General features: G+C 46.2%; 209 protein-coding genes, 2 tRNA genes, 1 other RNA gene and 3 pseudogenes (1 of these 215 running past the window's edge). 156 read left to right on the top strand and 59 right to left on the bottom strand.

Annotated features, from left to right (window positions below):
• Nucleotides 1–82 precede the first annotated feature (82 nt).
• The 5 genes from GJB61_RS07895 to GJB61_RS07875 all read left to right on the top strand — a co-directional run bounded on the left by GJB61_RS07895 (nt 83) and on the right by GJB61_RS07875 (nt 8,619).
• Nucleotides 83–2,065: an ATP-dependent DNA helicase gene (locus GJB61_RS07895; protein ID WP_154117916.1), complete on the top strand. Its 1,983-nt coding sequence runs from the start codon at nt 83–85 to the stop codon at nt 2,063–2,065.
• A 160-nt stretch (nt 2,066–2,225) separates the two neighbouring features.
• A complete protein-coding gene (locus tag GJB61_RS07890) occupies nt 2,226–3,035 on the top strand; it encodes a MerR family transcriptional regulator (protein ID WP_154117915.1) in 810 nt (269 codons plus the stop codon).
• Nucleotides 3,036–3,308: 273 nt separating this feature from the next.
• Nucleotides 3,309–4,538 carry a family 8 glycosyl hydrolase gene (locus tag GJB61_RS07885; RefSeq protein ID WP_154117914.1) on the top strand — a complete coding sequence of 410 codons (1,230 nt, stop codon included), beginning with the start codon at nt 3,309–3,311 and terminating at the stop codon, nt 4,536–4,538.
• A gap of 241 nt (nt 4,539–4,779) precedes the next feature.
• On the top strand, nt 4,780–6,753 hold the full coding sequence (locus tag GJB61_RS07880) for an FAD-binding protein (RefSeq protein ID WP_154117913.1): 1,974 nt from the start codon (nt 4,780–4,782) through the stop codon (nt 6,751–6,753).
• A gap of 129 nt (nt 6,754–6,882) precedes the next feature.
• Nucleotides 6,883–8,619 carry an ice-binding family protein gene (locus GJB61_RS07875; RefSeq protein ID WP_154117912.1) on the top strand — a complete coding sequence of 579 codons (1,737 nt, stop codon included), beginning with the start codon at nt 6,883–6,885 and terminating at the stop codon, nt 8,617–8,619.
• 144 nt (nt 8,620–8,763) lie between these two features.
• Here the strand turns inward: GJB61_RS07875 and GJB61_RS07870 are convergent, their stop codons facing one another.
• The gene (locus GJB61_RS07870; RefSeq protein ID WP_154117911.1) at nt 8,764–9,186 is read right to left on the bottom strand and encodes a MarR family winged helix-turn-helix transcriptional regulator; all 423 of its coding nucleotides are present in this window, start codon (nt 9,184–9,186) and stop codon (nt 8,764–8,766) included.
• Between the two features lie 132 nt (nt 9,187–9,318).
• Here GJB61_RS07870 and GJB61_RS07865 point away from each other — a divergent pair, with 132 nt between their 5' ends.
• The 3 genes from GJB61_RS07865 (at nt 9,319) to GJB61_RS07855 (ending at nt 11,035) form a co-directional block, all read left to right on the top strand.
• Nucleotides 9,319–9,783, top strand: a complete 465-nt coding sequence (locus GJB61_RS07865; protein WP_154117910.1) for a DUF2798 domain-containing protein — start codon at nt 9,319–9,321, stop codon at nt 9,781–9,783.
• A 76-nt stretch (nt 9,784–9,859) separates the two neighbouring features.
• Nucleotides 9,860–10,783 (top strand): hypothetical protein, encoded by a 924-nt coding sequence (locus GJB61_RS07860; RefSeq protein WP_154117909.1) that lies wholly within the window; start codon nt 9,860–9,862, stop codon nt 10,781–10,783.
• Between the two features lie 81 nt (nt 10,784–10,864).
• Nucleotides 10,865–11,035, top strand: coding sequence for a hypothetical protein (locus tag GJB61_RS07855; protein ID WP_154117908.1), 171 nt, complete (start codon nt 10,865–10,867; stop codon nt 11,033–11,035).
• Between the two features lie 107 nt (nt 11,036–11,142).
• Here the strand turns inward: GJB61_RS07855 and GJB61_RS07850 are convergent, their stop codons facing one another.
• Together GJB61_RS07850 and GJB61_RS07845 are read right to left on the bottom strand one after the other, a co-directional pair.
• Nucleotides 11,143–12,327, bottom strand: coding sequence for a glycosyltransferase family 4 protein (locus GJB61_RS07850; RefSeq protein ID WP_154117907.1), 1,185 nt, complete (start codon nt 12,325–12,327; stop codon nt 11,143–11,145).
• A gap of 106 nt (nt 12,328–12,433) precedes the next feature.
• Nucleotides 12,434–13,417 (bottom strand): zinc dependent phospholipase C family protein, encoded by a 984-nt coding sequence (locus GJB61_RS07845; RefSeq protein WP_154117906.1) that lies wholly within the window; start codon nt 13,415–13,417, stop codon nt 12,434–12,436.
• A 181-nt stretch (nt 13,418–13,598) separates the two neighbouring features.
• On the opposite strand from GJB61_RS07845, the gene GJB61_RS07840 reads away from it, so the two are divergent.
• The 5 genes from GJB61_RS07840 (at nt 13,599) to GJB61_RS07820 (ending at nt 21,728) form a co-directional block, all read left to right on the top strand.
• Nucleotides 13,599–15,041: an aldehyde dehydrogenase family protein gene (locus tag GJB61_RS07840; RefSeq protein ID WP_154117905.1), complete on the top strand. Its 1,443-nt coding sequence runs from the start codon at nt 13,599–13,601 to the stop codon at nt 15,039–15,041.
• A 5-nt stretch (nt 15,042–15,046) separates the two neighbouring features.
• Entirely contained in the window at nt 15,047–15,442 is a 396-nt protein-coding gene (locus tag GJB61_RS07835) for a MerR family transcriptional regulator (protein ID WP_154117904.1), read from the top strand.
• Between the two features lie 124 nt (nt 15,443–15,566).
• Nucleotides 15,567–19,676, top strand: a complete 4,110-nt coding sequence (locus tag GJB61_RS07830; RefSeq protein WP_154117903.1) for a choice-of-anchor I family protein — start codon at nt 15,567–15,569, stop codon at nt 19,674–19,676.
• Nucleotides 19,677–20,091: 415 nt separating this feature from the next.
• A complete protein-coding gene (locus tag GJB61_RS07825; protein WP_229521568.1) occupies nt 20,092–21,063 on the top strand; it encodes an MFS transporter in 972 nt (323 codons plus the stop codon).
• Between the two features lie 65 nt (nt 21,064–21,128).
• Nucleotides 21,129–21,728 (top strand): TetR family transcriptional regulator, encoded by a 600-nt coding sequence (locus GJB61_RS07820; protein WP_154117902.1) that lies wholly within the window; start codon nt 21,129–21,131, stop codon nt 21,726–21,728.
• 22 nt (nt 21,729–21,750) lie between these two features.
• Here GJB61_RS07820 and GJB61_RS07815 read toward each other — a convergent pair whose 3' ends face one another.
• From GJB61_RS07815 to GJB61_RS07795, 5 genes are all read right to left on the bottom strand, one after another.
• Nucleotides 21,751–22,626 (bottom strand): NmrA family NAD(P)-binding protein, encoded by an 876-nt coding sequence (locus tag GJB61_RS07815; RefSeq protein ID WP_154117901.1) that lies wholly within the window; start codon nt 22,624–22,626, stop codon nt 21,751–21,753.
• A 27-nt stretch (nt 22,627–22,653) separates the two neighbouring features.
• Complete coding sequence (locus tag GJB61_RS07810) at nt 22,654–23,052, bottom strand: nuclear transport factor 2 family protein (protein ID WP_154117900.1); 399 nt, start codon at nt 23,050–23,052, stop codon at nt 22,654–22,656.
• 274 nt (nt 23,053–23,326) lie between these two features.
• Nucleotides 23,327–23,806 (bottom strand): GNAT family N-acetyltransferase, encoded by a 480-nt coding sequence (locus GJB61_RS07805; protein WP_154117899.1) that lies wholly within the window; start codon nt 23,804–23,806, stop codon nt 23,327–23,329.
• 4 nt (nt 23,807–23,810) lie between these two features.
• Nucleotides 23,811–25,610 carry a glycoside hydrolase family 20 zincin-like fold domain-containing protein gene (locus GJB61_RS07800; protein WP_154117898.1) on the bottom strand — a complete coding sequence of 600 codons (1,800 nt, stop codon included), beginning with the start codon at nt 25,608–25,610 and terminating at the stop codon, nt 23,811–23,813.
• A 15-nt stretch (nt 25,611–25,625) separates the two neighbouring features.
• A complete protein-coding gene (locus GJB61_RS07795; RefSeq protein WP_338115704.1) occupies nt 25,626–26,390 on the bottom strand; it encodes a sugar isomerase domain-containing protein in 765 nt (254 codons plus the stop codon).
• Nucleotides 26,391–26,642: 252 nt separating this feature from the next.
• On the opposite strand from GJB61_RS07795, the gene GJB61_RS07790 reads away from it, so the two are divergent.
• The 7 genes from GJB61_RS07790 to GJB61_RS07760 all read left to right on the top strand — a co-directional run bounded on the left by GJB61_RS07790 (nt 26,643) and on the right by GJB61_RS07760 (nt 36,648).
• The gene (locus tag GJB61_RS07790; protein WP_229521565.1) at nt 26,643–27,569 is read left to right on the top strand and encodes a carbohydrate ABC transporter permease; all 927 of its coding nucleotides are present in this window, start codon (nt 26,643–26,645) and stop codon (nt 27,567–27,569) included.
• An 82-nt stretch (nt 27,570–27,651) separates the two neighbouring features.
• The gene (locus GJB61_RS07785; RefSeq protein WP_154118180.1) at nt 27,652–28,440 is read left to right on the top strand and encodes a carbohydrate ABC transporter permease; all 789 of its coding nucleotides are present in this window, start codon (nt 27,652–27,654) and stop codon (nt 28,438–28,440) included.
• 118 nt (nt 28,441–28,558) lie between these two features.
• On the top strand, nt 28,559–29,923 hold the full coding sequence (locus tag GJB61_RS07780) for an ABC transporter substrate-binding protein (protein ID WP_154117897.1): 1,365 nt from the start codon (nt 28,559–28,561) through the stop codon (nt 29,921–29,923).
• Nucleotides 29,924–30,120: 197 nt separating this feature from the next.
• The gene (locus GJB61_RS32360; RefSeq protein ID WP_195724272.1) at nt 30,121–31,950 is read left to right on the top strand and encodes a histidine kinase; all 1,830 of its coding nucleotides are present in this window, start codon (nt 30,121–30,123) and stop codon (nt 31,948–31,950) included.
• Nucleotides 31,901–33,538 (top strand): response regulator transcription factor, encoded by a 1,638-nt coding sequence (locus tag GJB61_RS07770; protein WP_195724271.1) that lies wholly within the window; start codon nt 31,901–31,903, stop codon nt 33,536–33,538. Before GJB61_RS32360 ends, GJB61_RS07770 begins: the two co-directional genes overlap by 50 nt.
• A gap of 15 nt (nt 33,539–33,553) precedes the next feature.
• A complete protein-coding gene (locus tag GJB61_RS07765) occupies nt 33,554–34,336 on the top strand; it encodes a glucosamine-6-phosphate deaminase (protein WP_154117894.1) in 783 nt (260 codons plus the stop codon).
• A 389-nt stretch (nt 34,337–34,725) separates the two neighbouring features.
• Nucleotides 34,726–36,648, top strand: coding sequence for a methyl-accepting chemotaxis protein (locus GJB61_RS07760; protein WP_195724270.1), 1,923 nt, complete (start codon nt 34,726–34,728; stop codon nt 36,646–36,648).
• 11 nt (nt 36,649–36,659) lie between these two features.
• Here GJB61_RS07760 and GJB61_RS07755 read toward each other — a convergent pair whose 3' ends face one another.
• Nucleotides 36,660–37,388, bottom strand: coding sequence for an RNA polymerase sigma factor (locus GJB61_RS07755; RefSeq protein WP_154117892.1), 729 nt, complete (start codon nt 37,386–37,388; stop codon nt 36,660–36,662).
• A gap of 182 nt (nt 37,389–37,570) precedes the next feature.
• Between GJB61_RS07755 and GJB61_RS07750 the strand changes: the two genes are divergently transcribed.
• On the top strand, nt 37,571–38,152 hold the full coding sequence (locus GJB61_RS07750; RefSeq protein ID WP_154117891.1) for an ATP-dependent Clp protease proteolytic subunit: 582 nt from the start codon (nt 37,571–37,573) through the stop codon (nt 38,150–38,152).
• 90 nt (nt 38,153–38,242) lie between these two features.
• On the opposite strand, the gene GJB61_RS07745 is transcribed toward GJB61_RS07750, so the two are convergent.
• Nucleotides 38,243–40,123: an LTA synthase family protein gene (locus tag GJB61_RS07745; protein WP_154117890.1), complete on the bottom strand. Its 1,881-nt coding sequence runs from the start codon at nt 40,121–40,123 to the stop codon at nt 38,243–38,245.
• 1,352 nt (nt 40,124–41,475) lie between these two features.
• Nucleotides 41,476–41,640, bottom strand: a pseudogene (locus GJB61_RS32525) (DapH/DapD/GlmU-related protein); the annotation flags it as partial.
• 555 nt (nt 41,641–42,195) lie between these two features.
• On the opposite strand from GJB61_RS32525, the gene GJB61_RS07735 reads away from it, so the two are divergent.
• The 15 genes from GJB61_RS07735 (at nt 42,196) to GJB61_RS07665 (ending at nt 61,876) form a co-directional block, all read left to right on the top strand.
• Nucleotides 42,196–43,014, top strand: a complete 819-nt coding sequence (locus GJB61_RS07735; protein WP_154117888.1) for an AraC family transcriptional regulator — start codon at nt 42,196–42,198, stop codon at nt 43,012–43,014.
• Between the two features lie 96 nt (nt 43,015–43,110).
• Nucleotides 43,111–45,081 (top strand): ABC transporter ATP-binding protein/permease, encoded by a 1,971-nt coding sequence (locus tag GJB61_RS07730; RefSeq protein ID WP_154117887.1) that lies wholly within the window; start codon nt 43,111–43,113, stop codon nt 45,079–45,081.
• Nucleotides 45,082–45,212: 131 nt separating this feature from the next.
• Nucleotides 45,213–46,178: an NAD(P)H-dependent flavin oxidoreductase gene (locus tag GJB61_RS07725; protein ID WP_154117886.1), complete on the top strand. Its 966-nt coding sequence runs from the start codon at nt 45,213–45,215 to the stop codon at nt 46,176–46,178.
• A 546-nt stretch (nt 46,179–46,724) separates the two neighbouring features.
• Nucleotides 46,725–47,924 (top strand): saccharopine dehydrogenase family protein, encoded by a 1,200-nt coding sequence (locus GJB61_RS07720; protein WP_154117885.1) that lies wholly within the window; start codon nt 46,725–46,727, stop codon nt 47,922–47,924.
• A 19-nt stretch (nt 47,925–47,943) separates the two neighbouring features.
• Complete coding sequence (gene nspC / locus GJB61_RS07715) at nt 47,944–49,080, top strand: carboxynorspermidine decarboxylase (protein ID WP_154118179.1); 1,137 nt, start codon at nt 47,944–47,946, stop codon at nt 49,078–49,080.
• Nucleotides 49,081–49,288: 208 nt separating this feature from the next.
• Nucleotides 49,289–49,912 (top strand): deoxynucleoside kinase, encoded by a 624-nt coding sequence (locus tag GJB61_RS07710; RefSeq protein ID WP_154117884.1) that lies wholly within the window; start codon nt 49,289–49,291, stop codon nt 49,910–49,912.
• On the top strand, nt 49,909–50,562 hold the full coding sequence (locus GJB61_RS07705) for a deoxynucleoside kinase (protein WP_154117883.1): 654 nt from the start codon (nt 49,909–49,911) through the stop codon (nt 50,560–50,562). Before GJB61_RS07710 ends, GJB61_RS07705 begins: the two co-directional genes overlap by 4 nt.
• A gap of 121 nt (nt 50,563–50,683) precedes the next feature.
• The gene (locus tag GJB61_RS07700; RefSeq protein WP_154117882.1) at nt 50,684–51,871 is read left to right on the top strand and encodes a MalY/PatB family protein; all 1,188 of its coding nucleotides are present in this window, start codon (nt 50,684–50,686) and stop codon (nt 51,869–51,871) included.
• Complete coding sequence (locus GJB61_RS07695) at nt 51,868–52,818, top strand: nucleoside hydrolase (protein ID WP_154117881.1); 951 nt, start codon at nt 51,868–51,870, stop codon at nt 52,816–52,818. Before GJB61_RS07700 ends, GJB61_RS07695 begins: the two co-directional genes overlap by 4 nt.
• 143 nt (nt 52,819–52,961) lie before the next feature.
• Nucleotides 52,962–54,206: a stalk domain-containing protein gene (locus GJB61_RS07690; protein ID WP_154117880.1), complete on the top strand. Its 1,245-nt coding sequence runs from the start codon at nt 52,962–52,964 to the stop codon at nt 54,204–54,206.
• 75 nt (nt 54,207–54,281) lie between these two features.
• On the top strand, nt 54,282–55,136 hold the full coding sequence (locus GJB61_RS07685; protein ID WP_154117879.1) for an MBL fold metallo-hydrolase: 855 nt from the start codon (nt 54,282–54,284) through the stop codon (nt 55,134–55,136).
• 122 nt (nt 55,137–55,258) lie between these two features.
• Nucleotides 55,259–56,206, top strand: a complete 948-nt coding sequence (locus GJB61_RS07680) for a radical SAM protein (protein ID WP_154117878.1) — start codon at nt 55,259–55,261, stop codon at nt 56,204–56,206.
• A gap of 43 nt (nt 56,207–56,249) precedes the next feature.
• Complete coding sequence (locus GJB61_RS07675; RefSeq protein ID WP_154117877.1) at nt 56,250–57,260, top strand: bile acid:sodium symporter family protein; 1,011 nt, start codon at nt 56,250–56,252, stop codon at nt 57,258–57,260.
• A gap of 252 nt (nt 57,261–57,512) precedes the next feature.
• Nucleotides 57,513–59,546 carry a methyl-accepting chemotaxis protein gene (locus tag GJB61_RS07670; protein ID WP_154117876.1) on the top strand — a complete coding sequence of 678 codons (2,034 nt, stop codon included), beginning with the start codon at nt 57,513–57,515 and terminating at the stop codon, nt 59,544–59,546.
• Between the two features lie 308 nt (nt 59,547–59,854).
• The gene (locus GJB61_RS07665; protein ID WP_229521528.1) at nt 59,855–61,876 is read left to right on the top strand and encodes a methyl-accepting chemotaxis protein; all 2,022 of its coding nucleotides are present in this window, start codon (nt 59,855–59,857) and stop codon (nt 61,874–61,876) included.
• Nucleotides 61,877–61,977: 101 nt separating this feature from the next.
• Here the strand turns inward: GJB61_RS07665 and GJB61_RS07660 are convergent, their stop codons facing one another.
• Nucleotides 61,978–62,502 carry a 5' nucleotidase, NT5C type gene (locus GJB61_RS07660; RefSeq protein ID WP_154117874.1) on the bottom strand — a complete coding sequence of 175 codons (525 nt, stop codon included), beginning with the start codon at nt 62,500–62,502 and terminating at the stop codon, nt 61,978–61,980.
• A gap of 133 nt (nt 62,503–62,635) precedes the next feature.
• Between GJB61_RS07660 and GJB61_RS07655 the strand changes: the two genes are divergently transcribed.
• A complete protein-coding gene (locus GJB61_RS07655) occupies nt 62,636–64,258 on the top strand; it encodes a response regulator transcription factor (protein ID WP_154117873.1) in 1,623 nt (540 codons plus the stop codon).
• Nucleotides 64,259–64,344: 86 nt separating this feature from the next.
• On the opposite strand, the gene GJB61_RS07650 is transcribed toward GJB61_RS07655, so the two are convergent.
• Nucleotides 64,345–64,743, bottom strand: a complete 399-nt coding sequence (locus GJB61_RS07650) for a GNAT family N-acetyltransferase (RefSeq protein WP_154117872.1) — start codon at nt 64,741–64,743, stop codon at nt 64,345–64,347.
• A gap of 163 nt (nt 64,744–64,906) precedes the next feature.
• Here GJB61_RS07650 and GJB61_RS07645 point away from each other — a divergent pair, with 163 nt between their 5' ends.
• Entirely contained in the window at nt 64,907–65,560 is a 654-nt protein-coding gene (locus GJB61_RS07645; RefSeq protein ID WP_154117871.1) for an HD domain-containing protein, read from the top strand.
• A gap of 86 nt (nt 65,561–65,646) precedes the next feature.
• Nucleotides 65,647–67,092 (top strand): DEAD/DEAH box helicase, encoded by a 1,446-nt coding sequence (locus tag GJB61_RS07640; RefSeq protein ID WP_154117870.1) that lies wholly within the window; start codon nt 65,647–65,649, stop codon nt 67,090–67,092.
• A 78-nt stretch (nt 67,093–67,170) separates the two neighbouring features.
• Here GJB61_RS07640 and GJB61_RS07635 read toward each other — a convergent pair whose 3' ends face one another.
• Nucleotides 67,171–69,426 (bottom strand): FAD-dependent oxidoreductase, encoded by a 2,256-nt coding sequence (locus GJB61_RS07635; protein ID WP_154117869.1) that lies wholly within the window; start codon nt 69,424–69,426, stop codon nt 67,171–67,173.
• Between the two features lie 127 nt (nt 69,427–69,553).
• On the opposite strand from GJB61_RS07635, the gene GJB61_RS07630 reads away from it, so the two are divergent.
• From GJB61_RS07630 to GJB61_RS07600, 7 genes are all read left to right on the top strand, one after another.
• Nucleotides 69,554–70,321, top strand: coding sequence for a helix-turn-helix domain-containing protein (locus GJB61_RS07630; RefSeq protein ID WP_154117868.1), 768 nt, complete (start codon nt 69,554–69,556; stop codon nt 70,319–70,321).
• Nucleotides 70,322–70,468: 147 nt separating this feature from the next.
• Entirely contained in the window at nt 70,469–72,250 is a 1,782-nt protein-coding gene (locus tag GJB61_RS07625) for a sensor histidine kinase (protein WP_154117867.1), read from the top strand.
• Nucleotides 72,251–72,261: 11 nt separating this feature from the next.
• Nucleotides 72,262–73,077 carry a response regulator transcription factor gene (locus tag GJB61_RS07620; RefSeq protein ID WP_154117866.1) on the top strand — a complete coding sequence of 272 codons (816 nt, stop codon included), beginning with the start codon at nt 72,262–72,264 and terminating at the stop codon, nt 73,075–73,077.
• Nucleotides 73,078–73,241: 164 nt separating this feature from the next.
• Nucleotides 73,242–74,552: an ABC transporter substrate-binding protein gene (locus tag GJB61_RS07615; RefSeq protein WP_154117865.1), complete on the top strand. Its 1,311-nt coding sequence runs from the start codon at nt 73,242–73,244 to the stop codon at nt 74,550–74,552.
• Nucleotides 74,553–74,766: 214 nt separating this feature from the next.
• Nucleotides 74,767–75,648, top strand: a complete 882-nt coding sequence (locus tag GJB61_RS07610) for a carbohydrate ABC transporter permease (protein WP_154117864.1) — start codon at nt 74,767–74,769, stop codon at nt 75,646–75,648.
• A 99-nt stretch (nt 75,649–75,747) separates the two neighbouring features.
• Complete coding sequence (locus GJB61_RS07605) at nt 75,748–76,545, top strand: carbohydrate ABC transporter permease (protein ID WP_229521563.1); 798 nt, start codon at nt 75,748–75,750, stop codon at nt 76,543–76,545.
• A 115-nt stretch (nt 76,546–76,660) separates the two neighbouring features.
• The gene (locus GJB61_RS07600; protein ID WP_229521527.1) at nt 76,661–77,824 is read left to right on the top strand and encodes a M20 family metallopeptidase; all 1,164 of its coding nucleotides are present in this window, start codon (nt 76,661–76,663) and stop codon (nt 77,822–77,824) included.
• Between the two features lie 306 nt (nt 77,825–78,130).
• Here the strand turns inward: GJB61_RS07600 and GJB61_RS07595 are convergent, their stop codons facing one another.
• Nucleotides 78,131–79,846 carry an ABC transporter ATP-binding protein gene (locus GJB61_RS07595; protein ID WP_154117862.1) on the bottom strand — a complete coding sequence of 572 codons (1,716 nt, stop codon included), beginning with the start codon at nt 79,844–79,846 and terminating at the stop codon, nt 78,131–78,133.
• A gap of 194 nt (nt 79,847–80,040) precedes the next feature.
• On the opposite strand from GJB61_RS07595, the gene GJB61_RS07590 reads away from it, so the two are divergent.
• Nucleotides 80,041–81,291 (top strand): CynX/NimT family MFS transporter, encoded by a 1,251-nt coding sequence (locus GJB61_RS07590; protein ID WP_229521526.1) that lies wholly within the window; start codon nt 80,041–80,043, stop codon nt 81,289–81,291.
• 40 nt (nt 81,292–81,331) lie between these two features.
• On the opposite strand, the gene GJB61_RS07585 is transcribed toward GJB61_RS07590, so the two are convergent.
• The 3 genes from GJB61_RS07585 to GJB61_RS07575 form a co-directional block, all read right to left on the bottom strand.
• Nucleotides 81,332–82,573 (bottom strand): MFS transporter, encoded by a 1,242-nt coding sequence (locus GJB61_RS07585; protein ID WP_229521525.1) that lies wholly within the window; start codon nt 82,571–82,573, stop codon nt 81,332–81,334.
• 135 nt (nt 82,574–82,708) lie between these two features.
• Nucleotides 82,709–83,176, bottom strand: coding sequence for an Lrp/AsnC family transcriptional regulator (locus GJB61_RS07580; protein ID WP_338115703.1), 468 nt, complete (start codon nt 83,174–83,176; stop codon nt 82,709–82,711).
• An 88-nt stretch (nt 83,177–83,264) separates the two neighbouring features.
• Nucleotides 83,265–83,525, bottom strand: coding sequence for a DUF2642 domain-containing protein (locus GJB61_RS07575; protein ID WP_338115702.1), 261 nt, complete (start codon nt 83,523–83,525; stop codon nt 83,265–83,267).
• A 154-nt stretch (nt 83,526–83,679) separates the two neighbouring features.
• On the opposite strand from GJB61_RS07575, the gene GJB61_RS07570 reads away from it, so the two are divergent.
• Nucleotides 83,680–83,763: transfer RNA gene (locus GJB61_RS07570), tRNA-Leu, on the top strand.
• A 245-nt stretch (nt 83,764–84,008) separates the two neighbouring features.
• On the opposite strand, the gene GJB61_RS07565 is transcribed toward GJB61_RS07570, so the two are convergent.
• The gene (locus tag GJB61_RS07565) at nt 84,009–84,443 is read right to left on the bottom strand and encodes an SDR family NAD(P)-dependent oxidoreductase (protein WP_229521523.1); all 435 of its coding nucleotides are present in this window, start codon (nt 84,441–84,443) and stop codon (nt 84,009–84,011) included.
• Between the two features lie 98 nt (nt 84,444–84,541).
• On the opposite strand from GJB61_RS07565, the gene GJB61_RS07560 reads away from it, so the two are divergent.
• The 3 genes from GJB61_RS07560 to GJB61_RS07550 all read left to right on the top strand — a co-directional run bounded on the left by GJB61_RS07560 (nt 84,542) and on the right by GJB61_RS07550 (nt 88,711).
• Entirely contained in the window at nt 84,542–88,000 is a 3,459-nt protein-coding gene (locus GJB61_RS07560) for a PAS domain S-box protein (RefSeq protein ID WP_154117860.1), read from the top strand.
• Between the two features lie 38 nt (nt 88,001–88,038).
• Complete coding sequence (locus GJB61_RS07555) at nt 88,039–88,227, top strand: DUF6954 family protein (protein ID WP_154117859.1); 189 nt, start codon at nt 88,039–88,041, stop codon at nt 88,225–88,227.
• Between the two features lie 79 nt (nt 88,228–88,306).
• Nucleotides 88,307–88,711, top strand: coding sequence for a NusG domain II-containing protein (locus GJB61_RS07550; protein WP_154117858.1), 405 nt, complete (start codon nt 88,307–88,309; stop codon nt 88,709–88,711).
• Here GJB61_RS07550 and GJB61_RS07545 read toward each other — a convergent pair.
• From GJB61_RS07545 to GJB61_RS07535, 3 genes are read right to left on the bottom strand one after another with little or no spacing between them, the layout of a single operon-like run.
• Complete coding sequence (locus GJB61_RS07545; RefSeq protein WP_154117857.1) at nt 88,704–89,579, bottom strand: TIGR03943 family putative permease subunit; 876 nt, start codon at nt 89,577–89,579, stop codon at nt 88,704–88,706. The two genes, GJB61_RS07550 and GJB61_RS07545, sit on opposite strands and share 8 nt — an antisense overlap.
• 40 nt (nt 89,580–89,619) lie before the next feature.
• Complete coding sequence (locus GJB61_RS07540) at nt 89,620–90,609, bottom strand: permease (protein ID WP_154117856.1); 990 nt, start codon at nt 90,607–90,609, stop codon at nt 89,620–89,622.
• Entirely contained in the window at nt 90,606–91,634 is a 1,029-nt protein-coding gene (locus GJB61_RS07535) for a CobW family GTP-binding protein (RefSeq protein ID WP_154117855.1), read from the bottom strand. Before GJB61_RS07535 ends, GJB61_RS07540 begins: the two co-directional genes overlap by 4 nt.
• Before the next feature lie 189 nt (nt 91,635–91,823).
• On the opposite strand from GJB61_RS07535, the gene rpmG reads away from it, so the two are divergent.
• The 8 genes from rpmG to GJB61_RS07495 all read left to right on the top strand — a co-directional run bounded on the left by rpmG (nt 91,824) and on the right by GJB61_RS07495 (nt 98,132).
• A complete protein-coding gene (gene rpmG / locus GJB61_RS07530) occupies nt 91,824–91,973 on the top strand; it encodes a 50S ribosomal protein L33 (protein ID WP_338115701.1) in 150 nt (49 codons plus the stop codon).
• A gap of 49 nt (nt 91,974–92,022) precedes the next feature.
• Nucleotides 92,023–93,231 (top strand): GTP-binding protein, encoded by a 1,209-nt coding sequence (locus GJB61_RS07525; RefSeq protein ID WP_154117853.1) that lies wholly within the window; start codon nt 92,023–92,025, stop codon nt 93,229–93,231.
• Between the two features lie 491 nt (nt 93,232–93,722).
• Nucleotides 93,723–94,430, top strand: coding sequence for a metal ABC transporter ATP-binding protein (locus GJB61_RS07520; RefSeq protein ID WP_154117852.1), 708 nt, complete (start codon nt 93,723–93,725; stop codon nt 94,428–94,430).
• Nucleotides 94,376–95,209 carry a metal ABC transporter permease gene (locus GJB61_RS07515; RefSeq protein ID WP_154117851.1) on the top strand — a complete coding sequence of 278 codons (834 nt, stop codon included), beginning with the start codon at nt 94,376–94,378 and terminating at the stop codon, nt 95,207–95,209. The genes GJB61_RS07520 and GJB61_RS07515 overlap by 55 nt, the downstream gene beginning before the upstream one ends.
• A gap of 22 nt (nt 95,210–95,231) precedes the next feature.
• Nucleotides 95,232–96,260, top strand: a complete 1,029-nt coding sequence (locus GJB61_RS07510) for a metal ABC transporter substrate-binding protein (protein ID WP_154117850.1) — start codon at nt 95,232–95,234, stop codon at nt 96,258–96,260.
• A 59-nt stretch (nt 96,261–96,319) separates the two neighbouring features.
• Nucleotides 96,320–96,589 carry a 30S ribosomal protein S14 gene (gene rpsN, locus GJB61_RS07505; RefSeq protein WP_154117849.1) on the top strand — a complete coding sequence of 90 codons (270 nt, stop codon included), beginning with the start codon at nt 96,320–96,322 and terminating at the stop codon, nt 96,587–96,589.
• Nucleotides 96,590–96,735: 146 nt separating this feature from the next.
• Nucleotides 96,736–97,482, top strand: a complete 747-nt coding sequence (locus GJB61_RS07500) for a GNAT family N-acetyltransferase (protein WP_154117848.1) — start codon at nt 96,736–96,738, stop codon at nt 97,480–97,482.
• Nucleotides 97,483–97,505: 23 nt separating this feature from the next.
• Nucleotides 97,506–98,132 carry a class I SAM-dependent methyltransferase gene (locus GJB61_RS07495; RefSeq protein WP_154117847.1) on the top strand — a complete coding sequence of 209 codons (627 nt, stop codon included), beginning with the start codon at nt 97,506–97,508 and terminating at the stop codon, nt 98,130–98,132.
• A 74-nt stretch (nt 98,133–98,206) separates the two neighbouring features.
• Here GJB61_RS07495 and GJB61_RS32520 read toward each other — a convergent pair.
• Nucleotides 98,207–99,011: pseudogene (locus GJB61_RS32520) on the bottom strand (MBL fold metallo-hydrolase).
• A 95-nt stretch (nt 99,012–99,106) separates the two neighbouring features.
• A complete protein-coding gene (locus tag GJB61_RS07485; protein ID WP_154117846.1) occupies nt 99,107–99,670 on the bottom strand; it encodes a TetR/AcrR family transcriptional regulator in 564 nt (187 codons plus the stop codon).
• 190 nt (nt 99,671–99,860) lie between these two features.
• On the opposite strand from GJB61_RS07485, the gene GJB61_RS07480 reads away from it, so the two are divergent.
• Nucleotides 99,861–100,700 (top strand): oxidoreductase, encoded by an 840-nt coding sequence (locus tag GJB61_RS07480; protein WP_154117845.1) that lies wholly within the window; start codon nt 99,861–99,863, stop codon nt 100,698–100,700.
• Between the two features lie 144 nt (nt 100,701–100,844).
• On the opposite strand, the gene GJB61_RS07475 is transcribed toward GJB61_RS07480, so the two are convergent.
• Entirely contained in the window at nt 100,845–101,444 is a 600-nt protein-coding gene (locus tag GJB61_RS07475; RefSeq protein WP_154117844.1) for a helix-turn-helix domain-containing protein, read from the bottom strand.
• Nucleotides 101,445–101,610: 166 nt separating this feature from the next.
• Between GJB61_RS07475 and GJB61_RS07470 the strand changes: the two genes are divergently transcribed.
• The 19 genes from GJB61_RS07470 (at nt 101,611) to GJB61_RS07385 (ending at nt 120,293) form a co-directional block, all read left to right on the top strand.
• Complete coding sequence (locus tag GJB61_RS07470) at nt 101,611–101,898, top strand: Dabb family protein (RefSeq protein ID WP_154117843.1); 288 nt, start codon at nt 101,611–101,613, stop codon at nt 101,896–101,898.
• Between the two features lie 51 nt (nt 101,899–101,949).
• The gene (locus GJB61_RS31140) at nt 101,950–102,150 is read left to right on the top strand and encodes a hypothetical protein (RefSeq protein ID WP_195724268.1); all 201 of its coding nucleotides are present in this window, start codon (nt 101,950–101,952) and stop codon (nt 102,148–102,150) included.
• Between the two features lie 48 nt (nt 102,151–102,198).
• A complete protein-coding gene (locus tag GJB61_RS07465) occupies nt 102,199–102,630 on the top strand; it encodes a DUF86 domain-containing protein (RefSeq protein WP_338115698.1) in 432 nt (143 codons plus the stop codon).
• Between the two features lie 20 nt (nt 102,631–102,650).
• A complete protein-coding gene (locus GJB61_RS07460; protein ID WP_154117842.1) occupies nt 102,651–103,301 on the top strand; it encodes a helix-turn-helix transcriptional regulator in 651 nt (216 codons plus the stop codon).
• Between the two features lie 95 nt (nt 103,302–103,396).
• Nucleotides 103,397–103,888 carry a hypothetical protein gene (locus GJB61_RS07455; protein WP_154117841.1) on the top strand — a complete coding sequence of 164 codons (492 nt, stop codon included), beginning with the start codon at nt 103,397–103,399 and terminating at the stop codon, nt 103,886–103,888.
• Complete coding sequence (locus GJB61_RS07450; RefSeq protein WP_154117840.1) at nt 103,885–104,262, top strand: YtxH domain-containing protein; 378 nt, start codon at nt 103,885–103,887, stop codon at nt 104,260–104,262. Before GJB61_RS07455 ends, GJB61_RS07450 begins: the two co-directional genes overlap by 4 nt.
• Nucleotides 104,263–104,479: 217 nt before the next feature.
• Entirely contained in the window at nt 104,480–105,286 is an 807-nt protein-coding gene (gene racE, locus GJB61_RS07445; RefSeq protein ID WP_338115697.1) for a glutamate racemase, read from the top strand.
• Nucleotides 105,287–105,533: 247 nt separating this feature from the next.
• Nucleotides 105,534–106,742: a M14 family metallopeptidase gene (locus GJB61_RS07440; protein ID WP_154117839.1), complete on the top strand. Its 1,209-nt coding sequence runs from the start codon at nt 105,534–105,536 to the stop codon at nt 106,740–106,742.
• 283 nt (nt 106,743–107,025) lie between these two features.
• Entirely contained in the window at nt 107,026–108,399 is a 1,374-nt protein-coding gene (locus GJB61_RS07435) for an FAD-dependent oxidoreductase (protein WP_154117838.1), read from the top strand.
• Nucleotides 108,392–109,330 (top strand): carbohydrate ABC transporter permease, encoded by a 939-nt coding sequence (locus GJB61_RS07430; protein ID WP_154117837.1) that lies wholly within the window; start codon nt 108,392–108,394, stop codon nt 109,328–109,330. Before GJB61_RS07435 ends, GJB61_RS07430 begins: the two co-directional genes overlap by 8 nt.
• A 23-nt stretch (nt 109,331–109,353) precedes the next feature.
• Complete coding sequence (locus GJB61_RS07425) at nt 109,354–110,190, top strand: carbohydrate ABC transporter permease (protein ID WP_154117836.1); 837 nt, start codon at nt 109,354–109,356, stop codon at nt 110,188–110,190.
• 138 nt (nt 110,191–110,328) lie between these two features.
• Nucleotides 110,329–111,687 carry an ABC transporter substrate-binding protein gene (locus GJB61_RS07420; protein WP_195724267.1) on the top strand — a complete coding sequence of 453 codons (1,359 nt, stop codon included), beginning with the start codon at nt 110,329–110,331 and terminating at the stop codon, nt 111,685–111,687.
• Nucleotides 111,688–111,769: 82 nt separating this feature from the next.
• A complete protein-coding gene (locus tag GJB61_RS07415; RefSeq protein WP_195724266.1) occupies nt 111,770–113,518 on the top strand; it encodes a sensor histidine kinase in 1,749 nt (582 codons plus the stop codon).
• A complete protein-coding gene (locus GJB61_RS07410; protein WP_195724265.1) occupies nt 113,493–115,094 on the top strand; it encodes a response regulator transcription factor in 1,602 nt (533 codons plus the stop codon). Before GJB61_RS07415 ends, GJB61_RS07410 begins: the two co-directional genes overlap by 26 nt.
• 35 nt (nt 115,095–115,129) lie before the next feature.
• A complete protein-coding gene (locus GJB61_RS07405; protein ID WP_154117832.1) occupies nt 115,130–116,482 on the top strand; it encodes an FAD-dependent oxidoreductase in 1,353 nt (450 codons plus the stop codon).
• Between the two features lie 23 nt (nt 116,483–116,505).
• Complete coding sequence (locus GJB61_RS07400) at nt 116,506–118,608, top strand: 3-keto-alpha-glucoside-1,2-lyase-like domain-containing protein (RefSeq protein WP_154117831.1); 2,103 nt, start codon at nt 116,506–116,508, stop codon at nt 118,606–118,608.
• Nucleotides 118,609–118,758: 150 nt separating this feature from the next.
• On the top strand, nt 118,759–119,061 hold the full coding sequence (locus GJB61_RS07395) for a HesB/IscA family protein (protein WP_154117830.1): 303 nt from the start codon (nt 118,759–118,761) through the stop codon (nt 119,059–119,061).
• Between the two features lies 1 nt (nt 119,062).
• On the top strand, nt 119,063–119,302 hold the full coding sequence (locus GJB61_RS07390) for a YuzB family protein (RefSeq protein WP_154118172.1): 240 nt from the start codon (nt 119,063–119,065) through the stop codon (nt 119,300–119,302).
• A gap of 166 nt (nt 119,303–119,468) precedes the next feature.
• Nucleotides 119,469–120,293, top strand: a complete 825-nt coding sequence (locus GJB61_RS07385; RefSeq protein WP_154117829.1) for an aldo/keto reductase — start codon at nt 119,469–119,471, stop codon at nt 120,291–120,293.
• Between the two features lie 92 nt (nt 120,294–120,385).
• Here the strand turns inward: GJB61_RS07385 and GJB61_RS07380 are convergent, their stop codons facing one another.
• Nucleotides 120,386–121,525, bottom strand: a complete 1,140-nt coding sequence (locus tag GJB61_RS07380) for a THUMP domain-containing class I SAM-dependent RNA methyltransferase (RefSeq protein ID WP_154117828.1) — start codon at nt 121,523–121,525, stop codon at nt 120,386–120,388.
• 114 nt (nt 121,526–121,639) lie between these two features.
• Between GJB61_RS07380 and GJB61_RS07375 the strand changes: the two genes are divergently transcribed.
• Entirely contained in the window at nt 121,640–122,269 is a 630-nt protein-coding gene (locus tag GJB61_RS07375) for an O-methyltransferase (RefSeq protein WP_154117827.1), read from the top strand.
• 12 nt (nt 122,270–122,281) lie between these two features.
• Here GJB61_RS07375 and GJB61_RS07370 read toward each other — a convergent pair whose 3' ends face one another.
• On the bottom strand, nt 122,282–123,502 hold the full coding sequence (locus GJB61_RS07370; RefSeq protein ID WP_195724264.1) for an MFS transporter: 1,221 nt from the start codon (nt 123,500–123,502) through the stop codon (nt 122,282–122,284).
• 225 nt (nt 123,503–123,727) lie between these two features.
• Here GJB61_RS07370 and hemE point away from each other — a divergent pair, with 225 nt between their 5' ends.
• The 10 genes from hemE (at nt 123,728) to GJB61_RS07320 (ending at nt 134,501) form a co-directional block, all read left to right on the top strand.
• Nucleotides 123,728–124,801: a uroporphyrinogen decarboxylase gene (gene hemE, locus GJB61_RS07365; protein ID WP_154117826.1), complete on the top strand. Its 1,074-nt coding sequence runs from the start codon at nt 123,728–123,730 to the stop codon at nt 124,799–124,801.
• A 21-nt stretch (nt 124,802–124,822) separates the two neighbouring features.
• Nucleotides 124,823–125,776: a ferrochelatase gene (gene hemH, locus GJB61_RS07360; RefSeq protein ID WP_338115696.1), complete on the top strand. Its 954-nt coding sequence runs from the start codon at nt 124,823–124,825 to the stop codon at nt 125,774–125,776.
• Nucleotides 125,773–127,266 (top strand): protoporphyrinogen oxidase, encoded by a 1,494-nt coding sequence (hemG, locus tag GJB61_RS07355; protein WP_154117825.1) that lies wholly within the window; start codon nt 125,773–125,775, stop codon nt 127,264–127,266. The genes hemH and hemG overlap by 4 nt, the downstream gene beginning before the upstream one ends.
• Before the next feature lie 199 nt (nt 127,267–127,465).
• Nucleotides 127,466–127,684: a hypothetical protein gene (locus GJB61_RS07350; RefSeq protein ID WP_154117824.1), complete on the top strand. Its 219-nt coding sequence runs from the start codon at nt 127,466–127,468 to the stop codon at nt 127,682–127,684.
• A gap of 513 nt (nt 127,685–128,197) precedes the next feature.
• Complete coding sequence (locus GJB61_RS07345; RefSeq protein WP_154117823.1) at nt 128,198–129,577, top strand: CapA family protein; 1,380 nt, start codon at nt 128,198–128,200, stop codon at nt 129,575–129,577.
• Nucleotides 129,578–129,706: 129 nt separating this feature from the next.
• Nucleotides 129,707–130,438 carry a glycerophosphodiester phosphodiesterase gene (locus GJB61_RS07340; protein WP_154118169.1) on the top strand — a complete coding sequence of 244 codons (732 nt, stop codon included), beginning with the start codon at nt 129,707–129,709 and terminating at the stop codon, nt 130,436–130,438.
• A 37-nt stretch (nt 130,439–130,475) separates the two neighbouring features.
• Nucleotides 130,476–131,099 carry a fumarylacetoacetate hydrolase family protein gene (locus GJB61_RS07335; RefSeq protein WP_154117822.1) on the top strand — a complete coding sequence of 208 codons (624 nt, stop codon included), beginning with the start codon at nt 130,476–130,478 and terminating at the stop codon, nt 131,097–131,099.
• A gap of 33 nt (nt 131,100–131,132) precedes the next feature.
• Nucleotides 131,133–131,939 carry a DUF92 domain-containing protein gene (locus tag GJB61_RS07330; RefSeq protein ID WP_154117821.1) on the top strand — a complete coding sequence of 269 codons (807 nt, stop codon included), beginning with the start codon at nt 131,133–131,135 and terminating at the stop codon, nt 131,937–131,939.
• A gap of 4 nt (nt 131,940–131,943) precedes the next feature.
• A complete protein-coding gene (locus GJB61_RS07325) occupies nt 131,944–132,567 on the top strand; it encodes a TetR/AcrR family transcriptional regulator (protein ID WP_154117820.1) in 624 nt (207 codons plus the stop codon).
• Entirely contained in the window at nt 132,564–134,501 is a 1,938-nt protein-coding gene (locus tag GJB61_RS07320) for an ABC-F family ATP-binding cassette domain-containing protein (protein ID WP_154117818.1), read from the top strand. Before GJB61_RS07325 ends, GJB61_RS07320 begins: the two co-directional genes overlap by 4 nt.
• Nucleotides 134,502–134,573: 72 nt before the next feature.
• Here the strand turns inward: GJB61_RS07320 and GJB61_RS07315 are convergent, their stop codons facing one another.
• The 6 genes from GJB61_RS07315 to GJB61_RS07295 all read right to left on the bottom strand — a co-directional run bounded on the left by GJB61_RS07315 (nt 134,574) and on the right by GJB61_RS07295 (nt 139,278).
• Complete coding sequence (locus tag GJB61_RS07315; protein WP_154117816.1) at nt 134,574–135,410, bottom strand: hypothetical protein; 837 nt, start codon at nt 135,408–135,410, stop codon at nt 134,574–134,576.
• Nucleotides 135,394–136,437: a M42 family metallopeptidase gene (locus GJB61_RS07310; RefSeq protein ID WP_154117814.1), complete on the bottom strand. Its 1,044-nt coding sequence runs from the start codon at nt 136,435–136,437 to the stop codon at nt 135,394–135,396. The genes GJB61_RS07315 and GJB61_RS07310 overlap by 17 nt, the downstream gene beginning before the upstream one ends.
• Nucleotides 136,438–136,458: 21 nt before the next feature.
• A complete protein-coding gene (locus tag GJB61_RS07305; RefSeq protein ID WP_154117811.1) occupies nt 136,459–136,779 on the bottom strand; it encodes a LapA family protein in 321 nt (106 codons plus the stop codon).
• Nucleotides 136,780–136,867: 88 nt separating this feature from the next.
• Nucleotides 136,868–138,658 (bottom strand): oligoendopeptidase F, encoded by a 1,791-nt coding sequence (gene pepF, locus GJB61_RS07300; RefSeq protein ID WP_154118168.1) that lies wholly within the window; start codon nt 138,656–138,658, stop codon nt 136,868–136,870.
• Nucleotides 138,659–138,867: 209 nt separating this feature from the next.
• Nucleotides 138,868–139,038 carry a hypothetical protein gene (locus GJB61_RS31135; RefSeq protein ID WP_195724263.1) on the bottom strand — a complete coding sequence of 57 codons (171 nt, stop codon included), beginning with the start codon at nt 139,036–139,038 and terminating at the stop codon, nt 138,868–138,870.
• 6 nt (nt 139,039–139,044) lie between these two features.
• Nucleotides 139,045–139,278, bottom strand: coding sequence for a hypothetical protein (locus GJB61_RS07295; protein ID WP_154117809.1), 234 nt, complete (start codon nt 139,276–139,278; stop codon nt 139,045–139,047).
• A 173-nt stretch (nt 139,279–139,451) separates the two neighbouring features.
• Between GJB61_RS07295 and GJB61_RS07290 the strand changes: the two genes are divergently transcribed.
• On the top strand, nt 139,452–139,649 hold the full coding sequence (locus tag GJB61_RS07290; RefSeq protein WP_154117807.1) for a cold shock domain-containing protein: 198 nt from the start codon (nt 139,452–139,454) through the stop codon (nt 139,647–139,649).
• A 264-nt stretch (nt 139,650–139,913) separates the two neighbouring features.
• Nucleotides 139,914–140,657 (top strand): YebC/PmpR family DNA-binding transcriptional regulator, encoded by a 744-nt coding sequence (locus GJB61_RS07285; RefSeq protein WP_154117805.1) that lies wholly within the window; start codon nt 139,914–139,916, stop codon nt 140,655–140,657.
• Nucleotides 140,658–140,751: 94 nt separating this feature from the next.
• On the opposite strand, the gene GJB61_RS07280 is transcribed toward GJB61_RS07285, so the two are convergent.
• Nucleotides 140,752–142,005 carry an MFS transporter gene (locus GJB61_RS07280; protein ID WP_154117803.1) on the bottom strand — a complete coding sequence of 418 codons (1,254 nt, stop codon included), beginning with the start codon at nt 142,003–142,005 and terminating at the stop codon, nt 140,752–140,754.
• Nucleotides 142,006–142,195: 190 nt separating this feature from the next.
• Here GJB61_RS07280 and GJB61_RS07275 point away from each other — a divergent pair, with 190 nt between their 5' ends.
• The gene (locus tag GJB61_RS07275) at nt 142,196–143,278 is read left to right on the top strand and encodes a tetraprenyl-beta-curcumene synthase family protein (protein WP_195724262.1); all 1,083 of its coding nucleotides are present in this window, start codon (nt 142,196–142,198) and stop codon (nt 143,276–143,278) included.
• Nucleotides 143,279–143,342: 64 nt separating this feature from the next.
• Nucleotides 143,343–144,314 carry a 6-phosphofructokinase gene (gene pfkA, locus GJB61_RS07270; protein WP_154117801.1) on the top strand — a complete coding sequence of 324 codons (972 nt, stop codon included), beginning with the start codon at nt 143,343–143,345 and terminating at the stop codon, nt 144,312–144,314.
• A gap of 161 nt (nt 144,315–144,475) precedes the next feature.
• Here pfkA and GJB61_RS07265 read toward each other — a convergent pair.
• The 5 genes and pseudogenes from GJB61_RS07265 to GJB61_RS07245 all read right to left on the bottom strand — a co-directional run.
• Nucleotides 144,476–144,691, bottom strand: a pseudogene (locus tag GJB61_RS07265) (transposase); the annotation flags it as partial.
• Nucleotides 144,692–144,992: 301 nt separating this feature from the next.
• Nucleotides 144,993–146,366, bottom strand: a complete 1,374-nt coding sequence (locus tag GJB61_RS07260) for an MATE family efflux transporter (protein WP_154117800.1) — start codon at nt 146,364–146,366, stop codon at nt 144,993–144,995.
• A 138-nt stretch (nt 146,367–146,504) separates the two neighbouring features.
• Nucleotides 146,505–147,725 carry a putative glycoside hydrolase gene (locus GJB61_RS07255; RefSeq protein WP_154117798.1) on the bottom strand — a complete coding sequence of 407 codons (1,221 nt, stop codon included), beginning with the start codon at nt 147,723–147,725 and terminating at the stop codon, nt 146,505–146,507.
• Between the two features lie 231 nt (nt 147,726–147,956).
• Nucleotides 147,957–148,145, bottom strand: coding sequence for a hypothetical protein (locus GJB61_RS07250; protein ID WP_036658735.1), 189 nt, complete (start codon nt 148,143–148,145; stop codon nt 147,957–147,959).
• A 175-nt stretch (nt 148,146–148,320) separates the two neighbouring features.
• Entirely contained in the window at nt 148,321–149,142 is an 822-nt protein-coding gene (locus GJB61_RS07245; protein WP_154117796.1) for a YitT family protein, read from the bottom strand.
• 318 nt (nt 149,143–149,460) lie between these two features.
• Between GJB61_RS07245 and cshA the strand changes: the two genes are divergently transcribed.
• From cshA to GJB61_RS07210, 7 genes are all read left to right on the top strand, one after another.
• The gene (gene cshA, locus GJB61_RS07240) at nt 149,461–151,149 is read left to right on the top strand and encodes a degradosome RNA helicase CshA (RefSeq protein WP_154117794.1); all 1,689 of its coding nucleotides are present in this window, start codon (nt 149,461–149,463) and stop codon (nt 151,147–151,149) included.
• Between the two features lie 919 nt (nt 151,150–152,068).
• On the top strand, nt 152,069–152,521 hold the full coding sequence (locus GJB61_RS07235) for a hypothetical protein (protein WP_154117792.1): 453 nt from the start codon (nt 152,069–152,071) through the stop codon (nt 152,519–152,521).
• Nucleotides 152,522–152,669: 148 nt separating this feature from the next.
• Complete coding sequence (locus GJB61_RS07230) at nt 152,670–152,861, top strand: hypothetical protein (protein ID WP_154117790.1); 192 nt, start codon at nt 152,670–152,672, stop codon at nt 152,859–152,861.
• Nucleotides 152,862–152,965: 104 nt separating this feature from the next.
• Nucleotides 152,966–153,439 (top strand): YhjD family protein, encoded by a 474-nt coding sequence (locus tag GJB61_RS07225; RefSeq protein ID WP_154117788.1) that lies wholly within the window; start codon nt 152,966–152,968, stop codon nt 153,437–153,439.
• 421 nt (nt 153,440–153,860) lie between these two features.
• Nucleotides 153,861–154,658, top strand: coding sequence for a YesL family protein (locus tag GJB61_RS07220; RefSeq protein ID WP_154117787.1), 798 nt, complete (start codon nt 153,861–153,863; stop codon nt 154,656–154,658).
• A 103-nt stretch (nt 154,659–154,761) separates the two neighbouring features.
• Nucleotides 154,762–154,953: non-coding RNA, 6S RNA (gene ssrS / locus GJB61_RS07215), on the top strand.
• A gap of 162 nt (nt 154,954–155,115) precedes the next feature.
• Nucleotides 155,116–155,505, top strand: a complete 390-nt coding sequence (locus tag GJB61_RS07210; protein ID WP_154117786.1) for a DUF1499 domain-containing protein — start codon at nt 155,116–155,118, stop codon at nt 155,503–155,505.
• A gap of 222 nt (nt 155,506–155,727) precedes the next feature.
• Here GJB61_RS07210 and tpx read toward each other — a convergent pair whose 3' ends face one another.
• Nucleotides 155,728–156,246, bottom strand: a complete 519-nt coding sequence (tpx, locus tag GJB61_RS07205; protein WP_154117784.1) for a thiol peroxidase — start codon at nt 156,244–156,246, stop codon at nt 155,728–155,730.
• A gap of 110 nt (nt 156,247–156,356) precedes the next feature.
• Between tpx and GJB61_RS07200 the strand changes: the two genes are divergently transcribed.
• Nucleotides 156,357–156,983: a rhomboid family intramembrane serine protease gene (locus GJB61_RS07200; RefSeq protein WP_154117782.1), complete on the top strand. Its 627-nt coding sequence runs from the start codon at nt 156,357–156,359 to the stop codon at nt 156,981–156,983.
• Between the two features lie 13 nt (nt 156,984–156,996).
• Nucleotides 156,997–157,911 carry a glutamate biosynthesis transcriptional regulator GltC gene (gene gltC / locus GJB61_RS07195; protein WP_338115695.1) on the top strand — a complete coding sequence of 305 codons (915 nt, stop codon included), beginning with the start codon at nt 156,997–156,999 and terminating at the stop codon, nt 157,909–157,911.
• Nucleotides 157,912–157,972: 61 nt separating this feature from the next.
• Here the strand turns inward: gltC and GJB61_RS07190 are convergent, their stop codons facing one another.
• Together GJB61_RS07190 and GJB61_RS07185 are read right to left on the bottom strand one after the other, a co-directional pair.
• Nucleotides 157,973–158,641 carry a zinc metallopeptidase gene (locus GJB61_RS07190; protein WP_154117780.1) on the bottom strand — a complete coding sequence of 223 codons (669 nt, stop codon included), beginning with the start codon at nt 158,639–158,641 and terminating at the stop codon, nt 157,973–157,975.
• A gap of 35 nt (nt 158,642–158,676) precedes the next feature.
• Nucleotides 158,677–159,108 carry a MerR family transcriptional regulator gene (locus GJB61_RS07185; RefSeq protein ID WP_154117779.1) on the bottom strand — a complete coding sequence of 144 codons (432 nt, stop codon included), beginning with the start codon at nt 159,106–159,108 and terminating at the stop codon, nt 158,677–158,679.
• A 642-nt stretch (nt 159,109–159,750) separates the two neighbouring features.
• Here GJB61_RS07185 and GJB61_RS07180 point away from each other — a divergent pair.
• From GJB61_RS07180 to GJB61_RS07170, 3 genes are read left to right on the top strand one after another with little or no spacing between them, the layout of a single operon-like run.
• The gene (locus GJB61_RS07180) at nt 159,751–161,142 is read left to right on the top strand and encodes an ammonium transporter (protein ID WP_154117777.1); all 1,392 of its coding nucleotides are present in this window, start codon (nt 159,751–159,753) and stop codon (nt 161,140–161,142) included.
• 40 nt (nt 161,143–161,182) lie between these two features.
• Nucleotides 161,183–162,250, top strand: coding sequence for a DUF294 nucleotidyltransferase-like domain-containing protein (locus tag GJB61_RS07175; protein WP_154118165.1), 1,068 nt, complete (start codon nt 161,183–161,185; stop codon nt 162,248–162,250).
• A 2-nt stretch (nt 162,251–162,252) separates the two neighbouring features.
• Nucleotides 162,253–163,002, top strand: coding sequence for an exonuclease domain-containing protein (locus tag GJB61_RS07170; protein WP_154117775.1), 750 nt, complete (start codon nt 162,253–162,255; stop codon nt 163,000–163,002).
• Here the strand turns inward: GJB61_RS07170 and GJB61_RS07165 are convergent.
• On the bottom strand, nt 162,984–163,460 hold the full coding sequence (locus GJB61_RS07165; protein ID WP_154117773.1) for a M67 family metallopeptidase: 477 nt from the start codon (nt 163,458–163,460) through the stop codon (nt 162,984–162,986). The genes GJB61_RS07170 and GJB61_RS07165 overlap by 19 nt on opposite strands.
• Before the next feature lie 139 nt (nt 163,461–163,599).
• Here GJB61_RS07165 and GJB61_RS07160 point away from each other — a divergent pair, with 139 nt between their 5' ends.
• Nucleotides 163,600–164,163, top strand: coding sequence for a TlpA family protein disulfide reductase (locus tag GJB61_RS07160; RefSeq protein WP_154117771.1), 564 nt, complete (start codon nt 163,600–163,602; stop codon nt 164,161–164,163).
• A gap of 89 nt (nt 164,164–164,252) precedes the next feature.
• On the opposite strand, the gene cimA is transcribed toward GJB61_RS07160, so the two are convergent.
• A complete protein-coding gene (gene cimA, locus GJB61_RS07155; protein ID WP_154117769.1) occupies nt 164,253–165,872 on the bottom strand; it encodes a citramalate synthase in 1,620 nt (539 codons plus the stop codon).
• An 86-nt stretch (nt 165,873–165,958) separates the two neighbouring features.
• On the opposite strand from cimA, the gene GJB61_RS07150 reads away from it, so the two are divergent.
• The 3 genes from GJB61_RS07150 to GJB61_RS07140 all read left to right on the top strand — a co-directional run bounded on the left by GJB61_RS07150 (nt 165,959) and on the right by GJB61_RS07140 (nt 169,379).
• A complete protein-coding gene (locus tag GJB61_RS07150; protein WP_154118164.1) occupies nt 165,959–167,392 on the top strand; it encodes a DNA polymerase IV in 1,434 nt (477 codons plus the stop codon).
• 161 nt (nt 167,393–167,553) lie between these two features.
• Complete coding sequence (locus tag GJB61_RS07145) at nt 167,554–167,796, top strand: ferredoxin (RefSeq protein WP_154117767.1); 243 nt, start codon at nt 167,554–167,556, stop codon at nt 167,794–167,796.
• Between the two features lie 137 nt (nt 167,797–167,933).
• Nucleotides 167,934–169,379, top strand: a complete 1,446-nt coding sequence (locus GJB61_RS07140) for a L,D-transpeptidase (RefSeq protein ID WP_154117766.1) — start codon at nt 167,934–167,936, stop codon at nt 169,377–169,379.
• On the opposite strand, the gene GJB61_RS31130 is transcribed toward GJB61_RS07140, so the two are convergent.
• Nucleotides 169,376–169,513 carry a hypothetical protein gene (locus GJB61_RS31130; RefSeq protein WP_195724261.1) on the bottom strand — a complete coding sequence of 46 codons (138 nt, stop codon included), beginning with the start codon at nt 169,511–169,513 and terminating at the stop codon, nt 169,376–169,378. The genes GJB61_RS07140 and GJB61_RS31130 overlap by 4 nt on opposite strands.
• A gap of 210 nt (nt 169,514–169,723) precedes the next feature.
• Between GJB61_RS31130 and GJB61_RS07135 the strand changes: the two genes are divergently transcribed.
• The 6 genes from GJB61_RS07135 (at nt 169,724) to GJB61_RS07110 (ending at nt 175,373) form a co-directional block, all read left to right on the top strand.
• On the top strand, nt 169,724–170,818 hold the full coding sequence (locus tag GJB61_RS07135; protein ID WP_338115724.1) for a quinone-dependent dihydroorotate dehydrogenase: 1,095 nt from the start codon (nt 169,724–169,726) through the stop codon (nt 170,816–170,818).
• Between the two features lie 30 nt (nt 170,819–170,848).
• Entirely contained in the window at nt 170,849–171,661 is an 813-nt protein-coding gene (yjbM, locus tag GJB61_RS07130) for a GTP diphosphokinase (protein WP_154117763.1), read from the top strand.
• A complete protein-coding gene (locus GJB61_RS07125; RefSeq protein ID WP_229521520.1) occupies nt 171,627–172,103 on the top strand; it encodes a DUF309 domain-containing protein in 477 nt (158 codons plus the stop codon). Before yjbM ends, GJB61_RS07125 begins: the two co-directional genes overlap by 35 nt.
• Before the next feature lie 97 nt (nt 172,104–172,200).
• Nucleotides 172,201–173,721, top strand: a complete 1,521-nt coding sequence (locus tag GJB61_RS07120) for an RsmB/NOP family class I SAM-dependent RNA methyltransferase (protein ID WP_154117761.1) — start codon at nt 172,201–172,203, stop codon at nt 173,719–173,721.
• Between the two features lie 2 nt (nt 173,722–173,723).
• Nucleotides 173,724–174,488, top strand: coding sequence for a pseudouridine synthase (locus GJB61_RS07115; RefSeq protein ID WP_154117758.1), 765 nt, complete (start codon nt 173,724–173,726; stop codon nt 174,486–174,488).
• Nucleotides 174,489–174,569: 81 nt separating this feature from the next.
• Nucleotides 174,570–175,373 carry a Cof-type HAD-IIB family hydrolase gene (locus tag GJB61_RS07110; RefSeq protein ID WP_154117757.1) on the top strand — a complete coding sequence of 268 codons (804 nt, stop codon included), beginning with the start codon at nt 174,570–174,572 and terminating at the stop codon, nt 175,371–175,373.
• Between the two features lie 308 nt (nt 175,374–175,681).
• On the opposite strand, the gene GJB61_RS07105 is transcribed toward GJB61_RS07110, so the two are convergent.
• Both GJB61_RS07105 and GJB61_RS07100 read right to left on the bottom strand, forming a co-directional pair.
• Nucleotides 175,682–175,774, bottom strand: a complete 93-nt coding sequence (locus tag GJB61_RS07105) for a sporulation protein YjcZ (protein WP_154117756.1) — start codon at nt 175,772–175,774, stop codon at nt 175,682–175,684.
• Between the two features lie 113 nt (nt 175,775–175,887).
• Nucleotides 175,888–177,288, bottom strand: a complete 1,401-nt coding sequence (locus GJB61_RS07100) for an RsmB/NOP family class I SAM-dependent RNA methyltransferase (protein ID WP_154117754.1) — start codon at nt 177,286–177,288, stop codon at nt 175,888–175,890.
• A gap of 154 nt (nt 177,289–177,442) precedes the next feature.
• Here GJB61_RS07100 and GJB61_RS07095 point away from each other — a divergent pair, with 154 nt between their 5' ends.
• Genes GJB61_RS07095 through GJB61_RS07085 form a run of 3 tightly spaced genes read left to right on the top strand, consistent with a single transcriptional unit; the run spans nt 177,443 to nt 183,152 of the window.
• The gene (locus GJB61_RS07095) at nt 177,443–178,579 is read left to right on the top strand and encodes a glycosyltransferase family 4 protein (protein WP_154117753.1); all 1,137 of its coding nucleotides are present in this window, start codon (nt 177,443–177,445) and stop codon (nt 178,577–178,579) included.
• Between the two features lie 6 nt (nt 178,580–178,585).
• On the top strand, nt 178,586–179,938 hold the full coding sequence (locus tag GJB61_RS07090; RefSeq protein WP_154117752.1) for a metallophosphoesterase family protein: 1,353 nt from the start codon (nt 178,586–178,588) through the stop codon (nt 179,936–179,938).
• Nucleotides 179,928–183,152, top strand: a complete 3,225-nt coding sequence (locus GJB61_RS07085) for an AAA family ATPase (protein ID WP_154117751.1) — start codon at nt 179,928–179,930, stop codon at nt 183,150–183,152. Before GJB61_RS07090 ends, GJB61_RS07085 begins: the two co-directional genes overlap by 11 nt.
• Here the strand turns inward: GJB61_RS07085 and GJB61_RS07080 are convergent.
• Nucleotides 183,139–184,269 (bottom strand): YkvI family membrane protein, encoded by a 1,131-nt coding sequence (locus tag GJB61_RS07080; RefSeq protein WP_154117750.1) that lies wholly within the window; start codon nt 184,267–184,269, stop codon nt 183,139–183,141. The genes GJB61_RS07085 and GJB61_RS07080 overlap by 14 nt on opposite strands.
• A 212-nt stretch (nt 184,270–184,481) precedes the next feature.
• Between GJB61_RS07080 and GJB61_RS07075 the strand changes: the two genes are divergently transcribed.
• From GJB61_RS07075 to GJB61_RS07065, 3 genes are all read left to right on the top strand, one after another.
• Nucleotides 184,482–185,054: a xanthine phosphoribosyltransferase gene (locus GJB61_RS07075; protein ID WP_154117749.1), complete on the top strand. Its 573-nt coding sequence runs from the start codon at nt 184,482–184,484 to the stop codon at nt 185,052–185,054.
• A gap of 103 nt (nt 185,055–185,157) precedes the next feature.
• Complete coding sequence (locus GJB61_RS07070; RefSeq protein ID WP_154117748.1) at nt 185,158–185,475, top strand: hypothetical protein; 318 nt, start codon at nt 185,158–185,160, stop codon at nt 185,473–185,475.
• 120 nt (nt 185,476–185,595) lie between these two features.
• On the top strand, nt 185,596–185,814 hold the full coding sequence (locus GJB61_RS07065; protein ID WP_154117747.1) for a hypothetical protein: 219 nt from the start codon (nt 185,596–185,598) through the stop codon (nt 185,812–185,814).
• Nucleotides 185,815–185,921: 107 nt separating this feature from the next.
• Here GJB61_RS07065 and GJB61_RS07060 read toward each other — a convergent pair whose 3' ends face one another.
• Nucleotides 185,922–186,389, bottom strand: a complete 468-nt coding sequence (locus tag GJB61_RS07060; RefSeq protein WP_154117746.1) for a YhjD family protein — start codon at nt 186,387–186,389, stop codon at nt 185,922–185,924.
• Between the two features lie 179 nt (nt 186,390–186,568).
• Here GJB61_RS07060 and GJB61_RS07055 point away from each other — a divergent pair.
• Nucleotides 186,569–186,652, top strand: a tRNA-Leu gene (locus GJB61_RS07055).
• Between the two features lie 464 nt (nt 186,653–187,116).
• On the opposite strand, the gene GJB61_RS07050 is transcribed toward GJB61_RS07055, so the two are convergent.
• Complete coding sequence (locus GJB61_RS07050) at nt 187,117–187,764, bottom strand: transcriptional regulator (protein WP_154117745.1); 648 nt, start codon at nt 187,762–187,764, stop codon at nt 187,117–187,119.
• 462 nt (nt 187,765–188,226) lie between these two features.
• The gene (locus GJB61_RS07045; RefSeq protein WP_154117744.1) at nt 188,227–188,904 is read right to left on the bottom strand and encodes a DUF7002 family protein; all 678 of its coding nucleotides are present in this window, start codon (nt 188,902–188,904) and stop codon (nt 188,227–188,229) included.
• A 231-nt stretch (nt 188,905–189,135) separates the two neighbouring features.
• On the opposite strand from GJB61_RS07045, the gene GJB61_RS07040 reads away from it, so the two are divergent.
• The 3 genes from GJB61_RS07040 to GJB61_RS07030 all read left to right on the top strand — a co-directional run bounded on the left by GJB61_RS07040 (nt 189,136) and on the right by GJB61_RS07030 (nt 192,410).
• Complete coding sequence (locus GJB61_RS07040) at nt 189,136–190,173, top strand: aldo/keto reductase (RefSeq protein WP_154117743.1); 1,038 nt, start codon at nt 189,136–189,138, stop codon at nt 190,171–190,173.
• Nucleotides 190,174–190,303: 130 nt separating this feature from the next.
• Nucleotides 190,304–191,383 (top strand): glycerol dehydrogenase, encoded by a 1,080-nt coding sequence (locus GJB61_RS07035; RefSeq protein ID WP_154117742.1) that lies wholly within the window; start codon nt 190,304–190,306, stop codon nt 191,381–191,383.
• A gap of 103 nt (nt 191,384–191,486) precedes the next feature.
• A complete protein-coding gene (locus GJB61_RS07030) occupies nt 191,487–192,410 on the top strand; it encodes a divergent polysaccharide deacetylase family protein (RefSeq protein WP_229521519.1) in 924 nt (307 codons plus the stop codon).
• Here GJB61_RS07030 and GJB61_RS07025 read toward each other — a convergent pair.
• Entirely contained in the window at nt 192,397–193,140 is a 744-nt protein-coding gene (locus tag GJB61_RS07025) for an N-acetylmuramoyl-L-alanine amidase (protein WP_229521518.1), read from the bottom strand. The genes GJB61_RS07030 and GJB61_RS07025 overlap by 14 nt on opposite strands.
• Before the next feature lie 175 nt (nt 193,141–193,315).
• On the opposite strand from GJB61_RS07025, the gene GJB61_RS07020 reads away from it, so the two are divergent.
• On the top strand, nt 193,316–193,504 hold the full coding sequence (locus GJB61_RS07020) for a YqzE family protein (protein WP_154117741.1): 189 nt from the start codon (nt 193,316–193,318) through the stop codon (nt 193,502–193,504).
• 69 nt (nt 193,505–193,573) lie between these two features.
• Here GJB61_RS07020 and GJB61_RS07015 read toward each other — a convergent pair whose 3' ends face one another.
• The 3 genes from GJB61_RS07015 to GJB61_RS07005 form a co-directional block, all read right to left on the bottom strand.
• Nucleotides 193,574–194,608, bottom strand: coding sequence for a hypothetical protein (locus GJB61_RS07015; protein ID WP_154117740.1), 1,035 nt, complete (start codon nt 194,606–194,608; stop codon nt 193,574–193,576).
• 154 nt (nt 194,609–194,762) lie between these two features.
• Nucleotides 194,763–195,725, bottom strand: a complete 963-nt coding sequence (locus GJB61_RS07010; RefSeq protein WP_154117739.1) for a YqhG family protein — start codon at nt 195,723–195,725, stop codon at nt 194,763–194,765.
• Nucleotides 195,722–197,467 carry a DEAD/DEAH box helicase gene (locus tag GJB61_RS07005; protein ID WP_154117738.1) on the bottom strand — a complete coding sequence of 582 codons (1,746 nt, stop codon included), beginning with the start codon at nt 197,465–197,467 and terminating at the stop codon, nt 195,722–195,724. Before GJB61_RS07005 ends, GJB61_RS07010 begins: the two co-directional genes overlap by 4 nt.
• Before the next feature lie 517 nt (nt 197,468–197,984).
• Between GJB61_RS07005 and GJB61_RS07000 the strand changes: the two genes are divergently transcribed.
• From GJB61_RS07000 to GJB61_RS06985, 4 genes are all read left to right on the top strand, one after another.
• Nucleotides 197,985–200,672, top strand: a complete 2,688-nt coding sequence (locus tag GJB61_RS07000) for an adenosylcobalamin-dependent ribonucleoside-diphosphate reductase (protein WP_154117737.1) — start codon at nt 197,985–197,987, stop codon at nt 200,670–200,672.
• A gap of 548 nt (nt 200,673–201,220) precedes the next feature.
• Nucleotides 201,221–203,386 (top strand): hypothetical protein, encoded by a 2,166-nt coding sequence (locus GJB61_RS06995; RefSeq protein WP_154117736.1) that lies wholly within the window; start codon nt 201,221–201,223, stop codon nt 203,384–203,386.
• 513 nt (nt 203,387–203,899) lie between these two features.
• Nucleotides 203,900–205,318 carry an ApeA N-terminal domain 1-containing protein gene (locus tag GJB61_RS06990; RefSeq protein WP_154117735.1) on the top strand — a complete coding sequence of 473 codons (1,419 nt, stop codon included), beginning with the start codon at nt 203,900–203,902 and terminating at the stop codon, nt 205,316–205,318.
• 224 nt (nt 205,319–205,542) lie between these two features.
• Entirely contained in the window at nt 205,543–207,057 is a 1,515-nt protein-coding gene (locus GJB61_RS06985; RefSeq protein WP_154117734.1) for a hypothetical protein, read from the top strand.
• Between the two features lie 344 nt (nt 207,058–207,401).
• On the opposite strand, the gene GJB61_RS06980 is transcribed toward GJB61_RS06985, so the two are convergent.
• The 3 genes from GJB61_RS06980 to GJB61_RS06975 form a co-directional block, all read right to left on the bottom strand.
• A complete protein-coding gene (locus GJB61_RS06980) occupies nt 207,402–208,286 on the bottom strand; it encodes a hypothetical protein (protein WP_154117733.1) in 885 nt (294 codons plus the stop codon).
• Between the two features lie 594 nt (nt 208,287–208,880).
• Entirely contained in the window at nt 208,881–209,075 is a 195-nt protein-coding gene (gene tnpA / locus GJB61_RS32515; RefSeq protein ID WP_420819735.1) for an IS66 family insertion sequence element accessory protein TnpA, read from the bottom strand.
• A 26-nt stretch (nt 209,076–209,101) separates the two neighbouring features.
• On the bottom strand, nt 209,102–209,980 hold the full coding sequence (locus GJB61_RS06975; RefSeq protein ID WP_154117732.1) for an AraC family transcriptional regulator: 879 nt from the start codon (nt 209,978–209,980) through the stop codon (nt 209,102–209,104).
• Nucleotides 209,981–210,438: 458 nt separating this feature from the next.
• Between GJB61_RS06975 and GJB61_RS06970 the strand changes: the two genes are divergently transcribed.
• The 3 genes from GJB61_RS06970 to GJB61_RS06960 are packed head-to-tail and all read left to right on the top strand — an operon-like array spanning nt 210,439 to nt 213,114.
• On the top strand, nt 210,439–210,903 hold the full coding sequence (locus tag GJB61_RS06970; protein WP_154117731.1) for a VOC family protein: 465 nt from the start codon (nt 210,439–210,441) through the stop codon (nt 210,901–210,903).
• A 55-nt stretch (nt 210,904–210,958) separates the two neighbouring features.
• A complete protein-coding gene (locus GJB61_RS06965; protein WP_229521517.1) occupies nt 210,959–211,723 on the top strand; it encodes a sugar phosphate isomerase/epimerase family protein in 765 nt (254 codons plus the stop codon).
• Between the two features lie 44 nt (nt 211,724–211,767).
• Nucleotides 211,768–213,114: an ABC transporter substrate-binding protein gene (locus tag GJB61_RS06960; RefSeq protein WP_154117729.1), complete on the top strand. Its 1,347-nt coding sequence runs from the start codon at nt 211,768–211,770 to the stop codon at nt 213,112–213,114.
• Here the strand turns inward: GJB61_RS06960 and GJB61_RS31560 are convergent.
• Entirely contained in the window at nt 213,096–213,269 is a 174-nt protein-coding gene (locus GJB61_RS31560; protein WP_229521516.1) for a hypothetical protein, read from the bottom strand. The genes GJB61_RS06960 and GJB61_RS31560 overlap by 19 nt on opposite strands.
• A 56-nt stretch (nt 213,270–213,325) precedes the next feature.
• Here GJB61_RS31560 and GJB61_RS06955 point away from each other — a divergent pair, with 56 nt between their 5' ends.
• From GJB61_RS06955 to GJB61_RS06855, 22 genes are all read left to right on the top strand, one after another.
• Entirely contained in the window at nt 213,326–214,207 is an 882-nt protein-coding gene (locus GJB61_RS06955) for a carbohydrate ABC transporter permease (RefSeq protein WP_154117728.1), read from the top strand.
• Between the two features lies 1 nt (nt 214,208).
• Nucleotides 214,209–214,997, top strand: a complete 789-nt coding sequence (locus GJB61_RS06950) for a carbohydrate ABC transporter permease (protein ID WP_154117727.1) — start codon at nt 214,209–214,211, stop codon at nt 214,995–214,997.
• 42 nt (nt 214,998–215,039) lie between these two features.
• On the top strand, nt 215,040–215,405 hold the full coding sequence (locus GJB61_RS06945) for a tautomerase family protein (protein WP_154117726.1): 366 nt from the start codon (nt 215,040–215,042) through the stop codon (nt 215,403–215,405).
• Nucleotides 215,406–215,437: 32 nt separating this feature from the next.
• The gene (locus tag GJB61_RS06940; protein WP_195724259.1) at nt 215,438–216,520 is read left to right on the top strand and encodes a Gfo/Idh/MocA family protein; all 1,083 of its coding nucleotides are present in this window, start codon (nt 215,438–215,440) and stop codon (nt 216,518–216,520) included.
• 67 nt (nt 216,521–216,587) lie between these two features.
• Nucleotides 216,588–217,331, top strand: a complete 744-nt coding sequence (locus GJB61_RS06935) for an SDR family NAD(P)-dependent oxidoreductase (protein ID WP_154117724.1) — start codon at nt 216,588–216,590, stop codon at nt 217,329–217,331.
• 39 nt (nt 217,332–217,370) lie between these two features.
• On the top strand, nt 217,371–217,832 hold the full coding sequence (locus GJB61_RS06930) for a VOC family protein (RefSeq protein WP_154117723.1): 462 nt from the start codon (nt 217,371–217,373) through the stop codon (nt 217,830–217,832).
• 260 nt (nt 217,833–218,092) lie between these two features.
• The gene (gene pstB, locus GJB61_RS06925; protein WP_338115694.1) at nt 218,093–218,839 is read left to right on the top strand and encodes a phosphate ABC transporter ATP-binding protein PstB; all 747 of its coding nucleotides are present in this window, start codon (nt 218,093–218,095) and stop codon (nt 218,837–218,839) included.
• 95 nt (nt 218,840–218,934) lie between these two features.
• Nucleotides 218,935–219,363 (top strand): arsenate reductase ArsC, encoded by a 429-nt coding sequence (locus tag GJB61_RS06920; protein ID WP_154117722.1) that lies wholly within the window; start codon nt 218,935–218,937, stop codon nt 219,361–219,363.
• 26 nt (nt 219,364–219,389) lie between these two features.
• A complete protein-coding gene (gene arsC, locus GJB61_RS06915; protein WP_154117721.1) occupies nt 219,390–219,857 on the top strand; it encodes an arsenate reductase (thioredoxin) in 468 nt (155 codons plus the stop codon).
• A 116-nt stretch (nt 219,858–219,973) separates the two neighbouring features.
• Nucleotides 219,974–220,288, top strand: a complete 315-nt coding sequence (locus GJB61_RS06910) for an ArsR/SmtB family transcription factor (RefSeq protein WP_154118159.1) — start codon at nt 219,974–219,976, stop codon at nt 220,286–220,288.
• An 89-nt stretch (nt 220,289–220,377) separates the two neighbouring features.
• On the top strand, nt 220,378–220,722 hold the full coding sequence (locus GJB61_RS06905) for an ArsR/SmtB family transcription factor (protein WP_154117720.1): 345 nt from the start codon (nt 220,378–220,380) through the stop codon (nt 220,720–220,722).
• Nucleotides 220,723–220,737: 15 nt separating this feature from the next.
• A complete protein-coding gene (locus GJB61_RS06900) occupies nt 220,738–222,033 on the top strand; it encodes an arsenic transporter (RefSeq protein ID WP_338115693.1) in 1,296 nt (431 codons plus the stop codon).
• Nucleotides 222,034–222,053: 20 nt separating this feature from the next.
• Nucleotides 222,054–222,473, top strand: coding sequence for an arsenate reductase (thioredoxin) (arsC, locus tag GJB61_RS06895; protein ID WP_154117718.1), 420 nt, complete (start codon nt 222,054–222,056; stop codon nt 222,471–222,473).
• Between the two features lie 58 nt (nt 222,474–222,531).
• Nucleotides 222,532–222,894, top strand: coding sequence for an arsenite efflux transporter metallochaperone ArsD (gene arsD / locus GJB61_RS06890; protein ID WP_154117717.1), 363 nt, complete (start codon nt 222,532–222,534; stop codon nt 222,892–222,894).
• 17 nt (nt 222,895–222,911) lie between these two features.
• The gene (arsA, locus tag GJB61_RS06885; protein WP_154117716.1) at nt 222,912–224,711 is read left to right on the top strand and encodes an arsenical pump-driving ATPase; all 1,800 of its coding nucleotides are present in this window, start codon (nt 222,912–222,914) and stop codon (nt 224,709–224,711) included.
• A complete protein-coding gene (locus tag GJB61_RS06880; protein ID WP_154117715.1) occupies nt 224,708–224,989 on the top strand; it encodes an iron-sulfur cluster assembly accessory protein in 282 nt (93 codons plus the stop codon). The genes arsA and GJB61_RS06880 overlap by 4 nt, the downstream gene beginning before the upstream one ends.
• Nucleotides 224,990–225,008: 19 nt before the next feature.
• Nucleotides 225,009–225,440: a protein-tyrosine phosphatase family protein gene (locus GJB61_RS06875; RefSeq protein WP_154117714.1), complete on the top strand. Its 432-nt coding sequence runs from the start codon at nt 225,009–225,011 to the stop codon at nt 225,438–225,440.
• Nucleotides 225,441–225,618: 178 nt separating this feature from the next.
• Nucleotides 225,619–225,963, top strand: coding sequence for an ArsR/SmtB family transcription factor (locus tag GJB61_RS06870; protein WP_229521515.1), 345 nt, complete (start codon nt 225,619–225,621; stop codon nt 225,961–225,963).
• A 26-nt stretch (nt 225,964–225,989) separates the two neighbouring features.
• A complete protein-coding gene (locus GJB61_RS06865; protein ID WP_338115692.1) occupies nt 225,990–227,006 on the top strand; it encodes a permease in 1,017 nt (338 codons plus the stop codon).
• 36 nt (nt 227,007–227,042) lie between these two features.
• The gene (locus GJB61_RS06860) at nt 227,043–227,273 is read left to right on the top strand and encodes a thioredoxin family protein (protein WP_154117713.1); all 231 of its coding nucleotides are present in this window, start codon (nt 227,043–227,045) and stop codon (nt 227,271–227,273) included.
• Between the two features lie 20 nt (nt 227,274–227,293).
• The gene (locus tag GJB61_RS31555; RefSeq protein ID WP_229521514.1) at nt 227,294–227,635 is read left to right on the top strand and encodes a hypothetical protein; all 342 of its coding nucleotides are present in this window, start codon (nt 227,294–227,296) and stop codon (nt 227,633–227,635) included.
• Between the two features lie 130 nt (nt 227,636–227,765).
• Nucleotides 227,766–230,686: the 5' portion of a CheR family methyltransferase gene (locus tag GJB61_RS06855; protein WP_154117712.1), read on the top strand. It continues 280 nt past the right edge of the window; 2,921 of the gene's 3,201 nt are visible here — the first part of the coding sequence; its start codon is at nt 227,766–227,768; its stop codon lies off the right edge, out of view.

Raw genomic sequence — 230,686 nt, 5'->3', positions numbered from 1 at the left:
TGAATTTGTGTTTATATCGAATTTGTGAGATAATTAAGTTTTTCCTGTTGGTTGATAATCTTTCATGACATGATAGAAGTGCATGATCTTAATATTGGAGGTAGGCTTGTTGGCGAAACAGTATCCTTTTGAGTATGATCGTACCAAACCTTTTATCGAGCAGGTGGGTGAATGGGTTGGAGAAGTGTTCTATGAAATCCTCCCTAAGGCAGGTTTTGAAGTCCGTGATGAACAGATTTATATGGCCTATCAGCTAGAACGGGCTTTTGCAGATAAGAAGACCATTTTTGCCGAGGCAGGTGTTGGAACCGGTAAAACCTTGGTTTATTTACTATACAGCATCTGTTATGCACGTTATACCGGTAAACCGGCTATTATCGCCTGCGCAGATGAGTCGTTGATTGAACAGCTTGTAAAGCCTGAAGGAGATATTGCCAAACTTTCGCGGCACTTGAATATGGAGATTGACGCCAGACTTGCCAAATCACCGGATCATTATATGTGTTTAAAGAAGCTGGATCAGGCTCGAAACAACGATGACGAGAGCTTGCCACTGGAGGACTTATATGAGACCTTGCCGGATTTCGTGCACTCTCATGCAGCGCTGCAGGAGTTCCATGCTTATGGCGACCGTAGGGATTATTCAGATTTGAATGACGAACAGTGGAACAAAATCAATTGGGATTCGTTTCAGGATTGCTTTACCTGTGATGTGCGCCACCGCTGCGGTCAGACACTCTCACGTGATCATTATCGTAAGGCTGGTGATCTGGTTATTTGTTCTCACGATTATTATATGGAGCATGTGTGGACTTATGAAGCACGTAAGCGGGAAGGTCAAATTCCCCTTCTGCCGGATCATTGTGCAGTTGTATTTGATGAAGGACATTTGCTCGAATCAGCGGCTATGAAGGCATTGGGTTATAAAATAAAGCATGTTGTATTTGAAGAACTCATCTCCCGTCTACTGAAGAATGACATCCGTGAGGCGCTGGCTATGCTTATTGATGAAGCGATTGAACAAAGTGAGATTATGTTCGATAGCATTCGCCGCCAAAGTCATAGTATTCCGGGATCAGATCGGATGAGTATTGAATTGAATGAGCGTTTATTGCGTGATGTGCATCGCATGCGCACTATTATTGCTTCCATTGAGGAAGAATTGGTGTTTGAAAGCGAGCTATACACGCTGGATGATTATCAATTGCGGATTGTGGAAGAGCGCCTTGAGATGATGGAAGTTGCCCTGAAGTTATTTGAAGATTCAGGAGCATTGATCTGTTGGGCGACGGAAGATAGTGATGGCGTGTCGTTGTTTGTGATGCCGCGTGATGTGAAAGAGGTTCTTGAAAGTATGTTTAGCCAAAATATGCCGATTGTATTCTCCTCTGCCACCTTATCGGTCGATAAATCATTTGAATATTTAAGAGAAGGCTTGGGTGTAAAGAACTACCTGTCATTCTCGGTAGATTCACCCTATGATTATGGCAGTCAGATGGATGTTTATGTGCCAGAGCCGTTGACAGGTGACTTTGCGGAAAAGATCGAAATTTCCATGAAGCTCATTGAACGGACGGAAGGCAGAGCGCTGCTACTATTCCGTACACGTGAGGAACTCTTCTTGTTTAAGCAGGAATGTCTGCTTAGACCGGAAAGTGGGAAGTATTCCTTCCTCTATGAAGGAGATCAGGAGATTAGTTATTTAATCTCGGCATTTCAACGGGATGAACATAGTGTACTCTGTGCTGTTACTTTGTGGGAGGGGCTTGATATACCCGGTCCATCACTCTCCAACGTTATTATCTGGTCGCTGCCGTATCCTCCGCTGGACCCTGTGTTTATGGCCAAGCGCTCGGAGACAACGTCTCCGTTTGAGGATGTAGACCTGCCCTATATGCTGCTGCGGCTGAAGCAAGGTATGGGTCGTCTGATTCGTACCAGTGAAGACCATGGAATTGTAACCGTACTGGCAGAAGAGGACGGAGAGCATCCGGTACATGAGTATATTACCTCTGTATTGCCGAAAGGGATTCAACTGCAACTCCTAGCTGGGCAGCGTAACTAGTAACTATATAAAAGACCACTTTCTGATTAGGCGGAGCACGATGATCCGTTTTCTTAGAAAGTGGTCTTTTGCGTTGTTGGCATTACAATTGACGTAAAATAACTCATATCATATCTGGGCAAGGCCCTATATCATTAAAATAGGAAAGAGGGGGAACAGATTGAAATATTGCATAGGTGAATTCGCCTCAATACTAGGTGTGACCTCAGACACGCTGAGATTATATGAGAAACATGACATCGTCAGACCGATAAAAGATAATAGCAATAATTACCGATATTTTGATGATTTGGACGCCAGGGATTTGCTAATGAGCAGATGGTATAGGAGCATGCAGATTCCGTTGCAGGATGTGGCCTTGCTCATCAAGGATGCTTCTTCAGAACATATCATCGAGAAATTTCAAGAAACACAGATGAACCTGGAGGAAGAAATCAAGAAAAGTACAATGCTGCTTCATAAGATGATTGAAATTAATAATGAGTTCAAGAAGATTGAAGGATCATTAAATACATGTACACTTAAGAATGTACCGGGAATTTATCGCTTGAGACAAACCGATAAGAATGATTTGTTGATCAATGATTATTTGAAAGATACGGTAAATAAGTGGATGAATATGCTTCCGTTTTCTTTTTACTCCTTCAGAATTGAGAATTGTGAGTTTGTATCCAAAGATAATACATGCTTTGATTATAGCTGGGGACTCAGTTTGTATGAAGATGAGGTACATAAACTTAATGTTGAAATGGACGAGAACGTGGAATATATTAGCCCTACTACATGTGTATCGTCTATCATTGCCTCCTCTGGTGAAGAATATATCAGGCGAGAATCCCTGCAATTTATGCTGGATTATCTAAATGAACATCAATACTCAATTGCAGGAGATATAGTCGGGAAGATCATTCTTACCGAAAAAGTAGAGGGGGAAAGCACAACTTATTTAGAAGTGAATATCCCGATTTAGAATCGCATCTGTTCATTCCTTATTGGAAGAGCAGATGCTTTTTTTCTTGACAGGTACTAGAGTGAGAGAATATAGTGAAGATGCGTCATATGCATATAATTTTACAAATAATCCAAATTAACTCTAATTGATGAACATGCGTTTTGACGCAACTGTAGCTAGAAACCCTACTTTACTGGTGTATCAGCCTTTCTTCAAGGAGGTGGATAGAAAGCAGGCCTAAATATTCTTTTTTGTAATCGATTACAAATATCAAAGAAGAGAGGTGTAATTATGAAAAGATATATGTCTCATTTAGTAGGTTGGAAGACTCTTGTGCTATTATGTATGGCGATAATTATCCTTCCAGCAGGTTCCGCATTTGCAGCAGTGAATAAACCATTCCCGCAGCATACTACTTATACTAGCGAATCTATTAAGCCCAATAATGTAACACAGACCAGTATGGACAACTCGGTTAAGACAAAATGGAACGAATGGAAGGCAGGGTATCTGAAACCAGCAGGAACTGGAAAATACTACGTCAAATATAATTCGGATGGGGAAACAGTATCTGAAGCGCATGGTTATGGGATGTTGTTCACTGTTTTGATGGCCGGTTATGACAGCAGTGCCCAAGCTTATTATGATGGTCTCTACAATTATTACATTGCTCATCCGAGTGCGATCAACGAATACTTGATGTCTTGGAAGCAAAATAGCAGCTTTCAAAATATTGAAGGCGAGGATTCAGCTACAGACGGCGATATGGATATTGCCTTCTCGTTGCTGCTTGCGGACAAGCAGTGGGGAAGCAGTGGTGTTATTAATTATCTGCAGGCTGCCAAGAATATTATCAATGCAATCATGGATAGTGAAATTAACCAGACCCAGTGGACCATCCGTCTTGGGGACTGGGCGGATAGTGGCGCATACAATACGGCTACACGACCTTCGGATTTCATGCTCAATCATTTAAAGGCCTTCCAACAGGCCACAGGAGACATTCGCTGGAAGAATGTTGTTGATAAGACATACACGATTATCAATAGCCTCTATACCGGCTATAGCTCCAGCACCGGATTGCTGCCAGATTTCGTTGTTTACTCAGGTGGAGTCTACAAGCCAGCAGCGGCTAATTTCCTGGAGGATGCAAATGACGGCAACTATAATTATAATTCCTGCCGCACCCCTTGGCGAATTACGACTGATTATTTAATTACAGGGGATACCCGGGCGCTTACTCAGCTCAATCAGTTGAATAGCTGGATTAAGACCAAAGTAAGCAGCACCCCAAGCAACATCAAAGACGGCTACAAACTGAACGGAACCTTGTTCGGAAGTTATAACAGCGGAGCCTTCTATGCTCCATTTGGGGTCAGCGCAATGACCTCATCGACTAACCAAAGCTGGCTAAATTCGCTCTGGAGCCACACGGCGAACAGCACTACGGAAGGTTATTATGAAGACAGTATTAAGTTGTTTTCGCTAATTCTGATGTCCGGTAATTGGTGGGCCTATTAAGTTATAGTTCAAAGTTGAGTTACAAAGAACAGCCCATTCCATAAGCAATCATGGAATGGGCTGTTCTTGTTCCAGCAACTTGGTGCGGGCCAATAATTGTGCATTGACATTGGTGTTGCACCAATGTTTATACTGCAGCGTATAGCCTATTTATTAATGTTGAGGGAGTACGCTGAATATTGTGAAAATGTTCACGTAATCAACAGGTTATAGCTATATTATAAACAGGGGGAAAAAAAGAATGCGTAAGAAGAATAATGCCAACAAAATACTCATGTTCTCTATTTGTCTGTTGTTGATGGTATCCATGCTGAGTGGATGTAACGGTACTAACAATGTTAATGATACTGCAGCAGAAACATCGGAACCGACAGATAAACCGGCAGCAGATGCCTTATCCTTTACAGCTGGTACGTATACTGGCGAAGCACAAGGTAAAGAAGGGGTTATCAAGGTTGAAGTGACGCTTGGTGAACATGAGATTAGCGATATTAAGATTGTCAGCCAGGAAACAAGCGGCATCGGTGGTGCTGCGCTTGAACAAATAAAGAAGCAAATTTTGGACGGACAAACCTTGGCTATTGACGCTGTCAGTGGTGCGAGTCTTACTAGCACGGCTATGATGGAAGCGGTTGAAACCGCTGTGAAGCAAGGGGGCGGTGATGTGGTAGCCTTAAAGGCAGGCGGTGTTAAGAAAGCTGGCGAGGGGAAGACGGAAAAGCTGGAAGCTGACGTTGTTGTAGTAGGTGCTGGAGCCTCGGGAGTGTCTGCAGCCGTTACCGCAGCTGATAAAGGTGCGAAAGTGATCATCATCGAAAAGACAGCCACTATCGGTGGGGCGAGTAATTTATCGTGGGCAGGGAAGTTCTATAACTCTTCTGCGGCTACCGAAAATGGAGTGAAAGTGAATGTGGAAAAAGAAATTTCGGATTGGATTGTCAATAATCACTGGCGAGTAGACGCAGCGGCAATACGACAATATGTCACCAAATCAGGAGAAACCTATGACTGGTTGACTAAAAAAGGCTATATTACAAGCTTCCTCAACTTCGCTGGAGAGCAATTGCATGTACTGCCAGCCTATGAAACTCGTGAAGTCACATTGCGTAAAATGCTGGCCGAATCTGTTGAAAAAAATGGTGGTCAGGTCATTACTGAAACTACTGCCAAAAAGCTGATCACGAATGAAGCCGGTGATGTTACCGGTGTGTCGGCGGAAAAACTGGATGGCACAACACTGGAAATCACAGCAAAGAGTATCGTTATGGCAACGGGCGGTTATGCGGCTAACGCAGAAATGGTTAAGGAGAGCTTTGGTTTCGAAGGGATTAATGGAGGATTGGGCCAAAATGTAGGAGAAGGTTTGAAAATGTCCTGGGAAGCTGGAGCAAAGGTCCCTGACAATTTTGGCGGACAAATGTTGCACCAAACCTTAGCCAGAGCAACAAAAAAGTTAAAAACAAAGTACGAACCGTTCGAAGCAAGTTATCCATTGATGCTGACATATCTTCCAAATTTCATGAATGTGGGCTCTTCAGGGGCAAGATTTAGAGATGAAGCAGCAACACTAACGTCTGTAGCAGCGGCTAATACTAGCGCATTTAACGGTGCCTATCATTTAGTTATTGTTTCGAAATCACAACTCAATTCATTGACGGCTAAAGGGATGAGTGGAGTGAAGTCTCCAAGCCTTCCAGGTATGCCTCCAGAATTCTATGCTGAATTTGCAGATCAATTTACCTTGGAGAATCCATGGAAAAATGCAGATCAAGTATTTGAAGCGATGGTTGAAAACGGTGATGGATACAAGGGGAATACGATTGAGGAATTAGCCAAAAATGCAGGCATGGATGCTGAAATTTTCAAGGAAACTTATGATAAATATCAGGAAGCGACGAAAACGGGTGTGGATACTGAATTTGGTAAAGCAGCAGATTATCTAATTCCCATGGGCACTGAAGGACCTTATTATGCAATTATTGCGGAGATCAATAACTTGGGATCTGTGGGCGGATTGTTAGTCAATACCAAATTTCAGGTACTTAATGACAAGCGGGTACCTATTAATGGTCTATATGCTGTAGGTCTCGAATCTGAAGGTGTGTTATTTAATGATACTTATGTCGGAAATGGAGTTGGCATTGGTTACTCCTTCACATCAGGTCGTCTTGGTGGCGAAGATGCAGCCAGTAGTGCTTTAAAGAAAGTTCAATAAAGGTTCAAAAGTCCTAAATTTGGTTAATGATGATTGAAGAACAATACGTTTTCCCTACAAATTTCTACGTTCTTATGTAGGGTCTATTGTCTCTACAGCTGAAAAAGCAAAATCATCAGGGGGAAAATCATGAAAAATCAATCATTTCGAAGGCTCTTATCATCTTTTTTAATCGTAAGTATGGTATTACTTTCACTGAGTTCAGCCTTTGCTGCTACTGCTCCATCAAAAGCAGATATAAAGGGGCATTGGGCGGAAAGTCAAATCAGTAAATGGATAGACAAAGGCTTCATTAAAGGATATGAAGATGGCAGCTTTAAACCGAACAATACAATAACTAGAGCGGAATTTATGGCTTTGGTTAACCGTTCTTTTGGCTTTAGTGCAGAAGCAGCGATTTCATTCAGCGATGTAGCTCCAGGCAACTGGGCGTATGTTGAAGTTGCCAAAGCAGTTAAAGCAGGATATATAACGGGATATGAGAATGGAACCATTGGGGTGAGTAAACCCATCAGCAGACAGGAAGTTGCTGTGATCATTGCTAGGTTGCTAGGCCTGCCAACAACCGCTGGTTCTGAAGCATCATTTCAGGATTCGGGCCTAATTGCTACTTGGGCAAAAGGTGCAGTTGATGCAGCAGCAACCAGTAATATACTGAATGGGTATGCAGCAGACCATAGCTTTAAACCAACGAATTCAATCACCCGTGCAGAAGCAGTAGTGGTGCTCGATCGTGGTATGGCCTTCTTAGCGGGATCGGGATCACCGACGGGAACTGCGCCGGCTGGAACACTTGCTCCAACGGCAACTGCTGCTCCAACAGTAACTGTTGCTCCAACGGTAGCTCCAACCGCAACACCATCACCAACGGCAACAACGGGAAACGGAACGGGGATATTCTACCCAACGCCTACGCCTATAACTACACTTGCCGCACCAATCAATGTTGTAGCAACGGCAGGAGACAAACATATTAATTTAGGTTGGGACTCTGTTACAGCAGCTACATATTATAATGTGTATCAATCCTCGGATGCTATAACCTATCAGTTAATTAGCACTCCGGGTGTAGTAACGACAGCTGCTTATGATGTGACTGGGTTAACGAATGGAACTTTGTATTATTTCAAAGTAACGGCCGCTAATACAGAGTTAGTAAGCATATACTCAAATATCGTAAGTGCAACTCCTAGTTTAATGCCTGATGCAGTTGAACTTGGTTTGGCTGGGAATTTTGCGATCTTGTCTGAAGCAGGTATCTCTACTATACCTGGGTCCGTCATAACGGGTGATATAGGAGTTAGCCCAATAGATGCTACGGCGATCACTGGATTTTCTATGACACTAGATGGTAGTAATAATTTCGCGAAATCCGTTCAAGTTATCGGAAATATATATGCTGCAAGCTATGCCGCTCCGACTCCTAATTATCTTACTACAGCGATAAACGACTTGAAGACCGCATACACTGATGCTGCTGGAAGAGCGATCAATTACAGCGAGCTGTATAGCGGAGACCTCAGCGGTAAGACACTTACAGCTGGTGTTTATAAGTGGGGTACCAACGTTATGATCAATACGGATGTTACTCTCCATGGTGACGCAAATTCTGTGTTTGTCTTCCAAGTTGCTGGAGGAATTAGCCAGGCTAGTGGAACCAAAGTTATTCTGACTGGTGGTGTACTAGCCAAAAATATCTTTTGGCAATCAGCATCTACCGTTGCACTTGGAACGAATGCGCATTTTGAGGGCAACGTAATAAGCATGACTAATATTAGCTTGGCCACCGGAGCCTCAATCAATGGCCGACTGTTGGCCCGGACTGCAGTCACTTTGGATCAGAGTACAGTTACTAAACCTAACTAACTTTTGTATTGAACAAAGAACAAGACTCGTTTAGGAACCTTTGAGAAAAGGAACCTCATGCGGGTCTTTTTTTGTTCAACGCCCATATTAAGCACAGCAAAGCCGGTTCTTCTTGAGAAAGGCTGTTAAGTTCTGTAACTCCCGCTAAACATCCAGCCAGTCCTCTTTCAAAAGAGTTTTAATCAGCTCTACATTCTTATGCCCCAACTTACTGATGATTTGCTGCTCTAATTGCTTTTTGATAACCAGTATCTTTCGATTGCACTCTACTCCATTAGGACTTAGAACGATATGTTTATCGCGCTGATTTCCAGCAACCTCTGCAGTTTCTACATAACCATGTGACAACAGGCCCTGAATACTTTTATGTGTTCCTTGTCGCGAGATACCAATAATTCTGCTTATTTCCGAGATGGAGAGCATGGTATGGATTTTAAGAACCGCGAGAATATGGGACTCTGTTTTATTAATATTATCCGGGTCCATCTGGGTCACTCTTTTTCGTAAAGCCAGATGTTTTTCGCTAAGTAAATCAATCAGGTTCATATCTTGTAAATTTATATTCATCTATACACTCCCGCATAATAGGCATTCTACATAGTATAAATTAATTGTGGATATTGTCAACCTGGTTGACTTTAAAAAAGGTGCGTGATATTGTAAACCGAGTGGACAATAGAGAATATAAGGAGTATGAACATGGGGAGAAACAAAAGAGAAGGATTCATATTTACGCTGATTATGTGTGCTTTAATGGTTTTGGGAATGTGTATTTATAATGTGATTTTACTCGAGGGCTGGTCTGGGACATGGATACAACATGTGATCATCGGCTACGTGCCCGCATTTATCATTGCTCTAATCTTAGATGTATTTGTTGTCGGTAAAGTTGCCAAGCGGATTGTAAGTAAACTGACAAAAGCGTCTGATCCGCTGCTCAAAAAGATTCTGCTTATTTCCTCTTTTATGGTTATGGGCATGGTGGTGTTGATGTCCTTTTATGGTGCGGTGCTCCATGTAGGCTTTACTGCAGAATTGCCTATGGCCTATCTGTCAGCTCTGGGCAAAAACTTCATCTGTGCGTTGCCGCTGCAGCTAATTCTGGTGGGGCCGCTCACACGATTTATTTTTATTAAGATTATACCGGCTGCGGCACCTGTCTGAAATCAAACTAGTCTGGGCCTACCCTTTATGATTTAATGGCTATGAGGACTAAACATTGCTGCTGGAGGGATAATAGGTGAATTTATCAAAAGCGGATTTTGAGAGGATAAGTAAGCAGGTGTATCGTAATGCCCGCCCTGTAGACTTAGCGAGTTGGAAATATCATTTTGAGAAGGGTAGCCAGATGGATATAGTAGAAGCTTTGTCTAGCTATCAGAATGAGGACGGTGGTTTTGGTCATGCTCTGGAGGCGGATTCATGGAACCCAAACTCTACGCCTATTCAAACAACTACAGCCATCGAAAAGTTGACCGAAATCAATTTTAAAAACAAACAACATCCTCTTGTACTGGGGATTCTAAATTACTTGGATAGTGGTGCTGAATTTGTGCATCGAAGATGGAATCATACGGTACCCTCTAATAATGAGTATCCACACGCTCCTTGGTGGCATACAGAATCATCAAGTACTAGCCGCAGTGAGTATAATCCAACAGCCATTATAGCAGGTTTTATTCTGGAATTTGCAGAAAGAGACAGCAGACTCTATGAACTAGGAATGAGCATTGCAGAGGAACTGGTTGAATTATTTCTACATAATCCCGAGCTTGAAATGCACCCGCTTAAGTGTCTGGTGGCCATGGTGAATTCTATTGAGAAAGCGAATCTACAAAACCACTTGCTGTTCACAAAAGTACGGGAAGAGGTGAACCAACAGATCACTCAACGGATTCAACGTGACTCAGAGGAGTGGCATGGGTATAGTTGCCGACCTTCTACATTTATTAATTCGCCAGATAGCTCACTCTATGAAGAGAATAAGGCGCTGGTCAGTGAAGAACTTGATTACCTACTGACTACAAGAAATGCTGATGGCGTATGGGATTTAACCTGGAAGTGGAACGATTTTGACAAAGAATTTGCTATCAGTGAACACTGGTGGAAAACAGAAATAATCATCAAAAACATGCTTTTTCTAAGAGCTTTTGACCGGCTGTAATGAATGCTAGACACCGCTAATTCCATTCGATGTTTACTTTTTCAGTGGCAGGTTAAAATATAGGGAGAGGAGGTGTCTATCATGAACAAGGGTTTATCGCCTGAAGTTCCTCCAAAGGTCGTTCCTGAAGTTAAGCCAGACGTGATCCCAGAGTCACAGCCACCTAATATTCCGCCCGAGATCAAGCCTGATATCCAACCTGAAATAAACCCGCCGGAACCACTGCCTGAGATCTATCCGCAAAATCCGTAGTTTCATAATTCTTTCACTTCGAAGCTGTATAAGCTAAAAAACAGCCAGTCTCCGGTTATTGGAGACTGGCTTGTTTTTGTCTTTGATCCTTCTCCACTTGCATTCATTTAGTGATGCACCGTGTTAGATCTACTGTTCACGATAAATGTCGTACTAGCCGAACCTGCAAGCCTGCCTTCAATTACTTCCTTATAATCATCAATTAGCCTGTCAAAAATACTCGTCCAAGAGCGGCCAAGCGCCAGTCGCCGGCCCTCGTGTCCCATAGCTGACAGCTGAACAGGCTGATTACCCCATGTGCAGATCGCGCGAACCAAGGCTTGCGGACTTCTGGGTTCGACCATAATGCCGGTACGACCCGGCACAACCAGGTCTCTTACTCCACCCGCGTCCGCCGCAAGGACCGGCAGACCGGAGGCCATCGCTTCGAGGACAACATTGCCGAACGTTTCGGTGCTGGATGGGAAGACGAACAGATCTGCCGAAGCATAGAGCTGCGCAAGCTCCTCACCATGCTTGTAGCCGGTGAAGGTAACATTACTTGGGGCTTGTGCCCGCAGTTCTGGCAGAAGGGGGCCATCGCCGACAATCAGCCAATGAACCTGCGATTGCATGGATTCAGGCAGTTTTTGCATCGTGAGTGTGAGGGTGGAAATGTCTTTTTCCGGGGCAATCCGTCCTACATACAGCAACAGCAGAGGTGCAGTAATTCCATAACGCTCCCGCACCTCAAGGCTGCGCTTCTGCGGCGAATAAAGCTTACAGTCGATCCCTCTGGACCACAGCTTCAGCCGGCTAAAGCCTTGCAGTCGCAGTGAATCGAGTGTTTCATGTGAGGGTGCAAGCGTAGCATCGCAGGAACGATGGAACCATTTCATATATTTCCAATAGAGGGGGACCATTTTTTTCATCCGGTAATATTCAAGGTAACGGTCGAAATGGGTGTGGTAGGAAACGACATGAGGGAGATTACGACTATGAGCGTAACGCAGACCGGAAAGACCCATATTAAAAGGAGTTGCCAGATGAAGTAAGTCGGGCTTGAATATCTTCAGTTCGTTCTGGATAGAGGTCATACTCGGCAGTGCAAGCCTGCATTCAGGGTACAGAAAAAAAGGGATGCTGGAAATGGGGCGAATCGGATCGGCATAGCTGTCCACGGGGGCCGATTTCGGTGTGAACAGCAGATGTTCGATGCCACGGTGGTTCAAATGCTCGGTTAAGCGGTAAAGTGTGCGGGCAACACCATTCGTTTGCGGAAGAAAAGTGTCCGTAAATAAGGCAAGACGCAAGGCTACCCCTCCCAATATTCGTGTTACCCTAACCATAACAGGCGACTATTCGTTGGGGGTCAACCGGATGTTAAATATTCAAGAGCTTGTATTTCAACGTATCACCTTAGCTGCCGGTATTCTTCTCCCAGATCGGCTCGGCATACAAATTCATTAAGTTACTGCTGCATTCTTTACCGGTATCATAAGAGCGGTCACCCAGCACTAGCTTGAAGGCTTCCAGCTTCCGGGTAGCTTCTGCGGCGACCGTGCAATCCAGCCAATCGGCTAAGGCTTGCAGGACGATCCGTCCTTCCGCAAGCGCCTGTTCCCACAGTTCTGGAACACTTTCCGTTCGAGCTTCGGTGTACAGCGCTGAATGTCTCCACTGTGTATGCTTTTCGTTCAGATAATCCAGCTGCTCCTCGGCAGGAGAAAGCTTTTGATAAAAATGACTGCGCGCCTGTCCCCACACGATAGCCTTCTTCCAGCCCCTCGGGTCGTACAGACATTTATGAGCCAGCACCAAGTCAAGGTAAGCCTCATGCCAGCTTTCAGCTGGAAGATAAGCCATAACCTCTGGATACCAAGTTAATGCAGTTTCATGCAGAATAGTATGGATCGGGTAAGGAAGCCCGGAACCCACATCTATTTTTTTCCAGGCTGGAATCTGCCAGGTATCCACTTGCTTCACTCGTTTCATAAAAACCGTATCAAGAGCAATTTCGAACCGCCCATGATTCCGCTGCTTATAGCCTGCTTTCCAATTCACATAAGGATGAAGATTCCGGTCCAGCAAATGATGGGTCAGAAAGCCTAAGAAATACAGCTGAGCTTCCGGCAAATCTGCAGGGGAGAGTTCACGGATTCTCTGCCAGAATTCGATTAATACCGGTCCACAGTTACGGCTGTGCATATGATCTCCCAATCGGGTTGCCCCAGTGTCCGTTCTCCAAGGAAGGAAGCTATGGTACAGCAAGAAATCCGGTCCTTGACAGCCTAAGCGGTATAAGTTCCCGTGATTCTGAAGTCTGGCCAAGAAGGGCAGGCGGTCGCGGAACTCGTCAGCTAGCTGCTGTCCGTATTCAATGTGCATCCAAATGTTAGGCATTACTAATCTCCTCCCTATTGCTCATTTATAATCTCAGTATAGGGGATACATGTTAAGAGAAAATAAATTATTGTGAATTGAAAAATAGTAATACTTGCCTTAAAGTGCACTTTAAGCTATATACTGAGGAAAACCTGGCCAGGTACAGCTTAGTAAATAGAATACAAAGGGATGAACCTAGATGAAAATTATCGATCATATCTATATCAACGGCGAGTTTGTGCAGCCAAACGGTACGGAAGTGCGGAACCTGATTAATCCTGCAACAGCAGAAATCATGGGTCAGGTAACCTTGGGGAATATAAAAGATGCCCAGAATGCGATAGCAGCTGCGAAACAAGCCTTTAAAAGCTTTTCCAAAACAACTCTGGAAGAACGCTTGCAGATGCTGCAACGTCTGCATGATGTGATGAAGGAGAAGTCAGAGGTTATGATTCAGGCTACAGTCCAAGAATATGGTGCACCTATAAGTATTGCCACTATGCTCATGAATTTGACGCTGAGGAATTTCCTGAACACCCAAGAGGTGTTGCAGGATTTCGAATTTACCCAATATATTGGAAAAGCAAAGGTCGTCCTCGAACCTTTAGGCGTTATTGCTGCAATTACACCTTGGAATGCAGATTACACGCACATTTCAGGCAAGCTAGCCCCCGCTATTGCCGCAGGCAACACCATTGTGATTAAGCCCAGCGAGCTTAGTGCAATTCAGACCCAATTGTTTATGGAATGTATTCACGAGGCTGGGATTCCAGCCGGGGTCATTAATATCCTTAACGGAACAGGCGATGTCGTTGGTGCGGAATTAACCCGTCACCCGGATGTAGCGATGATTACTTTTACAGGGTCGACCAAGGTCGGGAAAATCATCAGCCGGGGAGCTGCCGATACCCTGAAAAGAGTGGCGCTGGAGTTGGGTGGGAAATCGCCTAACCTGATTATGGATGATGCCGATTTCAACATAGCCATTCCGCTTGCTGCCATGAGTTGCTTCATTAATAGCGGCCAGGCATGTATTGCCGGCACACGGTTAATTGTTCCAGAGCATCGGCTGGAAGAAGTGAAGAAGCTGATTACAGCTGCTGTTGAAGCTACTAAAGTGGGTGATGTCTGGGATAAGAATACGGCTATAGGTCCCATGGTAAGCCAACAGCAATACGACACTGTTCAGCGCTACATTAAACTTGGCATCGAAGAAGGGGCCGAGTTGATTACGGGCGGCGAAGGGCATCCGGAAGGACTGGATCAGGGTTATTTTGTAAAGCCTACAGTATTTGCGAATGTTACAATGGATATGACCATTGCCAGAGAAGAAATATTTGGACCGGTATTGTCCATATTAACTTACAAGACAGAAGAAGAGGCCATTGAAATAGCTAATGATACTGTCTATGGCTTATCTGCCTATATCAGCTCCTCCAATTTGGCGAGAGCTAACCAAATCGCTGCCCAGATCATGTCGGGACGGATTGAAATTAATGGTCTGCACGATGAGCCCCATGCTCCATTTGGTGGATTTAAACAATCAGGAATCGGCAGGGAACATGGCGTGTACGGCCTTGAGCAGTATTTGGAAGCCAAGTCAATAATGGGTTATGATGTAGCACAAATCGCCGGGAGGTGAGAATAATGGGTTTTTCGATAAAAGAAGCTTCGGAGCGCTTGGGGCTTGCAGCCCATACCATACGTTACTATGAGAAAGAAGGGCTGTTGCCCTTTATACAAAGGGATCAGCACCGGAATCGTATCTTTGAGCAACATGATCTGGACTGGATTAACTTGATGACCTGTTTTCGAATGACGGGGATGACGGTCACCGGCTTGAAACAGATTGTGGATCTGGCGCTTCAAGGTGAATCGACCATCCCGCAAAGAAAAGCTATCTTGGAGGCACACAAGCTGGAGCTTACAAGAAGGCAAGTGGAGCTAGACAGAGCCTTTGATGCGGTGAACCATAAGCTATCTACCTATGACTCGCTCGAAAAAAGGCAGCCAGATCCCAAAAATGACATGGGATTGTGTTAAATAGTGACTAGAGGAACGTCCGTTAATCGGGCGTTTTTTAACATGCCAATGACACGAATCTGCACAATCGAAAATACTTGTCCTTTATAGTTGATAGAAACTATCAATAGGAGTGAATAATGACTTGGAACCTTCAGGCAAGACAATAATTTCCCTAATGCTCGCGGCCGAGCTGCTGCTGGGTCCCGCTTGGGCGGCTGGCCCGGTGGTTGCCGCTGAAGCTGTGCTAGCGGGAACACCCTATGCTACAAATGGCAGTTATGATGTAAGCGTTCCCCATATCATCGTGAATCAGGTGTATGGCATCGGCAATTCTACTGCAACAGGCGGTTATTTCTCCAGCGGCTTCATTGAACTTTATAATCCGACTGATTCAAACATAGATTTAAACGGCTGGTCTATTCAATATTCTGATCCGAGTCCGAATGTAAATGGGCTTTGGAGCAAGCTGGATCTGAACGGTACCATTAAAGCGCACTCCTCTTATCTCATTACAGATAGTAAAAATGATCTGTCTAGTGCAAATAATATCAGTACAAAAGGTGATCAGTCTTGGCCGGCGGCACACTTTTTTAATAAGGGAATGAAGGTTGTATTGCTTAGTGATACTACTCTGTTACAGGTTGCGAATCCGTATCAGAACAAAACTAATGACTATGTAGATATGATTGGCACAGCCGGCAATGACAATGGATTAACCATCGATGGCTTTGAGGGCGATTATCCGACGGGCAGTACGGGAGGAACCTCCAAAAAAATTTCGGTCCGGCGTGGCACCTTTACAGACACTGATAATAACAAAGCAGATTTCAAGCAAATTGCCTTTGAAACAACAATAGATATAAACAAACCACACAGCAGCACAGATGGACAATGGGGCGTTGTTGTGCCGGAGCTTGGACTCTCCACAATGGCTATTCCGAACGCTAGGATCGGCTCTCCATATTCGGTGACCTTAGCTGTTTATGGGGGCCTGAAGCCTTATACATTCGAAGCTACAGGTTTGCCGAATGGACTTTCCCTGGATACTGCCTCAGGCAGCATCACCGGGACCCCAACCGTAGCAGGCACGTCAACAGTCAGCATTTCGGTGTATGACAGCTCGACGATCCGTATGTTCGCTGAAGAAAGCTATTCGCTGAATGTTACTGAGGATACAACGACACCGGATAGAATTAGCCTAACGAAGATTGGCGGATATTCCGTGGGTACGACCAACAAAGATGGTGGCGTGGCGGAGATCATCAAGTATAACCGCGATAACGGAAAGTTCTATCTGGTCAATGGCTCTACTCACCCTGCTTCCGTGGATATTGTGAATATTAAGAATGGAAGCAATACGGAAAAGGAAAAAAGCATCAATGTGGAGCTCTTATCGGAGGCCGATGGATTTAATTACGGTGATCTGACCAGTGTTGACATCAATCCGGCTACGAAGCATATTGCTGTGGCCATTCAAGAAGAGGATGCCATGAAGCCGGGTAAAGTCCTTGTGCTGAGCTACGAAGGTGAGCTTCTAGCCGCGTACGATACAGGAGTTCAACCGGATATGGTTAAGTATACGGCTGATGGCCGGTATATTCTGACGGCGGATGAAGCAGAGCCTCGTTCGGTGGAGGGAGATCCCGAAGGCAGCGTGACGATTATAGACACACTTCTAAATACGAATGTCAGTGTCAAATTCGACAACCCAGCAGTGATTGATGATCTCGTGCATATTCGTGGAGCAGTGGATCCGGTGACAAAGCTGATTACGGGCGAAGGATCAAAGGCCGACGCGGTGCGGGATCTGGAGCCGGAGTTCATTCAGTTATCGGATGACCAGAAGACGGCTTATGTCTCTTTGCAGGAAAATAACGCGATAGCTACTATCGATATTGCCAGCAAAACAGTGTTGTCAGTGAAAGGACTGGGATTTAAGGATCTGAACGTTCCTGTCAATGCGCTGGACTTGCTGAGAGACAATCAGGTCAAATTGGATAATGTTCCGTTCTATGGTACCTATATGCCGGACGGGATCGACCAGTATACAGTTGGAGGCAAAACGTATCTGTTCACAGCTAACGAAGGTGATGCAACAGAATGGGATAGCAAGGAGAATGTCAGCACGATTGGTAAAATGAAAGCATCTTTGAACTCTGATTCGAAAGCGGCCAAGTTCCTGAGTGCGAATTCACAGTATGACGGCGTAGAAGTGATGTCGGATATGGGCCATGATGGTATTTATCTATATGGTGCCCGTTCATTCTCGGTTTGGGACGCGAGCACAATGACGCAGGTGTATGACAGTGGTAGCGACTTTGAAAAGATCACGGGTGAGCGCCTGCCGGATTATTTCAATGCCAGCAACAGCAATACAACTCTGGACAATCGCAGCACCAAAAAAGGGCCGGAGCCCGAGTACGTCAAGATTGGCAAGGTTGGCCAAAAAGCACTTGCTTTCGTGGGTCTGGAGCGTATAGGTGGCCTGATGACTTATGATGTGACTAATCCGGAGCAACCAAGCTTTGTTAACTACATCAATTCACGTGAGTTTACACCCAAAGATACCCTGGCTACAGATACCGGACCGGAGGGAATTGAATTTATTCCAGCAACAGCAAGTCCAACTGGCTTACCTTTGGTGCTGGTAGCCAATGAGGTTGGGGGTACCGTGGCTATCTATCAATTGAATGTAGCTAAGGTCACGCTGGATCAGCCGTCTCTATCGTTGAAAGCTGGAGGAGCCACTGCCACGCTTCAGGCAACAGTAGTTCCTGTTGGTGATGGAGCGAAGACGATAACATGGAGCTCTTCGAATTCAAGCATTGCTTCTGTAGATAATACAGGTAAGGTTACACCACTTTCCCAAGGAACCGTTACCGTTTCTGCATTCAGTGCGGATGGATATGGCGTAGCTGAATCGCTCGTGAGCGTTACGGCAGCTGATTCGGTGAGTGCACCAGGTTCAGGAGCAGGGTTAGGAACTGTCACGATTCCAGTTGAAGAAACGGACTCACCAGCTGTTATCACTGAGGGTAATAAGGTCATCGTAGAGCTGAAGACTACAACGGATGCAGAAGGCCGAATGGTAGCTACCGTGACCCTGGAGAAGGTCGAAGCGGCACTGAAGTCGTTGGTTGCAGCTGGGGGTGGCGATGTGATATTCCGGACCACAGGAGCTAATGCCAGTGGGGAAATTGTACTGAATATTCCGGCTGCTGCTGCGGCGGCAATTGCTGGCAGTACAGCTAGCGCCCTTACATTTGAGACGGGCCTGGGTACGATTTCATTAAACCGTACTTCATTCGCCGCCGTGAGTTCAGCGGCGAATGGTGGAGATATTACATTATCCATCGCTAGAATCGATGCCGCAACGGCAATGGGCAGTTTGGCTCCTGAAATAAAGGCGTCTGCCGAAGCAAAGATCGGCAATCGTCCAATCTTGGGTCTGACCATTCACGCCGGTAGTCAGACAATTTCAAGCTTCGCTGGTGGTGTTGCGGACATAAGTATTCCGTATGTTCCGGCGGGCAATGAAGATGTGAATGCTGTAGTTGCATACTATTTGACTGAGATGGGACTGCTTGACGTGCTTCCCGGCAGCAGCTACGATGCTTCGGCCGGAGTGCTGAACTTCCAAACCACGCATTTTTCCACTTATGCGGTGGGTTACAATAAGGTGGATTTCTCCGATATCAGCAGCAGCTTTGCCAAGGATTCCATTTCGTACTTGGCTGCGCGCAGCATTATCACCGGAATCGGAGATGGGAAGTTTGGTTTGAAGGGGAATCTGACGCGTGCGGACGCAGCACTGCTCCTCTCCCATATGGCGGAAGGCAAGTTGGGTACAGCTGCAGCAGCAACCGGCAGTTTCACGGATGTTAAGGCAAGCGATTATTACGCGGATGCGGTGAATTGGGCCAACCAGAGTGGTATTGTGAGCGGGATTGGCAATGGACGGTTTGATCCAAAAGCTAGCGTAACACGTCAGCAGCTAGCCGTGATGATGATCCGCTTCGTGGACTTCATGGACTGGACATTGCCTGTAAGTGCCAAGCCAGTCGCGTTTTCCGACCAGCAGTCCATCAGCGCCTATGCCCTTGCTGCTGCTACTGCGGCTCAGCAGGCGGGCATTATCTCAGGCAAAACAACCGCCGGAGGTTTGGGCGTTAATTTTGCCCCACAAGATAAGGCATCACGCGAGGAAACGGCTAAGATGCTGGCCGTACTGCTGAAGCTGGGAAATCAATAGCAGCGAAAGAGTGACAGACATCGGATTTGTACGGTGAGAGCTAAGAAGTGAAGCGTGAACTAGAAATTCCCCAATCGTTAGAAGATTGGGGAATTTTTTTGGGGAATGGTATAGCAAGCAGCTCTATATTGAACGCACAATACAACTTTAAATATCATTTTTGCCGACAATGGGCGCTATAACTGCAATCGCCTAATTTCAAACAAAGAGGGACTCCTCACTCCAGTTCCAGCATTGAGTCCAAAAAATGTCTTGAATTATAGAAAAAATTTGTGATATACGTATAAACAGACCGGTCGGTATGGAGGAGGGAGCATTACGAGAATGGATACAAAATCGATGATCATTACTATTGCGACAACTCTTTTTCAGCAAAAAGGATATTTGGGTGTGGGCTTAATTCATAGGCTTAGTGATGTTAGCGGGTCCAACACTAGGTCCAACATTAGCAGGACTTATCATAGATACATTGACATGGAATTGGATTTTCTGGGTAACCATACCGTTCCTCTTGCTTTCACTCTTCCTAGGACTCGTTTATTTACGTAATGTGAATGAGCTACGGAAGGTTTCAATTGATGTATTCTCTGTTATTCTTTCGACGATTGGATTCGGCGGTATTGTTTACGGATTTAGTGTATCGGGTGATCTGGGTTGGACAAGTATAACTGTGCTTGGATCGATCATTATTGGAATTATAGCTCTCATTCTATTTTCGATTCGTCAAACCAAAATGGAATCTCCTATGCTGAATTTAAAAGCATTTAAATATCCGCTGTTCGTGCTTGGCATTTTTATGAGTTTCATTACGTTCTTTAATATGTTGTCCATGCTTGTGATTTTACCAATGTATATGCAAGTGGCATTATTAGCTACTGCTTTTGCAACAGGTCTTATGCTTCTGCCAGGCAGCTTGCTTAACTGTATATTAGCTCCAATCATTGGCCGTCTATTTGATAAATATGGTGCGAAAGCGATTATTACACCTGGAACCATTCTGGTAGCTATAGGTTATGCCTTATACTCACAATTTGGTGCAGACACAGTTTTATGGATGATAGTGGTAACACATATTGTCATGATGTTAGGTATCGGGATGGTGCTTGCTTCGGTACAAACAAACACCTTGAATTCTCTTCCGAAACAGTATTATCCAGATGGGATTGCCTTAACTCAAACCGTTCAACAAGTAGCTGGCGCTATTGGTATTTCAGTCATGATATCGATTTTATCAGCCAAACAGAGTAGTTACTTAGCAACCGTTGCGAATGATCTGACAGATGCTACAGCAGCGGGATCATCACTGGTATTTAAGATCGGTTTATTGTTAGCGGTGATTAATGTTGTATTGTCTCTATTCATCAAAAAACCGAACAGCTTGAGTTAAATTTCTACTGTCGTTGCAGCTCTCCGTTATTTGTCCTATGATAAATATAAAAAGGGGCGCTGAGGGTGGCAAGAACAAAAGCATTTGATACGAATGAAGTATTGCATAAAGCTATGAGTGTCTTTGGGAGCCGGGGCTATGAAGGAGCCACGCTTCCGGACTTAATAACTGGGCTGGGTATTGCCCGCCAGAGTATATATGACACATACGGAACTAAGCGTGATTTATTCCTTACGGCAGTAAAATACTATATGGATCGAAAAAATTGCGACCTGCAGGAATTGATGGATCAGCCAGGAACGGTCACTGAGAAAGTAGAGCAGGCGTTTACCACGATGATCAGGGTACTCGCAGATCCTGACTTACGCCAAGAGTGTTTTATCATCAGCAGTGCAATTGAGCAGGCGACTCACGATGAGGAGTTAGCCGCCTACATGCACGCGAATACCGAACAGGTGGAGCAGGCCTTTTATACGATGCTGGAAATTGGGATGGAACAGGGTGAACTAAGCCAGGAAGTGAATATCAGAGACCTGTCCCGGTTTCTGGCGCATGAGCGTATAGCCTTGGTCTTTGCGGCGAAGCTGGGAATGGATGAACAGAAACTATTCAGCATCATGCAGATTGTGCTATCCGTTATGAAGTCGAGTGAAGGGAAATCCTAATAGTAGTTGTCCAAATAGTTGCTTATGAAATAAGGCTTGGCTGGAACCAGTTCCTATTGTCCTGAATGAAATCCTCAAGTGAACGTGGCTCTCGTCCGGTTATACGCAGCACAGTGTCTGTAACCTGGTCTTCTGATCCTTCCACGTGGATACGGTGATCCAACTCCGCCAAGAAAGCTGCATAGGGTACAGGTACACCTGCAGCAGTCAGCGCCTGCACCAGTTGTTCTTCCGTAATGGAGAGATGCTCTACGGTTAAGCCGGTAAGCTTGTGGATCAATGCGGCTACTTCAGCATAACTAAGGGATTGAGGTCCGGTTATAATATGCTCCCTGTTGTGCGGTGCTTTGTCGGTCAGCGCATGAAAGCCGACCGCGGAAATGTCTTCTGCATCCACGAAGCCTACTTTGCCGTCACCGGTAGATGTAAAGAATTGCCCTTGCTGACGCAGGGTATGCCCATGTCCGCCTTCGGTGAAATTTTGCATAAAATAAGAAGGACGCAGCACGGCCCATTCAGGCGCGTGCTCCTGCAGGTACTGATGTACGGGGCCGAAAATCGGTCCATGCTCTGACACCGATGCGCTGGACAGCAGAACGAATCGGCGAATGGACTCGTCCAGTGCTCTACGAATGAAGGGAATCATGACTTCTTCGGGATGTATATCAGTCGGGGCAACGAGATAAATTGCGCTAATGTTGTGCAAAGCCGTGTCATGGGTGGAGTCATCATACCAGTCAAAGAGTACATGGTCAGCCTGTGCTTCATTCATCTTGGATGGGCTACGTCCTGCACTTCGGAGAGAATAGTCTTGGCTTATTAGCAGTTGCGCGATACGGGAGGAAGTTTTTCCTTGTCCTCCGGTGAGCAGAATGCGAGTTGATGGTTCGGTATACATGAGAACAGCTCCTCTATAATTAATGGATTACATCATGGCTAACGGATTCCAATAGTCCTGATACCGCACAATCTTGTCGTCTCTAAGCTCTACGACAGAAATATATTGCTGTTCATAGGTCTTACCATCCGCAAGGAGTATGCCGCTTCCTTCGAACTGTGCAAAGAACACCGGAGAGTCAGCTGACACATTCACAATCGGTGTTGTGAAAGAAGTAATCGCAAGTATTTTATCCAACATTTGAAGATGCTGCTGTAGCGCAGTTTTGCCTTCTAATTGTTTTGGGGATGGATTTGGGACATAGGGAAATTCAAAAATTACATCCTCATCAAACAAATCCAGCATTGCAGCATAATCTTTACGAATAAAACGGTTTAAGAAAAGTTGTATGATTTGTTCGGCTTGTTCGGAAGACATAGCACTCATTCAGATGCCTCGCTTTCTTTGGTAGAATAGACTTCTTTAGAGAAAAGGCGAAAGGTATAAGACCAACTATACCTATTCCGGACTGAATAGTCAAATATATTCGTACTGATTGGTCCGAAAATTAATCGGAATTTATATAGCTCTTATTCAATTAAATAAAACAGCGGCAGCCATGGAATTTTTTTCTCATGGCTACCGCTGTTTCTATTCTAGGGGTCACAGCATGGCTGACGAGACACCCTATTTGCCGTGAAATCCTTGTGTAATTGCTTCGCTATTCCAAACCAATCATATCTTGAAAGGCACCGGGAAACGAATCCGCGATGACGATGGCCCCCACTGTTTTCTCATAGAAGGGGAGCGCTTCTTCGACCCAACCAATTATGCAATAGCCATAACCATCCTCATGCATCGTATACAAACATTCCAGCAGCAGCGCTTTGCCAATGCCAAGACCGCGGTATTCCTGGAGAACACCAGTCGGCCCAAAAAAATTCTTAACCACAACGTCGTGACAAGCGAAACCTATGACCTGTTTGTCCTTCACGGCGATATAGCAGTTGACTGGTAGCTGGGAAAAGGCGCACTCACATTCATTACGCCAATTTTCGCTGAAATGAGTGCCCACAAATTCAACGATGCTGTGTTTATCCGCAGTCATGGCGCGTTTAATCCTAATACCCTGAGTTTGCAGTTTGTTTAGCAGTTTCTGTTTCTCTGGCAGATTATACAGCTTGACGAGCATGTCAGGCATGATATTACCCCGTTTCCGTATCTAGAATGGCAAGGTCTGTAATGATTTCACGCAGATTAGCTTCAAATAACTCTGGTCGATAAAATCTCGACATGATAAATAGTTCGGTCATACTCGGGGGAAGTAGCTTTGCAAGTACAGTCTGCATGTTTTGTTTGGCCTTCATTAAGTCCCCATACCCGCTCTTATACTTATCCCGCAGAAAAGTAAATACTTCCTCACTATCCGGCGACAGCACTCCACGGAACAGAAAGGTCTGGAGCGGGGAACGGCGCTGTGCGGGAATTTCAAATTGAATCATGGCATCAATCAGTTCAGCAGTCAGACGGTTCTGTGTAATGGAGGGCAGAATCTGCGGAATCAATTGATAATAATCGGTTACTACATAATCATTCCACTCTTCAAGTGGCAATTCCTCTATAAGTACGCCATGGAATTGGCCTAAGAACCGTTCCAGAAAAGAATGGGTATCCGCATGGAAATTCCAGCTATGATCAGCGGCGAAAAAGGCCGGATACCGCGAGGTCTCAAATAAGCCGTACGGACTGCCTAGTGAAAAAGGACAGGCCCAATTCGTATGGATAATTCCATAGAGTTGCTCCGATTGGACCAGTTCAACCCAGTCTAGAATATTGTTAATCCGGTTGTGAATAACCGGATAGTTCTGATCACCGTTATCGTCCCAGCAACGGACGGAGGAGGCACCCATAATTTCAATACCGGCATCCTGCAGCTTATGGAGGATCTGCCGGGCATCTGCTTTCATCCGGTGCCCACCATAGATCCATACGACGACAAGCACCCTTTTGTCCAGTGCGGCAATTTCTTCGACCGTGGCGTGCATCAGCATATCATGCCAGATCATCGGTTTTTTGCCGAGACTGACCGTCTTCTCGACCAAACGGTTGACGAACCGGATGAAGGAGGCCTCACGGGTAAGTCCCGATTGGCGGCAATCCGCACAGGTTCCGAGACTCCAGACCTCGTCGCAGCCTAAGTGAAGATACTCACTGTCCGGATGAAATGAGGCCACTTCCTCCAGAATTTCAGCCATCATCTCAAAGGAACCTGCACGGTTCGGACACAGTTCGGCTACGGACTCCGGGGTTTCACGCAAACTGATGTAGGCGGGATGCTTCAGAATGTATTCCAGGTGACCGAATGACTGCTGCTTAGGGATAATAGTTATGAAATTATCGTAGGCTGTCTGCAGAAGGAGCCGATGTTCCACTTCAGTAAAGGCGAACTCGGGATGTCGCAGCAAACTTAGTTTCCTAAAAGGCAGCTTGTCCTCATATTCAACGACTAGTGTATTGATCTTGTAGCTAGACAATTCGGCTACATACTGCAGAATGAGCTCGAAAGTAGGATAAACCGTACGCAGATCCAGATAATCGCTGCGCAGTCGCAGATCTGCCCAATCTATAATCGTGAGTGCGGGAATGCTGCCGTTTCCGTTCCGCAGCAGCTGCTCCAGCGTCTTCAACCCATAGAACAGTCCTGAGGCAGACAAGGCATAAATCTCCAAGTGACTTTTATCTAGAATCAGTACATAGCCGTCATTACGACCTTGCACACGTTGTGCCATCCGCAGATTCAAGGGCAGTCCAGTGGAGACCAGTGCATAGCAGTCACCTGAAATGACGGTTTCCGTTACTTCGCCAAAGATCGAGGCAGAGAGTGCAGACAGGCGAAGGTCAGCAGAAGGCGTGTGCAGTTCAACTTGCCATGTTGGAACACCAGTGATCAGCCCAGTTTCTCGGGTTTGCACATACTGCGGCTGGGGAATTAGATTAATATTCATGGACGCCTCCCTCTCTTACAACCAGCGAACCCGGCCTTTAAAACGCTGAATGAAGCGGTTGTTCCACTCATCTCCGCCCGGCGCATTTCCGCTGCGCCATACCGGAACCTCGATCCCTTTTTCTCCTAAATAAGCTGCTGTCGTCATCATTAAGGAATTGAGTAAAAAGGCATTGGCAAAGGTGGAAGTGGAGCCCATCTTTGGTTCGATGCCATCTATCTGCAGCGCGGCATCGCCGGGCTTCACCTTGCTGTCTAAATAGTAATCGCAGACCTCATACAGATTTTGGGCGGAGGGATGGCGGGCAATATGGTCTTTAGGCGTAGCCTCAGCATGGCCAACAGAGGTTACAGCGATGGTTGTAACGCCTCTCCGCTTAGCTTCCACAGCAGCATCTATACAAGCCGTATTGATCCCATAGGCATTAGCAATGATCAGAATATCCCCTTCGCCTAATTTATTATCTTCAATGACGATCGTTCCGTAACCAGGAGTTCTTTCAATGGCCATGGATCGCAGAGCTCCATTAGAGATCATGGTGCCTTCATCTAGTATGGCACTGATATGCATCAGGCCCCCAGCGCGGAAAAATACCTCGGTAGCATTCATGTTGGAATGGCCGCCCGGTCCATATAGATAAACCAGCTTGTCCTCAGCGATATGATCTGCCAGTAAGATGGCAATCTGGTGCAGACGTTCCCGCGGTTCACTTTTGATTTCATTCAGGAGCTCAATGATAGTATCCATATAAGCGGACATGATGTCAGAATTTGCGTTCACTGTCATTCCTCCTAATTCATGTGTAACCGCCTTTCCTCTCTATAAGAGGGCAACGGTTCATGCTTAGAAGATAACAAAGCGCTTCCTTACTGTAAATCAACTATTTTGAGCAATATCGCTTCATTTTTTACCTATATTTAAGATAGTCAAAATTTTTCTAAAATGAGTCAGAAATGTGACTTATGGAAACAGGTCAGGCTTCTTATAATGAGAGTTAACATAACACAAAGGGGGGGGACGGAAACCTTGAAGATGACGCTGGCTGTACCAAAGACCCTTCAAGTTACGAAGCCTAGCAGAAAAAGAAGAAGGAAAGAAATGAGAATGGGGTATTTGTTTGTTGGCCCTATGTTGCTGGGTGTTATGATCTTCACTTTAATACCGATGATCTTCTCGTTCACTTTGAGCTTTACCAAATGGTCCTTCGTGACCGGGTTCGATAAGATTAAATTCATCGGTCTGGATAACTTTCGTGCCTTATTTCAGGATGATGTGTTTCTAAAATCGCTTGGCAATAACTTTATTATGCTGTTGGCCGTACCGATCGGGATGGTGATAGCATTGCTGCTGGCCGTTGTTATTTCGAATCATGTGTATGCGCCGGGTGCTTTCAAAGTCATCTATTTTATGCCGCAGATTTCCAGTGTAGTGGCTGTCGCTGTTGTATGGCAGGTTTTATTTCATCCTTCTTATGGACCCGTCAATGGATTTCTCTCAGCGCTCGGCATGGACAACCCCCCGAAATGGCTGGCTGATCCTAACTTTGCCCTTCCGTCGGTTATGCTGCTCATGATCTGGATTGATCTTGGTGTCTCTCTAATTATTTATAACGCCGGGCTGAAGAATATCCCCGCCGATTTGTATGAGGCCGCTACCATAGACGGCGCCTCCAAATGGGCGCAGTTTCGCTCGATTACCTTACCCTTGCTGACACCCACTACTTTTTTTCTACTAGTGACTGGCATTATCGGCAATTTCAAATCCTTTGCGCTGATTAAGGTGCTGACAGACGGGGGTCCTGCTCATTCAACGTCTGTAGTGGTCTACGATATGTACCAGACAGCTTTTGTCGATCTGCAGACCGGCTATGCTTCATCCATGGTCATGATCCTGTTCCTCTGCTTGCTTGCCATTACAGCGTTACAGTGGATCGGCCAGAAGTTTTGGGTGAATTACTAAACCTAAGCTTACAACATTGTTAGGGGGGACAAGGGTGAATACTGGACGAATCGATTGGGTGAAAGCCATAATTACGATAATCATGGCGCTGCTCGGCGTCGTGTTTCTACTACCGTTTCTCTGGATGCTCTCTGCTTCATTCAAGCCAGAGACTGATGTATTCAAGTATCCCATCGAGTGGATTCCAAGAACCTGGAGAGCTGGCTTCAATTACGAATCCGTCTGGTTCGGGAAGGCGAACTTTGCGCTCTATTACTGGAACTCGATTAAAGTAACCTTGTTAACTACACTTTTATCGGTAGTTGTATCCAGCATGGCAGCTTACGGTTTCACCAAAATACATTTTCGCGGCCGTAATACGCTGTTCGCAATTGTACTAGCCACCTACATGATTCCTTCGGAAGCGACCTTGGTGCCGTTGTTCATCATGTTTCGTTCGGCGGGCTTGTATGATACACACCTTGGCTTAATCCTGCTCGGTGGGTTCAGTGTGCTGGGTACCTTTTTACTTCGACAATTCTTCGCTTCACTATCTGATGAATACATTGAATCCGCGCAGATCGATGGAGGAGGACACATCAGGATCTTCACCTCAATCCTGCTTCCGCTCGTTCGTCCAGCCATCGCTACCTATGCCATTTTGCGGTTCATCTGGACCTGGAATGACTTTCAGACGCCGCTGGTATTTCTAAACAGTAAATCCCTATTCACATTACAGCTTGGAATGAATGCTTTTGCAGATCGCAATGGAGCCTTTTATTCCCTAATTATGGCTGCTTCTGTCTCCGCCATCGTACCGCTGCTGATTATATTTATTGTGGGTCAGAAGCAAGTCATCGATGGAATAGCCATGGGGGGGGTGAAGGGATGATGAAGAGATGTTGTAGTCCAAATGCCCGGTAAGCCGAAGTATATAATGAGGAGAAGAAGGTGAACTGTAGGGTCGCAGCTTTAGCATGGGAGAATATCAACTATAAGGGGTGTTATTAATGAAGAAGAATATGTTTATGCTCGTATTGATTAGCGTGCTTCTTGTCGTCTTGGCAGGCTGTGGAAATTCGGCATCCAATACCAATAATGCTTCCCCCAATAGCAGCGCTAGTAGCGAACCAGAGGCGACTGGAGAATCTCCAGCTACTGCAGAACCCGTGACAATCAAGGTGGCACATTGGTCACCAGAGGCGGATATTACACCCATTTTGGAGGCCTATGAAGCACAGCATCCAAACGTCACACTAGAGTATGTTGAACTCTCTGACAGCGGTGATTCGGTGGCGGGGATGAAGAAGCTGGATCTGCTTGTCGCTTCCGGCGAAGATCTGGATGTGGCATTTATGCCTGGAGCAACGGATTACTCGCAGCGCGCTGGACTCGGCCTGATGACTCCCCTGAATGACCTGATCGCTAAAGAAGGCATTACCTTGTCAGACGAATATTCGATAGATCCTACTATAGACGGCAATATCTATGCACTCCCCGATACGCTGGAGAATTATTTTGTCCTCTTGAATAAAGATAAGCTGGATGCGGCCGGGTTAGCGGTTCCAACCGAATGGACTTGGGAAGAATATCTCGAATATGCGAAGAAACTGACCAGCGGATCAGGACCTTCCAAGACGTATGGCACTTATTTTCACACTTGGGCAATGTACTGGGAACTGGCGCTCATTAACCAAGCGAAGAACAATAATCTGGTTAATGAGGGTACGGTAAATATTGATAGTCCCGAAATCCGGCAATCGCTGGAGCTGCGTTCGAAAGCTGAACAGGATCAAATCGCGGTACCTTATGCCGACACGATTTCCCAGAAACTTGCTTACCGCTCAGAATACTTCACCCAACATGCTGCGATGATCGTTACGGGGAACTGGATGATCGGTTCAGCCGGCGGCTCGGAGGAGTTCCCAGCTACGTTTACGACCGCGTTCGCTCCGATGCCATCGAATGCAAGTGGACAACCGTCGGGTGTCAGTATTGCAAATGGCAACTATGTAGGTATTCTGGATAAAACTAAACATCAGCAAGAGGCGTACGATTTCATTCGCTGGTATTCTACAGAAGGTGAACAAATGCAAAATGTATACTCCGCATGGAAAAAGCAGGATGTAGATAAATTCATCGCCAGCGTCAAAGAAACGGCCCTTAGCCCTGATAAAATTGATGCCGATTCTCTTGCTTTTGTAATCAAGAATGCTCTCCCGGCACCGCTTAGTGTTCCGCCTACCTATCAAGGGGAACTGGAAGAAGCTTTTACTAAAGAAACAGAATTGTACATCCTTAAGCAACAGGATTTGGAAACGACGATAAAGAACGCACAACAAGGGCTACAAAAAATTGTGGATGCGAATAAGTGAGTAAGAAACAATAACGATATTTGTCGAATACAGCGGCGAATGGATATTCTACAAGGCGGAAAGCTGATATGATAGAGACAACGACCCAGAAGTTAGGGGAGTGACTCCGCCAAGCCTGCAAGAGGTCCTATGCGGCCGTGTCGGCAAAAACGGAGAAAACTCCCTTTCTCTTTTAGATGGTGAAGGGAGGAATGCCGGTGCTTCCAAGACGCTGGAAACTCGGTTTTCGTAATAAGCTTCTCGTGGCTGCGCTACTCTGTCTGTTCGTTCCCGCCTCTATTACCCTTTACATCGAAAACTCCTATACCGAGCATATTCTTCGCTCCCAGGTCATCAAGAACGAGCACCGATCTCTGGAACAGGAGAGTATGTATATCTCCAATCTGCTAAGTAATATGGTACTCGTCTCGAATTATATTCAATTTGATTCCGGCATTAATCTCATTCTGAAAGAGAATTGGCAGCGCAGCAAGCTGCATCAATTCGATCCCGTAAACAGTCTGTTGGAGTTCAAGGAAGTTACCAAGAAACTCGAAAATGTCACCACCATGATGGAAAAAACCTATGTCACCGTTCTGACTTCGGACGGGCAATCGTTCACGAATTACTCCTATGCTGACTTTGACGTCAATGCACTGCTTCACCAGCCCTGGATGGACAAGGTGCGGGAGCAATCAGCTTTTGTTCTGTACTGGGCAGGGGTTCTGGATAATTATATCCCTGCAGAAACGCGCAACAGTCCTCAGGTGTTAACGATAGCCCGCAATCTGAAGTTATCTTCGAACACGACCTATGCTTATATAGTTGTCAGTATTGCCGAAAGCCGGATCAGCCAGATCTTTAGTGGTGATCAGCGCGGGCAGCAGACGTTGTTAATCGGACCTGACGGAATGGTTATGGCTTCACAGGATAAAACTCTGCTTGGACAACCCTTTGCGTTGGCGAAAGAACTGGAGAGTAGCGGGGATACGGGTTTTATCAGCTATCAGGATGAACAATATTTACTCAGTAGCGAAGAGCTTCCTTATGGGGGTTATCGGATCGTCAGTACAGTGCCTTATCGCGAAGCGGTCAAACAAATTAGTGCGACACGTCGCTGGAGTTCGGGCGTTCAGATTGTACTGGGGGCTTTTTTTCTATTAATTCTAGTAGCGTTGGTCCGTCAATTTACGAAGCCGGTGATTCGGCTCGACATGGTAGCAGCACGTGTGGAAAAGGGTGAGCTTGGCATTCGTTCCGGTATTCGTGGATATGATGAAATCGGACGACTCGGCAAGTCTTTTGACCATATGCTGGATCGGGTAGAGAAAATGATTATTCAGATCAAGGTCGAGCAGTCGCAGAAGCGTAAAGCGGAGCTGGCTATGCTGCAATCACAGATTAACCCGCATTTTCTGTTCAATATTCTCAATTCCATTCGCCTGCGCATCATGATGAAGGGGGACGAAGAGAACGCGGAGCTATTGTTCGCCTTATCCAAGCTCTTACGCATGACTATCCAGCAGCGCGATGAATACACCACATTGCATGATGAACTGCATATTATCAGCAGCTACGTAGAATTATTGAATTTCCGTCAGGCTGGTGAGGTGAAGCTGGAAACGGAATGTACTTCGGCAAGTCTTAGCGTCATTATTCCGCGATTTTTGTTGCAGCCAGTCATTGAGAACGCTTATATTCACGGGCTGCATCAAGAGAGCGGTACGCTCCGTATTCGGACTTGGAATATGGACCATCAATTATCGATTCAGATTGAGGATGATGGTCAGGGGATGGATGAAGCAACCTTACTTAGGCTTCGGACTGAAATGGCCTCAACCGGGCATACAGCTGACGAGGCGATGTTAAATAGCCGTCTTGCCCATATTGGGCTTTCCAATGTATATGAACGTCTTTATCTAACCTATGGCACCTCCTTTCAAGTAAGTATTGACAGTGTACCTGGGGGAGGCACCACTTTTCTGTTTGTACTTCCGGATGAAATCCAGAGTCAAGGTTATGAAAGGGAAAGTGGAGACGATGTATAGCGTGATGTTGGTAGACGATGATTACCCCGTTCTGGAATTTCTCTCGGCCATGATTCCATGGACTGAATTGGGACTTACACCTCATTCCGTCTGCAAGAATGGACGGATTGCGCTGGAGAAGGCGCAGGAAAGTATGCCGGACATTGTGATTACAGATATCGGGATGCCTTATATGGATGGAATTGAATTGATACGTGAGCTTAGGCAGTTGGACGGAGACCCGCGTGTGGTCGTATTATCCTGCATGGATGATTTCACCTATGCGCAGCAGGCCGTGAAACTGATGGTCAATGACTATATTCTGAAAGAAACCATCAGCAAGGAGATGATAGTTAACCTGCTGCAGGGAATCAGCCATGATTTGATGCGCAGGGATGAAGAGGCGGCGCAAACACTCAAATGGAAGGGGATGGCTGAGAATCAAAAAGCATTGCTGAAGCAAAGTGTGTTGCAGCGAGTCGCTAATAAGGAAATCCCTTACACGGAGTGGAGAGTGGATGCGGAGGAGCTCGGCCTCACTCTGGAGCAATCAGGGAGTATTGCCGTGCTCTGCCGGATCGTTGGGTATGAAGAGGAGAATGGAAGGCAGGGAGATCTTAGCATCCTTCAGCTCCTTGAAGCAGCCATTGCTGATGTGTTTCAGAACAGTGGTGGTACAGTATGTTTGCCGCATGGTCCCCGGGATGTTGTGCTTGTGTTTCCTTATGACAACATACTTGGTGATGATTCTACACAGGTAGCTAAGCTTGGAAAGCTGCGGGCTGTTCTTCAACAATCACCTGATGTAATCGTCTCTTTTCAGTATTTGCGTATTCCTGCAGGGATAGAGTCATTCCGAGAGGGCATTGGCCATTTATTGTCTGTGGGCTCAGAGAATGCTTTCTATCTGCAAGACGGTGATATTCTTAATCTGTTGCAGGTTCATCCCTTCACAGAAGAAGATTTATTCCTGCATTACCCCGAGGCAGCTCAGGAAATCCGTGAGGCGTTCCTCGAAGAATCGGCAGATCGCCTGAATGAGCTTCTGGAGAAGTGGATGCTCTTTGTCCGTGAGCGACGCTTCACTCCCCGGCTGGTCAAGGATTGGACACTCAAGCTGTTGTATGACAATCAGATGCGACTGCAGGCCCGCCAACAGTTCCAATCTACCTTCTCATTGGAGATTCTGCACGATACCATCGCCAGTATTGATCATATCCATACACTCGAAGGCTGGGCCGTTCGTTTTTTCCAGGAGCGTCTACCTTTTATTCGTGAAATTTACCAGCAAACACGCCGGGAAGAGATCAAGAAGGTTAAGCTCTACGTCGATCGGCATCTGAATAAAAAGATTACGCTGGAGGAAGTTGCCGAATATACTCATTTAAATTCCAGTTATTTCAGCCGTTTATTCAAAAAAGAAACCGGGATGAGCTTTATCCACTATGTGACGCATACCAAGATGGAGCATGCCAAGGAGCTGCTTGACCAGTCCACCAAAAGCGTAGAGTATGTTGCCGAACAACTCGGCTATGAGAACAAGAGTTATTTCACTAAATTGTTCAAAATCCATACCGGTTCTACCCCCGGTGAGTTTCGTGGAGAATAAAGGGAGGCACTGCTTATGATCAAAGATACAGCTATCCATACTGAAATGGCCGATTCACTGCTAGTGCGCGTTTATGCGAATAGACAGGCGCTCGGCGAAGTTGCTGGAATGGAAGCCGCGATCGCCATTCGGGCGTTGTTAGCCTCCAAAAGAAATGTCAGAATTATTTTTGCTGCTGCACCTTCACAAAATGAGTTTCTTGACACGCTCGCGCTTGCCCCGGACATCGATTGGACAAGAATCACCGCCTTCCATATGGATGAATACATCGGTCTACCGACAGGAGCACCACAGTTGTTTGGTACCTATCTGCGGGAGCGATTGTTCAATAGGGTTCAGCCTGGTGTAGTGCATTATATCCAGCCCGACGGGGATCTCAATGGGGAATGTATGCGTTACGGCGAATTGCTGGCCGAAGCGCCTATTGATATAGTCTGTCTGGGCATCGGAGAGAATGGACATCTGGCCTTTAATGATCCGCCTGTAGCTGATTTTCATGATCCCTTGCTAGTAAAGGCTGTGACGCTTGATTCTGCCTGTCGGGAGCAGCAGGTGAATGACGGATGTTTTGCAACGCTAGACTCGGTTCCCTTGCAAGCGTTGACGCTGACGATCCCCACACTGCTATCAGCTAAATGGCTGTTCTGCATGGTGCCTGGCAGCTCGAAACAAAATGCGATAGCCCGTACACTACGTGATCCGATCTCCACGGATTGCCCTTCTACTATTCTGCGTACTCATGCGGACTGCAGGTTATTTATAGACACGGATTCGTATGGGAGCTCAGATTCGGATTGACATCTAACTAGCAACAGCGTAACGCTTGAAAGCCAAGCGTTACGCTGTTGTGCGCCTTAATAAAAGGTAACCTCATTCTTGAGGTTTATATAATATAGGCAGCTCCTTCATCTACTCGGAAGTGGGATTTTTTGACGTTCCTTCAGAAGACAAGAGGTGTCCTCCAAAGCCATTGGCTAGCAGGGCATCTTTTTACTATATTGAGAAGGAGATGTTGTTGTAGGCTGTTCACAAATTGAATACATAATATTTACGTTTTTCATACAAAACTGTGCAGAGTATTTAATATCCGGCTTCTACAATCAAGGTAATGGTAGAAAGTACCTATTGTATTTTGAGAACTTATATGGAGGATGATACGTTTGAAGGTTAACTTCTTACACCTTTCTATGAAATGGAAGCTGATATTAAGCTTCGCTGCTGTCACTCTCTTTTTCATGGGAGTGGCCATTTACCAGGGTCATAAAATAAATCAGGTTGAAGTTTCGATGGAAACGCAAAAGGCGGAGATGGAAAAAAGAATTACCGTTTCCACGATTACTCAGCTACTGCAGGAATTGAATAGTGTAGAAACCTCGCTTGCTGAATCCAGTGATCTGGAGTTCGCCGATTCGTTCAAGGACAAGCAAAAGCAGCTGGTTACGGAGCTGAGCAAATTGGGATTTGAGGAGAATTCGTCAGAGTCCAAGGAGTTGGAACTTTTGCGAAGTCAGGTTGGAGAATATACAGGATTTTTTGACACATTAGTTAAGACCATGGAAGATGAGAATCTGGACCCGATGACCGTTCTGGAACAAATTGACGATGTACATACAAAGGCATTGGCTTTGAATACAGCTATGCTAAAGACCAACGAGCAATTATATACCGCGGCAGCGGAGAACGCCCAGCAAGCGCAGGATTATTCCTTTCTACTCTTAAATCGTACATCCTCAGTTGTAGTATACGCAGCGGGGTTCGTATTTCTGTTCACACTTATTATTGCCTGGATGCTGATCCGTTCCTTTCTTTCTCCAGTCAAAAAACTACAAGCGGCGCTGCTCAAAATTTCCGAAGGCGATTTGCGCCAGCAGATCAATTCACCGTATAACGATGAATTAGGTACGCTCAGTCATCATTTTGACCATATGGTGGAGCGGGTACGTGCCATGCTTCAACAAACGCAGACCGTTGCTTCATCGCTGGCCTCGTACTCGGACTCTTTTCAACAATCCTCATCCATTACCGCTCATACCAATCTGGATATTGTAAGGACGATACAGGAGATTTCCGTTGGCGCAGAGCAGCAGGCTGGACAATCCGAACAAAGTGCGATTCTGATTCAGCAACTCGAACGGGAAGTCAATGAGATTACCGAGTATACTGAAGTGATGCTATTGACCAGCAAAACAGCCAATCATAACACTCGCCAAGGATCTGCGGCCGTTATCGCCTTGCGTGAGGTATCAGAGCAATCCAGTCAATCCGTAGACAAAGTTTATAATGCTCTGAATAAGCTGGTAGGGCAATCCAAGGATATCTCCAGAATTACAAATTCGATTACGGAAATCTCACAGCAGACGAATATTCTGTCTCTGAACGCTGCGATTGAAGCGGCACGGGCAGGAACCTACGGCAAAGGGTTTGCTGTGATTGCGGATGAGGTCAGACAATTGTCAGACCAAACGAAGAATTCAACGGTGCATATCAGCAAGATTATCAGTGAATTGCAGGAAGGCATGGCTGAATTCCAGAGCAATATGCTGGAGACGAAAGAGAATTTGGAAGAGCAGGAGCATAAGGTGGCCGAGACCCTTTCATCTTTTGCTGCGATCGACCATTCCATTGCCGAGATAAGCAAGCAGATCGGACAAATTCACGATAAAGTGGATATGACCCAGACGATGAATACGAAGCTTGCCGAGTCCGTTCATTCCGTTGCTGCCATTGCTGAGGAGACGGCGGCGGGAGTTCAAGAGGTCAACGCCTCCAGTATGCAGCAGGATAACGCTATTCGCGATATTGCCCGACAAGCCGTGGAAATCAATGAAATTTCACAAAAATTGTTCCAGGAAATCAATATATTCAAGATTAGTGAGGATACAGAAGTAGAGCTAACAGTCGAAGCTGCTTCCAGTTCGAACCCTGTTGAGCTGCAGGAGGCGGATACGGTTGCCATTGAACCCTTTGAACCCACTGAACCCACTGTCGCACAGCCCACTGTCGTTCAACCCGCTGGCGAGGCCCCTTCCGTAGAGAAGGCAGCAGAAAAGACAGCAGAGAAGGCAGTTGAAAAGGAAGTTGAACGGGAATATGCAGAAGCAACAGCCTAATCGATAGGACATTAAGCAGCGAACCTCATCTCGATTTCGGTGCCACTGCGTCCTGCTGCTGTGAATCCGCTACGCTGTGGTGCTTGCAAGTACCCAATAGAAGCAATATTCTTGTCTGCTTCTTCCAGCCAGATCAGCTCGAGCAATGCAGGAATCTGCCCCTCCTCATAGGCAAAAGCCAGAGCTTTCAAGTAAGCGCGGAATCCTGCTTCAAGTGGTATAGGAGGTCCATCTGCTGTAAGCTCTTCTCTGACAATCGGCAATGCTTGCCGAGCCCGATGAAGGGCAGCTTTTACAGCACCCTCTGTAGTCTTCAATAGTTCAGCTGTCTCCATAGCAGAATATCCAAGGACATCACGCAATAGGAAAACGGATCTTTGCAGCGGAGACAAATGGTTGAGCAAAGCTTGGAAGGCGATTTCGGTTTCCAAAGGAACGATATTTGCTGCTGCGGTCTTCTCGGGCTGCTGCTGCTCCAGAAGCCGGAAGTAGAGGGTTTTTCTCCGCGTGATGTCAATCCAGGTGTTCTTGGCAATCCGCAGCAGCAGAGCTTCCACATTCGGATTCTCGGAGATATTCTGCGTCCCGAACACTTTTATCCAGGTATCCTGTGCCAGATCCTCAGCATCCCAGCTGGAGCCGGTCAATGAGCGGCAATACCGGTTCAGGGTAGCCTGCAGTGTCTTCATACGATGCTCATCCAGCTTATTTTCAATGTTAGTTTCATCAAGAATTATCAATGTATCAATCTCCTTTACGGTGATTTCTTCTCTATTACTGCCTACTGTATAAACGAACGAAGAGTTGTAATGGATACGCGCTCTCCGCAAATTATTTAAGAATATGTCCTGCGTATCTTTTGTACTCCTTAGACCGTTTACAGGGTAAGAATGCAGAATTCACCTATAGGAGGCAATATACAATGAGTATTATTCCTTATGTTATTGAGCAGACCCGTCAAGGCGAACGATCGTACGATATTTATTCCAGGCTGTTGAAAGACCGGATTGTATTCGTGGGAGCAGCCATTGATGATCAACTGGCTAACAGTATTATTGCCCAGCTGCTATTCCTGGCGGCGGAAGAGCCGGATAAAGAAATTCATATGTATATCAATAGTCCGGGAGGCTCCACGACTGCAGGCTTTGGCATATATGATACGATGCAGTTGATTAAACCGCAAGTGAACACGATCTGTACAGGTTTTGCAGCTTCCTTCGCTTCACTGCTATTGTTGGCTGGAGCGAAAGGCCTGCGCTATGCACTGCCTAACAGCGAGATTATGATTCATCAGCCGCACGGTGGCGCGCAGGGGCAGGCTAGTGATATTGCCATCAGCGCAAGGCGGATTCTGCAGGTGCGGGCCAAGATAGTCCAGATTACTGCGGAACGAACAGGGCAGTTGGAAGAGAAAGTGGAGAAAGATATGGATCGGGATTATTTCATGTCTGCCCAGGATGCACTGGAATATGGAATAATCGACAAGATCATCACGAAAATGTAGTGCAAAAAGAAACCTCTCCTGTCAAATGGCTGCTCTTGCTTCCATTTTACAAAGGAGAGGTTTCTTTGGTATTTCGGTGTTCGGATGCAGTTACTTGTCTTTCGCTTCATCCTTCGCCAAATCCGGCAACTGTAAAATATAACTATTGGACATATTCAGCAGCCGATCTACAGCGTTAAATTGTGCCTCTGTAGAACCGCCTTTGGTGATAGAGTTGTCAATCAGGTTGTAGTTGGTTCCATCCTCGTACGAAACACCGGTCAAGTACATGCTCGTATCGTTGACGAAGGACCCGCTAGGCAGAAAGTGTCTAATAGGAAGCAGATTGGTATGCTGGTTCAGAAGGTCTTCACCGAAATGGAGCTGGTCCTTGACGGAAATCCCTAATAAATTTGCCACCGTTGGTAAGATGTCGATATGTCCACCCGTTTGGCTGAATACAGCAGGTTGAACGGCACCTGGAGCATGGACCACGAATGGTATGTTGAACATGTCGGTATACCCATACTCACGGCCAACCATTTCTTTCATCAGATCTTTTTCATCGCCACTAAGGGAATAGAGCGGCAAGCCTTGATGATCACCATAAAATGCAATCACACTGTCGTCCCATAATCCGTTACTTTTCAAACCGTCCAGAAATTGTCCCATTGCATAATCGGCATAATTCTGGGCTTGAATATAGTCGCCGACCAAGGTGCCTTCATAGCGCTCAGGCAGCTTTATTTTGAATTTGGACTCTGGTAGCCGGTAAGGATGATGCGCACTCATGGAGATGACCATGGCATAGAAGGGATCAGCCTGGGCATCTAATTTAGCGAGCTCGGGAACCGTCTTGGCAAACAGCACCTCGTCAGAAGAGCCAAAAGCGATATGATCGTCATCGCCATAGAAGGACTGGTCATAATATTTGTCAAAACCAATAGCTTTATAAAGGGCCACACGGTTCCAGAACTCTACGCTGTTTGTGTGGAACGTAGCTGTTTGATAACCATTCGCTTGCATCAATTTCGGCAGGCTGGGCAGCGCTTTATCCATATACTTGGAAGAGGTTGCCGCCTCATGATGTGGAACATAGAGTGAAGTATTTACCACAAATTCTGCATCTGAGGTGGTTCCCTGTCCGGCATTTGAATAGAAGTTATCGAAATAATATTCATTCTTAACCAGCTTATTCATATTCGGGGTAATTTCCTGCCCGTCAATGGTAAGGCCAATCAGGAAGTTCTGGAACGATTCCATTTGTACTATAATCAGGTTCTTGCCTTTGTCGGCTTCCCAGTATAGTGGAGACTCAGGCTCAGTGATCCCTTTAAGTTCATTGACAGAACTCTGGGAGATATCCTTGCTATCGATGATCTCTTCATCTTCAGTACTATCAGCAAAGATGGTATATACCTCGTAACTCAGCAGGCCCATGCTTTCCGCTTTTTTATTCTCATTCATACTGGCATGATTAGGCCAAATATTAAACATGCAGAGCGCGAACGATATGCTGATAATCCCGAACAAAGCAGGACGATTCATATGGCGGTTGATGCCACGTTCTTTCCAGGTAGCAATATATTTGGGGCGGAACATGTAACACATAAAGACAACAATATCGACGAAAATAAATAGATAATAGGGATCTAGCAGAGAATAGGTGCTTTCTCCAACTTGGGTAACTTTACCAGCTTGCTCCAAGGCATGATAGGTAACGATGACGCCGTAATATTTGTAATACATGAGGACAGCAAAATAAATCAGAGTAATAAAAAGGTTGGCGATCATGTAATACAGAAACTTACGCTTGGAGGCCATCCATTCAATTAAGCCAAACACGACAATGAAGAATGGAATCTCCGTAAGCAGCATGCTCCATGTGGGACCATCGCTAAAGACGACGAACCAGGCCACAGCACTCTTCAGCAACAGAATAAAGCTAAATACTAGAATAGGTTTGTTTCTTATATCGAATCTTTGTTTCATAAAATTTTCCATCCTCCTTTGCGCTAACACATGAAGACACCGGATGTACCTTCTATATTGCAATAAAATTCAAAAATGCGCCGAAAGTAATTATGCTCCGGAAGTTGTAATGTGTCAAAGGCAAAAAGGAGGTAAATAACGCAGTAAAAGGCGGTAAATGACAGTTTAATGGTAATAATCGGCATCTATCGTGCATGTGCAATATTAGGTATTTATTAAGCTTTAGAAGAAGCTAGTGAATAAGCAGGATCGGTCCGATGCACTCCTTTAGGCTGATAGCCCAGGGAATAACTGATACCGCAAATATCTGCTAAAAGGTAAATAATACTTAGCCACATTTCCGTTCCTTGCAGCCCTGTATTCTGCGTCTGCGTCAAATGAAAGCTAAAACCTCGCTCGTTGACCCAGTTGTTCAGTATCACCACAAGTTGATTTTCCGCCCAATAGATGATTTCTGCTTTACGGTAATTGGTCTGCTTCAGGCAGAGCCATAAAGGATGGGCTACATCAAGGATGTTGCAGGCGTTCAAACGGTTCTCCCCGAAGAACTTGCGATTCCGGCTGTGAGCAAGAATAGTATCGATAGCCTGCTCTGGGTAGGGCAAAGGAATGCCAAATTGGGCGTAAGTAGCGCGAGTCAGCCGATAAAATCCGTTAACGGGCTGCAGCCAGCCGTCTTCTGCGCTAGGGGAACCCCATAGGCCAGAGTGTGCATCGCAATGCGTCTGCAACCAGCCGAATAGATCATCAGGGCGTTTCCGGGATTTGAAATGCAGCAGATTATGATAGATTCCTGTTGCATAGCAGTCAATCCAATCCCCACAGCCCCACGCTTCATGGCTCCAAGGCATCGCATCCAAGTGCTGAAATAAAGTTTCTGTGCTCATCTGCTCCACTACCTGAATGGGATGGAGCAAGGAATCCCCTAGCACTTCGAGTGCATAGCCTACCGCCAGTAGATGATAGCGGGCTAAATGATCCGACAACAGCTCCGGTTTATATACCTCTGGTGCGGGGAGAGACCAGGGATCGGGAAGTAGACCTGTGGCGATATCCTGAAAGCCCTGCAGTTTAGTAATTAGTTCTTCACGGGTCCAGCCGGGCGGCAAGCTGCCGAACATGGCCGCAATCTCGATAGCATCACAATACGCACGGACGGTTCGTTTGAAATTCGGCTGCTGATCCTGAACAAAACTTTCGTGTTCACTGGATACTGAATAATGCTGGAGCAAAGGAATCAATTGTTCGCGAGCTTGCTCGCCAAAGATCTGCAATTTTTGTTCCAAGGTTTGTTCGTTCAACGTGGGCTCCTCCAGCTTCTTTGGGAAGTGTGACCCAGGTTCAGCAGGAAGTCTGCTGCGGATCAGTTTGGCCGGATTCCCTCCAATTACACTATAAGCAGCTACATTCTTTGTTACTATTGAACCTGCCGCTATGATGCTGTGAGCACCAATATGTACACCGTCAACAATGACCGTGTGGGCTCCAATCCACACATCATCCCCGATCTCGATCCCCTTAGAAGTTGACGGCTGCTGAAAAATAGGGATCTGAGTAGACGCGTGACCATGATTGAATCCATAGATACTGACATGCGAAGCAATTCTCACACCATCGCCCATCGTGATTGTCCCAGTGATAATACAATAACTATTAATAGAACAATCTTTGCCCATGGTAAGCGTAGTATTGCGGATTAGTGCGCCTCCGGCAATATAACTGCGGTCCCCCATCTGTAGCCTATCCGGGAAAACCACTGCTTGTGGTGACACGAAACTATCTTCGCCAAAGCAACATGTATATTTGGCTGCAAGCTGCTGTTGATGAAGGGTCTGTTCCGCTCTGTCCTGAGCTGTTTTTTCAATCCATGGCATGTAATCCAATTCCTGAATGTGGGGTCGATCTTGCACTGTCATAAAGAGTCTCCTCCCTAACGGTTCGATTTTGTTATCAGTTTATCAGCCACGCTAAGGAATAAACATGGCAATATGAACACGAATAGCTTGTCAAAAACGCTTCTGAATTCTATGCTTTATTCATCTGTAGTTGAATAGATTATAAGGAGCCTGTCCATGGAGGAGACACTGCAAGATCTCGCCATTCAGATTGACTGGATTCATGATAAACACACATTGCCGGACTGGAAAGATAACCGCCATAACATTGACGTTCACAGCTTTTACTGGATTCATGAGGGGAAAGGAACCTTTTGGACAGAGAAAGAAATCAGCGTAGAGGCAGGAACCCTTTTTTATTTGCAGCCAGGTCTTCCCATGGAGATGGAATCCGACCCACACTATCCTCTGCGTATTACAATGGTGCTAGTATCGCTGTTTAGCACTTTAAAGACTACTCCTGATCAATTGGGGCTGAGTCTACTAGGTCTGCTACCGTTACCATTTATGTTGAAACCCGGGGAAGAACTGGCGGATCAATATGAGGTTTTATTTAAAAAATTAACTAGAATTTGGGTGCCTGGTCAGTTTGCAAGTGACCTAATGACCAAGGCGCTTCTGTATGAGCTCTTGTATAAAATGCTGCAAACTAATGAATCTGCCAAGTCAGATAGAGGGTTAGGTTATGACCTGTTCCTGCAGGTAAAAGATGAGTTGGAAAGGAATTATGGCGAGCCCCTGCGGTTTCTTGAGCTGGCTGAACGGTATAAGATATCCACCTCGTATTTGCGAAGCCTGTTTCAACAGTACCTTCATATGAGTCCTAAAGCCTATTTAAGCGAAATTCGCCATGAGCACGCCAAGAAGCAGCTGCTGTATACCAGCCTGAATATGAAGGAAATTGCCCAGAGCTGTGGTTACAGTGATGAATTTCATTTCAGCAAAAGCTTTAAGCAGCACAGTGGCGTACCGCCGACAGCATTGCGACGTTCCTAGCAGAATATTACTTCAGTTCACTCTCAGTACATATAGGAGTGTTACTATGCAGTTAATAGAAGAGATAGACAGATAATAGGAGCTGGAGGAATAGTTATGAAGTTATTAGAAATCAAACACCTGAATAAATCATACCGGATTGCTGGAAAAGAAAAGGTGTCGGTGCTTAGAGACGTGAATCTGGATTTTGAAAGTGGTGAATTTGTCTCCATTCTTGGAGAATCCGGTTCGGGCAAATCAACCTTAATGAATATTATCGGTGGGATGGACTCTGATTACGAGGGCGATGTAATTGTACAGGGGAAGACGCTTCGAGGCATGAAGGAAAATGAAATTGATGCTTATAGAAAAGATAAAATTGGTTTTATATTTCAAAGCTTCAATCTGATTCCTCATTTGTCCGTGCTGGATAATGTGATGATTGCGATGCAAATGACGGATAGCAGTATGAAGGAACGGACAACACGCGCGAAGGAAATTTTGACGGACATTGGTTTGAAAGATCACCTGCATAAACGTCCTAACCAGCTGTCTGGTGGGCAGAAACAGCGTGTAGCTATAGCCAGAGCGTTATCTAATGATCCGGATATTATTCTGGCAGATGAACCAACAGGTTCGCTCGATCAGGATACCAGTGAACAAATCCTTGAATTACTGGATTCGATTGCGAAAAAAGGCGTGCTTATTATTACAGTCACCCATTCGCAGAGAGTAGCAAACTTTGGGAGCCGGATTGTTTTGGTGGAAGATGGTTGCATTAAAGAAGAACAGAATCTGAAAGAGCGGTATATGGCAGTAAAAGAGTCGGAAGAGAAAAAAGGTAAAAATTTAAGCTTTGCCGCTTCTTTTAAACTGGCGATCGATAATATGACCTTAAATGCAAAGCGGAATATTCTTGTAGCTACAGGTGGAGCGATCGGGATTTTAAGTGTGGTTCTAATGTTGTCCTTAGGCAATGGTGTAACAGGCTATTTGAATGATGAGATCAATTCAAGCTTGAACCCGCTGCTAGTTGATGTGGTGAAGCAGACTGCTGTTGAGGGCGAAGCGAAAATGGAAAACCGGGGTCCTAATCAACAGACAGCAACCGAGCCGCTTACCGAGCAGGATTACGATGTAATTAGCAGCATAAAAAATGTGGATAGAGTCGAAAAGATAACAACAATTACAGGGAAGAGCAATGTTGTCTTCAATGATAAGAGCCAAGAGCTCTCATCACTTGGAACTGTAACCGATTCAATTAAAGCAGCAGATATCAAGCAAGGAGCACTACCTGCTGAGAATGAGGTGCTTCTGACAGCCGATTTTGCCAAGAAATTGAGTTCTGAAGCTACCTATACATCACTTGTGGGGAAAAAAGTAAACTTATATATTAATGAAATGAATGAACAGAATCAGCCGGTTTCCGTTGCTGCAGAATTAGTTGTATCAGGGATCTATGAGCAGGCCGACCGTGGTCCTATAAGTGGATCTAACGCATATCTTGCTTATGCAACTCTGGATAAGGCCTTTAGTAAACAATCTTTAAGCTTACTACCTAGTCAATTAAATGCGTATGCCGCAAATATCGATGATGTCGAGGGAATTAAAGCTGCGGTAGGAGAAGCAGGATTCACTAGCTCACCAATAGCCAGTATTATGGAACGGATTACGACATACTTGAAAATGGCTTCTTGGGTATTATCAAGTATCGCAGGTATTTCTCTGCTTGTATCGGGAATAATGATTCTAGTAGTTCTCAATATTAGCGTTGTGGAACGGACCAGAGAAATCGGGATTTTGCGGGCTATAGGTGCCCGAAAGAAAGATATCCGCCGAATTTTCTTCTCAGAATCGGCACTATTGGGTTTGTTCAGTGGAGTAATTGCTGTTGGTGCTGCGTGGGGAATTAGCATCCTCTTAAATAATATTATGGTCAATAGCTTTGGTGTTGGGCTGATTCTGCTAACTCCGCAATATATGCTGTTTGGCTTAGTCGTGAGTACATTAATCAGTGTGATCGCCGGAGTGATGCCTTCCTCTAAAGCAGCTAAATTGGACCCGATGGAATCCTTGCGTTACGAATAATGGATAAAAATACATTGTTCAGCATGCGTTGAGTCATATCAGCAATTTTTCTACTGTGGTATCTTTGAAGTTGTAACTCCTTCCGAGTTCTATCAATTAAAGGTCCATATAAACAGTGAAGAGGTGCTTTATTGAATTTTCCAAGCATACAATTTGGACGTATTAAATCCAGGGTTCCTATTATTCAAGGCGGTATGGGTGTGGGTATTTCCCTTAGCGGTCTTGCCGCTGCTGTTGCTAATGCTGGTGGTATTGGGACGATTTCCGGGACGGGTATTTCCACTGAAGAACTGAGAAGACATATTCGAGAATCAAGAGAACTCTCTAAAGGGATTGGATATATCGGCGTAAACGTATTGTTTGCGATGAAGGATTTTGCCGAGAAGATGAAAGCTGCTTTGGAAGAAAAAGTGGATTTCATTATTTCAGGCGCCGGAATTTCCAGAGATATGTATGCCTGGGGGAAAGAGCACGGCACACCGGTGATTTCCATTGTTTCATCGGCTAAGCTTGCTCGAATCTCCGCCAAACTTGGTGCTTCGGCAGTTGTGGTAGAAGGCTTTGAAGCCGGCGGACATCTGGGTACAGACAGATCCATGTTTGATATTCTGCCGGAAGTGGTAGAGGCGGTTAATATTCCGGTCATTGCTGCTGGAGGTATTCTGACAGGGGAAGATGTGGCCAAAGCACTGCGAATTGGCGCTTCCGGTGTGCAGATGGGTACCCGGTTTGTAGCTAGTAATGAATGTGATGCGCCATTATCCTTCAAGCAGAGGTACGTAGATGCTCAGCAAGGCGATACCGTCTTGGTGAAATCTTCAGTAGGATTGCTGGGCAGAGCGATTAGAAATGAGTTCACTGATCTGCTCAGCAATGATGCCAAAGTCAGAATAGCCAAGTGCAACGATTGTCTCAAAGTGTGTTCACATCGTTTCTGCACGATGGAATCCTTGCTCACCTCACTTCGAGGGGATGTACACAATGGCTTGGTGTTTGCCGGGTCCAGAGTACATGAGATTAAAGAGATTTTGCCTGTGCAGCAAATTATCGATAATATTATGAAGGAATACCAAAGAGCGGCTATTCCGGTGGGTTAGCGTTCTCTCTGCAAATGAATAAGAAACACTGAAACGGCAGCGATGTCCTTTCAGTGTTTTTTTTTGGTTATCATAATCCGATAAATTTGGTGGATACTAATGTGATGAGTTTAGTCTTGGGCGAGTAATTCGAGTGATTTTTGAATATTTCGTATGAAGTCTATCTCTGCTGTGATACAATAGTCTAGTTGTCCTAGTCTATAATGATGAGCTGATCTGCAGGCTAGGGATTAACAGATAAACAAGTGAAAAACAAAGGATTTCAGTGTATTTGCATGCATAACAGAGTATTAACAGGAAAATCAGGAGAATTTACACAAAGGATATCATTTTTTGTCGTTTTTTATTGATTTCTTAGAAATCTTTCTGTATAATCAGCCTTGTTGATTTTGCAAATGGAATTTTAGACTCTGCTTACGATGCGGGTTTTGCGAAGTATTCATAAGAAGCATATGCTAACAAAACTTAAGACAATGCTTACGAAGTAGTTTTGCGAAGTAATTTCTTGAGTAGCATATGCTAACAAAACTTTAGGAGGTTTTAATTTTGGGAAAAGCGTTAATTATTGGCGCTGGCGGCGTATCCAGCGTGGTTGTTCATAAATGTTGCCAGAACCCTGATGTATTCGAAGAGATCTGTATTGCTAGCCGGACGTTGGCGAAATGTGATGCTCTGAAAGATAAATTGGCCGGTGGCCGCACGAAGATTTCTACAGCTCAACTTGATGCTGATAATACGGATGAGGTCATTGAACTGATCAAGAGCTTCCAGCCGGATGTCGTTATTAATGTCGCTCTCCCATATCAGGACCTGACTATTATGGATGCTTGCCTGGCAACAGGAGTTCACTATGTGGATACTGCTAACTACGAACCACAGGATACAGCAAAATTCGAATATTCCTGGCAGTGGGCTTATAAAGAAAGATTCGAGAAGGCTGGTATTACAGCATTGCTCGGCAGCGGCTTTGACCCTGGTGTAACGGGTGTATTCACGGCTTATGCGCAAAAACATTATTTTGATGAGATTCATACAATAGATATTGTGGATGCCAATGCAGGCGATCACGGTTATCCGTTTGCGACTAACTTCAACCCGGAAATCAATATTCGTGAGATTACTGCCAATGGCCGTTATTTCGAGAATGGCGAGTGGATTGAAACTGAACCGCTTACTGAGAAAAAAGTATACGATCTCCCGGAGATTGGTCCTAAAGATATCTATCTTTTGTACCATGAAGAATTGGAGTCCTTGTCGGTTAACATTAAAGGTGTGAAGAAGATTAGATTCTGGATGACTTTCTCACAGAATTATCTGAATCACCTGAAGGTGCTTGAGAATGTGGGCATGACTTCTATTGAGCCGATTATGTATGAAGGCAAAGAGATTATTCCTTTGCAGTTTCTAAAGGCTATTCTGCCTGACCCAGCTTCCCTGGGACCAAGAACTAAAGGCAAAACTAACATTGGCTGTATCATCCAAGGAACCAAAGACGGCCAACCTAAAACTTATTATGTTTACAATGTTTGCGATCATGAAGAGTGTTATGCAGAGGTGGGCTCCCAAGCCATTTCCTATACCACTGGCGTTCCTGCGATGATCGGGGCTATGTTAATTATAAAGGGTATCTGGAAGAAACCTGGCGTATACAACGTTGAAGAATTTAATCCAGATCCATTCATGGATGAATTGAATAAACAAGGGCTTCCTTGGCAAGAAGATTTCTCGCCAACGTTGCTAGATTAGGGCTCTGAGTATGGACGATATGGATATCGACATCAGCTCCTTGCCGTCACCCAGCTACCTTATAGATGAAAGACTCCTTACGCGCAATCTTGAGGTACTGAATTCTGTCCAGGAGCGCACTGGCGCCAAAATTCTGCTAGCTCAAAAGGGATTCTCCATGCACTCTATGTATCCGCTGGTGGCTAAATATCTGCATGGCGTCACCTCCAGTTCCTTATTCGAAGCCAGACTGGGCTATGAGAAAATGGGCAAAGAGGTGCATGTCTATGCACCGGCTTATGTAGACTCTGAATTTGACGAATTGCTGGGCTACAGTGATCACATAGTGTTTAACTCTTTCGACCAGTGGAACCGGTTCAAGGACCGCGTGCAGCAGGCTTCGAAGAAGATTAGCTGCGGCATCCGTGTCAATCCGGAGTATTCGGAGATTGAGGTACCGCTGTACGATCCTTGCTTTAATTACTCCAGAATGGGAGTAACACTGCCAAATTTCCGGCCGGAAGAGCTGGAAGGCATTGATGGACTGCATTTTCATACGATGTGCGAGCAAAACTCAGATACTCTTGAGCGTACGCTCAAGGTGGTCGAAGAGAAATTCGGACCTTATCTAAAAGGCATGAAATGGCTGAATTTTGGCGGCGGTCATCATATTACCCGTCCTGATTATGATCTGGACACACTGGTCCGCTGCATTCTGCATATGAAAGAGAAATATGATGTGCAAATCTATCTGGAGCCGGGTGAGGCCATTGCGCTCAATACCGGATATCTGATCGCGACCGTGCTGGACACGATGCACAATGGAATGGACATTGCTATTCTGGATACTTCGGCGGAATGCCACATGCCGGATGTGCTGGCGATGCCTTACAGACCGGGCATCATCGGTGCCGGAACCGCTGGCGAATATGAGTACACCTATAGACTTGGCGGTATGACCTGTCTGGCAGGAGACGTCATCGGAGATTACTCTTTCAAGGAACCTCTGAAGTACGGCGACAAGCTCATCTTCCTCGATATGGGGCACTATACGATGGTGAAGAATCATATGTTCAATGGTGTGAACCTGCCGGCCATTGCTTCATATAACGACGAAGAGGGCATCAAGGTGATCAAACAGTTTGCTTATGAAGATTTCAGTGGTCGGTTGTCTTAATATTTGTACTGGGACTGTCCTGGAAGCCATTAAAGTGGCTGGACAGTCCCTTTTTGTATGAGTGAGGTAGATGTTCTACGCGGACAGAGGTTCCTGCTTCATCCCGAAATTAATGCTCTCCCCTAGAAGCGCTCTTGTGATACAATAACTTAGTCTGTTTTTTAGGAATATAAAGTTTTGTCCGTATTTGAGGAGGATAATTGCATCAATGAAACATGCACCGTTTATTGCAGTGGAAGGGCCGATTGGAGCTGGCAAAACAACGCTAGCTTCGATGCTTGCAGAGGAATTGCAGCTTCCCGTTATTAAAGAAATTGTGGAGGAGAATCCGTTTCTGGATAAATTCTATCAGAATATGGACGACTGGAGCTTTCAACTGGAGATGTTCTTTCTCTGCAACCGTTACAAGCAGCTTGAGGATACCGTGATTCATTACATAGATAAGGGTAAGCCGGTTATTTCGGATTATCATATTTATAAGAATTTGATCTTTGGCGAACGAACACTGAAAGGCACGAAGCGCGATAAGTACCGGCAAATTTATCATGTGCTGACGGATGATCTGCCGAAGCCAGATATCATTCTCTACATTAAAGCAGATCTGGATACCTTATTGCGGAGAATCGCCAAGCGTGGGCGTTCTTTTGAAGAAGCCATAGAAACGGCTTATTTACAGCAGTTAATTGAAGATTATGATGCTGCGATGGCCTCTTTGGCTATCCGCGAGCCGTCTACAACCATACTCACGATTGACGGAAATCTGATTGATTTTGTAGAAAATAGAGAACATTTTATGGAGATAGCCTCTCGTGTAAAGGAGCTTATGCAATGAATAAATATAACATCCCAGATCATGCATTAATCACTGTAGCGGGCACAGTAGGTGTTGGTAAATCTACTTTAACAGCCGCTTTGGCCGAACGCCTTCAATTTCAAACCTCACTGGAGCAGGTTGACCAGAACCCTTACCTGGAGAAGTTCTATCATGATTTCGAGCGCTGGAGCTTCCATCTGCAAATCTATTTCCTGGCTGAGCGCTTTAAAGAGCAAAAGAAGATGTTCGAAATGGGCGGCGGTTTTATCCAGGACCGTTCCATCTATGAGGATACCGGTATTTTTGCCAAAATGCATGCCGATAAAGGTACCATGTCCAAGACGGATTATGAAACCTATACCAGTCTGTATGAGGCGATGGTAATGACTCCTTATTTCCCGCACCCGGACGTTCTGATTTATATCGAAGGTTCTTTGCCGTCCATCCTGATGCGCATTAATGAGCGTGGGCGTGAGATGGAAATTCAAACAGACGTATCGTACTGGGAAGAGATGCACGGCAGATACTCCCAATGGATCAGCGAGTTTACCGCTTGTCCTGTACTGCGTCTGAACATTGATGATTATGACGTAAATGATCCGGCTTCTATGTCGGAAATTCTAATGCAGGTGGGTCAGGCGATTGGAAAGTCTGTTGTGAAGCAATAAATTGAAGAGGGAATTAGGGTGGCACCTTTGGTGTTACCCTTTTTGCTGTGGTGAGGATGCCAGAATGGTTTCCCACATGATACAATAACGGAACAAGTTGAGAAGGATGAGGTGACTTTCGTTGAAGTATGATTTTGATCGTGTAATAGACCGCCGCAATACCCGTTCCTATAAATGGGACCAGTCCGAAAAGCTGTTTGGTGATAAGGATATCCTACCTCTGTGGGTAGCTGACATGGATTTTGAAAGTCCACCAGCGGTGAAGGAAGCACTGGTGCGCCGGGCTGAAGAGGGGATATACGGCTATAGTGTGCCGAGTGACTCGTATAAAGAAGCAATCACTGCATGGTTCAGTAGACGGCATCAGTGGGAGATTCAACCGGAATGGATTACGGATTCCCCTGGAATCGTTACTTCCCTAAGTCTTTCGGTAGAATTATTCAGCAAACCCGGAGATCAGGTTATTATACAATCGCCGGTATATTATCCGTTCTATGATGTGATTAATATGAATGACCGCAAAGTAGCCAAGAATCCGCTCATCGAGCGCAACGGCCGGTTTGAGATGGATTTTGAGCAACTGGAAGGGTTGATGCAGGGAGGAGCAAAGTTGCTGCTGCTCTGCAGTCCGCATAATCCGGGCGGGAGAGTCTGGGAGCGGGAGGAGCTGCTGCAGCTTGGCGCATTATGCCTGCGATATGGTGTGATGGTTATTTCTGATGAAATTCACTGTGATTTAGCGCTTGCAGGGCATAAACATATTCCGTTTGCCTCATTGTCTGAGGACATCGCCAATATTACCCTTACCACACTTGCAGCGACCAAAACATTTAATCTGCCTGGGCTGCAAACTTCGTATATTGTAGCTTCGAATCCAGATTTGAAGCGGAAATTCGATCAAAGGTTAAAAGCTCTAAGCTTGCATATGTCAGGCTTCCTAGCGCCGGAAGCGGTACAAGCTGCCTATAACGAGGGAGAACAATGGCTGGATGAGCTGCAGCAGTACATTGCCGGAAACGTTGAATATGCTATCACCTACCTGTCTGAGCATCTTCCTCAGGTAAATGTCATGCGACCTCAAGCCACTTATCTGCTATGGCTTGATTGCCGTGGGTTGAACCTGGATACCGCTGGACTTAAGAAGCTGATGTACAGTGAGGCAAAGGTAGCTTTTAATGAAGGATCTGTGTTTGGAACCGAAGGAGTAGGCCATTTGCGGATTAATATGGCCTGTCCGAGATCCATTCTGGTCGAGGCGCTCGAACGTTTCAGTCAGGCTGCTCAAGCCTATGTGGTGAAAGCAAGATGAACAAAACACGTATTATTATTGATTGCGATACCGGTATTGACGATGCTCTTGCTATTCTATATGCCCTACGGGCCCCGAACGTCATTGTTGAAGGTATCACCACCGTCTTCGGAAATATAGATGTGGAGCAGGCGGCGGACAATACATTACGGTTACTGGCTTTGGCCCAGCCTGGCTATGAGATTCCGGTAGCCCTCGGCGCTTCTCAAGCCCTCGTCCGGGAGTCTACGGGATTTGCGACACATGTGCATGGCGAGAATGGGATTGGCGATGTTCAGCTTCCTGCCGCTACGCAGCGTCCGGTTAGCGAGAACGCGTCTGAATTTATTATAAGAACAGCCAAGGAGAATCCCGATGAAATTGTGCTGGTTACGCTTGGCCGTCTGACCAACCTTTCCTTGGCGTTAGAGATGGAACCAACGCTTAAAGATACCTTGAAAAAAGTTGTCGTCATGGGTGGCACGATCTTTAGACCTGGGAATTCAACCCCGGTTGCCGAAGCCAATATTTGGGGTGACCCTGAGGCCGCTGACCATGTGTTCACATCCGGCTTGCCAATCACGATGGTTGGTCTTGACGTTACTTTGAAGACACGTATTACCGCGGAGCATTTGGAGTTATTGAACCGTTATGGACGGGAAGAAAATAAGGCAATTATTGCGTTTATGGAGCAATCGCTCCGACATTATTTCAATTTCTACCGCGAAACTAATTATTTGCAAAACAGTGCACCGCTGCATGATCCGCTTGCCCTTATGGTCGCACTGCAGCCGGACCTCGTAACCTATCGGCAAATGAAGGTTCGCGTAGAGCATAAGGGAGAGCATACAGCCGGGATGGTTGTAGCAGATTTACGGCCTCAGCCCAAAGTTGGACATTTCATTGAAGTGGCTGTGGATGTGGATGCCGATCGCGCGCTGGGGATTTTTCTAAGTGTGTTTATGTAATCCGTCATGTGAGTGAAAGTACTCTACCACTATAAAGTGACAATCTATTAATTTGCTATATATATCTATTTTGGTAAAATAATAGAGTCGGGTATTGGAGTGGGAAGACTAGAGTACATATCACAATAGATCGGAGACTTATTATGAAGAGGTTTGGCAAACTATTATTGTGTTTCGCAATTTCACTAGGCGGTGCTGCAGCTTTACAAGGAAATTCTACACAGGCTGCTGGTGGTGGAGTTAGTATTCTGCTGGACGGGTATCCATTGCCTTTTCTGGTAGATCCTGTAGTAATGAGCGGAACGACAATGGTCCCATTCCGGGCCATTTCAGAAGCATTGGGAATTAAGGTGGAATGGAATCAGGCGGCGAAGAAGATTACTGCCACCAAGAGTGATGCAGCAGGTGCGAAGACGGTCATCCTCACCTTGGGGAACAAGAACGCAGCCGTTAATGGCGCAGCCGTGAAGCTGGCCGTGGCTCCGCAAAGTGTGCGTGACAACACCATGATTCCGCTTAGTTTCTTCAGTGGACAGTTCGGTGCAGGGGTATCCTGGGACCAGTCTACCAAGACTGTCTCTATCATCTCTCCCCAAAAAGATATATACACACTAGGCTTCTATGCCCTGGGTGCTTACGGTGAAGTCTCGCGGATTCCCAGCTTCAATGCGATGGCCTTTGGCTGGAGTGGGATTGACCGCAGTGGCCAATTCACAACGACTGGCACGGATTTCAAGTGGCCACAGCCCGCGGGTGATGTGACGCCCGAATCCCTTGTGCTGAACGCTGCTGCCGGAGGGACGGCACCTTATTTAATGGTCTTCTCTGGGGATAAGGAGCTGGAGCTGACCAAGAATATGGAAGATATGCAGCTTCAGGAACAGACTATTACGGGCATCGTCGATACGGCTACTAAGAATGGCTTTCAGGGAATTGCGCTGGACCTGGAGGGGCTAGGCCTCACCGGAGACAAGGAAAAAGTGCAGTCTGAGTATAATGCATTTGTCAAAAGTCTATCTTTAAAAGCACGCGCCAATAGTCTTAAGCTTACTGTCATTCTTCATCCATTGAACAGCTCTTATAAAGGTTATGATTACAAAACGCTTGGAGGCTTTGCCGACGATTTGGTTATCATGGCTTATGCCTATGAGAACGAGACCGGCCCCGAGCCACTGAACAAAGTGGATGAAAGCATCCGGCTGGCCTTACAGCAGGTGAGTAAGGACAAGTTGCTCCTTGGCATATCGGTGCATAGTGAGAATGAAAGTTCGGTAAACTCCAAGATAGGTCTAGCCAAACGTTATGATCTTAAAGGCATTGCCATCTGGCGTTTAGGTCTGATTGGACAGCCGGTCTGGAGCGAAATGAGCAAATCGGTGGAGCTGTAGGAGTTTGTAATACATTCAACAGGCTGCCCAAGGGTAGCCTGTTTTTCTGTGGTTATTATAAGGAGGCTAATGATTATGAAGAAGCATAATGGACGTAAAGGTCTACAACTTATACACGAGGTGGATGCAACAGAGGTGCCGTATGGTTGTCTGGCGGTATGGTTTCTGGGTCAAGAGAGTGTGATTGTCAAAGGAGATGGAGTCACACTCTACATCGATCCATACGTATCGCAGAATCAGGATCGCACCTATCCGCCAGCCATAGCGCCGGAGGATATTAACAATGCTGAGGTATGTCTTATTACGCATGACCACGAGGACCATTTGGATAAAGTAGCTTTTCCGTGGATTATCAGAAATAATCCTTCTATTAAGGTTATGGCTCCGGCTATATGCAAGTCTCAACTGGTGGAGTTGGGTATGAAAGAAGAACAATATTTGCTGGCAGAGACGGAAAAGTGGAGCACCATAGGTCCCAAACTGCAGGTACTACCGGTTGCTGCAGCGCATGAACAGCTGGATCTGGATGAACAGGGGAATCCTCATTACGTAGGCTATATTATCCAGCTTAATGGAGTGACCTTCTATCATGCCGGAGATACCGTCCTGTTTCCCGCGTTGATCGAGACCGTGGCGAGCCATGATATTGACCTGGCGCTGTTGCCGATTAATGGCCGTGACTATTTCCGGAATGCACGTAATATTGTCGGCAACATGAATTACCGTGAAGCGGCGGAATTCGCGGCAGTAGCCGGATTTGAAACCGTAATTCCGCTGCACTATGATGTATTCGCAGGTAATGCCGAGCATCCAGGTTATTTCGTGGATTATCTGTACCAGCATTTCCCAGAGCAGAAGTTCCATGTGATGGCTAGGGCGGAGCGGTTTGTATATGTCTCGCAAAGTGCTTTCAAGGCTACAGAAGAGTAATGTATCGATGGTGTGTTAGGTTTGGCTATTATAAACCTCACATAAACCTGGGGCACAAACCTTTATAATCTCTAGGGTTAAACCCTAGGCAGACATCATATTACTCAGGAGGACTTTAGAACATGCGTTATAAATCACTGGAATTAGACAAACCGCTTACTTATGAACTAGAGGGGTTGGAGATAGGAGTAACCTCCAATTGCAATTTTCGCTGCGATTACTGTTGTGCTTATAATAGAAATGACGGGCAAAGCATCAAGGCTGGGGAAGTCATTCGAATTCTGGAAGAATTACCTGGACTCAAAAGAGTGCGGCTGTCCGGCGGAGAGGTTACTTTAAAGTTTCAAGACTGCGTAGAGATCGTAACCTACTGTTCATCGAGAGGTATCGCGACACAGTTGAATTCCAACGGAAGTCTGCTGAATGCGGAACGAATCGGTCAGCTGGTGACCGCTGGATTGACGACGATACATATCTCTTTTAACTTTACGGATGCAGAAGCCTTCTCCCGTTACTACAATATTCATCCAAGCATCTATGAGAAAATAAGAGAGAACATTACCCTCTTTGCTGCGACTAGCGTAGATACGGTTCTGGAGACACTGCTGTTCAATGAAACGCAGGATAATATGAAGGAAATTAGTGAACATGTCTATGCGATGGGTGTACGCACGCATGAGATCCAGAACAGTATCATTATGGATCATACCGGCTGGAAGTCGATTGCAGCTAGGGAGCAATTAAAGAATGCCGTAAATGAGCTGATCACGCAGAAGAACGAGGATACGATCCTGTATTTTACCTGCATGGACCGTTTTATGGAGCAATTGGGATTTCAGGAGCAGCCGGGAGTGTATTTTCCACATTGTATCGAAGGTAAGAAGCAGCTGCATTTGCATGGCAACGGGGATATTCTTATTTCGGAGCTATGCCATCCGGTGATTATCGGCAATATCTACAAGGGTACCTCACTGAAGGATCTTTACAGCAATATGCCTGCACCGTTGGCGCAATTCTTGGATAAGCTTCCTTGTCCGGCGCTGGATGCCTTGTTTCCACAAGGAGTGTAAGTTCATCGTTATGTAGCCTGCAAACACAGGGAAGGAGGACCTAATGCTTACCCAAATTCGGAATGGACTAGTGCGCTCAAATAGCTTTTTGGAAAAAATAATGCCACTGATCACACCGACAGCGATCGTGGTCGGTGTGCTGAACGAAAGCAGCCTGCTACCGTTCACAGGCCTCGTGCCATGGATATTTGCCATGATGACGCTAATCGGTAGCTTTAAGTCCAATTTCCGTGATCTATTGACCGTTCTCGTTAAACCGCAGAAGCTGATAATCCTCATGCTGATTCTCCATGTAATCATGCCGCTGATTGGCTGGCTGGTGGCGACGGCTATTTTTCCGGATGATCCCTACACGGTAACGGGTTACGTACTGCTGTTTGCAATTCCTACCGGTGTAGTCAGTGTAGTCTGGGTATCCATATACGGTGGTAATATCGCACTTACGCTGGCGCTTATTCTGATTGATACTTTGCTCTCGCCGCTTATCGTGCCCGTCACACTGCATCTGCTGATGGGTGCGAGTGTACAGATTCAGCTGGGAGAAATGATGAAGGGGTTGCTGTGGATGGTCGTACTGCCTTCATTGGCAGGAATGCTGTTGAATCAGTGGACCAAGGGGAAGATCAGCACCGTATGTGGCCCGCCGCTGTCTCCGTTTGTTAAAGTAGGACTGTTCATTGTCGTAGCTATTAACGGTGCCAGCATTGCCCGTTATTTGAAGCATCCGGATGGCAAGCTGGCCTTAATTATTGGTGTAACCTTCGTAACCGTTGTGCTTGGTTATGTAATCGGTGCTTTGGTGGCGCGCCGTCTTCACTGGAATTATGAGGATTCGGTGGCTGTCCAGTTTAATTCCGGCATGCGCAATCTGAGCGCCGGTGCAGTACTCGCCGTGAAATATTTTCCTCCCGCTGTTGCACTTCCGGTAATCTCGGGGATGTTATTTCAGCAGATTTTGGCTGCAGCATCCGGCTTCTTTATTCGGGGTAGGGCTAGGCGCTTGTTGGTGGACGATGAGGTCAAGAAGGTGCCCAAAACAGGGACGATTTCTTAAAAAATGGCAGACCGGATGATTTATCCGGTCTGCCATTTTTCTTGTCATAGTTCAAAATGCACAATAAAAAAATACTTCAATATTTAAACTTCGACAATATACGATAATATACGATAATATATTCTTTTTTCCTCGGTGCATATTCATAATCATACACATGCACCCGATATAATTGTAATACATATGATTTATTTTCTGAAAATGTAATTTATTTAGTGAGAAATAGAAATTTGGGGAAGGAAGTAGAATAATATGAAGATTCGAATGAAACTCTCGGTTATGATGATTGCTATTACAGTCTTTTCAACTGCACTAATGGGAGGATTTACGTACAATAAGTCTACCAGCACGATTATGGACCTTACCGAATCATCAATGAAGCAAATCAACACCAATAAGGCAGAAACAATCGAAGCAATGATTGATAAAGAAAAAAGAAGTGTGGCACTCGTAGCTGGGCAGACAGAGATTGCTGACATACTGACTAAAGCCAGTAGCAGTGGAATTTCAGTGGGAGACGAACTTCAAGCCGAGGTCAATGCTAAGCTTTTGGGGTTGGCAAAGGATGCTGGTAATCTGGAACACCTGTTTGTTGTTGACATGAAAGGTATTGTTATAGCGGATAGTACCCCTAAGACACTTGGAGCAGACTATAGTGAAAGGAATTATACGAAGAATGTGATAAAGACCACTGCGCCAGTTATCAGCGAAACGTTGAAATCCAAAGCTACCGGTGCTTATGTTGTAGTATTTGCACATCCGGTGATGAGCGAAGGTCAGATGATAGGATTCGTAGCTGCTTCAGTAAGTGCTGACAGTATAATCAAATACTTGGCAAATGCTAAGGTGATGAGTGCTGCCTCCTCCTATGCTTATCTGGTTGATGAGACCGGCGTTATATTATACCATCCGGATAAGACGAAGATCGGAACACCTATAGAGAATGCCCAGATTAAGGCTGTGGTAGCACGCATAAAAAACGGTGAGAAACCGGTCGATAGTATCGTGGAATATGTATTTGGTGGCAAGGATAAAAAAGCTGCTTATACAGTATTACCCGAAACCAATTGGACGTTAGTCTTGACTGGGGATATTGCTGAAATCACGAAACCTGTACATGACATGACCAACTTTATTCTGCTGATTGGTGTAATCAGTCTCGTGCTTACTATATTTGTTGGTTTTGTCGTGGCGGGGAGGATTTCTTCACCCATTGTTAAGCTCACAGAATTGATTAATAAGACAGCTGAGCTCGATCTGGAATATGATAATCAGTATGAGTATTTGGGTAAGAGTAAGGATGAGACGGGGACAATCGCCCGAGCCATGTTTAAGACCCGGGCTGCTCTGCAGGAAATGGCGAAAAGCTTAATTACCATTTCTACCAAAGTACTGGATAATGCGGAATCGCTGGAGAAGCTGTCTAATGACGTGAGAGAGAATGCACACGATAATTCGGCTACTACAGAGCAATTATCAGCAGGTATGGAGGAGACAGCGGCTTCTACCCAAGAGATGACCGCCGCAATTCATGAGATTGAGAACAATGTAAGAACGATCTCCGGCAATGTTAAGGAAGGGGCCGAAGTGTCCGGACAGATTACGGAACGCGCCTTGGCCTTACAACATGATGCCAACGAATCCACGGAGAATGCTAAGCGGATCTATGAATCAGTGCGGATCGAGATGGAAAAGGCGATCGAGCAATCGAATTCGATATCGGAAATTAATGTCTTGGCTGATACGATTCTTTCGATTACGAGCCAGACCAACCTGCTGGCACTCAATGCAGCGATTGAGGCAGCCAGAGCGGGAGAAGCGGGTAGAGGATTTGCAGTTGTTGCCGGAGAAATCCGCAAGTTGGCCGAGAAATCTTCGGAGACAGCGGCGGGAATTCAGGGAGTCGTCAAGGATGTATATAGTTCAGTTGAGCTAATGAAAGAGAACTCTGAGGCAATCCTATCCTTCATTGACCAGAATGTGCTGGGTGATTACGAACGATTGAATTTGGTCAGCCAGCAATACAATAATGATGCTTCTATGGTTAATGAGCTGATGAGCCAGCTCGATACGGCTGCTGAACATCTGAACATGACGGTTTCCAGTATCGCTATTGCGGTCAATGAGGTAGCAGCGACAGTGAATGAAGGTGCTATTGGTGTTCAGGATATTGCTGAGAAGACAGCAGATATCGTGGAAAAGACTTTCCAGGAAGCGGCGATGGCGGACGAGAATACGGTAAGTGCCAAAGAACTGCTGGGTCTGGTAGAGAAGTTTAAGATATAAAATTATTCATACAGTTGACCCCACCGGTTGGGTTTGTGGTGGGGTCTTTTTTCTGTGCTAACGTCTTGTTATTTAAGGGAATATTGCTAAACTCCCTGTCTAAGTTCAAAATACATAATAAAAAACACTTTAATCTTTAAATTCGACAAAATGTGATAATATATTCTTTTTTCTAGGTTGCATATTCAGAATCATACACATATATCCGATATTAATTGTAATAAATGTAATTCGCTTTTTGAAACATTAATTCTTTTGGGACGAGTAGAGAATAGGGCGGAAGGACGTAGATTAATATGAAGATTCGAATGAAACTCTCGGTTATGATGATTGCTATTACAGTCTTTTCAACTGCACTAATGGGAGGATTTACGTACAACAAGTCCACCAGCACCATTATGGATCTTACCGAATCTTCAATGAAACAAATTAACACGGACAAAGCAGAAACGATTGAAGCAATGATTGATAAAGAAAAAAGAAATATGCAGCTGGTTGCTGGAGAGTCTGAGATAACTGAGCTGCTGCTTAGGGCTGGAAATGGCGGGATTCCAGCTGGGGATAAGCTGCAGACTGAGATAAACACGAAGCTTCAGGGACTGGTGAAGGATGCCGGAAATCTTGAGCATATGTTTGTCGCTGATATGAAAGGTATTGGTGTAGCGGATAGTGATATCAAGCTGGTAGGTACGGATTTTAGTGAAAGAAACTATACGAAGAATGTCTTTAAGACCGCTGAACCGGTTATCAGCGAAACCTTGAAATCCAAATCGACAGGAGCTTATGTTCTAGCTTTTGTACATCCAGTGAAAAGTAATGGGAAGATGATTGGCTATGTAGCCTCTGCCGTAAGTGCAGATAGTATCATAAAGTATTTAGCAAGTGCTAAGGTGATGAGTGCAGCCTCCTCCTATGCCTATCTGGTGGATGAGACCGGCGTTATATTATACCATCCGGATAAGACGAAGATCGGAACACCTGTAGAGAATGCCCAGATTAAGGCTGTGGTAGCACGCATAAAAAGCGGTGAGAAACCGGTCGATAGTATCGTGGAATATGTATTTGGTGGCAAGGATAAAAAAGCTGCTTATACAGTATTACCGGAAACCAAGTGGACATTAGTCCTGACTGGGGATATTGCTGAAATCACAAAACCTGTACATGACATGACCAACTTTATTCTGCTGATTGGTGTAATCAGTCTCGTGCTTACTATATTTGTTGGTTTCGTCGTGGCGGGAAAAATATCTTCACCAATCCTTAAGTTAACCAAGATGATTAACCAGACATCCGAACTGGATCTTAAATACGACACCCAGTACGAGTATTTGCTGAAAAACAAGGATGAGACAGGTACTATCGCCAAGGCGATGTTCCGTACCCGTTCTGTTCTGCGGGAAATGGCCGAAAGCTTAATAACCATCTCTACCAAGGTGTTGGATAATGCGGAAACGCTGGAGAAGCTGTCTAATGACGTGAGAGAGAATGCTCATGATAATTCAGCTACAACTGAGCAATTATCTGCAGGCATGGAAGAGACAGCGGCTTCTACCCAAGAGATGACCGCTGCAATTCATGAGATTGAGAACAACGTAAGAACGATCTCCGGCAGGGTTAAGGAAGGGGCCGAAGTATCCGGACAGATTACGGAACGCGCCGTGGCCTTACGGCATGATGCCAACGAATCTACGGAGAATGCTAAGCGTATCTATGAATCGGTGCGGATCGAGATGGAAAAGGCGATCGAGCAATCGAATTCGATATCGGAAATTAACGTCTTAGCTGATACGATTCTTTCGATTACGAGCCAGACTAACCTGCTGGCACTCAATGCAGCGATTGAGGCAGCCAGAGCGGGAGAAGCGGGTAGAGGATTTGCAGTTGTTGCCGGAGAAATCCGCAAGTTGGCCGAGAAATCTTCGGAGACAGCGGCGGGAATTCAGGGAGTCGTCAAGGATGTATATAGTTCAGTTGAGCAAATGAAAGAGAACTCTGAGGCGATCCTTTCCTTTATAGACCAGAATGTGCTGGGTGATTACGAACGATTGAATGAGGTCAGCCAGCAATACAATAATGATGCTTCTATGGTTAATGAACTGATGAGCCAGCTGGATACTGCTGCTGAACATCTGAACATGACGGTTTCCAGTATTGCTATTGCGGTCAATGAGGTAGCAGCGACAGTGAATGAAGGTGCTATTGGTGTTCAGGATATTGCTGAGAAGACAGCGGATATCGTGGAGAAGACTTTCCAGGAAGCGGCGATGGCGGATGAGAATACGTTAAGTGCTAAAGAGCTGCAGGGTCTGGTAGAGAAGTTTAAGATATAAAGCTCTAAATATTGGACCTCACCGGTTGGTTGCCGGCGGGGTCCTTTTGTGTGTGCTTTTAACGCCATATCATCTCTAAAAGGACGTGGAAGCAGTTCTTCTTATTTAAGAAAATATTGCTGGACTTCCTGCCAATTGTTCACCCGGTCATACCCGGTCACATTCCAGTTATGAGGAGCCGTAAACAGGACGCCTTGGCCTGAGAAATGTTCGAAGTGACTGGCGTTATCATCTATCAAGTAATCTGCGCGAATGATGCTCTTGTCGCCACAGAAGACAAAGTTCAGTACGTCCAGAAAGTCGAAGTGTTCACGCAGCCATTCGTATTTGGCTGTGAACGAGCTTGGGAATTCCATAGCTGCCGTAGTAATATAGATCTCATACTCTTGGCTCAAACTTTGGATCACCCGTTGGCTATCCTTCACCACCTCCAGATCGCGGAAGAAACTTGGATCGCGCAGGTACTCAGTGATCTCAGAGGCTAAGTGCGGGCGGAGAACGGCCAGTCTGCCGCCTTTTAAATCTTCAAGCGTAAGATTATCCTTATAATCCTGATTATATAGTCTTAGATGTTTCGGATTGAAATCGGCGATAACCTCGTCCATGTCGATAGCGATTCTTTTCAAATGAATATCCCCCTGAATAGTAATGTTTCTTTCTATTATAGTTGCTGGTGCTGATTGTCGTCTCTTTTTGCAGCTTTTGGATCATACTGCTAGGTAAGGAACGGGAACGCGCCAATGATCAAGGGGTGAATTGATGTTTGAAATAATGCTTGTAGATGCCGAGAAGGGCGAACGTAATAGTATTAAGACTAAGATAGACTGGGAGTCTGCCGGCTTTACCATTGTATCGGAGGCCGCAAGCGGAAGTGAGGCGCTGAAGCTGCTGAAACGTGGCCCATTGCCACAGGTAGTTATCTCCGACATCCGTATGCCACTGATGGAGGGTGTTGAATTTATTAGAACCTGCAAGCAGAAGTATCCGTTTCTGCGGTTTGTTGTATTGTCGGGATATTCTGACTTTGACTATCTAAAGGCGGCAATTCAGCTTGGGGTGAAGGATTATTTGCTTAAGCCTGTAGCCCGCGGTGAACTGAACGAGCTGCTTGGCAAGCTAGGGGAAGATATTAAGGCAGAGCCTGAGCATATAAAAGCCTCTCAGCTGGATTTACTGCGGAAGAACGAGCAGCTTTGCCTGCTGCAGGAGAATTATTTGTTACAAATGGTGAAGGATGAATGGTACAGCGTGGCAGTTGTGAAAAAAAGATTGCAGCAGCTCCAGCTGACACCGCTTACGGCCGATAATTTGGTGATGCAGTTCGTGGCTATGGAAATGAAAATTCCAGAGGGGCGGATGATAGACTGGCAGGAGCGCCGGGACCTGTTGAATTTGGCCTATCAAAGGTTATGTCGTGAGACAGCAGCCCAGTGGAAAGGTCTATACCCATTTAGAGATATGAGCAATTCCTCCATGATGTATTTTCTGCTCATCGTGAAGAAAGGGGCGGAGCATCACGGTAAAGCGGAACGTTTCGTACAAGAGCTGAAGCGGAAGATTAGCAGCTATCTGAAGCTGGAAAGTGTAGCGGGGATTGGGGGAGAAATGAAGGGACTAAAGCGGCTGAAGAATGCTTATGCATCTTGTATGCTGTCATGGAGCCAAAGTACAGTCGACAAGATAGAGAGTGTCGACCAGAACCAGGTCCGGGAGTTGGCGCTTGTGTTCTCTCCAGAGGCAGAACGCAAGCTGGTACAAGCAATTGAGAACCTGGATAGGAACACCTTCCGCAGCCAGCTTGATGTTATTTTTACCGGAAATAGAGATACTCCGATGTTGGCTTTTACCTTTCTGGCGCTGCGAATGCTGTTATTGTTCAGCTCCATCGTCACAAAATTCGAATGGGCTGGCTCCGCACTGCAGAAATATTTGTGGAATTGTCAAATGACCATTTCCGACTATCAATCTCGTGAAGGGATGCTGGGACTGATTGAAGAGCTGGCGCAGCTCGTGATGGAGGAAGTGAAGACAACACGCTTTTCCAATGGACAGCATATAGTTGAGGCAGTCAGACAATATGTTGAAGAGAATTTCAGCTATGAGCTAACGCTCTCTTTCCTTGCAGATAGGTTTCATCTGAATGAGACCTACCTGTCTGGACTGTTCAAGCAGCATGTGGGAATCACGTTCAGTGATTATGTGACTAGACTAAGAATTACCAAGGCTGAACAGCTCCTGCAGGAAAGCGAGCTCAAGCAGAGCGATATCGCCATGCTCGTCGGTTATTCCAGTACCAGCTATTTCAGTACCTCCTTCAAAAACTATTGCGGCAAAAGTCCCAAGGAGTACAGGGAGAGTATTTTGAAGAAGCAAGGGCTGTGAGTACAACCTCAATCAGTGACAAAGGCTGCTCTGCCGGATGAATTTAATCGCCGGAGGAGCAGCCTTTGTTGTAGAGCCTTGAAGCTCTATTTACTGCGGGGGATCAGGAAAGCATTCACTAGCTTCTCGAATCCAAGCTGTGGATAATACTCCATCGCTGACGGAGCTGCTAGCAGCAGGAGCATAATCTCTTCACCCAAATGCCTCCGCAGGACATTTATCAGTTCTTTGCCGATCCCTTGTTTCTGATATTCTCTGCGTACCGCCAGATCCGATAAATAACTACAAAAGACGTAATCGGTAATTGCCCGGGCAATACCCACCGGCTGTTCTCCATCCCATGCGGAAACCAATATATCAGCGTACTCAATCATTCTTTGCAGACGATCCAAGTCCATAACTGGACGATTGATACCGGAACTGGTGAATACATCTGCTAGTTCGGCTGCATTAAGCGGGGCATTGATTTTGTAGGTGATTGTCATGAGTACGCTCCTAAAGGGTTTTGCTCATTATGCAGAAAAAAACACCTAATGAACAGAGCCAATTTACGTTTATTTACTTGGTCCAGAACTACTCTAACTTGTGATGCTGATGTTGTTTCAGTATGATTGCATTATAGAGAATGTAAAAGGGAGCCTGACGACCATGAACCAACCGCAAATTATTGCTGAGACCGAATCCTATGCTAAAGAACAGCTTAGACAAGATACCACCGGCCACGACTGGTGGCACACAGACCGGGTCCGTAATACGGCCTGTGCTATTGCAGAGATAGAGGGGGCAGATGCTTTTATATGCAACTTGGCGGCCTTGCTGCACGATGTTGCCGATGAGAAGCTCAATACGTCCAAAGAAGCCGGACTGCAAAAGGTACAAACCTGGCTCACCGATCACCTTACGGATAAGGGGATTATCGACCATGTGATGAGTATCATTGAAACTATGTCCTACAGTGGCGGCAGTGGCTCACCGATGACCTCCATCGAAGGCCAAGTGGTGCAGGACGCCGATCGACTGGATGCGCTCGGAGCGATTGGTATTGCTAGAACTTTTGTTTTTTCAGGAGCGAAGGGACGTCCGATGTATGACCCTGACCTGGCTCCACGAGAGGAATCTTTGCAGAAGGAATATAGAGATTATTCGAAGGGCAGCGCCATTAATCATTTTTATGAGAAGATGCTGAAGTTGAAATTCCTGATGAATACGGCCTATGGACGGAAATTAGCGGAAGAACGGCATGATTTTATGTTGAACTTTCTCGAACAGTTCTATAAGGAATGGAATCAAGGGAGTCATTAACTGTTATAATAATAATATGCACATGATCGAAGGAACGCGGAGCTTCCGCTTTAACCAAGAACGATAAGCATAGAAGAGGTTGAGATATGAGTGAATTGCAGTTTAAAGATTATGAATTAAATGAGGAAATTATCAAAGCGTTGGATGTTCTGAAATATGAAACACCGACTGAGGTTCAGAGCAAGGTGATCCCTGTAGCCCTGCGGCAGCAGGATCTAATTGTGAAGTCACAGACCGGCAGCGGTAAGACCGCCGCATTCGGCATTCCAGTGTGCGAATTGGTGGATTGGGCGGAGAATAAGCCGCAGGCCTTGATCCTCACCCCGACACGGGAACTTGCCGCACAGGTAAAAGAGGATATCACCAATATTGGTCGCTTCAAACGGATCAAGGCGGTTGCCCTGTTCGGCAAACAGCCCTTTGCACCACAGAAAGCCGAAATGACGCAAAAGACGCATGTTGTCGTGGGTACACCCGGACGTGTATTTGATCATATTGAACGTGGCTCGTTGCCCCTAAACCGGATTAAATATCTGGTTATTGATGAAGCCGACGAAATGCTGAACATGGGCTTTATCGAACAGGTAGAGAAAATCATTAAGCTGCTGCCTAAGGACCGTGTAACTATGCTGTTCTCCGCTACATTGCCGGAGGTCGTGAAGAACCTGTGCCGCAAATATATGAGCGAACCTGTAGATATCGAAATTGAGGCGAGTGGAATTACCACTGCAACGATTGAACATGCCTTGATTGAAGTGGTACAAGCTGCCAAATTCTCACTGCTTAGTGATATCATCACTGTGGAGAATCCGGATAGCTGTATTATATTTTGCCGGACGCAAGATCAGGTAGATGCGTTGTTCAGAGGGCTGGCCGATCTGGAATATCCGTGTGACAAAATCCACGGGGGCATGATGCAGGATGAGCGCTTTGAGGTCATGAATGCTTTCAAGAGAGGGCAGTTCCGTTATCTGATCGCCACCGATGTAGCGGCCCGAGGCATTGATATTGAGAATATCACCCATGTCATTAATTATGATATCCCGCTGGAAAAAGAAAGTTATGTGCATCGTACCGGCAGAACCGCACGTGCGGGTAAAACTGGCAAAGCGATCACTTTTGCTACGCCAAATGAGCACAAATGGGTTAGAGAAATCGAAAGCTTTATCGGTTTCAGTCTGCCGATCATGAAAGCACCGTCCGATGCTGCTGTAGCCTTTGCGAAGGATGCCTTCGAGCAGAAGATCAACAAAAAGCCTGTCCAGAAGAAGAACAAAAGCGAGGATCTGAACGAAGCGATCATGAAGCTGTACTTCAATGGCGGCAAGAAAAAGAAGCTCAGAGCGGTTGATTTTGTCGGCACACTGGCTAAGCTTGAAGGAATGACTGTCGAGGATATCGGCATTATCACGATTCAGGATAACGTATCTTATGTGGACATCCTGAACGGCAAAGGCCAACTGGTGCTGCAAGCGATGAAAGATACCACCGTGAAGGGCAAGCTGCTGAAGGTGCATATCGCGAATAAATAGAATGTTTTACGAATGATGAAATAAAGCTATCGCAACGTCCATTTTAGGACGATCCGATAGCTTTTTGTTTGAGCACAATTAATTCCCGTAAGCTCTAATTTCCATCAACTCCGCATGGCGGCTGCCATTAGTGGACTCTATGACAACCTTGAGACAATCGGTCTGGATAGGCTGGGGCAGCCGATGCACACATTTACGTTTATGGTTATCGGTACCTCTAAGGACTACGTTCCATTCCCCGTCTGCTGTGCGGGCCTCGACTCTGTAATTGCGCACCAGCTCTGGGATAATAGCGAATGGGGTGCGGTGATGATGCAGATTCACCAGATCCTCATTAACATCATCATTGAAGGTCAGATGAATTTCAGTCAAGGACTGCTCCTGCTCCCACTGGAGTTGAAGCCATTCTGGCACTTCATCTGTCATAGGCTGTGACAGCCACGCTTGCGGTCCGCCGAACGGGCGGTGATATCCGTTAATAACGTTATGTGCCGCGAATGCAGCTGTTGCAGAGTTAAGCCGGCAGCAGAAGGGCTGGCGCGCTTTGTTCTGCATTTTCCAGAGGACAACCAGCTGATCCGTTGAGTGATCCTCAAGGTCCTTGGAGACATGGGCCTGGTCGTTCTTGAAGAAGATAAGCACACCGTTCAGCGGCTCCTCAGAATGATAGAGGTTCACTGCAGCGTTGGCTCTAATGATAATAAAAGCATTCTGCGGTTCCAGCGGATGCCATTCCAGATCAAAGGATACCCACTGCTGTTGGCCTGCTTCTGCACGGGTTGTTGCAGTGGCTACCTGTGTGTGTGGTACATAGTTTTCCTTGCGTCCGGTATCCCACAGCTCTACAGTGATTTCAGTCTGTTGCTTGATATCCAGGAGCAACTGGAATCCGGATAATCCCGGATCAACAGGCAGCAGGAGAGCGGCGTCCTGAATCAAAGGGAAGGTTGCGCCAGGCTGGTTGATTTCGATGACGGACAGTGTGCTGGAGGCTGTTACCTTAGCTTTGCGAGCCAAATCCAGCTCATCGCTGTTTCGCAGTCCGATAATGGAAGCATCCTGTTTCAGCAGTGTTTGTTTTAGTTCAGCAAGATGGTGGTCATGAAGCTGGCGCGGAGAAATGCCCTTGCTGGCACTTAGTGCGGCACCGGTTCCGGCAGCTTCACCAATCACTGCGCAGGTCGCCATTACGCGCGTTGTCCCAAAGGCAACGTGCGAGGCGCTTATATCCCGTCCGGCCATCAGCAGGTTGTTTACATTCGCAGAATACAGGGAACGGAACGGGACATGATACACTCCGTCAGCGTGCATATGCTTGGAGCCGCTGGCTTCAGCATACATACCCTGTGGCGGGTGCAAATCGATCGACCAGCCGCCGAAAGCTACGGCATCGGCGAAATCGCGCTGCTCGATGATATCATTCTGGTTCAGCACATAGTCACCGGTAAAACGTCGATATTCCCGTTTGCCGGGTTGGGAGCCCACCCATTCCAAGGTCATATTGTCCGCCGCAAACTTGCCGGAATTTTTGATATAATCCCAGATCCCGTAGATGACGGACCATAGCTCATCGCGGATCAGCTCGTTATCGTGCACGGCATCATGCTCACCACCCCATTCAATCCACCAGTAATGGCAACCGGAGTCACCGCTCTTAATGACACGGCGGATGGGGATGGAGGTGTCGGCGATATTTTTGGCAAAGAAAGGGGGAACGAAGCTTACAGGCATTCCGGCATCCTTGGTATAGAACAGGATCGTACTGCCCAGCGTAATATTGTCAGCTATCTCCGGAGCCCATTCCTCCCCGTACTCGCTGCGGGCTTCCCGTCCCAAGGCAAATTGGGCTCCGGCCAGAAATCCGATTAATCCGTCTCCTGTGCAGTCGAGGTAGATACTGCTCTCGAAGCGGATTCTTCGCTCCGAGCCCATCATCCAGCCGGTCACTGAAGTAATCTTCCGGTCCGTCTCGTTCCCCTCTGCTTCAACCTCGTGGACATCCGTGTTCAGATATAAAGTAATGTTGGATTCGGCTTTAATAGCCTCAAGCACGACCAGATCCCAGAGATAGGGATTCCCTTCAGGATTGCGGTACTGATTCTCGACGAACAATTCGCCCATAATCCCGGTTTCTCGGGCATAACGGTTGGTTCCGTGTGCGGTTGCGCCGCAGACCCAGACGCGGACTTCACTGCTGGAATTACCGCCTAACACGGGGCGGTTCTGCACGAGTGCCACCTGTTGCCCCAGTCTTGCTGCAGCTATCGCTGCACAGACCCCGGCCAAGCCGCCGCCGATAACTGTGATGTCGTTGTGGACAAACTCCTGTTTCATGATTTCGCACCTCTTTGTATAGGATTAGAAAAACATATCTATAATTTCATATTGACGCTGTTTATTTACTTTTAAAATGCACTAATATATCATTATCCATATACTTTATTTCAGAGAGAGGGATTTTATGGAGCTCTTGAACCATATCTACTGGAAGCAGAAGGGACAGTTCGCACTCTCTAGTGATTGTTATGATTCGTGGGTAGCCTTTGCCGTAGAGGAGGGCGTTTTCAAGTATGAGATTGGACAGCATAACGGCAGCGCAAGCTTTGGGGATCTTGTGGTCTGCCCTCCCGGAGTCACCTTTTATAGAAAAACGGTTACGCCGCTAACCTTTCATTATATTCAGTTCAACTGTAGTGAGGAAGAGATGCTAAGACTGATGCCGCCAGCAGGCAAGTTTCATATCAATGATAGTAAACGTCTGAGCTCCAATTATGCCTATTTACGCCAATCCAGCGAGGATAGTGGCCATCTTGTACAGGACTGGAAAACACATCTTATCGCGGATCTTTGGCTGCTGCATCAATTAGAGAACAGGATGGAGGTTGTAAGAGAACAGAAATTCACCGAAGACGCCCTGATGGCGGAGGCTGCAGCACTGCTAGAACAGCATGCCGGAACGTCGCTAAGCCTGCAGGACATCGCCCGCAGTCTGGCTTTAAGCCCGGTACAGCTGACCCGCCGTTTTCAGGCAGCTTTTCAGGAGACGCCCTCCCAGTATTTAAAGTCGATTCGCTTAAAAAGAGCCAAGAATCTGCTCCATGATAGTGAACTGAACTTGACTCAGATTGCCGAAAGATGCGGCTATGAGAATGGGTTTTATCTCAGCCGGGTGTTTTCGAAGACAGTAGGAATGAGCCCCACGGAATATAGAAAGCGGCATCGTGTTTAGCGGCATAGATAGAACAAATCTGTGTATGCCAAGCATGTTCTGCGGCGTGTGATGCAACAAAACAATGCAATTTCAGGTAATTTCGGCTGGGTTGATGGAGCTGATGATATAATTGGGGCACTAACGAGTGGGGAGAGCTGACTTAGAATGAAGAAGCCGGACTGGAAAACCTTTTTACCGCAAAAGCTGAGATACAGGCTGTTCGGAGCCTTCCTTATTCTCATTCTGCTGCCCTTCAGTGTGCTGAATGTATATAATTACAGGCAGATCGAATCTCTGGTCGAGGAAAAAATCAGCCAGCAGAGTCATGAGCAGCTGGTGCAGATGTACGGAACGCTGGAGGATCAGATGAGTATTGCCTTTAAGACACTGATCTTTCTGGAGCAGGATTCGGTGGTCCGCAAAGTATTGACTTCACCTAAGAGTCAGACTACTTTGGAGAATAAATCGTTGATTGAAGAGAAATTTAAAATGCTCAATAATAGCTTTTTTCTATATAATCCGTCTGTGTATTTTACATTGGTGGACTTCCATGAGAGCGTATACACCTCATATTTGCCTAAAAAAGCCTTGGCGTATGCTCCTTACAGGGAACGCTTTCGTCAGCATCTTAGCAATGATGAGCTATTTTACCAGTGGGACTCCAGAGACGAGAACAATGTGCTGCGGGAGGTTTCTGCAAGCCCCTATCTGCTGTCGCTCTACGCTTATATGAAAGATAGCAGTGGCAAGCCTTATGGGTTGGCTAGAATCAGCATTGACTATTCCTTCTGGTTCCAGTCGGTTTTGAAGGCCTCACTAAGTAACCAAGAATATTTTCTGATTACAGGCAAGGGTGAAACGGTAGCCCGTTCCTCCAAGGATGCTGCTCTTTCTCTGGAAATCACCCGGAAAATTGCCCAGAACCCTACTCAGGCTTATCTGACTGATGAAGGATCAGGCACGCTGGTCAATTATGTTTATATTGAATCCTTGGACTGGTATATGGTAAACCGCATTCCACTTTCTGTGCTTTTTAATGAAATATCGGGACTTAAGCAGCGCTATTTTCTGACTTTTTTTGGCTTCACTGCTGCGTTTGTACTGATGGCGTTTATGATCTCGGCCACCTTTACCCGACCTTTGTCCCATTTACAGAACAAGATGAAGGATGTCGTTCGCAAAAATCTGAAGATCCGCATTCCCGAAGGGAAAAGTCGCGGTGAGGTACTGGAGCTGACCCGAACCTTTAACACGATGCTCGATGATACGAATAAGTTGATTGCGCAGTTGAAGGCCGAGGAACGGCAAAAGGAGGCTGTCCACTTCCATATGCTGCTGGCTCAGATGAATCCGCACTTTCTGCTGAATACTTTAAATACGATGAAGTGGAGTGCCATTCGCAGTGGGAATGAAGAGATTTCCGAGATGTGCGTCTCCCTAGGTAAGCTGCTGGAGGTCAGCCTGAATGCACAGGTGGAGTTGGTATATTTGAAAGACGAGATTGAGCTGGTGCAGGCTTATCTGCATATTCAACGTATCCGTTATCGCGACAGCTTCGAAGTAACTTGTGAGTTTGCTGATGAACTGGAGTATGCGTTAGTGCCGAAGCTCAGTCTACAGCCACTGGTAGAGAACGCGATCCGCCATGGCGTTGGGCAGCTTACCGAGCGGGGGATGATCCGCATTGGAATCTATAAGAATGATAAAGGGCAACTTACACTGGAGGTAGAGGATAACGGGATTGGAATGGAAGAATCGCGGCGAATACAGCTCACACGCAGCAGACCGGGGATTGGGCTGTCCAATCTCAAGGAACGTCTGCGCTTGCTGTTCAAGGGGCAAAGCGAGCTTACGATCATCAGCCTTACACCGGGTACATTGATCCGGTTCAGTATTCCCTTTTTATTATCAACGCCCTATAAGCAGGGACAGCTAACGGAAGATTAAGGGGGTAAGCCATGTGGAGCGTACTGCTAGTGGAGGATGAAGTATTCGTAAGAGAGTCCGTGAAAGAGATCATTTCCTGGGAGGAGTTGGGCTTCACCGTGATCGGTGAGTCCGGCAACGGTACGGAAGCACTGGAAATGATCACAAGGCTCTCTCCAGATCTGGTGCTTGCAGACATAGTGATGCCCGGGATGAATGGAATCGAGCTGCTGAAGCAAACCAGGCAAGCAGGAATGAATACCAAATTTATTATGCTGACCTGTATGAGTGAGTTCGAATATGTTCGTCAAGCGATGGAATATGGAGCCTCCAATTATATTCTGAAGCTGTCTATGAGCGTGAATTCATTGCGGGATACGCTGCGCAAAGTCAGCTCCGAACTGGATGCGAGTGCCCAGCCAGTCGTGAATTCGGTGACAGAGGAGATTGTACCGGTAGATGATGAGGTTGCGGTTGTCGCAACTTCCGGTTTTCAATCCCTGCTGGAGCCGGTGGGTGAGCCAGTTGTTACCCATCCTGAGATTAATAAAATCATCGAATACATCGGCCAGAATTACGACCAGGATATCTCCGTCAAATTCATGTCCCGCTACGTGATGATGGGGGAGAATTATGTGAGTGCTCTTTTCAAAAAGAAAACAGGGCATACCTTAATCCATTATTTACATGGCGTGCGAATGGAGAAGGCGGCGACGTATTTGCGGGAAACGGATTTGCCGATACACGAGGTTGGACACAGAGTAGGCTTTGCCAATGATAATTATTTCATCAAAATATTCAAGCGCTGGACGGGCTGCACACCAAGTCAGTATCGCCACCGACCCTAGTAGAGTAGAAGAAAAGTGTGTGCCTGAACATCGTCCTGCGAGCAGCAAATTCCGTATATTTGTTCACTAAGGAAGGTGGATTTGTTGCTTAAAATGAATGCGGTATCCCTGCTACGATGTAAGGGAAGTACAATCCACTTCAAATCAGGGAGGTCGCAGGAGCTATGAGAAATAAAAAATGGTTGACCGTACTAACAGTGTGTGTGCTGATGCTCGGTGTGTTAAGCGGATGCGGAGGCAACAATAAGGCAAACGGTGGAGAAGGATCGAACAGTGGGCCGGTGAAGCTTACGATGTGGGGTGCCGTGCCGCCGGAGAATGGTCCGCAGGAGGTCGTGGATACCTGGAACACAGCACATCCTGATATTCAGGTAGAATATGTGCGGTTTGTGAATGATGATGACGGCAATCTGAAGCTGGATACCGCGCTCTCTACAGGACAAAACGTCGATCTGTATGTCAACTACACACTGACTAATCTGGATAAGCGTGTAAAGGGCAACATTGCGCTCGATCTTAGTGGATATACGGACTACAATATTGACGAGAAAATGGGCGCGGACGCGGCTTCTTGGAAAGTTGATGATAAATACTATGGCATGCCGACCAAGAAGAATTCATTTTTCTTTGCGCTTAATAAAGAAGCACTGGATAAAGCAGGCTTAGCTATTCCTACGGCCTGGACCTGGGATGAAGCAAGAGAATACGCGGTAAAGCTTAAAGCGGAGGGCTTTAAATACGGTCTGGTGCAGCACACCGCCTCACTGGTCGATCCCCTGGATTCCGTCTTGGTCAAGGATGGTTATGTAAAGGCAGATGGCACCTCTAATATGGATGATCCGTTAGTGACCCAATGGCTGGAAACCCTGAATGGCATGATGAAGGACGATCTAACCACGCCACCGCTGGGTGAGCAATTAACCTCGAAAATGCCAGTGGAAAATATGTTCCTCGGCGGTGAATCGGCGATGATCAACATCGGAGAGTGGCTGATTCGCAGCTCCAACAATACAACAGAATTCCCGCGTGACTTTCAGATCGCTTTTGCACCTGTGCCGAGATTGACCGGGAATGAAGCAGATTTCGTGAAGAGCGGCGGCTTGGGTGACTTTATCTCCATTAATTCAAAATCAAAGAATAAGGATGCCGCCTGGGAGTTTCTGAAATGGTACGCTGACGGAGGTATGCTTCCGATGGCAGCCGGAGGTCGTCTACCTTCTTCGAATGCAGTCGATCAGCAGACCGCTATTGATCATCTGCTGGGTGATCATGCGGATTCTTATGATAAGGAATCATTGGAGTTCGTACTCTACAATGATAAGACACCAACCTTTGTACGTGGAATAGCTCAAGAAATAGTTGATATGCGCGCTCAGGAATACGAGAAATACTTCCTTGGGAATCAGACCGCAGCCGAAACGGTACAGAATATGGTGAAGCGTCATAATGATTTCCTGAAGCTTCAAGGCAAGTAATCTATATGCCTAAGCACAGTCGTCCCCAATTGGGGGCGGCTGTTTTTTCTTATGGGGGGCGGGCGATAGAACATTTCTGCGCTTGTTCCACTATAAACCCTCTGCCGAAAATGTGTATTTATGTGATATCAGGTCAGCGGTTATGTTCCTTATAAGACACAGGTGCTCTTGTTATGCTTAATGCGAGATCACACATATAAGGAGTGGGGGAACAATGAACAAATCATGGATGAAAAGGCAGAGTAGGTTGGGATATATTTTTATCGGACCAAATATGCTCGGGGTATTGCTGTTTTTTATTATACCGGCGGCCTATTCTTTTTATCTGATGTTCACCGATTACAAGTTTATGAGTCCAGAGACGCACTTTATCGGGCTGGCCAATATCAGAAGGATGCTTGGAGATGAGCTGTTTTATGTGGCGCTGAAGAATACATTTGTATTTCTCCTGGCCGTTCCGATATCCATCGTCCTGTCCTTTATTGTGGCTGTGGCGCTGAACAAATCCGTTTATTTTCAAAAAACCCTGCGGGCGCTTTACTTCATGCCCTATATAACCAGTGGGGTTGCAGTTGCCTTTGTCTGGATGCTGTTGTTTCAGCCCTCTTCCGGTCCCATTAACGGCTTCCTGAAAGGGATTGGGATTGCACATCCGCCCGGCTGGCTGTCTACTACGGGATCGTCCATGTATGCCATTGACATCATCTGGGTCTGGTTTATGCTCGGCTACAATATGATCATCTACTTGGCTGCCCTGCAGGAAATTCCAGAAGAGCTGATGGAAGCGGCCAAAATTGACGGTGCCCGGCCGTGGCAGATTATCCGGCGGATCATGTGGCCATTAGTGAGCCCGACAACCTTCCTGCTGCTGATCACCGGTCTGATTATGACGATCAAGAACTTCGGAATCATTCAGGCCATTACCCAAGGCGGACCTGGGAACAGTACCACGGTACTGTCACTGTTTATTTATCAGAATGCCTTCCGCTATTACGAAATGGGTTATGCCGCAGCGATTTCCTGGGCACTGTTCGTGATTATCATGATCTTTACCGTGCTCCAGTGGCTCGGACAAAAACGCTGGGTTCATTATTGAGGAGGAATAGCAATGGAGAGAGTAAATACTGTGGAACCGGCTACACGGAACACGCCTGAGATCAAAGCGGATTCCTTCATCAATATCCGAAAAATAATCATGACACTGATCATGTCCGGCTTCGCCTTATTAATGATTGTGCCCTTTGTCTGGATGATCAGCACTTCGTTCAAATCTCCCGCAGACGTGTTTGTATACCCGATTCAGTGGATACCGTCTAGCTTGAACTGGGAGCATCACATCAAGGTGTGGACAGGCAGCGATAGCTTTGTGACCTATTATTTGAATTCTTTGAAAATATCACTGATCAGCATGATCGGTGCCGTGTTTCTATCTTCTTTTGCCGCCTATGGATTTGCGCGGATACAGTTTAAAGGACGGGAGGCGTTATTTCTAGTCTACCTGTCTATGATGATGGTGCCGCCGCAGGTACTGTTCGTGCCGAAATTCATCATGTTCGAATGGGCGGGGATTTACAATACCCACTGGGCACTGATTCTTCCGGGAATGTTTACAATATTCGGAGTATTTATGCTGCGTCAGTTCTTCCTTACAGTACCGGCTGAAATCTCCGAAGCGGCATTTATTGACGGGGCGGGTCATTTCCGCATTTTCTTCCAGCTTATTCTGCCGCTGGCTAAGCCTGCACTCGCTACCCTAGCCATCATCGATTTCTCCTGGCACTGGAACGATTATGAGAATGCACTTGTCTTCTTGTTAGATAAAGACCTGTATACAGTTCCACTAGGACTACAGAACTTTATTCTGGAGAACAATGTGGATTATAACGGAATGATGGCAGCGGCTACGGCGGGTATTATTCCTATGCTGATCATTTTCCTCATTGGGCAAAGGTACATTATCCAAGGTGTGGCAGGGAGCGCGGTAAAGGGATAAGGAAGCTGTTCTGCAGCTGGATAGTTTCACTTTTCGTGCTTGCGCTTGTTACCGGAATAGGGTAGATTTCAGTTTAGTAGAGCTGAAATCAGCAGGTACAGGAGGAACTAGAAGAATGAAGAGTGTGATGGGTCGGGCAATTGCCATTCCTTTCTTGCAGAGACTGATAGCAGTAAATACATGCAATCCCCCTGGGAACGAGCATCGCCTGTCACTGGTGCTGCAGGACTTTTTGCAGGAACTCGGAATGACCAGCAGTATAAGTTCTCTGGAAAAAGGACGCAGCAATCTGGAGCTGGTGCTTACGGGAAGTGGGCGCAAGCGGCTGATGTTCTGTGGGCATCTGGATACGGTCAGCCCTTGGACCTCCGCCGCCGGAGCTTATGATCCTCATGGAGCAGTGATTGACGGCAATCGTATGTATGGACGTGGGACTTCCGATATGAAAAGCGGACTGGCGGCCATGCTGCTCGCCGCCGCCTCGCTCCATCAAGAAGGTATTCAGCTGGACGGCGATCTGATCTTCCTGGCCACGGCGGGGGAAGAGGTAGACAGCTGCGGTGCCCGCATATATGCAGAGCATAACAACCTGCACGATCTGGATGGGCTTGTTATCGGAGAGCCGACGAGCAGCAAGGTGGCCGTGGGGCACAAGGGTGCGTTATGGCTGCGGATCTCCTTATTTGGGCGCAGTGCACACGGCTCTATGCCGCATCTCGGCCTGAACGCTGTCGAGGGGATGACTGAGATCATGGCTATCTTGCACCGTCACTCCTTGGAATGGAAGGCTGTTGATCCTGTGCTGGGCACAAGCAGCTTGTCCGTGAACAGAATCGAGGGAGGCATCCAGACGAATGTGATACCGGACCGATGTGCCATTGACGTAGATATTCGTACGGTTCCTCCGCTAGACCATGCTCAATTATTGGCACAAATAGAGCTGAAGCTGCAGGACATTCAGCAGCTTCACCCCGAGTACCGCTTTCAAGTGGAGTCCGTGCTGGACCGCAGCTCCGTGTACACAGATCCAACACAGCTATTGATCCGCACCGCGCTTGATATTAGCGGCGAAGCAGCTGAACAGGTGCAAGGGGTTTCCTATTATACAGACGGCTCGGTGCTGCATGACCACGGCAGATTGCCTATCCTGATCTATGGCCCCGGTGATCAGCGCTTGGCCCATCAGCCCGATGAATGGGTCGATATAGAGGCTTATCTGCAATCGATCAGCTTCTATCGAGAGCTGGCGATTCGTTTTCTAGGTACGATTGAGCCTTAACTAGTACAGCAAACAACCTTCTGCTGCCGACAATGGCGTAATAGCAGAAGGTTGTTGTTTGCTTTAGGATATAAGAATTAGCTCAAATCTAAAAATTTGTGTTTGACTTTATGCGCCAACGCAGCGGAGGGTTGGAGGGATTCTGGAGAAGCGATAGTGTTCGCCTTTAAAGACCGATTTCAACCTATAATCCCTTTACAATAAAGAAATCGGGCTTTAACAGCGATCGCAAGAACCCTCCGTACCCGTAGCGGCTTCATGGACCGGCTGTCAATCACTGATTTCGAGTTTTAGTCAATTTTTATTCTAGGCATTATACTGCGCCTGATACAACCGGCTGTAAGTTCCTCCAGCGTTGACTAGATCCTCATGTCGACCTTCTTCGGTAATACCTTCTTCCGTTACTACCATAATGCGGTCCGCATTTTTGATCGTTGTTAGACGGTGGGCAATCACGAGTGTCGTTCTGCCCACAGACAGATCGGCCAGCGATTGCTGGATCGCTGCTTCCGTCTCGGTATCGAGTGCGGAGGTTGCTTCATCCAGGATCAGAATCGGTGGATTCTTGAGGAACATTCTGGCAATAGCCAGCCGCTGCTTCTGTCCGCCGGATAGCTTCACGCCACGTTCCCCGATGACCGTGTCCATACCATCCGGCAAGCTCTGAATTAATTCCTCCAGATGTGCGCGTCTGGCCGCTTCCCAGATCTCCGTCAACTCCGCATCCAGTTTACCATAGGCAATGTTCTCCTTAATCGTGCCGGAGAACAGGAATACATCCTGCTGCACAATACCGATCTGCTTCCGCAGGGAGATGAGCTTCAACTCGCGGATATCGGTTCCATCAATGGAAATTCCGCCGCCAGTCACATCATAGAAGCGGGGCAGCAGACTGCAAATGGTGGTTTTACCTGCACCTGAGGGGCCGACAAAAGCAATGGTCTCTCCAGCTTTAACGTTCAGGTTAATATGCTCCAGCACCTTGCGGTTCTCATCATAACCGAAGGAGACATCTTTAAAGTCAATATCTCCGCGCAGAGAAGCAACTTCAAGAGCATTTGCTTTGTCCTTGATATCAGGTTCCGTATCCATAATTTCCAGGTAACGCCGAAATCCAGCAATTCCCTTCGGATAACTCTCGATCACGGCATTAATCTTCTCAATCGGCCGGAAGAATACATTGGACAGCAGGATGAATGCGACAAATTCACCGATTTGCAGATCCCCTTGAATGAAGAACCATGCCCCGCAGACCATTACAACAATAATAATCAATCGTGTCATCATATAGCTGATCGATGAGCTTTTGGCCATGAGCTTATAAGCAAGCAGCTTCGTTTGGCGGAACATTTGATTATCGATGGCGAAGAGTTCTTTTTCATAATTCTCGTTGGCAAAAGACTGCACCACCCGGATTCCGCCTACATTGTCTTCGATGCGGGCATTAAAGCTGCCTACATTTCCGAAGAGCCGGTGGTAGGTAGAGGTCATATTGCGTCCAAAGTGAATAATGATCCAGCCCATTAATGGAACGATCACGAAAGTGATAATAGCCAGCTGTAGATTAATCTGGGCCATCAATAGGAAAGCGCCGATCAGCGTCATAAACGCAATAAAAACATCCTCGGGACCATGATGCGCCACCTCGCCGATATCATTCAAATCGTTGGTAATGCGGCCGATCAAATGGCCGGTTTTGTTATTATCGAAGAAGCGGAAGGATAACTTCTGGATGTGCTCGAACATTTTTTTGCGCATATCCGTTTCGATGTTGATCCCCAGCATATGCCCCCAGTAGGTAACAATATATTGCATAGCTGTATTTAACGCATAAATTACCATGAGAGCAATACAGGCGATCAGAATTAACGGCCAATCTTGTCCTGGCAGTAGATCATCAATGAATTTGTTGACGGCAACCGGAAAAGCAAGCTCGAGCAGACCCGCGCCCACAGCGCAGGAGAAGTCCAGAATAAACAGCTTTTTATAAGGCTTATAATAGGAAAAAAAACGACGCAGCATCGGTGTTCACTCTTTTCTGTATGTTTATGTATTCGCTTAATGAGAGCGATTCTCAACTAAGCGTTATTCTTAGGATACTAAAGATGGTTAACCCTTTTGTCAATCCCCCTTAAATTTAAATGAAACCTTGTACAGTAACTATTGATGAGAGGTATAATGATCTCGTGTGTTTTTTGCAACTGGGAGGATACAGGATGAAGGCAACACAGCAAGAGGGAATTATGATAGTAGAAAAAAATGATTTAATAGAAGAAAAGATTCAATATGCAGGCTTGTCCAGCTCTAGGTATGAGCATTGGTTGCTGGTGCTGGGAATCATATTTGTGGCGGCTGCACTACGTGCTCCATTTACCTCTGTGGGACCCTTGCTTGAAACCATCCGCGATGATCTTGGGTTAACCAATACACTAGCGGGAGCCATTACTACCTTGCCTTTACTTGCTTTTGCGTTAGTATCACCATTTGCACCGAAGCTGGCGCGTCGTTTTGGCTTGGCCAATGTCCTGTTAGTTTCCATGCTCATGCTGGCTATCGGTATTCTGATCCGTTCGTCAGCGGGAGCGGTGATGCTGTTAACAGGTACAGCCATACTTGGACTTTCGATAGCCGTTTGCAATGTACTGCTGCCTGGATTAATTAAAGGGAAGTTCCCCCAGCATATCGGGTTAATGACTGGGGTCTATACGGTCTCTATGAATATATGTGCTGCTACTGCCTCGGGCATAAGTGTACCGTTGGCGAATTCTGGCTTGGGTTGGAGAGGTACGTTAGCTCTCTGGTTCGTGGTCGCTGCTCTGGCCACCCTGTTCTGGATTCCGCAAATGCGCAAGCTGGGTCAAGGAAGCAGGAATAACACCTTGTCTACTACTGGAAATATGTGGCGTTCCAAGCTGGCCTGGCAGGTTACCCTGTTTATGGGCCTGCAATCGCTACTCTATTACGTCTTGATTGCCTGGTTCTCCGTGATTCTGGTTGAACGCGGAATGACTTCAAGTCATGCGGGCTGGATTCTTTCGCTGATGCAGTTAGCCCAGCTGCCCTTTACTTTTTTCGTACCGCTGTGGGCTGGACATATGAAGAATCAGCGCCCGCTGGTCATAATTAGTTCTGTACTATTCATCCTTGGGATTGGTGGAGTCTGGCTTGGCAGCAGTGCCTGGATGGCCTTATGGGCAATTTGTATCGGTATTGCTGGTGGTTTTGCTTTTGGACTGGTGATGATGTTCTTCAGTCTTCGCACAAGAACCACCCAGGAAGCCAGCGAGCTCTCCGGGATGGCCCAGTCTGTAGGTTACCTATTGGCTGCATCAGGGCCGGTGTTGTTCGGATTACTTCACGATATCACTAACAGCTGGAGTATTCCACTGGTGGTGCTGCTGGCTGCAAGTGTGCTGCTGCTGGTCGTGGGTTTTGGTGCTGCGAACAATCGTTATGTAGGGGATTGAAGGTAGCTGGTAGATTGAACTATTTTCCGAAAAAATGAGTTCAGCCGCGATTTGTCTTATTCAGACTGCGAATTGGCGAGGCTAAGGCAATGCCTACCTCAATGAGCTTCGCTCCTGCGGCGAGCAGAAATACGGACCCCGGATGAATAGCCCCAGTCATCCAGCCTCCAAGTAAAGCGCCGCATGGCATGGCCGCTCGGGTCAGAACTCTGGAGAAGCTGAGGACTCTCCCGAGCAAAGCAGGGGGAACCGTCTCCTGACGGATGGAAGCGGATAAGATAGACCAAGCGGTATTGCAGGCGGCTACAAGGGCAAATCCAATTCCCGGTGCAAGCCAGGAATGATTGAAGGCTGCAAGCATAAACCCGGAAGTCCCGACCAGCAACAAGACGGGTATGAGACGCCCACGTTCAAAGTGTCGATCAAGATAGATGATAATTAAGCTTCCGGCGACACCTCCAGCAGCAAGCAGCGAGTACGTGATGCCGATTTGATCTGTCCCAAGCTGGAGTGTAGTCAATAAATAGTAGGTAAGTGTTGCATAGGCGGCACTGTAACCAAAGTTCCCGATAGCAGCTTGTAAGGATAAGGAAAGATTGACGGGACTGCGAATCAGCCAGCGGAATCCTTGGGCCATTTCCCCAAAGAACTTATGCTCTTGGTGTTTATGTACTGTTTCTTGCGGAAGCCGGTAGAGCACCCCGAGAATTGCCCCGAAGGAAGCAACATCCAGCCACAGGATCGCAGGCAAAGAAAAGAGAGTTGTTAATCCGCCTGCCACCACAGGCCCGATCATATCTGCTAATTGCCCGACAGTCTGAACTCCGGCGTTGGCCCGCGTTAATTGATTCCCTGAGAAGAGCGGAATGACTGTTATAATCGCAATATCATAAGCGGTGGATAGTAGCGATAAGAGTAGAGTAATAACATATAGGCACCACACTGCCAACAGGTGATAGTGCTCCAGTATAGGAAGTGCAGCCACTAAGCCCATTCGAGTAAAGTCAATGAATAGCATCAAGTATTTGGTGTTGAAACGATCCATAATAACTCCGGCGAAGGGAGCAAATAAGATTATGGGTATCACACTGACAGCAAAAAGTGAGCTCATCACAAGGACAGAGCCTGTAAGCTGGTAGGAAAGAAGGGGTATAGAGAAGGTGTACAGAGAGTCTCCTATCCTTGAGATGAAGTATCCGCTTAAAAAGTGAGGAAGGGTTATCGTTCGCCGACGATTCTTTTTCAGCATCCATTTGGGTCTTGGAGGTATAGGCATGGCCATCCTACCCTACCCCTGAGCGAAAGCCGTGAACCAGAGTTCGGTTCATGCATAATAGGGACATAGGCCCGATAGGAGCGGCTATAAGCAGCCCGAATCCAAAGCCGCTTAGTAGAATTGATCCGATGATTGCAGTATTCATTCCACTGGCGGCAACGGCACATTCAAGGTTTCCTTCAACGTCCCCAGAACAATAGTTGTACGAGTTCGGAGAATGCCTGGCAGACTTTTAAGCTCATCACTAATAATCCGGTCCAGGTCGCGCGTTCCACGGCAGCGCACCTTCAGCATGTAATCATCATCGCCCGCTGTGTGATGACATTCCTGGATTTCCGGCAGCTTAAGCACCAGCTCCAGAAAAGCCTTACGATGTTCGGGACGCTCTAACGATACGGCAATAAGAGCCATTAAGTCATACCCGACCGATTCAGCATTAATCAAAGCTGTGTAACCTTGGATAATCTCTTGCTCTTCCAGTCGTCTAACCCGGTCAGCTGCGGCTGGAGAGGAGAGACCTAATAATCCGGCCAACTCGGACCAGCTCATTCTGCCATTATCCATTAGTGCTCTGATTATATTATAATCCAATGCGTCCAGTGTTATCACCCTTCGAAAATAAGTTATAAGGACATTTTAACTTATTTTTATTAGGTTTACAAGAGTATTGGATGTTGAGAAAGATATCTTATTTCTCTTATTCCGGCATAATCCAGACAATTTCGCAAATGCGTACAAATATTTTTTTGCCCCGGTTATCCAGTACAACATGGTCAGGTTTACAATCCACGATGCAGCCTTCAATTCTGCCGCGTGTAGTTTCGAGATGGACCCATTTGCCTCCAAGGGAACGAAGGGTCTCCACTACATACGGATCAACAGGGTGCACTACAAGATGATGTGTCATTTGCGGATTCATGGGCTGATTCATGGGTTGATTCATTTGATAATTTTCCAATTAACTCACTCCTTGATTGTGAATGATATCGCATAGGCAGTATATGTATTGCCCAAAGTAAGGTGCGCGAGAAAAATATCTTGCATTTTATTCTAAAAAGGAGTAAAGTCTTAATTACGGTGATTCTACTATTAATCACTAATATACATAATATGCGGTCATGGCGGAATTGGCAGACGCGCTGGCTTCAGGTGCCAGTGATAGCAATATCGTGGAGGTTCGAGTCCTCTTGACCGCATCATGCTTTACAAACGAAACCCTTCTTCGGAAGGTTTTTTATTTTGTCTAAAATCCATCCTTTGCATAATAATTCTTACGATCCACATATCGGCTCCCCTTCTCGCGTAATTGAAATTTTATAGATTCAACGAAAACAGCCCGCCGAGGATACGCTCGGTGGGTTGTTTTCGTCAGTTAGGTTAGATGATCAGTTTCTAGGTATTTATCCTTGATTGGTTGGCGTCCAACCTAATAGCTCTTCGCTCAGGCTCCAGAGGCGATTAGCAGCTTCAAGATCGACTGCATAAGGCATGACCCCAAGCGCCAATGATCCAACTCGGCGAACCGAATCATTGTTCCATTTAGACGCATCCTCCACCAACGGGGCGATGTCGTTGTTCTCGCAATAGACGCGCCCATACCATCTAGTTGCGGACTTATTGCGCACCAGACGCTGGTCGAGGCTCCTTGCTCTACCGTCTTCAGGTTCTTCGACGGGTCGAGGATAGGTTTTCCGTCCTTGTCAATCACCCCGATCGCTTGCAGTTGCTCCTTCGATGCGAATCTGGAGAGGCCCGTTTCTACGATGCTGCCCGGATGAAGTGAGAATGCGCGTATCCCGTCAGCTTTACCCCGCTTGTCCACCGTGAGTGCCAAGAGTTCTGCAGCTTTTTGTATTTTTGGAAGAGTATCTAGCACTCACAGATTCGAAGAAGCTTCATATATACAGCAAATATTCCGAAGAAAAGGTATAATAATAATTATTTAGTCCCACAATCTCAGAGGAGGAGCTCCTAGTGTCTGACTATATTTTTGAGCAGTTGTACATGAGATCTTCTATCGGGTTTGCAGTGGTTTCTACGAATGACGGGACTGTGCTCCAATCCAATCCGGCTCTTTGCGATATGCTTGGTTATAGTGAAGCTGAGCTTCTTCAGATTCGCTATCTTGATATTGTTTGTCCTGAAGATAAGCCGACCATTGATCATGACGATATCATAAACTACCTGCTGCAGAGTTCGGGAGCGGCATTTGATAAAGAAAAGCGACTCTTGTGCAAGGATGGCGGGATAATTTGGGTAGCGCTTCATATTTTCTTATTATTTCAGGAGAATACTCCTTCCTTTATGATGGTGGAAATGACAGACATTACGGACCGGAAGCTTACAGAGACTAAACTGCAGGAGAAACAATATCTGTACAATTTGATTACGCAGAATACACCGGATATGGTCTCTTTTGGTGACTTGGATGGAACGTTGCACTACGTGTCTCCTTCGATTGAGAAGTTGCTGGGATATCCGCCTCATGAAATGATTGGTAAAAAAAGACCGGAATATTATCATCCTGAGGACGCCTTAAAGATGAGGGAGCAAGGCAAGCTTTATTCAGATAGCGATGTGTTTACTCGCAGAGTACGACATAAAGACGGACATTATTTGTGGATTGAGAGTTCCTTTCAGGTGCTGCGCAATGAAGCGGGCGAGGCGGAGCAGGTAGTGACGATTGCCCGTGATGTAACGGAGCGGAAGAAGTATGAGGATATGCTGGCTAAATCACAGCATCTGGCCCAAATGGGTTCCTGGGAATGGGATTTAGTGAAACAGTATGCAACCATTTCCAAGGAAATGTGCCATATTTTTGGCTTTCCTGAATATAGCAGTAACCAATCTGTCTATGATCACGAGCTGATTCGTTCCGTCATTCACAAAGAAGATTACCAGAAGACTATTGAAGGGTTAACTTACTCTTTGGAGTCTGGAAAGAACGGCGAAATGGTATTTCGTATCAGAACCTCTTCGGGATTGCCGAAGATCATTGAGGCCCACTGGGAGGTAGTGGTAGATGAAGCAGGGAGATCTATCCGGATTAGCGGCATTGTACAGGATGTTACGGAACGCCATCAGATAGAAGAGCAGTTGAGGGATAGCGAGAAGAACTTTCGTCTGATCTCCGAGAATTCACAGGACTTTATTTTCCGCAGTACAGCTGATGAGCAACTTACTTATTTATATGCTTCTCCGATCTGCTTCACTATGTTTGGTTTTACGCCTGAAGAGATGGTGAAGACCAGTGGACAAGACTATATTCATTCCATGGATGCCGTTAGAGTTCAGGACTATATGCAGAGTTGTATGACGGGGCTGAAGCTTAAGCCAATAGTCTTCCGATTCTTGCGTAAGGACGGTTCTTATATATGGGTGGAAAGCACCCTCCGGTATATCTATACCGGAGAAGATGAGGTTCAGGAAGTTGTGGGCGTAACCCGTGACATTACCGAGCGCAAACAGTACGAAATGAAGCTTCAGGAAAGTGAAAATCGCTATAAATCCCTTTTTGAATACAATCCTTCGGCGATCAGCGCCATGGATTTGCTTGGACGTACACTCTCGGTCAACTCCAGTTTGCAGCAACTGACGGGTTACTCCCGTGAAAGCTTGTATCTGTCCTACTTTAGCGAAATTATTGATTCAGAAGTATTGGATGATGTGTATGAACGTTTCTGGAGTGCTGCGAACGGACAGGCCCAGATTTTCGACAGCAGGCTGATTCATCGGGAAGGACATCCTGTTGAGGTTAGTGTTATTTATGTACCTATTATGGTAAATAATCAGGTGGTAGGGGTATTTAGTATCACTAGCGATATCACCGAGCGTAAGCGTCATCTGGAGCAAATTGAGAAGCTAAGCTACGAGCATGCACTAATATTGAATTCGGTCACAGAAGGTATATTTGGTATTAACCTTGAGGGAACAACAATGTTTATTAACCCGTCAGCGGCAGTAATGTTGGGTTATGACCCCCGAGAATTGTCCAACAGCAGTCAACTGCATACCATTCAACAAACCTGGCTTGCTGGTGAGCCGTATCCTGGGCAGAAGTCCTTAATCCAGTCGCTTTCAGAGAGTCTCTCGTACGAAGAAAGAGAGGGCGTATTCTGGAGACAGGATGGCTCCAGTTTTTTGGTGAAATACCGGATGACACCCCTGTTTGATAACGGCATGCGCAAGGGTGCCGTAGTTGTTTTCAGAGATATTACCGAGGAGAAAGCCATTGTGCGGGCTAAGGAGTCTGCAGAACAGGCAGACCGGGCTAAATCAGAGTTTCTGGCTATCATGAGCCATGAGCTGCGTACTCCAATGAACGGTATTATTGGGATGGCTGACTTGCTCTCGGGCACAGAGCTTAATGATGAACAGCACTACTATACGCAGATTATTAACAAAAGTAGTGAAGCGCTATTACATATTTTGAATGAAGTACTGGATTTCAGCAAAATTGAAGCTGGCATGATGACATTGGAACAGCAACTGGTAGATCTCCGTTATGTAATGCAGAGTGTCAGCGATCTATTTTATCCGAAGGTAAAGGAAAAAGGGTTATTATTAAGCACTCACGTTGATCCTGATCTACCGGCATTAATTGTGACGGATGAGGCAAGATTACGCCAAATTCTGGTGAATTTAGTGGGGAATGCGGTTAAATTTACGGAGATCGGTACAATTCGCCTCTCAGTGAAGCTTGTATCAGCACAGGATTCAGGAAATCTGATCATTAAGTTTACAGTTAATGACACCGGAATTGGCATCCCACATGCAAGCCAGGGGCTGCTCTTCCAATCTTTCTCGCAATTACATCCTTCCATCAACCGAAAGTATGGCGGAACGGGACTTGGACTGGCAATCAGCAAGAAACTGACTGAGCTGTTGGGGGGCGCTATAGGTGTGGACAGCCGTGAAGGTGAGGGTTCGGAATTCTATTTCACAGTGCAGGCTTCTCATCCAGCCGAGGAACAGCGACAAGAGAAAGCAGTTAGAAATGATTATTCAGCGGACAAGGAGCGAACTGTTGCTGCGGAGATTTCCCCTGAAGGGAAATACGGACCTCTGTCCATTCTAATTGCTGAAGATCATCCTGTGAATCGTCAACTGCTATTGGCCTATCTAAAGAAGCGAGGTTACGTGGCCGATGTGGCCGTAAATGGCGAGGAAGCTGTACAAGCCGTGCTCCTTCATTCGTATGATCTTGTTTTTATGGATATTCAAATGCCTGTGATGGATGGTATTGAAGCAACGGGAATTATCCGTGAGCAGTGTGGGCTAAATCCTGTGATTGTGGCTGTCACGGCCTTTGCGGGGAAAGAGGATGAGGATATGTGTCTGCAAGCCGGGATGCACGATTTCATCTCGAAGCCGATTCAAGCTAATGAGCTGGATAGGGTCCTGAAGGAATGTTCGGTCCGCATCCGCAGATGAGTTGTTAAGGTCATATTTCGGATTGGAGTGGGTTTGTAATGGTATGGTTGATAAATTTTCTATTTGTTTTGTTGTATGGATTGACAACCTTGTTTGGTCTCGGTCCAGTCCTGTTCGCTGATGGCTCAAATAAAGAGCGTACTGTAACACTGGTTGTAGTCCTTCTAATCTACGTGGCCATCACAATATTACTGCGGATTGTGTTGAAGCGGCGAGGTAAGCATTGACAAATGGTTTTAAGCTTAATATATTTATAACGTTCGTAATTATTACGTTTTGAAATGAGTCAGCGAGAGGGTAACGATATTGCAAAAAATAAAACGCGGTGATTTCTTCATCATTCTGCTGGTTTTGCTGGCAGCCGCTTCCATCTATGGAGTCAAATTATACAAAAACCATAATGAGCATTATCAACAGGGTGATTTGCAGGCTATTATTACAGTGAATGGCAAAGAGTACAAGACCGTATCTTTAACTAAAGAAGAGCAGATTATCGATATCCAAACCAAATTTGGCCATAATACGCTTAAAGTATTCAATTATGGGATTCAAATGACATATTCCGATGCGCCGCTGCGAATTGCTTTGGAGATGGGCTTTATCTCCAAACCCAAGCAGCAGATTATTTGTATTCCAGCCCGCATCATGGTTGAGGTCTTCAATCCTAACAAGTCCGCAGATGACGAAGATGAGTTGGATGCGGTTATTTAGCAGTCTGAGCTGTAATCTGTAACTGATCCCATGCGGCAATGGAGTCAGGGCTCGTGTAAATGTAGGGTGTAGCTGGCTGAGGAATCGGCGTGATAGACTCTGCGGTGATTTGCATGATTTCTTGGCCCTTGTAATGCGCAATATGAAGCTTGCCCCGAACCTCTAGCCAGGTATCGGCTGGCAGGCTTATTTGTTTGCCTGGATCAACCATAATTCCAAAGGGAGCAGCATCTGCCGTACAACATTGCACCAGAAAACGGCTTACTGCAAACGTATTGTTTGCTGTTCCAGCTTCAGTAGGATAGAGGAAACCCGAGACAGCGATTTCTTTACCTTCAAATTGCTGCTTGTAGGTGTCAATAGCGCCGAAGATTTCGGAGAAAATGGCCGGATACACGGGAATGACAGGCTGAGCATACAGCTTCTTGGCCAGTTCGGCGAATTCTGTATGATAAGGATCGGTGGACTCGAAGGTCACATTATTCTTAGGCTCGGTGGATAAATAAGACAGCGAAATTCCTTTTTTGGCTATGGCCATGCTGCCCAAGGCTCGGTCAGGGAGAAGAAAGCCGAGTAATAGAGGGAGAAGAAACAATCCATATAGAACAACGCTTCTATGACCTGAGCGGGGGAGTCGATGGTCGCAGTCACATAATACGTTGCTTTTGCCGAATAATGCTTGTACGCTCAGGCTTAGCGCCATCAGCACCAGTGGCACGGGACAGAGCTTAACCCAGCGTGCCAGCTTGGGCGCTACATAATAATGCAGAGCATCCTGCTGGACCAAATGCCCGATGTAGAGGGCGAAGGCCAGCAGAATAACTGCGCGTAAACCATAGTGAATCCGGATGCTTCGGGAGTCATTCATCTTACTCCTCCTCTTACTTATTGTATAAAGAACCGGATTGTTACAGCCATACTGACACGAGCACGGCACCGATAAAAACGCCGGAGAAGATCAGAAAGAACAAATAGAGAGCGAATTTGGTCTTGAACAGCGCTAGCAGCATCAGTGAGTTTTTGAAATCGAGCATGGGACCAAGCACCATAAAGGCAAGCAGTGAGCCCGCTGGAAAAGTATGCAAAAAGGTCGAGGCAACGAAGGCATCTGAAGTAGAACAGAGGGAGAGGATAAAGGCCAGTCCCATCATAAACAAATAAGATCCAAGTGGCTTGTCACCTATAGCAATTAAACTATCACGCACCATAAACGTCTGGATGGCTGAGGTTAACAGGCAACCAATGATCAAATATTTGCCCATTTCAAAAAATTCATCAGAGGTATGCACGAAGACGGACGCCAGTCTTCCCCCGCGTGTACTGCGGTGATGCGTATCCTCACTCTCACGTTGGACGGACAGACGTATGGGTGATTTCTTCACAGTAGCATAGATAATCAGGCCAATGATGCAGGACACGCTGAAAGCAAGACCCATGCGGGCATGCGCCAGTTCTGGGTGGCTGCGAAAGGCGGTAAGCGTCGCCCCGTACACAACCGGATTCAGGATCGGTCCTGCTAAAATAAACACAATAGCGACGTATAGCGGCATACCCTTATGAATTAAGCGGCGGACAAGGGGGATCATTCCGCATTCGCATACGGGAAAGAGGATGCCGAGCAGGCAGGCGAACAGAATCGCTGGCACTGGCCGCCGCGGAATCCAGCGTGAGATCATTTCATCAGGTACAAACACCTGCAGCAGTGAGGATAGCAGTGCTCCGGCTAAGACAAACGGTAAAGCCTCCAGCAAAATGCCGATAAAGGCTGTTTTGAAGGTGTCAATATAGGCATTATCCAGCAGTTCCAGATGATGTGGCAGCCAAAGGACGCCGAGAATAATAAGGAAAGCAGTGGGAAGCAGCAGCGGCAATATTTTGAATGGAGATAAGGTTGTCAAAGCTGAAATAAGGCAGACCAACGTTCAAGGAGTATGGCCTCATTCAGATTTATACCGATGAACACCACATAAGGCGAACCGGGGTATCGTGAATCTTCCCAAGTCGTGCGCATGCCTGAATATTGGACAAGCTGAACCGGCTCTGGTTCTGACAGCTGAATATGCCCCTTGGCCCGCAGCAGGATGCCGTCCCATTCCTGAAAGAAAGCTTCAAGCCTTTCTCTGGAGAGCAGCCTTGCCCCAGATGGCGGAAAGGTCAAGGTTATGGCAGCCACTTGGGAGTAAGAGGCGTTATGTTTCTCAGGCGCTTCTTCTACAGCTATACTTCCTCGGTCGGAATTGATCCGTTTTAGTGGAGCTCCTTTGAAGTCATGGTGGGCACGTTGCGGAGCAGGGGCAGAGGGCTCCTGCGGGATGATTCCGGCTAGCAAAGGGTACAAATTGATTTTACTGTAATGCGTAAAGGCAATTTCGGCCGTTTTATTTTGCTTGCGGATGACTTTTTCAATTTTCCATAAGGTTTCTGGTTCTACGAGGTCACTTTTATTGACGACAATGAGATCGGCAGAGGTAAGCTGCTTGCGCAATGTATGGATAAGCTGTTTGTCAGCTGAGAGACGGCTGTTATATTCCAAGGCATTCTCAGCATCTAGTAGGGTGACAGAATAATGCAGCGTTAGTCGTTCCCTGAGCGGTGATTCCTGCAACAGTTTGATAATTTCCTCTGGATCAGCCACACCGGTAAGCTCGATGTAGATGGCATCCGGACGCCGTTTTAGCAGCGCAGAAAGACTGTCCGCAAGCTCCTCTTTGCGGCTGCAACAGACACAACCGTCCAGCAATTTCTCCACATTAGTACCAGTGTGCTCCTGCAAAATATACCCATCCACATCCCGCTTACCTAGCTCATTCATGATTACCCCAGGATTTAGACCTCTAGCAAAGCTCTCCTGTAGCAGGGTCAGCAGCAGGGTCGTCTTCCCACTCCCCAAAAATCCGCTCAATATAATTACCGGTATCTTCATTTCACACACTCCCGCCCCATTTAAAGATTCATATTTTCATAATTCCATCTATACGTAATTTGTCCGCCGGAAAGACCACAAATTTAAGAGAGTTATATTTCTCTGAAGAGCGGGGTTGACAGAGAGTAAGTAATACGTGTACGATATGTTAATCGTAAACATTACGATTAACATAAGGAGATGAGTAAAGTGAGAGTTATCATTACATTGGCGTGTACAGAAACAGGCGACCGTAATTACACCACTACGAAGAATAAGAGAAACCAGCCAGGACGAATTGAAATGAAGAAATATTGCCCGCGCCTGAAGAGAGTTACGCTGCATCGCGAGACTCGCTAAGAGCAGACCGCTACTGCTGTTAATCTAATAAGCGTAAGGAGCTAAAATAATGAAAAGAATTCCTGTTACCGTGCTCAGCGGATATCTGGGCTCCGGGAAGACAACTTTGCTAAACCATATCCTGCATAACCGTGCTGGCCTTAAGGTAGCTGTTATTGTCAACGATATGAGCGAAGTGAATGTGGACGCCAATCTGGTGAAGTCTGGAAATACCCTCTCCCGAACAGAGGAGAAGCTGGTGGAAATGTCTAACGGCTGTATCTGCTGCACACTTCGTGATGATTTAATTGTCGAGGTGCAAAAGCTGGCGGCAGAAGGGCGTTTTGATTATATTTTGATCGAATCCTCCGGCATCAGCGAGCCTGTTCCGGTGGCACAGACCTTCACCTATGCGAACCCCGAGTTGGACATTGACTTGACCATGCTCGCCCGATTGGACACGATGGTTACGGTGGTGGATGCAAATCGCTTCTGGCATGATTTCGCTTCGGGCGACACGCTGATCGATCGTAACCAGACGGCTGGCGAAGGCGATTTCCGCGACATTGTGGATCTGCTGATTGACCAGATTGAAACTTGTGATGTACTGGTGCTGAACAAATGTGATTTGGTGGACGAGCAGGAACTGAACAAGCTTGAGGCTGTATTGCGCAAACTTCAACCTACCGCCAAAATCATTCGTACCGTTAAAGGAATCGTTGATCCCAAAGAAATCCTGAATACTGGATTGTTCGACTTCGAGAGAACTAGTATGTCGTCCGGCTGGATTTCGGAGCTAGGCAAGGAGGAGCATACGCCGGAGACAGAAGAATACGGCATTAGCTCTTTCGTATACCGCCGCAGAACACCTTTTCATCCGCAACGATTAAGCTTCTTCTTCAGCAATTGGCCGGAAGAGGTAGTGCGGGCGAAGGGGCTAGTATGGTTGGCCGCAAAAGGTGACCTTGCAGCTACGATAAGTCAGGCCGGACCTTCCATTCAGTTTGGACCCGCAGGCTATTGGCTGGCTACGATGCCGGAAGATCAGCAGCAAGAGGTGTTGGACAGCGAGCCTGATGTGAAGGCGAAATGGGATGCTCAATGGGGCGACCGCATCAATGAGGTTGTGTTCATCGGTGTCAGCATGGATCGTACCGATATTGAGGCGAGATTGGATAGATGTTTGCTGACTGAGGAAGAAATGCAGCAGAATTGGAGCAAGTTTAACAATCCGCTCCCTTGGCCTGCTGAGGAACTGCTGGCAGCAGCCCAGGAATAGGATGCTGGTATAGATATCTGTTGATTAAAAGACGAGTAGACCGGAATCCGTGGACCTCAGATTCCGGTTTTTCTCTCTTGTTTATTTCTCGAAGAAGCAGGTGCCATCCACAGAAGGTCGGATGGCTGAGTCTAAGTGGGATTATTTAACACGAATTACTGCTGCTAACATCAGTCGTACATCAAGTAGAGATAAATTAACGTGAATTTATGCCTCTATTTCAGCTCATAATAGTTGATTACTGGGATATTGAGGAAATTAACGGCATTATTTGTAGTTAATCAGATAATTACAGATGAATCCAACGATTTAGCAGCATGAAATGCTGTTAAATTATCCCCTCACAGAAGTCTCGCTTTTCTTCAAATGTTGGATGGGATTATTTTGTCATGGGGTTTACAAATCGTAATGATTACGATAAGATCATAAAAGTAAATACGTAATGATTACGATTTAAACAATCGCAGAGACAGAAGGGAAGTAGCCTGACCATGGTTTTGTCATCGATGCGAAATGTTGTGTTTGGTTACGGGAATGAGCCTGTAATTGATAACCTATCGCTTGATATTCATACGGGACAGTTTATCGGGATTACCGGTCCGAACGGCGCAGCCAAGACGACACTGCTGAAGCTTATGCTCGGACTGCTGCGGCCGTGGAGCGGAACCATTAGCCTGAATAAGGAACTGGAAGATAACGGGAAGCTCGTAATCGGATATGTACCGCAGCAAGTGTCTTCATTTAATGCTGGTTTCCCCAGCAAGGTAATTGAACTGGTTCGCTCGGGTTGTTATTCACGGTTGGGCTTGTTCAGACGGTTTACAGCGGAGCAGGAGCAAATTGTGGAACGCAGCCTTAAGCAGGTCGATATGTGGGAATTTCGGAACCGCAAAATCGGGGAGCTATCCGGCGGCCAGAAGCAGCGGATCTGCATCGCCCGCGCACTCGCGCAGCAGCCACAGGTGCTGGTGCTGGATGAACCTACAACAGGTATGGATCTAGCGAGCCGCACAGGTTTTTATCAATTGATGCGTCACTACGTCAGCCAGCACGGACGAACGGTAATTATGGTAACACACGGTTTGGAAGAGACAAATTCCTATCTGGATTCCGTAATCAGTCTGGAACGAAAGGAGAACGAAGGCTGGAAATGTTTAGTTACGAATTCATGCAGCGTGCATTTTGGGCCGGAGGGTTAATTGGAATCATTGGCCCACTGCTCGGTGTTTACCTTATGCTTCGCCGTCAGGTGTTAATGGCGGATACACTCTCTCATGTTTCACTCGCCGGAGTGGCTCTTGGTTCTGTGCTGCACTTGAATCCGGCACTTAGCGGTTTCGCTGTAGCTGTAATCGGCGGGATCGTCATTGAACAGCTTCGCCGTTCTTATCGTACATACAGTGAGCTTCCGGTAGCTATTATTATGACTTCCGGCTTGGCGCTGGCGGTTGTGCTGATGAGTCTTAAACAGAATTTAAGCAAAAGCTTCAGTTCCTATCTGTTCGGCTCCATCGTAGCAGTGAGCAATATACAGCTGCTGATTATTGCCATCGTAGCTGCTATAGGTCTGGCTTTCTTTATTGTGCTGCGCAGACCACTGTACAACCTGACTTTTGATGAAGAAACGGCCAGTATCAGCGGCGTGCGTGTAGGTCTGTTATCCTTTTCTTTTGCTGTTCTGACCGGGATGACTGTTGCTGCAGCGATGCCAGTTGTTGGTGTCCTGTTGGTATCTGCGCTGATTGTCCTGCCAGCTTCGATTGCTCTGCGTGTAGCGTCCGGCTTCACTGCTGCCATCTTGATCTCGATCGGTGTAGGACTCATCGGAGTCTTCAGCGGTCTGACTGCATCGTATTACATCAATACACCACCTGGAGGTACTATTTCTCTCATTCTGCTTACCTTCCTGCTAATCTCTATTGCCGTGCAGAAGCTGATCCGTTTAAAGAATCGTCGCAACATCCATAAACCTATATAAAGAAAGGGAGTTCATATTACACATGAAACTTCGTATCCGTCATCTTGCTATTCTGTCTCTGTCTTCCCTGTTGATTGCCGCTGGCTGTGGTAATAACAATAATAACGCAACGACCAATGCCTCCAACGCAACCAATGCTCCAGCGGCAACAACAGAAGTTCCTTTGGCTCCTGTAGCTGAGAAGTTGAACATTAAAGTCAGCTTTTATCCAATGTACGAGTTCACTAAGAATGTAGCTGGTGATCTGGCTGATGTTGAAGCCATGATTCCAGCGGGCATCGAGCCGCATGATTGGGAGCCTACCGCACAAGATATGGCCAAAATTACTGCTGCCGATATCCTTGTATATAACGGAGCCGGGATGGAAGGCTGGGTAGACCAAGTGCTGGATAGTGCGTCTGACAGCAAATTGGTTGCTGTGGAGGCTAGCAAAGGCCTGCAGATTATAGATGGTTTTGAAGAGGAAGAAGAGGCGCCAGCTGAAACTAGCAATGCCAATGCCAAAGCAGACGAACATGAACATAGCGGATTGGACCCACATGTATGGCTGGACCCAGCACTGGCCATACAGGAAGTGCGTATCATTGAAGGAGCATTGTCTGCAGCCGCGCCTGAGAACGCTGAAGCATTTACAGCAAATGCTGATACTTATGTAGCTAAGCTGGAACAACTTAATCAAGAGTTCAAGGATGGTCTAAGGGATACCAAGCGGAAAGATTTCATTACCCAGCATGCCGCATTCGGTTATCTTGCCAAGGAATATGGCTTGACCCAAGTGCCAATTGCGGGTCTGTCTCCAGAACAGGAGCCTTCCGCTGCGAAAATGGCTGAAATTGTGGATTTTGCCAAAGCGCATGACGTGAAGACTATCTTTTTTGAAACGCTGGTATCCTCCAGTGTAGCAGACACGATCGCCAAGGAAATCGGCGCTAAGTCAGCTGTGTTGAACCCGATCGAAGGGCTGACTGACGAGGATCGTAGCAACAATCTTGATTATTTGGGAATTATGCGCCTGAACCTTGAAGCACTCAAATTAGCGTTGAACGAATAGGATTACCAATAATAACACGAATTAGCGAATATTAAACCTGCGGGAAGGTGGATCACAACTTGGCTAAGAAATCTAAAGTAATCAAAGAATTAAAGAGACAGGCACTGGTTGCGAAGTATGCGGAAAGAAGAAAGGATTTGAAGGCGAACGGGGATTATCTGGCACTACAAAAGCTGCCCCGAGACTCCTCGGCAACCCGGCAGAAGAATAGATGTCAGGTTTCCGGCAGACCGCGCGGTTATCTGAGCAAATTCATGATTTCCCGGATCGTCTTCCGTGAGCTGGCCCATAAAGGCCAGATTCCCGGCATCACTAAGTCGAGCTGGTAAGCGCTGAGTTGTACTTGGAAAGAATAGGAACGGCTGATTCCCTTAACTCAGGGAGTCGGTCGTTTTTTCTTGTATTATCTTTCCTATGCTTATAGCAGACAGTGAATTATCATAATAGAAACGCGGTTTATAAGGAGGGGAAACCCATGTCCAAGAATATTGAAGAGATTACGTTGAATACTTGGCCTGCGGAACAAAGTGTTTTGCTGGATGGCTGGGTGCTCCGTTCGGCATCGGGGTATACGAAGCGGGCCAATTCCGTCAATCCGTTATATGAAACTGCTGAATCCGGCAATAACATTCTAGCAAAGGTGAAGTTGGCGGAACAGTATTATGAGGGAGCCGGTCTGAAGCCAGTATTCAAAATCACACCCTACATTCATCCGGCAGACTTGGATGAGATTCTGGTAGAACGCGGTTACCGGCAGGTCGAACCTTCATCCGTAAGGGTGTTGGATCTGGAAGGTTTGCCTGTTCCCGATTCTCGGTATGTGGTTCAGGTGCAGGATGAGCTAAGCGAAAGGTGGTTGGAGATTTTCGCTGAATTCACGGAATTGTCGGCAGTGAACCTAAATACACTGCGCAGAATGTTATCAGCGTCTCATTTGAAGCAAGGTTATGCTTTTGTATTAAAAGATGGCATGCCAACCGCCTGCGGCCTAGGGATTATTCAGCACGGGTATTTAGGGCTCTATGATATTGTCACGGCTCCAGCCCATCGAAGACAGGGAATGGCCGAACAGCTGCTGCTAGGGATGTTTCGGTGGGGCCGGGCGCAAGGCGCGAAGACATCCTTTCTACAAGTTGTGCTTGCTAATTATGGAGCCGCTGCTCTGTATGACAAGCTCGGTTTTGAGGAGATTTATCAATACTGGTATAGGGTCAAAGGTTAGGTAGTACGTAGGAGGGAGAGCGTATGTCAGAATATTGGAGTCAGAGATTTACGCAGGAGGGTATGATCTGGGGAAGTGAGCCTAGCCCTACAGCTCTCTTGGCAAGAGATATATTCCGGCGGCATCAACTGAAGTCTGTGCTGGTTCCTGGTGCTGGATATGGTCGGAATACCAAGGTATTCTCGGAAGAGTTCCAGACTTACGGCATTGAATTAAGCCAGGCTGCATTGGAAATGGCAGTAGACTGGGACCCAATGAGCTGTTTTATTGCCGGTTCTGCCTTGGATTACAGACTGGATAAGCAAGTAGATGCTGTTTATTGCTACGATGTGTTGCATTTATTTCTGGAGGAAGATCGTCGCAGACTGATCGCTAATTGTCTGGAGCAGCTTCGTCCCGGCGGACTGCTGTTTTTCACCAGTTTTTCGGATGAAGATTCCAATTTTGGCTGCGGAAGATTTCTGGAGCCTGGTACCTACGAATACAAAGAGGGGAAATTTGCCCACTTTTTCAGTGAAGCCGATTTAAGAGAGCATTTTGCCGGGACGGAAATCTTGGATACAGGATCTCAGCTGGAAACTTTGCGGAGTCCGCAAGGCGCCACCCATACATACATACTCAGAACTATCATTGCACGGCGGGCACTTTAAATGGGCAGGGTTGGCACAAAATCCTGAAGTCTCAGGAATCGTACCTGCCTTGTTTTTTGGCCTTTTTCTTGTTGTTAAACGTACTTTCCTTGAGTGGGGACAGCGACTTCCTTGAAATTCTTACATAAATGAGCTAGCTGCTTGGGTAGCTCAGCATCAGACATAGGAGCTCCGTGCCCGGTTAGAGCAATTTTGGGATCGAGCAGAGCAAGTTGACGAACCGACTGCTCCGCCTCATCCCAGTCTGTGGTGAAGTAAGCGGGTGGGCCGTGAACAGCCTGCTGCTGGGTCACAACGGCGAATACCGATTCCTGTTTGACAGTGATAAAAGCGTCGCCAGCGATCAATACCTTATCCTCAGCACGAAAAAGTGAGATATGCCCTGGGCTATGCCCCGGCGTATGAATATAGTGCCACCCCTCCATCCCCAGAATGCTTCCATCCGCTGGCAGCGGAATCACCATAGGACCAAGGTCAATGCCGCGATGCGGATATAAAGGTGACACTGTTACCATCAGCCCCCCCGCCTACCGAAGGATCAGCTGGAGGATAATCCTCTTTACCGGTTAGGTACGGAAGCTCCAGCGGATGGGCATAGATGGGAACATCCCATTTCTCCACAAGCTCTTTCAGCGTCCCAACATGATCAAAGTGACCATGCGTCAAGACAATGGACAGTGGAGGTTTTCCGAAACGTTCCTGTGCCGTATTTAAAATGCTGCTAGCGAACTGGCCAAGTCCAGTATCTACCAGAATCCATTCTTTTGAGGGCAGACCTACATAAGCAAGATTGACGAACAAGGTGCGAAGGCCAACAACTTGGGGAGCCACCTCCCACATGTCCGTAAAGCCGGAAGCGATCATGCTTCTATGTTCCATATTGCTCCTCCTGTATTCCTTAATTTCTTAAGGATGTCTTAGGGAGTAGCATTGCCAATATTGCCGAAAAAAAGCATGTTCAATAAAAGCTCTATTTATACCAGAATCGCTTTCCAGGAGGACTCCAGCGTTTGCTGCACCTGTTGCTCGCTTAGTGGATATTTCTGGACATAATAACCTTTGACAATAGCGGTAATAATGCCATGGATAACCGAATGGCATAATTGGGCGTCCATTTCTTTAATCATTCCCTGTTTCTGTCCTTCAATAATGAGCGACATTACGACTTCCCGTGAAGAACTAGGATCATCCAGCATACGTAATTCGGTCGAAATATAGGGTGAATAAGAATAGCTGTCAATAAAGCGGAATTCTTTGGGAAAAGTAATAGCGAACTTCAGCCGATTCAACTGAAGGCATTTGAAGCGTTCATACAAGCTTAATTCAGAATTGTAGCCTAACAGAAGGCACTGGCCCATATGCATTCTTGCATCCCTGTAGACCTCATTTACTAAATCTTCTTTATTGTGAAAATAATTGAAAACGGTCCCGGAGCCTACTTTTGCTCGCTTTAATATTTTGGCGAAAGTTACGGATTGCAATCCTTCTTCATCGATCAGATCCAGCGTAGCATTCATAATATCCTCGCGTTTACTCATCTTACACACCTCTCTAATTCCGCATATCTCATTCAATAATAGCCGCGTTTTCATCAGATTTCAATTTATATTAATTGAAGTATAGCTAATTATTGGAATGTTTGATCCAAAAATCTCTTGATTTAATTCTTTCGCAGCGTTACAATCACCTTGGATTAAACATTCCAAATATATTATGGAGATGATCAGTATGTCTAAAGTATGGTTAATCACGGGCAGCTCCCGTGGTTTTGGATGGGAACTCGCCAAAGCTGTGCTCGACAGCGGAGATAGAGTCGTTGCAACTGCCCGTCGTCCGGAGCAACTTGATGAACTCGTGCAGCAGTATGGTGCAAGCATCCGTGCTACCGCACTTGACGTGACCGATGCCGCTGCCGCACGTGCTGCTGTTCAACTGGCGCTTGATGAGTTCGGAGCGCTGGATGTCGTCGTGAATAACGCTGGCTATGCAAATAGTGCACCCATTGAAGAAATGACGGACGATGACTTTCGCGCACAGATCGAGACAAACCTGTTCGGTGTCGTGAACGTTACCAAGGCCGCGCTGCCTGTGCTTCGCAAGCAGAGATCAGGTCACTTTATCCAGTTCTCCTCAATAGGGGGACGTGTCGGCGGTACGCCGGGTATGGGAGCCTACCAGACGGCGAAATTCGCTGTAGAAGGATTCTCAGAGGTTCTGTTCAACGAGGTTAAACCCTTTGGCATCAAGGTTACTATTATCGAGCCGGGTGCTTTCCGCACAGGCTGGAACGGCGTCTCCATGCAGCGTGCAGAGGTGAGTGAGGACTACGAATCAACGGTTGGTGCTCTGAACCGATTCCGTGAACAGTTCGAAGGCTCTCAAGCTGGAGACCCGGAGCGCGGGGCCAAGATTATTATGGACATTGTCCGACTGGAGGAACCGCCACTACGACTGCTGCTTGGCTCGGATGCGGTTAGAAGCGCCGAGGTAACCTCCAAAGCACGCGCCGCAGAAGCCGAACAATGGGCTGAAGTAAGCCGGTCCGCCGACTATCCTTCCAACGTATAAACACAGTTAATCAGAGATCGAATTTGAATTGTGAATAGAGTTTCTTATATCATATTTGGATTATACATTCCAATTAATAGTCGCACAAATAGCAGCCAGGACCTATTCACAGGTTCTGGCTGCTGTTTGTATTTCGCTGTTCAACTAATTATGGGATGAAGAGTGAAATTCACAATCTGCGAACAGAATATTCCGTGGAATCCGAAAGAATACCTCCGCCTTTTCCTGCATAGCCGCGGTTGGCAGATGGCTATAATGCAACCATTTGCGGAATGTGCCGGGATGAATACCAATCCAGTTGCTGACGTCGGTAACGGAGAAGTCATATACCATGCAGAGACCCGTCAAAATGATATTGCTGCTTGGAGAGCTGCTATGGGATCTTTTCATAAATCTGGATGGCTTAGGCTGGCACACGATCGGGCTTTGCCGCAAAAGTGCCTCGTTGAACAAGACATGTGGCGGATAGCCTAGCAGGCGGCAGGCATTCTCCAGATTGTTTTTTGAAGGAATACGTCCTTCATATACCCATGCACTAACACTGCGAGAGGATACATCAAGCTCTTCGGCAAATCGGGAGAGCTTCATGTCGCGAGCCATTAGTATTGCTAGCAGTACTCGGTTACGGATCTGACTGCGCGTAGGACGCCGGAATCTTTTGACTCGAACGCCTTTTCCAAGGTATTTGCGGTTGATTAGGGACCAGGCCTGGATCTTATGAGATTCTAGTTGATTTTTAGGCATACTTCCTCCAATTATTAAAAAAATGGTTTACACTATTCATTAATTTTTAGGTTCTGTCAATAGTGTAACGCTGAGTTCTATGTTAAGTTTCTTTCAGAACGGTTGGTCTTATGATATATTTTTAGTAACCAATTTACAATATTTAATGAACAAGGAGCGAAATAGAATGATTAAGCATATTGTGTTTTTCAAATTGAAGGACCGATCTCCTGAGAGTGTGGCGGTAACCGTCGCGGTATTGCGGAACATGGAAGGCAGAATTCCACAGCTTCTCTCAGTCGAAGTTGGTGCAGATATCATTCACTCCGAGCGTTCGTTTGATATTGCTCTGGTGACTGTTGTAGCTTCCCTAGAGGATTTGCAGGCCTACCAGGTGCATCCGGCTCATAAGGAAGTTATCGCGCATATTAACGAAGTTAAAGAGCTTTCACTGGCTGTTGATTACGAACTCTAGTGTCGCAACACCATTATATATCAAGAAGAAACGGCTTGGCCGTCCAATTTTATGGACGGTACCCGTTTCTTCGAGAAATATAAGGATAATTTATCGTGTGGAACCTATAAATTCTTATATTTTAAGAAAGCGGTGACAGGAATGCGTGAGTTAGAGTATCCGATGGAAGCGTTAACTTATTTGGTTGTGTTTCTGGCGGCCTGTTTGATCATGTTTTTCTGGCTTAAGCGCCGCGGCAAACGTGGGAAATAGACAGAACTTAATTTTTCTTATTAGTTATTTTAAGGTGGAGGTCTTGCAGTGTATTATGTCAACCGGAAGCAAATAGATACTATTCTTGATCAAATACCAGACATTAATACAGGTCTCCGGGCAGCATCAGCATCTTGGGATGGCGGTATTATCATGGGACTGGTACAGGAGCGTTGTCTTCATTTGGCCATCGAGGTTATTACAGATGTCGGCAGCTGCGTGATTGACGGATTTATTATGCGTGATGCGGGCAGCTATGAGGATATCATTTCGATTATTCATGAAGAGAAGGTATTTGACGGGGCTGTGATTTTCGAGCTGCTTAAAGAGCTGGTCGCGCTCCGCAAGCCGCTGGTGCAGGACTATTTCGACTGGGACCGATCCGAACTGCATCCTCTTACCTTGGCAATTCCTGAGGTGCTGGAGCAATTCGCCACTCAGGTACATCGATATTTAGATCAGGAGCTGGGATCGCTGTGAATGAAAAGGGGGCCTTAACAATGAAGAAGGGGCAGGAAAGTGGCTCGACTAGACGCATGATTATGACGCTCCTGAAGATGAAAGGCCCGCTGACCATCGGCGCGCTGGCAGAAGAGTTGGGAATCACCGAGATGGGTGTTCGCCGTCATGTCCTGCAGTTGGAACAGGATGCGCTGGCCAAGACCAAAGTAGTGCGTCAAGCGATGGGGCGGCCCATGCATGTCTATTCGTTAACTGAGCGGGCAGAAGAGTATTTTCCAAAAAGCTATCATAATCTGGCGCTGGAGCTGCTGCGTGAGTTGGATCATATCAGCGGTACCGAGGCGGTTAATGTCTTGTTTGAGGGCCGTCGTCGCCGGATGCTTGCCCAATACTCACCGATGATGGAACGACGGAATTTGGAGGAACGGGTAGCTGAATTATCTTCCATCCAAAATGCAGGGGGATACATGGCAGAATGGAACCGTGAAGAAGATGGCTCCTATGTGATGCGGGAATATAATTGCCCCATTCGTCAGGTAGCTTCCCAATACCGCAAGGCTTGCCAATGTGAGCAGAATCTGTTCGAGGAGCTGCTTGATGCAACTGTCACTCGCAATGAATGTATGGCCGAAGGCGGGCAATGCTGCCGATATGCTATTGTTCCGAAACCAGCAGCCAAACCCTCTTGAAAAGATTGTAGAATTAGTCACAGAACAGACTCTCCCTGCTTATAATATAGCAGATATAGGCATTCGCCCGGTTTGGTGGGAGAGGAGGCAAAGTCATGGACGACTGGATTAGCAATGTTCTGGTGATCGGGTTTGGCATTCTATGTGTTGCTGTCGTGTTGTTAACGATCTCCGTGTTGAAGACATTGTCGGTGCTGCGAGTGGCGGCAAGCAATCTACAAGGGGTGAGCACTGCTTTGGCTGCTGATTTCCAGAGCACGCTGCAGACGACGTCAACAACAGTAGAAGAAGCTAAGGAGAGACTGAAGGAGCTAAGGCCTTTGTCTGAGGGACTGGGGCGCGCCGGAGATTCTTTGAGCGAAGCGGGGGATAAACTCCGGGAGGTAAGCCGAAAGAGCACACAATCCGCTACTGAGGCGCTGGAGCGGGCCCATAAACGGAATAAACACGATCTGGAGATCACACTGCGCTGTCTGGATGCCGGTTTCTCCGTATGGCAATCCTTACGATCGCGAACACAACGCATGAACTCTGACTCTCCCCCTGCTGGGGGCACAACGAATCTAAAAGGAGAGATGAAACGATGAAAAAGGATACAAAAAGCTTGCTGTGGGCAGCTATCGCCGGAACTGTAGTGGGTTCAGTGACAGCATTACTGTTCGCCCCAAAACCGGGTAAGGAACTGCGTAAAGACATTGCCGAAGGAACCGCGTCGACCCTCGAGAAGGCACAGGAGATTGCCGCGCAGGCAGGAGATAAGAGTGTCGAGCTGTATAGTAAAGCTAAAGACACCGTAGAACAAGTTGTGCATGAAGTCCGGGAACGGGTAAAACCATGTACTTCAGCTGAAGATGAAGAAGAGCCGCTTGTGGTTAGCGGAATTATTACTGAAGAAGCTGTAATTGCGGTTGAGGTTGATGACACTGATGTAGATGACAAGGATAATAACGACATTCTATAAATCAGTGTGCTGTCGCTTCTTTTTAGCTCATTCAAAAACATACGCTCTCTTAGAGTGGGGCCGCTTTTTCGCATCGGGCGGAAGGCGGCTCTACCTGTGTGGCCTTGAACTGAAGGGGTAAAAGGAGTATTATCTGCAATTGGGGCTGAAAGCCAGGTACATTTTCTATAAGCCTTACATAAGCTACACAAAACAAGTAGAAGGAAGCGGTGTGTTCGTGCAGCAAGCAATAGCAATATTAGACTCAGGAGTGGGAGGATTGACGGTTGCCAAAGAAGTGATGAGACAGCTCCCACGGGAGAAAATCATTTATTTCGGAGACACTGCTCGAGCCCCGTACGGACCCCGTTCGACCGAGGAAGTGAAGTTGTTTACCGAACAAATTGTGGATTATTTAATACAATTCAATCCTAAAATGATTGTTATCGCCTGCAATACAGCAACGGCGGCAGCTCTTGATTATATCTCTACCAAGGTATCCATACCCGTAATCGGAGTAATCCATCCTGGGGCTCGAGCGGCAATCAGCGCCACCAAAAGCGGACAGGTCGGTGTGATCGGCACCGTAGGGACAATTGGCAGTGGGGCCTACACAGTAGCGCTGCAGCAGCTTTCCCCGTTTGTTCAGGTTGTCAGTCAGGCCTGTCCAGCGCTTGTCCCACTTGTCGAACAGGGGATGTTCCGCTCAGAAGAAAGTCAAATAGCCGTGGCAGAATCCCTAAACGGCATTAAGTATGAAACGATTGATACACTGATTCTGGGTTGCACCCACTATCCTTTTCTAATCGATCCGATCGGGAAAGTCATGGGTCCAGGAGTGAAGCTGATCAGTTCTGCCGACGAGACAGCACGCGAAATCAGCACAATCCTGTACGATAAAGGAAAGCTGGCCAGTGGAAATGAGAGTCCCATACATCAGTTCTTCTGCAGTGGGGACGCTGAAATGTTCCAGAGAATTGCCCGGGATTGGCTGGGAGAACAAATCAAACGTACGCCTGTCGTATGGCAAGTATCCACATTATAGGCAGTATCAGTGACGAATTGAATAGGGACAAACCCCTATAATAGAGCAGTACACAACAAGACCGGGACAGCGATGCTCCGGTCTTGTTTCATATTGTAAAGAGACCACCGTTTCTTCTTGATTCTTTCATGCGGGACCCTAGGGTCTGCATACAATAGATTTGAGGGCTGTGTCCCGTTGTCTTCACGGAAGTATCCGGCTGACGGCAGTGGATGACGGCAACTAGAGGGCCGAGAGGATGAGACCTATGCAGCAATATATTGCCCATAGAGGAGATACCGTAAGCCGGATCGCCGCAAGGCATGGACTAACCCCGGAGCATGTAGTTCAAGGAAACCCATGGGCTAGCAGGCAGCCTTATTTATATCCAGGACAAATTCTGTTCCTGCCTTCCGCCCCGCGCAAACGTTATGCTGTGCAAGAGGGGGATGATGCAGAGGTCATTTCGGCTCTGTTTGGCGTAAGCTTGGATGAGCTTGAAAGGCTGAATCCGGGGGTGACCTCGAGACGTTGGTGCGTTCCCGGTAAAGAGCTGGTCATTCCTCTTGCAGCACCCCGTACAGAGGTATATCTGCGTGGTGAATACGGACCCGTCGATGTCGAAGCAGATATCGGGAAGCTGATAAATAAGTATCCTTTTATCCAAAAAGACAGCATCGGCACAAGTGTGTTAGGCAAGCCTCTTCACTTGCTGAAGATCGGCAGCGGTTCCCGCCATCTCCATGTGAACGCCGCGTTGCACGCCAATGAATGGTTGACTGCGCCATGTCTGATGTCTTTTATAGAGCAATATGCGGCGGCCTATGCTGAAGGCAAGGCCTGGAATGGCCATCATCCTGAAGAATGGTACAGCAATTGGACGATTTGGGCTGTGCCTATGGCCAATCCTGATGGTGTAGAGCTGGTGCAGGAGGGGGTTTTATCCGGGCATCCTTATTATGAGGAGCTGATGAAGTGGAATGGTGGACGGCGCAGCTTCCGGCACTGGAAGGCCAATATCCGCGGAGTGGATTTAGGCGACCAGTTTCCGGCCCACTGGGAAGAGGAACGGACCCGGCGGAGAGTGCCTGCGCCTGCTCCACGCGACTACAGCGGACCCGCTTCGCTCAGTGAGCCGGAAGCCGCCGCACTGGCTCAACTGGCAGAGGAGGTTCCCGGCACTGCTGCTGTATCTCTGCATAGCCAAGGGGGAGAGATCTACTGGAACTACCGGGGGTATGAACCGCCGGAGAGCAAAGAGCTTGCCGTGAGTCTAGCAGCGGCCAGCGGCTACCGGGCAGTTGAGTTGACCGGCAGTGACGCCGGTTACAAGGATTGGTTCATTCAGCGTTTCCGCAGGCCCGGCTTCACGGTGGAGCTGGGCACTGGCAAAAATCCGCTGCCACTGGCTGATTTTGAAGATATGGCGCTGGAGACTGGACTTATTTTGGCGACTATCCTTTCAAATTTGAAGTGAACATAAAAATGACTGCCATATTTACATGAGAATTTAGTTGGCCCTTCATTATCGATTATCTTTATATTTCTCAAAGAAACGGCTGCATCATCCTTATAAAAGGATGATGCAGCCGTTTCTTCTTTATATTCAGGCTTGCTGAACGAATAGTCAAAATAATGCACATTAAGGCGTATGAAAGCTATACCGTACTTCAAAAACACTCTTGTTACAATAAGCTACATAGAAGAGTGGCGGACGGCTGCAATAATACTAACGCTGTCTGCCGGGAAGAGAGGCCCACATGGAGCACCATACGCTAAAGAGCAAAGAACTGCCGTTGGATTCCTCCTATGATGTCATTGTAGTCGGAGGAGGACCAGCGGGTTGTACCGCTGCGGCTGCGGCTGCAAGAGAAGGGGCGCGGACGCTGCTGATCGAAGCCACCGGAAGTCTCGGTGGAATGGGAACGTCCGGGCTGGTACCAGCCTGGTGCCCGTTCTCTGACAAGCAGAAGATGATCTATCGGGGACTTGCGGCCAAAGTGTTCGATACACTGAAAGCACAGATGCCGCATGTGAAGGAGGACGCAATGGATTGGGTGCCGATCGATCCGGAGAAACTCAAAAGAGTCTACGACGATCTTGTATCGGAGGCTGGCGCTCATATCTTGTTCCTGAGCGTGCTGGCTGATGTGGAGAGAGATGCTGAAGGTAACATTACGACACTCATTATCCTGAATAAGGGCGGATTGCAGGCGTTCCGGGCAGCGGTCTATGTCGACTGCACAGGCGATGGTGATGTCGCGGCATGGGCGGGAGCCGATTACCGTAAGGGTGACGAAGATACCGGCGAGCTTCAGCCGGCCACTCATTGCTTCATCCTTGGCAACGTGGACGATTACGCGTATTTGAATGGTCCGAATTTGCATGCAGACAACCCGCAGAGCCCAATACATGAGGTCGTCCGGTCGGGAGATTACCCTGGAATTCCGGATACCCATTTGTGCAATAATATGGTCGCTCCGCGCGCCGTAGGCTTCAATGCCGGCCATCTCTGGGGAATCGACAACACTAACTCGTTCTCAGTATCGGAAGCGCTGATTCAGGGCCGCAAGATGGCAGCGGACTACCGGGATATGCTTGCAGCTGTCCAGCCCGCTGCCTTCGGCAATGCCTTTGTCATGAGTACAGGCACACTTATTGGAACGCGTGAATCACGGCGAATTATCGGTGACTACGTCCTGACGGCGGAAGACTACATTTCCCGCAGAAGCTTTAGCGACGAGATCTGCCGCAACAGCTACTTCATTGATGTGCACGGCACACAAACAGAGCAGCAGCGCGGTGAAGGGTCGGGCCTGTCCATTACGCTTTACGGGCCGGGTGAATCGCACGGGATACCTTACCGCTGCCTTACGCCACGTGGGCTGCGCAATGTGCTGGTGGCCGGTCGTTCCATCTCCTGTGATCGCAGGGTACTGGGCAGCGTCCGGGTAATGCCAGTCTGTCTGGCCATGGGAGAAGCTGCTGGGTTAGCAGCGGCGCTGGCCGTCAGACATACCGACGGCGACGTTCATGCCGTCAATATTGAACTGCTGCGCGGGCGTTTGCGGGAAGAAGGCGCATATTTACCAGAAATACAGGCCAAGTCTATGGGGAGCGAACACAATGAGTGAACAAGCAATGATCCAGAAAACGGCCGAAGCGCCACCCAAAATATTCTGGACACGAAAAAAACGGGAGCAATTGGCCGGTTGGCTTTTTATAGCACCTGAAGTCATCGGCATGCTGGTTATCGCGGTGTTTCCGCTTGTGTTCAGTCTGGTTCTCAGCCTGACGGAGTGGAATCTGGTGGGGGGATTATCCGCCATCCACTTTATCGGATTGGATAACTATATCAATCTGTTTCATGATAATCGCTTTATTCAGGGGCTGAAGAACAATGTGCTGTTCACGGTGGGTACGGTGCCGTTGACGATGCTGTTGGGTGTTGTTTTCTCAGCGGTCATCCATAAGAAGCTGTATGCAAAAGCGTATTTTAAAGTAGCATTTTTTGTACCCTATATCTGTTCGACGGTGGCGATCGCCGCAGTTTGGCAGGCGCTATATCATCCATCTAAAGGACCCTTCAACCAACTGCTTATGCAGATCGGCATTTCCGATCCACCGCGCTGGCTGGTGGATACCAGCTATTCACTGATCGCGATTATGATTATTTATGTCTGGCAGCTCTTGGGCTATCAGATCATTATTTTTCTGGCTGGAATGACGAATATTCCGGAAGAATTGTACGAGGCTGCAACGATTGATGGAGCAAACGGCATTCAGCAGTTTCGGCGTATTACGATGCCGCTGCTCGGCCCGACTACTTTTTTTCTAGCCATCACAAGCACAATCTCTTCATTCAAAATCTTCGATATGATCAAGTTCCTGACTGACGGCGGACCCAATTATTCCAGTACGGTAATCGTGTACCAAATCTATGAGGAAGGGTTCGAGCACTTTAAAATGGGTTACGCCTCGGCCATGTCCTGGGTGTTGTTCCTCATCATCATGCTCGTAACGTCCATTACCTGGATTACACAGAATCGGAAAGTTCATTATTAGTCCCGACGAAAGGAACACATGCAATGACTAAGAGAAAATTAAAGACTGGCAACGTTATTCTGACTATCTTGTTCGCCGTTATCTCGTTATTCTTTCTTCTGCCGCTGATTTGGATGCTGTCTGCCGCCTCCAAAACGGAGCAGGATGTCTGGACGTTTCCCATCCAATGGATTCCGGAGCATTGGAACTTTATCAACAATTTCAAGACCGTGTGGATGGGAGATATATCATTTGGCTTATTTTATCTGAATTCCATCAAAATAGCGGTTATTTCAACACTGGCTACGATTGTTATTTCCGCCATGGCCGGTTATGCGCTCTCCAAACTGAATTTTAAGGGCAGGGGCATGGTCTTCACCTTAATGCTTGCCTTTATGATGATTCCGGAGCAGGCTACGCTAGTTCCGCGTTATATTATGATCAAAGAGCTGGGGCTGTACGATTCCCATGCCGCGTTGATTCTGATGGGCATGTTCTCCAGTTATTTCACGTTTCTGCTGCGCCAGTTCATGGTTGGCATCCATAATGACCTGCTGGAAGCCGCCGAGCTTGACGGTGCCGGATTCTTACGTATATTCTGGAGCGTTGTGCTGCCGCTCAGCCAGCCCATACTGGCTACAGTGGGCATTATCAAATTCATCTGGACCTGGAATGATTACCAGGGACCGCTGATTATGCTTAATTCGACGAAATTGTATACGATTCCGCTAGGTATGCAGTTCTTTAAAGAAGAGTTTGGTACACAGATTTCGGTCATGATGATGGCTTCGGTCGCGGCAATTGTTCCACTGCTTGTGCTGTTCCTGGCGCTGCAGAAGCAGGTTATTGAAGGAATAGCGATTGGCGGAGTCAAAGGCTAGCTAATATCTGTCCGAAGGTGCAATTTGAATATCCAAAGGTCAAAAATGTGTACGCGTACACCGCAATACTGTACACGGTGTACGCCAGATATAGATAGTATAATGAGCCTGCAGCAACCAATACAAGGGGGTATTGCTTTGAAGAAATTATCATTATTGTTAGTCAGCCTGATCCTGATTTTCTCCGTCACTGCGTGCGGAGGGAACAACGGCAATAATTCTGCCGCGACAAATGGGTCGGCCGATCCGACGGCCACTGAAGGCGGCAATGCCGACCAACCTGCAGGTAAAGCGAAGATCAAATTCTATACGTACAAATCCGACAAGCCGGAAGAGCCTATCTTTCAGGCCGTTGAGGCGTATAACAAATCACAAGACAAAGTAGAAGTGGAATATGTTTCGCTGGTTCAGAATAGCGACAGCACCGATTTCATGAAGAAGCTGGATATTATGGTTGCCGGCGGAGAAGTGGTCGATGTGTTTATGACCGGTAATGAGGATGAATTGATGGAACGCGCTTCCCGCGGAGTTGTGGAACCGCTTAACTCTTTCTTTGAGAAGGAGAGCATCACACCGGAGGATGAGTATTTCAAGGTCTTGAAACTGGATGATAAAGTATACGGCCTTCTGCCTAGTTCCACGCAGTGGTTAACGATCTTTAACAAGAATTATTTGGAAGAAGCCAAACTTACGCTGCCTGAAATGGGCTGGACCTGGGACGACTTCCGCGATTATGCCAAGAAGTTGACTACCAAAGAACATTACGGAACGTACTTTCATACCTGGGGAGAATATGCGGATATCATCGCTTACACGGAGCGCCCGCATCCGCAGCTTGACGCTGATTTGAAGCCAATCTTTAATGATCCTTCCTTTGAGTACTTTTTCAATCTTCGCCGCGTGATGGAGCAAGAGGACAAGAGTGTAGAACCCTATGCGGATGTGCTCGCTTCCAACTATCATGTGCTGCAACAGTTTTTTGCCGGCAATGCCGCTATGTTAGCTGTTCCCAGCTATGCAGTTCGAGCAACTTTGAATCTGGAGAAATTCCCGCATGACTTCCAGACGATGTATGCTCCTCTGCCACGGTCAGTGGATTCAACAGATATCGGGATGACGAATATCGCTGGCGGTGGGTTGGCAATAGGTGCGAAATCGGAGAATAAAGAAGCCTCGTATGATTTCCTCAGATGGATGTCCAAGGAATCGTATAAATACACGAAAGAAATTCCAGCTTTCAAGGGTGTGGACGGAGCCGCATTGGTGAAGGAATTTTTCGGAGAAAATGAGAATTTGATCGATACGGACTCTTTGTCCAAAACCCTGTTCGATACCCGCATTAAAATGCCGGATACTTTCAGTGTGCCTTATGGCAGCGAGTTGAAAACGATTGTAGAGAACGGTTTTACCAGCTATATGCTGGATAATCGCAAGTTTGAAGAGGTTAAACAAGAAATGACGACGGAAGTTGAAAAGGTAGTAGAGTCGAATAAATAAGGATTAACTTTATACTGGTGGCAGCGATATGGATTATAATAGGGACGTTAATTCTATACTTCAGGACAAGGATGGATACATTATGAAATGGTTAAGCCGTTTTTCTTTCCATCGTAGACTGCAGTTCTCGTTCCTTATCCTTATTCTGCTGCCTTTTATCGTAGTAACCTTTTGGTCTTACACTTCCGTAAGACAAAATGTGAGTGATAAAATTACACGTTCCAATGAGGAAACACTTACGGTTATCGCGAATCAAATTGAAAAAACGGTTGACAGCATCTCTTTTGTCTCTGTTTATTTCTCCGAGACTTATGATCCTGAAGTGCTGGAAAGCTTGCGATATTTAAAAGATGCAGAGAATTTTGGGAATTATGAAGTGTACAGTCACTATGCCAAGCTGAAGTCCATGGCCAATATTTTATCAGTGCAGTCCTTGGATGCAGACTTGAAGATTATGATGGTAAACCGCGAGAATAAGATCATAATGGGCAATTTGGATCTCCCCGTCTTCTCGGCGATGCCGGAGCGGTTTCTGCAGGAAAGCAGCAAGCTAGACAAGAGTGAAAAGACGGTTCTACAATGGTTTCCCGTCGGCGTTGTTAATTCCGCTCCCGAATATTATTATGCTGCGCGTTTCATTACCGACCCACGTAATCATGAGCAGCTGGCGACCCTGTTCATCGGGATTCCAAATCATTATTTTCTGAATTTGCTGGATACGCGCAATCCCGCTAATAGCCTCTCATTGCTGGATAAGCAAGGCAGGATGATCGCTATAAAGGGAGAGAGCAAACCGTCGGCTGTGGAAAATATGCTGGTGAGCGAGGTTCAGATTCCGAAGGTGGGCTGGCAGCTGTCCAGTCAAACTCCGCGCAGTTCCATTGACAGCCATATCAATAGTGAGTTTCTGGTGTCCACATCATTGGTGGGGCTGTTCTTCCTGGCCTTTCTGATTCTGTCCATGCTGTGGGCCGGATACATGAATAAACCGATCAGCCTGCTGCGCACAAGTATCAAGCAGTACGTTGGTGGCAATCGTGATGTGCGTATACAGGTCAAGGGCAAGGATGAAGTGGCTGTTCTGTCCGCCGCCTTCAACCAGATGCTGGATGATATTAATCAGCTTCTGCAGCAGGTGGAGAGTGAGCAGGAGGTCAAAAGGGTGCTTGAGCTTCAGGCACTGGCGGCCCAGATCCGGCCTCATTTTCTGCTGAATACTCTGAATTCAATCAAAGTGGATTTACTGCTTGCCGGAGACCATTCCCATGGCTCAATGATTGACTCTTTGATGAAGCTGCTACGGGTGTATATTCATGTCGACAAGCCGCTCGAGCTAGCCGAGGAGTGTAAGGTCCTGGGAAGTTATGTGGAAGTGATGCAAATCCGTAACCGGCTGGACATTAGCTTTGATTGTTTGCTGGGTTCTGAGACGGAATCGATCATGCTGCCAAGACTGCTGCTGCAGCCTGTTGTTGAGAATGCAATTAGTCATGGGTTCTCTGCCCGCCCTACACACCCGGTAATTACATTGGAAGCCGCTCTTATGAACGATATGTTAGAAATTAGAATTGGTGATAATGGCCGGGGAATGACAGAGGATAAGATCAATCGCCTGAATCGTCGGCTGCTCGGAGCGGATGATGAGTCGCTTAGGCCAGATAAGGGCGTAGGTCTTATTAATACGGCACGACGATTGCAGGTGCTGTACGGTTATCGGGCGCGTCTAAGCGCAGAAGCACGAACAGGCGGGGGCATGATCTTTACACTCTGCATCCCGGTAACGAATGCCAAGGAGGTGGTTCCCTATGATGACTTTAATGCTGATCGATGATGATGTTCCTATGCTGGAATATGTAGAATATTTGTTGCAGCCACTTGGGCTAGATCTATTGCTTGTCGCCTCGGCATCCAGCAGCGAGCAGGCGCTGGAGCAGTTTCATATCGAACTGCCCGATCTGGTGATCATCGATATTGGATTGCCCGGCATGGACGGGCTGGAGCTGGCGGATGCATTCCGCATTACGAAACCGGAGGTACGCCTTATTTTTTTGACCTGCTATGAGGATTTTCATTATACGAAACGGGCCTTCCAGCTGGAAGCCGATGATTATCTTATAAAGGACGAGCTATCTCCCGAACAGCTTAAGGCCAGTCTGTGCAAGGCAATCAGTCGTTTTCAAAGTCATGAGGAATTGCTGGAGCGGTATTTGTTCCGGCAGGCGATTGAGCGCAATAAAGAGGTGCTGAAGCAGAGCTTCCTGAAACAGCTACTGTCTGGTGCGGATTGGGAGAATACGCTTCAGTTTGGCGAACGTCTGGGGATATCGTGGAAGCTCCCCTTTTTTCGTCAAGGCTTTATCCATATCGACGCGGCTTCCGTGATTGAGCGTTACCGGTATAAGGATATGCCGCTGATTCACTTTGCCGTGAACAATATTGCCATGGAATTGTCTGCCGGACTGACCTCCATTACGCCAATTATGACCAAAGATGCCGACATTTTTTTAGTCTGGAATGTTGCAGGCACAGGATATCTGGATAACGAACTGGCTCAATTTATGGAATTGGTGCGGGAAAAGGCGGAGCAATATCTAAAGATCTCTGTGCGCGGTTTCTATTCGGAGGATGTGGTTCCGGTCCGGGAGTTCGATACCCTATATAAGATGTTGACGGAAGCTCATGATTCGAACTTTTACACCTCGACCAAGCCAGTGGCTGCTTTAGAATCCCATATAGATTTCCAACAAACGACGGAATGGAGAGGGGATAAGGAGCGGGGCATACTGGCACTGTCGCTGGAGGAATACAACGCCGCATGGATTGATCTAGCTGTCAATCCCTGGATTCAGCAGGTCTCCTCGGAGATGCTGCTGCCCCGTCTGGTGAAGGAAATCTGCGGCAACTTTGTCCGCCAGATGGCTTTTGAGGTTAATGGACATGCGGAGGGGAATTTCTTCACTTATCTCGAACAAACAGTCCATATTGATGAGGTCGCCCGACTGACCAAACGGGAATTGAGGAATTTGTGGGGGCAGCATACGATTGCGCCAATCCTCTCTCAAGAGAAGGATATGAGGTTACAGGTCGTTGATCGTTTTCTTGCGGAGCATGTCGACCAGATTGTGACTTCGGTCGATATGGCAGAACATCTGCATCTGAATGCCAGTTATTTCTCCAGATATTTCAAAAAATTGGCGGGTATCAATTTCACCGATTACGTTAATCAGTACAAAATGAATATGGCGATCACGATGCTGGGGCGCCGTAACGAAACCGTCGAGAATGTTGCCTATACCCTCGGCTTCTCTGACCGCGCCTATTTTTCCAAGGTATTCAAGAAGTACAGTGGAAAAAGCCCCAGCGAATACAAGACCTACTCCGTTGAAAATGACGGCCCAGGCGAATGAAAAGTTGTCCAAAGTTAGCATTAAGGGGGATAAATATGAGCAAAAATACGGTGAGATTGCCGGCGGAAGAATTGGTAGTTTCGAAGGAAGTAGATGTTTTGGTTGCCGGCGGAGGGCCCGCTGGTATTGCTGCGGCCATTGCTGCGGCAAGGTCTGGTGCGCGGACCCTGTTGATTGAGCAACATGGTTTTCTGGGCGGAATGGGCACTGTCGCCCTTGTTCCTGCTTTCTGTCCATATAGTGACGGGGAGAAGGCGATTATACGGGGCATCGGGCTGGAGCTGCTGGAGCGAATGAAATTGCAATGCGAGCCCGCCTTTCAAGAACGTTTCGGTGCTGAACTGGATTGGGTTCCCATTGACCCGGAGGTTCTGAAGCGTGTGTATGACGAAGCCGTGATGGAGAGTGGAGCGGAGGTACTGCTGCACACGATCGCAAGCCAGACTATGATGGACGAAGACGGCCGCAGGGTCGAAGGAATCGTGGTTGTCAACAAATCCGGCAGAAGTGTCATTAAGGCCAAAACGGTGATTGATACAACTGGTGATGCCGATCTCGCGGCTTTGGCAGGTGCTCCGTTTCATAAAGGTGGGGAAGCGGGCGAGCTTCAGGCCGCTACCATGTGTTATCTGCTGGCCCATGTGGACCGGCTCCGGTTTGAGCACTACTTAATTGAAAGCGATGACACAGAGCAACTTCACCACGCGGTTCAAAAAGCCCAAGCTGAGGGGAGTTTGCCACAGGGCCGGGATTCGGTCTCAGGTTTGGCCTGGATCGCCGATTATCTGGTCGGGGTAAACTTCGGCCACGTGTTCGGCATTGACGGTTCCAGAGCAGAGGACTTGACCCGGGGGGCCCTTGAGGGGCGTAAGCTGGTTAAACGTCAGTTGGATTTCTTTCGGGCATATGTTCCTGGATTTGAACAAGCCCATCTTGTGTCTACCGGAGAGCAGATCGGAATCCGCGAAACGAGACGGATTGTTGGCGATTATGTGCTGACTCAAGAAGACTTTATGAATATGGCTTCATTTACGGATGATATCGCGCGCAATGCCTATTTCATCGATATCCATATGGCGCGGAGCAGCGGCGCGATGCATATTCATCATCTGCCCCCCGGCCAATCTCATGGGGTACCTTATCGCTGCATGCTGCCGCTTGGTTTGGACAACATGTGGGTGGCGGGACGAGCGGCCTCTTCAGATCGGGTCGTGCAGGGGTCGCTGCGGGTGATGCCCAATTGTTTTGCGATGGGCCAGGCGGCGGGGCTGGCGGCAGCCATGGCATCCAGAGCGGATAGTCAGAGCCGGAAAGTGGATATAGCGGAGCTTCAACATGAGCTGATTCGGCAGGGAGCCTGGCTGGGCGAGGTATTGTCAACGCATTAACTAATTTGGGGAGAGTGATTAGAATGAATAGTAAAGGAAAGTCGGGCAGAATGACCCTACCCCTGCTGGGTATGATAGCCTTTCTGCTGTTCAGCCTGGTTTCAGGGTTGCTTGGTCCGGTTGTAGAAGCCGCAGGAACCACGTATTACGTCGATTCCTCGCTTGGCAGCGACAGTGCCTCAGGCACTAGTGAAATCGCAGCATGGAAGACACTGAGCAAGGTGAATAGCGTCACATTCGGTCCCGGCGACCGCATTTTGCTGAAAGCGGGAGGAGTGTGGAGCAATCAGTATCTTGATTTGCTGGGCTCTGGGTCTGAAGGAAACCCGATTACGGTGGACCGTTACGGGACAGGAGCCAAGCCGCTGATTCATTTCGGCAATACATCCGTAAACGGTGAAGGCTTCGGAGTTCGCCTGCGCAATGTATCTTATTGGGAGATCAATAACCTAGAAATTACAAGTGGCCAGCAGGCGACGGATATGAGAAGAAGTGGTGTCCTTGTGGTTGGTGAAGGAACGGGAGCGGGGAACTTTCGGCATATATATATCCGTAATCTCAATATCCACGATGTTTTTGGTACCGACCGCAGAACAGGCGGCATCAATATTTATGCTAGGGGAGCGAACACGGCTCTGGAAAGTACCTGGGATGGCATCCTGATTGAGAACAACACCATTGTAAACGTGGCAGATACGGGTATCCAGACGATGACAGACGCTTTTTCTAACAGCGCCTGGACACATAAATTCGATGCTTTCCGAAATGTGGTTATCCGGGGCAATGATGTGGAACAAATACACCGGGACGGTATTCTGGTCAGAGCCAGCGTATCGCCGCTGATCGAATACAATACGACGAGATCCATCGGGGAAGCCTGCAATGTGGATACTTCCGTTGTCAGCTACCTGGATCATATTGCCGTGGTCGCGGCGCAGTGGGCCTATTATACAACTGGTGCGGTGTTCCAGTACAACGAGGCCTCCGACACCCGGATGCTGGAGGGAGACGGCCAGCCATGGGATTTTGATGTTGAGGTGCGCGGGAGCATCTATCAATACAATTACAGTCACGATAATCAGGGCGGCACGTTACTGGTTATGAACAATACGGATAATAATATCTTCCGCTACAATATCAGCCAGAATGATCTGGACGGCAATGGAGCGTTCAATTTAATCAGCGGCGGCGGAAATCTGTATGTCTACAACAACGTCATCTACCGTTCAGGAACGCAGAACCGGGCGCTGACTCATGCCAGCAATACGGGGATGGCCTATTATTCGAACAATATCTTTTATAATGGTGCAAGTGGACAATATACGAACAGTCCCAGAATGACGTATGACCATAACAACTTCTACGGACTCAATTCTAGCGTTCCAAGCGATCCTTACAAAATTGTTGGCGATCCCAAATTCGTCAGTCCCAACACGGCGACAGGCCTCGATTCGGCGGTTGGATACAAGCTGGCTTCGTCGTCTCCGCTGATCAATACCGGTGTGGCGGTTACAGCGAACGGTGGCCATGACTATTTCGGCAATACGCTCTATAACGGCGTGCCGGATATTGGAGCATTCGAATTTCAAGGCACGGTTCCGCAGCCGGTTACACTGTTTCAGGATAATTTCGAGGATAGTGACTATAGCGGCTGGACGACCTCCGGCGGCACATGGAGTATGACAGATGACGGTACAAAGGTGCTGTCCCAGAGCTTGGCATCGGGCGAAGCTCTGGCCTATGCCGGCGACGCCTCCTGGAGAGATTATACGTATTCGACCAGACTTAAGCTGCTAACTGCTTCCGGAAACGCGGGGCTGGTATTCCGCTATGCGGATGCCTCCAATTATTACATGTTCAGATTGAACGACGCAGTGGACAAGGTGGAATTGTACAAAAAAACCGCGGGCACATTGACGATGGTAAGCAGTGCTAATGCTGCCGTTACTCCTGGCCAGTGGGTCGAAGTATCGGTGGCTGTCAGCGGCAATGTAATCACGGCCTTTGTTGGAGGTGTCCAAATGATTCAGTGGACGGATACGGCGGTCCAACCAGCTGGAGGGAAAATAGGTATCCGAATGCATACAAGCGCTGCTCGGATTGATGATGTGAAGGTTACTCAGTAATCTGTGAATTGTACGGAAGATGAATTTTTAAAAAACCTTTATTCAGCTCTTCGCTATCTATTTCAGCAATATAGTTGCTTTTATAACCGATGTTCCTTTAAAATAAATTATTGAGTATTTAAATTATAGGTGTCGGGAGATGGAATGAAGATGAATGTCAAAATTACCCGCAATGCGGCTAAAGTGATAAAGAAACAAATGGAACTTGAAGGAAACAGCGAATTGAAGCTGCGCGTCACTATTACGCATGCTCATGGTGATCATGCCCACTACGGTCTTGATTTGGACACGCCTAAGAAGACTGATGTAGTAGTCTCCACAGATAAGGAAATCGATGTTATTCTAGATCCGAATCAACCTTTACTTGACGGCGTAAAGATCGATTACCTCTACTTGCCGGAGGAAGGTTTTGTTATTACTAATCCGTCTAAAGGGAATAACGGCGACCACTAACATGGCTAATGATATTCAAGTGTGTGATGAATGTAATTTCATGAGTATGAAGAGCATCTTGCCGAAACTGCGCAAGATGGCGCCTGACGCCGAGATCAAGATCGGCTGTAAGTCATACTGCGGCCCCTGCGGCAAACGGGCTTTCGTGTTTATTAACGGCCGTTATATCAGTGCTCCAACTGAGGATGAAGTACTGAAGAAAGTGGAAGCTTTCGTCAAGCATCCAGCTGTTCAGAAATAATTATATATGTAAGTCCTACTTAAGATTAGGTCTCCTCACCTCTGCACAGCTTTGTGCGGGGGTGTTTTGCGTTGTAGGAGTTGTCCGCTTTTGGTTAGAAAGGATTAGCATGGTATAATTAATAGATTGGGTAAAAATCAGGTTACACAGGAGGAAATGGAATCTTATGAAGCACATTACTGATGCGAAGATTTTGAACAATGGGATTAACATGCCTTGGTTTGGACTGGGTACCTTTAGAGCGGCGGGGACAGAAGTAGCTAATGCAGTATCCACCGCACTTGAGATAGGGTACCGGAGTATTGATACCGCTGCGGTATATGGCAACGAAGAGGAAGTTGGTCAGTCCATTGCCGCTAGCGGTGTGGCCCGTGACAGTCTTTTCGTCACTACTAAGGTTTGGAATGAGGATCAAGGGTTCGATACGACATTACGCGCTTTCGAGACTAGCAGCAAGAAGCTGGGACTTGATTTTATTGATCTGTATTTAATTCATTGGCCAGGAAAAGACAAATATAAGGATACCTGGCGTGCGCTGGAGCGTCTTTATACAGAAGGTCGTGTCCGGGCCATTGGCGTCAGCAACTTTCAGATTCACCATCTAGAGGAACTTATGAAGGACAGCAGCACTGTGCCAGCGGTCAATCAGGTAGAACTGCATCCTCGTTTTATCCAGAAGGAATTGCATGACTACTGCACTCTGCACAATATACAGATCGAAGCTTGGGCTCCGCTGATGAAAGGCAGACTTCAAGAGAATGAACTATTGATAGACATTGCCCAAAAATACGGCAAAACCGTTGCACAAGTTATTTTACGTTGGGGACTGCAGAATGAGATTGTCATCATTCCGAAATCGGTCACAGCATCCAGAATTAAAGAAAACAGTGAAATCTTCGATTTCGAGCTGACACAAGATGAAGTGAACGCTGTAAGCGGATTGGACGCTGGCGAACGGATCGGTACAGATCCGGACAAGCTGATCTTCTAGAAAGCTACGGGTCAGCTGCAACCCAAAAAAAGCCTTGGACAACGTGCAGAGCACGGAGTCTAAGGCTTTTTTTATATCTCATCTTGGAGGAATTAATTTTGGTTTCTCGGCGGCAGCGGGCCAAGGTATTGGTAATACTGGCATTCAATGCGCCCGTTATACAGCTTGCGGCGTTTATCAGCCTTGCGACCGTAATACTGCTCAAATTCCTTGTATGGACTAATAGCGAAGAAAGACCAGGTCGGCAGATAGAGCATCATCTCACCAAATTGACGGGTCAACTTCTCTACTTCTTTTTCACTACTGATCCGTTCACCATAGGGCGGGTTGGTGATAATACAGCCATATTCGCCTTGCGGTCTTACTTTGGCGGCAGCGCCCACCTTGAAGGTGATTTCACCGGATAAACCAGCACTTTTGGCAGCGGCTTCCGCAAGCTCGATGGCAGCAGGATCAATGTCGCTGCCGGTCAGTTGCAGTGGATAATCATCACGCACGGCGTCGAAGGCTTCCTCCCGGGCTGATTCCCACAGACGCTGTGGAATATCCGGCCAATGCTCAGACGGGAATGAACGCCGAAGTCCTGGCGCGATATTCCAAGCGATCATGGCGGCTTCGATCAATAGTGTACCTGTGCCGCAACATGGATCATACAGGGGACGATGGCCGTTCCAGCGGCTGATCTGAATCAGGGCAGCTGCCATGGTTTCCTTCAGCGGAGCTTCCGTTGCCTGTCGGCGGTAGCCGCGTTTGTGCAGCGCAGGACCAGTAGTATCAAGGGTGATTAAGGCAATGTCGTTCAAAAGAATCATCTCAATGACATAGCGAGGTCCAGTCTCAGGGAACCAGTCCGTACTGTAAGAAAGCTTCAGCTTCTCAACAACGGCTTTCTTGACGATCCCTTGGCAAGCGGGTACACTGGTCAACTGGGATTTATGCGACCGGCCTTCAACAGGGAATTCTCCATTCTCCGGAATCCAGTCTTCCCAGTCAATGGCTTTAACGCCTTCAAACAACTCATCAAATGTTTTGGCCGGGAATTGGCCCATTTTAACTAATACACGATCGGATGTGCGCAACCATAAATTGCAGCGGCAAATATCGATGTAATCACCGCTGAACAATACCCGTCCGTTCTCGACCGTGGTCTCATAACCCAGCTCGTTTAATTCTCGTGCAACGACAGCTTCCAAACCCATAGGGGCGGTAGCGATTAATTGAAATTTGCTCAAATGTGATCAACTCCGTTTAACTTGTAGATAAATACATAAAGCCAGTACAATAAGTATAGGTGAATGCGGGATACTTCACAATGCCCGTCATTTTATAGGAAAAGGAGAATATTTATGCTTAACCAGGAAGAATACAGTGAACATCTTTATACGGAGGACGAAATCTTGCTGAATGTAAAACAAGCGATCCTCGAAAGTGGGATGCCGCCCGTCTCGGTCACTCCCGGATATGGAAGACTGCTCACCATGCTTGTCCGCTTGTCGCGCTCATCCCGTATTTTGGAGATTGGAGCTCTTGGCGGTTATAGCGGCATCTGCCTCTGCCGTGGATTGGCGTCAGGAGGGAAGCTGACCTCGCTTGAGCTGAAGGCTGATTACGCTGCACTCGCGCAACGACATTTAGAAATTGCTGGCTACGGTGATGCTGTAGAATACAGAGTAGGCCCTGCTATGGAGAGCTTGGGCAACCTTGCAGCAGAAGGCCAGAAATTCGATTTCTTCTTTATAGATGCAGATAAAGAAAATTATCCGAATTATCTGGAATATGCAATACAGCTGGCACGACCTGGGGCGATCATTGCTGGAGACAATATTTTTCTGCGCGGACGTACACTCAATACGGATCGGAACGGACCTGCTATTCAGGCGATGCGCCATTTCAATGAAATGATGGCCCGTGACGAACGGCTGACCAGTACACTCTTACCAGCCTACGATGGATTAGCCTTGGCTATTGTGAATTAACAGCAGCTAGGGCTACCGAAATAACCGTGGCTCAGTTTTTTTGTACAACTTCAGGCGTACCCACACTGTATTGATCAGCAGGAAAATGCCGGAGAGGATGAAGAGACCTTCAATCCCGATATAGCCAGACAGAAAGCCGCCAATGATGGCTCCCAACATGTTGCCAAGGGCGAGCGTGCTGCTGTTGAAGCCAAAGGCCCGGCTCTCCTTGCCGTCAGGGGTATAGGATCGGATAAGTGCATTAACACTTGGCAGAAGGCCGCCCATGAAGACCCCCATAAGGAAACGGACTGCAATCAATTGCCAGACACTGGTGACGAATGCCTGTGGAATGAGAAATACGGCTGCACCGATCAGCGCAAAGGTGAGAATTCGGTGTGCCCCCACCCTGTCGCTTAGCTTGCCAAGCACTGGAGAAGCGATCATATTGGAGAGCCCAGTGACCGCGCTGACCATTCCCGCCAAAAAGGCGATATTTACGGCTGAGCCGTGCAGCTTTTCTACATAAAGTGGCAGCAGCGTCATTGGGCTGATCATTGCAAACTGCAGCAGGAAGGTTACTCCGAATAGTGCAGGCAGCTGTGGGATTTTGGCAAGCTCCTTCAAGCCAGCCAGCACTGAAACCTGAGGCTCATGTGCAGCTTCAACACGGTCGAATTTCTCCCTCACCAGGAATAGTGCCAGCAGGGAAGCGACGAACAGCAAGGCTCCAACGACATAGAAGATCGGGCGGAAGCCGATCCAATCGGCAAGTCCGCCACCGATGAGCGGTCCAAGAATGGTACCGGCCACAGAGCCGGACTGCATCAGTCCCATGGCGAAGCCCATATTTTTTTTTGGCGTTGTGGCCGAGACGAGTGCAATTGATGCCGGATTGAACCCGGCAATGGTGCCGTTCAGCAAACGCAGCAACAGCAACTGCATCGGCGTCTGGGCGAAGCCCATTAACAGAATGACTACCGCCATGCCGAAGCTTGAGCGCAGGAGCATGATTTTGCGTCCATATTTGTCTGCAAGCTTGCCCCACAAGGGCTGAAACAGAAATGACGTCAGAAAGTTTGCGGCAAAAATGAGTCCGGCCCATATTCCAATCGCATGCTCGCCCACTACACCGAGATCTTTGGCAAGATAAAGGGAGAGAAAGGGAGTGATCATCGTCATCCCAGCATTGACTAGAAATTGGCCGAACCAAAGCACCATGAGGTTGACTTTCCAGGTCTCCCACTTCTTCAAAGTGCTTCACTTCCTTTCAAAAGATTAAGCAATAAATAACTCACGAAAAATTGACATTATATCAGTATATCATATTTTTAAGAGTAGGCGGTGCAATACTTATCATAGTAATGTCATTGGATTGTCATTCCGAATGGGCTGAAGCAGTTGTTACTTACTTTTAAAGAGGGCATAATAGGTAATAGCGTTTACAAATATTTTATCAAATCTAATGGAGATCTTATCATGACCTACAACGACACTTTTATCCGCGCCTGCCGAAAGCAGGACACGGAGCACGTTCCCGTATGGTACATGCGGCAGGCTGGCCGTTATGATCCCGAGTACCGTAAAATCAAGGAAAAATATTCACTGCTGGAAATCTGCAAACAACCTGACCTGGCCGCGGAAATATCAATGATGCCCGTGCGCAAGCTAGGTGTGGATGCAGCTATTCTGTATTCTGACATTATGAATCCGGTCGCTTCTATTGGAGTTAAGTTTGATATCGTCAAGGATATCGGCCCGGTAATTGAGAATCCGATTCGCACTGCAGCAGATGTGGACAGATTGAAGCCGATTGATGTTGAAGGCGATCTCAGTCACATTCTGGAAACGATAGCTATACTCGACAAGGAACTGGATGTGCCGCTGATCACATTTGCGGGTGCGCCGTTTACCATTGCCAGCTATCTTATCGAAGGCAGACCCTCCAAGAGCTATATCCGCACCAAAGCATTGATGTACAATGAACCCCGTGTCTGGGAGAAGCTGATGGACAAGCTTGGTGATATGGTTATCACCTATCTGCGCAGCCATGTACGTAGTGGAGGCAAGGCATTCCAATTGTTCGACAGCTGGGTGGGTACGCTTGCACCCCGTGACTTCGAGACTTATGTGCTGCCAACCATTTCCCGGATTTTTGCTGAATTATCAGATCTGGATGTACCGAAAATATATTTCCCTGGGGTAAGCTCAGGTGAATTGCTGCCCACCCTAACGAATCTTCAGGCGGATGTAATCGGGCTGGATTGGCGTGTTAGCTTGACTGAAGGACGGCGCAGAATCGGAGAGAAATTCGCTGTTCAGGGCAATCTTGATCCCTATCTGCTGACAGCGCCAATGGATATTTTGAAGGAACGCGCCAAAGAACTGATTGATGAAGGACTGCAGAAGCCGGGTTATATATTTAACCTGGGACACGGACTATACCCTGAGGCTTCACTTGATAAACTAAGGGAGTTAACCGAGTATATCCACGAATATTCGCAGAGTGTTATAAAAGAAGCGACAAAGCTCTCTATTCATTTAAATAGCTAGTGTAGAAGGGGTTGGGAATTCGTGGCAATTAAAATAGGTGTTCTAGTCATGTCGTACGGTACTCCTGAAAGTCTGGAAGGTGTGGAAGCATACTACACACATATCCGGCGTGGCAATTCACCATCTGCGGAGCAGCTTAAAGAACTAAAGGATCGATATGCTGCTATTGTGGGCGGTGTATTTCCGCTGCGCAAGAATACAGACCTGCAGGTTGATGCATTGCAGGCCGCGCTGAATAGCGATAATGGTGGGAAATTTGAATTTGTCTGCTATCAGGGACTTAAGCATGCTCATCCATTTATTGAAGATGGAGTGGAGGCTATGGCTAAAGATGGCATTACCCAAGCAGTTGGCATCGTACTAGCTCCCCATTACTCCAGTATGAGCGTGGGCACCTACATCAAGCGTGCACAGGAAAAGGCAGATGCCTGCCATGTGGAGATGAGCTTTGTGGAAAGCTACCACCTGCATCCAGAGCTGATCGACGTTCTGAGCAAAAGAGTATCAGCCAGACTGGATCAATTCGAGGAGGCTGGGGCAAAGCGCGATGAGGTTCGGGTATTGTTCAGTGCGCATAGTCTGCCGGAACGCATTCTGAGCATGGGTGACCCCTACCGTGATCAATTGCTGGAAACCTCAGCAGCTATTGCAGCGCAAGCAGGTGTAACCACGTGGCAATTCACGTGGCAAAGTGCTGGCCGTACAGCCGAGCCTTGGCTTGGACCTGACGTTCTTGTTACACTCCGGGAACTGAGCAACGAGCAGGTGAAATACGTATTAGTGGCACCGGTCGGCTTTGTGTCTGATCATTTGGAGGTGCTGTATGATCTTGATATTGAAGCACAAGCCGTGGCCTCTGAGCTGGATATTCGCCTGATGCGTATTGAATCGCTGAATAGCGATCCAGCTTATATGTCGGTACTAAGTGATGTGGTACGTACTCAGGTAAGTCAAATGAAGGTAAACCAGTTATGACTGGCTTACCCCGAAAGATAGTTATTATTGGCGGAGGCTTAAGCGGCCTCAGCGCCGCTTTTTATGTACGCAAGTATTATAAGGAAGCAGGCTTTAAGCCTGACATTGTATTGCTTGAGAAAACGAAGACGCTCGGTGGTAAGATCGAAACACTGCACCGTGACGGCTTCGTCATTGAGAAGGGGCCAGACTCCTTCCTGGCCCGCAAAACAGCGATGAGTGATCTGGCCAAGGAATTGGAGATTGATCATGAGTTGGTGACGACCAATCCAAATGCCAAGAAGACTTATATATTGCAGCGTGACAAGCTGCATCCGATGCCAGCTGGGTTGGTGCTGGGGATTCCTACAGAGCTTCGGCCGTTTCTTAGAAGCGGATTGGTCTCTTTTGGCGGCAAAATGCGGGCTATGATGGATTTCATCATTCCGCCGCGGCGCAGCAGTGAGGACGAGTCACTAGGCCAGCTGATAGAGCGCCGTCTAGGTACAGAAGTGCTGGAGAATATGACCGAACCGCTCTTAGCTGGTATTTATGCCGGTGATATGCGCAAGATCAGCCTGCAGGCTACCTTCCCGCAATTCGGCGAGGTAGAGCGTCAATATGGAAGTTTGATTCGCGGCATGACTACTGGGCGTAAGCCCGCAGAGACACACACAGGCACGAAGAAAAGCGCCTTTTTAACCTTTCGCCAAGGACTGCAGAGTCTGGTGCACGCCTTAATTCATGAGCTGCATGATGTAGAACAGCGGACCGGCACCGGAGCAGTCTCCATTACAGCTCGGACAACTAATGTAGTAAATGGAGAGCCTGTAGTAACTGCAGACACTTCTCGTTATGAGGTTGAGCTGGAGAATGGCGAACGGCTGCTTGCCGATGATATTTACATTACGGTACCCAATTTCGCTGCCGCAGATCTTCTGCGCACACATGTGGATGTTTCCGCACTGGATGCTGTGAATTATGTTTCCGTTGCGAATGTAGTTATGGCTTTTCCGAAGAAGGATATTGTCAGTGATTATGATGGATCAGGCTTTCTTGTTCCACGCAAGGAAGGACGCAATATTACAGCTTGCACATGGACATCTACCAAATGGCTGCATACAAGCCCCGAGGATAAGGTGCTGCTGCGCTGCTATGTTGGGCGATCGGGGGATGAGCAGAATGTTCAGCTTCCAGATGAGGCCCTGACGGAGCTGGTGCGCAAGGACCTGCGGGAAATCATGGGCATTACGGCCAAACCTTTGTTCACAGAGATTACTCGCTTAACGCATTCCATGCCTCAGTATCCCGTCGGACATCCGGAGAACATTGCCAAGCTGCGCAGCGAACTAACTACGTCAATGCCTGGTGTGTATGCCTTTGGAGCCGGATATGACGGCATTGGTATGCCGGATTGCATAAAGCAGGCCAAACTTATAGCGGAAAGTGCTGCCAAGGATTTAGTGAGAGACCTAACTAATGAGATTAATCCTGTTACAGGAGGAAGATAATTTGTATTAACCCTGCTGAATATAGCGGGGTTATTTATTGCCTACTAATTCAATTGATTCTGATGATTCTCATAAAAGTAGATTTTCAAGCGTTTTGGAATAAATCAACCGTTTTCATTATAAAGTTTGTTAAATATTTCATGGCGAAATCTGATGTATTATGACACAATGGGGAAAATGCCGAAAGGAGCTATCTGCTATGGAACAGACAAACAATACGCTGATTCTTGATCTATGGGATGTTCATAACATCCGAGTGAATGTCGAAGATAATAGTATGTCATTTGTTGAGGCGGTAGAGACAGAGGCACGTACTCAAGGCGTTCAAGTGTTTGGTGCTAAGGAAGTTGTATTACCTGTGATGCACTTATATTTAAAGGGAAATATCTTAGAGGCATTAAGCCAAATGAAGCAGTAGTATGGGTCGCTCATTGGAGGGGCTTTTTTTATGCCAAAAATGATTTGATCTATGCGCAGAGTATTAATATTATGCCCACTAGCTTCGGCTGGTGGGCTTTTTGTACATGCTATAGACGATGTGAAATTCATTGGTGATAAAGAAGCACTCTAATGTAATAGAAAGAAATAGTTGTGGTTTACTTGTTTTCATCCCCTAAAACTGATAAATCGTATTGACCAGTAGAAACCCCGGCAGTTGTATTTTTGGAACTTTCTGATGCTCGACAATCAATCCAACCCAGGAAGTCAGTCGCAAGGGCATGTTTCGCAGCTTGATCTGAGGCGGAAGCTGGAAGTGCTAAGGTTGACGGGGGGGTACCAAAGACTTAACATATATGAGGGAACCCACTAAATAAAATCACAGGGAAATTACATAAGTGGGTTTTAACAAAACAAATTTATACTATGTTTCACCTAATTTATATGGTTTGTTATAGAAACTATTTGAGTGTAAAGGAGATCACCAGTACCCATGTATCCGCCGCGATCACGTTCACGACAAAGTAAACATACCAGCAAACGCCGCCGCAGAACGGCATGGATATGGATTAACGCAAGTTTGCTTTTGTTGATAACCGCTGCTTTATCCTATTATTTTATAAGTTCAAACGGTAGTGAAGGGTCTGCCTCACCTCCACAACAAGGTGAGGCCTTGGTATCACCGTCTCCAGATCCAACTCTGGCACCTACGGCTGTTCCGACACCCGAAGCGACAGCAACGCCTGAACCTTCAGTTCCAGTAGAGGCTCCTGAGATTTCACCATCACCGCTAATGGATGGCACCCCTACCGAGGCACTGGAGACGGAACCACCTGCGGCTCCCACGGAAGCACCTGTGTCGGATATAGACAGTTCCCAAGGCTCTGGCGTAGCCTCAGGACTTTCCGAGGAGGATGCCGCCGGGAGTACAGTGACACTTAATTTTGCGGGAGACGCTATTTTTTCCGGTAAAGTGGGTGAACTGCTCGACAAGAAGGGTTACTCGTACTCCTATGCGGGGTTGAATGGATTATTTAAGCAAGACGATCTGACGGTACTCAATTTGGAGACACCGATCACCACGCGCGGAATGGCCGCTAATAAGCAATATGTATTCAAGGGAGCACCGGAAGCGCTGGATGCACTGAAGGCGGCAGGAGTAGACGCCGTGAATCTGGCGAATAACCATACCCTGGATCAGGGTGTGCAGGGTCTTGAAGATACGCTGAGTAATCTTAGCGAAAGGGGAATACCTTATGTTGGCGCTGGTCTAACTAGCAAGGAAGCTTATTCGGCGCAATATTTTGAACGCAATGGTATAAAGATTGCTGTACTTGGCTTTACGCGAGTAATTCCACAGTCGGATTGGATGGCTGGAATGCGCTCACCGGGAGTCGCTTCGGTTTATGATAGTGCAGAAGGGTTGAAGGCGATTGCTCAGGCCAAGAAATCAGCTGACATGGTAGTTGTCGTTGTCCATTGGGGCAAGGAACGGGTTGAACAGTATGATAGTGTTCAGCAATCGCTCGGACGCAGCTTTATTGATGCGGGAGCAGATCTTGTTATTGGAGGTCATCCGCATGTCTTGCAGGGGATTGAACCCTATAAAGGCAAGTGGATAGCCTATAGTACCGGCAATTTTATATTTACGAGATCAACTGTCCCTGCTACTTGGGAGACGGCAATTTTCCAAGCGGAATGCACCAAAAAAGGGCAATGTTCATTACAGCTGAAGCCTATGGATGCTGAACTGGCCCAGTCTGTGCCTATGAATGAAGTCGATGGGCAGCTTTTGCTCAAGAGGTTGGAGTCCCTCTCCGCTGGACTTATTACTATCGGCAGTGATGGTAAGGTCAAGCAAGTGAACAGGTAAGATTCTAACAGAGAATTTTTTGATATATAAGTGTTTCACTCCATAATTTATCCTTATATTTCTCGAAGAAACGGGTGCCGTCCATATAAAGGGACGGCGAAGCCGTTTCATCTTGCTGGAGGCCTAATGATGAACAACATATGTGTAGCCCATCGGGGGTTTTCCGGCAAAGCCCCTGAGAATACTATGGCAGCTATTCGCTTAGCACTTGCTTTGCCTTATGTACGTTGGATGGAGCTTGATGTTCAGCTCACAAGGGATGGTGTCCCCGTTGTCATTCATGATTTCTCATTGGATCGAACGACTAACGGACACGGTAAGGTTAAGAATATGGATTGGGAACTTATGCAGCGCTTGGATGCGGGGAGCTGGAAGGGGCGCGCTTTTCGGGGCGAGAAGATACCCTCACTTGAAGAAGTCCTCTCTTTGGCCTCCGGCAGGCTGCATTTAAACATTGAACTCAAAACATCAGGTAATCTGTACCCGGGTCTTGAGAAAGCTGTTATGGAGCTTGTTTCCTCTAAAGGCATGCGTGATGAGGTTGTGCTGACTTCGTTTGATGCCGGTGCATTGCAAAGAGTTAAAGAACTTGACTCCCGTTTCCGGACGGGGTTGATCTTTGATTCCAGATTGGGTGATCCAACAAGAAAGCTGCAGGAGCTGGATTGCTCCTTTCTGTCGATTAGCTTTGCACGGCTAAATCCGAAACTGGCTAAGCTTCTGGCCGAGCGTGGCGTGAAGATTATGGCCTGGACGGTGGACAAGGCGAAGGAGATGCGTCGCCTTGCGGAGATGCAGTCTGATATAATGATCTGTACGAACCGTCCGGATATATGGGGCGATACGTTCTTGAAGGTTTAAATACTAACGATCGATGGGAAAGAGAGCTGAATGTCTAATGTGTGCTGCTGTTAATAACCTATATTGTGTTGGACGTAATTATAAACAACATGCGGAGGAACTTGGCAATCAAGTGCCAGTGGAACCGCTGATCTTTATGAAGCCCTCTCATGCGGCTGTTTCCCTCGATAAAGCGATTATTGAGCTTCCCAAGGATGCTGGGCAGGTTCATTATGAAGGAGAGCTTGTGCTGCGTATTGCACGGGATTACGTTCTGGGTATAACTGTCGAAGAACTGGTAGATGTGATGGCGCTTGGGCTGGATTTCACGCTGCGGGATGTGCATAATGATCTGCAGAAAAAAGGGCTCCCCTGGACCGCAGCAAAAGGGTTTAAGAATGCTGCCCCGTTGACACCTTACATAGCTTTTCCTGACAAGGAAGAGCTGGAAGGAACAGATTTTACTGTATTGAAGAATGGTGTGGAAGTACAGCGCGGAAATGTGAAGAATATGATTTTTTCACTCCAGAAGATTGTTGATTTTATAGCGGCACGCTATGGACTGGGCAAAGATGATATTATATTTACAGGGACTCCGGCAGGTGTGGGACCAACCGTAACCGGTGACTCGTTCGAGCTGTACTGGGGCGACAAGCTGATGGGCACCTGCCTGATCGGTTAAGAACGGTACTTAGATCAAGCAGGAGTTGAATATATGTTATGGGTCCTCGGCGCCTGTGGCGCCCTGTTTGTTGCCGGAGTGGCTTATTGGAGGCAATCGCTAAGCCTCTCCGGTATGCTTGCTGCAGTAATGATGGGTACTATTTATTTCGGTGCCGGGAATGCTTTTTGGTTCGGTATTTTGTTGGTGTTCTTCATTTCTTCAAGTTTGCTGTCCAAGCTTCGCCATGATAATAAAGCCGAGCTGGAGTTAACGTACGCCAAAACGGGCCGGCGTGATGCCGGACAGGTCTTCGCTAACGGGGGGATCGGCATGCTGCTGGTTCTGCTGAATGCGATTTTCCCTATGGAAATGTGGGGATTTCTGTTCATCGGTGTAATGGCTACCGTGACCTCGGATACATGGGCCACGGAAATTGGCACGCTTAGCAAGAAGTTGCCACGATCTGTTCTGACGGGTAAAGTTCTTCAGGCAGGTGCATCTGGTGCTGTCTCGCTATTGGGTACTCTTGCCGCCGCCGGCGGTGGAGTCCTAATAGGTGCCGCTTCCTGGGTATTACGGGCAGCCTCTGGGATGCAGGACCATTCCTTCTGGCTGCTTACGCTGGCAGGGCTGCTCGGAGGTCTAGCGGGTGCTTTTGCCGACTCTGTCCTTGGTGCAACCGTGCAGCAGATGAACCGTTGTACCATATGCGGCCGTATCGTGGAAGGCGAATCGCATTGCGGTGCCCCTACTGTGCACGCCCGGGGCTGGCGCTGGATGAGCAATGATGCAGTCAATACAATCAGTTCTATTATTGGTGGTGCCATTGCTTTGATGCTTGGCGCACTTTGGGGGTGAACCGATGAGCAACGTATCCAATGACAAACACACGGCAATTCTGGATGCTGCCCATACGCTTTTCGGTTCAAGTGGTTTTTACGAAACGAAGATGTCGGATGTGGCGGAGAAGGCCGGGATTGCCAAGGGTACTGTGTACTTATATTTCAAAAGCAAAGAAGATCTGTTTATGGCGGTAACGCGCCGTGATTGTGAGGGATATCTGCAGCAGTTGGAGAACAAACTTCAGGATCACACTACTTTTACAGATAAGCTATCAGTGATCGCCGAGCATCATATGTTCTATTATTATGAGCGCAAGCAACATACAAAGCTTTTTTTTCTTGCTCCTAACAATAACCCGGAGCTAGTGGCGTATATGGCGCTTTTTATGGAACAATACATGCAGGCGGTTGTAAAAGTGCTGCTGGAAGGCCGGGCATCCGAGCCTGAATTGATGGCACAGTCTTACATTGGTATGCTGGATCGTCTCAAAATGGATATTTTGTTTGACCCTTCTTTTACTGAAGCCGATGCGTTTAAGCGGGCCAAGTTTGCCGCCAGCCTCTTCAGTAAGGGAGCCATGAATAACCTGCATCCTGCAGAGGATGATAAAGAAAATAATATAGCAAACGAGGATATAGAATGAATATTATGACTGTGGAGAATCTTTCCAAAACCTATGGAGAAAAAGTACTGTTCCGCGAAGCTTCATTTGGTATGGAAGACCAGGACAAGATCGGCATTATCGGTGTGAATGGTACGGGAAAATCAACCTTTTTGCGTATTATTGCCGGGTTGGAAACACCAGATTCAGGCAAAGTATCGATTGGGAATAGTATAAGAGTTATGACTTTGGCTCAGAATCCGCCTTATGATCCTGCCAATACGGTGCTGCAGCAGGTTTTTGCTGGTGATGTACCGGAGCTGGTAATGATGCGTGAATATATGGAGACATTAACTCTTTTGGAGAACGACCCAGGGAATTCTAAGCTGGAAGACAAGCTGGTACAGATTGGACATGATATTGGTTCGGCGGATATTTGGCATTTGGAAAGTGAAGCTAAGAGTGTACTTACGAAGCTTGGCATTACTCAATTTGATGCTCTAATGGACACACTCTCCGGGGGTCAACGCAAACGTGTGGCTCTAGCGGCAGCACTGATTACACCTTCAGAGCTGCTTATCCTGGATGAGCCTACTAACCATATTGATACAGAATCCGTATCTTGGTTGGAACAATATCTAAAAAGACGACGCGGCGCATTATTAATGGTCACGCATGATCGTTACTTCTTGGATCGTGTTGCTGGTGTGATGCTTGAACTGGACGGAGGTCGCTTGTTCCGTTATGAAGCGAACTATTCGCGTTTTCTCGAGTTAAAGGCCGATCGTGAGGAACGCGAAGCCTCAGCTGAACAGAAGCGTAAAATGCTGTTGCGTTCGGAGTTGGCTTGGATTCGCCGTGGGCCTAAAGCTCGTTCAACGAAGCAGAAAGCCAGAATTGATCGCTATGAGAAGCTGAAGGACGTTCAGGGGAATGCTTCCGCTGGCGCTCTGGATATTTCCGTGGGCTCAACACGTCTGGGTCGCAAAATAATTGAAATCCTGGGTCTGTCCAAGGCACTCGATGGTCGTCAGCTTATTAAAGATTTAACCTATATTGCAGTACCCCAAGATCGGGTAGGTATTATTGGACCGAATGGTAGCGGCAAATCTACGCTGCTTAATATGATTGCCGGTAAAATTGAACCTGACAGTGGTGAGGTTCAGCTTGGGACTACAGTGAAGCTCGGCTATTTCACGCAAGAGCATCAGGATATGGATGAAAGTCTGCGGGCGATTGAATACGTGAAGGAAGAGGCTGAAGTCATTAAGACTGCCGATGGCAGCTTGATTACGGCAGGCCAGATGATGGAGCGTTTTCTGTTTCCACCCGCCATACAGTGGACGCCGATCTCCAAACTGTCCGGTGGTGAGAAAAGACGTCTTTACCTGCTGCGTGTGCTGATGGGCGCACCCAATGTGTTGCTGCTGGATGAACCGACAAATGATCTGGATATCGGTACATTGGCTGTACTGGAAGACTATCTGGATGAATTCCCTGGTGTTGTCTTCACAGTTTCACATGACCGCTATTTCCTGGACCGTACCATGGATAAACTCATTGCCTTTGAAGACGGGGAGATCCGGCTTCATGTGGGTGATTACACCGAATATGAAGAATGGTTAGCCAAGAATGTCCAAGTCCGCAATTCAACCACTAACAAAAGAGAAATAAGCTCTATCCCTAGCGCACCAGTTGAACCTATAGCCGACGTAGTAACTGCTCAGTCAAGCACGGAGAAACCCAAGTTCACGTTCAAGGAACAGCGTGAATATGAGGGGATCGATAAAGAGATTGAACAGGCAGAGGCACGAATCGTTGAGATTAACTCCAAGATGGAAGCCGCCTTTGCTGACTCTTCTAAGCTGCAGGAGCTTACAGAGAAGCAGCAGCAAGCTGAAGCAGAGCTGGAGCGCCTCATGGAACGCTGGACGTATCTAAGCGAACTGGCGGAGAGAATCGCTGGTAGGGCTTAATCTTTGATGATTAGACTTAATAAAAAACAAGCTGACACCGGTTTATCAGGTGTCAGCTTGTTTTCGTTATTGTTAGTGGATGGCCACCGCAATCATCTGCACTACCGAACGCTCATCGCCGGTCAGCACGACCTCCGCGGCATTCATCTGTGAGGAGCCATCTCCATCGAGGTAAATGCCCTCACGGTCCTCACCTGGAACATTCTGCAGCACGGCTGTACGGAATTCTGCGGCCGTACAGAGTGTTGGCGTGACAATTAACCACAGTTTGTCTGCATTATCATATACCATGCCTGAGCGCATCCGTCTCTCATCGGCATAAGGCAGGTGCTCTAGGGTAGCCGTTGCTTCCCATAGCTCCTCGTGTCCAAGGTTCATACTGATGCCGCCTTGAGCAAAGTAATGGTTACGGTCAGCAACGATTAGTTCATCTCCTGAGGAGACCACCTGCACCGAAAATTTGCGGCTAGTAGCATCCCAGACAAGGGTTCCCCGCGTATACTTGGCATTAAACCACCCTGAACCATAGGCTTTTTTGGCTCCATTCACTGGGTTGTCATTCATAATGGAAATGGATAAGAGATCCTTACCATAAAAAAATCCACCATTAATGCCGTAGGCCGCTACCTGGCGCAGTGGTGTTCCAGCCGTCTTAAGAAGAATGTCATCAGGGTTAAGGGACATCATATGCAGCTGTACCTTTTGCGGAGTTGTGATCTCCATATAGGTATAGGAATGAGGGAGGCCGTCAAAGACCTCCTTCTGTGGCGGTGATGTTAACAGTAGAACAGATCCCACGATCACAATAACCGCCAGCAGCAAGGCTGAAATGACTATCAGCCAGTGCTTGCGTTCCCAAAGCTGCCGCAGCTTGGAAATGGGGCTGCTGGTATCAGTGCTCGCCGACATAAGCGGCCAGCAGCTTGGCAGTATTTATTACCGCTTGCTTATGTGTCCGCTCCATGGAATGTGAGGCATGAACTCCTGGGCCGATTAAGGCAGCACGAATATTGTTTCCCCCTCTAAGTGCGGCAGAAGCATCGGAGCCATACATAGGGTAAATGTCCACAGCATAAGGAATTGCCAACGTATTAGCTAGCTCAACTAAACGACCTGTCATAACATAATCATAAGGTCCCGAAGAGTCCTTTGCACAGATCGAGACATCCGTTTCCTTACAGCTCAGATCATCGCCCATCGCACCCATATCTACCGCGATCATTTCATTTATATCAGCAGGAATCCAGGCTGTCCCATGTCCAACTTCTTCATAATTAGAGATAAGCAGAGAGAGGTTATGCAAAGGCTTCCAGCCCTCGCGTTTCATACTTTCCAGCAGGCCAAGCAATGCCGCAACACTAGCTTTATCATCCAGGTGACGCGATTTAATATAGCCACTCGGCGTAATAACCGCACGGGCATCGAAGGAAATGAAATCACCGACGGAAATGCCAAGCTTAAGTACATCTTCTTTGGACGACACCAGTTCATCGATACGCACTTCCATATTCTCCTCTTGGCGCTTGAAATCACGTGCATCGGGATAGACATGGACGGAAGGATGGCTGGTTAGAATCGTACCTGTATAGGTCTTGCCGCTGCGGGTATGGATAATGCAGTATTCATTCTCAATACTATGCATCGTAAATCCGCCGACGGAGGTTAGGCGTAAGGTGCCGTTTGATTTAACCGAACGAACCATGGCACCAAGGGTGTCCACATGTGCACTGATTCCGATCGTACGGGTTGGATCAAGTCCTGCGACTGATAATATTACCCCACCTTTTTCATTCCAGGTAAGGGGTACGTTCAGCGCAGCTGCTTCCTCAGCCACAAGATGCATCACCTGTGCGGTATAACCGCTGGGACTAGGGGTGTCGAGCAATTTCTTCAGAATGGTAAGAATATAATCTTCATTGGGTTGTATGCTAAGCATGGGTTAGTCCTCCTTGATTCCTTAAAGCTGAGGCGTGCTATCAGCAGTTGGGGTTTCATTATTAATGTTTAGGGTTTCCAGTGAGTTGTTTACATCTTGGAGTTTCGCAAGCTCAGCAGTTAAGACCTTGATTTGCTTCTGCAGCTTGTATTGGCGAAGAATGCCAAAAGAACCGACAATGACGCCGCCGATTAAGGCACAGCCAACAATGATGAGTATAAGCGGAATACTGGCAACATCAAAGCCGAAGTTGACCTCAACAGGATCTACGTTGATGACTGCGAACAGAGCTATCAGCAGTGCAAAGATTAAACCCGCAATAAGTGACCATTGAAATTTCATCGAATTTTCCTCCTCGAGACTGTAGTGACAGTATAAAATCCCCTGCCCATTATGGGCAGGGGATTAGTCTAATAGTAAACTTTCCCACTTATTTGGTCAACTGTTCCATCTGCGAGATAATGCTTTCGAACACACTCATCGCTTCACGAATCGGTGCTGGTGAAGACATATCCACACCGGCCTTTGACAAAATATTAATGGAATAGTCGCTGCCACCGCTCTTCAGGAAGCCAAGATAACGGTCAACCGCAGGCTTGCCTTCCTCAAGAATCTGTTTGGCAAAGCTGGTTGCTGCTGAGAAGCCAGTCGCATATTTGTAAACATAGAAGCTGTTATAGAAATGTGGAATCCGAGCCCATTCCATCTCGATATCTTTATCAACAACCATACCTTCGCCATAATACTTAACGTTGAGGTCGTAATAAGCCTTCGAGAGATCCTGGGCTGTAAGTGCTTCACCGTCTTCAGCACGTTTGTGGATAATTTTCTCGAACTCGGCGAACATCGTTTGCCGGAACACGGTTGTGCGGAACTGGTCGGCATAGTAGGTGAGCAGATACATTTTTTCCTTCGGATCAGTTGACTTATTCAGCAAATAATCCATTAGCAACGCTTCATTTGTCGTAGAAGCAACCTCTGCCAGGAAAATCGTATATTGCGCATCACGATACTTCAGTGTGTTATCCGAGTAGTAAGAATGCAGGGCATGACCCATCTCATGCGCGAGCGTGAACATACTGTTGAGATTATCATTATGGTTCAGCAGTACATAAGGGTGGGTGCCGTAGGCTCCCCAACTGTACGCACCGGTTCGTTTGTTCTCATTCTCGTAGACGTCGATCCAGCTATTGTCATAGCCTTCCTGAAGCACATTCAGATAGTCTTCACCAAGCGGCTTAAGACCTTCCTTCGTAATCTTCTTGGCTTCTTCAAAGGTAATATCCAGCTTATATTCATCTACAAGCGGAGCAAACAGGTCGTACATATGTAGCTCATCCACACCGAGCAGCTTCTGGCGCAATTTCATATACCGGTGCATTAACGGCAGGCTCTCATGAATCGTGTCGATTAGATTGCTATATACCTCTTTAGGAATATTGTCACCATAGAGAGACATTTCCAGAACGGACGGATACTTGCGAACACGTGAGTAGAACACATTTTTGTTCACATTCGCACTAAGTGTGGCGGCGATTGTATTTCTTTGTTTACCATAGGTCTCATAGACTGCTTTAAAAGCGTTCTTGCGAACCTCACGATCCGGGCTTTCCAGAAACTTGATATAACTTCCGTGAGTAAGCTCAACTTCCTTGCCACTCTCATCTTTAATCTTCGGGAATCTTAGATCCGCATTGTTCAGCATGCCGAAGATGTTCTGCGGAGCCTGGGAGATGTTGCCTACCTGGGCGAGCAAGGCTTCCTCTGCTTTGGACAGAACATGAGCTTTCTCACGTTTCATCTCTTTTAAAGTAAAGGTATAGTCGGAAAGATCAGGATCAGCAATGAATTCATCAAGCTTCTCGACAGGCAAGGCAAGAATTTCCGGTGTAACAAAAGAAAGGGCCTCACCGGCTTCCACACTGAGCTGCTTCGCTTTTTGGGAAAGAGCTTGATAGACGGAGTTTGCTGTATCTTCATCCTGGCGCATATGAGCATAAACATACAGAAGCTCCGTTTGCTGTGACAGCTTGTCATCCAGCTTGAAGCATTCCTTAAGCGCATCAGGGGAGTCGAGCTTTCCTTGGAAATCCGCAGCTTTCTTAATAACAGTCTTTACTTCAGCGTATGTTGCATCCCATTCTTTCTGTGAAGCAAACATATCCTCAAGCTTCCAGCGGTTCTCAGCAGGCACTTCACTTCTCTTCAATAATTGTTCCATGGAAATCCTCCTCGAATGATGAGATGAATTAGGTGCATTCTCCCGTTGCAGCACTGCGGATGACCAATCACCAGGCAGTAGACTAAGCGCAAGCAAAAGAGGAAGAGACTTGGTTGTAATGGACATGACGGCCGCCTCCTAGTTCTAGGTCAGCTTAGTATGCCCTGCCAAATCATGATTATTAATCCTTGGGCTGCGTTATGCGGAAGTTATGCTAAAAAGGTATAGATAATTAAGACAAAAGCCAGAAGAATCATTATGACCGCAGTCAGGGCCATGCCCCGCTTCAACTGCTGCGGAACACGGTCCCTTGCCATAATCAGCACTGCGCCCAGACAGAGGACGGAAATTATATAAATCGTGAGGTTCTCACTGTCCATAATGGGCTACACCTGTTTGAAAGCTGTAATAATGTTTTTGTATTCTTCTTCATTATCTTTATAGGACTCTTTGTTGAACCGGTTATTGACCCATTGCATCATAGCTGGACGGCTCATGAAGGTATGAGTCTCTTCGCCCCATTGATCTGATATTTCCCGGAGGATGATATACCGGCCCTGAACTTCTACCGTCATCATATTCCACTTATCTGTTTTGTATATTTCATGTTTTTTTATCATTTTCATTACCACCCTGGCGATTTTTGACTTTTGGCTCAATGATAACGCACGGGAGAAGGGAAAAGCAAATGAAATCAACATATTGAGGGAAAAGTTGGATTGATCCGAAGGATAATTTGGAGTATAATGTAAGCATACGCCATATATGGCGCTATTTTTAGGAGGTTGTTCATTTGAAAGGTACAGTGAAATGGTTTAACGCAGAAAAAGGTTATGGTTTCTTGCAGGTTGATGGCGGCGAGGATGTATTCGTGCACTTTTCAGCAATTCAAGGTGATGGATTTAAGACGCTAGACGAAGGCCAAACCGTAGAATTCGATATTACTGATGGTAATCGTGGACCCCAAGCAGCAAACGTAGTTAAATTATAAGAAACAGCAAGGGCAGTTTAACTGTCAGCTGTAAATATATGTTATGAGGTTGCAATTATTTAGTAACCAATCGATTTAACCAACACACAGTTCTTTCGGGAACTGTGTTTTTTTAATGGCCATAAACAGATATCTATGTGGAATTGTGGCTGATTTCTTCTAGCCTGCTTTGACCTCAGGTGTCATAGAATGATAAACTATAAATAGTGCTTTTTGTATGAAGAATGTAATTTGAAAGTCATATTTGATGGGGAGCGTTTCGTCATGAAGTTTAAATTATTTAAGGATCGTAAAGGCAAGGCCGATCAAGCCAAAAATAATAAATTCGTTAAGCTGGCCCGCGAAATTTATGTGCAGGCACGCAAAGGCGGAATCAATCCGGATGCAAATTTCGGACTCAAGACGGCAATCGCGAGCGCACGTGCGATTAATATGCCGGTCGATAATATCGAACGGGCGATTAAGAAGGCCACGGGTGGCAACGAGGACGTGGACTATGAAGAAATTTACTATGAAGGTTATGGCCCCGGTGGCGTAGCCATTATGGTGAAGTGCCTTACAGATAACCGCAATCGTACGGCCGCTGATGTGCGGTCCATATATAGTAAACGGGGCGGGAACATGGGCGAATCAGGCTGTGTGTCCTATATGTTCGATGAGAAGGGCGTTCTGACCATTGACCGCGAAGTGTATGATAGCTTGGATGAAGATACTGTAATGATGCAGGTGCTGGAAGCCGGAGCGGATGATTTGACTGTATCCGAGGATAGCTTCGAGATTCTGACCCATCCACATGAACTTGAGGCAGTTAAAGTAGAACTGGAAGGCCAGGGATACCATTTTGCAAGTTCAGAGGTACGCTGGATTCCGCAGAATACGATTGCTGTCGAGGGTGAGAATGCAGAGAAACTGCTGAAGATGATGGATGCTTTCGAGGATAATGATGATGTTCAGGATGTATTCAACAATTTTGAGATTAGTGATGAAGAAATGGAACGCATCGGATAACAGCTTGTGCTAGTGTACATATGGCAAAGGCCTTTGCAAACCCTTACGATGGGTAGGCGAAGGCCTTTTATACTATAAGATAGTAGTCTAGCATTTATGATGAAGACTTATCTAAGGGTTTTCTTTTACTTTTGAAATAGCGTACTGGATCGAGGCTAGAGTCGAATAAATATTTTCCCAAGAAGCCGATAAATGCTACAAGAGAGAAGAACACCGCTACTAGATAAAAAGTTGAACGTCCGGCTTCTTCAAAAATAAGCCCGCCAAATGTACCACTGAGCAGTCCAGCTACACTTGACCATACAACAGTGAAGATAGCAAGCCCCGTTGCACGGAGGTGGTCGGGAATGATCCGCGTTATATAACGGACCGCCGTTACATAATACACGCCGAAAGAAACACTATGCATAGCTTGGATGGCGATGATAGAGTCCGGATGATGTGCTACAGACATCAGATAAAAACGAACTGCATACATGAGACTGGCAAAGGCTAGCAACGGGAGTTCTTTGAATTTGTCACCGTATTTACTAAGCAGAAAGAATATAGGAATCTCACTCAATGCTGAAGCGAGCAGCGCCCAGCCAATAACTTGCTCACCTGCGCCCATTTGCTTTAAGCTGATCGTAAGAAAAGCTTCGTTCATTCGATGCCCCAGCGCGAGGACAAAGACACAACCGAAGAACCACAGCACCTCTTTTTGCAGCAGAATTTGCTTAAGGCCATTTCCCTTAGCTGATGTATCGAGAGCTTCGTCCGTGTTTCGGGTATTTTCAGTAGTTCTCTTGACATCCTTTAAGAAAAAGGTCAGAAACAATGCTGCAACAATGATGATAATGCAGACGACCATGCTCCAAGAGGAACCCACAGTTCTCAGTACATATCCGACCGTCAAAGCAAAAAAGGCATAGCCCAGTGAGCCGAACACACGAATTGTAATGAAGTTGCGCCCATGACGCTGAGCAATCTTGATAGCCATAGTATCAGCAAGTGGTAATACAGGGTAATAGAAGAAATAGAAAAAAGAAAGAATAAGCATGACAGAAGAGAAGTCGGTGGCTCTAGCCAGCAGAAGAGAAGTGACTAATTGTCCAGCAAGCAGAATAACCAAAATCTTCTTAATTGTGCCTAGCCGGTCACTAACCATACTCCAGAACAAATTGGACAGGATAGAAATAAGGGGTCCGAGGGAATACAAATACCCCACCTGTGAACTACTGAAGCCTAAATGGGTGTAAAATAAAGGGAAGTAAGATACCACAAGGACACTGGTACCATAAAGAGTAAACATAAAGGAACGCAGCCAATTCTGATCACTGTAACGGCCGCTGGTCCGATCTAAAAGCATGAATTGCACTCCTCCGAATATCAAATACGGCTAGTATAGCATAAAGCGCTGGAATCATGTTTGTTAAAATGTTGTATTTCTGAATGTTTCATAGTTTTGCGAAAGTGATTTTGTTGTTTGTACAAATACGCTGATCATATTATAATAATGATGATTTGGATAAGGAGACAACAATGTGGAGGCACTGTCATTGAGTGAATTTGAGCAAGGCCGTTACCTTAGCCCTCGCGGCCCGATTGGGCTTATGAGCAGGGTCTACAAGTACGTTCTGCCAGAAGTGAGAGAATGTCTCCGTTTCTGGCGCCAAGATGCGGAAGGGATTCCCGATCCTGAACTCCGGAAGCAAGCGCTTGCCAGCCTTGAAACGAAACAGTTTCACTGCGAAGGCGGCGGTATTTATGCCGCCGGCAATTTGTCTATGAGACATATACTTATTCCGCTTATTGTTGCTTATCAAACGATCAGTGATTATTTGGACAACCTATGTGATCGCAGTACTTCGTTAGATCCGGCCGATTTCAGGCTGTTGCATCAATCTATGCTGGATGCCATTGATCCGGCCGCTGAGCCCGTTAATTATTATGCGCTGCGCAGCGAACAGAACGACGGCGGGTATTTGTGCAGGTTAGTCCGCAAATGTCAGGAGATGCTTGCCAAACTGCCGGGTTATTCCGCAGCAGCATTGGAAATTCGTGAACTGGCCGTACTCTATACGGATTTACAGGTTTATAAGCATATCCGGCCAGAACTCAGGGAAACTGCCCTGAAGGAATGGTGGGAGCAGCAGGGTCACCGTGCACCACATTTGCATTGGAATGAATTTGCGGCGGCCACGGGATCTACTCTGGGTGTTTTTATGCTTTTTCTGGCCTCATGTGATCCCAAGCTAAGCCTGAGCGCGTCGGCATCTATTCGAGCCGCGTATTTCCCTAATGTGTGCGGACTGCACATTATGCTGGATTACCTAATTGATCAGGATGAGGACCGGGCTGGTGGTGATCTCAATTTCTGCAATTATTATGACAACACTGATATCATGCTGAATCGGATTGCTTCCATTGTGGAGTGGGCCCGCAAGGATGTCCGGAATCTTCCTGAGACTTCTATGCATCGCATGGTTATTGAGGGATTGCTGGCATTGTATTTATCTGATCCTAAAGTTAGCGAACAGCGGGAGGTTCGCTCCGTATCTAAACGTCTAATGAAAGGAAGTCCGCTTACGAGACTGTTCTTTTTCGTTAACAGCCGTTGGATACGTAAACACATGTACTAAATGCTGTGGAGTGTCATTCGTAAGAAGGAGATGGCTTCACACAATTTTGAGGAGGAACAACAGGATGACTAAAGTTAAAAAAATCGCAGTATTAACCAGTGGGGGAGACTCACAGGGCATGAACGCTGCCGTTCGTGCGGTTGTGCGGAGCGCAATTTTCTTTGGGGTTGAGGTTTACGGGATTCAACGCGGGTATCAAGGCCTGCTGAACCGTGATATTTTCCCTATGGATCTGCGCAGTGTTGGCGATATTATCCAACGGGGTGGCACTATTTTGCAATCCGCACGCTGTTTGGAGTTCCTGAAGCCTGAAGGCCAACAAAAGGGTGCAGATATTCTGAACGAAATGGGTATCGACGGACTTGTGGTTATCGGCGGAGACGGTTCTTACAAAGGGGCCAACAAACTCAGCAAACTGGGCATTAACACGATGGCTTTGCCAGGCACTATTGATAACGATATTTCCTACACGGATTATACGATTGGTTTTGATACAGCAGTAGGTGTTGTTGTTGATGCCATCAACAAGTTGCGTGACACCATGTCTTCGCATGAGCGCTCTTCCATTGTAGAAGTTATGGGACGTCATTGTGGTGATATCGCGCTGCATGCAGGCCTTGCCTCCGGTGCTGAAACCATTTTGGTTCCGGAAATGCCTTATGATCTGAATGAGGTTGCTGACCGTATGCGTGATAATTTTGCCAGAGGCAAACGTCACAGTATCGTAATCGTTGCAGAGGGCGTTGGTAAAGGCGAGGATGTAGCACTGGCATTGAAAGACCGTCATGCTTCTCTGGACGCACGTGTTACTGTTCTTGGACATATTCAGCGTGGGGGGACTCCCACTCCAGCAGACCGCAATTTAGCTAGCCGTCTCGGCGACTTTGCTGTGCGTAGTCTGATCGAAGGTGAGTCAGATAAAGCCTGTGGCATTATTAGAGGAGAATTGACGCTTACAGATATAGATACAGTTGTGAATACGAAAAAAGATTTCGATCTGGAGCTGTACGAATTGGCTTCCCGTCTTTCCCAATAGGTTCTGTATTTATATCGTATTACCAGAGGGTCCTCTTATGTGGTGCCACAATTTAATATGAATTGAAATAAGGGGCTGTCCCATAAGTAGATTTTCTATGACGGGAGACAGTTCTCTTCATCTTAAAACCATAAGAAGCAAGCAAAGCAGCGATTCACCCGTCATTGGGGAATCGCTGCTTTGCTTTTTTGGTCATTTGTTGCTTGCTTCAGGAGATTGTGAGCAAGCGAAAGCCACCCGACCTCAAGCGTCACTTTCTCGATGCCGCGAAGCAGAAATCGCCGGAAGCCCCGGTTGTTCTTCAGTTGTCCAAACACACTCTCCGGTTCTGTCATTCTACGCACGGTCAAGGCGTAACCTTCCTGACTTCGTAGAAATTTCTGATTTTTTTTGATTTTTAGAAGGATTGTAGATACGATTCCCGCTTAAACAGCGGAGAGGACGGAACGATTGTGGAAAAGCGATAGCGTTCGCCTTGGTCTCCGGATTTTCGCCGCTAAGGGGAATAAAAAAAATCTGGAGACCACAGCGATTGGAACAACGGTCCGTTCGCGGAGCGTCCTCACAAGCGCAACGTCTATCTGACTCCAAAAAAAGAGCTGTCCCAAGCAGCCATTTCATGGCTTATGGGACAGCCCCTATTATTTTGCACCGTTGCAGAATACTCGCTGTCCCTTTTTATGTCTGAGGTTGTCCTTCAGCATACTTGGCAGCGTAGCGTCGTTGAACCTTAACTAACCGTGACATGAGCAGTATAGCACCAATAGCTAAACCAGTGATCAAACCGATCCAATAGCCATAAGCTTCTAAATCTGTGTAAGTGGCCAGAAGGTAGCCTGTAGGAAGCCCAACGACCCAATAGGCGGCAAAACAAATGACAAAGGCAGGAACAACATCTTTATAACCTCGGAGTACGCCTTGAGTAGGTGTTGCAATTGCATCGGATATTTGAAAGAAGATGGCATAGATCAGGAAGTGTTGTATTAGCGATACAACTTTAGGGTCATCGGAATATAGACCGGCGACATGATTTCCCGCGAACAAGAGGACCAGTGCCGTTGCCAGCGAAAGTACAGCGGCTAGACCGATGCCCATGATTCCATACTGGCGTGCATCCTTCAGCCTGCCGGACCCTGTCTCGTAGCCGACAAGGATCGTAAGGCTCATACAGATGCTCAGTGGGATCATGTATAAAGTTGAGGCAAAATTGATCGCTGCTTGATGAGCAGCAATCGTCATGGTGTCGAAACGGCTCATCAGAAGCGTAACTGCAGAGAAGACTGCCGTTTCAAAAAAAATCGAAAAACCAATAGGTACCCCAATCTTCAACAGATCCTGGAAGCTTCGCAGCGACATGGAGTAGAACTTGCGGAACAGCTGGAGGCTTACAAAGGGCTGAGATCGGTAAATAAAGAGCAAGGCGATCGCGAATATGACCCAATAGGTTATAGCTGAAGCGACACCTGCGCCTACACCACCCAAGCGAGGAAACCCAAAGTGCCCGTAAATTAGCAGGTAGTTTAGTCCCACATTAACTGGAAGCGCTATGAGGGTAATGAACATAGAAACGCGCGTTTGCCCTAGAGCATCGATGCAGCTACGCAGAACAGTATAGCCGAACAATGGGATAACCCCGAAGGAGATGGCCCCTAGGAAACGAAAGGCGATATCCCTTACAGCAACCTCCAAATTCATGAAATCCAGGATGGGAGAAAGGACGATGAAGCCGATCAGGAGAACAAGTATGGAAATGATCAGCGACAGCCATAAGCCTTGCATAACCTGATACGCAACCTCTTTTTCCTTTCTGCTGCCCATCAGATGGGAGACAATGGGTGTGATGCCTATTAGAATTCCACTTAAGCCTGTCTGGATAGGAATCCAAAGGCTGGTTCCGATGGCAACTCCCGCCAGATCGGCTGTGCCGAATTTTCCAGACATATTTGTATCAAAGAAGGTAATGGCGGATAACGCAATTTGAGAGACAAGAATCGGAAATAAAATATGCATTAATTGGATTGCTTTTTGCTTTAGTGATGTAGTCTGTATCATGGTTTGTGCCTCGTTATCTATTTTTTTCGCTTGCTGTGTTCTTATCGCGTGATATGTCCTCAGAGAAAAACCCGGCAAACGCCGGGTCTCGAATATAAGTATGTCATGCTCTAGATATTAGGATAAGGGCTGTAATCATTATTTTTCGTAGTCGACACCAGAGGTATAACGGTTATTGGCATTCCAGAGTAGATATTCTTCCACGTTTTCGTCCTTCAAAGCACGAATCTGATCTTCAACCTGCTGCTTGCCGTATTTAACATAATGACCGCTTCCTAGCCAACTAGCTGTGAAATCTTGAATCCAAGGTCGTATAATCGGTTTATAGCTGCCCAGCGGGTCAAGCTTTTTATGTGTATCCACCATGGAGCCTTTAATGGTAGCATAAGGATTTTTATCCGGATCTTTAACATCAAACCACCCGGTTGAATAATGGCTTGGATATATCATTGGGCTAATAACATCTACATTTTTGGATATTTTCACAAAATCCTGACCAATGCCTTCTGCGGCAGGAACGGAGGCAGCATAACCGAAAATATCAACGGATACACGAACGCCGAGTGGCTCCAGCTCTGCTTGAGCATATTTTACAAAATCAGCAATGATCTCTACACGAGGTCTATTGCTTTTGGTGTACTTAAGCGAATCGGCACGTTTCTCAAAGCCCTCAGGAAAGCGAACATAATCGAACTGGATTTCCTTGAAGCCAAGCTTAGCTGCTTCCTTGGCAATATCTACGTTATATTTCCATACATCTTCATTATAAGGGTTAACGAAGCTGTCGCCGCCTTTATTGGTCCATACGGAGCCATCAGCATTCACAAATGACAAACCAGGTTTTTTCTTGGCTAGTATTGAGTCCTTAAAAACAACGATTCGGGCAATCGGGTAAACATCATGTTTCTTCAACCGCTCCATTAGCTTATTAATATCACCAATGAATGACTGCGGATGGCCTAATTGCTGAAGTTCTACATTATCCGTCTTGTAAGTGATATAACCGGTGTCATCCTTAATGTCGATAACCATCGAATTGAGTTCGGTTTTATCAAGCAGAGCGAGTAGCTGCTCCATTCGTGAACCACCAGCGCTATATGCAGTTACATAGATCCCTTTAACCTTCGGTGCATCAGGCTGTGGATCTTTGTATATCGCGTTCGCTGTTGAAGTGGGTGATGAAATTTCGCCTGTAGCGTTCTGTGAAGGTGTTACTGCGTCAGGATTGCTGCTGTGTTGTGCGACGATGGGGGGATTCATGGCAGTCCTCAATGCGATTGCCACATCGGCGTCATGCTGGTTGTTTTGCACGCCTACGCTTCCCAGGGCCATCATCATTAGAGCCCAGGTGATATTCATTTGTATTCTCTCCCTTTATGTACATTCTCATAAATTATAAAGGAACGGATGCATTCAAAGTGAACAGACTTGTAACAATCTTGTTGCAACTTGTTAGCTAAAAAACCGCTCTTGTTGTATATAAACGGAATGTACGTTTACAAAACGCGTGATAATAAAGTAAATGCCGCTTGGATTCGGCAAAAGCCAAACCCAAAGCGGCAACTATAAGACTAGCTCTTGCAGCTCACTTCATTGAAGATACGCAGAATTCTGATGTTCACAAATGCTGTAATGGATGATATCCATGGCATCTGCCGGTTCCAGAATACTTAGCCCGTCACGCAGAACAATTACTGAATTTAATTCGTTCTGCTTGAGAAACGGCATCATATCAGGATACCACCTCATGACGATTGCTGACAGTTTTACCGTTTCCATTTCCACAAAAATCACCCTTTCCTTTTTCGAATGGTGCTGAATTGAAATTCAGGATTCATTGGAAAGCGAAGTGCCTTGGAAAAAAGAGGGGTAAAGCTTAATCTTTATGAAATTTTATTAGGGTCTGCGCTAGTCTAATATATCATAATTTCAAGGTGTACGCATTTTTTCTGGTTCATCTTTTACGGAAAGAACCCATTACACCAACGGTTTCAACGATATTTACAAATGCTTGTGGATCTGTTGTTTTGATAATTCGTTGTAGCTCGACGAGCTCATAGCGGGTTGTTACTGTCATTAGCATGTCCTTTTCGACGTGAGAATAAGCGCCTTCTGTTTTAATCTTTGTGACACCGCGCTGCAGGCCGAACAGTTGCTGAAGCAGTTCGTCCGTACGGTTTGTTACTATATATACAGTAACCTTGATATGACTGATATGGATCATATCGACAACTTTTCCGCTTACATAGATGGATGCCATCGATGCAAGAGCTAAATTCCAATTGTTATCAAAATAGGCGGCGGCCAGAATTACCAGCGCGTTCAAGGAGACAAGGACACTTCCGACCGGAAAGTCGCGGTAACGAGTAATAATGGAGCCAACAATATCAAAACCGCCAGAAGATCCACCGACCCTAAAGGATATCCCACTGCCTACACCGACAAGCACTCCACCAAATACAGAGGCAAGCAGCATATCAGAAGTAATGTTTTGAACAGGGATCAACGTCATTAACCAGGTCGTAGCTCCAACGGACAAAATACTGAGGATAATAAATCTCCGTCCCAGTTGGAACCAGCCTGCAACAAGTAATGGAATGTTGAACAGTAGATATAAAAGGCTTATGTTTAGCGGTGTGAAATAACCCACTAACATGGATAGTCCGGAAACCCCTCCGCTTAGTAAGCGGTGAGGGATCAAAAATAGGTTAAAGCCGCTGGCAATCAACGCTGAACCCAATACGATGGCCAGATAATTCCAAAATTTTCTTAACAAGCAAATTCACCTCTGATGTGTTTTGTAAAAAATGAAAGAAAGGAATACACTGGTATTCCTCTTTAGGTTTGTGATATAATGTATAGGATATTCTTGAGTAGGACGTTACAATGGTATTTTGCATTGCATCGGATGTGAAGCTACAGTTATTCAGGTGCGTTTGAGTGGCCTGATAATAGGACGGCTTTTCGTCCCAAATACGCGCTAAACCATGCAGAGAATCCGAAATAATTGGACAGCCTATAAATGTGTTTACCGCTACTTAAGAATACAGACAAGCATGTGGAATGTCCACTGTATAAAAGGAGCACGAATAATTTGAAAACATTCGCAGAATTCGGCCTACAGCCTAAAGTGCTGCAAGCTATCTTGGAGTTAGGATTTGAGGAAGCAACACCGATTCAGGAACAGGCTTTACCACTTGCATTGGCCGGAACGGATCTAATTGGTCAAGCGCAGACTGGTACAGGTAAGACTGCTGCATTCGGTATTCCCCTAATCTCCAAAATTGACCGGGAAGATGAAAAAATCCGGGCCCTTATTATGACACCAACACGGGAATTGGCTATTCAAGTAGCTGAAGAAATTGGCAAACTGGCACGCTTTAAAGGTTTGCGTTCGCTCGCAATTTATGGCGGACAGGATATCAGCCGCCAAATTCGCGGACTGAAGAAGAAACCGCAAATCATAATCGGTACTCCGGGACGTCTCTTGGATCACATCAATCGTAAAACGATTCGTCTTGACGATGTTCAAACGGTTGTATTGGATGAAGCGGACGAAATGTTGGATATGGGCTTTATGGAAGACATCACGTCAATCCTGAAGCTTGTTCCAGTTGAACGCCAAACTATGCTTTTCTCGGCAACAATGCCATCGAACATTCAACGCCTCGCTCAACAGTTCTTGAATAACCCTCAGCATGTATCCGTGATTCCGAAGCAGATTAGTGCTCCTTTGATTGATCAACACTATGTTGAAGTGCCTGAGCGTCAGAAGTTTGAAGCACTTAGCCGTTTGATTGACATGGAGTCTCCTGATCTGGCAATTGTATTTGGACGTACGAAACGTCGTGTAGATGAGCTTGCAGAAGCCTTACAAAAACGCGGATATTCCGCTGATGGTCTGCATGGTGACTTGTCACAGAATCAACGTGACGCCGTTATGCGCAAATTCCGCGATGGTAGCATAGATGTGCTTGTAGCTACTGATGTAGCAGCACGCGGTCTGGACGTTTCAGGAGTAACACACGTAATTAACTTTGACCTTCCACAAGATCCAGAAAGCTATGTACACCGTATCGGTCGTACAGGACGCGCTGGTAAAGAAGGAACTGCATGGTCTTTCGTGACTCCGCGTGAAATGGATCATATGCACTTAATCGAACGTGTTACACGTTCTAAGATTACCCGCAAACCTTTGCCAACCATGGCTGAGGCTATCGAAGGCAAACAACGCATCACTGCTGAGCGTGTGCTTGGTATGGTTGAGAGCGATGAGTTAAATGAATACAAAGGTATGGCAATCCAATTGCTGGAGCAATACGATTCCGTACAATTGCTGTCCGCAGCAATGAAGCTTTTGACTGGCGATAAGAAGGATTCCGAGATCGAACTGACTCCGGAAGATCCGATTCGCGCTAAACGTCGTGGTGCCAAGAATGACATTCGCAGCGGTCGTAAACCAAGCGGTAGCTATGGTGGCAACCGTGGCGGAACTGGTGGTTCTGGTACTGGCGGCAGCGGTGGCGGTGGATATCGCGGTAATCGTGATAGCAGCACTGGTGGCGGCAGTCGTGGTGGATACAGCAGTGGAAGCGGCGGCAGCAACTACGGTAGCGGCAGCGGTGGATATGGCGGCGGCTATAAAGGCAATCGCGATGCTGGTGGAGCGAGCCGTGATGCTGGAGCAAGTCGTAGTAGTGCAGACCGTAAACCTGCAGCACGTCCAAGCAGCAGTGCAACTGCACGCCCTGCTAAACGTGAAGATTCATCTTACGATTTGTAGGAGATTTCTCTATATATCCAATAAGACGAGATGCCGCCTGGCGGTTCTCGTCTTATTTTTTGATACATAATTAGATGGATGAACGGGTAATGATAACGAGCAGTTAATTTACAATCCTAATATATGGACAAATTACTCTTGCGTATAGACCATTACCCAGAAATCAAAACATGGGCTCTAGAAAAGCGCCTATCAAATAAGGAACAAATACCTGATAACAAAAAGACCCTGCTCGTATGAGTCGTATGAGTAAGGTCTTTTTGTGTTGTGGATAGTTTGTAGCAAAGATCACAGCGCTGGGAAATTAGTTAGGCAGAAGAAGGACCGTCACAGCAACGGTCCCATTATTGCAATGGTGAATGCAGGCGGATTGTTCAGGCGGTAAAACTTATAGAAGAATTTATCAGTTCAGAACTTACGCCTAAAGCTCGAACAGCCCCTTCTCGAACGGTTTCAATTAAATACATAGAACGAGGAAATATTACGAAGTTAAAAATCAAAAAATCAAAAAGGCTAATAATAAAACTGCATAAGGAGCGCTATCTGTTGAGCATTGAGCACTACATACAAAGTCCTGAAGAGCGACAAGGACCTCTTTGCAGCATCCTTTGCCCAGGTAAGAGTACACGTGGTTCAAATTACAGAGGATGGCTTAGATAGCATTTATAGATTATGGTGGACCGATCCAGAAGTACAATGCAGATACGGTGAATATCGCTGATACATATTATATACGTCAGACTTTTGAATTCAGAGTACATCTCACGAAGACTAAAAAATAACAATATCCCTCGTCAACCTTAAGTGGTCGCTGGAGGCTTTTTTATTATGCAGTTAGTTTGTCCAAACAGTCTCTAGAAGATCACATATATTATAGCATGCCTTCCGGAAGGTAATAATATAATAGGGAGTGATCAACATGGCTATACAATTTCTAGATTCTAGAGTCTCTGAGTTTAGTTCTATTAGTACCGGTACCACTGTACTTCCAACAACTCCAACCCTGCTTTTAGGCGATATCGGTTTACAAGTCGCGGATGTATTAGCAACTCCAAATGCTGCGGATGTTCGCATTGAACTATGGGGAACGATCGGTGTTGCTGGAGATGTCGGAAATACGGTTACGATTACAGTTGAAAGAGGGGGTATAGGAGTAAGTGGTACAGGTGTCTTAATCTATACTGCAGTTGTAGATTTGTTTACAGGAAATAATCTGCTTTCATTTCATGCCGCAGATTTTCATCCAGCTGTTCCTGGTTCAGGTGAAATACGATACTCTATGTACGCTGCTGACACTACTGGTGAGGGACCAGATATCACAATTACTGGACCTGTTGCTTTTAGTGGTGTTGCACAAGCTGGCGCTTTTTAAGATTATATTAAAGCATTGGACAACCGATAAAATATGAAGAGGAGCCTCAGGAATAACTGAAGCTCCTTTATTTTACATTGCATAAGGAACGAATGTTCGCATATATTACAAACAAACGTTCCTATACTTGGAGGCGGTCAAAATCAAAATGAGTATCGGCCAAACCATTGAAATTATATACCAGGACAAAGCCGGGAAGATCACTCAGCGGAAGATTGTGATCGTGGGCATCCGTGATGACCATATCCGGGCGACCTGTTTGACCACTGGAGCACCGCGAGTGTTTTTGGTTTCGAGTATCCTGACATGGCAACAGGAGCCACAGAAACGCCATGCTTAAAGATCGCGTTATCCTGCTGTCTGATTGTCAGTCGAGCACGCATCCTCGTTGCTCGAATCTGGAATTGCCCTGGAACGGGCCGAACAGATTGGAGGACACTATAAATGAGTAAATTAAATGGAAACGAAAGATGGAAAACAAAAATGATTATGACAGAACATGTTGAGCAATACGAGGAACAGCAACGTGATAACGAAGATAAACTGTTAACTATTGACGAGCGCACAATGGTTCGTGACATCATTTTGCTGCCTTACATAGATACCATGGTTAGCAAGAGCCTGAAGGAGATCGAGCACTCCAATAACATCCTGAAACGCGCCTATTTGATGGCCGGTCAAGCCATCCAGCGCAGTATCATGCAAGATACCTATCAGTTACAAAAAGAGCTGAAGCAGCGGAATATCAGGGTGCTGGCGGATGAACAAGAGGATTTTTTGGTGTATCATAAAATCTTTTGCAGAGGATACCAGGAGCGGTTTGGGATGACGCGTGATGTGATGCGTACAGAGATAAGCTTAAGGTTGACTAAGTATTCTGCCGACCTTGGGGCTCAATTAAAAGATCAACTTAAATAAATGAAACCCCGTCAATTATACTGGTGGGGTTGTTTTGTCTTTGGAGAATGCTCGTTGCTGTTGAGATTTTTTCATGATGGAGAATCAATCCTGGTTAGTAAGTTAGATGAAGGATCATGAATGGCAGATTGATCTGCAGCAGAAGTAAGAGGACTAAGGTTGACGGGGAGGGTACTAAAGATCTAACATATTAGATGAAGAAAGACGAGCCTGATACACTGATCTATCCTCAGTAAAAAATCACGCTGAAATCACATAATTGCTTTATCTATATTTCACAAGGTTTACCTAATCAGACTTAAGATATCTATGAAACAAGAAAATGATCATTAATTTGCCTATGTTTATTGTATAATATATCATTAAACATAAGGTATAGTTAAGGTATGCATTATTCGCTAGAAAGACAGGAGGAAGGGAATTGGAGTTTAAGGGAGCTATGGGCGGTTTATACCGTATCACGGAATGGATATCACGTATCGCTTTTAGTAATATTTTATGGGCGCTATGTTCGGTTCCGTTTTTATTAGTTGCTGTATTGAAGGTTATTATGCTGGGTTCGGGTACAGGTGGACCCAACGAACAGATTACCTTGAATTGGGCGCTGGGCATTTTAGCACCATTCACGGTGTTTCCTGCTACAGCAGCACTATTTACAGTTGTGCGCAAATGGGTAATGGGCAATACTGACGTAAGCACGTTCCGTACTTATTTTCAGGGGTACAAAGAGAATTATGTAAAAAGTATGCTTGGAGGAGTCATCTACACCCTTCTGTTTGTCGTTATGTATGTTGATGTGACGGTTTACATGACACAAATGGCCAATTTCAAAATCGTTGGTATCTTGATGCTGGTATTAATGATTATTTTGTTTATTTCCATGTTTAATTTCTTTTCCATTATTGTTCACTATCAAATGACCTTTAAAGAAGTGGTTACTAATTCCATTCTATTGACAATCGCTCGGCCCATTCGAGTATTTTCTACTTTGGTTGGAGCAGCGGTTCTTGTCTATATAGGTCTGAGGTACCCGGCACTTTACTTCATCTGTATTCCTACACTGATCGCTATGGTTGCATTCTTTAATTTCTATGCCACTTACAACAAGCTGCAGCTACAGGTAGAGAAGAAGAAGTTGGAAGAGCAGGAAGCTGAAGAGAAGAAAGCACAGCAGAATGAATCTGAGTTTCAGGATGAGCAAGATTTGAAACACATTTAACAAACCCTAGGATTATCTCGTAAGGATAGGCTGGGATTTAGTTCCAATGTTAATTAAAGCGCATACAGGTTTACATTTTCGTCAAAACGCAATATAATAAATATAAATCCTGCGATGTTCGTTACGGTTGCTCGTTGTTTTGAACCAATGATAATGTCTTGGGAGATCTACACGAAGCGCAGCTGAACTGCCCCGTCTATACGACTTGGGGAATTCAAAAACGTTTTCTGCGGTCACCCACCTGCTCAAGCAGGTTCAGAAGACACTGTAGCCGGACGGCATAGGCGGGTTTTTCTAATGCTTTTGTCTCAGGCGCCCTGTTTCCCGTGTGTTGCGGAAATGAGGCGCTTTTTTGTTTTTTCTGAAACTGGAGAAAGTGAGCAATGCTCTTTTGTTCCAGAGGCAAGAGTGTTACACTTATAATAATGAACTTGGGATTTGTAGAGGGGGAAGAATTTTGTCGTTGAAAAGAACCTTGGTCGGCTTATTTCGCAGTCATGATGGAACAAGCGACCGCGCAAAAGATCCGACATTAAAGACGCGTTATTACAATCTTGCTAAAGACAAGGCGTGGGATGAAGTATCAGCAACACTAAAGAAAATTCCTGGATTCAAGGTGCTGCATGAAGTGCAGTCTGTCGGGGAAATTACGCTGGAGAAGAAGACCGCATTTGGTCGTACACTCGATATTACTGTTTCGGTGTTGAATACAACACCAGTGCGTTGTGCTGTCGATTTGTATTCCGCATCCAGAGGCTCACTCGGCGATTTGGGCGCCAATTATCGTGTTATACAGCGATTGTACGGATCATTGGACAAAAAACTGGGGAAATATAAAGCAGACTGAATGGGAGAGTACGAATTAGCTTTCTTATTTAGAGGTTGTATGCGTTTTCGAGACAAGATCTCATACACAGATGTTTTTCTAAATAAGAAAAAGCGGAAGAAGGATGTCCTTCTGCCGCTTTTTTAAAAAGATAAGACATGATTAATTATTCTTATCTTTCAAGAAGAAACGGGTACCGTCCATAGAATGGACGGCGAAGCCGTTTCTTCTTGAATATTTAAATTATAAAAGTGTCTTTACAGCAGCAATAGCGTCTTCATAGTTAGGATGCTCGGCCATTTCGCCTAAATATTCTACATAAGTCAAGGTATTATTCTTGTCTACTACGAAGATAGAACGCATATCTAAACGGAACTCTTTAATCAGGACTCCATAGGCTTGTCCGAATGACACAGCCTTGTGGTCGGAAAGTGTAATGACTCGATCAATACCGGCCGCGCCACACCAGCGGGCTTGAGCGAAGGGCAGGTCTACACTGACAGTAAGGATAACAACATCATCGCCCAATTCGGCGGCTTTGCTATTGAATCGGCGAGTCTGTGCATCACATACACCAGTATCAAGAGAAGGCACAACGCTGATTAGCTTAATTTTGCCGGCATAATCACTAAGGGATACTTCTTCCAGAAGATTCTTACTTAGAACGAAATCTGGTGCGGAATCACCTGCTGTTAACTTGGGTCCTACTAGAGTGATTGGATTGCCTTTGAAAGTAGCTACGCCTGTTCTTTCTTGCGTCATTCTTGATTCCTCCTCGAATTGTTATATTGGATTCTTGCTGCCACAATAAATTATAATCTTTATAGCAGGGCGATGTCCAACTGGACACGATACATAAAAGGATGGGTGCTATGATATTCATACGCTATGAGAATTGGAAAAGCTATATCCGGTATTATCCGGTAACCTGTCTGCTTATGCTGGCCAATGTAATTATGTTTGTGGTCCTGACATTTAATGGAGGATCAACAAATCTGGATACGCTTGTGAAGTTTGGAGCTGTGGTGGATGCTGGACCGGAGAAGGAAGAGCTGTGGCGATATGCGGCGGCGGTCTTTTTGCATAATGGCTTCTCTCACTTGCTCTTTAACAGCTTTGCTCTATTGGTGTTTGCTCCACCTTTGGAGCGGTTACTCGGTTGGTGGCGCTATATAGTCCTGTATTTAGCTGGCGGTATTCTGGCCAATCTTTTGTCAATCTATCTTGGTGGTGCGCCAGCTCCTGGGACTGCTACTGTGTCTGTAGGCGCTTCAGGGGCGATCTACGCCGTGTATGGAGCATTTCTATATATTGCCTTGCTGCAACGGGCAATAATGGATGACAGCTCGCGTAAGACCTTGTATGGATTGCTTGTGCTGGGCATTATTATGTCCTTTGCAACACCAAATGTAGACTGGGTAGCTCATATCGGCGGTTTGGTCGCCGGCTTTTTCCTCTATGGATTAATTATTCGCATATTCCCAAAAAGCCGAAAATAGGAGCGATGATAACGTGGAGCTTAGACAGCTGCAATACTTTGTGAAGGTTGCCCAAAAAGAACATGTCACGAGAGCGGCGGAAGAGCTACATGTGGCCCAGTCCGCGGTAAGCCGGCAGATTCATCAGCTGGAGCAGGAGCTTGGGGTAGACTTGTTTATGCAAAAAGGACGCAATCTGCAGCTGACACCCGTTGGACAGCTCTTCTGCAAGAGAGTGGAGATCGTTCTGCAGGATTTGGAACGTTCGGTGGCTGAAGTGCATGAATTTCTGGACCCAGAGCGTGGTGAGATTCGTATCGGGTTTCCGCATAGTTTGGGAACCAATCTGATTCCATCCATCGTAGCGGAATTCCGCCAGTTGTATCCTCACGTCAAGTTTCGTTTCAAGCAGGGCGCTTATCCTTCATTAATTAAGGATGTCTTGGCTGGAGAAGTGGACTTGGCCTTTATTTCTCCTTTTCCGGAGGATGATGAGCAAGTTTCTGGAGACGTCCTGATGACGGAAGAACTGTTCGCGATCCTTCCACAGAACCATCCGCTGGCAGGGGAGTCTGTAATTCGACTGGAGCAGCTGAAGGATGAGAAGTTCGTTCTGTTCAGCCAAGGCTATTCACTGCGTCCCATTGTCTGGCAAGCCTGTCTACAGGCTGGATTCAAACCGCAGATAGCCTTTGAAGGCGGAGAAACTGATACTATACGTGGTTTGGTTGCAGCTGGTATGGGAGTGAGTCTGCTTCCTGAGATGGCGCTTTTCCAGACGAACCCTCTGCAACCAGCACAGGTAAGAGTCCTAGAGCCCTCTGTGACAAGAACGGTCGGACTGATTCATCGTACGGAAGGCAAACTGCCATTGGTTGCCCGCTCGTTCCGTGCTTTCCTTCTAAACTATTTCAGTGATAGACAAAAAAATACCCCAGTCGGCTCCTAGTTCATAGCCTTCTGGGGTATTTTTTTGTTTGAACTCTTTGGCGAGCTAGACACTAGTTAAGTTAGTTGCGGTTGCCAAAAAATACGGATACCAAGCGGAGCAGTTCGAGAAGTGATACTAAAGCAGCAGCTACATAAGTTAATGCTGCGGCATTTAATACCTTGGCCACGCCGCGTTCTTCTTCGTTGCGGATGAAACCTTGCTGAACCATGACTCCACGTGCTCGGTTACTGGCATTGAATTCTACTGGCAGTGTTACAAGTTGGAAAGCAACAGCAGCCGAGAAGAAAATAATGCCCAAGCCGACGAGATTCAGGTAATTGAATATGAACCCGGCCAACAGCATGAATGGAGCTACACTTGAAGCGAAATTGACGACAGGGAACATTCTGTGGCGCAGCGAGAGCATGGGATAACGTTCCTTATGCTGAATGGCATGACCTACCTCGTGACAGGCGACGGAGACGGCGGCGATGGAGCTTTCGTGATATACAGCCTCTGATAGACGAACAACCCGGTGAATAGGGTCATAATGATCAGAGAGGGCGCCTGGTATTGATTCAATGGGAACATCATTAAGGCCATTTGAGTCAAGCATACGTCTGGCTGCAGTGTAACCAGTGATACCGTTCATGTTGGGCACCGTAGACCATTTTTTGAAGGTACCCTTTACCCTGAATTGCGCCCACAACGAGAATAAAAAAGCGATAATTACTAATAGATACATCATATATGCATTCCTCCACTGTATTGTGAATAAGGTGCTTACATTGGCGGTCCTTGAGAGAGTAAGAGTCGAATGGCTTCTATACAGGCAATACCCTGAGGAAGCAGAGTCGAAAGCGCGTGTCTGGCCTGGTTAGGCTTCAATCCGTTAATTATCGGTTCAAGCGCCTTTACTTCACGTTCAAGCCGCTGCATGTGAAGCTCAAGTTCGACAAGCTTGTCGGAAACATCTGTTTCAGGTGTAGCTGTATTCCATTTGGCCATCAAGACTTTGATCTCTTCCAATGTATATTTGTCTTGCTTTAGTTGATTAATACGTTCTAAAGCAACCATGGTTTCATGGCTGTAGAGCCGATAGTTTTTCATACTTCTCGATTCTGGAGTAATAAGTCCCAGTTTAGTGTAATAATCAATAGTACGTTCACTGATCTGGGCAGCCTTGGCTAGCTCGCCGATCCGGTATAGGGTCATATCTCCAAGTTATCTCACCTCGCTGTAGAATCTGATTGCTGGTATAGAGGCAATCATCACTTTGATTTGTACCTATAATGATATCAAACTCGAAACCATACAGTCAAACGTCATACTTACATAAAGTATATGCAATGGAAAAGACAGAAATACATAGGTTTTGTTGCTTACCTAGAATACAACTATTCTCAAGTCAATATCAATTGTAGCGAAACATGTGTGATTATGAATGGAATTAGGGATAATATCACATGATATGTCATGTATTTATATTGAAAAGCTCTTAATACAAATGGTGCCGGTGTCTGAAAAAGGAATAACTATAGTAGGCTAAATTATGTGAGGTTATAATTTTATAGCATTTTTACTACTATTGTTTAATAAAAATACGGATAAGCGAACTGAACAATGAGAATTCTCTGTATGCGTTTCCATATCAATAGGGAATAGGGAAAGGCTTATCCTAAGCAATCCTGCAATAACTACACTTCGTAAATAATCTGTGGAGAAAACGTGAGCATACATAAATAAATTAAAAACATTCAAAAAAATAGTCTTGTCAATTTCCCTGACTTCTGATTATAATGACATTAAGAGTTTCACGCTTTGTTAGAAAATATAACATTGGGGAGTGGGGTAATAATGAAAAAGAAGTGGTTGATGATGTTGCTAGCCATGATTACATTGATGGCCTATCCGGTAAGTGCATTTGCTGCAGATGGCCCAACTAATGCGGATTTACAGATTGGCTTGGATACGGCGTTTACCTTCCTGGCATTTATCTTAGTATTCTTTATGCAAGCAGGGTTTGCAATGCTGGAAGCAGGTTCGGTACGAATGAAGAATGCAGGTCACGTAGCTGGTAAGACAGTGCTGACACTGGCAATTGCGAGTCTGTGTTTCTGGGCACTTGGTTTTGGCCTTGGCTTCGGAAATGGTAACAGTTTCTTCGGTACCACAGGTTTTTGGTACGGTGGAGATTCCACAGGTTCTGCATTTGAATCACTCGCATTTTCTGATGTTACTTTAAATGTTAAATTCTTATTCCAAATGGCTTTTGCGGCTGTTTCCCTGGCTATCGTATCTGGTGGTATGGCTGAACGTGCAAAGATCAGCGTATATATCATTTTCGGAATTTTGTTCTCGATCGTCATTTATCCTGTCGTAGCTCACTGGGTTTGGGGCGGCGGCTGGTTGGCTGAGCTGGGAATGCAGGATTATGCGGGTTCCACAGTTGTACATCTTACAGGTGCAACGGCGGCGGTTGTCGCAACAATTCTGCTTAAGCCTCGACTAGGCAAATTTAATAAAGAAGGCAAGCCGGTTATTATCCCGGGCCATAACCAAGTGTTCACCGTACTCGGAGTTATCATTCTATGGTTTGGCTGGTTTGGCTTTAACCCAGGCAGCGCGTTGTCCCCAATGGGCGGATTCTTCGGTCATGTAGCACTGACAACGAACCTGGCAGCAGCGGCTGGCGGATTGGCTGCACTGATCGCTTCATGGTTGTACTTTGGCAAGTCTGATATTCCCGCTATGCTGAACGGTGTCCTGGCAGCGCTGGTTGCCATTACAGGTGCCTGCGCATTCGTAGAGCCTTGGGCAGCCATTCTTATCGGATTTGTTGCTGGAGCCTTTACATTCATGACTTCCCAGTGGCTGGAACGTGCAGGTCTAGATGATCCAATCTATGCTTTCTCTGTTCACGGTATTGCAGGGATGTGGGGAGCGCTCTCCACAGGTTTGTTCGCAACACCTACACTTGTAGAAACCGTTGGTGTCGGTAAAGCAGGATTGTTCTACGGTGGTGGTTTACATCAGTTGGGCGTTCAGGCATTGGGTGTAGCCGGAACCTTCGTATTCGTAGCAGTAATGTCCTTTATCATCCTATATGTAATGAAGCTTGCTATCGGACTTCGTGTTACGGAAGAAGAAGAATTGATGGGTCTGGATATCAGTGAACATGGTACTTATGGCTACCCTGAACAGATGAAATTGATCGCAGATTCCGAATCCAAAACCCCTAAACTATAAAATTATCTTACTTAATAGGGAGGCGGACCGATTGGCTTCGATGGAGACAAGAGATTGGAACGAAGAAAAGAGCTATACGTCCATCGTAACGGCCGGTTCGCCACAGGAGCTTAAGGAAAGGCGTACTGCCTGTCAAAGCGTACTTCTTGAGCAGTTAAATGTTATTCCAATCGAGCAATGGATGCTCCGTGTGAATGCAATGCATGATCTTATTGCGCAGACGGCGGTACAAATATGTGAGGCGCAGATGAAAGAGGCGGGCTTTGGCCCGCCTCCCTGCGCCTATTCCTTTATTGTATTTGGCAGCGCGGGGAGAATGGAAGCTACGCTGTGGAGTGATCAGGATAACGGTTTAATTGTAGAAGGTGAACCGGACGTTGCTAATAATCAGTATTTTAAAGATTTCGGTGCCATGCTGTCCGATATGCTTGAAGAAGTAGGATATGAGAAGTGCGAAGGTAAGGTGATGTGCTCCGAACCGATGTGGCGTAAAACATTGCCAGAGTGGAAAAAGCAGCTTGAAGGATGGGCTAATCAGCTGGAATGGGAGCCGATCCGCTATCTAATTATCTCTTCAGACATGCGTCATGTTGCAGGAAACACTGAATTGTCTGCAGAGTGGTTGAAAGCCTTGCATCATTGCTTTATCGACAATGGGAAACTGTCAACAGCAGTTCTGCGCAATACAGTGCGGCATAAGGCAACGCTTAATCTTCTCGGGCAGGTACTTACGGAGCGTTTCGGCGATTATGCTGGTGGATTCGATATTAAATATGGAGTCTATATCCCTCTGCTGAATATAGTTAGACACTTGTCCTTACTGCATGGGATAACTGAAAGCTCAACGCTGGAACGGATTAAAATACTGGATGAAATTCATAAATATCAACATTTGGAGGAGATTAGGCGAGCCTTTTTAACCGCTCTGCGGTTGCGTGTCAATACGCCGTATAACATAGAGAATGGCTTGTTGACTAGCAGTGATTATGTTGCCGAAAGTGATTTAAAGAATAAACAGCTGATGTCCGAACTGCGAGAAAGCCTGCTGCTTGTCAGGCGTATCCATCGGGCTTTGCAGCGTCAGCTCCGGTCAGCGGAAAGGAAGTAGTCATGAAGGAACCGAACAAAGGCGGAGGATTCTGGAACAACTTAAGACAGGGCGGAATGCCGTCTGCTATCGCGTCCATGAGAGGCGGGGAAGCATCACAGCAAACAGCACAGCAAATGGCTTTTATCCGTTCTCTGATGCGTGAAAAGCGGCGTCCTGAGGTGCTACGAACTCCGTTGGCGGAGCTGGAAACTGTTATTTTTGATTTGGAGACTACTGGTTTTGCTCATCAACACGGTGATGAAATTATGTCAATTGGTGCCATTAAAGTCGTAGGAGAGACTATTAAGGAAGATGAGTGTTTCTACACACTGGTGAACTGCCAGACTGCCATTCCAGAGAATATTACGCAGTTGACAGGAATATCTGAGGAAATGACACGTTCAGCACCTTCCCTGATGGATGGTCTTCATAATTTCATGTCATTTGTGGGTCAGCGAGTGATGGTGGCACACGCAAGTTCTCATGACAAGTCTTTTCTTAATGCAGCACTATGGAAAACCTCCAAGGTCCAGCTAACCCATCGGGTACTCGATACCATGATGCTGGCCCGCTGTCTTGAACCACAGCGAAGCAATTATACCCTGGATGAGCTGCTGGCCGTGCATGGCATTCCGATCAGTGGGCGCCATAATGCTCTGGAAGACGCCAAAATGACCGCGAGTCTGTGGGTTTCCTACCTTCAGGAAATCGCGAAGAAGCCTCAGCTAGAGACCTTAGGCGATTTGTACACTTATTTAAGCAGAGCATAGATTGGGGCTTGTATCAGCCTAGGGGAGGACCTTCCGTTGATATCAAACTGCCGATCAATGTAATATCCTCCAAAGTTCGGGACATTGTTATCTCCTTGTCCGGGAGAACCTATCACATAAATCTGAAATTCCGTACCCAGTGCCGTTAACCCGCTTAAATCAGCGGCAGAAGGCAGGGGTGGGGAATGTGGATGAGAGTGAAACAAACCGATAGGGGACGGCACATTATAGAGGGCCTTAATCCATTCTCTAGGTTGAGGTACAAAAGCATGCAGCGGGTCAGGCGCTACGTTGCTAATGGGCACGTAAGTGTCGATCAGCATGCCTCCCGCTGCGGCGGCACCCAGCAGGACTCCGCATGCTTCATGTGGATAACAGGACAACAGATGCTTCCCCAGCGCCTGTTGTACGGACGGTTTCAGTCTTATGGGCTGAATATCTCCCTGGATTGCTGTCAATTGTTCACCCCTCTCTCTTCACTCGGGTTTCGTCCATGGACGAAATCCCTTTTTTTGTATAGAAATGTATGGTTTGAAACTTAAGCAAATGGGGGTACAATAGGAGGAAACTATCCCATTCGCAAAGGAACATACCTCTATGAATGCTGTTAAGAAACGGAATTTGACGGTTATGGCCCTTGTTATTTTTCTGCTGATCCTGACGGTGTGGCATAATCGTGAACCAGAAGCGGCCGCTGTTTTTCAACAGCAAACAGGGCTTTCAACGAGAATCGGTCCTCAAGCCGGGCTGCTAGCTCCGTCATTTTCCCTCAAGGGAAGCGAAGACAGTGTGTATTCTGTGGGCGGAACAAGGGATAAGGCGGTAATGGTTAATTTCTGGGCGTCTTGGTGTGATCCCTGCCAGCAAGAGGCACCAGAGCTGAATGCAATAGCTGAGCAGTACAAGGAAGTTCTGGACATATACGGTATTAATGTAACCAGTTACGATTATAAGCCCAATGCAGAACGTTTTATCAAGAAATATAACATCACTTTTCCAACTATGTTTGATTTGAAAGGTGATGTATTTGCCAAATATAATGGAGCGGTCTTTCCTACTAATGTGTTGATTGATAAGAACGGAGTGATTTCCGAGATCATTCTGGGTACTTTGAGTCGTGAGGAGCTGGAGAAGAAGATCATTAAACTTACCCAACCATAATTCCTCTTAAAGCTCTGTTAATGAAAAGGCCCCCTTCAGTCTGAAGGGGGTTCTTTGTCTTAGAGCAACACTTCGTATGGGATAGAACTTTAATGATTAACCAAGCCTCTTGGCTCGTTAGTAGCTTCACTATCGTTCTTCAGCGAGATCTGCCCTAGCAGGGCGTAGCGCATACTGTCGACAAGCGCTTCCCAGCTAGCTTCAATCACATTACTGGATACACCAACAGTGCTCCAGGTATTAGTAAAGTCTTTGGACTCAATCAGTACTCGTACCTTAGCCGCTGTCTGGTCTTGTTCATCAAGCACACGCACCTTGTAATCGGAGAGATGCATATCCTTTAACTGCGGGAAATAAGGCAGTAAAGCTTTGCGTAAGGCATTATCGAGTGCGTTGACTGGACCATTGCCTTCTGCGGCTGTATAGAGGTTCTCGCCACCTACATTGAGCTTCACGAAAGCTTCTGATACTACGGGGCGGCCGGCCGTCTTCTCCACAAGCATTTTGAAGGATTCAAAGGTGAACAACTCATTCATCTCACCGGTAGCTTCGCGTAGCAGCAGCTCAAGTGAGGCATCTGCACCCTCGAACAGATAGCCCTGATGCTCCAGGTTCTTGATCTTATCAATTACCTTCCGGGCCTGCTCACTACTTGGGTCCAGACTAAGTCCCATATCCTGAGCTTTGGAAACCACATTGCTCTGACCGGCCAGCTCAGAGACGAGCACTCGTTGTTTATTGCCGACCAATTCAGGTGCGATATGCTCATAGGTACGTGAATCACGCATGATGGCCGAGACATGAATCCCGCCTTTATGAGCAAAAGCAGCAGTTCCGACATAGGGTTGGTTGACTGGCATATTAACATTGGCGATTTCACTTATAAAACGCGCCGTATTCGTGAGTTGAGGCAGAGAGTCCCCAGGAATACAGTGAAAGCCCATTTTGAGCTGAAGTGTAGGAATGACTGAGCAAAGGTTAGCATTACCACAACGTTCCCCATACCCATTAATCGTACCTTGTACCTGACGAGCTCCTGCTCCGATAGCACTAAGCGTATTCGCTACTGCTAACTCGCAATCGTTGTGAGTATGAATTCCCAAAGGGGCACTTGGGAGATGGCGCGACATCGCTGAAACAATCTCCTGAATTTCATGCGGCAGCGTTCCGCCGTTCGTATCGCACATAACTAGCCAATCGGCTCCGGCTTCCCGCGCCTTGGCCAACACAGCTGAAGCATACTCGGGGTTGTGTTTATAACCATCGAAGAAATGCTCGGAATCGAATATAACCTCAAGGCCATGTTGTTTCAAATAAGATATGGAGTCGCCAATCATAGCGAGATTCTCCTCCAGAGTGGTCTGAAGTGCCGTATGCACATGGAAATCCCACGATTTCCCGACCAGTGTGACCGCAGGAACACCCGCGTCGATCATGCGTTTGAGATTATCATCGTGTTCTGCCAAGGAGTTCTTGCGGCGAGTGCTGCCGAATGCAGTGATTTTGGCGTTTAGATGCAGTTCCTTGACTCTTTTGAAAAATTCAATGTCTTTATTGTTGCTTCCCGGAATGCCACCTTCAATATAGTGCACACCCAGATCATCGAGTTTCTTGGCGATTTTCAGCTTGTCATCCGCAGACAGACTGATTCCTTCACCTTGGGTGCCGTCGCGCAGTGTTGTATCGAAGATGGAGATGGACTTAGACATGAGAGTCCTCCTAAAAGTTTTGTGAGCTTCGGCTTCCGGAATTCGCTTCGTGCACAACTCGCATTGGAAGCATACGCTTGAGGGAAATGAATTTTTACATTATATCATTTTTACGCGGGAATGTAACAAAGAACTTTGCGGGCTGTCTGTTTGAAGTTGACCTTCAGGCACTGGAGCGGTATTCTAAATCTGACAATAGAAACCCTAAAGATAAGAAGGTAGACATTGTGCAGAATGTGGATCAATATTATCCAACGAGCGGAAGGGTCATCCTGCATGTGGATATGAATGCTTTTTACTGTTCCGTACATGAAGCGGAAGACCCGCAGCAATATAGTGGTAAGGCTACTGCAGTTGCAGGAAGTGTGGAGCTCAGGAGGGGGATTATCGTCACCTGTTCCTATGCCGCACGTAGGCAAGGGATATCAACGGGTATGCAGGTCCAGAAGGCGCTGCGGATTTGTCCCTCTTTAATTGTTATTAAGCCGAACTTTCATCTATACCGTAAGTATTCCAATGCGTTCATGCAGATTGCCTACAGTTACACTCCGCTGCTTGAAGCAGTGTCAATAGATGAATGTTATCTGGATATTACGGGATCGCGCCAGTTCGGCAATCCGCTGGAGATAGCCGAGGACATTCAGCGTCGTATTATGGATGAACTGGGTCTGCCTTGTTCCATTGGGATTGCCCCCAACAAGTTGTTGGCTAAGATGGGCTCTGATTTGAAGAAGCCCAATGGCATTACAGTGCTGAGGTTGCGCGATGTGCCAAAAATTCTATGGGACAAGCCTTGTGACCAAATGTTCGGTATCGGCGGCAAGACTGCCGAGAAGCTTCGTAAGCTAGGCATCTACAGTATTGGACAACTAGCTGCTGCAGATGAGGGAATGCTGGTGGAGCACTTTGGGGTTATGGGTTCTTGGTTAAAGCGGGCCGGCAACGGCATTGACCATGGCTTGGTGAATCCCGAGCGGGAGCAGAGTAAATCTATCGGCCACACCACAACATTACCCCGGGATGTCATTGGTCTGGCTGAAGCGAGACCGATTCTACTAAACTTGAGCGATCAGGTAGCAAGACGGTTGCGGAAGCAAAGTTTGGTAGCCTCCGGTTTGCAGCTTACGATTCGTACACCCGATATGAAGACGATAACCCGCTCGCGCCAGCTTGAAGTGCCCACGGAGACCGCTGAGGATATTTACAAGGCGGTCTGCGAGCTATATTCGCGCCATTGGAACAAAGAGAAACCTGTGCGGCTTCTTGGGGTGACTTTGCATGGCCTAACCCCCAAAGAAGAGTCGGCCATTCAGCTTGATTTGTTCGATTATGAACGTCAGCCAAAGAAAGAATCGCTGAACAAAGCAATGGATATTCTGCGTAATAAATTTGGCGAGAGCGCTGTTTTGACTGCTGGAATGCTGACAGATTCTCATTCCGCGAGGCTGCGCAACCATAAGGAGCGAGGAACCTCGCTGCAAAAGGATAATTTGCAAACGGTAGATCCTGATAAAGAGTGAAATAAACATTCTATGTCATGTCAATTTAGTTGCCGTATTATGCGGCGAAAATGTAAACATGATGAAAATGAATTGAAATTAAAGTCTATTTATATTAATATGAGAAAAATAACACGCTGCTACAGTGGCGCTGTATTGTTTAACGGGAGGCAGAGAAAATTATGGCTAAATACACTTGGGTCGAAAAAGATACTTGCATCGCATGTGGTGCATGTGGAGCGACGGCCCCTGATATTTTTGATTACGATGACGAAGGATTGGCGGAAGTCATTTATGAAAATGATGGCAACCACGGAGTGACAGTTATTCCAGACGATTTGTTTGATGATTTGCAGGATTCCGCGGACGGTTGTCCGACTGACTCCATTAAAATCGCTGATACGCCTTTTAACAAAGAAGGCTAATTGCATTTTTGGTAAATATCATAAGTTTTATAAAAGACATCTCCTAGCCGGCGCAAATTCGGCTGGGAGATGTCTTTTTATTTTTTTGCATCTGACCGATATTAATAATGAAGGAATTACAAAGAGTGGAGGTACCGATGAAAAACTCGCAGCACCTCAAAGCCTATGTGCAGATGCATCCGGAAAATAAGATGGCATGGTACTTGCTGGGTAAGGAATACTATAAGAACGGCCAGCATGGGAAGGGGAATTATTGCTTTAATCAGGCTGGGGAAGTCTATGAAGCATTTGAGCACAGCAAGGTGCCGGCCGATATGCTACGTGAATACGAGGAAGGATTGCTGCAGGCGGGGCGTCAGCGTAGCCAACGCCATCAAAGAACACGTCGCCTATTGCTTCTATTTGCAATGTTTCTGCTAGTTATCATGCCTGCCGCCCAGGCTCCGAGTTCCAGCCTCGCGGGAGAACACGAGACTGGATTGGTGTCCCATGCAGATGCTGCTGATGCGCCAGTTGAGACAATTTCCACCGACACTTCGGCTACAGAAAGCAAAAAGGTTAGCTTTACGGCTCAAGCAGTTGGAGATACAGCTGCATCAGGTAAGGCGATGGCTACAATGATCGGGAGTAAGAAACCTTCTGTTAAAGCTGTTTTGGGAATGAAACGCGCCGGTAAATGGCTACTGTGGAAAGAGAAGTTACCTCTTACCTCTACTCTGGAGACAAGCAAGGCTGGGGCCATTGTATACCAGTCTTATGATCCCGTTAGTTGCGCGTGTCAGCCGCCCGAGCATACGGTGCTAACGAAACAGGCTGCCCAGTGGCAGGTCGTCCAAGAACAGCTAGCCACGCTCTGGAGTGCTATATTGGCTTTTCAGAAGAACAAAGGGAGTCTGCCTGATTCGCTGCAGCAACTGGCAGGTCCTTTTCCGGGAAATTGGCTTGGAGGAACTACGCCAGTTATGAAACAGAAATTTACGGCTCTGAGAGCAGCAGCGGAATCTTCATCAGCACCGGGAGTCACTAAAGCATTCCCAACACCTAATGTTGCATCCGGGACTTCAGGAGCGGCAGCAACAAGCGGCACATCGGCTGTAACCGGTGTTAGTGGAGGTGGCGAAGATAGCATTCCTTTTTTTGCCGGACCGCTTACCATAATTGTGGATAAACAAAATCACCGCTTGGCAGTAGTCAGCGGTAGCATTATTTTGCGGAATTATAAGGTGGGACTTGGTGGAAATAAGACACCAGAGGGTAGTTTTGTCATTACAGATAAAGTGGTTAACCCGAATGGTCATGCGAATGGGGAGTTCGGCAGCCGCGGTCTGCAGCTATCGGAGAGTAACTATGCTATTCATGGAACTAATGATCCTAACAGTATCGGCGAGGATGAATCACAAGGCTGTATCCGGATGAAACGTGAGGATGTAGAGGAGTTATTTGCTCTGGTACCCAAGGGGACAAAGGTAACAATTAGTAAAGGGGTTCTGCCTGAAGAGCTGGTGCTGCCGAAGGAACGGTTCTCCTCTTCTACACCCCATGATCAGACCAACCCCCGCAAAGTATATCACTGGCTGAATTAATTACCTGCTACAATAAAAAGAATGATTATAAGTAGAATTAGTACTACTAAGCTTACGCCGATCCACATGATAGCTTTGCGGTTAACCTCATCTTTCTTCTGCTGCAATGTAGGAGGTTTGCGTTTAGTTGTCATACCAGTCATACCCTCTTTCTCTCTTAATCAGTGTTTGCTCTTTTATTGTAATGCGTTTACAAGAAAATTACTATACTCAAGGTTCGGGCTCAAAGGTCCTGTGAGGTTAAAAACTTTTCTTTTCTCCAGGAAAAGGCTAAAATCAAGAAGAAACCTACAGAAACGGGGAGACTTGAGCAGAAGCAAGAAACCCTTGAAGGAGCGAGAATGGTGCTGTATCGTAATTTTGGCAAACCTTTTTTCTTTAAAATGGACCCGGAGAAAGCGCACCATCTTGTAGTAGGCGGTTTGGATAAGTCGGCTACTGTACCAGGAGGCAGCGCAGCGTTGCGTTTGATGTACGGTGTTCCGGAGACCGCTGATCTAGCTGTGGAGCTATTTGGTCAACATTTCCCGACCCCGGTAGGACTTGCAGCCGGACTGGATAAGAATGCCGAGGCCGTTGCCGGGTTCTCATCCATCGGCTTTGGATTTATGGAAGTGGGCACGGTCACACCAAAGGGCCAGCCAGGTAATGATAGCCCACGACTCTTTCGCCTTCTTTCGGATGAAGCACTGATCAACCGGATGGGCTTCAATAATGAAGGGGCCGAAGCCATGGCAGAGCGGCTAAAGGCACTCAAGAAGCGTAGAATTCCGGTAGCTGTCAATATTGGCCGGAATAAGGCTACGGCCAATGAAGCGGCACATGAGGATTATCGCCAGTGCATCCGTGCGCTTTATCCGTACGGTGATTTTTTTGTGGTAAATATCAGTTCACCAAATACGCCCGGTTTGCGTAACCTCCAGCATGGCAATGAATTGTCATTCCTGCTGGCTCAGGTGAAGGAGGAAATGGAACTTCAGCGTAAAAAGAGTGGTATTTCCAAAAGTTTATTGGTGAAAATTGCTCCGGATATTAGCGATACAGAACTGGAAGATATGGTACATACGCTGACAGAAGCTGGAATGGATGGTATTATTGCTACGAACACCACGTTAAACCGCGAAGGACTTAAGAGCTTGCAGGCTGGAGAGGCCGGGGGCTTAAGCGGTAAACCACTGCGTGATCGTTCAACGGATATCATCCGCAGCATTTATCGCCAGACTGGCGGGAAGATGCCAATCATTGGCTCCGGCGGTATATTTACTAGTCAAGATGCTTATGACAAAATCCGGGCAGGTGCAAGCCTGGTCGAAATTTATACAGCTCTCATTTATGAAGGACCAGAGGTTAACCGTAAGATACATGCGGGACTACGACAGCTGCTACGGCGGGACGGATTCCGTAATATCTCTGAAGCGGTGGGCGCCGATCATCACTAAAGGAGACGAAAGGACAGGAGGACGAAGACGATGGACGTCAGGGACTGGGGTACTTTTTTGCTTCCATACGAACAGGCAGTGGAAGAACTGAAGGTTAAATTCAAAACGATGCGTTCGGAGTTGAAAAAGAGAGAGGAATATACACCGATCGAATTCGTAACTGGCCGCGTAAAACGGCTGTCTAGCATTCTGGAGAAAGCGCAACGCCTGAATGTGAAGATGGAGGATCTCGAGACGGGTATAGAAGATATAGCGGGTATACGGATTATGTGTCAATTTGTGGAGGATATCCGCAGAGTGGCCGAATTTATCCGGCACCGCAAGGATCTTGAAGTTCTCTATGAGAAGGATTACATCACCAATTACAAAGATAGCGGCTATCGCAGCTTCCATATGATTATTAAGTATCCCGTACAGACAGCTCTGGGACAAAAGATAGTGCTAGCCGAGATTCAAATCCGCACACTGGCGATGAATTTCTGGGCGACTATTGAGCATTCCCTGAATTATAAATACCGGGAAAGTCTGCCGGATGAAATGCGGCTACGGCTAAAAACAGCGGCGGAGGCGGCCTCGATTCTAGACAGTGAAATGTCCAGCATTCGGGAAGAGATACTGGAAGCGCAAAAGACCTTTGAGGAGAATTCCAATACAACAACTCAATTGTTGAAGGCGATCCATCAATTGTATTTCTATCATCTGGTCAATGAGGCTATTGAAAGCCAGGAGCGCTTTAATGAAATTTGGCAGGTTCAGGATATGGATGCCATGAGAGTCCTTCTCGATCATGTCCGGAGAATGCTGTCCGATGCTAAGAAGGGCAGTTTGCCGGATGGGCTATGAGTCGTTGTACTTGGCATACCTGATCTATTTCAACCGCGACAGAGATTATTTTGAATGCCATGAGGTGTTGGAAGAACTATGGCTTGCACAGGGACGCGATCCGCTCTATAAGGCTCTGCTGCAGGTTGCGGTAGGCTTATACCATTTCCGTAACCGCAATGTGCGTGGCGGAAAAATACTCTTAAACCGGGCAGCTGCCAAGCTTGAGGATTATCCAGCAGTGACGCTTGGCATTAATCTCGACAAGCTGGTGAAGGAAGTCAAGGAATATGCCTTGCGCTTGGAGCATTACAATGAGCATTCGTTTCCATATTATGATCTGACCATTGATATTGTAGACCTTCAGCTGGCCGAGGAAGTGAAGGCTGCGGCTGATGCAATTATACCGAACAACCCGCAACGTCGCGGTCCACAGCGGCCGACATCATCTCAGCACAAATAAACAATTATAATAAGCAAGAACAAAAGGGACACCCTTAAAGGTGTTCCCTTAACATTATGTAAACCTATTTTGGTATAACAAGCAGGAGGACGGCATCATGGCAGTACAACTGCCCAGCTCTTTCACACAGCGGATGAAGGATTTGCTGGGAACGGAATATAAACAGTTTGCGGATTCGTATCTGGAGACCCCGTACGGAGGCATTCGTGTCAATACTTTAAAAATCACGGCGGAGAGCCTGTTGGCACTATCCCCTTTTCAGTTGGAGCCAATCCCGTGGTGTCCAACTGGTTATTATACAGAGGAGGGCGTAAGGCCCGGCAAACATCCGTATTACCATGCGGGATTGTATTACATTCAAGAACCAAGTGCGATGGCCCCAGTAGAGCTTCTTGGCGTTCAACCTGGTGACAGGGTGCTGGATCTATGCGCTGCTCCCGGTGGTAAATCGTCGCAAATTGCCGCGAAGCTACAAGGGCAAGGTCTGCTTGTCAGTAACGACCTTCACCCTGAGCGGACAAAGGCTTTAGCTAAGAATCTGGAGCTTTATGGGGTGCGCAACGCCGTGGTACTGAACGAAAGTCCAGACCACATCGCGGCAGCGTTCCCGCACTTTTTTGACCGAATACTGATCGATGCGCCATGCTCCGGTGAGGGTATGTTCCGCAAGGATGAGGATATGGTGAAGCAATGGGAACCGGAAACGCCAGCCAAATACGCTGCGATGCAGCGGGATATTTTACGTTCGGCGGCTTCAGCATTGGCACCGGGCGGTACGCTTGTCTACTCAACATGTACCTTCGCAATAGAGGAGAATGAAGGGACTATTGCTGAGTTTCTCGCGGGCTATCCGCAGTTTTCGGTTGTTCCGGTTGGCGGAACGGGTTCCTTTGCCATGGGTTTTGGAGAACTGCCAGGAACGGCCCGACTCTGGCCGCACAAGGTGAAGGGCGAAGGCCACTTCATGGCCGTGCTAAGGCATGACGGAACCCCAGCTCCGATAGTGGAACCAGAACCTGAAGAAATCCTGTTGTCTATTTCTACGCGAAAGAATTTTAAAGGCAAACCCGCAGCTAAACCAACCGTAACCCGAGTTGAAGAGGTTCGCAGCAAGGGTGGACGAGCCTCTGGAAAAACCACTAGCGGAACGAGTCGTGATCTGCAGCACGTAAGTGTAGAGGTTGCTCTGGCCGCCTATGGTGATTTTATAAATGAACAGTTAGGTTGGGAGCCTGCGGGTCATCCTGTGCTTTTTGGCGATCACCTGTATATTTCCCCACTTCCGCAGGAGTCGCTGAACGGGCTTAGGACGATTCGTCCAGGCTGGTCTGTGGGTCATCTCCGTAACGGAAGATTTATACCTAGCCATCCATTAGCTACAGCACTACATCCATCAGAGAGCTGTCGTAGTCTATCCCTATCAACCAGTAATGGTGAAGCGGTGTCTTATCTTAAAGGAGAAACACTGGCGATTCCGCTGGAACGTCTGTCTGTAAGACCCGGAAGCACCCCGAAGGGCTATATGCTGGTCTGTATCGATGGCTATAGTGCGGGATGGGGCAAATGGCAGGATGGTATGCTCAAGAATGAATATCCCGCAGGCTGGAGGTGGACATAAGTATGAGCTCATCAGGCAATGCTGCTAAAAAACAACGGCTAGATAAAATGTTGTCCCATATAGGCGTGGGTTCACGCAGTGACATTCGTAAAATAGCAAAGCAAGGATTGATTCATGTGAATGGTGCTGTCGTGAAGGACAGTGGGATTCATTTTGATCCTTATAACGATAAGGTTGAAGTTAACGGTGAGGTTGTCACTTACCGTGAATATATCTATCTAATGATGAACAAACCACCGGATGTGCTGTCTGCAACAGAGGACAAGCGGGACCGGACGGTTCTGGATCTATTAAAGCCGGAGTATGCCCAGTTCGAGCCCTTCCCTGTCGGCAGACTGGATAAAGATACGGTAGGATTGCTGCTGCTTACTAACGATGGCAAGCTTGCACATGAGCTGCTGTCACCACGCAAGCATGTCCCCAAAATCTACGAGGCTACGGTAGAAGGTGAAGTCGACGCTGATGATGTGGCAGCTTTTGCCGCTGGCGTGGAGCTTGAGGACGGGTATGTCACGCTGCCTGCACAGCTAACTATCTTGAGCAGGGAGAGAGGCACTACCACAATTTCGTTTATTTCCTTAATCATTACCGAGGGTAAATTCCATCAGGTCAAGCGGATGTTTCAGGCGGTTGGCAAAAAAGTCACGTTTCTGAAGCGGGTATCGATGGGTGAGCTGAAGCTGGATGAGAATTTGGCTTTGGGAGCTTACCGGGAGCTGACGAAAGAAGAGCTTAATCTGCTGAGTGCAGGTGCAGCGGAGCTTTAACTAGAGAGAGTTAACAATTAAATAACAAAGTACAGTTATAGTAATTCTATAGATAAATAAGATGGATTAGGATGGTGGAGTATGAAATACAAGCTGATAGCGCTTGATGTAGATGGTACGCTGCTGGATGATGATCACCACTTAAGTGCTGAGAATAAGGAGGCCATTGCTGAGGTTACTCGTCAGGGAGGCCAGATCGTATTATGCACAGGCAGAAGCCCGCAGAACTCGATTCCTTTTATGGAAGAAATGGGCTTGTCAGGTTATGTGCTGGGCCACAATGGTGCAGTAACTGTACGAGTAGAGAACCGGGAAATATTGCATCAATTCGGTTTGGATGCACGTGGTCTAGATCCTTACATTGCTTATTGCCGTGAGCATAACATACATTTTGATGTGAATACTGCTTTTGATATGTATGTGGATAATGTTGATAATCTGGCAAAAGAAGCCAATCATATGTATGAGCATTTTAAGATTATGCCAGCATCGCTGCCAGCTTGGGAGGATTTCCATGAGCCTATCGTGAAATTCACTGTGTTTACACAGTCGGATATATTGGATGAAGCTGAACGGGAATGGGGCACTTGGACTCACCAATATAACATTCTGCGCAGCGGTGAATTCTTCGTTGATTTTATGCATCCGGAAGCTTCTAAAGGCAATGCCTTAAAACATTTAGCAGAGCAGTTGGGAATTCCTCAGGAGGAAGTCCTGTCGATTGGTAATTATTTTAACGATATTTCTATGCTGACCTACGCAGGTCTGGGTATTGCCATGGAGAATTCGCCAGTTGAAGTCAAAGCAGCAGCAGATGTCATTACAGGAACGAACAATGAGTATGGTGTGCGCGATGCGCTGGTTAAGTATTGTTTGGTTGGATAGTTATAGTTTACTACTGAACAGATTAAAGAGAGCATAATACAGAAACCCTCGGGTAGCTGTTTATGCTCTTTTTTGTTTAAGCTCTATGTAAACAGGCGAATGTAAGCGGAGGGTCGGAGGGATTCTGGAGTATCATAAAATCAAGAAATCGGGCTTTAACAGCGATCGTAAGAACCCTCCGAACCTGTAGCGGCTTGATGCACAAAGGCCAACCATCGGTTTTGGTTTTAGAAAAAGCGGCCGCACCGCCCCTAAAAAGGACGGCACAGCCGCTTGAAGTCCAATAGGTTATGAAGCTCTGATTGGAATTAGACGAATAACGAACGAGAAATGATGACGAGCAAGATGAAGAGCACCAAAATTGCCCCGGTCGAAGTGAAGCCTCCTGGAATACCACTCATGTCTGATTCCTCCCTTATCTCAAGTCTAGTTCCCAAAGCTTTGTCTGCTGACGCAGCGAGTTGGGATAATGACATCATATTCAAAAAGGAGATCATCCGAGCTGGTCAGCAGCCTATTGCTCTTCAATATGGGCTTTAAGGATGCGCAGACCTTTCGGTAAATGGTTCTTGAGTTGGCCAGAACTGGCCTTGCCCCAGCCAACGGGTAATCCATCTACACTGACGAGTGTCCACCCATGCAGGTCTACAGGAACCGGCAAGCTCTCACCACGCAGCCAGGCGTGTATTTCAAGGCCGTCCCCGGCCATATCAAAGCTGCGGGCTGCCTGTCCGGGCTGGAGGGCCATCGCGAGAGCGTGAGCAGGTTCAATCCGGTTTTTCTTCAGATGAGCTATATGCAACCCGGCACGTGGAACCCGCAGTCCATCAAGCAATCCGGCGTGCATAGTATCATTAAAGGACTCAGGCAGCAAATATAAGGATTCTCCGAAGAGCAGCGGCACACCCTGGCAGGCAAAGCCAGGGAGTTCTATAGCGGCCCAGGCTTGAAACTGCTGGAAGGCATCACGCAGAGCGGAGTTGGTTCGTGGTCCATTTTTGCCTCGTCCGCTGCCGGTACTGCGTTTAGAACGACTTAGTTCAGCTTCGTCCGATGCTTCTTTACGCAGCAGGGCTACAAAATGCCCCTCACCCTTCTGCAGATGCGGCCAGAGTCGCTTGCTGGTAATTAGCTCCATATCAGGATAGCTATCTGTAAACCGGGCGATGACCTCTTCATTTTCTATACGGTTAAAGGTACAGGTTGAGTAGGCCAAGGTTCCGCCTGGCTTCAGCATAATATAGGCATCCTGCAAAATATCCCATTGTCTCGCTGCACACATCTCTACATGCTTAGGAGACCATTCAAGCGCAGCAGCAGGGTCCTTGCGGAACATCCCTTCGCCGGAGCAGGGGGCATCCAGCATAATCCGGTCAAAAGTCTGCGGGAATCGCAGCGATAGCTCGCCTGGTGTCCCACTGGTAACGATCGTATTGCTGAGGCCGAGACGCTCCACGTTCTCCGCCAGTATTTTGGCTCGTTCAGGGTGGATTTCGTTGGATATCAGCAGACCCTGGCCTTTCATTAATGCTGCAATATGCGTTGTTTTTCCGCCGGGAGCCGCAGCAAGATCGAGAACAGTCTCTCCTGGAAGGGGAGATAGCAGCTCGGCTGCGGACATTGCCGACGGTTCCTGAATATAATATAATCCGGCCGCATGGTAAGGATGCCGACCCGGACGAGCGGGATCTTCATAATAATATCCTTCAGGGCACCACGGAACAGGCTCCAGTCCGAATAAAGAGAGGGTATGTTCAGACGCGCTGAGGTTTAAGCCTGAAGTGCTTTTTAATCGATTAAAGCGCAAGCCCTGCGTTCGCCGAGCTGTGTAGCTGTCCAGAAAAGCGTCCGCCTCTTGTCCCAGCATCTCTCTCATGTTTGTGGTGTAAGCGGCGGGCAGCCGTTCTTCACTCATACATCATTCTCCTTTTTGTTAGTTGCTGTTTCAGGTTTATACCGATAAAATCAAAGGGTGGGGCAACAAGCACCTGAAAATGTACATATACACAACTATATCATAATTGCCGGGTCTCACTGTATTCAGGGCAATAGTAAAGGGGATGTACCTTATGAATTTGCTGCAAGCGCTCTTCTTCCCGCCGGAGCAGCCCGGTGGTGTATCGTCCATGATTCCGTATCTTCAGGAACGATTTCGTTCAAGCCGTTGGGAGATGGATTTGTTCTGGCTGCCAAAGCGGATTCGCAACAAGGGACGCGAAGATATTGTATTCGAAACCTTTGACTGGACACAGTATGGTGAAAGTCCGGTCGTCCAAAAATATATTCAGACTTATCGTGATTACTTATGGTGGACAAAGCTGCGCATGAGTAAACAATATGATCTTATTCATGCGCATCATCCGATTGCCGGGCTGGCCATGAAAAAAATATATCCGGATATTCCGCTGATCCAGACCTTACATTCCAGCTATGAGCGTGAGTTGATTCTTAATGGCGCTATTGTCGAGGGAGGGCTAGAGCATCAGTTCCTGGTCTCGATATACCGTGAGCTGGAGCATGTCAGCGATCGGCTGATGACTGTATCGCGTTCTTTTGCCGATTATCTCGCACCTTACATTCTGGAGCCTGAGCGTATCAGTGTGATTCCGAACGGTTTTGATGAGAAAAGATTTAAACCGGTTCCGCATGAGAATGCGATTCCGCAGCTGGTTACTGTAACTCGACTGGTTCCAGCCAAAGGTATTGATACCTTGTTCCGAGCTTGTGCGGAGCTTAAAAAGCGCGGACATGAGTATGTGCTGCATATTATCGGGGATGGTCCTTCCCGCACGGAGCTAGAAAGTCTCGCTCAATCACTTGGGATATACAATGAGACGATTTTTTATGGCTATACGCTGCATCCGGAAGAATTTATGCCTTTCTTTGATATCTTCGTACTGCCATCCCGGGCGGAATCGTTTGGTTCGGTCTTTGCAGAAGCAGCGCTCAGCTGTTTGGCTTTGGTAGGTACAAATGTGGGCGGAATACCGGAACAGATTGAAGATGGTGTCAACGGTCTGCTGGTAAATCCGGACGATGAGATTGCCCTAGCGGATGCGCTGGAAAAGGTTATTGCCGATCCGTCCTACCGATACGAGCTCTCACGATCGGCCTGGGAGAAAGCGAAAAGTTTGTACTCGCTCACCCGTGTGGCTAATGAGCTCAAAAAAACCTATTTGCAGTATCATCCAGGGGCGAAGGGGTGAGCAGGTATGATTCCTTTTCGATTCCTGCATGCTGCGGATCTGCATCTCGATAGTCGATTTATCGGACTGGCACATATTCCGCCCTCTGTACGCTCCTATTTGAAGGAGTCCACCTTTGCCGCCCTCGGGCGGCTTGTTGGCGTGGCCGTTCAGGAGAAGGTTGATTTTGTGGTTATTAGCGGAGATATCTATGATATCTCCGATGCTTCACTGCAAGGCCAGCTCCGCTTTCAGGAAGCGTTGCAGGAATTAGGGCGTCATGACATTGGTGTATTCCTGATTCATGGCAATCATGATCCATTGGATGGTCCGCGTCTGACTTCGGAACCGCCGAAGCATGTTACGGTATTCGGGAGCGAAGAACCGGTACATGCTGTAGGCTATCGTCGCAGTGACGGCAAGGAAGTGGCTATTGTCAGCGGGATTTCTTATCCTACGGCAAAGGTGACGGAGAATACTGCATTGACCTTCCACCGAAAGCAAGGCAGTTCTCTGTTTCATATTGCTTTGCTGCATGGAAATGTGGATGGTGATCTTCAGCATGAGACTTACTCTCCCTGCACCCGCAGGGATCTAATCGAGCGGGGGTATGATTATTGGGCGCTCGGCCATATCCATACGCGGAGTATTTTGCTGGAGCGGCCTGCTATTGTATACCCGGGCAATATACAGGGGCGCAGCATCAAGGAGACCGGACCCAAAGGATGTTATGTGGTCGATGTTGATGAAGAGGGGGGGACAACCCTACATTTCCATGAGCTGGATTCAGTCCGCTGGTGGGTCAAGGAGATCTCGATTGAGGGTTTGAGTAATGAAGCCGAGTGGATTGAAGCTGTGGAGCGGGCTGTGGAAGAAATCAGGGAGATGCATCCGCAAGCGATGTCGGTTGTCCGGTTTCGGCTTACGGGCCGGGGGAACGTGCACAGATTGCTTGCCGAAAAAGGAGCAGCTGAGGATTTACTGGCTGAATTGCAGCGACGTGAGACTATGCTGGCCGAGCGGCAGGAATATAACGGGCTTGTCTGGACAGAAGGCTTCGCGGTGGAATCGGGTCTTGCGATTGACCGGGAGCAGCTTCTGCTGGAGGATAGCTTCCTTGGAGAAATGCTGCGGATTGCCATGCGTAGCGAGAATAATCCAAGTGAGCTGGATGATTTGATAAATACTGCATTGCAGCCGCTGATGGAGAATCAGGAGCTGCGTAAGCTCCTGTCATCGGTGGGTGCAGATGAGAAATTGGACTGGCTGAGGCAGGCTGCGGAGCTGGGAGTTACGCTGCTGAACGGGCGTGAGGATTCTGCGGAAGAGGTTGCTAATCCGCCATATCGGCAAGCCGGAGGGCAAAAGGATGAACATTGAGCAATTAAAGATTAGTGGATTCGGCCGACTTCACAACCGGGAGATCGAGCTGGCAGAAGGCGTGACGGTACTCTATGGCCGTAACGAGGCTGGCAAAAGCACGATGCTCCAGTTTATCCGGTCCATGCTGTTTGGAATTCCCGGACGCGGAAATCCTCGCGAGAGATATGAGCCCATGCAGGGTGGTCTACATGGTGGCATTCTTACAGCACGAGATAGGGATGGTGGCAGTTGGACCATTCGTCGCTACACAAGTGGGGAGACCCAAGGACGAAGCGAAAAACTGAACATTAGCTTGAGCCGTCCAGATGGAACTATACAGGAGCTGGTACAGTCTGAATTGGAGCGTAACTTGCTGGGAGGCGTCTCGCGCAGCATGTTCCGTCAACTGTTCGCTGTCTCACTGGATGAGCTGCAGGAGCTTGCCACCTTGCAGTCTGAGGAAATGAGCGGCTATCTCTTCCACGCGGGTATGGGTGGTGGTGGAGACATTATGCGGGCGGAGCGCCGTTTATTGCAGGATGTCGAGAAGCTGTACAAGCCGCGGGGCAAAGTGCAGGAGGCAGCAAAGATCTTACAGGCCATAGAGAAGCTGGAGCGCCAAATTGCCGAAAGTAGATCCTTTCTACCACGCTACATTGGCAATATTGCTGCGCTGGAGGATACTGAGGTTCAGCTGTTAAATCTCGAAGAGCAGCGCAGATTTACCAGTGAGAAGCTGGTCATGCTCCGCAAAGCACTGGAGATTCGTGGTCTGTGGCTGAAATGGAGCGAAGCCCGGCTGGAGTTGCAAGGCTTGCCGATCATTTCTTCCTTCCCTGAAGAGGGAGCCGCCCGTTGGCTGAGCCTTGAAGGGGAGATTAGAAATGCGGAGGGAGCTGTAAGCCGCATGGAGCGTGTGAAAAGCGAACTGGCAGCTGAGCTTGCCCAGAATCCTCCCGATAGCCTCTTGGCAGCTCAGGGGCCTGCAGTTGAGGCTCTGGACCGTCGCCGGAGTACTTATGAGGACCGGAGGTCGGAGCGGCAGCGGCTTGAGGGTGAACGGGCGGCGCTGCGCGAGCATCTGCAGCGGATTCTGCGTGGTATTGACAGCGGCTGGAGTACAGCTGAGCTGGCAGCATTCTCTGGTGCGGCGGTAGACCGTGAAGCCGCACGTCGTTATGCAGCGGCATTCTCAGGATATGACCGCCGCATGGAAGCCGAGGGCGCAGCGCGCCAAGCGCTGCGCTCCCGCTTGGCTGCAGCCTCGGCTGCGCTGCAGGCTGCGGAACGGGCGCTGGCACGCGAGCATGCCGCCGGCGCAGAAGCCTTCACGCAGCTGGCTCCGCGCAGCACGCGTGAAGTGCTGCAGCTGTGGGACGAGCTGCAGCAGGCCGCGGAGCGCTGGCGCGAGGCGCTGCAGAGCGCCGGCCCGCAGAGCGGAGCGGGCGCCGGGAGTGATGGGCCTAGCGCCAAGCGCTTGGCCGCATTGTACCGGCGCCTGCTGCTGGCGAGCGCAGCACTGAGCGTGCTGCTGCCCGCAGCGCTGTGGCTGACCGGCGCACCGCCGCTCAGCGCCTGGATCGCGCTCGGCCTGCTGGGCGCGGCCGATCTGGCCCTGTGGGCCGGCTGGCGCAGCGCGCGCCGGCCGGAAGTGTCCCCGCCGCAGCATGGCGGGGACGGCAGTGCAGCCGCAGCCGACATGCTGCGGCTGCGGGAGCTGCTGCTCTCCGGCGCTTCGGCGGAGAGCGCGGCAACCGGGCGGCTGGGACGGCGGCCGCCCGAATCCCCTGGCCCAGCCGCAGGCGGGCTGGAGGCGGGGATGAAAGAGCTCCGCAGGCTCATGGATGCCTGGGGAGCCTGGCAGCAAAGATTGGAGCGGCTGGGCAGCGAGCGCGAGGCTTGCCGGATAGAGCTGGCCACCTTAGCTGGGCAGGAGAAAGCGCTGGCTGAAGAGATGCGGCAGGCGGAGAATGTATTTACAGAAACGGCAGAACGTTATGAAGAATGGCTGCGTCAGCGCAAGCTGCCCGAAGGGCTGTCACCGGAAGGCCTGCCGGATATCTTCAGTCTGGTGGAGCAAGGCAATGAATTACTGCGCCAGGAGACCAAGCTTTCCCTGCGCTTGCGGGAACTGGAAGGCGAGTGCAGTGCTTATGAGGAAGAGTGCTTGAAACTTATGAATGAAACAGCAGTGGAGGGCAGCGCGACAACCGAAACAGCTGTGAATCAGGATGGTTTCAGCACGCTAACGTTATTAAGCTGGCTGGACTCCAGAAAAAGATCTTGGGAAGAGCTGAAGATAGCACTGCAGCGACGGAATAATCTTACCTTACGCCTGCTTGAAGTAGAGGACGAACTAAGGGAGAGCCACAGGGAGCTAAGTGAACTGCGCCAGCTCTGCGAAAGCCTGCTGCGTGAAGGCGGAGCTGCTGATGGAGAGGACTTCTTACGCAGATCATCCAGTGTACAGCTGAGCAGTGAGCTTACCAAGCTGGTTCGCCAATCAGAGCTGGCTATGTTTGGAGGCTGGGAATCTCAGAGAACAGGAGCACTGCTGGAACTGCTGGATCATAATGATGCTTCAGCGCTGGAGCAGGAGAGGACTGCTGTAGAGGAGTCTGCTGCCAAAGAGGAGGAAGCTCGCAATGCCCTGCTGCAGCAACGTGGCAAGCTCCTGCAAGAACGGGAATTTCTGTTGGAACGTTGTATGGAGGATACCGTTCTCCAACAACTGGAGGAACAGCGGGCTGCGTTGAAGAGGATTGCCGGGCAATATGCAGTAGCTGCTCTGACTGCGGAATTAATGGGCAGAACGCGCCGTATTTATGAGGAGGAGAAGCAGCCGCAGGTGCTGCTGCTGGCTTCCGCTTATTTTGCGAAGCTGACCGAAGGGGAGTATCTACGGGTTGTGATGACTTTAGGTCATAAGGAACTTAAGGCGGAGCATAAGGATGCTGGGCTTTTGGACAGCGGGCTGCTCAGTCGGGGGACGGCGGAGCAGCTGTACCTGGCCATCCGGCTGGCGCTGGCAGAGACCATGTCACGGCAAGCCAACCTGCCGTTATTATTTGATGACCTTTTTGTCAATTTCGATGAGCGCCGTCTACATGCAGCACTCTCCCTGTTGGGAGAACTCTCCGCTTCCCGTCAAATCGTCATGCTGACCTGCCATCGTCATGTAGCGGAAGCTGCAGCCAGAATTATTTCTTCTGCAGCAGTCATTTCCGTGTAAAGCGGATGACTGGCTCAGGAGAAACGTTGGGAATCTTGTTTCCACCTGAGCCGTGAATAGAAGAGCTTTTCTTGTTATGCGGTGGAGATGACCATGGCGTACGCAGCAGCTTGACTGCCCAGATCAGGGACAAGGCACCGAAGATAGGGTAGAACACCGAAAGAAGAGAGCTGAATCCAAACTGGCTGAGCAAGTAGCAGATTAACATCAGCAGCGGCGTTATCAGTGATGGTGCAATGCGCAAATGCTGCTTCAACTGTTCTCCGACGCCATAAATATCGGCGACAAAGGTACTGAAGATTTCTAGGAAGATCAGTAACAGGTAGACAGTTTGCACCAATGTACCCAGCCGGAAGGCGATGCTGCCCATGGGGATTTCGAACTGCAAGATCCCTGGCATCTGTGAGCTCATGGCAAAGTGGGCTGCCAGCAGCATGAATCCGATGCCAATACCGCCAAGAATGCCGCCTCGCACAAGGGCCCGTTCTTTGTCGGTATGCCGGGCTAGCGGAACCAGTACCGCTTGCGCCATAGCCAGATTAAAGGCTGTATATAGCAGTGGGGATATCCAGGCCCCAAAGATACTGCTATCGGTATCAAGGAACAGGAATCGGCCCGCATTTGGTATCTCAAAAGTATTGAAGATGATAATAAGCGACAGAGTAAGCATTAAAGGCACTACGATGCTATTCATCTGCAGGATACCGGAAATACCGCGTTTTAGCAGGAAATAAGAGCCCAACAACGTCAACAGCAGCCCAGTCTGATAATGGAGACCTAAATGTTCTTGAAAAATAGCACCTGCCCCAGCCAGCATAATGCTGTTCACGCCGATGAGAATAACCATGGTGAACAGGCTAATGCTGCTGCCCACCTTTTCACCGAAGAGGTGACGGTTGAAGTCCTCATAGGATTCCGCCTCAATTCGTCTTGCTATAATCATCATTTTTGTGCCTAGCCAGATAAAGAGAATGGTGGAGAGCAGGATCGTCAGTACTGCCCATTGACCGTATTGGGTGAAGAATTTAAGGATTTCCTGTCCTGTAGCGAATCCGGCTCCTACAATCGTGCCAATATAAGTGAATGCGATCTGCAGTGTGCGGACATGAGATTTCATGGCTGCCCTCCTAAAAGTTTTGCGGAAATTTCGTATCTTCGGGATTAGCGAATACTAAACTCCAAAACTCTGTATTACAGGATTGCCTTGTGCACTCCGTATAGTACAGGTTATGATGAGGAACAGAAGGACATGACTTCCGCTGAATGTAGTATAGGTAATTGTTACAGTGGAAGGTCTGCAATTATAAAGGGTATTGGAGGTTCAGAGTCATGGAAGTGTTGAAACAGCGGATTTTGGAAGAAGGGGTCGTAGTTTCAGATCAGGTGCTGAAGCTGGACGCTCTATTGAACCATCAGGTTGATCCACAGCTGACGATGGAAATGGGACGGGAGTTTGCCGGGAGATTTGCCGATTGTGGCATTACGCGAATAGTTACCGTAGAATCCTCGGGCATTGCCGTGGCATTTGCCACCGCATACGTAATGAATGTGCCACTAGTCTTTGCACGCCGTAAAAAAACGCTGTTGGCTGACCCGGATGCCTTGTGTGAGCGAGTCCCTTCTTTTACAAAAGGGATTGTTACCGATATTATGTTATCGCGTCAGTTCATTTCTTCAGATGATAAAATACTCTTTATCGATGACATTATCGCCAATGGAGATGCAGCGCGTGGGCTGATTAAGATCATTCAGCGCTCCGGTGCGGAGCTGGTTGGGCTGGGTGTTGTCGTGGAGAAAAGCTTCCAAGCTGGAGCTCGTACAATTAGAGAACAAGGCATTCGGTTAGAGTCGCTGGTCAGAATTATGTCTCTTAGCGATGGAAAAATTGTTTTTGACGATTAAACCGTGTCAGAAGTAAGAACAAAGCCTATTTTTGAAACAACTGCTTTTCACCCTATGAGTTTTCCTTTATAATAATATTAGACATAGGAGAGGAGGCGTCACAATGGGGAAAGAACCGGTGACAGAGCAATTTTTTATTGATAAATTGACCGAAGCCAAGGATCATTTCGAGCGTGCGCTGGATTGTAAACACACGGAGTTTGACGACCTGTATCCCTATATGGTTGAACATCCTCAGTTTTTTTGGTACAAACGCTATGTAGCCTGGTCAGAACTTTTGACAATTAAAGGCTTGTGTGAAGAATTATCTTTCTCTTGGAGAGAGAGCTTTACACCTAACCAAGTGGAGTATCTGGAAACACGAGTGATGTCCGCTAAAGTTCTTGATTTCTGGTTTGAGAAGAATGAAGCGCTGATATAGGAGAGCTTTTGTAGACAAGTACGGTTTGTTTATTGCTTACACAGGACCCCGATGATTTATCATTTGGGTCTTTTTCTTGAGGTAATTTAGGGTAAACTATTAGGAGAAGGGAAGTGAACCATGATTAGCGATGAACAATTGGATGCGTACCGTATTTCCGGTGAGAGAATACGCGTCGTACGCGATGGCCTGGAGAGCAATGACGTGAAGGGGATTGTACTTGCCTGGGACGAGTCTCTGGTGATGGTCCGCCGTCCCAATAAACGGATCGTAAAGCTGGATCGAAATTACGTATTCCAGCCTTTCACCGAACCTAGAAAAGATCCCGAGAATCTCTAATCTCTATATCATTATGAGCTAGACACTAACAAGAACAGCTCCCCACTCAGGTCTGAGCGGGGAGCTGTTCTGTATTAGATGTATGAGTCTTACAGCTTCGCCAGAAGTTAGATCGATAAGGCCAGTTGTTCCGTTATGCTCTCTTCTCTGGAGAGGATGGAGAGTTCTGTGGCAAGTCCAAGATAAGCGCGCATGCGCAACAGCATCTCCTTGCGGAAGCTAGGCCACAAAATGTTCATTTCACCCTTATATCCTCTGCAGGAATAGCTGGCTTCTACTCCATTCTGATCCTGACGAACAGTGGTAATCCGCAGCTCATGGGAAGTCAGCTCACGTGTAACCTCATTTAGCATCAGGGAGGTTTTCTTGGCTCCGCTGGATATTAGCTCCATATAAAGCTGAGGAGTCTTAAATAAGCCGCTCTTGCTGATTACTCGGCAATCACGTTCGAACACTTTATGAATAAACGTTAGCAGCAGATAACTTCTGACAAGGGACAGTTCTTCTGTGGTTATATCTTCAATAATTGCTGGTTTCCGTAGTGTGTTTGGAGTGTTTATCTTAGTAGTCGCCATTATAAATCACCTCATTTATAGTATGCGAACCTTTGTTCTCATTATACATGAAATATATAAGCAAAAGCAATAATTATACAAAATATTATGAAAAAATGGAAAATCGAAAAAAGGTTGACGGATGAATACCAGCATGGTAAAATCTATTTTGTCGCCGCGAAAGCGAGACATCATAATATGCGGTCATGGCGGAATTGGCAGACGCGCTGGCTTCAGGTGCCAGTGATAGCAATATCGTGGAGGTTCGAGTCCTCTTGACCGCATCATAGCTTTGAAACACTCTGGAATTATTCCAGAGTGTTTTTTTGTACATATTTGATTTGGATAAATCAAATATGCACCAGAAGCCTACAGTCAGAGATCAGAAGTCAGAAGCAGGCGGACTGTAATTCTGCTATTTCAGTTATTTTGTGTATTTGGGAGTGTTGGCGGACAGAGAATCCGTTATTACGCAGTAATGGCGTCAGAATGAGCAGTTTTAGCACAAATAACGGAACCTCAGTCCGTGAGAGCAATAAATATAGGTATACTCAGCAAATAGAGGATTCTGTGTCCGCTAGATGTTCTATTTTGTTCAGAAGTAGTCAGTTTTCTTTGCTATAATCTGTGCTATCTGTTTGAAGTTTGCAATGTATAGCAAATATATGATGTGTTGGTAATGTAATGTGCTAGAATGCTCTGCGCGGTACTGCTCACAAGACGAGTATGCCACTCACAATTATTGTACTTACAATCGAAGCTTATAGGTACGTGCCCTTTCTTGACCACTTGCGATGTCCAGTATTTGTAGTTCAACCAGACTATGCAATATTCGCCGAGTCTGCCGATCACTCACTCGCAGGTGTTTAGCAAGCTCCAAGGGTGTAATAGGCCGCAATAAGCGCCGCGCAAATCGAACAGTTTCGGCTTCCAACCAAGAAAATGTAGAAGAAACGTCTGTGGCAATGAACTTTCCGATAAATGCGAGTACCAGTTGTTGACATTGTTTGGGTTCTTCAACGATTGAGAGGTAGGCGATAGGGAGAAATGTCCAATTATCTAACGACAACAAGCAATGGCGTCGGCATAAATCTTTGAATCGTCTGACATCAAGATCTCTCGCATGAGGACCATACCCCTGAATTTCTATCCCACCTTTTGCGCCTCCAGGCATATAAGCAAGATCTAAATAGCGGTATCCATTGTTAAAGTCACGCACCTCCCATTCAGGAAGTAAGTGATTGAAATTCCCGATAGCTGGGAACCAAACGGACCGCAGGAATTCTATAGTTCCATGTCCCAGACCTTTCTGAAGTAATTCCCTTCTTCTCGGATTGCTCTCTTGATCCAAATTCATCTGTAACCATTCTTCATATAGCTGCTCAAACTGTGACATTGCATCTCCCTCCAGAGATTGAATTTAACTGACTCTTTCGGTAACCACTCATAGAAAAAACAAAAACCGCTTCAATACAATTCGCCCCATTTACTGAAAAATGGATGTCATTGTATGAAAGCGGCGTGTTCTTCACGACCTTTATGCAGTTATTATATAACTTACTGAAAAATTCAACAATCAAAATGAAACCCAGCGGACTGTAATTCCGCTATTTCAGTTATTTTGTGTTTTTGGGAGAGTTGGCGGACAGAGAATCCGTTATTACGCAGTAATGGCGTTAGAATGAGTAGTTTTAGCACAAATAACGGAACCTCAGTCCGCGAGAGCATTAAATATAGCTATACTCAGCAAATAGAGGATTCTGTGTCCGCTCACTGTTTTATTTGCCTCGGCAGTACTTGTAAGCAAATTAGTTGAGGTAGGAGGTGAAGTTCTCTATAGATTGGTTGAATTCATACCCTACAGAATCAGTGGTCTAACCAAAGGTCTCCACCTAGATGGCACCTGCAATATTTCAGAGCAATAGATGGTTTGCAAATACTTGCTCAAAGGAGCCAGCTTATCCTCAATCAGAACCTCTTTGATCTCGGAAGGCTTGGATGGGATCAGGCGATCCGTGGTTTTGCTGAAGCTGTCGAGGGGGAGAAACATCCTGCAGCTTTTGCGGTAGGAGGTCCGGTGCGGATAACGTGGAGAGCTTCCAGAATCGTACTTGGACAGCTTAATGGCTGCAAAATGATCAGCCAGCAGTTCATATGCAGCAAATTGAAGAATCGCAAAGGCTTCGCTGGGTTCTCTACGGGAATACATGTTGGCCATGGCCAAACAGTCCCGTTCAGTTGGCCACAAGAAGACATGATGGTCAAGACAGGTTCGGAATTGTTCCTCCGTTGTATCAGCGTCCATCATCTCAGGCTGGATACGCAAATGAGCATTAAGAACAATGGACTGATCGTTTACATAGATGTGTTTTACTTCGCTCCGGCGAATGCCCTTGGAGAACTCAGGAGATAGGAGGGCGGACGAATATAAGCCATCCAAAGTTGCAATGGCTTGCAGATTTCTGACTCTGGTGAAGTGATAAAGTGAGCGTCTGAGTGGGCTTTTGGTAATGTCCTCAATGATAATTGTATTCATGCTGTCATTATAACCTAAGCCAGAGTTGTTATTCTTGTTTTCGAAGTAAATAAGCTTAACTAAGTTATATTAATTCAGCTATCTTTACCGATCGTTCCCAATATGCTATAATTTCACTGCACAGTAGCGGATTAATTTTTTTGATAGTTTAAGAATGATCATTCTTAAACAAATGCTTGATTTTTAAGATTCAGGGATGTAAATAAAAATAATTTCAAAGGAGAATTCACTATGGATTATCGCATTCTAGGTCGTACGGGGTTAAAGGTAAGCAGTTATAGCTTGGGTACAGGATCATTTGGCTGGTGGGGAAATTCGAATGAGGAAGAATGTATTCAAATCGTGGATCAAGCTCTCGCTGAAGGCATTAACCTTATTGACACTGCTGACGTCTACTCAGCTGGCGTATCAGAAGAGATTGTCGGAAAAGCTTTAAAAGGCAGGCGCAATGAGGTTGTGCTTGCTACAAAAGTCGGAATGTCCATGGGCAACGGGTTAAACCAGAGCGGGAATTCTCGATTGTGGATTAAACAGGAAGTAGAGAATAGCTTACGTCGGCTGCAAACTGACCATATTGATCTATATCAGCTTCATCGTCCTGATCCACAGACCGATATTGAGGAGACGCTTAGTGTATTAACAGAGTTGATTCAGGAAGGTAAAATCCGTTATATCGGTTCCTCCACCTTCCAGGCTTGGCAGATTGCTGAAGCTCAGGCTGTGAGTGAACAACATAATTTGGCCCGTTTTGCTAGCGAACAGCCGCCCTATTCGATTTTGAATCGCGCAATTGAATTCGATGTACTTGAAGCTACGAGAAAATACGGCATGGGCGTTCTGGTGTGGAGTCCGTTGTCAGGTGGCTTGCTCACTGGTAAATATTCGAAAGGTCAGGCTGCTTCGTCAGATTCTCGGGCTACCCGTTTTAAAGGGAATACACTAGGCGATGTCGTTGACCCCACCCGTGAAGAGAATCGCTTAAAGTTCGATGTGATCAATCGTCTGCAAAAGGTCGCTGATGACGCAGGTATGACGCTAGCCCATCTGGCAGTCGCCTTCACTCAGGCGCATCCGTCGATAACTTCCACTATTATCGGACCACGTACATTAGGACAGTTGCAAGACACTTTAAAAGGAGTGGGGATTCGCTTAAGCGCAGATATACTGGACGCCATGGATTCAATTGTTGCACCAGGCCTAACTTTAGACGAATTGGAGCGTGGCTGGGCTCCCGATTGGATGAATGCTGCAAGCAGACGGCTGTCTTAAGCTGCTGGTCTGTGAATCTTTATGTTAACAATTGATTTGCCTGAAGCTCCGATTGGAGCTTTTTTTTATTGCGGAAAAAGTTCGATTGTACGTATTATGAGGTATTCCCATAACAGGAGGCTATTAATAAATGACACAGATTATCATCTCTCCGTCCAAATATATTCAGGGCAGCGGTGAAATTCGCAAGCTGGGAGCTTATTGTGCTCAGTTAGGGACAACGCAGGCTTATGCAGTAGTCGATCCTTATATACTCTCACTGTACAAAGAAGAACTAATACACAGCTTTGCCGAAGCAGCCATTCCGCTGCAACTCCGGGAATTCAAGGGGGAATGCAGCCAGAGACAGGTAGATACTATAAATGCCGAACTCGATTCCAGCGATGTTATTCTGGGCATTGGTGGCGGTAAAACGTTGGATACGGCCAAAGCGGTCAGCCATTTCGCTTCACTGCCGGTGGTTATTGTTCCTACTGTTGCATCAACGGATGCTCCATGCAGTGCGTTGTCCGTTCTCTATACAGACGAAGGTGAATTTGACCGTTACCTTGCTTTGCGAAGAAATCCGGATTTGGTAGTTGCCGATGTTGACATTATTGCCAAAGCACCTGCCAGATTGCTTGCTGCAGGGATAGGCGATGCTTTGTCGACTTATTACGAAGCCAGAGCTTGTCAGAAGTCACAGGCGTTAACACACGCTGGTGGGACTTCTTCTATCGCTGCCCTTTCTCTGGCAAAGGCTTGTCTGGAAACACTGCTAACTGATGGAGTGGCCGCGCTGCAGGACGTTCAGCAGAAGCGTACTTCCCCGGCTGTTGAGCATATTGTTGAAGCTAATATTTATCTAAGCGGGATCGGGTTTGAAAGCGGTGGACTTGCCGCAGCGCATGCCCTACATAATGCACTGACCCTTCTTGAAGAATGCCGCCATACCTATCATGGTGAAAAGGTTGCGTTCGGCACCATCGTGCAGCTTGTGCTAGAAAAGGCACCAACTGATGAGACCTTAAAGGTCATACATTTTTGTCAGGAGATCGGCCTTCCGGTGACCTTACAGGAGCTGGGAATCACCAGCGCCGACCATGAAAAGCTCATGAGAGTAGCACGGGCCAGCTGTGCTGAGGATAGTCCGATGCAGAACATGCCTTTTCAGGTATGTGCAGAAGAGGTATTGGAAGCCATTCTTGCTGCTGACCGTTTGGGGAAATAGTCAAAAAAGCTATTGCTAATTATTGAGTATAGCCTACGCACATATTTAGTCTCCGTAATCCAAACAATGAGAACATTGATTGAAGATTAAGGAGGAGATCTAGTTGAATAAGGGCAGTCATACTGTAAAGCGTTATTTCTTATCTTTGTTTGCTGTTGTAACAGCGATAACTTGGAGTGGAATGGTATCACCGCTGTCTGTTATGGCTAAGCCTGCTTATGGTGGAAATGCCATAAATGTCTACTCCCAGAGGACGGATGCACCAGTAACTCATTCCATTGAGGACAACACTGCTATACGACGTCAAACAAAGGGTTCTGAGCGCAGTCGTGTAGCCATTATTATCGATGATTTCGGCAACAAGATGCGTGGAACGGATGAAATGTTAAGTCTGCCGGTCAAAATTACGGTTGCGGTCATGCCTTTCCTGCCCACATCGGTCAGCGATGCGCGGCGCGCGCATGAGCGCGGATTTGACGTATTGCTGCACCTCCCGATGGAGCCGCGCCACGGCAAACCGGAATGGCTGGGGCCTGGAGCGGTACTGGCGAAGATGAGTGATGAGGAAATTCGCCAGCGCGTGGAAGCGGCGCTGGATAATATCCCGTATGCAATTGGAATTAACAATCACATGGGTTCAAGGGTGACCGGTGATGAACGGGTAATGGGCATCGTACTGAACGTCTGCAAGGAGCGGGGATTATTTTTTGTGGACAGTAAAACTAATTACCGCTCAGTGGTCGGCAAAATAGCTCAGGAAAAAGGGCTGCCCCGCGTAGAGAACCATATCTTCTTGGATGATCTGCATACCTCTAGCCATGTCTTAAAGCAAATGCGTCTTGTACAGGAACATGCCCTGGAACAGCATTATTGTATAACGATTGGCCATGTGGGTCTTCAAGGCAAAGAGACTGCTGCCGGTATCCGCAGCGGCATAGCGGAAATGCGAAACAGTGTTGAGTTTGTCGGGATATCTGATCTGGTCAAAGAAGAGTGGAAATGGAATCCAGGTCCTAAATTTCCATGAGGTAAGCGGATATCCCGTTTGCAATTGCCTCGGCAATTTCTTGCTGACCTAATTTGCTGCATAGCTTGGCGCGATCGGATGGGCTGCTAATAAATCCGGCTTCAACGATTACGGTTGTGGCGGTGATTTTGTTAAGTAAATAAAAGGGTTTGCCCTGTCTTGGGTCTGCGTTCGCTTGATAGAGATTGTTCAACTGGCTCTGAATGGACTGGGCCAGCATGAAGCTACGTCCTTCCTGGCGATACAACACCAGCGGCCCATGCTTGGAGGGTGAAGGTGCCCAGTTAATATGGATGCTGACTACTACATTTGCCGGCAGCGTCTCGGCCAATTCTTTTCGCTGGGCTAGATCCCTAAGGTGGCGGGAGGAGCTGCGGAGCCAGCGGTTCTCATCACTGGGCGCATAGTCGCCATTACGGTTTAGAATGGCATCAAAGCCATCGCTGCGCAGCAACAGAAATAAGCGGCGTGAGAGTTCAAGGGTGATATCCTTTTCCAATACTTTACCGTAGGAAGTACCACCGTCAATTCCGCCATGTCCGGCATCAATCAGAATCATTCGATGACCATGGCCGAGTACATGCTGGCGATCTTCCTTAACATCTGTATGAGTGCGGATGCCATTAGCCTGTACTGCTCCGGCTTGAAGGAATATCAGTCCTGCAGCCGCCAAAGTGATAATGAAGTAGCGCGGGATATCTGCTTTTTTCCTAAAAGTGCTTAGTCTCAAGTGGTAAAACCCCTTTTCACAAAAATGTTCATCACTTATTCTCTGTTAGATTGTGCTTTCTTTGGCAAACCTATACGAAGCCTTGTCTTCAGTTTAAATACAGCCATAATGGTGAACACTAAAGCTATGATGCTCGGCGAATGGTTTTGTTAATTAGATTCAGGAGGTGGTTTGAATGGCTTCCGATGGTGATGACCTTGTGAAGTATATAACCGAAAAAGTCGTAGTGTATATGGAGGACCCGCGTAGCAGCCGTGCTCGGCGAGAAGCGACGAAACAGCCATGGTCGGAGAAATGGTTCGGGATGCTCCCACTTGGAATGTCTCTTTGGCGGAGTAGTTGGAGACATAAGGTCAAGGATTGAGTGTGCTGACGGCAAAAAAACCTTCTTGGACCGCATAATGGCGGCACATGGAAGGTTTTTTGTGCTGTTTCATATATCAGTGTAGATGCTGTCTTTGTTTCCGTTCAGCTTATGCAATGTGCCATTATCCTGAAGCGCAGAGAGGGGGAGATAGCGCCTTCCTGCATGGCCTGAAGCAACATATACGGTGGTATCGCTATTTTCTTTTGTACTGCCGGCTGTGTGCAGCAGCCAACGTTGATATCCTGTAATCATAAAAGGAGCGCCTAAAGCGTCATTTCGGCCTGCCGCCTGAAAAGCGATACTTCCTTCCTTCGGGATCAGAGACATGATGTCATCAGCACTTACCATTGGCAGCTTAGGGACTGTCAGCCACAGTAAATCCGCATACGGATCATCCACTCCGCCACTCCGGTAAGCTGAATCGGGAGACAGATGATCATCACGGCTAGTCACTACATTGTTAGCTGCTAACTTTCCCTTGAGTACGGCGTCAGCCTTGCTCAGGCTCCACGGTAAGATTTGTGGCATGGATGCATTGATGAAGAATGTCTTCTCGTCAATGGTTATTTTCCAGACTGGCAGCAGGGGTGCATATAAGGCTGAAAGCGTAATATCTGATGCAGATGAAGAAATGAGTCCTTGCTGCACCAGAAGCTGGCGCAGTTCACTGAGACTATAGGGGAGTCCGGTGGTTCCGGCTCCATATTCGCTAAGCATATAACCGCCTTGATCGGTAGCGGAAATAATCATATATCCTATCCGTTGCTGGCCGTTCATCACGTTGACCAGCCAGCTGTGAGTACCCGGTCCAAGCGGATAATAAATTGGGCTAGCGTCCTTCCAATCTGTGAAAGGGGCTTCCGCTGCTAACTTATCAATCATCTGCTGACTGAACTCCTGAACCGTGACGGGTGAGGCGATTGATTTCATTTCCAGCACAGGTAAATCTGCGGAGACCGCTTGCACAACACTTACCCGGGTGTTGGTAGCTGCCAGCGCAGTGGGAAAACTTGCGCCAGCTATGGCCAGTCCCAGACCGATCAACAGGAGGAATCGACCCTGCCGCCTAAGAGCTGGCCTCCATCGTAATCTTATTTTCATGGCTTTGTTCACCTTTCTTTTTTCGGCTAAAGGGGAAGAGCTACTTACTAATTATTGTAGAGGACAAGCCTTAAAAAGGGTGTTGCTTGCTGTCGTGCCGGGCTTAAGGAATTTCACTGTTTTTTTGCCTGCTTTTAGCGAGTGGGGTCATATTCTATGTGCTCCGCAGATGAAACAGCCCGTAAGTCACCGCAGAAACTGCAACCTGTGGTTCGTATTGCCAGGTGGTTTCTTTTCTGCGGCGATTGTATTGCTCGTCGATCCCCAGCCTTTTCTCTTCGTCAGGCTCCTTCAGCAGTTCCTCATAATAAACATCAATGATAGACAGCTCCAGCTGCAGCCGAGCGCGGGCTTCCTCCGCCCAGGTATAGTCAAGCGCGGCAAGCTGCTCTGTAAGATGGGCTTCCAAACGGTCAGTGCCTGCTGAGACTGTTAGTTCAAGAGGTTGAATATGCACATTCTCCGGCAGGCGGGGAATCAGCTCAACTTGAGTAAGCTTCGTCCCAAAGTCATCGATGATGGCCCCAGTAACCAAGGAGATTCCTACAAAATGCAGCTCCTCCCGCTTCAGATCGCAGGTCATTTCCACCTTGTAACAAACGCCAAGCCACGGTTCGTAGGCGGCGGAGAACACGGTGGTTCGCTGTCTGCTCCCCGGGTTCTCGAACAGATACAGACATTTACCTTCATCACGGGCCGCTGACCAAATTTGCAGTAGCCGCTTGCTGCCATAGATCACATCTTCACGCCTGATCATACCGGGACCGATCCAGGGCTGTGTTGGAACGACACCAAAGTAGCGGGCTAATATACTGTCCTGTGGGTCGGTTGAAGGAGCACCTGGCTGAGTGCCTCTGTTCGGTGCTTGGGTCGAAGCACCGCTTGCCAAGCTGTCATATTTCTCCGGATCAAACACGAAGGTGAACGATAAGGTCTCCGGTTCCACTCCGGTTCTTTCCACGAAGCCCCAATAATAGGGACGGTCCGTGAGCATCCGGTCGGCGCGCGGGGACAGCTTCACCGTTACATGAAGCGGTGAAGCCTCGATGATGGTGCATTCTGTCACTTCCAGATAATTCATCACCTGTGTGCGAACCTGCTGCGGGGAGAGGGTCATGTCGCGGCCTCACTTTCCTTCTGAATGTCCTCAGTCAATTCACTAATGGATTCGCCAATATGGTCTAGCCCACTGCGCAGTTCTTCATCTGTGCGGGACTCGAGCACTATTTTATATAGACTTTTCTCCAAGGATTCCGTCTTCTCGAACCGTTCCAGAATAACATCCAGCCCACCGATGACCATCTCGAACATATTGATCTTCTCATGCAGCAAATGCAGAATATGTTCTTCAATCGTACCCTGAGTGGACAGATTATAGATGATGACGTCGTTCTCCTGACCTAACCGGTGGACCCTCCCAATCCGCTGTTCAACTCTCATGGGATTCCATGGCAGATCGAAATTGATCATGTGATGACAAAATTGCAGGTTTATGCCTTCGCCGCCCGCTTCGGTAGCAATCATCACTTGGGCCCGGCCACGGAAGAGGTCCATCATCCAGTCTTTTTTACCACGGTTCATCCCTCCGGAATAAGAAACACACATCAGCCCATGATCGCGGAAAAATTGCAGCAAATATTCCTGAGTCGCCCGATATTCTGTAAATACAATGACCTTCTCCTTCATTTCCAGAATAAGCTCTAATGTTTTCTCCGCTTTGGTATTTGTCTTCACGGTACGGATGGTCTGAAGCAGACCCATCATCCGGTCACGCTTCGGCGAGTCTTCAGGCAGTTTCTTGATCAGATTCACCAAGGTTATGAATACGGCATCACGGCTGCTGCATACCTCGCGTTGAAGTGTGACTAAGGAGAGCATACTGCTGAGATTGCCCCCAGATTCCTGATATTGGTCTTTGACAAAAGCAGTAACTCCGTCATATAATACTTTCTCCTCGGTGGAGAGGGTCAGTGGGATATTGCGAACCTTACGTTTGGTGAAATTGACCGGACCTTCGCCGCGCCGGTTGCGGATCATAACCTTGGAAAGCTCGCCCCGGAGCTGGATTTCGTTCTTGGGCTGGCGTTTATCGACAACGAAATTAGTGGCGAAATCCCCCTGATTTCCAAGCTGTCCAGGTTTCAGCAGTGTGATTAAATTGAATAGCTCGCTTAAGTTATTTTGGACGGGTGTAGCGGTAAGCAGCAGGCAGTATTTTTTACGCAATTGCTGTACGAACAGATAATTGGTAGACTTCTTATTCTTCAGCTTATGGGCCTCATCGATGATCAGCATGTCATATTCATTCTCCAGCAAAACTTCTTTGTGTGGATCACGTTTGGCGGTATCCATGGAGGCGACGACGATGTCGCTGCCCCAGGAATAGGTTTTTTTTTGGGCGACAGCTGAAATGCCGAATTTAGCATTCAGCTCTCGGACCCATTGCAATACTAGCGAGGCTGGAACCAGAATTAATACCTTGGAGACCAATCCGCGCACAAGATATTCTTTGAGCACAAGTCCTGCTTCGATCGTCTTGCCAAGTCCAACCTCATCGGCGAGAATCGCCCGGCCTGACATTTGAAAAAGTACTTTATGAGCGGTATCGAGCTGGTGAGGGAGCGGAGACAGTCCAGATAAATGCTTCATACACTGCAGCTCGTCGAAGCTGGTGATCAGTCCTGTTTCCTCTCCTTGTACGGCAAGCCGTGACAATCTCCAGTCTCCCCATGGACCTCCCTTGTCGAGTCTACTCTCCAAATCCTGCAGCCAGTTTCGGTCAAAGGAAAGCGGAACAGGTACCAATGGTGCGGGCTTACTGCCCTGTAGCGGCAGGGAATTGCGGGAAAATTGCGACATAAAGCAGCCTCCTTTGGCGCTGAATCATCTAATAATGCGTAGGAGTAGTATGCGCGAAAAAAAGAGATTTCATAACCTGATATTTTTGTAGAATGCCTAGAAAAAAGTGAGTAAAAGGGAGGATTAGGGAGATCCTTTGCTGAAATATCGGTCGAAGGGCTCTTTTTTCGAAAACGACCTGTGATACAATATGTGGTATAGTTTAAAAGCTGACGCACACAATATATTGTGACAAATGCTTGAAATTATGCTTAAATTGAGCGATTAGTGGTTATTTGATATTGACAAGATGAACTTCCTGAGTACCTTCTTAGAAGCTAAGGCTTAGTGCAGGAAGTTTATGTTGAAATATAAGAAAAAATAAGTTTTACGCTGTTTTTTATCTTTATATTTTTCCGAGAAACGGGTGCCACCCATGAAAATGGATGGCCAAGTCGTTTCTTCTTATGGGTATCAAAAAGAACACCCACACGATGAATCGGAAGTAACATAATCACATGAGCGGGAGGTTTTTTTATTGAGTACAGTCGAACGTAAACAACACTTGGAAGGGCTGAGTGAGAAAATATTTTTGGATCGTTATGCCTGGAAGGATGCAGACAGCAACAATGCCAAGGTAGGCGATGTTGTGCTCGTACTGACCAAGGATGATCCAAAGTTTCCCACGAAGGAAGTTGGCGAAATCGTCGAACGCAGCGGCCGCATTGTAACGGTAAAGACACGCAGCGGTGAACATGTGCAATCAGATGTAGAGAAACTTACACTTAATATAGAGAAAACGCCTGAAGAAATGTGGGACCGGCTGGCTGGAGCGATGGCTTCTGTCGAGAAGACACCTGAACTTCAAAAAGAGTGGTCAGGCAAATTCCGCTCGATTCTGGATGACTGGAAGCTCGTACCAGGGGGACGGATTGCGGCAGGTGCGGGCGCTAGTGAAGAACTGACGCTTTTTAACTGTTATGTAGTACCTTCTCCTAAGGACAGCCGTGGCGGTATCATGCAGACGTTGTCGGAAATGACGGAGATTATGGCTCGCGGCGGCGGCGTAGGAATCAATCTATCTTCACTGCGTCCACGCCGGGCTATCGTCAGAGGTGTTAATGGTTCTTCCAGTGGTTCGGTATCATGGGGCGGTCTGTTCAGCTATACAACCGGATTAATCGAGCAAGGCGGCAGCCGTCGTGGTGCACTGATGCTGATGATCAACGACTGGCATCCAGATGTCTTGGACTTCATTACCGTGAAGCAAACCATGGGTCAAGTGACCAATGCCAACCTGTCCGTATGCGTAAGCAACAGCTTCATGAAGGCTGTTAAGGAAGATCTGGATTGGGAGCTCGTATTCCCGGATACAACTGAGCCTGATTATGACACCTTGTGGGACGGCGATCTTGATAAGTGGAAGGCCGATGGCCGCAATGTCATTCATTACCGCACGGTTAAAGCGCGGGATATCTGGAAAACGATTATTGAATCGGCCTGGAAATCGGCTGAGCCTGGTGTCGTATTCATGGAATACTACAACCAAATGTCCAACAGCTGGTATTTCAACCCGATCATTTGTACGAATCCTTGCGGTGAGCAGGGCCTGCCTGGCTGGGGCGTCTGCAATCTGTCGGCTGTTAACCTCTCCAAGTTCTATGATGAGAAGAATCATGATGTAGACTGGGCAGATCTGGCAACCACCACTCGTTATTCCGTTCGTTTTCTGGATAATGTTATTGATAAGACTCCTTATCATTTCCCGGAAAATGAAGCGAATCAGAAGAAGGAACGCCGTGTGGGCTTAGGCACGATGGGTCTGGCTGAACTGATGATTAAATTGAACATCCGTTACGGCAGCCCGGAATCACTTGAGTTTCTGGACAAGCTGTATGGCTTTATGGCTCGGGAAGCGTATCTTGCATCGGCAGAGATTGCTGGCGAGAAGGGTTCGTTCCAAGCTTTTGATACCGAGAAGTATTTACAGAGTGGCTTCATGAAAAATATTACCGAAACGTACCCTGAGGTTGGCGCGTCCATCCGTAAGCACGGGATGCGTAACGTTACCGTCATCACCCAAGCCCCTACAGGCAGCACGGGTACAATGGTGGGCACATCGACGGGTATTGAACCATACTTTGCCTTCAAATATTACCGTCAAAGCCGTCTTGGCTATGATGAACAATTCGTACCCATTGCTCAGGATTGGCTCGAAGCTCACCCTGGTGAAGATCTGCCGGATTACTTCGTAACTTCGATGGATTTATCGGCTAAGGATCATATCCGTGCTCAAGCGGCTATTCAACGTTGGGTGGACAGCTCGATCTCCAAGACCGCCAACTGCCCGGCTGACTTCACTGTGGAAGAAACCGCAGAGCTGTATGAAATGGCCTTCGACTTAGGCTGCAAAGGCGTAACGATCTACCGTGACGGTAGCCGTGATGTACAAATTCTAGAGACAACGAAAAAAGAAGACAAAAAAGATGCAGCAGAAGCAGTTTCAACTGCAACCAGCGAAGCTACGGCGACAGCTGATGTAACGGCTAGTGCAAGTGTGAGTTCAAGTGCAAGTTCAACTACTGCCGTGGCTGCAAGCCCTGCTCCGAAAGCTAACGCTGAAGTAGTGGATAAACAATACAAGAAACGTCCGCAGGTACTGCGCGGCGCTACCTATAAGATCAATACGCCATTTGGAATGGCGTACATTACCATTAATGATCTGGACGGCACTCCAGCAGAAATCTTCCTGAATGTAGGTAAGGCTGGGTCAGATGTATTCGCCATGGCTGAAGCATTGGGCCGGGTCTGCTCGTTATTCCTCCGTTATGGAGATCATGGCGAGAAGGTAGAACTGCTAATCAAACATCTTAAAGGCATCGGTGGCTCCGGCGCCATTGGCTTTGGCGCGAACCGTGTAGAATCCATTGCCGACGCTGTCGCCAAAGCACTGGAAACCCATGTGCAGAACAATGCCCAAGACGATCACATCCCTGCCCCCATTGCAGCAACCCTGGAGCTTGGAGATTTCACGGAGGCATTAAATGCCGAACTGAAGTCCAGCGTTCCTGCAGCAACCGCAACAGATGATGGACACGGCGGTCATAGTAGTCACAGCCATTCCACAGCTTCGCGTGACCTCTGCCCATCCTGCGGCAGCGCGTCATTGATTAATATTGAGGGCTGTAAGACTTGTAGTACTTGCGGGTATAGTCGGTGTGGTTGAGGTAAGTGGGATTTCTTGTTGTAATTAGTCTGTTGTGATGTGCCACCAAAAATGGGATATCGCCACAAAAAACGGGATATCCACAGGAAAAAACCTTGAATATGTAAACAAATGTTGAAATTTAGTCCTATTTTAGCCTAAAATCGGCTATTTCAGACCAATCTTAAGTAAAACATCATTCTTGCACAGATTTTACAGATGTAATTCTATCCTTAAGAAATCCGTATTTTCCTTATGCAATAACAAACATTGTGAGGAGGAATTTCAAACGTGATCATAACAAGGATGGGTAATATCGTCAGAAGTGTGCAAACACAAAGGTTGGGAATATCGAAGCTAAGTATGGGGTTGATTTTGGGGTTCGAAGTGATATGGAGCTGGGAACCTTAAGAAAACGTCTTGGCGACAAATCTCTAACTCAAATTCTTAAAGATCAGAACAAGTAACCGATTAGGGGGAGTATCGCTTGGCTCCCCCTATATTTATATAAAGGCAGCAAGAAACGCATAAGGTTTCCCGTAACAACCAACAAGGGGAGGTCATAATGTATGCCGTCAGATAATAAATCAAGTAAACTGCTCCACGTTCAAAATGGAGTAATTCGAAAATTGCTGTATACCCATGTAACTGATGAAGACTTAAAAAATCGATACCGCTTAGTGATGGAGAGAGAAACAAAGAAGGATATTAAAGAAGCGCTCCAACGTGTTGAAAAAGCCAAACTGATTGAGATTATTAATAAGAGTCCTGAAATCACTGAAGAGCACATCGAATTATGTTTTGAAGAAAATCGCTATAATAATCGGCCTAACTTCCGTCTCTTTCATCTCCAATCCTTAGACCCGCAAACCACTTCTGCATCATTTATACAAGCCCACAAAGAGGATAAAGCCATCAAGAAATTAAACCAACGTCTTAGAGATGTCTCCTATTCAAACGACAATGTAACCTCATTAATAGCCGTCGATCAGACCATAATTGACCCTCAAACCTTGGAAATCGCCTTTAAATATAACGAAAAATATAATTTTATTGATCCAGAGACCGAACAGAATGAATTCATCTATGAGTTAAAGTACGGATTTATGTGGATCAATTTTGACCAACGCTACGTAAATATTAATCTTCCCAGTGATCTATTGGTCGGAACCCTTTCTAGTGTGGCCGAAGAGACCCTTGCCTGCTTACTAATTCCTGTCAATATTACAAAATCAATTGTTGAACGTGTTTTTCCTAAAGACTCGATGAAAAGAACGACTTTGAGCACTGCTACTTCAGGTAAGATCGAAAAAATTACATTGGCGGATAAAGAATTAGGAAACAAAGTAAGTCAAAATCCAGAGTATGAGGGATATGACTCGCCAAGTTCTGTTTACCAAGAAGCCATTAATGAAGATGGAGAGCTTTATTCTACCCTTGGAGTAAACAGTGAAAAGGGTAAAATTTATTTGACGCGACAATTGAAGGCGTCCGATATGAGACGTTGGGGACTATGGCGAATTGGCCAGATTATGAGCCATATGAACTCCATCCATACTAATGGGGACATTGACGAGAAGTTCGATGCATTCGGGATCGCCGAGGACAGTGAAGTGAAAACATTCGCATATGGCCAAGACGAAAAGAAAGCCATTGTGGAGCTCATGAAAGCTTTAGTTATCTGCAAAAAACAAGGTATCGAAAGCTATCGATTATTGATTGAAAAACCAGAAAAATTAGTAGCGGCGCTAAAGAAACATATGAATTTACGATTTAGACCATACTGCGATGGCTGCCAGGAACATGCGGATCTGGTATGCCCATCCTGCGGGAAATTTGAGATCATGGTATTGAGTAGAAAAGGACAGTCCACAACCGTAAAGTGTGGATTTTGCTCAGAAGACATAGAACTGGATCAACTTACATGCCTGATGAGCCATAAAGTAAGAGTTAACTCCTGGTATGACGGTGTGTTGATGTATCCTAATACAGCACTGACATCTTTGATGCAACGTATGATTAAGAAATACTTCCCTGAGGTTGATTTTATGGCTGAAGAGGAGCAATTCCATCTCTCTAATAACGTTTTACACTATTCTGCGAATAAATCCTCCAGAGTCATGTACCGCGTGGAGGAAATCCCCGAGTTAGAGAAGGTATGGGGGCGAAGAATTTCAAATCAGCGAAGAGAAGATTTACAAGAAGTTATGGAGCTTTTAAAGGAGAAGTGCTCAAAGCAAAGTTCAGACGCTTGTAAGGCTTGCCAGAAAGAACATAGCATTCGTTGTGTGATGAAACCTTTTATTACCTTTACAAACCATCATCTACATCCCCATCATGGTCAAGAGTATGGCGATATTAGCTTCAACATGAAGATGTTGAATATGGACGATGCGGTTTTTGTAGGCATTGCCAAGAGCTATGAGAAGAAAGAAATTACAAGCGCAAGCGATAAAGGGCGGGAGATGCTTGAGCAGTTCTATGGCAAGTGTACAGATACGATGACACATGTCATAGGTATTGTGGTTGCAGGTCATTTGGAGCAAGGGTTTACTGCTAAGTTACAGGATTTAGCCAGAAGATACAACAAAAAAGTTGTCATGTGGACTTATAATGAGTTATTAATGGCAGTTGATTACGCAATTCACAAATACGGGTTAAGCATTGAAAATATAATTATTGATTTGAAAGCAGACGGATCGAAGCGAAGAGGCCGTCCAAAAAACGTTAGTTAACGCTCCCGATTTTTAATTTCATATTAGCAATCTTATTTGGTATTGATGGACCAGATAAGATTGCTTTCGTAAATTACTACTACTTTTTTTCGATTTCTAGAGAAATTTGAAGCAGAATAAATGAAATAGATATCATCGGAACTGCTATTTTTTCGCTTCCATCTTGGATCGTATGGTAATATAAGGATACATTGTTGAATATTTCGGTGAGAAAGGGCCATAGAGTTAATACTATAGAGTCACTTCAGAAATCTGTTGGTACCACTTACTAAATTCTAAAAAATAGCTTCCGTCTCTCGGGGCAATCGGGAAATAGATTTTGACCATATCAAACCCCATCCCGTCTCAGTACATCCAGTGTTGGTTTCTTGAGTTGAAGGGGAGCATAGGTCAAGCTCTAAAGACTTGGGAGTTGTTCAGGTGCGATATCCCAGTGTGTGATGAAAAAACATTAATGTTTAACTAATATCCAACTCTTTGAGCGGTACTTATAGTTTTATTGGGGGGTTGTTAATGGAAGTTAATTTTACAGCAACGGGATACTGGACAATTGATGACGCTATGACTCAGTACCATGGAGATCTATATTTAAATAGAGATGCGGGTGGAATTGTTGTTTATATTCGAATTCCTAATCAGGGTGCCCCTAAAAGTTACTTTGAATTACCGCTTGAAATATCTTTAATTAAGGGAACTACAATTAATGGAGCGAAAATTACTCTTATTGATTGTTCAAGAATATCAACGCAGAGTAAGATTGGCACTGAAGATATATACGGATACCAAGCAAAGTATATGATTGAAGGTGTCTCATTTGATCATAAGGAAAATGTAGTGTTTTCAAAAATAAAACTCAGTATTCCTAAAATAATTGAATGGGGTAATGTATCAAATTATATTATACCTGATGCTAGCAAGGTTAATGTACTCATTGAATTGAAAAATGTAAACCCAATAGAAATCTATACATGTGAAGAATATACCCTGTCATATTATTTAACTTACAATTATCCACTTTTTAATCTGATGAAAGAAAAAATTGTATTGGAGCAAACTCCATACCTTACAGTCGAATCTGATTCACTTCATTCATTGGATTGGTTTATAGATATAGTTATGAAAATGAAAAGAATTATTGGAATTGCAATAGGCCTACCACTCGAATTTGATAAAATGATTGCAGAATCACCAGCCATCACATGGGATTTTGCTGATGAGAGAACCCGAGTAAGGCCTTTAGAGGTAGTTCATGCATTAACTCGAAACTTTAATAAAACTAAAATAAATAGTGATGAAAGTAATACGAAATATCTCTTCAATTTAAATGAATTATCTGAAAAAGCCGACTTTTCACATTGGCAGAAGGCATCAACAATCATAGAGCCCGTTATCGAGTTGTATATTGATGATTTGTATAATCAGGAATTATCGGCTAGCCGCCATTTTCTTAATATGATTCAGGCATTAGAAACTTATCATTCCCGATTTTTATGCAACGGAACATTGGCGGATTTTAAAATAAGAGTTGAAGCGGTAATTGCAATTAGACCTGATGTGTATAAAGAAAGTGATAGAAAATTCCTTCTGGAGGGGAGCCATAAAGGAATTGCGCTGAGAAGTAGAATAACCGACTTGTTATTGGCAGATTTCAAGTTTCATTTTTATACTTCTAGGATAAAGCACAGAGATTTTCCAAAGGTAATTGCGGACACTAGAAATTATTATACTCATTATAATTTAAGACAAGAAGAAAAAGCTCTTAAAGGAATTGATTTAGTAGAAGCATATCATTTACTTCGTAGTATTCTTGAATACTATATCCTTAAAGAACTAGGTTTTGATGAAGATTTTATTTATGAGCGGACTAGAGAAAGAATTAAGTCATTAATAATCAGGAACGAAATTAGAGAAATAAATGAACGGCAAAAATAATTTAATGATAGATCAGCAAAAACATACGTTATTTGGTAATTTATTTGAGATAAAAATGGAAAACTCCTGTTCAATATATATTCTTCAAGGAATTGAAATTGATTAGTCTGTTCCTTTTGCCCTTTCTGTTAGTATGCCTTTTGTAGAAGCCTTTTCTAAATTAAAATATAGCAGATATGAATTTATAAAAGTTTGAATGCAAACTGAATAAGGAGTGTATCTTCATGGATAATGAAATTTCAATGAAGTTCAAAGCAGAGCGATTTCGTGAGCGTCTTGAATCACTGCTGAAGAAATTTCCGCCGAATCAGTATGCTGAAGTAGCTTCAATGAAGATTCATGACTCTTTTCAAAATCATCGTCTGATGGGGAGATATCCCATTCACTTCCTGCTTCATTCGATTCAAGCCAATTGTGGATTTTATAATACCAACCGCACTGAAGTCCTGACTGAGAAAAAGTTACAACAAGTGCTTAACCATTATAGACAATATTTTGACCCCGTTGCTGAATACTTCTTAACTAAAGAGGATGGTGTGGAGCCTTTTTTTATCAATCTACAACGGCAACAATTTTTTGCTCAGCGTAGTCAAGGGGTTAATTCCATTGGCAGGGCGATCCTGTTATTTACAGAAAATCATTATCCAAAAAGTGAAAAATACGTGATGGATACCTATGGAATCTCCTTTATAGAATGGCTACAAATTGGCTTTTCCATCTCATCGGTGATATATAAACAGGGTAAAGGCATTCCGTTGCCTCGCTTTTTACAATTGTATCAACGCCTGGCTTCTAGGCATACCATGAACTCGTTCTTTAACCTCAATTCCATCTCACCTGTGGAGATCAAAGAATTTAATCGCAAAATTGATGAAAAGGTTGGGCAGACCTTTTCTCTATTTTTCGAAACATATCTTCAAGGCGTATTTGTGGAAAAGCCGATGCTTAAACTCCATGAAACTGATTATTTAATCGTTCATGAAGAATTGTTTATGGAAAAAGCGACTAACGGGATCTATGATCTCTGTAAAAAAGATATCCAAAGCGACTTTGGAATGGAGTTTGGCCATCACTTTGAGGGATACATTATCACTCTGCTTAAGGAGTTTTTACCCCATAAGCATGTATTTACAGAGAAGCAACTTAGAAATCTGACTGTTAAAAAAATCTGTGATGTGATGCTGGTATTTGATGATTACATTTTCTTGATTGAATGCAAGGGTATCGAATACAGTGCATACATCGCTACCGAGAATTCCATGAAATCTGATAATTCATCTCGAAAAATCAGCAATGGATTTGACCAACTGTGTTCAGCGGTAAATTTAATTAACGGCGGAGTGTTTGAATCTCTTATTGGCGAACATCACAATAAGAAAGTAATCGCAGCCGTTGTTACCTATAAGCAATTATATATGGCCAATACGAAGTGGTATTACGAGAATAACATTCTGCCAAATATGAAATCCGAGAAAGGCTCCATGGAGCAATTATTTTCATTGAGACCACAGATTATGTCTGTAGAAGAATTGGAGTTACTTTTAACCACGGCTAAGAATAATAATTCGAAAAGTTATTATGAAATATTTCATGAACGATTGGCGCAAGGAGATCATTTTCTACAAGGGGATTGGGTTGGATATTTGAATAGAGGAAATGGAGTAATTACTTTGTTGCAAAATGCTCTTGATAAATTCACTGAAGAGCTTAAGTTAAAACTCCAAAGTGATAATGCATAGGTATTCGCACATCGTTTAACTACTTAATTGCATAAGGAATTTTATGAAATGGAGTACGCTCAGACTTGTCATTAGCCCTGATATTTGATTGAAAAATCCTTCCCATGCACGGGAAGGATTTTTCGCGTGATAAATTCGAGAGTGGGTATCACCGATAATCGAAAATTTCTCTTATCCGATGATTATATAAAAGCCAGCGCAGTTGCATTGCATCAAATTTTATTCTAGGATGAGTCCTTTTATGCTTAAGCGCCATTTGGTGATTTATTATCATTTGTAATAATTGAAATAGGTATTAGTAATTGGCCAACTTAATCGGATTGGCTAAGTGACTTCTATTTCAATTAAAAGCCTTCAAACCGAAAGTTAATATTAGAATTTTTTTCGTAAACAGAAAAATTGTTTTTGATATCAATATTCAAAATAAACTCCATCTCAGTTGGTAAATGACCTACAGTTTCCCGTACATGATTAGCATAATTAAAGATATTATTAGAAATTTCTTGTTTGATTTTATCAATTCTAAAATGGAAATAATCATTTTGGTAAATTGCATTTACGCTAGTTCTATTAGTACTAATTCCTCCGCCCATTGGACCGTAAACGGCATTATCATCAAGTTCAATAAAGATTGATGCCCCTGATTTTCTAAAATAATTTATATCTTTATCAGTAATAATTGGAGCTGATGGTGAAAATCCATTAATTTTATAACATTCTATTGTTTCAGGCCAGTTTCGATGAATTATTTTTGCTAATTCTTGTTTGTTAAATGAAGCGTGATCCATGATTTGAACTAAAAAAGCATCTTGCTCTGTAAAAAACGCGTATAGTAAATAATCATTTAAAGCATTAGTTTTTTCTCGCTTAACAAAACCATCTGCTTCAATCGTATCTCCTAAATGCAGATGTTGAATTCCCCAGTCAAAATAGAGGGGGTCTTTAAAATAAAGGTTTTTCAGGCTGCGTGTTTGGTGCGGTATTAAATTCTGACCCAATTGTATTTTTTGAACTACCTTCTCTAACCTTTTTTTGATTGCTTTTGGGCATTTGAATTCTTTGGAGTAATGAACATTTCTTTTAACTGGCTGAATAAAAAGACGAGACCAATTGAAGTAGACTAAACTAACTTCATCAAGAGATAAGCCATTGTAATCCTCCTTTTTTAAAAAAGGGTATGCTTTAAATTGTGATTTCAGAAAGTTATGCCAGTCATTACGCAAGTCCATTTTTATATTGATATTATATGGAATTATGTCGATTCACTCCTTGTGTATCAGTGTAAGAGATAATCAAGTTAACAGAGGAAATTCCCTCCATGATAATAATATCATACGCATTAGAGTGAGCAGGAGAGTGATCAATATGGTTTTTTTGCATGCAATATTGGGGAGAATTATGTCGTTAATTAAATGTAATTATTTAGGGTTTTGAGCATTTATCCTTTTTTTATCGTTAAAGAAGAGGAAGTTAGAAATTTTTTAAACTTCGGAATACTTTTACCTTCGTGAATATTGCGATGGAGAATTTGGTTTAGACTTGGCCGAAAGAATTGTGGACGAAAACAATCTTAGAATAAAAAAATGACGTTGATCAATATTTAGTAATTGACAGAAGCCAATTTTAAAAAGATTATTTTCTTTCAAAAAATGCTGAAACTGATGCGCTCGTTCAGTCGGATGGACCAAGCGAACGACAGCCACTAAGCGCCGGGCAATTTCAGCCTGCTTGGGGATATTTCAGTTTGTCCACCTCACTCGTCCCTTTCTCGAACACCATGGACGCTCGACTTAAAAACTCGGCTTTTCACCGGCTCGCGATCGTCAACATCGGGGTTCGAGCGCCGTCTTGGCGACACGGACGGAGCGAGGCGTTAAGTTCCGCAGCCAATAACGGAGCGTATCCTTCGTCACGCCTTGCGCGTCGCACCAGGCCTTCATCGTCTGTCCGTTGGTTTCGTAATGCTGAATCCGTTCCGCCCATTCTTGCCGGCGTTCTTCTTTTCTCGTAAGGTGTATAGCATTTGACGCTTTTGTTGTTTAACTTATGGATGACTTTGAAATGCGTTATCAATCATCGTTTCTCTAAATTCGCTAGGGGAAATCCCTTTTATTTTTTTGAAACAACGGTTAAACGAAGAGACGCTTGAAAATCCCGAGTCAAATGCAATATTAGTTATACGCGCGTTTGGATTCAGAATCAAAGATTCCGCCCTCTTGATTCGTTCGGTAGTCAGGAAATCTATAAATGTCATATTCGTAAATTTATTGAACATACGTGAGAAATGGTATTTGCTAACCCCTGTGTGATGAGAAACATCGTCGAGTGTAAGGGGGCTAGTGCAGTTTTGCGAGATGTAAAGGCAAGCCTCCGCCATTAACTTAGTAGACTTATAATCTGTGCTTGCATCCCCTGAGAAACCTTCTTTCTTCGCATTGACGCAGTATCGTCCAAGCATTACAAAAAACTCTAGAAGAAGCGAATAGATACGCACTTCATTAAAAAGAGTGTCGGAATCATATAGGGCGGGCAATTGTTTGATTAAAAAAATCATTCTATCGGCATCAATATTCGAGGGGTCATATTTAATGTAATGATACTGGTAAAAAATTGAAATATTTGTATTGAATTCACTCATGATCATCAGTAAGTCAAGAGGGAATTGAACGATTATAAAAGCGTTTTCATCTATATGATCAAAAGAGTGCAAGTCACCAGGGTAGATGATGACCAGGTCATTCGTTTTAAGAACATGTTTGGTGTAATTAATCGTTACTTCATTATTATCGTAAAGGCTTACAAGTATCTCGATAAAAGGATGCCAATGCATCTTGCAGGAAAAATTGATATCGATTTTCTTTGATACATTAATTTTTTTTCCATTATTGAAATTCAATCTCTCGAAATAATTATTCAAATGCATAATCGAAAACCTCCCTGACTGGTTATATTGATGAAGTTTTATAATGCACCCATAGAACGTAAAGGTCTACGTCCACACCAATCGCTGAATGAAGTTTCTCCAGACCGTGTTTATTTGCAATCTTAAACCCGAAGAGCTGTTTCAAACCAGAGAGGAGTTAACTTATTTCCTCTCGATTCGTGTCTTGACAAAGGGGAGCATTACATTTTGGATATGGATAGGCTATCACTTACGATGTAAAAGAGCAATATTTGATAAGTTAAAAAGATGAAAACGCATACAAAATGAATAAAATGCTTTTATATCAATGTTTTTACGGGAGTAATATCTGCAATAGAAAAAATTTTAACAAAATATGCACAGGTAATAAACAATTTTCAAAGAGCGTGTTGCATGTAAAACTGATAATTTATAGATAGGAAAACAAATTGAAATTTAATCCGAAAGGGAGAGTTCAAATGTCTGGAATACTAGGAACGAATTTAGTGGCACAGGTTGGATTAATCGTTAAAGATGTGGAGGAAACAAAGAAAAAGTGGGCCGAGTTATTAGGTGTTGACATTCCTGAGACGCAACCTATTGGTGACTATGCGGTTACAGGAACAGAGTTTAAGGGCGAACCCGCTCCAAATGCATTTTGTTGGATGGCTTTCTTTGATGTTGGTCCGGGACTACAGCTTGAACTGATTCAGCCTAACGATGAACCTTCAACATGGAGAAACTATCTTGAGGAGAAGGGCGAGGGCATTCATCACATTGCATTTCAAGTTAAGGATTCAAAGACTGCTATTGCAAGTGCTGAAGTCGCTGGTTTAAAGCTGGTTCAAAGAGGCGTTTATGGCGATGGCAGCGGTGAATATAATTATTTTGATGCTCCAGATCTAAAATGTGTCATTGAAATCCTCGAGAGTTACAAAAAGTAAGATGAGACTTGGGACATCTTCGCCATTAAACCACAGTAGTCCAAAGGAATGGGCTATGAAACATAAAGCCTTAGGACTTGGAGCTGTAAATTTCCCGCTCTCTTGCGAAAATGATGATGCACTTATCGACGAGTATGTTAAAGAAGCCCAAATAAACAATCTAGTGATCGCAGAGGTTGGGGTTTGGCGCAATACATTGGATCTAAATGAAGATGCACGTAAAAAGGCTATTAAGTACGCCGTCGGGCAGCTTGAACTTGCTGATCGGATAGGTTCCAGCTGTTGTGTGAATATTATTGGTGCCAGAGGCTCTCGCTGGGACGGTGCTTATAAAGATAATTTCACGAAGGAAACGTGGGAACTGGCTGTAAAGACGATTCAGGAGATCATCGATGAGGTAAACCCTAAAAATACGTGCTTTACAATCGAGTCCATGCCATGGATGTTCCCGACCGGACCAGACGAATATCTGGAGTTGCTTGAGTCTGTGGACAGAGATAGATTCGCGGTTCATATGGACATTTTTAACTGGATAACGACACCAAGAAGGTATTTCTTCAATGAGGAGTTTATATGCGAATGCTTCGAGAAACTAGGCAAGCATATAAAGAGTTGCCATCTGAAAGGTGTCAAGATGGAGGACGAATATACGCTGTTCTTTAGGGAAACCAGTGCCGAAAACGGGGGGATAAATACCAAGCACCTAATCGAAAAAGGATTATCCTTTGATGAAAATATGCCGTTTATCATAGAGCATCTTCATACAGATGAACAATATTTGAATAGTGTCGCGTATATAAAGTCACTAATGATGCTCTAAGCGTTCATAAATAGCAAGCATAATAATGAAAAGGGGGAATTAAAATGAAAAAAACAAAAGTGGTAGTTGTCGGCTTAGTTGCTTTAATGCTAATGCTAACAGGATGTGGCAGCAGTAAAGAGACAAAAGATACTTCATCCGAAACTTCAGGCGAAGTCGTGTGGTGGGGGTGGACGCCGGGTTCCCCGACCAATGAAAAATACATTGAAGCTTTTAACAAAGAATACCCGGATATCAAAGTTACGTGGAAACAAACATCGATAGACGCTTATGACGCGGCGCTCAAACCGGCTTTGGCAAATGGCAAGGGTGTCGAGGCTTTCGAGGTTTCGGCGGGTTCGGGAAATGGCGGCATCCAAGTTTTCGGAGGGCAAGCCATTGACTTGACTGACGCTGTCAAAAAGGCGTTAGGCGATGACTATAAAGACAAGCTCAACGAGGCAGCAATCACCACGATGACGGTCAACAGTCAGTTGAAAGCACTAGGCGTCGGAACGGTATATTCGGGAAATCTGTGGATTAACCAAGATCTATTCGATAAATATAATGTAAAAATCCCTACGAATCTTGACGAGTGGAAAAAAGCTTGCGAGATTTTCGAACAAAACGGGATCAATGGTTTTGTGCAAGGAGCAGGTCAAGGTGCATTTAACATCGATACGTTTCATGCAATCGCTGACAATGTAAGTCCTGGTAATTTTACGAAAGCGACAAGAGGCGAAGTGCAGTGGACCGATGATTCGATCGTCAAAGCGTTAGAGCTATGGAAAGGGTTGTTCGATGACGGAATTATGCAAAAGGGCGCCCTTGGTCTTCAACAATATCCAGAGGCAAACAATTTATTTATGTCTCAGAAGGCTGCTATGGTTATGATGGGCTCTTGGTATACATCCAACGCTTTGCCAGACGCGATGAAGTCTGCCATTGAGTCTGCGGCTTCCACAGAAGAGCCGTTCACAATGATTCCAATTCAATTCCCCGACATTGCAGGAACAGGCAATACGGGATCTATGTTCGGCGATTTAGACTATTCGACTGCAGTGTCTGCCAAATCGAGCAATATTAAAGCTGCAACTACGTTTGCTGTTTGGCTCGGAACCTCTCAGAGCGGTCAACAGATCATTGCGGATTCCTTGAACGTCGTTCCTTCCCTGAAATCGGCAACTCCGGATTGGGACAATGTAAAACTCGTAAATCCTGAAAAACAAAACGAACCCATCAAAGAATATCTGAATAACGCAATGAATAGCGGCGATAACCCTCGCTTTGCAGGGATAAACGCAGATATGAACCAAGCGTTGATGGATGTATTGGCCGGCGTGGCAGGAGGAACGATCACTCCTACAAACGGCGCCGCTCAACTTGCACAGACTCAAGCGGATAGCGAGTAGGAAATCATATTCTGATAGCTACGGGCGGCGTGAGTCGTTTCTTTCGACCAATCGCGCCGTATCGATCGGACCGCAGCCTTGCTTTTGGAATTAAAAGCACGCAATTGCTCCCGTTCTTCGGTCGTTAAGCGAACAGGATGTTGAATAGGGCGCATTAGTGTTGAGAGAGTACTAGTGCCCCTATTATTTAGAGTTTAGGAGACCTATAAACATGGAGAAGAATAATAAATCGAGATCCACGACGATGAACGGACTTCCGTGGATTCTCCCAGCATTTGTTTTTGTTGCAGGGCTTATCTATTATTCGATATTTTATACGTTCAAATTGTCTACTTTAGATTGGAACGGGCTTGATCCCATTCAGACAAGCGTGGGGATGAGCAATTACGGTAAGGCATTTTCCGATTGGATTTTCTGGAAAGCGATCAAAAATACGGTCGTATTTTTCCTGATCACCTTTTTAATTCAAAACTTTTTGGGCTTTATCTTTGCCGCCATTTTACATTCCAACGTAAAGTTGGCGACCTTGCACAAGTGCTTGATTTTTATACCGACCATCTTGGCACCCGCGACGATGGCGCCGGTATTTCGATTGCTGTTCTCGCCTCAGGGAATGCTGCAAGATCTATCTGACACGCTTCATTTGGGCATAACCGTCGATTGGTTGGCACAACCGAATGCGGCGCTTTATATTCTCATGATAGTTACGATTTGGCAGTTCACGGGAATGAGTTTCATTCTGTATTATGCGGCGATGAGCCAAATCGATAAAGAAATGCTTGAAGCGTCGCACTTAGAAGGAGCAGGTTTATTCAGAACTTTATGGAGCATTGTATTGCCAAATTGCAAAAGCACGACGGTTTCCCTTGCCATGCTTGGGATCATAGGTTCTTTGAAAACGTTTGATGTTCCTTACCTGATTACGACTGGCGGGCCGAATCACGCAACGGAATTTTTAGGGACGTATATTTTCAGACAGGGTATAAGGCAGTCTCATCTTGGCTATGCGGCTGCAATATCGGTATTGCTCCTTATACTAGCCATTTGCGGTGCAATACTGATTAATAGGATGAACAAAGGAGACGAGAAATAAGATGTTCGAAACGAGGAGTTTAAGAAGCAAAATCGTATTGCAAATCGTTCTCCTTATCCTAACGATCCCTTATGCGATTCCACTTGTTCAAATGTTTCTCGGCTCTTTAGGCGGAACGGGGTTTTTAAATTATAAGGCGGTATGGGATACGGGCGTCGTTCCAATCTATTTTAGAAACTCGCTCATCATCTCGTCCGGCGTCATTGTGCTGGTTTATATATTCAGTATGACAGCCGGTTTCGGGTTCGCCAAATTACGCATATTCGGAAAAGAAGTGTTCTTCTGGTTGATTCTAGTTGCGTTAACTTTACCTGAAGTCATTTTGTTATCTCCCTTGTTCGTAACGTTTCAAAAGTTGCATATGTTTAACACCTTTTGGGCCGTCATTTTACCTACTGCAGCATTGCAACTGCCATTTACCATTCTACTTGCCAGAAATTTTAACAATGGCATTCCCAACCAGTTGATAGAGGCGGCAAGAATCGACGGCGCGAGCGTTTTTTCGACATTCTGGTATGTGATCCTTCCACTTACAAGACCAATTGCGGCATCGATTATTGTTTTGACGCTCATCAACTCATGGAACACGTATCTCTTGCCGCTTTTGTTCTTGCAAAGCCCGAATATGCAGACGGTAACGCTGCTTCCGCAATATTTCCAGGGCGAGTTTACGAATGATCAGACGAAGATCCTAGCGGCAGCCGTGCTCACCGCTATTCCCGTTATCATCGTTTATTTGTTCATGCAGAAGAGTTTTGAAAAAGGCATGAGTGCTGGTGCCTTAAAATAATCGAGACAAGAGCAGATTACTATTGAAAAGAAGGAGTTCACTATGCCGTTGATTCAAGTTGACTTAAATAGGTCGGTGTTCGTAGATAAAGGAAAAGAAATATCGAATGCCATTCATCATTCGTTGGTTGCGGGCCTAGGCATGGATACAACCGATCTTTTCCAAGTGTTCAGACCGCATGATGAAGGGGAGATTATTTTTTCTCCGACTTATGACAACCGCGATAGACAAGATTTGATCATCATAAGAATTACAATGGTTCATATGTTTTCGCTTGAGCAAAAGAGAAAAACATATAAAGAACTAACGAAAAGGCTAGTCGACATCGGAGTCAGGCGCGATGATATGTTAGTTTGCGTTGTGGAGAACAGCGCTGAAAATTGGTCGCTCGGCGAAAGAGATGCTTGAACATTTTTTACAGGAAGGATTTTTTGAAATCTATGGAAAACGTCAAAAAAGAATTTTTGCCGGCTAGGTCTTTTCCTGTTCAGCTAGATGAAAAAATGCCTAATACGCATAGATGGGGCATCCTCGGTTCTGGTTGGATCGCAAGCTGTTTTTCCTCGCAGGTGATCAAAGCCGGCGGAAACATCGCTGCCGTTGGTTCCCGTGACTTACAAAGGGCGCAAGCCTTTCAACGCGAGTTTCCGTCAATAAAAAAAGCGTACGGTTCTTACGAAGGGCTTATGGAAGACCCTGACATTGATGTGATTTATATTGCGACTCCACATGCACAGCACCATGAGTGGGCGATGAAGTGCTTGCAACACGATAAGCCTATTCTTGTCGAGAAGGCATTTACGCAAAATTATGAGCAGGCGAAGGAAATTATAGATTTGGCAAAAGCGAAAAATCTATTCGTTATGGAGGCGTATTGGACACGATTTCTGCCGCATATCATCAAGGTCAAAGAGTTGATTGATCGGGGCGAAATAGGAGACATTGTTCAGATCATCGCCGACCATGGGGTGTGCTTTCCATTTGATCCTTCACATCGCTTGTATGCACCCGAGCTTGCAGGCGGAGCTCTTTTAGACTTGGGCGTATATCCGATTTCCTTCGTGCAGTTTCTGCTCGGAAACCCAACGAGAATAATCGCTGTCGGCTCCGCGGCGCCAACAGGCGTAGACTCCAACGATGCTGCCATTTTCGAATATGGCAATGGCAAAGGCGCACTTGCGTTGCTAGCTTTTGGCTCGCTCGCGTCATCTCCTGTCACCGCCGCAATCTGCGGAACCAAAGGGAGAATCGAAATTCAAAGGCAATTTTACAGGCCGTCGGACTTCACTGTTTACTATAATGACGGTTCGACATTGGAGTATCTATCAAAAACGCATGAACATTACGAAGCTGGTCGCGACGGGCTATTCGGCATGCATTTCGAAGCTGCCGAGGTGCAAAGGTGTCTTTTAGAAGGCAAGGTTGAATCTTCAGTTATGCCTTGGGAAGACACATTATCCGTGATGAAAATCATGGATGAAATGAGAAGACAACTTGATTTTAAATATGATGGAGAAACATGATAACTATCATAAATTCAGTGCTTATGGGTTATCATGGCGACCCTTGCTCTGTTTAGGAGGATTTTGAATGAGAAAATTATTGGATAAAGAATTGGTTGTTATCACGGGTGCAGCGAATGGAATCGGCAGAGCGATCGCAGAACGTTTCATAAGCGAAGGCGCCGATTTAATTGTGGCTGATTACGATATCGAAGCCGCAAAAAAAGTATACGAGGGAAACGGTCAGGTCATTGACATTCTAAAGGTTGATGCCACCAACATGATTGATTTAGAAAAAATAGCGGAATCCGTTAAAAAAACAGGCCGTAAATTAAAAGCCGTTTTACCGATTGTCGGTAACGGACCGCAAAGCCCGATTCCAGAAGTCACGCCTGAGCAGTTTCATTTGACCATGAACCTTAATGTTTTTTCGGCTTTTTTCACGGTGCAGAAGTTAATTCCTTATATGTCCGATAAATCTTCAATTGTTCTAATATCGTCCATTGCAGGTTTTCAAGGCGGGAAAAACGCCATTGTCTATAATGCGGCGAAAGCAGCGGTCAGATCTATGGCACGTTCGTTCACAGGAGAACTTGCAGAAAAGGGGATTAGAGCAAATGCTATAAGTCCTGGTCCAACGGAAACACAGGCGTTTACGGATTTTGTACATGGAGATGACGAAATACGAAACCAAATCGTTTCGCAACTTCCCATAGGGCATATCGGAAAGCCTAGCGAGATTGCGGCGGTTGCCTTGTTCTTAGCGTCCGACGAATCTTCTTATGTGACAGGTGCTGAAATTATTGCCGACGGCGGTTTCACCAATAGATAATCGAATAAAGAAAAATAGATCATATAAAGGGAGAAAAAAATGACATTATCATCTACAAATATCGTTAAGGTTATTGTCGTAACAGACGATTTAGAAAAAACAGTATCTGCCTATAAAACTTTGCTAGGCACAGGGAAAGAGCCTGCAGAGCATCATGCAGAGCATAAAGAGGTAAGAACAGCTTATATGAAGTATAAAGGTGCCGACATCACGGATACCCCAATGAAGGTAGAAAGTGTTTTCAGCAATAATTTCTGGTTTGAAATAATTCAGCCTCTAGGAAATAATGACCCCTGGGCAGCTTGGTTAAAGGAACATGGCACGTCAATTTGCTCCATTTGTTTGTTGTCGGACGGACCTTTAGAAAATGACGAAGAAACGATGAAGAATGCAGGCTTTGATTCACTTTTTAAACACGAAAAGGGCTATGAGGCGTATGAATACTTCGACACATCAAATGCGCTTGGCGTTTTAGTTGAGGTGAAAGAGCAGTATAAATAAGGGATAAGAGGTGGCGAATTCGTTCGTCACCTCTTTCTGTGCGCGCCGAGTGTCGATCCCGTCGGAGCGCGGGCGATCGACGCGTTCAAAGGCGATCGGCTGCACGCGATCGTGTACGGCCGCTCGCACGTCCCCATGCTGAAGCAGATCTGATGCCCGGCTCGTCTTCTACGATGACCTGTCCCGACGCACTCCTATTCGGCACCTTCCGACATAGTGTTGGCCGCTTGTTGGTGAGCGTCAAATAGCCCCCACCTAGTGTGATCCAAGTGGACAAACTGAATGTGTATTATGGTGCGCTGCATGCGCTGAAAAATATAAACTTGGGCTTTCCAGAGAAATCGATCACTGCTCTTATTGGACCCTCCGGTTGCGGTAAATCTACATTATTGCGGACGATAAACCGGATGAATGATCAGCTACAGCACATGAAAGTAGAAGGAGACATCATTATTTCAAGGGTGTCAATCTATGGCAAAGAGGTACGTACGGAAATGCTTCGCAAGCGGGTCGGAATGGTATTCCAGCTTCCTAACCCCTTTCCGTCAAGCATTTATGACAATATTGCGTATGGTCCAAGGCTGCATGGAATAAAAAAGAAGAAGGAACTGGACGGGATTGTTGAGAACAGCCTGCGTGCGGCAGCCGTGTGGGATGAAGTTAAGGATAATCTGAAGCAACATGCTCTGAGTTTATCCGGGGGGCAGCAACAACGTCTATGTATCGCCCGGGCTTTGGCCGTGAATCCGGATATCCTGCTCATGGATGAATCTACAGCAGCGTTAGATCCGCTGTCTACACAGAAGATTGAGGAACTGGTCAAGGAGCTGAAGAAAGAATATACCATTGTTATGGTAACTCATAACCTGGCCCAAGCTGCACGGGTTTCCGATCAAACGGCATTTTTGCTTAGTGGAGAAGTTATTGAATTTGCACGAACGGTTGATCTGTTTTCAGAGCCGGTGGATAAAAGAACTGAAAATTACATCATGGGGCGTTTTGGTTAAGAATAATTGGATTTTACAAATAGTTTACACAAATCATACTCTGCATATAACTATTTAATTATATGATGATTAATAAATGAGAAGGAGTGGAGAAGATGGAAACCAGACCTGTACGTCTTTATTTTCTTTGTATCCAGAATCGCTGCCGTAGTCAAATTGCTGAGGCATATGCCAAGCATTATGGGGGAGAGAATGTTATAGCTGAGAGCGCAGGGCTTGAAACCGGCGACGTTCATCCGTATACGATTGAAGTGATGAAAGAAGTTGGAATCGATATTTCACATGAAATTTCAAAGACCATTGATATGAAGACTTTTATGCAATCGAATGTAATTGTTAAGCTATGCGAACAATTAAATGAAAAATGCCCTGTCGTTCCGTTTGCCATTAAGAATGTACAATGGAATGTTGCCGATCCCTTGGCCCAGCAGGGCCGACTGGAGGAGGTAAGGGCGGCACGTGATGAAATCCGGCTGAACGTTATTGAATTATTTAGGGAGTTAAATATACCCGTTAACGAATAATTAGTAGCATACAGGGAGGTATTACAATGGGAGATTCAATTGTAATTTTATTTCTTTGTACCGGCAATTCATGCAGAAGCCAGATGGCTGAAGGATTTGCCCAATATTATAGCTTGCTTTACAACGGTAGTTTTGAGATACATAGTGCAGGACTTGAAGCGCATGGATTAAATCCACGAGCTGTGCATGTAATGGAGGAAGCCGGTGTAAGCATTATGCATCATACATCGGATATTGTGTCTCTTTCTCTCGTTGCTCGTTCCGACATCATTATTACACTATGCGGACATGCTGATGAGCATTGCCCGGCGCTTCCTCCAAAAGTAAAAAAAGTGCATTGGGGATTTGATGATCCCGCAAAAGCAACGGGTTCTGAAGAAGAAGTAATGAATGCATTTCGTGAAGTCAGAGACTTGATTAATATCAAAATGAAGTGGTTTATTGAAAGGTTATCGAATACGGATCGTGTGAATCTGGATAGCATCTTTCACTAGAGACTTCAATTCATTCAGCCTTTCTTGATTTAACACGAAATGAACATTAATATATAATTATATGTATTAATGTTCATTTCGTTTGTACCTTTGAGAGGACTGTGCTTATGTTCAACATGGAAATGGCCGAAAAGCTGAAATTATTGGGTGACAAAACCAGACTAACGATACTCGGTCTCCTTAAGGATAAAGAATGGTGTGTATGTGATTTAGTGGAGATCTTAAATATGTCTCAGCCTGGCGTGAGCCAACACTTAAGAAAGTTAAAAGCTCAGGGTGTTGTCAATGAAACGAGACGCGGGCAGTGGGTATATTACTCCTTAAACGTAGAGGATAAACCCTATATACAAGTTGTTCTTAATGAATTACCAGATACTCAAACCCTACTCTCACTGCTGAAAAAAAATTATATTGAAGCTGCTTGTGATTAAACGGTGAATTCCATACAAAAATGGATATATTAGCGCTTGATTATATAAGCATATAGTTATATAATGATTAAGTGAAAGGGGGACGAAACATGAGCTTTGCTTTGGATGATTTAGACGAAGTATCACAGACGTTGAAGCTGTTAGGAGATAAAACAAGGCTGACAATGATGAAGCTGCTGGAGAAGCAGGAATGCTGTGTATGCGAGCTTGTTGAGATTTTCAAAACGAGCCAACCATCCGTTAGCCAGCATTTGCGGAAACTAAAGGATGCTGGTTTGGTTAAAGAGCATCGAAAAGGCCAGTGGATTTTTTATTCGGTTAATCCTAACAGTATGCAGAATGAATTAATTCAAAAATTAATCGCCTTCGTTCCTTCACAAGATCATGAATTGGAAGAGCTCGATAAAAAAGGTCTGAGAATTTCATGCGATTAACTGGAGGTTAGCGGAGTGGTTTCGGTACTATTAGCAAGTTTGATTTTTGTTGTTACGTTAATCTTCGTCATATGGCAACCGCGGAATTTATCCATTGGATGGTCTGCCTGCATCGGTGCGGTAGTTGCACTGCTCGTCGGTGTAGTCAACTTCAAGGATGTCCTGGATGTCACACTGATTGTGTGGAATGCTACGTTGGCGTTTGTGGCGATCATTCTGATTTCCTTGATCCTCGATAAAATTGGATTTTTCGAATGGGCTGCCCTACATATGGCCAGAGCTGCTCGTGGAAATGGGATTCGGATGTTTATCTATGTTACCGTTCTTGGAGCAGTTGTGGCCGCCTTTTTCGCCAATGACGGAGCGGCGCTTATCCTGACTCCGATTGTGCTTGCCATGGTGCGGGCGCTGAAATTTGATGAGAAAAAAGTATTCCCGTTCATTATTGCCAGTGGATTTATTGCCGATACGACTTCATTACCGCTTGTGGTCAGCAATCTGGTTAATATTGTATCCGCTGACTTCTTCGGCATCACCTTTATGGAATATGCAGGTCACATGCTTATACCAACACTGTTCTCACTAGTTGCGAGTATTCTGGTACTGTATTTCTTCTTCCGTAAAAGTATCCCGAGGCAGTTTGACAGCTCGCAGCTAAAGAATCCTGCAGAGGCCATCAAGGACAAGAAGATGTTTAAGTTATCCTGGATTGTGCTGGCGGTTCTGCTGATTGGGTACTTTGTCAGTGAGTTCCTGAACATTCCTGTTTCCGTAGTAGCCGGGATCATCGCCATCTTTTTCTTGCTGATGGCGCAACGAAGTCCTGCGGTACAGACAAGGGAAGTCATCAAAGGAGCACCTTGGGCGATTGTATTCTTCTCCATTGGTATGTATGTCGTGGTCTACGGACTTCGCAATGCGGGTCTTACGGATGTCTTGGCAGACGTGATTCAGGTAGTTGCTGATCAAGGTCTATTTGCGGCAACGATGGGCATGGGCTTTATTGCCGCCATTATCTCATCGGTGATGAATAATATGCCTACAGTCATGATTGATGCACTGGCCATCGATGCTACACATACTAGCGTAATCGTTAGGGAAGCTTTAATTTATGCGAATGTGATCGGTTCGGATTTAGGGCCGAAGATTACCCCCATTGGTTCGCTTGCCACGTTGTTATGGCTTCATGTCCTGTCATCCAAAGGCGTGAAGATCTCTTGGGGTACCTATTTTAAAACAGGCATCATATTGACTATTCCTACACTATTTATCACCCTTTTGGGACTCTATATCAGGTTAACCATCTTTTAATTTAAAGGAGATCATCACACATGGACAAGAAAACAATTTACTTCTTATGCACCGGAAACTCTTGCCGAAGCCAGATGGCCGAAGGCTGGGCGAAGAAATATTTAAGCGATGACTGGAATATTTACAGTGCTGGTATTGAAGCCCATGGACTGAATCCCAAGGCCGTACAAGCCATGAACGAAGTGGGCATTGATATCTCGGGGCAAACCTCTGATATTATTGATTCTAACCTGCTGAATAGTGCTGATCTGGTCATCACATTGTGTGGGGATGCTGCTGATAAATGTCCGATTACGCCTCCGCAAGTGAAACGGGAGCACTGGGGCTTTGATGATCCGGCGAAAGCACAAGGCACGGAAGAAGAGAAATGGGCCGTGTTCCAGCAGGTCCGTGATCAGGTCGGCGCACGCATTAAACAATTTGCTGAAACCGGCGAATAAGGGTCATCCAGCCGGGAGGATTCCCGGCTTTTTTTGCGAAAGAAAGGGGAGTTTATGGATGAAATCCATCGAAATTTATGATCCGGCTATGTGCTGCTCTACAGGAGTTTGCGGACCGAGCGTTGATCCAGAGTTAATCCGTATCTCTGCAGTCGTTCATAATCTGAAGAAAAAAGAAATTAATGTGTCCAGATATAACTTGTCTAATGAGCCTGAGGCTTTTGTTGCCAATGAGGTTGTAAAGCAGTTACTGACTGACGAAGGACCGGATGTATTGCCTGTAATCATTGTGGATGGACAGGTCGTTAAGAAACAAAGCTATCCCTCAAATGAAGAGTTAGAGGAATGGACAGGAATTCCGGCAGTCGAACTTATTATGAAACCTAGAATCCGCTTGGAACTAAAAGTGAAATCACAATAAGCGAAAGAAGGGTCAACATGTCCAGCCGATTTGATCCACACTCCATTACACTCACTCCTTATTTGTTCTTTACAGGCAAGGGGGGCGTAGGTAAAACCTCAACGGCTTGTGCAACAGCTGTAGCCTTAGCTGACTCCGGCAAAAAAGTTCTGCTGGTCAGCACAGACCCGGCGTCCAATCTGCAGGATGTGTTTGGCATGGAGCTCTCCAATCATCCGGTTGCTATAGAAGGTGTTCCCAAACTTTTTGTAGCTAATTTAGATCCGGAGACGGCCGCAGAAGCGTATAAAATGAAAGTGGTCGCCCCCTACCGGGGAGTTTTGCCTGATTCTGTGATTGCCACCATGGAAGAACAGTTATCCGGTGCCTGCACGGTGGAAATTGCGGCCTTTGATGAGTTTACGACGCTCTTAACCAATGAAGATTTAAAGTCTCAATTTGATCATATTCTGTTTGATACAGCACCTACGGGTCATACTTTGCGATTACTGCAGCTGCCAACAGCATGGAGCGGATTCTTGGATGAAAGTACACATGGAGCCTCTTGCTTGGGGCCTTTGGCTGGTTTGGAATCCAAAAAAAATCTATATAGCCAAGCGGTCCAAACCTTATCTGATCGTGCGCAAACTACACTGATTCTCGTCACCCGTCCGGAGCATTCGCCCTTGATGGAGGCGGCTCGTGCGTCTTCTGAGCTCAAGGAAATAGGCATTAATAACCAATTATTGGTTATTAATGGGGTGCTCACTTCATACGCGGCAGAAGATCCGGTAGCGATAGGATTTTATAACAGGCAGCACCAGGCTCTGGAGCAATTGCCGGATGAACTCAAGGCGATGATAAGCTACTCCATTCCACTAGCCCCCTTTAACGTGACCGGCATTCAAAGCTTGCGTAATTTTTTTACTTCGACTCTTAGTAGTACAGAAAACCAGCAACTTGTGGATGTTGGTATTTCTAACCCTTCACTGGCCACCCTGATTGAGGATTTGGACACCGAAGGTATCCGGGTGATCTTTACGATGGGCAAAGGTGGGGTAGGAAAGTCGACGGTGGCTTCAGCTATTGCGGTTGGACTTGCTGAACGTGGGTACCGCGTACATTTGAGTACAACCGATCCGGCAGCGAATCTACAATATATTTTTGGCGAAAATTCGAATCGGATCACCCTCAGCCGCGTCGATCCGAAAGTTGAACTGGAAAAATACCAGAAAGAAGTCATAAGCCAAAGTGCTGACACCATAGATGAGGAAGGTTTAGCCTTTCTCGAAGAGGATTTAAGATCGCCATGCACAGAGGAAATCGCTGTATTCCGGGCCTTTGCGGATTTGGTTGAACGTTCGGAGGAAGAGATCGTAGTGATAGATACGGCACCTACAGGACACACCTTGCTATTGCTGGATGCGACACAGGAGTATCACAAGGAAATTGCCCGTTCCTCCGGGTTGATTCCGGATTCAGTCCAACATTTGCTGCCTAGGCTTCGTGATCCGTTGGAAACGAGTGTTGTTATCGTCACTTTAGCGGAGGCTACACCTGTCTTTGAAGCCTCACGTCTGGAAAGTGACCTGAAGCGCGCTGGCATCTCCACAAAATGGTGGGCCATCAATCAGAGTTTTGCAGCTACGGGAACAACGGACCCCATTTTAAGTGGGCGTGCCCACGCTGAGTTAGAGTGGATTGAGAGAGTCAATGAAATCTCTAGCGGCCATGCTGCCATCATTGCCTGGGAGCCGCATGAAATCGCAGGTTACGAACAGCTAAAGGCCCTTGCACAAAGTAAGTCTATTCTAGATAGAAAAGGTGAAAGAGTATGATTATTACCGATGAAGCTAGACATTTTATTGAGAGCATGATGAAAGAAGCGGGAGTGTCGACTCTGCGCTTTGCTTCATCCGATGCGGGTTGCTGTGGACCTAGTTACCAGTTATCACTTGAGAAACCGCAAGAGAATGATACCGTGAGTCTCATCAATGAGATTGAAGTTGCGATAGATGTTAAAGTGGTCGATCTGGTTAGTGAAATTACGCTTGATCTTGTTAAAGATGAACAAGGTACAGGACTAACTATTAGTGGCGGAAGCAATTGCTGCTAATCCATAGGAGAGAATTATAATGGCGAATTATCATGAGCTTGTCCAAGGTAAAGTATTTATCGGTGGTGAAAATGGTTTGCTCGAAGCTCTTGGGGAGCAAGAGATTTCGGATGTCTTTGATTTGAGAGATAATGGCACAAAGGCAGAAGGTTTTCCGGATAAGGTGAACCGTCATCATTATCCAATTGTGGAGGACGAAGCGGGTCAGGAAGCATCTGTGCAGGCAGCAATTCAGGCTGTTAAAGAAGCTGTGAATAGCGGGAAAACCGTATATTTCCACTGCTCCGGTGGGCGCAACCGTACAGGAACAGTAGCGACTGGCTTGTTGCTGGAGCTGGGTTTGGCCTCTACGGTAGATGAGGCGGAAGCCTTGGCAAAAGAAAAGCGTCCAGATATCAACATCAAGCAAGAAATGCGTGATGTGCTGAAGGGCTTTTATTCAGCTAAGTAGAATCCTAAAGATGCACAATCATAAAGACCATCTCCTTGTGGGAATGGTCTTTTTAGTATTGTAGCTCCGAAAAGAATATCCGAAAAGAATAAGTGAATTGTGAAATTTCGTACATCAAAACTACAAAATTAGTTTTATAATTCAAACATAGATGATTACATGGATGGAGGATACTTTAATGAATCATATGAAAACCGATTGGCAGCCTAGAACTGATGGTGAAATGAGCGAGGTAATCAGGCAATCACTAGTTGTTCTCCCCATACTGAACGACGAGGATCTATTAAGAAACAAAGCTCTTCTATTTAAAGCATTGGGAGACGAAACCCGGCTGAAGATTATAGGTATCCTTAAAATTCAAGAAACTTGTTTGTGTGAGTTAGTCTCAGGCTTGGGGATTCCTGCATCTACATTGACTCATCATTTGCAGATCTTGGAGCGTGGAGGTGTTATCCTGTCTAGAAAAGAAAAAAAGTTCACTATATTTTCTTTAGCCGCAAACATAGAAGGGTATCTTGAATAGAAGGAGAAATCCAAGGAGATGAGCTTTTGAATATATTGTCATGGATATTCGAATGGCTAAACAACCAATTGCTCAAAATGCAGTGGCTTTCGAATCTGGTTAAACGGTTAGTAGAACAAATATTTGGCTTGAAGCTCCAGGAAAGATTGGGAGGCAGCATTCATTTTTTCATATATGACGTTGTTAAGATCTTCATATTGTTATCCGTACTAATTTTCCTCATCTCTTATGTACAAAGCTTCTTCCCTCCCGAGAGAACTCGAAAGATACTGGGGAGATTCAACGGTATAACAGCCAATATATTAGGAGCTTTATTAGGAACGATAACACCTTTTTGCTCATGCTCTTCGATACCACTTTTTATAGGTTTTACCAGTGCAGGACTTCCGATAGGGGTTACATTTTCGTTCTTAATTTCCTCCCCGCTTGTGGATCTGGCATCTGTCATTTTGCTCGCCAGCATATTCAATTGGAAAATTGCGATAGCTTATGTAATCGTTGGACTTATTCTCGCTGTAATAGGAGGCACCATTATAAGCAAAGCAAAACTTGAGAAATATGTTGAGCCCTTTGTGTATAGCAATAAATTGATTGATACCGATCAAGAGGCACTTACAACTAGGGATAGAGTAAATATAAGCAAGGATCAAGTACTGGAGATCATAAAAAAAGTTTGGTTATATATCCTGATTGGAGTTGGCATTGGTGCTGCCATTCATAACTGGATACCGGAAAATATCATCTCTGCAGGGTTGGGTCAAGATAAATGGTATTCCGTGTTATTAGCAACTGTAGTAGGTGTTCCCATGTATGCTGATATTTTTGGAACTCTACCCATTGCTGAGGCTTTAGTATTAAAAGGGGTAGGTATTGGAACCGCGCTCTCTTTCATGATGGCTGTTACAGCCTTATCTCTTCCATCTATGATTATGTTAAAAAAAGTAGTTAAAACAAAGCTGCTTGTAGTATTCATAGGGATTGTGACCATAGGAATACTTATCATCGGATATGCTTTTAATGCGTTTGGCTACTTAATCATGTAATTGAAAACATCAATTAAAAAGAGGAGATTGATAAAAATGATCATTAAAATTCTAGGACCAGGCTGTTCAAACTGCAAGAAATTAGAGGCTAATGCTAGAGAAGCGGTAAAGCAATTAGGGATTGAATCCAGCTTTGAAAAAGTTGGAAATATCCAGGATATCATGGCCTATGGTGTCATGAGTACACCCGCTCTTATTATTGATGAACAAATAAAAGTAATGGGAAGAGTTCCGACTGTTGAAGATATTAAAAAATATTTATTATAATCACCGCTATACTACGTAAAGTGATTAAAGCGAAACTCTATCCTTATTCGATACAGTTTTTTCTTCATATATTAGTTGTTCAAGCAACCAATTTCCCGGATGAAAATCGGAAAGCTAGGGGTCAAGGAATTGCTAATATGATTAATGGATTTTTTGACGGTATGGCAGGTTGCATGGCCTACCCAATGAGATATCAAGCAACGGTTCGAAAATCATTGCGGTCAATTCTAGTGATTTTTCTTTTTCGCCGAGCAGCAGCTGGCTTGTCTTTGTTGTATCATCGACAGCGTCTTGGTCTATGGACAGTAATATGGTTTGCGCGATCTCAGCAGATGGTCGTCAATTTGAATAATTTATCATAACGGTAATTTTATCATAGAATGAAATCTCAATTCTCAATTTTATGGTATTATTATGGACAACGGTTGATAACTTAAATTTGGAAATTAAACTCTATTTTAGATGTATAGGAAAGGAAAATGATCATGTCTAATGGAAAAAACATTGAATTATCAGAATAATCCCGAATATGATAGAATCAAAGAATTTAGCGTAGTCGGCATTGTAGCTTCACCAGGAAAGTTGGAAGGACTGGAGTTATTTCTGGATCATCTGGATATCGTCCATGGACTGACCTACTTCATTGCCCAACATGATTCTACCCAATCGGAGTTATTTCCACTAGAACAGCTCTCAAAGCATACCCATATGGAGATTTTTCATGCTGTGGATCAGATGGAGATTCATACGGATTGTATTTATTTGCTGCCGCCGCTTCATGATATTAGCTTTCATTCAAGAACAATAAGTCTATCTGATTATTCCGCTAATAAAGGCAATGACTTACCCGCTGACCGATTTATGTATTCACTTATTGAGAGTTTTGGAAGCAATTCGATCGCTATCCTTTTTTCAGGTGAGGGTAAGGACGGTACACTCGGTATTGATAAGATATCAAAAGCAAATGGACTAATCATTGTAGAAGAAACGGATACGACCAATCCTGTTCGCTTGACCGGAACTGATATCGAAATTGATCAGACTGATTATCTACTTGCTCCGGAGGAAATGCCACGACATATTGTAGAATACATTGAATTTTATATGAACCAGACTAAACAATCGATTGATGAACAATTGAGTACATTATTTTCGATCCTGAAGCAGTCTACGGGTGTGGATTTCTCTGTTTATAAACAAGCCAGTATTATGCGCCGTATTCAAAGACGGATGGGGATTCAACAATTTCAATACCTCAAGGAATATAATCAATATTTATATAATAATTCCAATGAAGTCACCGCCTTGCAAAAGGATTTACTAATTGGAGTGACGCAATTTTTTCGTGATCCGGCTGCGTTTGCAATTCTTGCAGAAAAAGTACTGCCTACCATCTTTGAGCAACGTGGGGTGGAGAAGCAAATTAGGGTCTGGGTCGCTGGTTGTTCGACTGGAGAAGAAGTCTACACCTTAGCTATTTTGATTAGAAAATATATGGAGGAAATAGAAGAAACCTTTGACGTGACCATTTTCGCCACCGACCTGGATAAAGAGTCTATTCAATTCGCCAGCAAAGGGATATATTCTGAGATCATTGCTAAGAACGTGCCGGAGGAGTACTTGGAAGCTTATTTCACCCGTCAAGGAAATGAGTATAAAGTGAATAAGGAAATTAGGCAGATGGTCATTTTTGCCCAGCATAATTTGGTGAGTGATCCCCCGTTTACCCAGCTCGATCTAATCTTATGTCGTAATCTATTAATTTATTTACAACAAACTATTCAGAAAAAAGTAATCTCACTGTTTCATTTTTCATTAAAATCAGATGCTTACCTCTTTCTGGGTCCAAGTGAAACGTTGGGGAAACTAACCAATCTATTCTCACCGTTGGATAATCGATGGAATATATACCACCATATGGTGGTTGGCTCCACTTCGGCAGTGGGTTCCTTTGGTATTACGGATCATGTGAATGAGAAAAAAATGAGTCATCGAAATAATGTGATTGTAAGATTAAAAGAGGCAGAACGAATTCTAAAATTGGAAACGGTCTATACCAAGCTGATCGAAGAATATGTGACTGCATGCATCATTATTGATAGTAACAACGACATCGTCCATATTAATGGAAATGCCAACCAATATTTAGTCTTCCCTAAAGGTAAGCCAACCCTCAATTTGTTTAAGCTGGTTCCGGAATATTTGGGCGTTGTTATTGGGAGTTTACTTCATAAAGCGAGAAAAGAACTGAAGGAAGTTGTTTATAGGGATGTAGCTATTAAGGATAGTCATAAAGGACATTCTATTCATTTGAGAGCAAAGGCATTCTCCATCGACTCGGTAGATGACAAGTTGATGATCCTATTCTTTGAAGATGCTGCTGAACAGAAAGAAGCCTCTGGCAAGGATAGAATAGATGAAGTCTTGATCCAGAGTCATCAATTTTCCGAGAAATATATCAAGGACCACATTCAGGAGCTGGATCAAGAGTTGGTTCATGCGAGAGAATTACTACAGACGGCAAATGCGAAGTTAGAGGTGTACAACGAAGAATTAGAAACCTCTAATGAAGAGTTAGGAATGGTCAACGAAGAATTGATTGTTTCGAATGAGGAACTGCAAAGCACGAATGAAGAGCTGCAGTCGGGAAACGAAGAATTAATGGTCGTCAATCAAGAATATCAGACTAAAATTCAGGAATTAACGGATTCGAATAATGATATCTCCCATTTTTTTAACAACACCAATATTGCGACTATATTTTTGGATGCCAAGATGAATATACGTAAATTCACACCTGCAGTTAGTAAAGAAATTAATTTGGCAGATATGGACATAGGTCGTTCCATTGGCGAGATCAAACATAATTTACAATATGACCAACTGATGGCAGATGCAATGAAAGTCCTCTTTTCGGGCGAAGCGGTCAAAAAAGAAATCCGCAATTCAAATGGTAAATGGTTCAGCGTTATTCTATTACCCTATTTAGCCTACGATTCTCTCTATCAAGGAATCGTTGTCACGTTAATCGATATTACAGAATTTAAGAATGCAAGAATGTCTGAAGATTTTACGGAACAAAAGAATAAACTGGAATTATTACATTCATCGGAGATGCTCTCGGTCATAGGCCTCTTGGCAGCGGGCATTGAACAGGAGATTCATGATTCGGACGTCATGAGTTCGAAGCTGGGCAAAATCGAAGCGATAACGGATGAATTACTAATCCTGGCTAGTCCCCAGAAGCAGCATTTTGAACAAAATGATGTAGTGCAAATATTGCAGGAAGTCATCTCCATGTATGAACCTCAGGCTACGGTCTTTAATGTAGAGATGATAACGAAATTTGCTGATCTAGTACCTTTTGTTAACTGTGTTCCCAATCAACTCAAAATTGTATTTAGCAACATTAT

The sequence above is a fragment of the Paenibacillus monticola genome, from assembly GCF_009664975.1.
In the GTDB taxonomy this organism is placed as follows: domain Bacteria; phylum Bacillota; class Bacilli; order Paenibacillales; family Paenibacillaceae; genus Paenibacillus_AQ; species Paenibacillus_AQ monticola.
Note: the sequence above shows the minus strand (reverse complement) of the source record. Positions and strands in the feature narration are given on the sequence as shown.

Bases quoted from the DNA above. Each gene is read 5' to 3' on its own strand.
- GJB61_RS07495 (WP_154117847.1), top strand. From the start codon at position 97,506: ATGTCAGAATATTGGAGTCAGAGATTTACGCAGGAGGGTATGATCTGG.
- GJB61_RS06965 (WP_229521517.1), top strand. From the start codon at position 210,959: ATGAAACATAAAGCCTTAGGACTTGGAGCTGTAAATTTCCCGCTCTCT.
- GJB61_RS07475 (WP_154117844.1), bottom strand. From the start codon at position 101,444: ATGCCTAAAAATCAACTAGAATCTCATAAGATCCAGGCCTGGTCCCTA.
- GJB61_RS07100 (WP_154117754.1), bottom strand. From the start codon at position 177,288: ATGAGTGAAGAACGGCTGCCCGCCGCTTACACCACAAACATGAGAGAG.
- GJB61_RS31560 (WP_229521516.1), bottom strand. From the start codon at position 213,269: ATGCGCCCTATTCAACATCCTGTTCGCTTAACGACCGAAGAACGGGAG.
- GJB61_RS07150 (WP_154118164.1), top strand. From the start codon at position 165,959: ATGAATTTTTACATTATATCATTTTTACGCGGGAATGTAACAAAGAAC.
- GJB61_RS07600 (WP_229521527.1), top strand. From the start codon at position 76,661: ATGAAGAGTGTGATGGGTCGGGCAATTGCCATTCCTTTCTTGCAGAGA.
- GJB61_RS31135 (WP_195724263.1), bottom strand. From the start codon at position 139,038: ATGGACAGTGAGAACCTCACGATTTATATAATTTCCGTCCTCTGTCTG.
- GJB61_RS07870 (WP_154117911.1), bottom strand. From the start codon at position 9,186: ATGAATATAAATTTACAAGATATGAACCTGATTGATTTACTTAGCGAA.
- GJB61_RS06910 (WP_154118159.1), top strand. From the start codon at position 219,974: ATGGAAATGGCCGAAAAGCTGAAATTATTGGGTGACAAAACCAGACTA.
- GJB61_RS07305 (WP_154117811.1), bottom strand. From the start codon at position 136,779: ATGAAATTTCAATGGTCACTTATTGCGGGTTTAATCTTTGCACTGCTG.
- GJB61_RS07670 (WP_154117876.1), top strand. From the start codon at position 57,513: ATGAAGATTCGAATGAAACTCTCGGTTATGATGATTGCTATTACAGTC.
- yjbM (WP_154117763.1), top strand. From the start codon at position 170,849: ATGGACGTCAGGGACTGGGGTACTTTTTTGCTTCCATACGAACAGGCA.
- GJB61_RS07005 (WP_154117738.1), bottom strand. From the start codon at position 197,467: ATGTCGCAATTTTCCCGCAATTCCCTGCCGCTACAGGGCAGTAAGCCC.
- GJB61_RS07625 (WP_154117867.1), top strand. From the start codon at position 70,469: ATGAAGAAGCCGGACTGGAAAACCTTTTTACCGCAAAAGCTGAGATAC.
- arsC (WP_154117721.1), top strand. From the start codon at position 219,390: ATGGGAGATTCAATTGTAATTTTATTTCTTTGTACCGGCAATTCATGC.
- GJB61_RS06995 (WP_154117736.1), top strand. From the start codon at position 201,221: ATGCCGTCAGATAATAAATCAAGTAAACTGCTCCACGTTCAAAATGGA.
- GJB61_RS07180 (WP_154117777.1), top strand. From the start codon at position 159,751: ATGAAAAAGAAGTGGTTGATGATGTTGCTAGCCATGATTACATTGATG.
- GJB61_RS07485 (WP_154117846.1), bottom strand. From the start codon at position 99,670: ATGAGTAAACGCGAGGATATTATGAATGCTACGCTGGATCTGATCGAT.
- GJB61_RS07395 (WP_154117830.1), top strand. From the start codon at position 118,759: ATGAATGTCAAAATTACCCGCAATGCGGCTAAAGTGATAAAGAAACAA.
- GJB61_RS06905 (WP_154117720.1), top strand. From the start codon at position 220,378: ATGAGCTTTGCTTTGGATGATTTAGACGAAGTATCACAGACGTTGAAG.
- pfkA (WP_154117801.1), top strand. From the start codon at position 143,343: ATGACTAAAGTTAAAAAAATCGCAGTATTAACCAGTGGGGGAGACTCA.
- GJB61_RS07295 (WP_154117809.1), bottom strand. From the start codon at position 139,278: ATGATAAAAAAACATGAAATATACAAAACAGATAAGTGGAATATGATG.
- GJB61_RS07040 (WP_154117743.1), top strand. From the start codon at position 189,136: ATGGATTATCGCATTCTAGGTCGTACGGGGTTAAAGGTAAGCAGTTAT.
- pepF (WP_154118168.1), bottom strand. From the start codon at position 138,658: ATGGAACAATTATTGAAGAGAAGTGAAGTGCCTGCTGAGAACCGCTGG.
- GJB61_RS07555 (WP_154117859.1), top strand. From the start codon at position 88,039: ATGGTATGGTTGATAAATTTTCTATTTGTTTTGTTGTATGGATTGACA.
- GJB61_RS07880 (WP_154117913.1), top strand. From the start codon at position 4,780: ATGCGTAAGAAGAATAATGCCAACAAAATACTCATGTTCTCTATTTGT.
- GJB61_RS07390 (WP_154118172.1), top strand. From the start codon at position 119,063: ATGGCTAATGATATTCAAGTGTGTGATGAATGTAATTTCATGAGTATG.
- GJB61_RS07065 (WP_154117747.1), top strand. From the start codon at position 185,596: ATGATTAGCGATGAACAATTGGATGCGTACCGTATTTCCGGTGAGAGA.
- GJB61_RS07095 (WP_154117753.1), top strand. From the start codon at position 177,443: ATGAATTTGCTGCAAGCGCTCTTCTTCCCGCCGGAGCAGCCCGGTGGT.
- GJB61_RS07415 (WP_195724266.1), top strand. From the start codon at position 111,770: ATGAAATGGTTAAGCCGTTTTTCTTTCCATCGTAGACTGCAGTTCTCG.
- GJB61_RS07260 (WP_154117800.1), bottom strand. From the start codon at position 146,366: ATGATACAGACTACATCACTAAAGCAAAAAGCAATCCAATTAATGCAT.
- GJB61_RS07405 (WP_154117832.1), top strand. From the start codon at position 115,130: ATGAGCAAAAATACGGTGAGATTGCCGGCGGAAGAATTGGTAGTTTCG.
- GJB61_RS07430 (WP_154117837.1), top strand. From the start codon at position 108,392: ATGAGTGAACAAGCAATGATCCAGAAAACGGCCGAAGCGCCACCCAAA.
- GJB61_RS07855 (WP_154117908.1), top strand. From the start codon at position 10,865: ATGAACAAGGGTTTATCGCCTGAAGTTCCTCCAAAGGTCGTTCCTGAA.
- GJB61_RS06875 (WP_154117714.1), top strand. From the start codon at position 225,009: ATGGCGAATTATCATGAGCTTGTCCAAGGTAAAGTATTTATCGGTGGT.
- GJB61_RS07125 (WP_229521520.1), top strand. From the start codon at position 171,627: ATGCTAAGAAGGGCAGTTTGCCGGATGGGCTATGAGTCGTTGTACTTG.
- GJB61_RS07450 (WP_154117840.1), top strand. From the start codon at position 103,885: ATGAAAAAGGATACAAAAAGCTTGCTGTGGGCAGCTATCGCCGGAACT.
- GJB61_RS07105 (WP_154117756.1), bottom strand. From the start codon at position 175,774: ATGAGTGGTATTCCAGGAGGCTTCACTTCGACCGGGGCAATTTTGGTG.
- GJB61_RS07695 (WP_154117881.1), top strand. From the start codon at position 51,868: ATGAACAAAACACGTATTATTATTGATTGCGATACCGGTATTGACGAT.
- GJB61_RS07335 (WP_154117822.1), top strand. From the start codon at position 130,476: ATGTGTGCTGCTGTTAATAACCTATATTGTGTTGGACGTAATTATAAA.
- GJB61_RS31140 (WP_195724268.1), top strand. From the start codon at position 101,950: ATGGACGGTACCCGTTTCTTCGAGAAATATAAGGATAATTTATCGTGT.
- GJB61_RS07440 (WP_154117839.1), top strand. From the start codon at position 105,534: ATGCAGCAATATATTGCCCATAGAGGAGATACCGTAAGCCGGATCGCC.
- GJB61_RS07350 (WP_154117824.1), top strand. From the start codon at position 127,466: ATGGAACAGACAAACAATACGCTGATTCTTGATCTATGGGATGTTCAT.
- GJB61_RS07480 (WP_154117845.1), top strand. From the start codon at position 99,861: ATGTCTAAAGTATGGTTAATCACGGGCAGCTCCCGTGGTTTTGGATGG.
- GJB61_RS06960 (WP_154117729.1), top strand. From the start codon at position 211,768: ATGAAAAAAACAAAAGTGGTAGTTGTCGGCTTAGTTGCTTTAATGCTA.
- cimA (WP_154117769.1), bottom strand. From the start codon at position 165,872: ATGTCTAAGTCCATCTCCATCTTCGATACAACACTGCGCGACGGCACC.
- GJB61_RS07895 (WP_154117916.1), top strand. From the start codon at position 83: ATGATCTTAATATTGGAGGTAGGCTTGTTGGCGAAACAGTATCCTTTT.
- GJB61_RS07770 (WP_195724271.1), top strand. From the start codon at position 31,901: ATGAAATCCAGAGTCAAGGTTATGAAAGGGAAAGTGGAGACGATGTAT.
- GJB61_RS07840 (WP_154117905.1), top strand. From the start codon at position 13,599: ATGAAAATTATCGATCATATCTATATCAACGGCGAGTTTGTGCAGCCA.
- GJB61_RS06990 (WP_154117735.1), top strand. From the start codon at position 203,900: ATGGAAGTTAATTTTACAGCAACGGGATACTGGACAATTGATGACGCT.
- GJB61_RS07645 (WP_154117871.1), top strand. From the start codon at position 64,907: ATGAACCAACCGCAAATTATTGCTGAGACCGAATCCTATGCTAAAGAA.
- GJB61_RS07010 (WP_154117739.1), bottom strand. From the start codon at position 195,725: ATGACCCTCTCCCCGCAGCAGGTTCGCACACAGGTGATGAATTATCTG.
- GJB61_RS07340 (WP_154118169.1), top strand. From the start codon at position 129,707: ATGAACAACATATGTGTAGCCCATCGGGGGTTTTCCGGCAAAGCCCCT.
- tpx (WP_154117784.1), bottom strand. From the start codon at position 156,246: ATGACGCAAGAAAGAACAGGCGTAGCTACTTTCAAAGGCAATCCAATC.
- GJB61_RS31130 (WP_195724261.1), bottom strand. From the start codon at position 169,513: ATGACAACTAAACGCAAACCTCCTACATTGCAGCAGAAGAAAGATGAG.
- GJB61_RS07145 (WP_154117767.1), top strand. From the start codon at position 167,554: ATGGCTAAATACACTTGGGTCGAAAAAGATACTTGCATCGCATGTGGT.
- GJB61_RS07200 (WP_154117782.1), top strand. From the start codon at position 156,357: ATGATATTCATACGCTATGAGAATTGGAAAAGCTATATCCGGTATTAT.
- GJB61_RS07520 (WP_154117852.1), top strand. From the start codon at position 93,723: ATGGTTTTGTCATCGATGCGAAATGTTGTGTTTGGTTACGGGAATGAG.
- GJB61_RS06860 (WP_154117713.1), top strand. From the start codon at position 227,043: ATGATCATTAAAATTCTAGGACCAGGCTGTTCAAACTGCAAGAAATTA.
- GJB61_RS06935 (WP_154117724.1), top strand. From the start codon at position 216,588: ATGAGAAAATTATTGGATAAAGAATTGGTTGTTATCACGGGTGCAGCG.
- GJB61_RS07805 (WP_154117899.1), bottom strand. From the start codon at position 23,806: ATGCCTGACATGCTCGTCAAGCTGTATAATCTGCCAGAGAAACAGAAA.
- GJB61_RS07160 (WP_154117771.1), top strand. From the start codon at position 163,600: ATGAATGCTGTTAAGAAACGGAATTTGACGGTTATGGCCCTTGTTATT.
- GJB61_RS07585 (WP_229521525.1), bottom strand. From the start codon at position 82,573: ATGGCCATGCCTATACCTCCAAGACCCAAATGGATGCTGAAAAAGAAT.
- GJB61_RS07845 (WP_154117906.1), bottom strand. From the start codon at position 13,417: ATGCCTAACATTTGGATGCACATTGAATACGGACAGCAGCTAGCTGAC.
- GJB61_RS06980 (WP_154117733.1), bottom strand. From the start codon at position 208,286: ATGGACTTGCGTAATGACTGGCATAACTTTCTGAAATCACAATTTAAA.
- GJB61_RS07375 (WP_154117827.1), top strand. From the start codon at position 121,640: ATGCTTAACCAGGAAGAATACAGTGAACATCTTTATACGGAGGACGAA.
- GJB61_RS07315 (WP_154117816.1), bottom strand. From the start codon at position 135,410: ATGTCGGCGAGCACTGATACCAGCAGCCCCATTTCCAAGCTGCGGCAG.
- GJB61_RS07760 (WP_195724270.1), top strand. From the start codon at position 34,726: ATGAAATGGAAGCTGATATTAAGCTTCGCTGCTGTCACTCTCTTTTTC.
- GJB61_RS07610 (WP_154117864.1), top strand. From the start codon at position 74,767: ATGAACAAATCATGGATGAAAAGGCAGAGTAGGTTGGGATATATTTTT.
- GJB61_RS07410 (WP_195724265.1), top strand. From the start codon at position 113,493: ATGATGACTTTAATGCTGATCGATGATGATGTTCCTATGCTGGAATAT.
- GJB61_RS07175 (WP_154118165.1), top strand. From the start codon at position 161,183: ATGGAGACAAGAGATTGGAACGAAGAAAAGAGCTATACGTCCATCGTA.
- GJB61_RS07070 (WP_154117748.1), top strand. From the start codon at position 185,158: ATGGGGAAAGAACCGGTGACAGAGCAATTTTTTATTGATAAATTGACC.
- GJB61_RS06920 (WP_154117722.1), top strand. From the start codon at position 218,935: ATGGAAACCAGACCTGTACGTCTTTATTTTCTTTGTATCCAGAATCGC.
- GJB61_RS07620 (WP_154117866.1), top strand. From the start codon at position 72,262: ATGTGGAGCGTACTGCTAGTGGAGGATGAAGTATTCGTAAGAGAGTCC.
- arsA (WP_154117716.1), top strand. From the start codon at position 222,912: ATGTCCAGCCGATTTGATCCACACTCCATTACACTCACTCCTTATTTG.
- GJB61_RS07085 (WP_154117751.1), top strand. From the start codon at position 179,928: ATGAACATTGAGCAATTAAAGATTAGTGGATTCGGCCGACTTCACAAC.
- GJB61_RS07190 (WP_154117780.1), bottom strand. From the start codon at position 158,641: ATGATGTATCTATTAGTAATTATCGCTTTTTTATTCTCGTTGTGGGCG.
- GJB61_RS06880 (WP_154117715.1), top strand. From the start codon at position 224,708: ATGATTATTACCGATGAAGCTAGACATTTTATTGAGAGCATGATGAAA.
- GJB61_RS07780 (WP_154117897.1), top strand. From the start codon at position 28,559: ATGAAGAAGAATATGTTTATGCTCGTATTGATTAGCGTGCTTCTTGTC.
- GJB61_RS07310 (WP_154117814.1), bottom strand. From the start codon at position 136,437: ATGCTTAGCATACAACCCAATGAAGATTATATTCTTACCATTCTGAAG.
- GJB61_RS07500 (WP_154117848.1), top strand. From the start codon at position 96,736: ATGTCCAAGAATATTGAAGAGATTACGTTGAATACTTGGCCTGCGGAA.
- GJB61_RS06945 (WP_154117726.1), top strand. From the start codon at position 215,040: ATGCCGTTGATTCAAGTTGACTTAAATAGGTCGGTGTTCGTAGATAAA.
- GJB61_RS07590 (WP_229521526.1), top strand. From the start codon at position 80,041: ATGAAGGCAACACAGCAAGAGGGAATTATGATAGTAGAAAAAAATGAT.
- GJB61_RS07650 (WP_154117872.1), bottom strand. From the start codon at position 64,743: ATGACAATCACCTACAAAATCAATGCCCCGCTTAATGCAGCCGAACTA.
- arsD (WP_154117717.1), top strand. From the start codon at position 222,532: ATGAAATCCATCGAAATTTATGATCCGGCTATGTGCTGCTCTACAGGA.
- GJB61_RS06930 (WP_154117723.1), top strand. From the start codon at position 217,371: ATGACATTATCATCTACAAATATCGTTAAGGTTATTGTCGTAACAGAC.
- GJB61_RS07595 (WP_154117862.1), bottom strand. From the start codon at position 79,846: ATGCTGCGTCGTTTTTTTTCCTATTATAAGCCTTATAAAAAGCTGTTT.
- GJB61_RS07060 (WP_154117746.1), bottom strand. From the start codon at position 186,389: ATGGCGACTACTAAGATAAACACTCCAAACACACTACGGAAACCAGCA.
- GJB61_RS07080 (WP_154117750.1), bottom strand. From the start codon at position 184,269: ATGAAATCTCATGTCCGCACACTGCAGATCGCATTCACTTATATTGGC.
- GJB61_RS07710 (WP_154117884.1), top strand. From the start codon at position 49,289: ATGAAACATGCACCGTTTATTGCAGTGGAAGGGCCGATTGGAGCTGGC.
- GJB61_RS07320 (WP_154117818.1), top strand. From the start codon at position 132,564: ATGAATATTATGACTGTGGAGAATCTTTCCAAAACCTATGGAGAAAAA.
- GJB61_RS07250 (WP_036658735.1), bottom strand. From the start codon at position 148,145: ATGGAAACGGTAAAACTGTCAGCAATCGTCATGAGGTGGTATCCTGAT.
- hemE (WP_154117826.1), top strand. From the start codon at position 123,728: ATGACCTACAACGACACTTTTATCCGCGCCTGCCGAAAGCAGGACACG.
- GJB61_RS07140 (WP_154117766.1), top strand. From the start codon at position 167,934: ATGAAAAACTCGCAGCACCTCAAAGCCTATGTGCAGATGCATCCGGAA.
- GJB61_RS07665 (WP_229521528.1), top strand. From the start codon at position 59,855: ATGAAACTCTCGGTTATGATGATTGCTATTACAGTCTTTTCAACTGCA.
- hemG (WP_154117825.1), top strand. From the start codon at position 125,773: ATGACTGGCTTACCCCGAAAGATAGTTATTATTGGCGGAGGCTTAAGC.
- GJB61_RS07640 (WP_154117870.1), top strand. From the start codon at position 65,647: ATGAGTGAATTGCAGTTTAAAGATTATGAATTAAATGAGGAAATTATC.
- GJB61_RS07330 (WP_154117821.1), top strand. From the start codon at position 131,133: ATGTTATGGGTCCTCGGCGCCTGTGGCGCCCTGTTTGTTGCCGGAGTG.
- GJB61_RS07875 (WP_154117912.1), top strand. From the start codon at position 6,883: ATGAAAAATCAATCATTTCGAAGGCTCTTATCATCTTTTTTAATCGTA.
- GJB61_RS07730 (WP_154117887.1), top strand. From the start codon at position 43,111: ATGAAGTTATTAGAAATCAAACACCTGAATAAATCATACCGGATTGCT.
- GJB61_RS07425 (WP_154117836.1), top strand. From the start codon at position 109,354: ATGACTAAGAGAAAATTAAAGACTGGCAACGTTATTCTGACTATCTTG.
- GJB61_RS07035 (WP_154117742.1), top strand. From the start codon at position 190,304: ATGACACAGATTATCATCTCTCCGTCCAAATATATTCAGGGCAGCGGT.
- GJB61_RS07680 (WP_154117878.1), top strand. From the start codon at position 55,259: ATGCGTTATAAATCACTGGAATTAGACAAACCGCTTACTTATGAACTA.
- GJB61_RS07050 (WP_154117745.1), bottom strand. From the start codon at position 187,764: ATGTCACAGTTTGAGCAGCTATATGAAGAATGGTTACAGATGAATTTG.
- GJB61_RS07235 (WP_154117792.1), top strand. From the start codon at position 152,069: ATGGCTATACAATTTCTAGATTCTAGAGTCTCTGAGTTTAGTTCTATT.
- GJB61_RS07800 (WP_154117898.1), bottom strand. From the start codon at position 25,610: ATGAATATTAATCTAATTCCCCAGCCGCAGTATGTGCAAACCCGAGAA.
- GJB61_RS06970 (WP_154117731.1), top strand. From the start codon at position 210,439: ATGTCTGGAATACTAGGAACGAATTTAGTGGCACAGGTTGGATTAATC.
- GJB61_RS07790 (WP_229521565.1), top strand. From the start codon at position 26,643: ATGACGCTGGCTGTACCAAAGACCCTTCAAGTTACGAAGCCTAGCAGA.
- GJB61_RS07745 (WP_154117890.1), bottom strand. From the start codon at position 40,123: ATGAAACAAAGATTCGATATAAGAAACAAACCTATTCTAGTATTTAGC.
- GJB61_RS07170 (WP_154117775.1), top strand. From the start codon at position 162,253: ATGAAGGAACCGAACAAAGGCGGAGGATTCTGGAACAACTTAAGACAG.
- GJB61_RS07655 (WP_154117873.1), top strand. From the start codon at position 62,636: ATGTTTGAAATAATGCTTGTAGATGCCGAGAAGGGCGAACGTAATAGT.
- GJB61_RS07705 (WP_154117883.1), top strand. From the start codon at position 49,909: ATGAATAAATATAACATCCCAGATCATGCATTAATCACTGTAGCGGGC.
- GJB61_RS07630 (WP_154117868.1), top strand. From the start codon at position 69,554: ATGGAGCTCTTGAACCATATCTACTGGAAGCAGAAGGGACAGTTCGCA.
- GJB61_RS07385 (WP_154117829.1), top strand. From the start codon at position 119,469: ATGAAGCACATTACTGATGCGAAGATTTTGAACAATGGGATTAACATG.
- GJB61_RS07090 (WP_154117752.1), top strand. From the start codon at position 178,586: ATGATTCCTTTTCGATTCCTGCATGCTGCGGATCTGCATCTCGATAGT.
- GJB61_RS07120 (WP_154117761.1), top strand. From the start codon at position 172,201: ATGGCAGTACAACTGCCCAGCTCTTTCACACAGCGGATGAAGGATTTG.
- GJB61_RS07435 (WP_154117838.1), top strand. From the start codon at position 107,026: ATGGAGCACCATACGCTAAAGAGCAAAGAACTGCCGTTGGATTCCTCC.
- GJB61_RS06940 (WP_195724259.1), top strand. From the start codon at position 215,438: ATGGAAAACGTCAAAAAAGAATTTTTGCCGGCTAGGTCTTTTCCTGTT.
- GJB61_RS07535 (WP_154117855.1), bottom strand. From the start codon at position 91,634: ATGAAGATACCGGTAATTATATTGAGCGGATTTTTGGGGAGTGGGAAG.
- GJB61_RS07230 (WP_154117790.1), top strand. From the start codon at position 152,670: ATGAGTATCGGCCAAACCATTGAAATTATATACCAGGACAAAGCCGGG.
- GJB61_RS07045 (WP_154117744.1), bottom strand. From the start codon at position 188,904: ATGAATACAATTATCATTGAGGACATTACCAAAAGCCCACTCAGACGC.
- GJB61_RS07885 (WP_154117914.1), top strand. From the start codon at position 3,309: ATGAAAAGATATATGTCTCATTTAGTAGGTTGGAAGACTCTTGTGCTA.
- GJB61_RS06870 (WP_229521515.1), top strand. From the start codon at position 225,619: ATGAATCATATGAAAACCGATTGGCAGCCTAGAACTGATGGTGAAATG.
- GJB61_RS07280 (WP_154117803.1), bottom strand. From the start codon at position 142,005: ATGCTTTTAGATCGGACCAGCGGCCGTTACAGTGATCAGAATTGGCTG.
- GJB61_RS07675 (WP_154117877.1), top strand. From the start codon at position 56,250: ATGCTTACCCAAATTCGGAATGGACTAGTGCGCTCAAATAGCTTTTTG.
- GJB61_RS06955 (WP_154117728.1), top strand. From the start codon at position 213,326: ATGGAGAAGAATAATAAATCGAGATCCACGACGATGAACGGACTTCCG.
- GJB61_RS06950 (WP_154117727.1), top strand. From the start codon at position 214,209: ATGTTCGAAACGAGGAGTTTAAGAAGCAAAATCGTATTGCAAATCGTT.
- GJB61_RS07815 (WP_154117901.1), bottom strand. From the start codon at position 22,626: ATGTATACCGAACCATCAACTCGCATTCTGCTCACCGGAGGACAAGGA.
- GJB61_RS07075 (WP_154117749.1), top strand. From the start codon at position 184,482: ATGGAAGTGTTGAAACAGCGGATTTTGGAAGAAGGGGTCGTAGTTTCA.
- GJB61_RS07615 (WP_154117865.1), top strand. From the start codon at position 73,242: ATGAGAAATAAAAAATGGTTGACCGTACTAACAGTGTGTGTGCTGATG.
- nspC (WP_154118179.1), top strand. From the start codon at position 47,944: ATGGATATCGACATCAGCTCCTTGCCGTCACCCAGCTACCTTATAGAT.
- GJB61_RS07510 (WP_154117850.1), top strand. From the start codon at position 95,232: ATGAAACTTCGTATCCGTCATCTTGCTATTCTGTCTCTGTCTTCCCTG.
- GJB61_RS07825 (WP_229521568.1), top strand. From the start codon at position 20,092: ATGTTAGCGGGTCCAACACTAGGTCCAACATTAGCAGGACTTATCATA.
- GJB61_RS07690 (WP_154117880.1), top strand. From the start codon at position 52,962: ATGAAGAGGTTTGGCAAACTATTATTGTGTTTCGCAATTTCACTAGGC.
- GJB61_RS07685 (WP_154117879.1), top strand. From the start codon at position 54,282: ATGAAGAAGCATAATGGACGTAAAGGTCTACAACTTATACACGAGGTG.
- GJB61_RS07635 (WP_154117869.1), bottom strand. From the start codon at position 69,426: ATGAAACAGGAGTTTGTCCACAACGACATCACAGTTATCGGCGGCGGC.
- GJB61_RS06985 (WP_154117734.1), top strand. From the start codon at position 205,543: ATGGATAATGAAATTTCAATGAAGTTCAAAGCAGAGCGATTTCGTGAG.
- GJB61_RS07765 (WP_154117894.1), top strand. From the start codon at position 33,554: ATGATCAAAGATACAGCTATCCATACTGAAATGGCCGATTCACTGCTA.
- GJB61_RS07255 (WP_154117798.1), bottom strand. From the start codon at position 147,725: ATGAATATCACCTGGGCTCTAATGATGATGGCCCTGGGAAGCGTAGGC.
- GJB61_RS07015 (WP_154117740.1), bottom strand. From the start codon at position 194,608: ATGAAAATAAGATTACGATGGAGGCCAGCTCTTAGGCGGCAGGGTCGA.
- GJB61_RS07835 (WP_154117904.1), top strand. From the start codon at position 15,047: ATGGGTTTTTCGATAAAAGAAGCTTCGGAGCGCTTGGGGCTTGCAGCC.
- GJB61_RS07750 (WP_154117891.1), top strand. From the start codon at position 37,571: ATGAGTATTATTCCTTATGTTATTGAGCAGACCCGTCAAGGCGAACGA.
- GJB61_RS07470 (WP_154117843.1), top strand. From the start codon at position 101,611: ATGATTAAGCATATTGTGTTTTTCAAATTGAAGGACCGATCTCCTGAG.
- GJB61_RS07345 (WP_154117823.1), top strand. From the start codon at position 128,198: ATGTATCCGCCGCGATCACGTTCACGACAAAGTAAACATACCAGCAAA.
- GJB61_RS07460 (WP_154117842.1), top strand. From the start codon at position 102,651: ATGAAGAAGGGGCAGGAAAGTGGCTCGACTAGACGCATGATTATGACG.
- GJB61_RS06975 (WP_154117732.1), bottom strand. From the start codon at position 209,980: ATGCATTTGAATAATTATTTCGAGAGATTGAATTTCAATAATGGAAAA.
- GJB61_RS07020 (WP_154117741.1), top strand. From the start codon at position 193,316: ATGGCTTCCGATGGTGATGACCTTGTGAAGTATATAACCGAAAAAGTC.
- GJB61_RS07325 (WP_154117820.1), top strand. From the start codon at position 131,944: ATGAGCAACGTATCCAATGACAAACACACGGCAATTCTGGATGCTGCC.
- arsC (WP_154117718.1), top strand. From the start codon at position 222,054: ATGGACAAGAAAACAATTTACTTCTTATGCACCGGAAACTCTTGCCGA.
- GJB61_RS07545 (WP_154117857.1), bottom strand. From the start codon at position 89,579: ATGAATGACTCCCGAAGCATCCGGATTCACTATGGTTTACGCGCAGTT.
- GJB61_RS07525 (WP_154117853.1), top strand. From the start codon at position 92,023: ATGAAAAGAATTCCTGTTACCGTGCTCAGCGGATATCTGGGCTCCGGG.
- GJB61_RS07810 (WP_154117900.1), bottom strand. From the start codon at position 23,052: ATGAGTGCTATGTCTTCCGAACAAGCCGAACAAATCATACAACTTTTC.
- GJB61_RS07605 (WP_229521563.1), top strand. From the start codon at position 75,748: ATGACACTGATCATGTCCGGCTTCGCCTTATTAATGATTGTGCCCTTT.
- GJB61_RS07115 (WP_154117758.1), top strand. From the start codon at position 173,724: ATGAGCTCATCAGGCAATGCTGCTAAAAAACAACGGCTAGATAAAATG.
- GJB61_RS07225 (WP_154117788.1), top strand. From the start codon at position 152,966: ATGAGTAAATTAAATGGAAACGAAAGATGGAAAACAAAAATGATTATG.
- GJB61_RS07785 (WP_154118180.1), top strand. From the start codon at position 27,652: ATGGCGCTGCTCGGCGTCGTGTTTCTACTACCGTTTCTCTGGATGCTC.
- GJB61_RS07865 (WP_154117910.1), top strand. From the start codon at position 9,319: ATGGGGAGAAACAAAAGAGAAGGATTCATATTTACGCTGATTATGTGT.
- GJB61_RS07735 (WP_154117888.1), top strand. From the start codon at position 42,196: ATGGAGGAGACACTGCAAGATCTCGCCATTCAGATTGACTGGATTCAT.
- GJB61_RS07455 (WP_154117841.1), top strand. From the start codon at position 103,397: ATGGACGACTGGATTAGCAATGTTCTGGTGATCGGGTTTGGCATTCTA.
- GJB61_RS07110 (WP_154117757.1), top strand. From the start codon at position 174,570: ATGAAATACAAGCTGATAGCGCTTGATGTAGATGGTACGCTGCTGGAT.
- GJB61_RS07400 (WP_154117831.1), top strand. From the start codon at position 116,506: ATGAATAGTAAAGGAAAGTCGGGCAGAATGACCCTACCCCTGCTGGGT.
- GJB61_RS07185 (WP_154117779.1), bottom strand. From the start codon at position 159,108: ATGACCCTATACCGGATCGGCGAGCTAGCCAAGGCTGCCCAGATCAGT.
- GJB61_RS07285 (WP_154117805.1), top strand. From the start codon at position 139,914: ATGAAGTTTAAATTATTTAAGGATCGTAAAGGCAAGGCCGATCAAGCC.